Origin of the sequence: Sporolactobacillus terrae, from assembly GCF_019930545.1 — a bacterium.
In the GTDB taxonomy this organism is placed as follows: domain Bacteria; phylum Bacillota; class Bacilli; order Bacillales; family Sporolactobacillaceae; genus Sporolactobacillus; species Sporolactobacillus terrae.
On the sequence record NZ_CP082837.1, the window covers coordinates 2766274 to 2996959 of the forward strand.

The 230686-nt window shown below is 46.6% G+C and carries 222 protein-coding genes, 20 tRNA genes, 12 rRNA genes, 1 other RNA gene and 3 other annotated features (2 of these 258 running past the window's edge); of the genes, 220 read left to right on the top strand and 35 right to left on the bottom strand.

Annotated features, from left to right (window positions below; translation table 11 throughout):
- The 3 genes in view from ychF to K7399_RS13180 are tightly spaced (at most 57 nt apart) and all read right to left on the bottom strand, a layout consistent with a single transcriptional unit that may run on beyond the window.
- Window positions 1-853 carry the 5' portion of a redox-regulated ATPase YchF gene (gene ychF / locus K7399_RS13170; RefSeq protein WP_028978125.1) on the bottom strand. Its footprint begins 248 nt before the window's first position, so the window shows 853 of its 1101 coding nt (coding positions 1-853); it begins with the start codon at window positions 851-853; its stop codon lies beyond the left edge, outside the window.
- Between the two features lie 57 nt (window positions 854-910).
- A complete protein-coding gene (locus tag K7399_RS13175; RefSeq protein ID WP_028978126.1) occupies window positions 911-1138 on the bottom strand; it encodes a DUF951 domain-containing protein in 228 nt (75 codons plus the stop codon).
- Between the two features lie 41 nt (window positions 1139-1179).
- Window positions 1180-2562: a glycine--tRNA ligase gene (locus K7399_RS13180; protein ID WP_028978127.1), complete on the bottom strand. Its 1383-nt coding sequence runs from the start codon at window positions 2560-2562 to the stop codon at window positions 1180-1182.
- A gap of 447 nt (window positions 2563-3009) precedes the next feature.
- On the opposite strand from K7399_RS13180, the gene yyaC reads away from it, so the two are divergent.
- Window positions 3010-3612, top strand: a complete 603-nt coding sequence (yyaC, locus tag K7399_RS13185) for a spore protease YyaC (RefSeq protein ID WP_028978128.1) — start codon at window positions 3010-3012, stop codon at window positions 3610-3612.
- A gap of 168 nt (window positions 3613-3780) precedes the next feature.
- On the opposite strand, the gene K7399_RS13190 is transcribed toward yyaC, so the two are convergent.
- From K7399_RS13190 to rpmH, 11 genes are all read right to left on the bottom strand, one after another.
- Window positions 3781-4659, bottom strand: a complete 879-nt coding sequence (locus K7399_RS13190; RefSeq protein WP_028978129.1) for a ParB/RepB/Spo0J family partition protein — start codon at window positions 4657-4659, stop codon at window positions 3781-3783.
- On the bottom strand, window positions 4652-5413 hold the full coding sequence (locus K7399_RS13195; RefSeq protein WP_028978130.1) for a ParA family protein: 762 nt from the start codon (window positions 5411-5413) through the stop codon (window positions 4652-4654). The genes K7399_RS13190 and K7399_RS13195 overlap by 8 nt, the downstream gene beginning before the upstream one ends.
- 283 nt (window positions 5414-5696) lie before the next feature.
- Window positions 5697-6581: a nucleoid occlusion protein gene (gene noc, locus K7399_RS13200; RefSeq protein WP_028978131.1), complete on the bottom strand. Its 885-nt coding sequence runs from the start codon at window positions 6579-6581 to the stop codon at window positions 5697-5699.
- An 80-nt stretch (window positions 6582-6661) separates the two neighbouring features.
- Window positions 6662-7369: a 16S rRNA (guanine(527)-N(7))-methyltransferase RsmG gene (gene rsmG / locus K7399_RS13205; RefSeq protein WP_028978132.1), complete on the bottom strand. Its 708-nt coding sequence runs from the start codon at window positions 7367-7369 to the stop codon at window positions 6662-6664.
- Window positions 7370-7389: 20 nt separating this feature from the next.
- Entirely contained in the window at window positions 7390-9279 is a 1890-nt protein-coding gene (mnmG, locus tag K7399_RS13210) for a tRNA uridine-5-carboxymethylaminomethyl(34) synthesis enzyme MnmG (protein WP_028978133.1), read from the bottom strand.
- Between the two features lie 50 nt (window positions 9280-9329).
- Entirely contained in the window at window positions 9330-10709 is a 1380-nt protein-coding gene (gene mnmE, locus K7399_RS13215; RefSeq protein WP_028978134.1) for a tRNA uridine-5-carboxymethylaminomethyl(34) synthesis GTPase MnmE, read from the bottom strand.
- A gap of 324 nt (window positions 10710-11033) precedes the next feature.
- Window positions 11034-11657 (bottom strand): RNA-binding cell elongation regulator Jag/EloR, encoded by a 624-nt coding sequence (gene jag / locus K7399_RS13220; protein WP_028978135.1) that lies wholly within the window; start codon window positions 11655-11657, stop codon window positions 11034-11036.
- Window positions 11654-12433: a membrane protein insertase YidC gene (gene yidC / locus K7399_RS13225; RefSeq protein ID WP_028978136.1), complete on the bottom strand. Its 780-nt coding sequence runs from the start codon at window positions 12431-12433 to the stop codon at window positions 11654-11656. Before yidC ends, jag begins: the two co-directional genes overlap by 4 nt.
- A 16-nt stretch (window positions 12434-12449) precedes the next feature.
- Window positions 12450-12707 (bottom strand): membrane protein insertion efficiency factor YidD, encoded by a 258-nt coding sequence (gene yidD / locus K7399_RS13230; protein WP_081788032.1) that lies wholly within the window; start codon window positions 12705-12707, stop codon window positions 12450-12452.
- Window positions 12704-13066, bottom strand: coding sequence for a ribonuclease P protein component (gene rnpA / locus K7399_RS13235; protein WP_028978137.1), 363 nt, complete (start codon window positions 13064-13066; stop codon window positions 12704-12706). Before rnpA ends, yidD begins: the two co-directional genes overlap by 4 nt.
- Window positions 13067-13648: 582 nt before the next feature.
- Window positions 13649-13783, bottom strand: a complete 135-nt coding sequence (gene rpmH, locus K7399_RS13240) for a 50S ribosomal protein L34 (protein ID WP_010025605.1) — start codon at window positions 13781-13783, stop codon at window positions 13649-13651.
- Window positions 13784-14666: 883 nt separating this feature from the next.
- On the opposite strand from rpmH, the gene dnaA reads away from it, so the two are divergent.
- The 13 genes from dnaA to K7399_RS13305 all read left to right on the top strand — a co-directional run bounded on the left by dnaA (window position 14667) and on the right by K7399_RS13305 (window position 31476).
- Window positions 14667-16088 carry a chromosomal replication initiator protein DnaA gene (dnaA, locus tag K7399_RS13245; protein ID WP_028978138.1) on the top strand — a complete coding sequence of 474 codons (1422 nt, stop codon included), beginning with the start codon at window positions 14667-14669 and terminating at the stop codon, window positions 16086-16088.
- Between the two features lie 190 nt (window positions 16089-16278).
- Window positions 16279-17460 carry a DNA polymerase III subunit beta gene (gene dnaN, locus K7399_RS13250; RefSeq protein WP_081787966.1) on the top strand — a complete coding sequence of 394 codons (1182 nt, stop codon included), beginning with the start codon at window positions 16279-16281 and terminating at the stop codon, window positions 17458-17460.
- 87 nt (window positions 17461-17547) lie between these two features.
- A complete protein-coding gene (gene yaaA / locus K7399_RS13255; RefSeq protein WP_028978140.1) occupies window positions 17548-17769 on the top strand; it encodes a S4 domain-containing protein YaaA in 222 nt (73 codons plus the stop codon).
- A 17-nt stretch (window positions 17770-17786) separates the two neighbouring features.
- Window positions 17787-18908, top strand: coding sequence for a DNA replication/repair protein RecF (gene recF, locus K7399_RS13260; RefSeq protein WP_028983139.1), 1122 nt, complete (start codon window positions 17787-17789; stop codon window positions 18906-18908).
- Window positions 18909-19071: 163 nt separating this feature from the next.
- On the top strand, window positions 19072-20991 hold the full coding sequence (gene gyrB / locus K7399_RS13265; RefSeq protein WP_028978142.1) for a DNA topoisomerase (ATP-hydrolyzing) subunit B: 1920 nt from the start codon (window positions 19072-19074) through the stop codon (window positions 20989-20991).
- Window positions 20992-21033: 42 nt separating this feature from the next.
- Complete coding sequence (gene gyrA, locus K7399_RS13270; protein WP_028978143.1) at window positions 21034-23532, top strand: DNA gyrase subunit A; 2499 nt, start codon at window positions 21034-21036, stop codon at window positions 23530-23532.
- Window positions 23533-23564: 32 nt separating this feature from the next.
- Complete coding sequence (locus K7399_RS13275; protein WP_051578105.1) at window positions 23565-24647, top strand: HD-GYP domain-containing protein; 1083 nt, start codon at window positions 23565-23567, stop codon at window positions 24645-24647.
- 265 nt (window positions 24648-24912) lie between these two features.
- Window positions 24913-26379 carry an IMP dehydrogenase gene (gene guaB, locus K7399_RS13280; RefSeq protein WP_028978144.1) on the top strand — a complete coding sequence of 489 codons (1467 nt, stop codon included), beginning with the start codon at window positions 24913-24915 and terminating at the stop codon, window positions 26377-26379.
- 145 nt (window positions 26380-26524) lie between these two features.
- A complete protein-coding gene (locus tag K7399_RS13285; RefSeq protein ID WP_028978145.1) occupies window positions 26525-27874 on the top strand; it encodes a serine hydrolase in 1350 nt (449 codons plus the stop codon).
- Between the two features lie 345 nt (window positions 27875-28219).
- On the top strand, window positions 28220-29104 hold the full coding sequence (gene pdxS / locus K7399_RS13290; protein WP_028978146.1) for a pyridoxal 5'-phosphate synthase lyase subunit PdxS: 885 nt from the start codon (window positions 28220-28222) through the stop codon (window positions 29102-29104).
- A 10-nt stretch (window positions 29105-29114) separates the two neighbouring features.
- Window positions 29115-29690 carry a pyridoxal 5'-phosphate synthase glutaminase subunit PdxT gene (pdxT, locus tag K7399_RS13295; RefSeq protein WP_028978147.1) on the top strand — a complete coding sequence of 192 codons (576 nt, stop codon included), beginning with the start codon at window positions 29115-29117 and terminating at the stop codon, window positions 29688-29690.
- 50 nt (window positions 29691-29740) lie between these two features.
- Window positions 29741-29966: a binding site (T-box leader), on the top strand.
- A 45-nt stretch (window positions 29967-30011) separates the two neighbouring features.
- Complete coding sequence (gene serS, locus K7399_RS13300; RefSeq protein ID WP_028978148.1) at window positions 30012-31298, top strand: serine--tRNA ligase; 1287 nt, start codon at window positions 30012-30014, stop codon at window positions 31296-31298.
- 28 nt (window positions 31299-31326) lie between these two features.
- Complete coding sequence (locus tag K7399_RS13305; RefSeq protein ID WP_156031414.1) at window positions 31327-31476, top strand: hypothetical protein; 150 nt, start codon at window positions 31327-31329, stop codon at window positions 31474-31476.
- A gap of 249 nt (window positions 31477-31725) precedes the next feature.
- Here the strand turns inward: K7399_RS13305 and K7399_RS13310 are convergent, their stop codons facing one another.
- Complete coding sequence (locus K7399_RS13310) at window positions 31726-32382, bottom strand: deoxynucleoside kinase (RefSeq protein ID WP_028978149.1); 657 nt, start codon at window positions 32380-32382, stop codon at window positions 31726-31728.
- Window positions 32383-32828: 446 nt separating this feature from the next.
- Here K7399_RS13310 and cspD point away from each other — a divergent pair, with 446 nt between their 5' ends.
- From cspD to K7399_RS13330, 4 genes are all read left to right on the top strand, one after another.
- Window positions 32829-33029 carry a cold-shock protein CspD gene (cspD, locus tag K7399_RS13315; RefSeq protein ID WP_010024001.1) on the top strand — a complete coding sequence of 67 codons (201 nt, stop codon included), beginning with the start codon at window positions 32829-32831 and terminating at the stop codon, window positions 33027-33029.
- Between the two features lie 140 nt (window positions 33030-33169).
- Window positions 33170-33242, top strand: a tRNA-Arg gene (locus K7399_RS13320).
- A gap of 428 nt (window positions 33243-33670) precedes the next feature.
- Window positions 33671-34957, top strand: coding sequence for a GntP family permease (locus K7399_RS13325; protein ID WP_028978150.1), 1287 nt, complete (start codon window positions 33671-33673; stop codon window positions 34955-34957).
- Window positions 34958-34970: 13 nt separating this feature from the next.
- Complete coding sequence (locus tag K7399_RS13330; RefSeq protein ID WP_028978151.1) at window positions 34971-36119, top strand: glycerate kinase; 1149 nt, start codon at window positions 34971-34973, stop codon at window positions 36117-36119.
- 101 nt (window positions 36120-36220) lie between these two features.
- On the opposite strand, the gene K7399_RS13335 is transcribed toward K7399_RS13330, so the two are convergent.
- A complete protein-coding gene (locus K7399_RS13335) occupies window positions 36221-36664 on the bottom strand; it encodes a hypothetical protein (protein ID WP_028978152.1) in 444 nt (147 codons plus the stop codon).
- A 349-nt stretch (window positions 36665-37013) separates the two neighbouring features.
- Between K7399_RS13335 and K7399_RS13340 the strand changes: the two genes are divergently transcribed.
- The 153 genes from K7399_RS13340 to rpsI all read left to right on the top strand — a co-directional run bounded on the left by K7399_RS13340 (window position 37014) and on the right by rpsI (window position 175072).
- Window positions 37014-37691, top strand: coding sequence for an RNA polymerase sigma factor (locus K7399_RS13340; protein WP_028978153.1), 678 nt, complete (start codon window positions 37014-37016; stop codon window positions 37689-37691).
- A 36-nt stretch (window positions 37692-37727) separates the two neighbouring features.
- Entirely contained in the window at window positions 37728-38315 is a 588-nt protein-coding gene (clpP, locus tag K7399_RS13345; protein WP_028978154.1) for an ATP-dependent Clp endopeptidase proteolytic subunit ClpP, read from the top strand.
- Between the two features lie 92 nt (window positions 38316-38407).
- On the top strand, window positions 38408-38581 hold the full coding sequence (gene sspK / locus K7399_RS13350; protein ID WP_160168745.1) for a small acid-soluble spore protein K: 174 nt from the start codon (window positions 38408-38410) through the stop codon (window positions 38579-38581).
- Between the two features lie 3 nt (window positions 38582-38584).
- On the top strand, window positions 38585-38731 hold the full coding sequence (locus K7399_RS13355) for a YpzG family protein (RefSeq protein ID WP_010027754.1): 147 nt from the start codon (window positions 38585-38587) through the stop codon (window positions 38729-38731).
- Between the two features lie 191 nt (window positions 38732-38922).
- Entirely contained in the window at window positions 38923-39561 is a 639-nt protein-coding gene (locus tag K7399_RS13360) for a Bax inhibitor-1/YccA family protein (protein WP_028978155.1), read from the top strand.
- 143 nt (window positions 39562-39704) lie between these two features.
- Window positions 39705-40976 carry a uracil permease gene (gene uraA / locus K7399_RS13365; protein WP_028978156.1) on the top strand — a complete coding sequence of 424 codons (1272 nt, stop codon included), beginning with the start codon at window positions 39705-39707 and terminating at the stop codon, window positions 40974-40976.
- 106 nt (window positions 40977-41082) lie between these two features.
- The gene (tadA, locus tag K7399_RS13370) at window positions 41083-41571 is read left to right on the top strand and encodes a tRNA adenosine(34) deaminase TadA (protein ID WP_028978157.1); all 489 of its coding nucleotides are present in this window, start codon (window positions 41083-41085) and stop codon (window positions 41569-41571) included.
- A 61-nt stretch (window positions 41572-41632) separates the two neighbouring features.
- Window positions 41633-41725 (top strand) — tRNA-Ser (locus tag K7399_RS13375).
- A gap of 20 nt (window positions 41726-41745) precedes the next feature.
- Window positions 41746-42012, top strand: an RNA gene (gene ffs / locus K7399_RS13380) — signal recognition particle sRNA large type.
- A gap of 162 nt (window positions 42013-42174) precedes the next feature.
- A complete protein-coding gene (gene dnaX / locus K7399_RS13385; RefSeq protein ID WP_028978158.1) occupies window positions 42175-43884 on the top strand; it encodes a DNA polymerase III subunit gamma/tau in 1710 nt (569 codons plus the stop codon).
- Window positions 43885-43904: 20 nt separating this feature from the next.
- The gene (locus K7399_RS13390) at window positions 43905-44219 is read left to right on the top strand and encodes a YbaB/EbfC family nucleoid-associated protein (RefSeq protein ID WP_037564059.1); all 315 of its coding nucleotides are present in this window, start codon (window positions 43905-43907) and stop codon (window positions 44217-44219) included.
- A 105-nt stretch (window positions 44220-44324) separates the two neighbouring features.
- Window positions 44325-44921, top strand: a complete 597-nt coding sequence (gene recR, locus K7399_RS13395; protein ID WP_028978160.1) for a recombination mediator RecR — start codon at window positions 44325-44327, stop codon at window positions 44919-44921.
- 48 nt (window positions 44922-44969) lie between these two features.
- Window positions 44970-45188 (top strand): YaaL family protein, encoded by a 219-nt coding sequence (locus K7399_RS13400; RefSeq protein ID WP_028978161.1) that lies wholly within the window; start codon window positions 44970-44972, stop codon window positions 45186-45188.
- A 94-nt stretch (window positions 45189-45282) separates the two neighbouring features.
- Window positions 45283-45552: a pro-sigmaK processing inhibitor BofA family protein gene (locus tag K7399_RS13405; protein WP_028978162.1), complete on the top strand. Its 270-nt coding sequence runs from the start codon at window positions 45283-45285 to the stop codon at window positions 45550-45552.
- 361 nt (window positions 45553-45913) lie between these two features.
- Window positions 45914-47464, top strand: a 16S ribosomal RNA gene (locus tag K7399_RS13410).
- A 274-nt stretch (window positions 47465-47738) separates the two neighbouring features.
- Window positions 47739-50666, top strand: a 23S ribosomal RNA gene (locus K7399_RS13415).
- A 72-nt stretch (window positions 50667-50738) separates the two neighbouring features.
- Window positions 50739-50855, top strand: a 5S ribosomal RNA gene (rrf, locus tag K7399_RS13420).
- Between the two features lie 328 nt (window positions 50856-51183).
- Window positions 51184-51261: a putative holin-like toxin gene (locus K7399_RS16325; protein ID WP_223362614.1), complete on the top strand. Its 78-nt coding sequence runs from the start codon at window positions 51184-51186 to the stop codon at window positions 51259-51261.
- 1090 nt (window positions 51262-52351) lie between these two features.
- Window positions 52352-53902 (top strand): 16S ribosomal RNA (locus K7399_RS13430).
- 274 nt (window positions 53903-54176) lie between these two features.
- Window positions 54177-57104 (top strand): 23S ribosomal RNA (locus tag K7399_RS13435).
- Window positions 57105-57176: 72 nt separating this feature from the next.
- A 5S ribosomal RNA gene (gene rrf, locus K7399_RS13440) occupies window positions 57177-57293 on the top strand.
- The 16S, 23S and 5S rRNA genes sit together here, the layout of an rRNA operon.
- A 227-nt stretch (window positions 57294-57520) precedes the next feature.
- A complete protein-coding gene (locus tag K7399_RS13445) occupies window positions 57521-59251 on the top strand; it encodes an ABC transporter ATP-binding protein (protein ID WP_028977055.1) in 1731 nt (576 codons plus the stop codon).
- The gene (locus K7399_RS13450; RefSeq protein ID WP_028977054.1) at window positions 59248-61110 is read left to right on the top strand and encodes an ABC transporter ATP-binding protein; all 1863 of its coding nucleotides are present in this window, start codon (window positions 59248-59250) and stop codon (window positions 61108-61110) included. Before K7399_RS13445 ends, K7399_RS13450 begins: the two co-directional genes overlap by 4 nt.
- 164 nt (window positions 61111-61274) lie before the next feature.
- A complete protein-coding gene (locus K7399_RS13455; protein ID WP_028977053.1) occupies window positions 61275-62330 on the top strand; it encodes an undecaprenyldiphospho-muramoylpentapeptide beta-N-acetylglucosaminyltransferase in 1056 nt (351 codons plus the stop codon).
- A 274-nt stretch (window positions 62331-62604) separates the two neighbouring features.
- Complete coding sequence (locus K7399_RS13460) at window positions 62605-62853, top strand: sigma factor G inhibitor Gin (RefSeq protein ID WP_037563397.1); 249 nt, start codon at window positions 62605-62607, stop codon at window positions 62851-62853.
- A 125-nt stretch (window positions 62854-62978) separates the two neighbouring features.
- Window positions 62979-65012: a sensor histidine kinase gene (locus K7399_RS13465; protein WP_028977052.1), complete on the top strand. Its 2034-nt coding sequence runs from the start codon at window positions 62979-62981 to the stop codon at window positions 65010-65012.
- The gene (locus tag K7399_RS13470) at window positions 65012-67381 is read left to right on the top strand and encodes an ATP-binding protein (protein WP_028977051.1); all 2370 of its coding nucleotides are present in this window, start codon (window positions 65012-65014) and stop codon (window positions 67379-67381) included. Before K7399_RS13465 ends, K7399_RS13470 begins: the two co-directional genes overlap by 1 nt.
- Entirely contained in the window at window positions 67378-68025 is a 648-nt protein-coding gene (locus K7399_RS13475; RefSeq protein WP_028977050.1) for a response regulator transcription factor, read from the top strand. The genes K7399_RS13470 and K7399_RS13475 overlap by 4 nt, the downstream gene beginning before the upstream one ends.
- A 164-nt stretch (window positions 68026-68189) precedes the next feature.
- Complete coding sequence (locus K7399_RS13480; RefSeq protein ID WP_028977049.1) at window positions 68190-68765, top strand: VanZ family protein; 576 nt, start codon at window positions 68190-68192, stop codon at window positions 68763-68765.
- Window positions 68766-68841: 76 nt separating this feature from the next.
- Window positions 68842-69006, top strand: a complete 165-nt coding sequence (locus K7399_RS13485; protein WP_156031426.1) for a hypothetical protein — start codon at window positions 68842-68844, stop codon at window positions 69004-69006.
- Between the two features lie 113 nt (window positions 69007-69119).
- Complete coding sequence (locus K7399_RS13490; RefSeq protein ID WP_028977048.1) at window positions 69120-70562, top strand: aminotransferase class I/II-fold pyridoxal phosphate-dependent enzyme; 1443 nt, start codon at window positions 69120-69122, stop codon at window positions 70560-70562.
- 5 nt (window positions 70563-70567) lie between these two features.
- A complete protein-coding gene (gene tmk, locus K7399_RS13495) occupies window positions 70568-71239 on the top strand; it encodes a dTMP kinase (protein ID WP_028977047.1) in 672 nt (223 codons plus the stop codon).
- Between the two features lie 34 nt (window positions 71240-71273).
- Window positions 71274-71603, top strand: coding sequence for a cyclic-di-AMP receptor (locus K7399_RS13500; RefSeq protein WP_028977046.1), 330 nt, complete (start codon window positions 71274-71276; stop codon window positions 71601-71603).
- A gap of 26 nt (window positions 71604-71629) precedes the next feature.
- Complete coding sequence (locus K7399_RS13505) at window positions 71630-72067, top strand: YaaR family protein (RefSeq protein ID WP_028977045.1); 438 nt, start codon at window positions 71630-71632, stop codon at window positions 72065-72067.
- A gap of 93 nt (window positions 72068-72160) precedes the next feature.
- Window positions 72161-73156 carry a DNA polymerase III subunit delta' gene (holB, locus tag K7399_RS13510; protein ID WP_028977044.1) on the top strand — a complete coding sequence of 332 codons (996 nt, stop codon included), beginning with the start codon at window positions 72161-72163 and terminating at the stop codon, window positions 73154-73156.
- The gene (locus K7399_RS13515) at window positions 73157-73987 is read left to right on the top strand and encodes a PSP1 domain-containing protein (RefSeq protein ID WP_028977043.1); all 831 of its coding nucleotides are present in this window, start codon (window positions 73157-73159) and stop codon (window positions 73985-73987) included.
- A gap of 14 nt (window positions 73988-74001) precedes the next feature.
- Window positions 74002-74358, top strand: coding sequence for a DNA replication initiation control protein YabA (gene yabA, locus K7399_RS13520; protein WP_028977042.1), 357 nt, complete (start codon window positions 74002-74004; stop codon window positions 74356-74358).
- Between the two features lie 33 nt (window positions 74359-74391).
- Window positions 74392-75129 (top strand): tRNA1(Val) (adenine(37)-N6)-methyltransferase, encoded by a 738-nt coding sequence (locus tag K7399_RS13525; RefSeq protein WP_028977041.1) that lies wholly within the window; start codon window positions 74392-74394, stop codon window positions 75127-75129.
- Complete coding sequence (locus K7399_RS13530) at window positions 75126-75410, top strand: GIY-YIG nuclease family protein (RefSeq protein WP_028977040.1); 285 nt, start codon at window positions 75126-75128, stop codon at window positions 75408-75410. The genes K7399_RS13525 and K7399_RS13530 overlap by 4 nt, the downstream gene beginning before the upstream one ends.
- Window positions 75379-76266: a 16S rRNA (cytidine(1402)-2'-O)-methyltransferase gene (gene rsmI, locus K7399_RS13535; protein WP_028977039.1), complete on the top strand. Its 888-nt coding sequence runs from the start codon at window positions 75379-75381 to the stop codon at window positions 76264-76266. The genes K7399_RS13530 and rsmI overlap by 32 nt, the downstream gene beginning before the upstream one ends.
- A 203-nt stretch (window positions 76267-76469) precedes the next feature.
- Window positions 76470-78479 (top strand): methionine--tRNA ligase, encoded by a 2010-nt coding sequence (metG, locus tag K7399_RS13540; RefSeq protein WP_028977037.1) that lies wholly within the window; start codon window positions 76470-76472, stop codon window positions 78477-78479.
- A gap of 338 nt (window positions 78480-78817) precedes the next feature.
- Complete coding sequence (locus tag K7399_RS13545) at window positions 78818-79603, top strand: TatD family hydrolase (protein WP_028977036.1); 786 nt, start codon at window positions 78818-78820, stop codon at window positions 79601-79603.
- 15 nt (window positions 79604-79618) lie between these two features.
- A complete protein-coding gene (gene rnmV, locus K7399_RS13550) occupies window positions 79619-80179 on the top strand; it encodes a ribonuclease M5 (RefSeq protein WP_028977035.1) in 561 nt (186 codons plus the stop codon).
- The gene (rsmA, locus tag K7399_RS13555) at window positions 80176-81051 is read left to right on the top strand and encodes a 16S rRNA (adenine(1518)-N(6)/adenine(1519)-N(6))-dimethyltransferase RsmA (protein WP_028977034.1); all 876 of its coding nucleotides are present in this window, start codon (window positions 80176-80178) and stop codon (window positions 81049-81051) included. Before rnmV ends, rsmA begins: the two co-directional genes overlap by 4 nt.
- Before the next feature lie 423 nt (window positions 81052-81474).
- On the top strand, window positions 81475-82338 hold the full coding sequence (gene yabG / locus K7399_RS13560) for a sporulation peptidase YabG (RefSeq protein WP_028977033.1): 864 nt from the start codon (window positions 81475-81477) through the stop codon (window positions 82336-82338).
- 162 nt (window positions 82339-82500) lie between these two features.
- Window positions 82501-82755 (top strand): Veg family protein, encoded by a 255-nt coding sequence (locus K7399_RS13565; protein WP_028977032.1) that lies wholly within the window; start codon window positions 82501-82503, stop codon window positions 82753-82755.
- A 209-nt stretch (window positions 82756-82964) separates the two neighbouring features.
- Window positions 82965-83156, top strand: coding sequence for a small acid-soluble spore protein, minor alpha/beta-type SASP (locus K7399_RS13570; RefSeq protein WP_010025675.1), 192 nt, complete (start codon window positions 82965-82967; stop codon window positions 83154-83156).
- Between the two features lie 104 nt (window positions 83157-83260).
- Complete coding sequence (ispE, locus tag K7399_RS13575) at window positions 83261-84127, top strand: 4-(cytidine 5'-diphospho)-2-C-methyl-D-erythritol kinase (RefSeq protein ID WP_028977031.1); 867 nt, start codon at window positions 83261-83263, stop codon at window positions 84125-84127.
- A 54-nt stretch (window positions 84128-84181) separates the two neighbouring features.
- Window positions 84182-85030: a pur operon repressor gene (purR, locus tag K7399_RS13580; RefSeq protein WP_028977030.1), complete on the top strand. Its 849-nt coding sequence runs from the start codon at window positions 84182-84184 to the stop codon at window positions 85028-85030.
- Window positions 85031-85194: 164 nt separating this feature from the next.
- Window positions 85195-85485 carry a septation regulator SpoVG gene (gene spoVG / locus K7399_RS13585; protein ID WP_010025671.1) on the top strand — a complete coding sequence of 97 codons (291 nt, stop codon included), beginning with the start codon at window positions 85195-85197 and terminating at the stop codon, window positions 85483-85485.
- 366 nt (window positions 85486-85851) lie between these two features.
- Window positions 85852-86943: a bifunctional UDP-N-acetylglucosamine diphosphorylase/glucosamine-1-phosphate N-acetyltransferase GlmU gene (gene glmU, locus K7399_RS13590; protein ID WP_028977029.1), complete on the top strand. Its 1092-nt coding sequence runs from the start codon at window positions 85852-85854 to the stop codon at window positions 86941-86943.
- 96 nt (window positions 86944-87039) lie between these two features.
- Window positions 87040-87990, top strand: coding sequence for a ribose-phosphate diphosphokinase (locus K7399_RS13595; RefSeq protein ID WP_037563393.1), 951 nt, complete (start codon window positions 87040-87042; stop codon window positions 87988-87990).
- A gap of 95 nt (window positions 87991-88085) precedes the next feature.
- Entirely contained in the window at window positions 88086-88712 is a 627-nt protein-coding gene (locus tag K7399_RS13600) for a 50S ribosomal protein L25 (protein ID WP_028977027.1), read from the top strand.
- Between the two features lie 302 nt (window positions 88713-89014).
- Window positions 89015-89584, top strand: coding sequence for an aminoacyl-tRNA hydrolase (gene pth, locus K7399_RS13605; RefSeq protein WP_028977026.1), 570 nt, complete (start codon window positions 89015-89017; stop codon window positions 89582-89584).
- Between the two features lie 272 nt (window positions 89585-89856).
- Window positions 89857-93411: a transcription-repair coupling factor gene (gene mfd, locus K7399_RS13610; protein WP_028983229.1), complete on the top strand. Its 3555-nt coding sequence runs from the start codon at window positions 89857-89859 to the stop codon at window positions 93409-93411.
- Between the two features lie 95 nt (window positions 93412-93506).
- Window positions 93507-94043: a stage V sporulation protein T gene (spoVT, locus tag K7399_RS13615; protein ID WP_028977024.1), complete on the top strand. Its 537-nt coding sequence runs from the start codon at window positions 93507-93509 to the stop codon at window positions 94041-94043.
- A 259-nt stretch (window positions 94044-94302) separates the two neighbouring features.
- The gene (locus K7399_RS13620) at window positions 94303-95934 is read left to right on the top strand and encodes a putative polysaccharide biosynthesis protein (RefSeq protein WP_028977023.1); all 1632 of its coding nucleotides are present in this window, start codon (window positions 94303-94305) and stop codon (window positions 95932-95934) included.
- Between the two features lie 90 nt (window positions 95935-96024).
- The gene (locus K7399_RS13625; RefSeq protein WP_028977022.1) at window positions 96025-96300 is read left to right on the top strand and encodes an HU family DNA-binding protein; all 276 of its coding nucleotides are present in this window, start codon (window positions 96025-96027) and stop codon (window positions 96298-96300) included.
- Window positions 96297-96542, top strand: coding sequence for an RNA-binding S4 domain-containing protein (locus K7399_RS13630; protein ID WP_028977021.1), 246 nt, complete (start codon window positions 96297-96299; stop codon window positions 96540-96542). Before K7399_RS13625 ends, K7399_RS13630 begins: the two co-directional genes overlap by 4 nt.
- Window positions 96543-96611: 69 nt before the next feature.
- Window positions 96612-96920 carry a sporulation protein YabP gene (gene yabP, locus K7399_RS13635; RefSeq protein ID WP_028977020.1) on the top strand — a complete coding sequence of 103 codons (309 nt, stop codon included), beginning with the start codon at window positions 96612-96614 and terminating at the stop codon, window positions 96918-96920.
- Window positions 96917-97495: a spore cortex biosynthesis protein YabQ gene (gene yabQ, locus K7399_RS13640; RefSeq protein ID WP_028977019.1), complete on the top strand. Its 579-nt coding sequence runs from the start codon at window positions 96917-96919 to the stop codon at window positions 97493-97495. Before yabP ends, yabQ begins: the two co-directional genes overlap by 4 nt.
- 14 nt (window positions 97496-97509) lie before the next feature.
- Window positions 97510-97890: an FtsB family cell division protein gene (locus K7399_RS13645; protein ID WP_028977018.1), complete on the top strand. Its 381-nt coding sequence runs from the start codon at window positions 97510-97512 to the stop codon at window positions 97888-97890.
- A gap of 67 nt (window positions 97891-97957) precedes the next feature.
- Entirely contained in the window at window positions 97958-98380 is a 423-nt protein-coding gene (locus K7399_RS13650) for a S1 domain-containing RNA-binding protein (protein WP_028977017.1), read from the top strand.
- A gap of 451 nt (window positions 98381-98831) precedes the next feature.
- The gene (gene spoIIE, locus K7399_RS13655; RefSeq protein WP_028977016.1) at window positions 98832-101309 is read left to right on the top strand and encodes a stage II sporulation protein E; all 2478 of its coding nucleotides are present in this window, start codon (window positions 98832-98834) and stop codon (window positions 101307-101309) included.
- Window positions 101310-101889: 580 nt separating this feature from the next.
- Window positions 101890-103179 carry an IS91 family transposase gene (locus tag K7399_RS13660; protein WP_081791805.1) on the top strand — a complete coding sequence of 430 codons (1290 nt, stop codon included), beginning with the start codon at window positions 101890-101892 and terminating at the stop codon, window positions 103177-103179.
- Window positions 103180-103453: 274 nt separating this feature from the next.
- Entirely contained in the window at window positions 103454-104194 is a 741-nt protein-coding gene (locus K7399_RS13665; protein WP_028977205.1) for a VWA domain-containing protein, read from the top strand.
- A complete protein-coding gene (locus K7399_RS13670; protein WP_028977204.1) occupies window positions 104175-105125 on the top strand; it encodes a protein kinase domain-containing protein in 951 nt (316 codons plus the stop codon). The genes K7399_RS13665 and K7399_RS13670 overlap by 20 nt, the downstream gene beginning before the upstream one ends.
- A gap of 155 nt (window positions 105126-105280) precedes the next feature.
- Window positions 105281-106717, top strand: a complete 1437-nt coding sequence (tilS, locus tag K7399_RS13675) for a tRNA lysidine(34) synthetase TilS (RefSeq protein WP_028977203.1) — start codon at window positions 105281-105283, stop codon at window positions 106715-106717.
- The gene (gene hpt, locus K7399_RS13680; RefSeq protein WP_028977202.1) at window positions 106714-107250 is read left to right on the top strand and encodes a hypoxanthine phosphoribosyltransferase; all 537 of its coding nucleotides are present in this window, start codon (window positions 106714-106716) and stop codon (window positions 107248-107250) included. The genes tilS and hpt overlap by 4 nt, the downstream gene beginning before the upstream one ends.
- 130 nt (window positions 107251-107380) lie before the next feature.
- Window positions 107381-109405, top strand: coding sequence for an ATP-dependent zinc metalloprotease FtsH (ftsH, locus tag K7399_RS13685; protein WP_028983234.1), 2025 nt, complete (start codon window positions 107381-107383; stop codon window positions 109403-109405).
- Window positions 109406-109713: 308 nt separating this feature from the next.
- Complete coding sequence (locus K7399_RS13690; RefSeq protein WP_028977200.1) at window positions 109714-110478, top strand: type III pantothenate kinase; 765 nt, start codon at window positions 109714-109716, stop codon at window positions 110476-110478.
- Window positions 110479-110497: 19 nt separating this feature from the next.
- A complete protein-coding gene (hslO, locus tag K7399_RS13695; protein WP_028977199.1) occupies window positions 110498-111376 on the top strand; it encodes an Hsp33 family molecular chaperone HslO in 879 nt (292 codons plus the stop codon).
- A 150-nt stretch (window positions 111377-111526) separates the two neighbouring features.
- On the top strand, window positions 111527-112447 hold the full coding sequence (gene cysK, locus K7399_RS13700; RefSeq protein WP_028977198.1) for a cysteine synthase A: 921 nt from the start codon (window positions 111527-111529) through the stop codon (window positions 112445-112447).
- Between the two features lie 260 nt (window positions 112448-112707).
- Complete coding sequence (gene folP, locus K7399_RS13705; protein ID WP_028977197.1) at window positions 112708-113559, top strand: dihydropteroate synthase; 852 nt, start codon at window positions 112708-112710, stop codon at window positions 113557-113559.
- On the top strand, window positions 113552-114433 hold the full coding sequence (folK, locus tag K7399_RS13710; RefSeq protein WP_028977196.1) for a 2-amino-4-hydroxy-6-hydroxymethyldihydropteridine diphosphokinase: 882 nt from the start codon (window positions 113552-113554) through the stop codon (window positions 114431-114433). Before folP ends, folK begins: the two co-directional genes overlap by 8 nt.
- Window positions 114385-114588 carry a helix-turn-helix domain-containing protein gene (locus K7399_RS13715; RefSeq protein ID WP_081787981.1) on the top strand — a complete coding sequence of 68 codons (204 nt, stop codon included), beginning with the start codon at window positions 114385-114387 and terminating at the stop codon, window positions 114586-114588. Before folK ends, K7399_RS13715 begins: the two co-directional genes overlap by 49 nt.
- A 19-nt stretch (window positions 114589-114607) precedes the next feature.
- Window positions 114608-115600 (top strand): tRNA dihydrouridine synthase DusB, encoded by a 993-nt coding sequence (gene dusB / locus K7399_RS13720; protein ID WP_028977195.1) that lies wholly within the window; start codon window positions 114608-114610, stop codon window positions 115598-115600.
- Between the two features lie 168 nt (window positions 115601-115768).
- Window positions 115769-117259 carry a lysine--tRNA ligase gene (gene lysS, locus K7399_RS13725; protein ID WP_028977194.1) on the top strand — a complete coding sequence of 497 codons (1491 nt, stop codon included), beginning with the start codon at window positions 115769-115771 and terminating at the stop codon, window positions 117257-117259.
- A gap of 781 nt (window positions 117260-118040) precedes the next feature.
- Window positions 118041-119591: ribosomal RNA gene (locus tag K7399_RS13730) — 16S ribosomal RNA — on the top strand.
- A 274-nt stretch (window positions 119592-119865) separates the two neighbouring features.
- A 23S ribosomal RNA gene (locus tag K7399_RS13735) occupies window positions 119866-122793 on the top strand.
- Window positions 122794-122865: 72 nt separating this feature from the next.
- Window positions 122866-122982, top strand: a 5S ribosomal RNA gene (gene rrf, locus K7399_RS13740).
- A gap of 5 nt (window positions 122983-122987) precedes the next feature.
- Window positions 122988-123060, top strand: a tRNA-Val gene (locus K7399_RS13745).
- A gap of 7 nt (window positions 123061-123067) precedes the next feature.
- Window positions 123068-123140: transfer RNA gene (locus K7399_RS13750), tRNA-Thr, on the top strand.
- Between the two features lie 8 nt (window positions 123141-123148).
- Window positions 123149-123223: transfer RNA gene (locus tag K7399_RS13755), tRNA-Lys, on the top strand.
- Between the two features lie 15 nt (window positions 123224-123238).
- Window positions 123239-123313: transfer RNA gene (locus tag K7399_RS13760), tRNA-Gly, on the top strand.
- Between the two features lie 10 nt (window positions 123314-123323).
- Window positions 123324-123412, top strand: a tRNA-Leu gene (locus tag K7399_RS13765).
- Window positions 123413-123424: 12 nt separating this feature from the next.
- Window positions 123425-123498 (top strand) — tRNA-Arg (locus K7399_RS13770).
- A 9-nt stretch (window positions 123499-123507) separates the two neighbouring features.
- A tRNA-Pro gene (locus K7399_RS13775) sits at window positions 123508-123581 on the top strand.
- A gap of 82 nt (window positions 123582-123663) precedes the next feature.
- Window positions 123664-123736, top strand: a tRNA-Ala gene (locus tag K7399_RS13780).
- A 300-nt stretch (window positions 123737-124036) separates the two neighbouring features.
- Window positions 124037-124495 (top strand): CtsR family transcriptional regulator, encoded by a 459-nt coding sequence (locus K7399_RS13785; protein WP_028977311.1) that lies wholly within the window; start codon window positions 124037-124039, stop codon window positions 124493-124495.
- 353 nt (window positions 124496-124848) lie between these two features.
- Window positions 124849-127299, top strand: coding sequence for an ATP-dependent protease ATP-binding subunit ClpC (gene clpC / locus K7399_RS13790; RefSeq protein ID WP_028977312.1), 2451 nt, complete (start codon window positions 124849-124851; stop codon window positions 127297-127299).
- Window positions 127300-127422: 123 nt separating this feature from the next.
- On the top strand, window positions 127423-128832 hold the full coding sequence (gene radA, locus K7399_RS13795; protein WP_028977313.1) for a DNA repair protein RadA: 1410 nt from the start codon (window positions 127423-127425) through the stop codon (window positions 128830-128832).
- A 120-nt stretch (window positions 128833-128952) separates the two neighbouring features.
- Window positions 128953-130056 carry a PIN/TRAM domain-containing protein gene (locus K7399_RS13800; RefSeq protein ID WP_028977314.1) on the top strand — a complete coding sequence of 368 codons (1104 nt, stop codon included), beginning with the start codon at window positions 128953-128955 and terminating at the stop codon, window positions 130054-130056.
- A gap of 37 nt (window positions 130057-130093) precedes the next feature.
- Complete coding sequence (gene ispD / locus K7399_RS13805) at window positions 130094-130783, top strand: 2-C-methyl-D-erythritol 4-phosphate cytidylyltransferase (RefSeq protein WP_028977315.1); 690 nt, start codon at window positions 130094-130096, stop codon at window positions 130781-130783.
- Between the two features lie 3 nt (window positions 130784-130786).
- Window positions 130787-131290, top strand: a complete 504-nt coding sequence (gene ispF, locus K7399_RS13810) for a 2-C-methyl-D-erythritol 2,4-cyclodiphosphate synthase (RefSeq protein WP_028977316.1) — start codon at window positions 130787-130789, stop codon at window positions 131288-131290.
- Between the two features lie 98 nt (window positions 131291-131388).
- A complete protein-coding gene (gene gltX, locus K7399_RS13815) occupies window positions 131389-132870 on the top strand; it encodes a glutamate--tRNA ligase (protein ID WP_028977317.1) in 1482 nt (493 codons plus the stop codon).
- A 65-nt stretch (window positions 132871-132935) separates the two neighbouring features.
- Window positions 132936-133150: a binding site (T-box leader), on the top strand.
- A gap of 176 nt (window positions 133151-133326) precedes the next feature.
- Window positions 133327-133983: a serine O-acetyltransferase EpsC gene (gene epsC / locus K7399_RS13820; protein WP_010024051.1), complete on the top strand. Its 657-nt coding sequence runs from the start codon at window positions 133327-133329 to the stop codon at window positions 133981-133983.
- A gap of 5 nt (window positions 133984-133988) precedes the next feature.
- Window positions 133989-135383 carry a cysteine--tRNA ligase gene (cysS, locus tag K7399_RS13825; protein WP_028977320.1) on the top strand — a complete coding sequence of 465 codons (1395 nt, stop codon included), beginning with the start codon at window positions 133989-133991 and terminating at the stop codon, window positions 135381-135383.
- A complete protein-coding gene (locus K7399_RS13830) occupies window positions 135380-135808 on the top strand; it encodes a Mini-ribonuclease 3 (RefSeq protein ID WP_028977321.1) in 429 nt (142 codons plus the stop codon). Before cysS ends, K7399_RS13830 begins: the two co-directional genes overlap by 4 nt.
- Entirely contained in the window at window positions 135801-136538 is a 738-nt protein-coding gene (gene rlmB / locus K7399_RS13835; protein ID WP_028977322.1) for a 23S rRNA (guanosine(2251)-2'-O)-methyltransferase RlmB, read from the top strand. Before K7399_RS13830 ends, rlmB begins: the two co-directional genes overlap by 8 nt.
- Window positions 136539-136544: 6 nt before the next feature.
- Window positions 136545-137051: an NYN domain-containing protein gene (locus K7399_RS13840; protein ID WP_028977323.1), complete on the top strand. Its 507-nt coding sequence runs from the start codon at window positions 136545-136547 to the stop codon at window positions 137049-137051.
- A gap of 78 nt (window positions 137052-137129) precedes the next feature.
- Entirely contained in the window at window positions 137130-137777 is a 648-nt protein-coding gene (sigH, locus tag K7399_RS13845) for an RNA polymerase sporulation sigma factor SigH (RefSeq protein WP_028977324.1), read from the top strand.
- A 312-nt stretch (window positions 137778-138089) separates the two neighbouring features.
- A complete protein-coding gene (gene secE, locus K7399_RS13850; RefSeq protein ID WP_028977325.1) occupies window positions 138090-138287 on the top strand; it encodes a preprotein translocase subunit SecE in 198 nt (65 codons plus the stop codon).
- Window positions 138288-138339: 52 nt separating this feature from the next.
- Entirely contained in the window at window positions 138340-138876 is a 537-nt protein-coding gene (gene nusG, locus K7399_RS13855) for a transcription termination/antitermination protein NusG (protein WP_028977326.1), read from the top strand.
- A gap of 187 nt (window positions 138877-139063) precedes the next feature.
- Window positions 139064-139489, top strand: a complete 426-nt coding sequence (rplK, locus tag K7399_RS13860; RefSeq protein ID WP_028977327.1) for a 50S ribosomal protein L11 — start codon at window positions 139064-139066, stop codon at window positions 139487-139489.
- 104 nt (window positions 139490-139593) lie between these two features.
- Entirely contained in the window at window positions 139594-140286 is a 693-nt protein-coding gene (gene rplA / locus K7399_RS13865; RefSeq protein WP_028977328.1) for a 50S ribosomal protein L1, read from the top strand.
- Window positions 140287-140349: 63 nt separating this feature from the next.
- Window positions 140350-140497, top strand: a sequence feature (ribosomal protein L10 leader region).
- Between the two features lie 55 nt (window positions 140498-140552).
- Window positions 140553-141056, top strand: coding sequence for a 50S ribosomal protein L10 (rplJ, locus tag K7399_RS13870; RefSeq protein ID WP_028977329.1), 504 nt, complete (start codon window positions 140553-140555; stop codon window positions 141054-141056).
- Between the two features lie 45 nt (window positions 141057-141101).
- Window positions 141102-141464, top strand: coding sequence for a 50S ribosomal protein L7/L12 (rplL, locus tag K7399_RS13875; RefSeq protein WP_028977330.1), 363 nt, complete (start codon window positions 141102-141104; stop codon window positions 141462-141464).
- A 441-nt stretch (window positions 141465-141905) separates the two neighbouring features.
- Window positions 141906-142502: a class I SAM-dependent methyltransferase gene (locus tag K7399_RS13880; RefSeq protein WP_028977332.1), complete on the top strand. Its 597-nt coding sequence runs from the start codon at window positions 141906-141908 to the stop codon at window positions 142500-142502.
- Window positions 142503-142671: 169 nt separating this feature from the next.
- On the top strand, window positions 142672-146193 hold the full coding sequence (rpoB, locus tag K7399_RS13885; RefSeq protein ID WP_028977333.1) for a DNA-directed RNA polymerase subunit beta: 3522 nt from the start codon (window positions 142672-142674) through the stop codon (window positions 146191-146193).
- Window positions 146194-146349: 156 nt separating this feature from the next.
- Window positions 146350-149979 (top strand): DNA-directed RNA polymerase subunit beta', encoded by a 3630-nt coding sequence (rpoC, locus tag K7399_RS13890; RefSeq protein ID WP_028977334.1) that lies wholly within the window; start codon window positions 146350-146352, stop codon window positions 149977-149979.
- Between the two features lie 84 nt (window positions 149980-150063).
- The gene (locus tag K7399_RS13895; RefSeq protein WP_028977335.1) at window positions 150064-150315 is read left to right on the top strand and encodes a 50S ribosomal protein L7ae-like protein; all 252 of its coding nucleotides are present in this window, start codon (window positions 150064-150066) and stop codon (window positions 150313-150315) included.
- Window positions 150316-150413: 98 nt separating this feature from the next.
- Window positions 150414-150827 (top strand): 30S ribosomal protein S12, encoded by a 414-nt coding sequence (rpsL, locus tag K7399_RS13900; RefSeq protein WP_010026426.1) that lies wholly within the window; start codon window positions 150414-150416, stop codon window positions 150825-150827.
- Between the two features lie 30 nt (window positions 150828-150857).
- Window positions 150858-151328 carry a 30S ribosomal protein S7 gene (rpsG, locus tag K7399_RS13905; RefSeq protein WP_028977336.1) on the top strand — a complete coding sequence of 157 codons (471 nt, stop codon included), beginning with the start codon at window positions 150858-150860 and terminating at the stop codon, window positions 151326-151328.
- A gap of 33 nt (window positions 151329-151361) precedes the next feature.
- Window positions 151362-153443, top strand: coding sequence for an elongation factor G (fusA, locus tag K7399_RS13910; RefSeq protein ID WP_028977337.1), 2082 nt, complete (start codon window positions 151362-151364; stop codon window positions 153441-153443).
- Between the two features lie 139 nt (window positions 153444-153582).
- Window positions 153583-154770, top strand: a complete 1188-nt coding sequence (gene tuf, locus K7399_RS13915) for an elongation factor Tu (protein WP_028977338.1) — start codon at window positions 153583-153585, stop codon at window positions 154768-154770.
- A 633-nt stretch (window positions 154771-155403) separates the two neighbouring features.
- Window positions 155404-155712: a 30S ribosomal protein S10 gene (gene rpsJ / locus K7399_RS13920; RefSeq protein WP_010024543.1), complete on the top strand. Its 309-nt coding sequence runs from the start codon at window positions 155404-155406 to the stop codon at window positions 155710-155712.
- 29 nt (window positions 155713-155741) lie between these two features.
- Window positions 155742-156380, top strand: coding sequence for a 50S ribosomal protein L3 (gene rplC, locus K7399_RS13925; RefSeq protein ID WP_028977340.1), 639 nt, complete (start codon window positions 155742-155744; stop codon window positions 156378-156380).
- Window positions 156381-156397: 17 nt separating this feature from the next.
- Window positions 156398-157021, top strand: coding sequence for a 50S ribosomal protein L4 (gene rplD, locus K7399_RS13930; RefSeq protein WP_028977341.1), 624 nt, complete (start codon window positions 156398-156400; stop codon window positions 157019-157021).
- Complete coding sequence (rplW, locus tag K7399_RS13935) at window positions 157021-157311, top strand: 50S ribosomal protein L23 (protein WP_028977342.1); 291 nt, start codon at window positions 157021-157023, stop codon at window positions 157309-157311. Before rplD ends, rplW begins: the two co-directional genes overlap by 1 nt.
- Window positions 157312-157339: 28 nt before the next feature.
- Window positions 157340-158173, top strand: coding sequence for a 50S ribosomal protein L2 (gene rplB, locus K7399_RS13940; protein ID WP_028977343.1), 834 nt, complete (start codon window positions 157340-157342; stop codon window positions 158171-158173).
- A gap of 42 nt (window positions 158174-158215) precedes the next feature.
- Window positions 158216-158497, top strand: coding sequence for a 30S ribosomal protein S19 (gene rpsS / locus K7399_RS13945; RefSeq protein ID WP_010024550.1), 282 nt, complete (start codon window positions 158216-158218; stop codon window positions 158495-158497).
- Window positions 158498-158514: 17 nt separating this feature from the next.
- Window positions 158515-158856 carry a 50S ribosomal protein L22 gene (gene rplV / locus K7399_RS13950; RefSeq protein WP_010024551.1) on the top strand — a complete coding sequence of 114 codons (342 nt, stop codon included), beginning with the start codon at window positions 158515-158517 and terminating at the stop codon, window positions 158854-158856.
- A 3-nt stretch (window positions 158857-158859) separates the two neighbouring features.
- Window positions 158860-159519 (top strand): 30S ribosomal protein S3, encoded by a 660-nt coding sequence (gene rpsC / locus K7399_RS13955; RefSeq protein WP_010024552.1) that lies wholly within the window; start codon window positions 158860-158862, stop codon window positions 159517-159519.
- A gap of 2 nt (window positions 159520-159521) precedes the next feature.
- A complete protein-coding gene (gene rplP / locus K7399_RS13960; protein ID WP_010024553.1) occupies window positions 159522-159956 on the top strand; it encodes a 50S ribosomal protein L16 in 435 nt (144 codons plus the stop codon).
- Window positions 159946-160149: a 50S ribosomal protein L29 gene (gene rpmC, locus K7399_RS13965; protein WP_028977344.1), complete on the top strand. Its 204-nt coding sequence runs from the start codon at window positions 159946-159948 to the stop codon at window positions 160147-160149. The genes rplP and rpmC overlap by 11 nt, the downstream gene beginning before the upstream one ends.
- A 17-nt stretch (window positions 160150-160166) precedes the next feature.
- The gene (gene rpsQ, locus K7399_RS13970; RefSeq protein WP_028977345.1) at window positions 160167-160439 is read left to right on the top strand and encodes a 30S ribosomal protein S17; all 273 of its coding nucleotides are present in this window, start codon (window positions 160167-160169) and stop codon (window positions 160437-160439) included.
- Window positions 160440-160480: 41 nt separating this feature from the next.
- Window positions 160481-160849, top strand: a complete 369-nt coding sequence (gene rplN, locus K7399_RS13975; RefSeq protein WP_028977346.1) for a 50S ribosomal protein L14 — start codon at window positions 160481-160483, stop codon at window positions 160847-160849.
- 44 nt (window positions 160850-160893) lie between these two features.
- Window positions 160894-161202 carry a 50S ribosomal protein L24 gene (gene rplX / locus K7399_RS13980; RefSeq protein ID WP_028977347.1) on the top strand — a complete coding sequence of 103 codons (309 nt, stop codon included), beginning with the start codon at window positions 160894-160896 and terminating at the stop codon, window positions 161200-161202.
- 29 nt (window positions 161203-161231) lie between these two features.
- Complete coding sequence (rplE, locus tag K7399_RS13985; RefSeq protein WP_028977348.1) at window positions 161232-161774, top strand: 50S ribosomal protein L5; 543 nt, start codon at window positions 161232-161234, stop codon at window positions 161772-161774.
- Window positions 161775-161794: 20 nt separating this feature from the next.
- Entirely contained in the window at window positions 161795-161980 is a 186-nt protein-coding gene (locus tag K7399_RS13990) for a type Z 30S ribosomal protein S14 (protein WP_010024562.1), read from the top strand.
- A gap of 33 nt (window positions 161981-162013) precedes the next feature.
- A complete protein-coding gene (rpsH, locus tag K7399_RS13995; RefSeq protein ID WP_028977349.1) occupies window positions 162014-162412 on the top strand; it encodes a 30S ribosomal protein S8 in 399 nt (132 codons plus the stop codon).
- A gap of 27 nt (window positions 162413-162439) precedes the next feature.
- Complete coding sequence (gene rplF / locus K7399_RS14000; protein WP_028977350.1) at window positions 162440-162976, top strand: 50S ribosomal protein L6; 537 nt, start codon at window positions 162440-162442, stop codon at window positions 162974-162976.
- 38 nt (window positions 162977-163014) lie between these two features.
- On the top strand, window positions 163015-163377 hold the full coding sequence (gene rplR / locus K7399_RS14005) for a 50S ribosomal protein L18 (protein WP_028983394.1): 363 nt from the start codon (window positions 163015-163017) through the stop codon (window positions 163375-163377).
- An 18-nt stretch (window positions 163378-163395) separates the two neighbouring features.
- On the top strand, window positions 163396-163896 hold the full coding sequence (gene rpsE, locus K7399_RS14010) for a 30S ribosomal protein S5 (RefSeq protein WP_028977352.1): 501 nt from the start codon (window positions 163396-163398) through the stop codon (window positions 163894-163896).
- Window positions 163897-163909: 13 nt separating this feature from the next.
- The gene (rpmD, locus tag K7399_RS14015) at window positions 163910-164098 is read left to right on the top strand and encodes a 50S ribosomal protein L30 (RefSeq protein ID WP_028977353.1); all 189 of its coding nucleotides are present in this window, start codon (window positions 163910-163912) and stop codon (window positions 164096-164098) included.
- 34 nt (window positions 164099-164132) lie between these two features.
- Window positions 164133-164573 (top strand): 50S ribosomal protein L15, encoded by a 441-nt coding sequence (rplO, locus tag K7399_RS14020; RefSeq protein WP_028977354.1) that lies wholly within the window; start codon window positions 164133-164135, stop codon window positions 164571-164573.
- Entirely contained in the window at window positions 164573-165862 is a 1290-nt protein-coding gene (secY, locus tag K7399_RS14025; RefSeq protein WP_028977355.1) for a preprotein translocase subunit SecY, read from the top strand. Before rplO ends, secY begins: the two co-directional genes overlap by 1 nt.
- A gap of 36 nt (window positions 165863-165898) precedes the next feature.
- On the top strand, window positions 165899-166552 hold the full coding sequence (locus K7399_RS14030; RefSeq protein ID WP_028977356.1) for an adenylate kinase: 654 nt from the start codon (window positions 165899-165901) through the stop codon (window positions 166550-166552).
- Window positions 166549-167298, top strand: coding sequence for a type I methionyl aminopeptidase (gene map / locus K7399_RS14035; RefSeq protein ID WP_128165937.1), 750 nt, complete (start codon window positions 166549-166551; stop codon window positions 167296-167298). Before K7399_RS14030 ends, map begins: the two co-directional genes overlap by 4 nt.
- A gap of 16 nt (window positions 167299-167314) precedes the next feature.
- Window positions 167315-167638 carry a KOW domain-containing RNA-binding protein gene (locus K7399_RS14040; protein ID WP_010024575.1) on the top strand — a complete coding sequence of 108 codons (324 nt, stop codon included), beginning with the start codon at window positions 167315-167317 and terminating at the stop codon, window positions 167636-167638.
- The gene (gene infA, locus K7399_RS14045; RefSeq protein ID WP_028977358.1) at window positions 167631-167849 is read left to right on the top strand and encodes a translation initiation factor IF-1; all 219 of its coding nucleotides are present in this window, start codon (window positions 167631-167633) and stop codon (window positions 167847-167849) included. Before K7399_RS14040 ends, infA begins: the two co-directional genes overlap by 8 nt.
- Before the next feature lie 31 nt (window positions 167850-167880).
- Entirely contained in the window at window positions 167881-167994 is a 114-nt protein-coding gene (rpmJ, locus tag K7399_RS14050) for a 50S ribosomal protein L36 (protein ID WP_010024581.1), read from the top strand.
- Between the two features lie 19 nt (window positions 167995-168013).
- Entirely contained in the window at window positions 168014-168379 is a 366-nt protein-coding gene (gene rpsM, locus K7399_RS14055) for a 30S ribosomal protein S13 (RefSeq protein WP_028977359.1), read from the top strand.
- 21 nt (window positions 168380-168400) lie between these two features.
- On the top strand, window positions 168401-168793 hold the full coding sequence (rpsK, locus tag K7399_RS14060) for a 30S ribosomal protein S11 (RefSeq protein ID WP_028977360.1): 393 nt from the start codon (window positions 168401-168403) through the stop codon (window positions 168791-168793).
- 151 nt (window positions 168794-168944) lie between these two features.
- Window positions 168945-169889 carry a DNA-directed RNA polymerase subunit alpha gene (locus K7399_RS14065; protein WP_128165938.1) on the top strand — a complete coding sequence of 315 codons (945 nt, stop codon included), beginning with the start codon at window positions 168945-168947 and terminating at the stop codon, window positions 169887-169889.
- Window positions 169890-169972: 83 nt separating this feature from the next.
- The gene (gene rplQ, locus K7399_RS14070) at window positions 169973-170338 is read left to right on the top strand and encodes a 50S ribosomal protein L17 (protein ID WP_028977362.1); all 366 of its coding nucleotides are present in this window, start codon (window positions 169973-169975) and stop codon (window positions 170336-170338) included.
- Between the two features lie 409 nt (window positions 170339-170747).
- Window positions 170748-171587: an energy-coupling factor ABC transporter ATP-binding protein gene (locus K7399_RS14075; RefSeq protein WP_028977363.1), complete on the top strand. Its 840-nt coding sequence runs from the start codon at window positions 170748-170750 to the stop codon at window positions 171585-171587.
- Window positions 171563-172435, top strand: coding sequence for an energy-coupling factor transporter ATPase (locus K7399_RS14080; protein ID WP_028983399.1), 873 nt, complete (start codon window positions 171563-171565; stop codon window positions 172433-172435). The genes K7399_RS14075 and K7399_RS14080 overlap by 25 nt, the downstream gene beginning before the upstream one ends.
- Window positions 172428-173222, top strand: a complete 795-nt coding sequence (locus K7399_RS14085; RefSeq protein ID WP_028977365.1) for an energy-coupling factor transporter transmembrane component T family protein — start codon at window positions 172428-172430, stop codon at window positions 173220-173222. Before K7399_RS14080 ends, K7399_RS14085 begins: the two co-directional genes overlap by 8 nt.
- A 15-nt stretch (window positions 173223-173237) precedes the next feature.
- Window positions 173238-173978 (top strand): tRNA pseudouridine(38-40) synthase TruA, encoded by a 741-nt coding sequence (gene truA / locus K7399_RS14090; RefSeq protein WP_128165939.1) that lies wholly within the window; start codon window positions 173238-173240, stop codon window positions 173976-173978.
- Window positions 173979-174221: 243 nt separating this feature from the next.
- Entirely contained in the window at window positions 174222-174659 is a 438-nt protein-coding gene (rplM, locus tag K7399_RS14095) for a 50S ribosomal protein L13 (RefSeq protein WP_028977367.1), read from the top strand.
- 20 nt (window positions 174660-174679) lie between these two features.
- Complete coding sequence (gene rpsI / locus K7399_RS14100) at window positions 174680-175072, top strand: 30S ribosomal protein S9 (protein WP_010025254.1); 393 nt, start codon at window positions 174680-174682, stop codon at window positions 175070-175072.
- A 332-nt stretch (window positions 175073-175404) separates the two neighbouring features.
- On the opposite strand, the gene K7399_RS14105 is transcribed toward rpsI, so the two are convergent.
- Complete coding sequence (locus tag K7399_RS14105; protein ID WP_128165940.1) at window positions 175405-175710, bottom strand: hypothetical protein; 306 nt, start codon at window positions 175708-175710, stop codon at window positions 175405-175407.
- Window positions 175711-176021: 311 nt separating this feature from the next.
- Complete coding sequence (locus K7399_RS14110; RefSeq protein WP_028977369.1) at window positions 176022-176300, bottom strand: DUF3243 domain-containing protein; 279 nt, start codon at window positions 176298-176300, stop codon at window positions 176022-176024.
- Between the two features lie 189 nt (window positions 176301-176489).
- On the opposite strand from K7399_RS14110, the gene K7399_RS14115 reads away from it, so the two are divergent.
- The 4 genes from K7399_RS14115 (at window position 176490) to gerD (ending at window position 179627) form a co-directional block, all read left to right on the top strand.
- Window positions 176490-176924 carry a DUF2521 family protein gene (locus K7399_RS14115; protein WP_028977370.1) on the top strand — a complete coding sequence of 145 codons (435 nt, stop codon included), beginning with the start codon at window positions 176490-176492 and terminating at the stop codon, window positions 176922-176924.
- 73 nt (window positions 176925-176997) lie between these two features.
- Window positions 176998-177711: an N-acetylmuramoyl-L-alanine amidase CwlD gene (cwlD, locus tag K7399_RS14120; RefSeq protein ID WP_028983401.1), complete on the top strand. Its 714-nt coding sequence runs from the start codon at window positions 176998-177000 to the stop codon at window positions 177709-177711.
- 75 nt (window positions 177712-177786) lie between these two features.
- On the top strand, window positions 177787-178833 hold the full coding sequence (locus tag K7399_RS14125; protein ID WP_128165941.1) for a P-loop NTPase: 1047 nt from the start codon (window positions 177787-177789) through the stop codon (window positions 178831-178833).
- Between the two features lie 233 nt (window positions 178834-179066).
- Window positions 179067-179627 carry a spore germination lipoprotein GerD gene (gerD, locus tag K7399_RS14130; RefSeq protein ID WP_028977373.1) on the top strand — a complete coding sequence of 187 codons (561 nt, stop codon included), beginning with the start codon at window positions 179067-179069 and terminating at the stop codon, window positions 179625-179627.
- On the opposite strand, the gene K7399_RS14135 is transcribed toward gerD, so the two are convergent.
- On the bottom strand, window positions 179624-180382 hold the full coding sequence (locus K7399_RS14135; RefSeq protein WP_128165942.1) for a polysaccharide deacetylase family protein: 759 nt from the start codon (window positions 180380-180382) through the stop codon (window positions 179624-179626). The two genes, gerD and K7399_RS14135, sit on opposite strands and share 4 nt — an antisense overlap.
- 376 nt (window positions 180383-180758) lie before the next feature.
- Here K7399_RS14135 and K7399_RS14140 point away from each other — a divergent pair.
- The 5 genes from K7399_RS14140 to K7399_RS14160 all read left to right on the top strand — a co-directional run bounded on the left by K7399_RS14140 (window position 180759) and on the right by K7399_RS14160 (window position 185964).
- A 16S ribosomal RNA gene (locus tag K7399_RS14140) occupies window positions 180759-182309 on the top strand.
- Between the two features lie 274 nt (window positions 182310-182583).
- A 23S ribosomal RNA gene (locus K7399_RS14145) occupies window positions 182584-185511 on the top strand.
- 72 nt (window positions 185512-185583) lie between these two features.
- Window positions 185584-185700 (top strand): 5S ribosomal RNA (gene rrf, locus K7399_RS14150).
- Window positions 185701-185814: 114 nt separating this feature from the next.
- Window positions 185815-185889, top strand: a tRNA-Asn gene (locus K7399_RS14155).
- Window position 185890: 1 nt separating this feature from the next.
- Window positions 185891-185964, top strand: a tRNA-Thr gene (locus K7399_RS14160).
- 392 nt (window positions 185965-186356) lie between these two features.
- Here K7399_RS14160 and K7399_RS14165 read toward each other — a convergent pair.
- From K7399_RS14165 to K7399_RS14220, 12 genes are all read right to left on the bottom strand, one after another.
- The gene (locus K7399_RS14165; protein ID WP_128165943.1) at window positions 186357-186902 is read right to left on the bottom strand and encodes a GNAT family N-acetyltransferase; all 546 of its coding nucleotides are present in this window, start codon (window positions 186900-186902) and stop codon (window positions 186357-186359) included.
- A gap of 357 nt (window positions 186903-187259) precedes the next feature.
- Entirely contained in the window at window positions 187260-188600 is a 1341-nt protein-coding gene (locus K7399_RS14170; protein WP_037563308.1) for a hemolysin family protein, read from the bottom strand.
- A gap of 120 nt (window positions 188601-188720) precedes the next feature.
- Window positions 188721-189590 (bottom strand): PHP domain-containing protein, encoded by an 870-nt coding sequence (locus tag K7399_RS14175; RefSeq protein ID WP_128165944.1) that lies wholly within the window; start codon window positions 189588-189590, stop codon window positions 188721-188723.
- Window positions 189583-190032, bottom strand: a complete 450-nt coding sequence (locus K7399_RS14180; protein ID WP_028976856.1) for a GNAT family N-acetyltransferase — start codon at window positions 190030-190032, stop codon at window positions 189583-189585. The genes K7399_RS14175 and K7399_RS14180 overlap by 8 nt, the downstream gene beginning before the upstream one ends.
- Entirely contained in the window at window positions 190029-190739 is a 711-nt protein-coding gene (gene phnL, locus K7399_RS14185; protein ID WP_028976857.1) for a phosphonate C-P lyase system protein PhnL, read from the bottom strand. Before phnL ends, K7399_RS14180 begins: the two co-directional genes overlap by 4 nt.
- 127 nt (window positions 190740-190866) lie before the next feature.
- On the bottom strand, window positions 190867-192057 hold the full coding sequence (gene phnM, locus K7399_RS14190; protein ID WP_037581891.1) for a phosphonate metabolism protein PhnM: 1191 nt from the start codon (window positions 192055-192057) through the stop codon (window positions 190867-190869).
- 9 nt (window positions 192058-192066) lie between these two features.
- On the bottom strand, window positions 192067-192912 hold the full coding sequence (locus K7399_RS14195) for an ATP-binding cassette domain-containing protein (protein WP_128165945.1): 846 nt from the start codon (window positions 192910-192912) through the stop codon (window positions 192067-192069).
- A complete protein-coding gene (locus K7399_RS14200) occupies window positions 192902-193753 on the bottom strand; it encodes an alpha-D-ribose 1-methylphosphonate 5-phosphate C-P-lyase PhnJ (RefSeq protein WP_128167261.1) in 852 nt (283 codons plus the stop codon). The genes K7399_RS14195 and K7399_RS14200 overlap by 11 nt, the downstream gene beginning before the upstream one ends.
- 20 nt (window positions 193754-193773) lie before the next feature.
- A complete protein-coding gene (locus K7399_RS14205; RefSeq protein WP_028983806.1) occupies window positions 193774-194874 on the bottom strand; it encodes a carbon-phosphorus lyase complex subunit PhnI in 1101 nt (366 codons plus the stop codon).
- Window positions 194875-195492, bottom strand: a complete 618-nt coding sequence (gene phnH, locus K7399_RS14210) for a phosphonate C-P lyase system protein PhnH (RefSeq protein WP_128165946.1) — start codon at window positions 195490-195492, stop codon at window positions 194875-194877.
- Complete coding sequence (gene phnG / locus K7399_RS14215) at window positions 195479-195919, bottom strand: phosphonate C-P lyase system protein PhnG (RefSeq protein WP_223362615.1); 441 nt, start codon at window positions 195917-195919, stop codon at window positions 195479-195481. Before phnG ends, phnH begins: the two co-directional genes overlap by 14 nt.
- Before the next feature lie 151 nt (window positions 195920-196070).
- On the bottom strand, window positions 196071-196787 hold the full coding sequence (locus K7399_RS14220; protein ID WP_028983808.1) for a GntR family transcriptional regulator: 717 nt from the start codon (window positions 196785-196787) through the stop codon (window positions 196071-196073).
- Window positions 196788-196969: 182 nt separating this feature from the next.
- Between K7399_RS14220 and K7399_RS14225 the strand changes: the two genes are divergently transcribed.
- The 6 genes from K7399_RS14225 to K7399_RS14250 all read left to right on the top strand — a co-directional run bounded on the left by K7399_RS14225 (window position 196970) and on the right by K7399_RS14250 (window position 201618).
- The gene (locus K7399_RS14225; RefSeq protein ID WP_128165948.1) at window positions 196970-197680 is read left to right on the top strand and encodes a GntR family transcriptional regulator; all 711 of its coding nucleotides are present in this window, start codon (window positions 196970-196972) and stop codon (window positions 197678-197680) included.
- An 85-nt stretch (window positions 197681-197765) separates the two neighbouring features.
- Window positions 197766-198785 carry a PhnD/SsuA/transferrin family substrate-binding protein gene (locus K7399_RS14230; protein WP_028976865.1) on the top strand — a complete coding sequence of 340 codons (1020 nt, stop codon included), beginning with the start codon at window positions 197766-197768 and terminating at the stop codon, window positions 198783-198785.
- 35 nt (window positions 198786-198820) lie between these two features.
- Window positions 198821-199621 carry a phosphonate ABC transporter ATP-binding protein gene (gene phnC / locus K7399_RS14235; RefSeq protein ID WP_037563314.1) on the top strand — a complete coding sequence of 267 codons (801 nt, stop codon included), beginning with the start codon at window positions 198821-198823 and terminating at the stop codon, window positions 199619-199621.
- Complete coding sequence (locus K7399_RS14240; protein WP_028976866.1) at window positions 199618-200403, top strand: PhnE/PtxC family ABC transporter permease; 786 nt, start codon at window positions 199618-199620, stop codon at window positions 200401-200403. The genes phnC and K7399_RS14240 overlap by 4 nt, the downstream gene beginning before the upstream one ends.
- Entirely contained in the window at window positions 200403-201263 is an 861-nt protein-coding gene (locus K7399_RS14245) for a PhnE/PtxC family ABC transporter permease (protein WP_081791750.1), read from the top strand. The genes K7399_RS14240 and K7399_RS14245 overlap by 1 nt, the downstream gene beginning before the upstream one ends.
- 97 nt (window positions 201264-201360) lie before the next feature.
- Window positions 201361-201618: a PepSY domain-containing protein gene (locus K7399_RS14250; RefSeq protein ID WP_028976868.1), complete on the top strand. Its 258-nt coding sequence runs from the start codon at window positions 201361-201363 to the stop codon at window positions 201616-201618.
- A 43-nt stretch (window positions 201619-201661) separates the two neighbouring features.
- On the opposite strand, the gene K7399_RS14255 is transcribed toward K7399_RS14250, so the two are convergent.
- Window positions 201662-202651, bottom strand: a complete 990-nt coding sequence (locus K7399_RS14255) for a DMT family transporter (protein ID WP_028983811.1) — start codon at window positions 202649-202651, stop codon at window positions 201662-201664.
- Window positions 202652-203038: 387 nt separating this feature from the next.
- Between K7399_RS14255 and K7399_RS14260 the strand changes: the two genes are divergently transcribed.
- Window positions 203039-203464 carry a universal stress protein gene (locus K7399_RS14260; RefSeq protein ID WP_028976870.1) on the top strand — a complete coding sequence of 142 codons (426 nt, stop codon included), beginning with the start codon at window positions 203039-203041 and terminating at the stop codon, window positions 203462-203464.
- A gap of 386 nt (window positions 203465-203850) precedes the next feature.
- Window positions 203851-203979, top strand: a complete 129-nt coding sequence (locus K7399_RS16185) for a hypothetical protein (RefSeq protein WP_255304661.1) — start codon at window positions 203851-203853, stop codon at window positions 203977-203979.
- Between the two features lie 285 nt (window positions 203980-204264).
- Here K7399_RS16185 and K7399_RS14265 read toward each other — a convergent pair whose 3' ends face one another.
- Window positions 204265-205722 (bottom strand): IS1182 family transposase, encoded by a 1458-nt coding sequence (locus K7399_RS14265; protein ID WP_028977206.1) that lies wholly within the window; start codon window positions 205720-205722, stop codon window positions 204265-204267.
- A 401-nt stretch (window positions 205723-206123) separates the two neighbouring features.
- Between K7399_RS14265 and K7399_RS14270 the strand changes: the two genes are divergently transcribed.
- The 19 genes from K7399_RS14270 (at window position 206124) to K7399_RS14360 (ending at window position 217142) form a co-directional block, all read left to right on the top strand.
- Window positions 206124-206915, top strand: coding sequence for a M15 family metallopeptidase (locus K7399_RS14270; RefSeq protein ID WP_037563317.1), 792 nt, complete (start codon window positions 206124-206126; stop codon window positions 206913-206915).
- A 90-nt stretch (window positions 206916-207005) separates the two neighbouring features.
- Window positions 207006-207164 carry a hypothetical protein gene (locus tag K7399_RS14275; protein WP_164875447.1) on the top strand — a complete coding sequence of 53 codons (159 nt, stop codon included), beginning with the start codon at window positions 207006-207008 and terminating at the stop codon, window positions 207162-207164.
- Between the two features lie 464 nt (window positions 207165-207628).
- Window positions 207629-207700 (top strand) — tRNA-Glu (locus tag K7399_RS14280).
- A gap of 6 nt (window positions 207701-207706) precedes the next feature.
- Window positions 207707-207779 (top strand) — tRNA-Val (locus tag K7399_RS14285).
- A 4-nt stretch (window positions 207780-207783) separates the two neighbouring features.
- A tRNA-Thr gene (locus K7399_RS14290) sits at window positions 207784-207859 on the top strand.
- A 25-nt stretch (window positions 207860-207884) separates the two neighbouring features.
- Window positions 207885-207969: transfer RNA gene (locus K7399_RS14295), tRNA-Tyr, on the top strand.
- A 13-nt stretch (window positions 207970-207982) separates the two neighbouring features.
- A tRNA-Lys gene (locus K7399_RS14300) sits at window positions 207983-208058 on the top strand.
- Between the two features lie 7 nt (window positions 208059-208065).
- Window positions 208066-208151: transfer RNA gene (locus K7399_RS14305), tRNA-Leu, on the top strand.
- A gap of 112 nt (window positions 208152-208263) precedes the next feature.
- Complete coding sequence (locus K7399_RS14310) at window positions 208264-209205, top strand: tyrosine-type recombinase/integrase (protein ID WP_223362346.1); 942 nt, start codon at window positions 208264-208266, stop codon at window positions 209203-209205.
- Window positions 209206-209362: 157 nt separating this feature from the next.
- Window positions 209363-210127, top strand: coding sequence for a replication initiator protein A (locus K7399_RS14315; RefSeq protein WP_223362347.1), 765 nt, complete (start codon window positions 209363-209365; stop codon window positions 210125-210127).
- A gap of 407 nt (window positions 210128-210534) precedes the next feature.
- Window positions 210535-211248 carry a hypothetical protein gene (locus tag K7399_RS14320; RefSeq protein ID WP_223362348.1) on the top strand — a complete coding sequence of 238 codons (714 nt, stop codon included), beginning with the start codon at window positions 210535-210537 and terminating at the stop codon, window positions 211246-211248.
- 296 nt (window positions 211249-211544) lie between these two features.
- Window positions 211545-211925, top strand: a complete 381-nt coding sequence (locus tag K7399_RS14325) for a replication initiator protein A (protein ID WP_223362349.1) — start codon at window positions 211545-211547, stop codon at window positions 211923-211925.
- Between the two features lie 104 nt (window positions 211926-212029).
- On the top strand, window positions 212030-212542 hold the full coding sequence (locus tag K7399_RS14330; RefSeq protein ID WP_223362350.1) for an HNH endonuclease signature motif containing protein: 513 nt from the start codon (window positions 212030-212032) through the stop codon (window positions 212540-212542).
- A gap of 15 nt (window positions 212543-212557) precedes the next feature.
- On the top strand, window positions 212558-212824 hold the full coding sequence (locus K7399_RS14335) for a hypothetical protein (protein ID WP_223362351.1): 267 nt from the start codon (window positions 212558-212560) through the stop codon (window positions 212822-212824).
- A 13-nt stretch (window positions 212825-212837) separates the two neighbouring features.
- Window positions 212838-213299, top strand: a complete 462-nt coding sequence (locus K7399_RS14340; protein WP_223362352.1) for a hypothetical protein — start codon at window positions 212838-212840, stop codon at window positions 213297-213299.
- Between the two features lie 376 nt (window positions 213300-213675).
- The gene (locus K7399_RS14345) at window positions 213676-214899 is read left to right on the top strand and encodes a phage portal protein (protein ID WP_223362353.1); all 1224 of its coding nucleotides are present in this window, start codon (window positions 213676-213678) and stop codon (window positions 214897-214899) included.
- Window positions 214886-216364 carry a phage major capsid protein gene (locus tag K7399_RS14350; protein ID WP_223362354.1) on the top strand — a complete coding sequence of 493 codons (1479 nt, stop codon included), beginning with the start codon at window positions 214886-214888 and terminating at the stop codon, window positions 216362-216364. Before K7399_RS14345 ends, K7399_RS14350 begins: the two co-directional genes overlap by 14 nt.
- 76 nt (window positions 216365-216440) lie before the next feature.
- Window positions 216441-216848, top strand: coding sequence for a phage major tail protein, TP901-1 family (locus K7399_RS14355; RefSeq protein WP_223362355.1), 408 nt, complete (start codon window positions 216441-216443; stop codon window positions 216846-216848).
- A gap of 60 nt (window positions 216849-216908) precedes the next feature.
- Entirely contained in the window at window positions 216909-217142 is a 234-nt protein-coding gene (locus tag K7399_RS14360; RefSeq protein ID WP_223362356.1) for a hypothetical protein, read from the top strand.
- A gap of 313 nt (window positions 217143-217455) precedes the next feature.
- On the opposite strand, the gene K7399_RS14365 is transcribed toward K7399_RS14360, so the two are convergent.
- Window positions 217456-217740, bottom strand: coding sequence for a hypothetical protein (locus K7399_RS14365; RefSeq protein ID WP_223362357.1), 285 nt, complete (start codon window positions 217738-217740; stop codon window positions 217456-217458).
- A gap of 191 nt (window positions 217741-217931) precedes the next feature.
- Between K7399_RS14365 and K7399_RS14370 the strand changes: the two genes are divergently transcribed.
- The 3 genes from K7399_RS14370 to K7399_RS14380 are packed head-to-tail and all read left to right on the top strand — an operon-like array spanning window position 217932 to window position 220282.
- The gene (locus tag K7399_RS14370) at window positions 217932-218249 is read left to right on the top strand and encodes a hypothetical protein (protein WP_223362358.1); all 318 of its coding nucleotides are present in this window, start codon (window positions 217932-217934) and stop codon (window positions 218247-218249) included.
- The gene (radC, locus tag K7399_RS14375; RefSeq protein WP_223362359.1) at window positions 218246-218890 is read left to right on the top strand and encodes a RadC family protein; all 645 of its coding nucleotides are present in this window, start codon (window positions 218246-218248) and stop codon (window positions 218888-218890) included. Before K7399_RS14370 ends, radC begins: the two co-directional genes overlap by 4 nt.
- Window positions 218891-218941: 51 nt before the next feature.
- Window positions 218942-220282, top strand: a complete 1341-nt coding sequence (locus tag K7399_RS14380; protein WP_223362360.1) for a DNA-methyltransferase — start codon at window positions 218942-218944, stop codon at window positions 220280-220282.
- A gap of 97 nt (window positions 220283-220379) precedes the next feature.
- Here K7399_RS14380 and K7399_RS14385 read toward each other — a convergent pair whose 3' ends face one another.
- Entirely contained in the window at window positions 220380-221333 is a 954-nt protein-coding gene (locus tag K7399_RS14385; protein WP_223362361.1) for a HindIII family type II restriction endonuclease, read from the bottom strand.
- 172 nt (window positions 221334-221505) lie between these two features.
- On the opposite strand from K7399_RS14385, the gene K7399_RS14390 reads away from it, so the two are divergent.
- From K7399_RS14390 to K7399_RS14435, 10 genes are all read left to right on the top strand, one after another.
- A complete protein-coding gene (locus tag K7399_RS14390; RefSeq protein ID WP_223362362.1) occupies window positions 221506-222087 on the top strand; it encodes a GIY-YIG nuclease family protein in 582 nt (193 codons plus the stop codon).
- A 172-nt stretch (window positions 222088-222259) separates the two neighbouring features.
- A tRNA-Gly gene (locus K7399_RS14395) sits at window positions 222260-222334 on the top strand.
- 6 nt (window positions 222335-222340) lie between these two features.
- Window positions 222341-222413 (top strand) — tRNA-Ala (locus K7399_RS14400).
- A gap of 247 nt (window positions 222414-222660) precedes the next feature.
- Window positions 222661-224178 carry a hypothetical protein gene (locus tag K7399_RS14405; RefSeq protein ID WP_051577885.1) on the top strand — a complete coding sequence of 506 codons (1518 nt, stop codon included), beginning with the start codon at window positions 222661-222663 and terminating at the stop codon, window positions 224176-224178.
- A gap of 212 nt (window positions 224179-224390) precedes the next feature.
- Window positions 224391-225374 (top strand): ABC transporter substrate-binding protein, encoded by a 984-nt coding sequence (locus K7399_RS14410; protein ID WP_037563318.1) that lies wholly within the window; start codon window positions 224391-224393, stop codon window positions 225372-225374.
- A 68-nt stretch (window positions 225375-225442) separates the two neighbouring features.
- Complete coding sequence (locus K7399_RS14415) at window positions 225443-226207, top strand: ABC transporter permease (protein ID WP_128165949.1); 765 nt, start codon at window positions 225443-225445, stop codon at window positions 226205-226207.
- 64 nt (window positions 226208-226271) lie between these two features.
- A complete protein-coding gene (locus tag K7399_RS14420; protein WP_028983185.1) occupies window positions 226272-227060 on the top strand; it encodes an ABC transporter ATP-binding protein in 789 nt (262 codons plus the stop codon).
- Between the two features lie 264 nt (window positions 227061-227324).
- Window positions 227325-228212, top strand: a complete 888-nt coding sequence (locus K7399_RS14425; RefSeq protein WP_028976875.1) for a MurR/RpiR family transcriptional regulator — start codon at window positions 227325-227327, stop codon at window positions 228210-228212.
- A 55-nt stretch (window positions 228213-228267) separates the two neighbouring features.
- Window positions 228268-229548 carry a Zn-dependent hydrolase gene (locus K7399_RS14430; protein WP_028983186.1) on the top strand — a complete coding sequence of 427 codons (1281 nt, stop codon included), beginning with the start codon at window positions 228268-228270 and terminating at the stop codon, window positions 229546-229548.
- Window position 229549: 1 nt separating this feature from the next.
- Window positions 229550-230686: the 5' portion of an amidohydrolase family protein gene (locus K7399_RS14435; RefSeq protein WP_028976877.1), read on the top strand. 210 nt of this gene lie beyond the right edge of the window; 1137 of the gene's 1347 nt are visible here — the first part of the coding sequence; its start codon is at window positions 229550-229552; its stop codon lies beyond the right edge, outside the window.

The window sequence follows — 230686 nt, forward strand, 5'->3', positions numbered from 1 at the left end:
ACGTAGCAAGCCCAAGAAGATCATAGGATTTAGCGATCAGCCGATCCAATCCGGATGCGTCAAGACCCAGCTCTTCAAGGAACACCTTCTTTTCTTCACCATCAAGCTCAGCGATTTCAGATTCAATGCGTGCTGAGATTACGACCACTTCTGCACCATCTTTTCTTGCATATTCCTTAACCGCTTGCACATGTGGATTCTGATCCGGTTCCGCCACATCGTCTTCCGAGACATTTGCGACATAAAGCACCGGTTTTTTGGTCAGAAAATTAAATGGTTTCACTGCAGCTTCTTCATCATCGGTCAGTTTAACATGACGTGCAGGTTTTCCTGCCTCAAATGCCTCTTTCAACTTTTCAAGGGCAGAGAATTCAATAATCGATGCTTTATCTTTTTGTTTCGCTAATTTTTCTACACGGTCAATTCGCTTAGTTACTTGTTCCATATCCGCCAGCACGAGTTCGAGATTAATCGTCTCAATATCGTCGATGGGATCGATTTTCCCCGAAACATGCGTGATGTTTTTATCTTCAAAACAGCGGACAACATGTGATATCGCGTCAACCTGACGTATGTTCGCCAAAAATTGGTTGCCCAGTCCTTCACCTTTGCTGGCGCCTTTAACTAATCCTGCAATATCGGTGAATTCAAAGGTCGTTGGGATCGTTTTCTTAGGATGGTACATTTCCGTCAAACGATCCAGTCGTGCATCGGGCACACTGACAATACCGACATTAGGTTCAATGGTACAGAATGGGTAATTGGCCATTTCTGCTCCAGCTTGCGTAATTGCATTAAACAAAGTCGATTTTCCGACGTTCGGCAAACCAACAATACCTGTTGTCAAACTCATTTGCGTTCAACCCCCTGGGTTATCTTCCGAGTGCTTACCCGTTCTAGTTTACTTCTTTCACTTGCGTTCGTCATTTTCTTCTGCTTTAACGCCGTGTTCAAGAATTTTTTTGATTTTGCGCTGAAATTCGCTTCTTGGAAGCATGACACTGTGCCCACAACCGAGACATTTAATGCGTATATCCGCACCCATGCGAATGATCTTCCATTTATTTTCGCCGCATGGATGAGGCTTTTTCATTTCAACAACGTCATTCAAGTCAAAATTGATTCGTTGATTCGGCATAGTCCTTCCCCTTTCAAGGCATGGTCACAAGAGTATCCTAATTAGAATGCGATTTTTTCTTTAAGAAATGCTGAAAGATCACTGATCGGAAGCCGTACTTGATCCATCGTGTCGCGGTTCCGTACCGTTACTTTGCCATCTGTTTTTGAGTCAAAATCATAAGTAATGCAGTACGGTGTGCCGATCTCATCTTGACGCCGGTAGCGTTTGCCAATCGATCCAGTTTCGTCGTAATCCACCATGAATGCTTTTGCAAGATCTTGATAAATAGCCATGGCTTCTTCACCAAGCTTCTTCGACAGCGGCAGTACGGCAGCTTTATATGGCGCCAATGCCGGATGGAAATGCAGCACCGTTCGTGTATCTTTATCGCTGATTTTTTCTTCATCATACGCTTCGGCAAGAAACGCAAGCGTGACACGGTCGGCCCCGAGCGACGGTTCAATGACATAAGGAATATACCGCTCATTATTGTTTTGATCAATGTACTGGAGATCTTGACCGGACACTTCCATGTGACGACGCAGATCATAGTCGGTACGCGAGGACAGACTGGACAATTCGCCCCAACCGAATGGGAATAAGTATTCAATATCGGTCGTCGCATTACTGTAATGCGGAAGTTCTTCTTTCTCATGATCGCGCAGACGAATATTTTCCTCTTTTACATTTAAAGACTTCAACCATTCATAGCCGAATGTCCGCCAATATTGGAACCACTTTCTATCTTCGCCAGGTTTGCAGAAAAACTCCAATTCAAGCTGTTCAAATTCGCGGGTACGGAATGTGAAGTTACCTGGTGTAATTTCATTGCGGAACGATTTTCCGACTTGGCCAATCCCAAACGGAATCTTTTTACGCATCGTACGCTGAACATTTTTGAAGTTGACAAAAATACCTTGCGCTGTTTCCGGACGAAGGAAAATTTCATCTTTTGCCGTTTCGGTAACGCCTTGATAGGTTTTAAACATTAGGTTGAACTGACGAATTTCAGTAAACTCATGTGCACCGCAATCCGGGCAAGGAATTTGATGCGCTTCGATCAGCTTTTTCATCGTTTCAAAGGTTAAGCCGTCAACCGGTCCCGGTAATTCCTCCTGGGGAATCGTGCTCTCAATCAACTTATCTGCACGGAATCGCGATTTACATTTTTTACAGTCGATCATTGGGTCGTTAAAGTTGGTGATGTGTCCCGATGCTTCCCAAGTCTTCGGGTTCATCAGGATCGCCGCATCAAGGCCGACATTATAGGGCGATTCCTGAACAAATTTCTTCCACCATGCTTTTTTTACATTGTTTTTGAGTTCAACGCCGATTGGACCATAGTCCCAAGTATTCGCCAAACCTCCATAAATTTCTGAACCCGGGAAAATAATCCCGCGCTGTTTTGCGAGATTCACAATTTGTTCCATTGATTTACTCATGTCTCAAAGCTCCCTTAGTAAAAATAAAATAAGCTTTCATCCACTAGGCTCTTGCCTAGGGACGAAAGCTTTTGTTTGCTCACGCGGTTCCACCCTAATTGGTGCATCGTTGCACCCACTTTTGTTCGATCGCAGCTCAAGAGTGCCTTCCCCAGCTGTCGCAATCAGGCTCCCATCCTCCCTGAATCGCTTCATACGGCATCGCTAGGTACTCTTCTCTTTCATCGCCTAAAGGTATTGATCAATAATTTTCTGATACATAGTATATCCTATTTTCCATTAAAAAGACAGATTTTTACGATTCAATTTTATGATGTGGTTAACTGGCATCCTCCTACTAAGCATCACTTGACCCGATTTCCTCTTTTCATGTTTCGCAAAAAATACGACACCTGCGTATAAAACTTGAAGATGTTCATATACTGTTGATACTTAGGAGGCGAATCTATGAATCTAAAGTCCAATCAAAATGCTAATGTGCGCCGCGCTGTTCACGTCCATTATGAAAATAAAGCAGACCATCACGTTCTAGTACGGGCAATTCGGCAACTATTGCCTCCCACAGGTTCATCACCGATTATTGTCGTCTGTATTGGAACCGATCGTTCTACAGGGGATGCGCTCGGACCACTGGTTGGCTCTTATCTCGAACGTCACCGTCTGCCTGATAGCAAAGTTTATGGGACATTACAGAAACCCGTTCATGCGGTCAATCTGCATGATACGTTGCAAAAGATTCACGCCTCCTACGAGGATCCATTTATCATTGGGATTGATGCTTGTCTTGGAAAACATCATAACATAGGCAACATCACCATTGCGGAGGGTCCGGTGCTTCCTGGAGCAGGTGTAAATAAGGAGTTGCTTCCTGTTGGTGATATGAATATCACCGGGATTGTCAACGTTAGCGGATTCATGGAGTACTCCGTGTTACAAAACACCCGTCTCAACATTGTCATGAATCTCGCCCAAACGATTGGGCGTTGCCTCTCTGTTGCATTGACGTCACGACGCAGGACCCTTCTGTCCAAACTGCTGTTGATGGATTGAACCGGAAGAAAGCATCACGAATGCGAAAGAAAAGTCAGCAAGCAACGTCCTTTTTTGTCGCTCTGAAAAGAGTTCTAATCATCCTTGTGATCAACTAAGTATCTCTGCTTTGATTCTAGACCAAGACACTTCAGTTTGAGACGGAAAAAATCATAAAAAAAACGACTTTTACAGTCGTCCTTCCATAATTTCAATGAGTCGGTATAAGTCTTCTGAAGAATAATAATCCAGTTCAATTTTGCCTTTTCCCTTTTTTAATCCGGGTTTTATTTTCACGGAGGTCCCATATTTTTCTCTTAGTGAAGAAACATGATCCCTTAACTCTGGCGGCATAACCCATTTTTTCTTTTTCGTTGTTTCACGTGGAACATGATGATTTAACTGCTGTACGAGCGTTTCTAACTGACGGACATTGAGCTGTTCTTTTAATACTTTTTGAACAACGGGTTTGATTTGTTTTTTATCTTTAAGTCCAACCAGTGCACGCCCGTGTCCCATCGATAATTTGCCTTGTTTAATAAGGTCAGCCGCATCTGTAGGCAGTTGCAACAAGCGCAAATAGTTTGCTATATGCGGTCTGCTTTTCCCCAGCTTCTTAGCCAACTCATCTTGCGTCATCTTTAATCCGTTCATTAATTTTTTGTACGCAGTAGCTTCTTCCATCGGATTCAGGTTTTCACGCTGCAGATTTTCAATTAAAGCAATTTGCATCATCGCTTCATCAGATAGTTCTTTGACAACTACAGGTACGGTCTTCATCTGAGCTTGTTTGGCTGCACGAAATCTGCGTTCGCCAACAACAATGTCATATCCCTTAATGCTTTTACGCACGACGAGTGGTTGAATGATCCCATGTGCTTTGATCGACTGAGTCAGTTCTTCTAGAGCCTGGGAATCAAAAGTTTTTCGTGGCTGATAAGGATTGGGGCGCATTTCATCCAATTTTATATGTTCAACTGCGTTATCGAGATCTTCGCGAAATGCCGAGGGAAAGAATGCATCCAGTCCTTTTCCTAATGCCTTCGACGTCTTTGGCGTTTTAGGCATTGGTCATCACTTCTTTCGCAAAGTCAAGGTACCCTTCTGCACCTTTTGACCGTGAATCATACATAATAATTGGTTGGCCATGGCTTGGTGCTTCCCCTAATCGCACATTTCGTGGGATTATTGTATTAAATACCCGATCTTGAAAGTATTTTTTTACTTCTTGAATCACTTGAAGTCCAAGATTGGTTCGCGCATCAAGCATGGTCAAGAGTACCCCTTCAATGGCCAAGTGATGGTTCAAATGCTTTTGAACGAGACGAACTGTATTTAATAACTGGCTGAGTCCTTCAAGGGCGTAATATTCGCATTGTACCGGAATGATCACAGCATCCGCCGCAGTTAACGCATTGATCGTTAAGAGACCAAGAGAAGGCGGACAATCAATGACAATGTAATCATAATTATCTTTAATCTTCTCTAGTGCACGCTTTAGTCGCACTTCACGTGAAATCGTGGATACGAGTTCAATTTCGGCACCTGCAAGCTGGATTGCCGAAGGTACAACATCTAAATTATCAACGGCTGAACGATGAATTACCTTTGCTATATCAACCTCATCGACTAAGACATCATAGACACATTCATCAACTTCGCCTTTGTCCACTCCCGATCCGCTTGTGGCATTTCCTTGAGGATCACAGTCGATCATTAAGACTTTGCAGCCAAGCGAAGCCATACATGCGCTCAAGTTCACCGCGGTTGTTGTTTTCCCGACACCGCCCTTTTGGTTGGCGACTGCCAATGTCTTACTCACACTTCCACCTACTCTCACTCTTCAATCACTCTTTATTCTATCATGAATTAATTCAATCGGGCAGTATTCGACCGATTAATCCAAGAGAAAACTTGTTTAATTGCAACGGATTGATTCACCACTTTAAGCGTTGTTACGCTCTGACCACTCGCATGAATAGGACAAGGCCCCGTGGGAGTTCTGCATCTGCCCCTTGGGTTCATGACCTTTATCGTGCGATAAAACCGACACCTATTTTTGCAAAAAAAAGAGCCTTCAAGAATGGCTCCATAAGAAATTTTAATTATTTTTTCTTTGGAATACGGATGGTAAATTGATAGAAATCACCCATATCTTCTTCGTGCGTATCAATATCAAGTCCGGAGTCTGTAACCATGTGAACGGATTGTCGAATCGTATTTACAGCAATACGCGAGTCTCTGCTTAATGCGCGCCGTCTGGCTTTCTTTCCTTCAGCGTCCTTTTTATCTGCTTTTTTCTGCAAATACTGTTTGACCCTTTTTTCTGTTTGCTTTACATTTAATTGTTTTGTGATCAGTTCCTGAAGCATCTTCTCTTGCAGTTCAGGATCTTTCAAAGCGATTAAAGCACGAGCATGACGCTCACTAATCTTTTTTTCAAGTATTGCATTCTGTACGGATGCAGGCAATTTTAATAAGCGTAATTTATTGGCGATCGTAGACTGACCTCTGCCTAACTTTTCCGCCAAACCTTCCTGAGTTAATCCGTTGATCTCAATTAAACGTGCGTAAGCCGCAGCTTCTTCGATTGCGGTCAATTCCTCACGTTGCAAGTTTTCAATGAGTGCAATCGAGGCTGATTGATCGTCACTTAACGGTTTGAGTATGGCAGGAATCGTTTCCCAGCCAAGGTAGGATACCGCCCGCCAGCGCCGTTCTCCAGCAATAATTTCATACCGATCATCCAATGGGCGCACGATGATTGGTTGGATAACTCCATGTTCCTCAATTGTTGCTGCAAGCTCATGCAGCTTCTCCTCATCAAAAATGGAACGAGGCTGATACTGATTGGGTGTGATGGACGAAACCGCAATTTCTTGAACACGTTCCTGTTCTTGAACCTGTTCTTGAAGCTGTTCTGCCTCTTGTGTAACAGCCGTTTCATCCTGATCATTATGAGTAAAAAGTTTGGACAAACGATTTTTCATACTCGCACCACCACCTTTGCTCTAACTTGTACTAGTTTTCTCGCAGCCGCTGATTCCTTTTTACGTTCCACGTGGAACATTTAGAGCGGATCCTTTATCGGTACACCTGGTTTTCTTGGATACTTTCTTGGTGAAGCTTCTTTTTTACCAATAAAGACTAACGAACGTTTTCCGCTCGCTTCGGGAAGTTCTAAGGAAACCATCCGACTCATTTCCCCGCCAAGAATTTTAATTGCATGCTCTGCATGCTCTGCTTCAGCGTCCGCGTTGCTCCCTTTTAAGGCAATGAAGGTCCCGTCCAGATGAACAAGCGGCAGACAGTATTCGGAGAGTACCGATAATTTTGCAACTGCCCGTGCCGTAACAACATCAAAATGTTCCCTCATCTCCGCTTTTCGTGCAAACGTTTCGGCACGATCGTGATGAAGTGAAACATTTTTTAATTCAAGCTCTTCAACAACGGTTTGCAAAAAGGTCAGCCGCTTCTTTAGTGAATCAACAATGGTTAGGCGAAGGCCGGGAAACAGAATTTTCATTGGTATTCCTGGAAATCCTGCGCCTGAGCCGACATCGCAGAGCGTCTGTACCTTGTGCATCGAAAAATAAAAACAAGGGGTGAGCGAGTCAAAAAAATGTTTAATCATAACTTCTTTTTGATCGGTAATTGCTGTCAAGTTCATTTTATCATTCCACTCAACGAGCAGTTCATAGTATCGCTGGAATTGATGGCTTTGCTGCTGCGTTAAATGAATCTCGTTTTGACTCAGCAATTGTTCTAGTCCTGCCATAACATCCTCCCAAATAAAGATCAGCCTGTCCGTCTTGCAAGTTTTCCTTCTTCAAGATAAACGAGCAATATCGCGATGTCGCTTGGATTAACTCCAGACACGCGTGATGCCTGGCCAACGGAAATCGGACGAACGTTCGTTAATTTTTGCTTCGCTTCTGTTGCTAGTCCGTCAATTTTACTGAAATCCAAGTCCTGAGGAATTTTCTTACTCTCCATCCGTTTCATCTTCTCAACTTGTTGCATCTGTTTGTTGATGTACCCTTGATACTTAACCTGAATCTCAACCTGTTCGCCGACTTCAGTCGACATTTTTCCATGCTCCGGAAGCAGACTTGCCACATCCTGATAAGTTAATTCCGGACGCTTCAGCAGTTGTTCAGCCTTTACAGGTTCGCGAAGCGGTGCTGCGCCGCGAGCATTTAAGAGCGCCTGACATGCTTCCGAGGGTTTAACCGACGTCACAGCAAAATACTGACGCTCTTGTTGGATCATCTGCCGCTTTTGTGTGAACCGTGCGTAGCGTTCTTCCGAGATCAAACCAATGTCATGCCCGATCTCTGTCAAGCGGAGATCGGCATTGTCATGGCGCAAAAGTAAACGATACTCAGCACGCGAGGTCAGCAGACGATAAGGCTCTTTCGTCCCCTTTGTAACCAAGTCATCAATCAATACCCCAATATATGCCTCGGAGCGATCGAGAATCAGCGGTTCTTTGCCCATCGCTTTTCGCGCTGCATTAATTCCGCCGATCAGCCCTTGCCCGGCTGCTTCTTCGTAGCCGGAGGTTCCATTAATCTGACCAGCTGTAAACAAACCGCTGACTTTCTTTGTTTCTAATGATGGCCACAGCTGGGTCGGCACAATCGCATCGTACTCAATCGCATAGCCCGGACGCATCATCTCGGCCTTTTCAAGTCCGGGAATCGTTGCCAGCATTTTTCGCTGAATCTCTTCGGGCATACTTGTAGACAGCCCATCCACATACACCTCTTTGGTGGCTTTCCCCTCCGGTTCGAGGAACAGCTGATGCCGGTTTTTATCATTAAAACGAACGATCTTGGTTTCGATAGACGGACAGTATCTTGGGCCGGTACCGACAATTGCTCCGGAGTAGATTGGCGATCGATCCAGACTTTCTTGAATGATTTTATGGGTGTTCAAATTCGTATAGGTCAGCCAACACGGAATCTGATCTTTGATAAATTCTGTGGTGTCATAAGAAAAGGCAAGAGGCGCCTCATCCCCCGGCTGAATTTCAGTCTTCGAATAATCGACTGTTCGCCCATTGACACGCGGCGGCGTCCCTGTTTTAAAACGAACAATATCAAACCCGAGTTCTTTAAGGTGGTCGGATAATTTAATCGAAGCCTGCATATTGTTCGGACCGCTCTCGTATTGCAGCTCGCCAATAATGATTTTTCCCTTTAGATAGACCCCTGTTGTTAAGACCACCGATTTTGCACGGTACGTTGCGCCGGTAGCTACAACGACGCCTTGGCAAATGCCGTCTTCAACAACCAAGTGATCAACCATGCCCTGCCTTAAAGTCAGATTTTCCGTTTCTTCAATCGTTTTCTTCATTTCGCGCTGGTACAATTGCTTGTCCGCTTGCGCCCGCAGCGCGCGAACAGCCGGTCCCTTCCGCGTATTCAGCATGCGCATTTGAATATACGTTTTATCAATATTATGCCCCATCTCACCGCCAAGTGCATCAATCTCACGAACAACGACACCTTTTGCCGGACCGCCGACAGAAGGATTACACGGCATAAACGCAACGCCTTCAAGACTGATTGTCAGCATCAATGTTTTTGCACCCATCCGTGCTGCGGCAAGCCCGGCTTCTACTCCGGCATGCCCTGCGCCAACAACAATAACATCATAGGTTCCGGCTTCATAGGTTTTCATCTTCAATCCTCCATTCTTTGTCACATTCATTTATTTTTAAACGGTCTCAATTATTTTCCTAAGCAAAACTTCGAGAACAATTCATTAATTAAACGATCGGATACCGTATCACCGACAATCTCACCCAGCAGATCCCAAGAACGTTTTATATCAATCTGCGTCATATCAACCGGTATCCCCTGTTCGGCAGCCGCGATTGCATCATTGATTGCCTGATGCGCTTGTTTTAACAGCGCAATGTGCCGCGTATTGGACACATAAGCCTCACCGCCTGAGGCAACGCTATTGCTGAAAAACAAGTTGGCGATCGCTTGCTCAAGTTCTTCCAAACCCTTTTCACTAACCATAGAGGTTTGAAGTATCGGATGATCGCCTGCTAGTGCCTTAACCTCATCAACAGAGGCTTGCTGTGGCAGATCTGCTTTATTCATCAGAATAATTGCCGGGATGCTGACAATGAGTTGAAACAATTGACGATCCTCTTCAGTCAACGGTTCATTACCGTTGATCAGCAGCAGCACAAGCTCTGCCGATTTCAGTAATTCTTTTGATCGCGATACACCGATTTTTTCTACAACGTCTTCCGTATCGCGAATTCCGGCCGTATCAACAAGTTTCAATGGTACGCCGCGCACATTAACATACTCTTCAATGACATCTCGCGTTGTCCCCGGAACATTGGTTACAATCGCTTTAGATTCGTGAACAAGCTGGTTGAGCAGTGACGATTTACCGACATTCGGTCTGCCGACAATGACTGTTGAAAGTCCTTCGCGCAGGATCTTCCCTTGCCGTGCGGTGGCAAGGACACGCTCCAGCTCCTTACGCACCGCTGTACCCTTTTCAATCAGGAGTTGATTGGTCATCACTTCCGCATCGTCATACTCCGGATAGTCGATATTCACCTCAACTGCTGCAAGGATGTCGAGTAGCTGCTGTCTGAGTTGGCGTACGAGCTGAGACAGCTTCCCCTCCATTTGCCCGATTGCGACATTCATCGCCTGATCGGTTTTCGCGCGAATCAGATCCATAACCGCCTCGGCTTGAGACAAGTCGATCCGTCCATTCAGGAAGGCGCGTTTCGTGAATTCACCCGGCTCAGCCAGTCGCACATCCTGATCCAAAATTAGTTCAAGCACCCGGTTCACACTGGTCAGCCCGCCATGGCAATTGATTTCAACCACATCTTCTCGCGTGAATGTCTTCGGTTTCCGCATCACAGACACCATAACTTCTTCAACCGTCCGGCCAGTTTCGGGATCGACAATTTTTCCATAGTGAATCGTGTGACTGTCCACCTCAACAAGACGCCTTCTTCCGTGAAACAGGCGATCCGCGACATGCACGGCTTCCGGCCCGCTCAGGCGCACAATGCTGATTGCCCCTTCACCGATTGGTGTGGAAATGGCTGCAATTGTATCGTAATCCAATTTTATCACTCCTTTCCGTTTCCGTCCTTTATTGATTGACCGTTTATTGTACTACAGTTAGTGTAGCCCTGCTGCGCTCTGCGCGATCTGTATCGAACAAAGCAGTCTCCAAACACAGTCCGTCTATATGAAACGGCACTCCTTCACCATGCATGAAGAAGCACAACGATTCTCTTAATTTTGTACAAACTTTTTCAAACACTATCATACATTATTTTTCCGTCAAATGAAAAACCTTAACAAGCTGATGCATCGCTTTTTACAAAAACGCAACGCCTCCACGAAAAAAAGCGCGCGAGCTGCGTGCTTTTTCATTTCATCTATTCATGAACGACGCGGGGCTATCGTTAGATAACGTTTAGGTTCTTCCCCATTAGAAAACGTTTGGATCTTAGGATTGTTTGCCAAGGCTTGGTGAACAATTTTACGTTCAAATGCGGGCATCGCTTCCAAGCGATGCGGGTGATTGGTGCGCAACGTCTTCTCAGCCATGCGCTTTGCGAGCGTAACCAGCGCCTGCTTGCGCGTCTCTCGATAATGCTCCGCATCCAAAATGAACGTGACATGCTGCTTCGCTTCTTTTGCCGCAACATGATCCGCCAACGTTTGAAGCGCATTTAACGTTGCTCCATGCTTGCCAATCAATTGCGCAGCATCCTTACCGACCAGTGCACATCGACACACCTGTGTGCCGCGTTCAATGACTTGAATTTTGACGGTTAGGCCGCTTTTATTGATCACTTCCGTTAGATAATCAATCCCATAATCAAAGGGCGTCTTTGTTAGGGTAACCTTCACCAGCGCTTTGCGGGCGCCGATACCAAGAAATCCTTTTCTCGGTTGCTCAACGACGTCGCAAGTGACTTGATCTGATGTTGCATTTAATTCTTTGAGGGCGAAGGACACCGCTTCGGCAACCGTTTTACCATACTTGGTAACTTCCCTCACTTCTGCTTGGCGCCTCCTGCAACTTTACTGTCTTTATTGTCATCCTGCTTTTCATAGATAATATAGGTTTGGAAAATCATGAAAATGTTTCCGACCACCCAGTACAGAGCAAGCGCGGATGGGAAATAAAACGCCGGAATCGCAATCATAATTGGGAAGACATACATCATCATCGCCATTTGCGGATTGGTGTTGCCCATTCGTCCCATCATGATCTTCTGCTGCAGGAATGTTGTTGCTGCGGCTACGATCGGCAGAATATATAGATGATCCGCCGTTCCAAGCTGGAACCATAGGAAGGACTGCTCGCTAATTTGTTCTGTTCTCATGATCGCCTGATAAAAGGCAAACAGGATCGGCATCTGAATTAAGATCGGAAAACACCCCGCCAAAGGATTGACGTTATGCTCCTGAAAAAGCTTCATCTGTTCTTCTTGAAGCTTCTTCTGCGTGTTCTGATCTTTTGAACTGTATTTTTCTTGTAATGCTTTAATTTTCGGCTGCAATTGCTGCATTGCCTGAGAGCTTTTTACCTGTTTGGCCATCAGCGGCAACAAAACAAGTCGTACAATTATCGTTGTAATGATGATCGCCAGACCGTAGCTGTTCCAAAACAGATGCGCTACAGAGATGATGAACTTAGACAGCGGCAAAACGAACCACTGACTCCAAAAACCGGTACTGCTGTCATTGATCGGCTTGTTTAAATCGGTACAACCTGCAAGCAGTGCAGCCATCAGCACCAGGGAACTTACAGCGAATAACTTTTTCTTCAAAACTCTACCTCCTCGATCAATCCGAACGATGCCTCGACATGCCCGTCTTTTTATGGGTGCACTTTTCAGGTACGGGATCATACCCGCCCGGATGAAAAGGCTGACATTTTACTAAACGCTTGATCGTCAGCCACCCTCCTTTTATCATGCCAAAGCGCGTTAATGCTTCAACGGCATAGTGCGAGCAAGTCGGATAAAACCGGCAGGTCGGTGGAGTAAAAGGAGAAATGAACTTTTGGTACAAGCGTATGATAAAAATGAATACATGTTTCATAGTTGCGGAATTTTGCGGGAGTCATGCAGAACACGTGCTTTCTTCAGCACATGAACCAGGCTTTTCCGCATCTCCTGATGGGTCATCGTGCTTACCGGCTTACGAGAAATAATGATGTAGTCATTCCCCACTTCAAGCCTGTCCGCAAACTCGCGAAAAATTTCTTTTATATACCGTTTAATATGATTTCGCATCACGGCATTGCCCATCTTTTTGCTTACAGACAGACCCAGCCTTGAATAAGGCTTGCCATTCTGCTTGCGTACATAAACGACAAATTGCCGATTGGCAAACGACTTTCCTTCTTGAAAGACGATTTGAAACTCATGATTTTTCTTTAATCGTTTTAACATCTTCATTTGTCCCTCCAATGGGACGTTCCTGCTTAAAATTAATTGTAATGATCAAACCCCAGACGCGCTCGTAAATCTGACGCATCATCCAAGCTTGAATTTAGTCAATGATACTCTTTCAGTATAAAGAAAAAGATCGGAATGACAAGGCTGTCCAATGAAAAAATGCTCGCGCAGCAAACGTGCTGATGCGCACATCATTCATTTTCTCCCCCACCCGACCTATGATTCTCAATTCTGCCGCCATTTAATCATCAAATCAATAAACCTTGCATCCTGCAATGGCCTATATCTCTTGTTCATTGATCCGCCATGTTCCCGATATCAATCGGCCAGCAGGACTCTTATCGAGCAAGAAAAACCGGGCAAAAAGCGCCCGGTCCTCAATCTCCAACCATGTGTGATGGACTCGTGTCTTTTCGGTGCTGAATCATCGCTTCGGTTGCTCGCTGGCACGCTGTTCCCGCAGGCGCCAGAGCCCCTCCGCTTTGACTCTTGGCCAAGACACGGGTCTATTGGTTTGAAGATAGGGCAAAATCTTATACTTTCTTTTCCTGTAAAAAAACCACTGCTGGTCACACAGTGGCTTTATGCTGACAGAACTTTTCTTCCCTTGCGGCGGCGTGCTGCCAATACCTTACGACCATTAGCGGTTGCCATCCGTGCGCGGAAGCCATGAACTTTTTTCCTTTTGCGGTTATTCGGTTGGAATGTACGTTTCAATGGATACACCTCCCAGTTGTTCTTTTAAAGTTGCCGACAAATCACATGATTCTATTGCAAATGCCGAAAATACTGCACTCGCTCAATTCAGCTATTCAGCCGGTTGTCTTTCTATATCGCCATAAAGCGCAAAGCGATCCATCAGGCATTCGTTCCCTCATGTATCGTTTTTTCATCGACTGGACTCGTCAAAAACCTTTACGTTCCCATTACAGCCAAATTCATTTATCGGCTTTTTCAAAAACCAGTCTGACTAATTATAAATAGATCTGTACAAAAAGTCAACGCGAGGTTTGTTCCCCCTTTATACCCTTACGCTGTGGATTATTTTTTTCCACAATTCGTTTTTCCACACCATTTATCGACATTTTTTTCACATCTTCGCCCCTTGTGTATAACCTTTCTGTGTATAAAGATATCCACTGTGGATAACATTTGTCGATCATTGCTTTAAAAGCAGTTTTTTGATATGATCGTAGTGCATTTGTTTGGTATAACGAGGGTCCCCAAAAAAAGTTTTCCACTACTTGTGGATAATTTTGTGGACAGTTGCTAACACCTGTGTATGCAGGTTATCCACAAAACTATGCACCGTGTTGATAACTTGTTTAATCAGCTTATTATAGCCTAATGACGCGCATAAGGATTTGTGGATAAGCATGTGTAACGATCCGTGTTCACAGAGCAAAATAAAATGGCAGCAGCAATGATCGGTTGCTTGGCCGCAGTATAGTAAAAAGCCGTTTCTATGCCTTCACTGCTGCTCGGCATCTTTTTTTATTTCATTTTTATTGCTTTAATACCTTGAATCATTCGTCTGCAGATCTCCGGCAGTACGAATTTTAATCGACCGGTACAATTTATAAAGGAGGGCCGCTGACCTTTGAACAACCTTCAAGAACTATGGATGCAAACCCTGGACATCATTAAGAAGAAGCTGAGCAAACCAAGCTTTGAAACGTGGTTGAAAGAAACACGTGCTCAGTCGATTAATGGTCAAATGATGATTGTGAGCGTGCCCAATGATTTTTCACGCGATTGGCTGGAGGAGCATTATGCGAAACTAATTTCCGATATTCTCTATGAACTCACAGGATCCCGCTACACGATCCGCTTCATTATTCCGAGCAAGCATCGGGAGAACGGAAGCGCGTCCGCTATAAAGAATAAAGGAAAGAGTGATGGAATGAGCTTCAACGCGAATAATCGCGACAATCCCTATGGAGGGATGCAGCAAAGGAACCCGCATCGATCAGAAGAATTCGGAAACAGCATGCTGAATTCAAAAAACACGTTTGAAACCTTTGTCATCGGATCAGGCAACCGCTTTGCACACGCTGCCTCGCTTGCCGTGGCAGAAGCTCCGGCTAAGGCTTATAACCCGTTGTTTATTTATGGCGGTGTCGGTCTTGGTAAAACTCATTTGATGCATGCGATCGGTCATTATGTCATCGACCATAATCCTTCTGCACGCGTTGTTTATCTGTCATCAGAAAAATTCACCAATGAGTTCATCAACTCCATTCGTGACAACAAAACGGTTGAATTTCGCAATAAGTATCGAAGTGTCGATGTCCTGCTGATCGACGATATTCAATTTCTGGCCGGTAAAGAACAAACCCAAGAGGAATTTTTCCATACGTTTAATGCGCTTCATGAGGAATACAAACAGATTGTCATCTCCAGCGACCGGCCGCCAAAAGAAATTCCGACCCTTGAGGATCGACTGCGCTCTCGTTTCGAATGGGGACTGATCACAGATATTACACCGCCTGATCTGGAAACGCGTATTGCCATCCTTCGGAAAAAAGCGAAAGCCGAGGGACTCGATATCCCGAATGAAGTGATGATCTATATTGCCAATCAGATTGATACAAACATTCGTGAGTTGGAAGGCGCACTGATTCGCGTGATTGCTTTTTCATCGCTAAATAATCAGGATATCAATGTCGATATGGCTGCGGAGGCACTTAAGGATATCATTCCGACCGCACGTCCTAAGACGATAACGATTCAAGATATTCAGGTGGCTGTCGGTGAGGAGTATCATTTGAAGCTGGAAGATTTTGCTGCGAAAAAACGGACGAAGTCGATTGCATTTCCAAGACAAATTGCGATGTATCTGTCACGAGAACTGACGGATTATTCGCTGCCTAAGATTGGCGAAGAGTTCGGCGGAAGAGATCATACCACGGTCATTCATGCCCATGAGAAGATCACCAAACAGCTTTCCGTTGACCGTGAATTGCAGAAAAAAGTGAATGCATTGATCGACCAGCTGAAAGCGCCAATTAAAGCACAATGATATAAATTAATGTTTTTTTGAACAGGGGTGTGTATAATTTGCCGGCACACCCCCAATTTTATCCACACCTTATCAACATGTGGATAAGGTGCAAAATCACAGTCTGCATCACTTACTAACATATTCACAGGCCCTACTATTATGATTACTATTTTTAATTCTTTAAATATAAGATTTGGAGGCAACAAGGATGCAAGAATTGCAAGACTCGAATCCAAATGCAGCACTCGCTATGAAATGTACCGTACAAAAAGATAAGCTTGCCGACGCAGTAAATCGTGTGATGAAAGCTATTTCTTCGAAAACAACCATTCCGATCTTGACTGGTGTAAAAATCACCTCAGGAAGAGATGGAATCACGTTAACCGGAAGCAATTCCGATATCTCGATTCAGACCTTCATTCCTCTTGAAGAAGACGGTAATGAAAATGCAGTTGTACACACCCCAGGTCAAATCGTGCTGCCTTCCCGATTGTTTTCAGAACTGGTACGGAAACTGCAGGATGAAGATGTCCATATTGAAGTAGACAGCCGGTTTATCGCAAAAATCACTTCAGGGGCAACGGAATTCAGTCTTAATGGTCTTGATCCGGAGGAATATCCAAATTTGCCGATTATTAACGGAAGCGACGCTTTTCGGATTCGAAAAGACTTGTTAAAAGATATGATCAAACAGACGGTCTATGCTGTATCTGTAACGGAAACGCGTCCGGTACTGACCGGTGTCAAATGGATGATCAACGATGGAAAACTCAGCTGCGTCGCTACGGACAGCCACCGACTTGCTCAACGTTCGGTAAGCGTGGAAAATGGTGAAGATTCCGGAACACATACCTTGGTCATTCCAGGATCAAGCTTAAACGAGCTGTCGAAAATTCTTGATGATGATGATGAACAATTAGTGGATATCATCATGACGACCAACCAAATTTTATTTAAGAGCAACAATGTACAGTTTTACTCGCGTCTGCTTGATGGTAATTATCCGGATACGAGCCGCCTGATCCCGACTGAAAGCAAAACGACCATTGATCTCGGCACGAAAGATTTGTACCGAGCCATTGAACGTGCCTCGCTGCTTGCAAAAGAGGAACGAAACAATGTGGTTAAACTACGGGCAGAAGGCAATCAGGTTGAAATTTCCTCACAATCACTGGAATTAGGCCGCGTTTTTGAAACACTCGTCCCGGAACATTTTGAAGGGGAGCCGCTGCGTATTTCTTTTAGTGCTAAATTTATGATGGATGCTTTGGGAAAACTGGATGCGCAAAGTGTCCGGATTCATTTTGTCGGCCCGATGCGACCTATCATTATTCGTCCAATTGGCGATGAAAATATTTTGATGCTGATCCTTCCAATTCGCACGTTTTAATTCAGGTACAAGACCGATTTCATGTCCTTATTCTATTTTTGTTACAATAACTTTATGCCAAGTTAAGGAAAGAAAAGAGGCAAGACATTGAAAAAGGTTCAGTTAAAAGCCGGAACTGCATTCATCACCTTGGGACAATTCCTTAAGTACGAAGGGTTGATCCAGACCGGCGGCGAAGCCAAGCATTTTTTGGCAGAAACGGAAATTTTCGTTAATGGAGAACAGGAAAACAGACGCGGAAAGAAGCTCCATGAGGGCGATCGCATCAAAATTTCCGATGCGTATGAATACATGATCTGCCGCGGCTAGAGGGGAGTTGCCCCACAATGAAACTAGAGTTGATCGAACTTGCACATTACAGAAATTATGACAGCTTACAGCTGTCTTTTTCTAGCTCTGTGAATGTTTTTTTGGGCGAGAATGCACAAGGAAAAACAAATCTGCTTGAAGCCATCTACGTCCTCGCAATCGCAAAATCGCCGAGAACGACCCATGATAAAGATTTAATCCAATGGGAGCAGGATTATGGTAAAATAAAAGGTAGAATAACCAGGCATGGTCAATCCATTCCTCTTGAATTAACGATCTCCGGCAAGGGAAAAAAGGCAAAAGCCAATCATATTGAAAAAAGACGGCTTAGCGATTATATCGGGTTGTGCAATGTCGTTATGTTTGCACCTGAGGATCTGAATCTCGTGAAGGGAAGTCCTTCAGTACGGCGGCGCTTTATTGATATGGAGCTGGGTCAGATTGCACCGGTTTACATGCATCATCTCGGCGACTATCAAAAAGTGCTTCAACAGCGGAATGCACTGCTGAGAAAATCAGTAGGCAAAGCACCCGCCGATACGACCTTTCTCGATATATTGACTGATCGATTGATTTCACTTGCTTCTGAAATTGTGAAAAGACGGCTTATTTTTGTCGCACAACTTAATGAATGGGCGGCGCCGATTCAGAAAGAAATCAGTCACGGCATGGAAAACTTGTCGATTGTCTATGAATCTTCAGTACCAGAGGTATTAGATAAAGCGGATTCGTCAAAAATAGAAGAAGCTTTTAGGCACAGTTACGAACGGCTTAAAAAAAGAGAATTGGACCGCGGGACCACCTTGTTCGGTCCTCATCGCGATGAACTCCGTTTTTTTGTCAATGATAAGGATGTGCAGGCTTTTGGTTCTCAAGGGCAGCAGCGAACAACTGCGCTTTCTGTGAAACTTGCGGAGATTGAATTGATTAACCATGAGGTGGGCGAATATCCGATCCTCCTGCTTGATGATGTATTGAGTGAACTGGATGATATTAGAAAAACGCATTTGCTCGGTGTGTTTCAGGAAAAGGTGCAGACCTTTGTTACGACAACATCGGTGGACGGATTGGATCACGCACTGCTTGATCGGTCGCAGCTTTTTTACATACACCAAGGACAGATCAAATGTGACGAGTAATCATCGACCGCAAGCGGTTGACAGTGCGCTTTTGCTCGTACTATGGAGGGACTAGCGACTCAGGTTTTAGTGTAGTCCGGAAGACGTACCGGTATTCATAAATTTATGATTCTGCATTTGAGAATGAAAGATTCTCAGATAACACCAAGTTAGGTGGGTTAAGATGAGCGAAAATCAAGAACAAAAACAATCGTATAATGCCAGCCAGATTCAGGTTCTTGAAGGACTTGAAGCGGTTCGGAAAAGACCTGGGATGTACATTGGCACGACCGGTGAAAAAGGCCTCCATCATTTAGTCTGGGAAATTGTGGACAATTCTATTGATGAAGCACTCGCCGGATATTGTAGCCATATTCAAGTGATTATTGAAAAAGAAGGCGGCATTACGGTCATGGATGATGGACGCGGCATCCCGGTCGATATTCAAAAGAAAGTCGGCAGACCGGCGGTTGAAGTGATCATGACCGTGCTCCATGCAGGAGGAAAATTCGGCGGTGGCGGCTATAAGGTATCCGGAGGACTTCACGGTGTCGGCGCGTCGGTCGTTAATGCGCTGTCGACAAAAATGTGGGTGAAGGTCTATCGCAATGGCCATGTTTATTATCAGGAATACCGTCGCGGAAAACCACTTGCCGATTTGAAAATGATTGGGGATTCGGAGCAAACAGGAACGACCACCCATTTCGAACCCGATCCGGAAATCTTTAAAGACACAACAACTTTTGACTACGATACATTGCGTGTTCGTGTACGCGAACTGGCATTTCTTAATAAAAACATTCGCATTTCGATTGAAGACCGGCGTGAAGAAGGAAAACGGGATACGTTCCACTATGAAGGCGGCATCCGCTCCTATGTAGAATTTCTTAATCGATCCAAGGAAGTCATCCATGAACCGATTGATCTTGAGGGAGAAAAGGATGGCATCAAGGTCGAAATTGCAATGCAATACAACAGCGGGTTCACTGGCCAGCTGTACTCATTTGCCAATAATATTCACACCCATGAAGGCGGGACTCACGAATACGGCTTTAAAGTGGCATTGACTCGTGTAATTAATGATTATGCACGAAAGAATCAATTAATCAAAGCCAGTGATCCGAACCTAACCGGAGATGATGTTCGCGAAGGCTTGACAGCCATTGTTTCGATCAAACACCCGGATCCGCAATTCGAAGGACAAACGAAAACCAAACTAGGCAACTCTGAAGTTCGAACGATTACCGATACGCTTTTCTCAGACGCTTTTTCGCGTTACTTGCTCGAAAATCCGGATGTCGCGCGTTTGATTGTTGACAAAGGGTTGATTGCTTCGCGCGCACGTACGGCAGCGAAAAAAGCGCGTGAATTGACGCGGCGCAAAAGCAGTTTGGAAGTCTCTTCTCTTCCAGGAAAACTCGCAGATTGTTCATCAAAGGATGCAAGCATCTCTGAGCTGTACATCGTCGAGGGAGATTCAGCCGGCGGTTCTGCGAAGCAAGGACGCGATCGCATGTTTCAGGCGATTCTCCCGTTACGTGGTAAAATTCTAAATGTTGAGAAGGCACGTCTGGATCGAATTTTATCGAATGCTGAAATCCGGGCGATGATCACAGCGCTTGGAACAGGTATTGGCGAGGAATTTAATTTAGAAAAAGCACGCTACCATAAAATTATAATCATGACCGATGCGGACGTTGACGGTGCACATATTCGTACCTTGCTGCTGACCTTCTTTTATCGGTTCATGCGTCCGCTGCTTGAGAATGGTTATGTCTATATTGCTCAGCCGCCCCTTTTCCGTGTTCAATATGGCAAAACACTTCTGTATGCCTATGACGATAACGATTTAAAACGGATTCAGAGCAATCTTCCGGAAAAAGTAAAGCCTGCGCTCCAGCGCTATAAAGGTCTGGGGGAAATGAATCCGGAACAGCTTTGGGAGACAACGATGGATCCGGAAAATCGTCTTGTTCTGCAGGTGAATCTTGAAGATGCCATTGAAGCAGATCAGACCTTTGAAATGCTGATGGGTGACCGCGTCGAACCGCGGCGGGACTTCATTCAAAAAAATGCGGTTTACGCACAGAATCTGGACGTATGATCGGTTTGTGGAACCGTTTGATTAAAGCAAGGAGGAAATAAAATGGCAGAGCAAGATGAACACCGGGTCAAACCGGTCAATATAGGCAAGCAAATGCGTGATTCATTCTTGAGCTACGCGATGAGCGTTATTGTCAGCCGAGCATTGCCTGATGTGCGCGACGGTCTAAAGCCGGTGCACCGGCGTATTCTATACGCCATGAATGAATTGGGCATTACTTCAGATAAGGCGTATAAGAAATCAGCGCGTATCGTTGGCGAGGTCATTGGTAAATACCATCCACATGGTGATTCAGCTGTTTATGATACGATGGTGCGTATGGCGCAAGACTTCAGCTATCGCTACGAATTGGTGGACGGGCATGGCAACTTCGGTTCCGTTGACGGCGACCCTGCGGCAGCAATGCGCTATACTGAAGCGCGTATGTCTAAAATATCGATGGAAATGGTCCGCGATATTCGCAAAGACACGATCGATTTTCAACCGAATTATGATGACAATGAGGAAGAACCGAAAGTACTGCCTGCGCGTTTTCCAAATCTACTTGTCAATGGGGCATCTGGGATTGCTGTCGGTATGGCGACCAACATCCCCCCTCATCAACTAGGCGAAGTCATTGATGCGGTCCTTGCGCTCAGCAAAGACCCTGAGATGTCCATTGAAGAACTGATGCAGTATATCCCGGGTCCTGATTTTCCAACCGGAGGATTAATCTTGGGACGCGAAGGTGTCCGGCGCGCGTACCGGACCGGACGCGGCTCAATTATTGTCCGTGCAAAAGTAGAAATTGAGGAAAGCTCAAACGGCAAACAGAGCATTATCGTGACCGAACTGCCCTACCAAGTCAATAAGGCAAAGCTGATTGAACGGATTGCAGAGCTTGTTCGTGATAAGAAAATTGAAGGCGTCACGGATTTGCGTGATGAGTCGGATCGCCAAGGGATGCGTATGGTCATCGAAGTGAGGCGTGACACCAATGCCAATGTTCTGCTGAACAATCTGTATAAACATACAGGGCTCCAGACAAGCTTTGGCATTAACATGCTGGCGCTGGTGGACGGACGCCCGCGCATTCTGACCTTAAAGGAATGCCTGCACTATTATTTGAAACATCAAGAAACGGTTATTCGCCGCCGAACAGCGTTTGAACTGAAAAAGGCAGAAGCACGTGCACACATATTGGAAGGGTTGCGCATCGCCCTTGATCATTTGGATGAAGTGATTGCGTTAATTCGTCATTCTAAGACGGCGGATATCGCGCGCCAAGGATTGATGGACAATTTTGATCTTACCGAGATTCAAGCTCAAGCGATTCTCGACATGCGTCTGCAACGCCTGACCGGACTTGAACGCGAGAAGATTGAACAAGAGTATGCGGATCTTGTTAAAAGAATTGCGGAACTCAAATCCATTCTTGCGGATGAGCAAAAAGTACTGCACATTATTCGTAAAGAACTGCGTGAGATTAAAGAAAAATACAACGATACACGCCGTACGGAAATCACCGTTGGCGACGACCTGATTGAAGATGAAGATTTAATCGAACGCGAAGACATCGTGATCACAGTGTCGCATAACGGCTATGTGAAACGGATGCCGGTCAATGCGTACCGCAGCCAAAACCGCGGCGGGCGCGGCATGCAGGGGATGGGAACGAACGAGGATGATTTTGTTGAACATTTGTTCCAGACCAACACCCATCACCACATCCTGTTTTTCACGAATAAAGGACGCGTTTATCAATTGAAAGGTTATCAGATACCGGAACTAGGACGCACGGCCAAGGGAATTCCAATCATAAATCTGATTCAAATTGAGAAGGATGAATACATCACGGCCCTCTTCCCTGTTGAAGGTTTTGATGATCAGCATTTCCTTGTCTTCCTGACGAAAAATGGAATTACTAAGCGTTCACCGCTTTCCGATTTCTCAAACATACGCAAGAGCGGCTTGTTTGCGATTACGGTACGTGAGGAAGATGAGTTGATCAGTGTTCGCTTAACGGACGGCAGCTGCGATATCATCGTCGGAACGAAAAAAGGGATGGCGATCCGTTATCACGAATCTGATGTCCGCGCGATGGGCCGAACAGCCGCCGGGGTCAAAGCAATTACCCTTGATGAGGGCGATTCAGTTGTCGGCATGGGCATTACCGACGATGACCTCGATGTGCTGATCGTGACGGAGAACGGATTCGGCAAGCGTACCCCTTGCGACGAATACCGACCGCAAACGCGTGGCGGTAAAGGATTAAAAACATGCAATATTACGGATAAAAATGGCGAACTGATCGCGCTGCGTACGGTTTCCAAACGTGAAGATCTCATGATCATCACTGCAAATGGCGTGATTATCCGTATGCCGGTATCCGGAATCTCTCAACTTGGCCGAAACACTATGGGCGTTACCTTGATTCGTGTTGATGAAGGCGACAGTGTGGCTACCGTTGCGCGTATCCAGAACAGTGAGGATGAAATTGAGGACAACGAAGCAAGCGGCAGCGAGAGTCCAAGCGGTGATGACGACAATAGCGAAGTGTGACGGTGTAAAACTTGGCGATGGGGTGAGACGGCGTGATCGTAAAGACTGCGGAACTGAAGCCGGGCTGTGTATTGGGCAAAGATGTATACGCAAAATCAACCAAGCCGCTGATGAAGGCGGGTACGATGCTTGATGCGATGCATCTGGCGTTTCTTAAGGCATTTCTGATTGAAACGGTTGATGTGAATCGCGTGAATAAGGCGCGCACAGCATCGACCGGAAAGAGTGAAAAGAGCCATAGGGAACAGGGCCCTGTCGCTGCACAGGGAACGCCACGAAAAAAAATAAGTCCCTTTGTGCTCAAATACAGACAGTCCGTAAAAGACGATCAGCAGTTTTTTCAACAGTGGCAGTCAGGTGGGCGTGTGTCGATTGGTGATTTTCGTACAGCGATGCTTCCGTTGATGAATCATCTATTAGCGAGACCGGCGTCCTTGAGGAATCTTTTGCTTCAGCGGGTGCGCAAAACCAGTATTGCGGAGCGAAGTGTCCAACTTGGACTGATCACGGCCTTTTTCGCGCAAAAGCTTCGTTTTGCAGAGGGCGACTGCGTCCAGCTCGGTCTTGCCGGTATGCTTTGCGACTGCGGTCTGGCCAAACTGTCTCCGTCACTTTTAAAGCAGGAACGATTATCTGAGCATGACTTGGTGCTGTACAAGCGACATGTTATAGACAGTTACAAAATGCTGAAGGGAATGGCGACTCTAAAGCAGGAAACTTTGGTCGCGGTCATTCAGCATCACGAGCGGGAAGACGGGAGCGGTTATCCGCTTCACTTGAAGAGTACGCAGCTTTCGCCAAACGGGAAAATACTCGCTTTATGCGCGCATTTTCAGTCACAGTTCGAGACCGTCTCCCCCGAACGGTTCATCACGGCATTAGACCATTTTCAAAGGTCTTCCTACGGCTGGTTCTCCCGGCACTATTTGGATCAATTATGCTATGCATTGATGGATCTGCTTGTCGGAATGAAGCTTCAGCTTTCCGATGGTCGATCGGGTGAGATTACGTTTATTCCCGTGAAGGATCCGACACGCCCGCTCATTCGATGCAGCGATCAGCATGTTCTTGTCTTTGAACCGGACGGCCCTGTCACCATCAAACGTTTGGAATAATGGGAGGCGCTAGGCCGTCTTTTTTCTAAAGTAAGAGCATTGGAAAAAAGAAGCAGACGTTCCTTTGACAAAGAGGGTTTATAATGAATAAACCGATGCGCCCACTTCATGGCTAGCGATGCCACTCCATTTTTAGTGAAGGCGCATCATTATTAGAAAAATACAACATCATTCCGTATTCTTGACAGTCGTAAATGCACTTGATAAGCTATCAATAAAATTTTCGGAAAGAAGTCAACCAATCCATGGGGGTAATCAAACAGTGATGAGAGAAGATAAGTTTACAAGAGAGGGACTTACTTTTGATGATGTTTTGCTGATTCCAGCTGCTTCGGACGTGCTGCCGCGTGATGTTTCCGTTCAAACGTCACTGACACGCACCCTGAACTTGAAGATTCCGATTATCAGCGCAGGAATGGATACGGTCACTGAGTCGCAAATGGCTATTGCAATGGCGAGACAAGGCGGTATGGGCGTTATTCATAAGAATATGTCCATTGAAGAACAGGCGGATCAGGTGGATAAAGTGAAACGTTCGGAAAGCGGCGTCATCACCAATCCATTCTTCTTAACCCCGGACAATCAGATTTTTGACGCAGAGCACTTGATGAATAAATATCGTATTTCCGGTGTTCCGATTGTGGACAACACAGACGAACGCCATTTAGTCGGCATCCTGACCAACCGCGATATGCGCTTTGTTAAAGACTATTCGCTTCGAATCGGCGATATGATGACCAAAGAAAATTTGGTTACGGCACCGGTCGGGACAAGCTTAAAACAAGCAGAAGTCATTTTGAATGAAAACCGTATTGAAAAGCTGCCGCTTGTTGATGAGCAAGGTGTGCTTAAAGGGTTGATCACGACAAAAGATATTGAAAAAGTCGTTGAATTCCCTAATTCGGCGAAAGACGAAAAAGGTCGTTTGCTGGTTGCAGCAGCCGTTGGCGTAACTGCCGATGCCATGCTCCGTGTCGAAAAACTCGTGGATTCTGGTGCAGATGCGATTGTTATTGATACCGCACACGGTCATTCGAAAGGCGTCTTGCAAAAAGTTAACGCTATTCGCAAAAAGTTCCCGAAGGTCAGCTTAATTGCAGGAAACGTGGCTACAGCTGAAGGAACAAAAGCACTGATTGACGCCGGTGTTGATGTCGTTAAGGTGGGCATTGGACCAGGATCAATTTGTACAACGCGTGTGGTTGCCGGCGTCGGCGTACCGCAAGTGACTGCGGTTTATGAATGTGCAAATGAAGCGGATAAACATGGTGTTGCAATCATTGCCGATGGCGGAATTAAGTATTCCGGTGATGTTGTGAAAGCTCTGGCTGCAGGCGGAAGTGCCGTAATGCTTGGTTCACTGCTTGCCGGTGTTGACGAAACCCCAGGTGAAAAAGAAATTTATCAAGGACGTCAGTTCAAAGTGTATCGCGGCATGGGCTCGGTCAGCGCGATGGAACATGGAAGCAAGGACCGCTATTTCCAGGAAAACGCAAAGAAACTTGTTCCAGAAGGTATTGAAGGACGTGTACCGTACAAGGGAAAATTGGCCGATACGATTTATCAGCTCATTGGCGGATTGCGTTCCGGTATGGGGTATTGTGGTGCACCGACTGTACAAGCGCTGCGTGAACAAGCACGATTCACAAGAATTACGAATGCCGGTTTGATTGAAAGTCATCCGCACGACATACAGATTACAAAAGAAGCACCGAATTATTCGATTAAATAAATGATCAACCCGCTGCATACGGTTTGATGAATGAATAAATAAATAATGTCTTTGGAAAAGTCGCGGGCGGCAAAGTCAAGGATCGCCTCGCTTTTCTATGTGCGCGCAAAGTGAATCACGCACGAATTTTTCGGGGGTGTAGGGGTTGAAGTTCAGTAACAAGCTCAGCCGTTTTGCGGCGGTAAGCCTGGCGTTAATTCTCGGATTAACGCTTGCCTTTCAGATACCATTTGCTTCTAAGGCAGAAGCAGCATCAGATCCGCTAGGTGTGAAAGCGAAATCGGCAATCTTAGTTGATTTTAACAGCGGACAAATTTTGTATGAGAAAGATGCAGATCACGTGTATCCTCCGGCCAGCATGACCAAAATGATGACCGAATACCTTGTGATGCAGGCACTCCACTCGAAAAAACTGACTTGGGATACGCCGGTGTCGATCAGTGACTACACGTATAAGATCTCTCAAAATCGAGCGTTTTCCAATGTCCCACTGAAAAAGGACCATCAATATACGGTTCGCGAACTGTACGAAGCGATGGCGATTTATTCAGCAAACGGTGCAACGATTGCATTGGCGGAAAAAGTCGGCGGAACAGAGAAACATTTTGTTGATTTAATGAATAAAACAGCAAAAAAATTCGGAATGCAAAGTGCTGAATATATTAACAGTTCAGGTCTCGAAAACGTCGATCTCGGTTCAGATGCTCCCTATGGCGGCAAAGATGCGAGCAATCAACTTTCTGCCAAAGATCTTGCGAAATTGGCCTACCATATTATAAAAGATTATCCGGATGCATTGGAAATCTCCAAGATCCCGTTGAAACAATTTACTGCCGGTGTTGACTCGCCAATTCAAATGGTAAACTGGAACTACATGCTGCCAGGTTTCGGCGCCAACATGGCCAAGTTTACTTATGCAGGTGTCGATGGATTAAAAACCGGACATACCGATCTTGCCGGCTACTGCTTTACCGGTACAGTCAATCGAAATGGTCATCGATTGATTAGCGTTGTCATGGGGACGCCTTCCGATCCACAGCGCTTTGAACAGACACGCGCCCTTTTTGATTATGGGTATAACCAGTTCACTGAGAAAACACTTGCCAAGAAAAATCAGCGGATTAAGGGAGCACAGAAGTCGGTTGCTGTACATGACGGAAAACAAGATCGCGCCCCGCTTGCTTTTGGTAAAACGTATAAAGCAGCCGTTCTAAACGGTGACTCCTCAGCGGTAACCTACAAGGTCGTGCTTGATCGTTCGAAGCTGAACAAGGATGGAAACTTGGAAGCACCGGTGAAAAAGGGCGAAACCGTCGGCTATGCTGAGGTCACCCCGAAGAGCGGCAGTCACTACGGATACATTTATCAGTCCAATAATAAGGTTCCGGTCATCGCCGCTGAACAAATCGAGCGAAATAACTGGTTTGTCCGTATGATTAAAGGAATCGGAGCGTTCTTTGCTTCCATCTTCTCATGGATTGCAGGCCTCTTCTAATGCGAATTCAACAGATCGTTTTCTGATGAAAAGTCGGGCGCAGAGCTCGACTTTTTTTTACAGAAAAAGAAGGTATGTAATTTTGCCCCGACTTCAAGCCAATAGATCCGTGTCTTGACCGAGAATCAAAGTGGAGGTTGCGAGACGCCAGCGAACAGCTGTAGTGCCCGGATCGGATCGCTGGCAAGGGACTAGGCGTAGCCTAGTTTCTCATAAGTAAAGCTAAATGAGAAAGAAAAAAAGAAAAATCATCCAAACATATATTATGCGTATTTATTTACTGGGTTTTATTGTACACTATAGGTAGTTTGGTAGATTCTAGAGAAGCTCATTGGAGGGGTTATGATGGTACAGAAAGGTACAGATCGTGTCAAACGCGGAATGGCAGAAATGCAAAAAGGCGGCGTGATTATGGATGTCGTCAACGCAGAACAAGCGAAAATTGCGGAGGAAGCAGGCGCAACGGCTGTCATGGCTTTGGAACGCGTCCCATCCGATATACGCAAGGCAGGCGGCGTTGCACGTATGGCCGACCCAACGATTGTTGAGGAAGTTCAGAATGCAGTGTCCATTCCGGTTATGGCGAAAGCGAGAATCGGACATATTGTTGAAGCGCGTGTACTCGAGGCGATGAAGGTAGACTACATTGATGAAAGTGAAGTGTTGACGCCTGCCGATGATGTTTTCCACATTGATAAAAAGGCATTTACCGTGCCTTTTGTGTGTGGATGCCGTGATCTGGGAGAAGCCGCGCGTCGAATCGGCGAAGGTGCTGCAATGCTGCGGACAAAAGGCGAACCAGGAACGGGAAATATTGTCGAAGCGGTCCGCCACATGCGTCTCGTAAATAGCCAGGTGCGTAAAGTGGTGTCGATGGAAAAGGATGAAGTCATGGTCTTTGCCAAAGAACTCGGCGCGCCTTATGAAATTCTTTTACAAATTAAAGAATCCGGTCGTCTTCCGGTCGTCAACTTTGCTGCCGGGGGCGTTGCAACGCCTGCTGATGCAGCGTTGATGATGGAACTGGGTGCAGACGGCGTCTTCGTTGGTTCCGGAATTTTCAAATCAGAGAATCCGGCAAAATTTGCCCGCTCAATTGTTGAAGCAACCACATACTACCAAGATTATGAGCGGATTGTTGAACTTTCAAAGGGATTAGGCACACCGATGAAAGGGATCGATATGAGCAATCTCGAACCTGCCGAACGCATGCAGGATCGCGGCATTTGAGGTGAGCGAAATGGCAACGAGAATAGGCGTACTGGCCCTCCAAGGTGCGGTCAGTGAACATGTCCATGCGCTGGAAAATTCCGGATCGCAGGTTTCTTTAGTGAAGAATATTGGCGATCTTGAGGGATTGGACGGGCTGGTGCTTCCGGGCGGCGAAAGTACAATGATGCGACGAATGATGGATCGTTATGGCCTTTTTGAAGCGGTCAAGCAATTTGCAGCTGAAAAACCAGTGTTCGGCACCTGTGCAGGACTGATCTTAATGGCGAAACAAATTGAAGGAAGAAAAGGCCCGCATCTCAGCTTACTGGATATTGATGTGAAACGGAATGCCTTTGGCCGCCAGGTAGAGAGCTTTGAAGCAGACTTGGCTATTAAAGGAATCAGTGACCATTATACCGGCGTTTTTATCCGGGCGCCCTATATTAAGAGTGCTGCAGCTAATGTGGATGTGCTGGCAACTTATGAGGGCCACATTGTTGCGTGCAGACAAGAGCGTTTCCTTTGCTGTGCGTTCCACCCGGAATTAACCAGTGATCCGGCGATGCATCGTTATTTTGTCCAAATGGTGAATGAATCCCGTTAACCGCTTGCTTTTTTAGAATCAGTAGTGTAGATTTTAAATAAGTCAATCTACTGTGCTTAATGATGGGAAAAAGTAGCCTTTGTCTTCTTGTGAAGAGAGCCGTGCTTGGTGGGAAGCGGTGAAGAAACGACGGCAAATCCATCCCTGAGAGCTGGATCGGCATTAAGCTGATCACACGGATCATTTCGTTATCAATGACTAAAGCGGTCAGCAGCAGCGCAAGGTAAGCTGCTGGCAATTTGGGTGGCAACGCGGGTTTATAATCTCGTCCCTTATGATTGGAAGGGGACGAGATTTTCTATTTTTAGGAGGCAGAGAACGATGCTCGACATGAAACGATTGCGAGACCATTATGATGAAATCAAAGTAAAGTTAAATAAGCGTGGTGAAGACCTGAGTGACTTTGAACGTTTTCCGGAATTAGATAACAAGCGACGTGATCTGATCAGTCGTACGGAAGTGTTGAAAGCAAAACGTAATGAAGTATCCGCACAGGTCGCAGCGAAGAAGCGTGCAAAGGAAGATGCGTCGGATCTGATTGTGTCAATGCGCGAGGTAAGTGCCAGCATTAAAGAAATGGACAGCAAGCTGGGTAAAATTGAAGATGAACTGAAACAAGTCATGCTGTCAATTCCAAATGTTCCACATGAAACAGTGCCGGTTGGTGCGAGTGAAGACGATAACAAACCGACCCGCTTTTGGGGTGAACCGAGACCGTTCGATTATGAACCGAAACCACATTGGGATCTTGCGACCAATTTGGGTATACTCGATTTTGAACGGGCTGCAAAGGTTACCGGAAGCCGCTTTGTTTTCTATAAGGGCTTAGGCGTTCGTTTGGAACGTGCACTGATCAGCTTCATGCTCGATCTGCACGAAGATCATCATGGCTATGAATTGATTATGCCGCCGTATATGGTTAACCGGACGAGCATGACCGGAACCGGACAGCTTCCTAAGTTTGAAGAAGATGCGTTTAAAATTGCCGATGATCGCGACTATTTCCTGATTCCTACGGCAGAGGTACCGGTGACAAACTATTATCGTGATGAGATGTTGAATGGTGAGGATCTTCCGAGAGCATTTGCTGCATACAGTGCTTGTTTCCGTTCTGAAGCAGGTTCTGCCGGACGCGACACACGCGGCATCATCCGCCAACACCAATTTAATAAGGTAGAGCTGGTTCGTTTCGTGAAGCCTGAGGATTCTTATAACGAACTGGAAAAGTTGACCGGTCATGCGGAAGAAGTGCTGCGTCTACTCAACCTTCCTTACCGTGTGGTGTCCATATGCACCGGAGACCTTGGCTTTACAGCTGCAAAGAAATACGACCTTGAAGTTTGGATTCCAAGCCAAAACACGTATCGTGAAATTTCTTCTTGTAGTAATTTTGAAGATTTCCAAGCACGCAGGGCGAATATTCGCTTTAGGCGCACGCCGAAAGCAAAGCCGGAATTCGTGCATACGCTGAATGGTTCGGGGCTTGCTGTCGGGCGAACGGTTGCTGCTATTTTGGAAAATTACCAACAGGAAGACGGTACGGTAGTTATCCCGGAAGCACTGCGTCCATATATGAAAAATGTTGAGAAGATCGCGCCAAAGGAATAATCCGATCAAAGTTTAGGAGGTGCCCGTGGTGCCCTTTCATCAAAAAGTAAATAATGATGCCCGATTAACCAAAATGATCGACGACTTGGGGATTTCGCTGGACCCAAAGGATCCGAAAGCACCTGAAAAAGAAAAAAAACAGGATGATCAAGCGGATAAAAAACAAAAGGACCAATAAAAATGACGAGGGTGTCTCAAAAGTCAATTGACTTTTGAGACACCCTTAAAAATGTCTACTTTGGGATTAAGCGCGAAGATGCGAGACTCCTGTGGAGCGTTCCCGTTGATCGCAAGCCGGAGGAGATCCTGCAGGATTTACAGGATCAGCCGAGGAGGCTCCTGGATCGCCCGCGGTCGCGCTCAGTTGATGCGAGCAATCGGAGCGCAATATAAATTTAACACCCTTTTGGGACAGCCTCGTCTCTCTTTAGCTGCCGCAGCGTACATTTTCTTTTAATCGGTCCTGAATCAAGGCAGCGAGCGCATCACCTGTATCCGGATCATTCACTAAATCGTAATCATCGATATCCAATTTCAGCACCGGGCAGATGGAGAAATCGCTGATCCATTGTTCATAGCGTTGATACATTTCTTGCCAGTAGCTGTGCGGGGTTTCTTTTTCAAGGCCGCGACCGCGCCTGCAAATACGATTTACGGTCGCATCTAGTGAACCGTGGAGGTAAATAAGCAGGTCTGGGCGGCGAAAATACGGCGTCATAACCATCGCCTCAAAAAGGCTTGTATAAGTACGGTAATCGGCCTCGGACATCGTTCCTTTTTCATAATGCATCTTTGCGAAAATCCCGGTATCTTCATAAATCGAACGGTCTTGAATGAAATTATCTGGACTGGCCGAAATGCGCTTTGTTTCCTTGAAACGTTCACCAAGGAAAAAGATCTGAAGATGGAAGGCCCAACGATTAAAATCTTTATAAAATAAATCAAGATATGGATTTCCATCCACTTTTTCAAATGAGGTGCGGTAGCCAAGCCGGTGTGCCATCGCATCGGCAAAGGTTGTTTTGCCGATGCCAACCATACCAGCGACAGAAATCAGTTTATTTGTTGGAGCAGATTCGACCATGTAAGACGTCCTTTCATAAAAGCAATTTAAGATAAGAACATGGATACAATTCATTAAGTGTATCACCTAAAAAGCGCAAAAAAAAGTGAAAAAGTACGAATCATGCATGCAATGATTGTATAAAAAAGTTGAATATTGTCGAAAATAATCATCGCATGGAAGCCGGAACCATGATCGGAAGACTTGACACAAGAATGTTGTTAGACCAAGGAAGTATCCGTTTACAAAAAGGATATTTTATTGACACTAAATGGTGATTGTGCTATATTGTAATAAACCATTTTACTACTTAATATAAGATCAGATGTAAGAATGAAGACCCTTCCTTGAAGTGTAGTAGTTTTTACTTCTGGAAAGGTCTGTTTTTATATTTTACGTTTTTGTTAATTGGTAAATGGTTTTAGTTCACGCGCGGGCAGCGCAACGTTTTAGGGAGGCAGTTACACATGCAAAACGGTAAAGTAAAATGGTTCAATGCAGAAAAAGGCTACGGATTCATTGAAGTTGAAGGCGGAAATGACGTATTCGTACACTATTCTGCAATCGAAGGCGAAGGTTTCAAAACGCTTGAAGAAGGTCAAGAAGTTAGCTTCGACATTGTTGAAGGTAACCGTGGACCTCAAGCTGCAAACGTTGTAAAACTTTGATCTTCGGCCATGACCGATAATGTGGAAGCAGTCCTCTCTAAACAAGGGCTGCTTTTTATTTGTCTTCTAACGTCTAGCACTGTTCAAAGCTCTTCTTTTTTTGTATAATACACAGTGTCGCCAAACGTGGTGCGAGATTTGGCTCTGTAGCTCAGTGGATAGAGCGTCGGTTTCCTAAACCGTGCGTCGCAGGTTCGATTCCTGCCAGGGCCATCATGTTGATATAACAAGGTTTTTAGCAACTTTGCTAAGAATAAAATACCAACAATCAGAACGAATATCCTATTAATCCCTTCTTTCTTGATTCATTAATCAAGAAAGAAGGGATTTTTTTGGTTCAGATAAGGGAACGCATGGGATAAAGAACGTTACACATTAGATGAAGCCTATCAAAAATTCATTAATGCTCAAGCGGCTGAGGGCGTACGAAAGCGAACAATAACAGATTATACGAAAAGCATAGGGATGTTCAAATAATTTCAAGCAATCATATTGATGATTCGGTTTAGTGCGTTGGTACGCTGCTGATTAAAGTGTTCCAGAATAGTAACATTTAAATGAATAACTGTTATAATACAGATTTTCACTGTGTTATAGTAGTGATGTTTATTTAAATCATTCATTGGAAAGTTGGGTTATTCATGGTTGTTAGCTGGTTAGGGGCTGTGATTGGATTAATTTTGGCTATTGTATTAATACTGAAGCATCTTAATCCGGTTTATGCCTTAATGGCAGGAGCGGTTATCGGTGCGCTCATTGGCGGGGCAGATCTGACGCAAACGGTTAATCTCGTCGTTGAAGGAACGGCGAGTGTCACGGGAACGATTGTAAGAGTCCTTGCCGCCGGGGTGCTCGCCGGTGTAATGATGGAAACGGGTGCTGCAGAGCAGATTGCGCGGACGATTGTCGCTCGTTTCAGTGATCGTATGGCTTTATTTTCATTGGCACTTGCAACGATGATTATTACGGCAGTTGGTGTATTTATCCCGGTTGCTGTTATTATTGTTGCACCGATTGCTCTGGCGGTCGGAGAAAAATTGGGATTCACTAAGTTGAGCCTGCTTCTCGCATTGAGTGGTGGGGGCAAGGCGGGCAATATTATCTCGCCCAATGCCAATACCATTATGGCTGCTAAGGGATTTCATGTTGAATTATCCCAAGTCATGATTCATGGCTTTATTCCTGCAATTTTTGGTTTGATTGCGTCAGTAGTTATCGCTTCGCTGATTAAGCACCGTGGTGCAAAAGCGGTAGCCCTTCCTTCAAAAAAGTCGGCAGATTCGGATAATCGGTTGCCAAGTTTTGGACAAGCCGTTGTTGCGCCGCTCGTGGCAATTGTTGTCTTGATGCTGAATCCGATTGGCGATATTTTTCATGTCGCTTTTTTAAAGAGTTTTCAGTTTGACGCAATGTATATTTTGCCGGTTGCCAGTATTATCGGGTTGATTGCAATGGGCAAAACGAAGCACATGATGACGTATATTTCCTCAGGTGTTGAAAAAATGACGGGCGTGGTTATGATTCTGATTGGTGCAGGTGCACTGGCAGGTTTGGTTGCTGCATCGAATCTCAGTACAGAAATCGTAAGTGCTGTGAAATTTTTCGGAATTCCCGGCATGCTGCTCTCTCCGCTTTCCGGAATCTTGATGGGGGCGGCTGTTGCCTCAACGTCGACAGGCGTAATAATTGCTACTCAATCATTTGCGCATTCAATTCTCAGTTTTGGTGTTTCGCCTGTTGGTGCCGCTGTGATGATGCAGGCAGGAGCGGTGACCATTGATCAGCTGCCTCAGGGCAATTATTTCCATGTGACACGTGCTTCAATGGGGATGCGTATTAAGGAACGGCTGACGCTTGTTCCATACGAAGCGCTTGTTGGGTTGACGATGGTTGTTGTCTCAACGATTATTTACGGTATTATCTTGTAAAGGGGTGAACGCGATGAAACCAACATTTGTATTAGCACCGGATTCTTTTAAAGAAAGTATGACGGCAAAAGAAGTCTGTACGGCGATGGAAAAAGGGTTGAGACATGTTTATCCGAATGCGCGTTATGTTCATGTTCCGATGGCCGATGGCGGAGAAGGAACCATGCAGTCTCTAGTTGATGCGACTGGTGGTCAGATCATCCGCAAGAGCTTTACCGGTCCCTTAGGAAACCAGGTACAAGCGTCATTCGGCATTTTAGGAGACCAACCGGATACGGCAGTAATTGAGATGTCAAGTGCAAGTGGAATTCAGCTGGTGGCACCGGAGGACAGAGATCCTCAAGTGACCACAACATATGGAACAGGGGAACTGATCCTTGCCTGTCTGGACCATGGCGCCAAGCATATTATTATTGGCTTGGGCGGGAGCGCCACCAATGATGGCGGTGCCGGAATGGCGCAGGCACTTGGCGTTAAATTACTGGATCATGAGGGCAACGAACTTCCGCGCGGAGGGGGTGCACTAGACCAATTAGCGCGTATTGATACGTCGGGAATGGATTCGAGATTGGAGCAGTTGACGATCGAAATTGCGTCCGATGTAAAAAATCCGCTCTGCGGTCGACAAGGCGCCTCTCATGTCTTCGGCAAACAGAAAGGTGGTACGCCGGAGGTTTTGAAAAAGCTCGATGCAAATCTTGCGCATTATGCGGCACTCATCAAGCGGGATGCGCATCGCAATGTTGTCGCTATTCCGGGTAGCGGAGCAGCAGGTGGACTCGGTGCGGGCTTGCTTGCCTTCACGCACGCGTCGATTGCTGCGGGCATTGACCTGGTCATCAACTATACGCGTTTGGAAAAATACGTGGCAGAAGCAGATTATGTATTTACCGGAGAAGGAAGCATCGATTATCAAACGCAATTTGGAAAAACGCCTTATGGGGTCGCAAGCGTTGCGGCAAAGCACGATAAGCCAGTCATCGCCCTAGCAGGTCATGTCGGCAAAAGGATTGAGGAATTGTATGATCAGGGATTTACTGCAATTTTCGGTATCGTGTCAGGCAGTATGGGGCTTGCCGAAGCGCTTCAATGTGGTCCATCAGCGGTCGCGCGTACAAGTGAAAACATCGGCCGACTGATTAAAAAGATGCGGACACTCTGATCGGCAGGAACCTGCGCTAGGTTCTGTTTTTAGCTCAAAAAGAAGGCGTCTCGAAGTCAAAAAATGGACTTCTGAGGCGCCTTCTTTTTTATATTTCACCTTTAAATTGACACATAAACCAATTCAGCATGGTGCTTTTTGTTTGGCTGCAAAACGCTGATCGAACCATACGTATTCACGAAGTCTTCTTTGAACGCTTGGTATGCATCGGGTGTTAATGTGAGCATATAGCCGGAGTGCCCGATGGATGAACTGTATCTGGAAATATTACCAGGGATACGCCGCAATGTATTTTTCGTCCCTACTTTTAAATTGAGCGGTGTAGCGGTCAGGTCTACCCGAATGGCATAACTGTTTTCCAAATGCAGCAAAACTGATCGGTTACTGCGAAAGGAATAGGACGCAACGGCTTGTCGCTTTTCAATACTTTGATTGCTCTGGATAAAAATAAAAAAACTGTAAACTGAAAGCGTTGCAAGTACAAGTATTGCTGCAGTCATTAAGGTATTTCTTGTGTGTTTGTTTACCCCTGTACGTTTTGTCATGAACGAATGCCTCACTCTTTGTAGTTTCATTGGCACAAAGATTATCACAAATTAGACAAACAATCTACACGAAATCGACACGATTTATCTATATCGTCTATAGCATTTTTTTATGTGCAAAAGTTGTAATGCATCAATAAACGAACAACGAACGAGGCTTATTGCGTTGACTGTGTCTGAAGATTCGTCACGGTTTTTCAAACGTGTTTAGCTGGAATACTGTACGGCTGTTTGTTATGGTGAGCTTAGAAAGAAAGGAATTATCGATAGTCACCGCGAATTTTTAGGCAGTGGTGTAACAAATCGATGATGATTTTCGTTTAAACAGGTAGAGAGGAGGCGGCGGTCAATGAATCATCCATTCGAACAATGGAAGCAATCAAAGGATGATGCTTTTACGGAACAGTTCAGTCCGTATCTGTCGATGATGCGCCGGCAATGCAGGCGGCTGGCAGGGAATGTGTGGGACGGTGACGACTTGCTCCAACACGCACTGATCAAAAGCTTTAAGGCGTGGCAAGCGAATCCTTCGCGACCGATGACTAAGGCTTATCTGTATCGGATTATTTCCAACGCATGGATTGATGATTATCGCAAAATGCGGTTGCCTGAATTTGTCCAGGAGTCCTTTGACGACATGGCTGCACGTACGGATGTACCGCAAGCAAATGAGCGTTTGTCTGCGGCCATGAAAATCATCCTTGAAAAGTTAAATCGGAACCAAATACTGGTATACTTAATGCATGAGGGCTGGGGACTTTCCGCTGCAGCCATTGGCAAACGCTGCGGCATAACCGCAGGTAATGTTCGCGTGATTCTTCACCGGGCAAAAAAACGCCTTACTTCGGCGCAGCGCGAATTCGTTTCGGGAAGAATGTTGAGCGATCGGGATTTAGCGCGCTGGCTGACTGCCTTTCAAAGCGGTGATCCGGAACGGCTGCTGACTCTCTTTCAGAATGATCGGCTTCAGTCAAAGACGTATTCATCATGTGGCAGTCGCGGCATAACCTGTCAACTAGCTGCTTAAACGACGTGGTGAAACGAACGATAAGGAGGAAGTACTGTGTCATCTTTTTTTATTCCCTATGTCATCGAACAATCCAATCGCGGGGAACGTTCCTATGATATTTACTCGCGCTTACTAAAGGATCGTGTTATTTTTCTCGGTTCGGAAATTAATGACGAAGTGGCCAACAGCATCGTTGCGCAACTGCTTTTCCTAGCCTCTGAAGACTCAGAAAAGGATATTTCGATTTATATCAACAGCCCGGGTGGTTCTGTGTCAGCGGGTTTTGCGATTCTGGATACAATGAACTTCATCAAACCCGATATCCAAACAATTTGTGTGGGTATGGCTGCATCGATGGCTTCGATTATTCTGACTTCCGGAGCCAAGGGCAAACGGCTTTCGCTTCCAAACGGCGAAGTGATGATTCACCAGCCGCTCGGCGGCGCTCAAGGTCAAGCCAGTGATATTGAAATCAGCGCTAAACACATTTTGAAAACGAAGAAGAAGCTGAACACGATTATTGCTGAGACGACCGGTCAGTCGTATGAACAGGTTGTTAAAGATACGGATCGCGACAACTTCTTGACTGCAGAGCAAGCCAAAGAATACGGACTCGTCGATAAAATCATCGAAAAATTGTAATCGGAATGTCGCGAAAAAAGCTGCTGATTTTTTGGATAGAAAAAGCGTAGGCACACATAATAAGACCACCTTTTGAAAAGGAGGTTTTGACGTTGGTTGATAAGCCGGGTACACGTTACAGTGTGCAGAATGAAGAAGACCTGTTTCCGTCGGCGGATCCGTCCCATGCATCGAAGCGTGCGGACGGCAGCATCAATACCCGCCCCGGCGAGTGGATGTTTTCTGCACATGACAGGCATCAGAATGGCGATCATACGGAGGGATGACAGGTGAAAGAACCGGGCAGAACCGATGAAATGATCAAACGTTACGGCATGTCCCATGCCAAACATTCGCCTAGTCAAGTAAACGGCGAAACGCAGCGAACGCAATCAGGAAAGATTCTTGAGATCAATGCACGACGTCATCAAAAGTAAAACCAAAAAATCAAAAGGTGAGAAGAGCGGTTCCTTTTTTGCGGAATCGCTTTTTCTCTTTTTTGCTTTTAAAATTTTTCGGGGTATAATTAATGTAAGCCTTTTATTATGCATAGAGTGAATGGGACACGGAAACTTTTATAAATAGAAAAACGTATGTATATGACAAGCATTTAAGGAGGATGACAGTAATGGAATTTACGACTGGTGCGGTCAGCAAACCGTATTCGAAATTGTTCGCAGCTTTCTTTTCCGGACTCTTGGCGACAACGGTAGGCCTTTATTTGGGACAATATGTGCCGGATGCAGTGCGTCTCCCGCTTTGGATTCTGGAAATTGGCATGATTTTCATGATGATGTTTGTCCGCAAGCGCAAGGCGGTCGGCTACATGCTGATGTACGGATTTATGTTTGTTTCGGGGATTACCTTGTACACAGCGATTAGCACTTACGTGAATTTGCTTGGTGCCGGACTTGTTCTGCAGGCATTTGCGGTGACGACTGTTTCGTTCGGTGCGATCGCCATTTATGCAATGATCAGCAAACGTGACTTTTCGTTCTTGGGTAGCTTCTTGTTTATCGGACTCATTGCGCTGCTTGTTTTGCAATTGTTCAGTGTGTTTGTCCCGGTTTCCAGCATGACGGCGCAGATCTATTCCGGACTGGGCATTCTCATTTTCGTCGGTTATACGCTGTTCGACTTCAGCCGACTGACGGTGCACGGATTCGGTAATGAGGATATTCCAATGATCGTTGTCTCGATTTATTTGGATTTCGTCAACTTGTTTCTCTACATTCTGCAGTTTATTGGAATCGGATCAAAGAACTAAGGATACGATAAAATCAGGAAGGCGTTCCGACGTCTTCTTTTTTTGTTGCAAAAAATTTTTTGAACTTAATCTTTTAAAGGCCACAAGGCTTCGGTATACTTAGAAGGTTAGACAAAATTATACATAATACGGAGGGAATTTGAGTGGCGAGTCGTATTGTTCAAACAGACGAAAAGCTTCCTTTAATTGAAAGTATTCCTTTAAGTTTTCAGCACTTATTTGCAATGTTCGGGTCAACGGTACTGGTTCCGCTTATTTTCCAGGTAGATCCGGCGACGATTCTGCTCATGAACGGAATTGGCACACTGCTCTATCTAGCCATTTGCCGCGGAAAGATTCCGGCTTATCTTGGCTCAAGTTTTGCGTTTATTTCACCGGTCCTTGCTGTCATCGGCACGCATGGTTATCAGGCAGCGCTTGGCGGTTTTATTGCTGTCGGGGTGGTTTTTATGATTGTGTCGCTGATTATTCATCTTGTAGGCACAAAATGGATTGATGTTGTTTTTCCTCCGGTTACAATGGGTTCCATTGTGGCCATCATCGGGTTACAGCTGATTCCAACGGCAGCACAGAGCGCCGGTCTGATTGCTCCGGCTGGAGCTGCCAATTGGACGATGGATCCGAAAACGGTGCTTGTTTCGCTGCTGACGATTCTCATCACGATTCTCGGCTGGGTGCTCTTACGTGGATTCTTGAAGATCATTCCGATCTTGATCGGCATTGCTGCCGGCTATTTAATTGCTTGGGCGGCGGGCATTCTCGATTTCGAGCCGGTGACGGATGCAGATTGGCTGTCGTTGCCCCATTTCTATGCACCAACGTTTGATACCGCCAGCATGCTGATTATTCTTCCGGCGGCACTCGTTGTTATCGTGGAACATATTGGACACTTAATGGTTACAGGCAACATTGTTGGTAAAGATTTGATTAAGGATCCCGGTCTTGATCGTTCGATGTTTGGTAACGGGATTTCGACCGTAATTTCCGGATTTGTTGGATCAACACCGAATACAACCTATGGTGAAAACATTGGTGTCTTGGCAATAACAAAAATCTATTCGACTTGGGTGATCGGCGGAGCGGCAGTGATTGCGATTGTTCTTTCCTTCGTCGGCAAGCTCTCGGCACTGATCACGTCGATTCCACCAGCAGTGATCGGCGGTATTTCGCTGATTCTTTACGGAGTCATTGCTTCAAACGGGTTCCGTATTCTTGTTGAGAAAAAGGTGGATTTCGCTAAGGCACAGAACATTATCTTGGCAACGGTAATTTTTGCAGCTGGCTTAAGTGGTGTGACGATTAATATTGGCAAAGTGCCGCTAAACGGTATGGGTCTGGCCACGCTTGTCGGCGTGCTGCTCAGCTTGTTCTTTGCACTGATCAACAAGCTGCATCTGTCAAATGATGAAGAATAACTGAAGATTGGATGGATCAGACGCTCTCTTTGGATGGGGCGTCTTTTTTCTATTTGTATTCATCGATGACATTCGGTATACTGCTGATCAGACAGGAGGAATGGCCATGTGCACCGTGGATGAACGGTTTATGACTTTAGCGATTGTGGAGGCAAGAAAAGCAGAAGCGATTGGCGAGGTGCCAATTGGGGCAGTGATTGTTAAGGACGGCGCAGTCCTAGCAGCATGTTATAATAAGCGCGAGCTGCTTCAGGAACCAACCGCACATGCCGAGTTGATGGCGATTGAAGAAGCGAGCCGCAGGCTGGGCACATGGCGCCTGTCCGGATGCACGCTGTACGTGACGCTGGAGCCGTGTCCGATGTGTGCCGGTGCCATTGTTCTGTCACGGATTGATCGGCTGGTCTACGGAGCGTCGGATCCCAAGGCCGGCTGTGCGGGTACATTAATGAATTTGGTTCAGGAAGAGCGCTTCAATCACCGCGCCGAAGTTGAAACGGGTGTGCTCAGCGAACGGTGTGGTGCAATGCTCAGTGTTTTTTTTCGAAAACTGAGGGAGAGAAAGAAGAAGACGCGTAAACTGGACAATACATGATTTTACTTGCACTTGTCCGTTAGTCTGTGGTAAACTATTCTGCGTTACCGCATTTGGCTGTGGAGGCGTACCCAAGTGGCTGAAGGGGACTGACTCGAAATCAGTTAGGGCGTCGTTCGGCGCCGCGGGGGTTCAAATCCTCTCGCCTCCGCCATTAATTTGTTATCCAATCAGCCGTGCTAGATGGGGAGGTAGCGGTGCCCTGTAACTCGCAATCCGCTGTAGCGAGGTTGAATTCCTTTCACGAGGTCTCGATACTGTGAGGCAGCCTCAAGCACGTGGTGTTGACGTCTGGGTCCCGCGCAACGGAAACTCATGAACCCTGTCAGGTCCGGAAGGAAGCAGCAGTAAGTGAGACCTTTCGTGTGCCGCGGGGCTGCCTGGGCCGAGTCGGCGACTTGAGAAACGCTCATGGTGTCTTGATCGACGAAAGGTGCACGGCGTTAAAAATAATGCAGCAAGAGCTGTCGAAGCAGAGCTTCGGCGGCTCTTGTTTTTATAGAGAAAGATGTGTACTGCAGTTTCCTTCACGCTCAGTTATCGGTATAATGAACGTGTATCTGTTAATTAAAGCCGAGTGCATTCGGTGAGAGGGGGAGGAAGATGGCTTATCAAGCGCTGTACCGAGTCTACCGGCCCCAGACCTTTCATGATCTGGCCGGCCAGCAGCATATCGCTCAGACTCTACAGAACGCGCTGACCAAACAGCAATTTTCCCATGCATATCTATTCACCGGACCACGAGGAACAGGAAAAACGAGTGCCGCGAAAATTTTTGCAAAAGCGATTAACTGTGAACAGGCACCAACGTCAGAGCCATGTAACGAATGTGCAGCCTGTCGCGGCATCACGGCCGGCAGCATTGCCGATGTGATTGAAATCGACGCGGCCTCAAATAATGGCGTCGATGAAATTCGCGACATTCGCGACAAAGTGAAGTATGCGCCGAGTGAAGTACGGTATAAAGTTTATATCATTGACGAAGTGCATATGCTGTCTACAGGTGCGTTTAACGCCCTGTTGAAAACACTTGAGGAGCCGCCGGAGCATGCCGTATTTATTCTTGCGACGACCGAACCTCAAAAAATACCGCTGACGATCATTTCACGCTGTCAGCAGTTTGATTTTCGTCGCATTCCCTCATCGGAAATCTTTCAACGGCTCCGCTTTGTTGTTCAGGACCAGCATCTTGAGGCAGAAGATGAGGCGCTGCAGCTGATTGCCAAGGCAAGCGAAGGCGGGATGCGCGATGCGCTCAGCGTGCTTGATCAGACGGCTGCCTACAGCGAAGCGGCGATAACCATTCAAGATGTTCTTGATGTGACCGGCATGGTCGCCGATCAGATGATTCGCGAATTGATCGAATTACTGACGGAAAACAATGCCGCTGCAGCAGTCGGCAAAATCGGCGCACTGCTCGATCAAGGCAAAGATCCGCTGCGCTTGATGGAACAAATGATCTATTATTACCGTGATCTTTTGCTCTACCAAACGTCGCCGCAGCTTGAAGAGCTGCTGTCGCGTCCGCGTGTTGATGATGCGTTCCGTAAGCAGGCCGATACCATTGCCTTGGGAACTATTTTTCAAGTCATTAACCAATTAAACCGTGCTTTTCTGGACATGAAGCGGACCAACCATCCGCGGATTTTGTTGGAAATGGCGATTGTTCATCTATGTGAGCAGTCTGAAGTGCAAGCCACCAACATAGAGGCCGGTGCTGGGTCAAATGAATTGGCGAAACGCGTGGACGCCCTTGAACGCCAGGTAAAACTCATGTCTTCCACGCCTCAACCGGGGGTGACGCAACAGCCTGTGCAACAGGAGACGAAACGCGCACGCGCGCCGCGTCGCAACAGCGGGCTGCGCATCCCGACCGCACATATTAATCGTGTGCTTGAGGATGCAACCAAAGAAGATCTGATTGAGCTGCGCTCAGCTTGGGCGAAGGTTATGGCGAAAATCCGATCAGAAAATGTGGCGGCTCATGCGTGGATGCTTGAGAGTCAGCCGGTAGCCAGCTCCGCACAAGGGTTTGTTCAGGCATTCAAGTATGACTTTCACTGCCAGATGGTTATGGAAAATAAAAATAATCTCCTAGGACTTGTTCAATCGATTGTACAGGATGTCACGCACAAGCAAAAAGTGATGTATCCGATTCCAGAGGATGCTTGGAAAAAGTTGAAAAAGGCGTATATTGAACGTTCGAAATCAAATCAAGACGAGGACAGCGATGGTGAGAAGAAAGAAGAAGACCCGATGATTGCTGAGGCAAAAAAGCTTGTCGGTCCTGATTTGCTCGATATAAAAGATTAAAAACCGTGGAGGCGATTCGTATGATGCGCGGAAATATGAATAACATGATGCGTCAAGTACAAAAAATGCAAAAGCAAATGGCAGAAGCGCAAGATAAATTGAAAGAAGAAATTGTTGAGGGAACAGCAGGCGGCGGAGTAGTTACTGTAAAAGCAAGTGGACAGAAGCAAATTGTTGATGTCGCGATTCAGCCCGAAGCGGTTGACCCTGATGACGTGGATATGCTTCAGGATTTGATCGTTGCAGCCGTGAACGATGCGCTGACCCACGCAGATGAACTAGCTGCCAAAAGACTTGGCAAGTTTACTCAAGGGATGAACTTGCCGGGATTCTAAATTGAGATTATGAATGGAATATCGATGGGGACGGCGATTTCTGTCAAGAAATGCGCGGTCCGTTCCTTTATATGAAGATTTACTAGAGCGAAAGGAAGACCAGGAATGCAATATCCTGAACCGATTGCGAGATTAGTCGACAGTTTTATGAAATTACCGGGGATCGGTCCAAAAACAGCAGTACGACTAGCGTTTTTTGCGGTAGACATGAATGAAGATGATGTGATGGATTTTGCGCGTTCGCTTGTTGATGTGAAGCGTAAACTGGTCTACTGTTCGGAATGCCAGAATATTAGCGACCATGATCCGTGTTCTGTCTGTGATGATTCTTCTCGTGACCATTCGATCATTTGCGTTGTGCAGGATCCAAAAGATGTCGTAGCACTGGAGAAGATGCGCGACTATCATGGGGTCTACCATGTACTGCACGGCGTGATCTCGCCCATGGACGGCATCGGCCCGGAAGACATTAAGGTCGCTGAACTGATTCGACGGCTTGAAGATGAACAAGTAAAAGAAATTATTCTTGCAACCAATCCAACGGTTGAGGGCGAGGCAACAGCAATGTATATCTCTCGACTCGTCAAACCAATTGGTGTCAAAACCTCGCGCATTGCACACGGCCTTCCAGTAGGCGGTGATTTAGAGTACGCGGATGAAGTGACGCTTTCTAAAGCGCTTGAAGGACGCAGAGAACTCTGACAGTAAGCATTTCACAGGTGAAGAAGCGAGATTATTGGAGATGGTGCCATGTTTGGCAGAAAAAAAGGCACATTGCGCAAAGAGCTGGACCAATCATTTTTGAATTTGCTTCATCAATGCAGTGATGAGTGGATGACTAAGAAAAAGATTATTGATGCTAGTATTGATCCTTCAGACGAAGTGCTACATCAGTTGAAACTTGCAGAAGCGAAATATTTCTATCTTTTAAAAGAATTTCGTGAGCGAAAGTCGCTTATAGACAAATAAAGTTCTAAATGGGACATGCTTTCATATCCTATATATATGGAATAACTGTAGGACAACGGCAGTTTTCGATATTATTAGGTGGGAGGCATGTCTTTTGAGTCACTATCTTTTTTTAGTTATCGGCATCCTTGTGGTATTTTTAATCATGATTGTTGCAGGGACATCAGCTCACCCGATGCGCTGGATAGGCAAGTTGGCGGTTCGGCTTGTTGTCGGTGCACTGCTTCTCTTTTTGCTGAATGTTATCGGCGAATCGTTTAGCATGCATATTCCGATCAACCTTGCAACAGCTGCGGTAAGTGGCTTCTTAGGGCTTCCGGGGCTTGCGGCATTAATGATCATAAAGTTCTCAATAGGTGTTTGAGCAGAATCTTTAAATAAGTGCTTGACGCTGCTGCATGCAGATGATAAGATGTTTCTTGCCGCTCATCGGAGGATAAAAAAATATATTGACTCGGAAGTGAATCCATGTTAGTATATTTCTTGTCGCTGAATTACAGCGGACGAATGAAACGAAAAAAAGTTGTTGACTTCCCTTCGGAAACATGTTATTATTTAAAAGTTGCTGTTGGGAACAACGCAGCGAAGAATGTTCCTTGAAAACTAAACAAAAGCCAAGCGTGAATAAAGGGTTTTTAAACCCCATAATCAATTCAATTTGCTATGGATCATAATGAACTTTAAAGTAAAGTCCAGATATTTTATCTGGCATTGAATGTATAAACTTTTTGGAGAGTTTGATCCTGGCTCAGGACGAACGCTGGCGGCGTGCCTAATACATGCAAGTCGAGCGCACAGAAGGGAGCTTGCTCCTGGACGTGAGCGGCGGATGGGTGAGTAACACGTGGGCAACCTGCCTGTAAGACGGGGATAACTTCGGGAAACCGGAGCTAATACCGGATAATCCCTCGCACCGCATGGTGCGAGGCTGAAAGATGGTTTCGGCCATCACTTACAGATGGGCCCGCGGTGCATTAGTTAGTTGGCGGGGTAACGGCCCACCAAGACCGCGATGCATAGCCGACCTGAGAGGGTGATCGGCCACATTGGGACTGAGACACGGCCCAAACTCCTACGGGAGGCAGCAGTAGGGAATCTTCCACAATGGACGAAAGTCTGATGGAGCAACGCCGCGTGAGCGAAGAAGGTTTTCGGATCGTAAAGCTCTGTTGCCGGAGAAGAACGAGTGCCAGAGGAAATGCTGGTGCTGTGACGGTATCCGGCCAGAAAGCCACGGCTAACTACGTGCCAGCAGCCGCGGTAATACGTAGGTGGCAAGCGTTGTCCGGAATTATTGGGCGTAAAGCGCGCGCAGGCGGCTTCTTAAGTCTGATGTGAAATCTTGCGGCTCAACCGCAAAAGGTCATTGGAAACTGGGGAGCTTGAGTGCAGAAGAGGAGAGTAGAATTCCACGTGTAGCGGTGAAATGCGTAGAGATGTGGAGGAATACCAGTGGCGAAGGCGGCTCTCTGGTCTGTTACTGACGCTGAGGTGCGAAAGCATGGGGAGCAAACAGGATTAGATACCCTGGTAGTCCATGCCGTAAACGATGAATGCTAGGTGTTAGGGGGGTCCAACCCCTTAGTGCTGAAGTTAACACATTAAGCATTCCGCCTGGGGAGTACGACCGCAAGGTTGAAACTCAAAGGAATTGACGGGGGCCCGCACAAGCAGTGGAGCATGTGGTTTAATTCGAAGCAACGCGAAGAACCTTACCAGGTCTTGACATCCTCTGACAAGTCTAGAGATAGGCCGTTCCCCTTCGGGGGACAGAGTGACAGGTGGTGCATGGTTGTCGTCAGCTCGTGTCGTGAGATGTTGGGTTAAGTCCCGCAACGAGCGCAACCCTTGATCTTAGTTGCCAGCATTAAGTTGGGCACTCTAAGGTGACTGCCGGTGACAAACCGGAGGAAGGTGGGGATGACGTCAAATCATCATGCCCCTTATGATCTGGGCTACACACGTGCTACAATGGGCGGTACAAAGGGCAGCGAAACCGCAAGGTCAAGCGAATCCCATAAAGCCGCCCCCAGTTCGGATTGCAGGCTGCAACTCGCCTGCATGAAGCCGGAATTGCTAGTAATCGCGGATCAGCATGCCGCGGTGAATCCGTTCCCGGGCCTTGTACACACCGCCCGTCACACCACGAGAGTTTGTAACACCCGAAGTCGGTGTGGGAACCTTTATGGACCCAGCCGCCGAAGGTGGGACAAATGATTGGGGTGAAGTCGTAACAAGGTAGCCGTATCGGAAGGTGCGGCTGGATCACCTCCTTTCTAAGGAAACGATCAATAGCGAGCGCTTGGTCTTTTGTTTGGTTTTGAAGGAAGCATTCCTTCACCGGCGAGCCGAAAGGCAGCCATGAACCTTGAAAACTGGATAACGAAAACAAGCAACAAAGTCAAGAAACATCCAACGTGATGAATCGATTATTCGTGATTGGTTCATCACAAGTGTGACGAATGAAAAGCAAGAAGATCGAGGAGGTATCGTGCCCGAGAATCGGACACAAGCCGACAAAGAGATTCACCGCTCATCATTCCGTCAAGTGGTTAAGTTATAAAGAGCGCACGGTGGATGCCTTGGCACTGGGAGCCGATGAAGGACGGAACGAACGCCGATACGCTTCGGGGAGCTGTAAGTAAGCTTTGATCCGAAGATTTCCGAATGGGGGAACCCGCTATCCTGAACGGATAGCATGCTCTGCTGAATCCATAGGCAGAGTAAGGCAGACCCGGGGAACTGAAACATCTCAGTACCCGGAGGAAGAGAAAGCAAATGCGATTTCCTGAGTAGTGGCGAGCGAAAGGGAAACAGCCCAAACCAAAGGGCTTGCCCTTTGGGGTTGTAGGACACTCCGCATGGAGTTACAAATGTACGTTTCAGGCGAACGACCTGGAAGGGTCGGCCAGAGAAGGCAAACGCCCTGTAGCCGACGGAACGTACACTCCGGAGTGGATCCTGAGTACGGCGGGACACGAGAAACCCCGTCGGAATCCGGGAGGACCGTCTCCCAAGGCTAAATACTCCCCAGTGACCGATAGTGAACCAGTACCGTGAGGGAAAGGTGAAAAGCACCCCGGAAGGGGAGTGAAAGAGATCCTGAAACCGTGTGCTTACAAGTAGTTGGAGCCCCCTTCGGGGGTGACAGCGTACCTTTTGTAGAATGGACCGGCGAGTGACGATTCTAAGCAAGGTTAAGCTGAAGAGGCGGAGCCGCAGCGAAAGCGAGTCTGAATAGGGCGAATGAGTTTAGGGTTGTCGACCCGAAACCGTGTGATCTACCCATGTCCAGGGTGAAGTTCAGGTAACACTGAATGGAGGCCCGAACCCACGCATGTTGAAAAATGCGGGGATGAGGTGTGGGTAGGGGTGAAATGCCAATCGAACACGGAGATAGCTGGTTCTCCCCGAAATAGCTTTAGGGCTAGCCTCGGATGAGTGAGACTTGGAGGTAGAGCACTGATTGAATAAGGGGTCCCCACAGGATTACCGAGTTCAGTCAAACTCCGAATGCCAAGCCCTTACGTCCGGGAGTCAGACGGCGAGTGATAAGATCCGTCGTCGAAAGGGAAACAGCCCAGACCGCCGACTAAGGTCCCTAAGTTTGTGCTAAGTGGGAAAGGATGTGACGTTGCCCAGACAACCAGGATGTTGGCTCAGAAGCAGCCACCATTTAAAGAGTGCGTAATAGCTCACTGGTCGAGTGGCGTCGCGCCGAAAATGTAACGGGGCTAAGCACAGCACCGAAGTCGCGGATGACCGTCAGGTCATGGTAGGGGAGCGTTCCAAGGGCATTGAAGATGTGCCGTGAGGCATGTTGGAGCGTTTGGAAGTGAGAATGCCGGTATGAGTAACGAAAAGAGAAGTGAGAATCTTCTCCGTCGAAAGCCTAAGGGTTCCTGAGGAAGGTTCGTCCGCTCAGGGTTAGTCGGGGCCTAAGCCGAGGCCGAAAGGCGTAGGCGATGGACAACAGGTTGATATTCCTGTACCAGCGTTTCACGTTTGAGTGATGGGGGGACGCAGGAAGGTAAGGCGAGCGCACGGATGGAAGCGTGCGTTCAAGCCGTGAGGCTTGCAGCGAGGCAAATCCCGCTGCTTGTGGCCAAGCGGTGATGAGGAGGGAACTTAAGTACCGAAGCGCCTGATCCTACACTGCCAAGAAAAGCCTCTAGCGAGTGAAACGGTGCCCGTACCCAAACCGACACAGGTGGGCAAGAAGAGAATTCTAAGACGCTCGGGAGAACTCTCGTTAAGGAACTCGGCAAAATCACCCCGTAACTTAGGGAGAAGGGGTGCTCGAAGGACCTTCGGGTCCGGAGAGCCGCAGTGAAAAGATCCAAGCGACTGTTTACCAAAAACACAGGTTTCTGCTAAACCGTAAGGTGATGTATAGGGGCTGACACCTGCCCGGTGCTGGAAGGTTAAAAGGAGAGGTTATCCCTTCGGGGAGAAGCTTTGAATTGAAGCCCCAGTAAACGGCGGCCGTAACTATAACGGTCCTAAGGTAGCGAAATTCCTTGTCGGGTAAGTTCCGACCCGCACGAAAGGTGTAACGATTTGGATACTGTCTCAACGAGAGACCCGGTGAAATTATAGTACCTGTGAAGATGCAGGTTACCCGCGACAGGACGGAAAGACCCCATGGAGCTTTACTGCAGCTTGATATTGGATGTGGGTATCGTTTGTACAGGATAGGCAGGAGCCTTGGAAGCCGGACCGCTAGGTTCGGTGGAGGCATCGGTGGGATACTGCCCTGACGATATCGACATTCTAACCCTGAACCGTGATCCGGTTCGGAGACAGGGTCAGGCGGGCAGTTTGACTGGGGCGGTCGCCTCCTAAAAGGTAACGGAGGCGCCCAAAGGTTCCCTCAGAGTGGTGGGAAATCATTCGCAGAGTGTAAAGGCACAAGGGAGCTTGACTGCGAGACCTACAAGTCGAGCAGGGACGAAAGTCGGGCTTAGTGATCCGGTGGCACCGCATGGAAGGGCCATCGCTCAACGGATAAAAGCTACCCTGGGGATAACAGGCTTATCTCCCCCAAGAGTTCACATCGACGGGGAGGTTTGGCACCTCGATGTCGGCTCATCGCATCCTGGGGCTGAAGTAGGTCCCAAGGGTTGGGCTGTTCGCCCATTAAAGCGGTACGCGAGCTGGGTTCAGAACGTCGTGAGACAGTTCGGTCCCTATCCGTCGCGGGCGTAGGAAATTTGAGAAGAGCTGTCCTTAGTACGAGAGGACCGGGATGGACACACCGCTGGTGTACCAGTTGTTCCGCCAGGAGCATACGCTGGGTAGCTATGTGTGGACGGGATAAGTGCTGAAAGCATCTAAGCATGAAGCCCCCTTCAAGATGAGATTTCCCATGATTTTAATCAGTAAGACCCCTTAGAGATGATGAGGTTGATAGGTCTGGAGTGGAAGCACGGTGACGTGTGAAGCGGACAGATACTAATCGGTCGAGGACTTAACCCAAAACAAACAATTGGATGAATGACTTTGAAGTTTTCGTTACCGGTTTTGAAGGCTCGTGAGAGCCGGTTTAAGTCTGGCGGTTATAGCGAAGAGGTCACACCCGTTCCCATCCCGAACACGGTCGTTAAGCTCTTCTGTGCCGATGGTAATTGGGGGCTGTCCCCCTGTGAGAGTAGGTCACTGCCAGGCAAAGCGATCAACACGCGTTTCTCAGAAATTGAGAGACGCGTGTTTTTTTGCGTATCCGACAGACCTATAACTTAAGTGGTGAAAGCTTGCACGTTTCTCCTGAGCGACTACAAAATTAACATGTAGAGATCGTCATTGAACCCTTGCTAGGTTTGGCCACTAGTCATGCATTGCAGTATAAAGATTGGACGCAGATTTATTTAAGAAGAAAAATTAACCCGATGATTAGCTGTCAAATTAAGCAATCCTATTATGATATAATGTAGCCAGGTAATAGATGATGCATATGAGCGGATGTGGTGACGCCCTCTGGAAGGGGGTGGTCCCAATGACAGTATTTCAAGCGATATCACTGATGATTAGTTTTGGAGTGCTTGTCCTGATGCTGTCAGACAGAAAGAAATAATCCGCCTCATATGCTCTGGCAGGAGCTGAAGCGGATCGGTCAAAAAACGATTTAGCTGGAATGCACTGCATCCGCTCTACGCGGATATTGCCGTTCCGTCAGTGTTAGCACCACTGACGGTTTTATTTTTTCTTAATCTAATGTCATTATACACAGTTATTGCAAATTAATGCAATTGTTCGTTCAGTTAATTATTAATGAACGAATGTGGTGCTTGTTTTTTAATTGTTATTAGCGAAAGGTTCACCTTGTTTGAGAGCTGTGCACGAAGAAAGAAAAGGAATCTGATTCAATTTACAGACGAAAATAGAATTGAACTGCGCAAGAGACTGTCCCAAAAGGGTGTTGAACTTATCCTGCGCTCCGATTGAATAAGAATCTCAACGCGTTCAAGACTCTTGTTCTCGAAAAGATTATTAAACTGAATGGTAATTGGATGTTGATTATTGTTTTCGAATGCCTGCAAGAAATTGAAGAATTGCTTAACTATGGATATTTAACTGAACATCATAAGGATCTTATTGGAGTGGTTATGCTTAAGCATGAAATATAGTGTTATTTAAATCAAAGAATTTGCTGTTCATTTCACTTTATACTATCATTTCTTGTCGATCCAATTTACGGCATCAAGGGGATTCTAAGCAATATAATCATAATTGTGCCCTATTTTAGATAGTCCCGTACGAAGAACTGTTAGAAGGATTATGAGAATAGAACTTATTTTGCGTTTATTAATTTCTATTAAAGGGTATTGACTAAGTATAACGGGGATGATAAGATGTTTCTTGCCGCTCATCGGAGGATAAAAAAATATATTGACTCGGAAGTGAATCCATGTTAGTATATTTCTTGTCGCTGAATTACAGCGGACTATGAAACGAAAAAAAGTTGTTGACTTCCCTTCGGAAACATGTTATTATTTAAAAGTTGCTGTTGGGAACAACGCAGCGAAGAATGTTCCTTGAAAACTAAACAAAAGCCAAGCGTGAATAAAGGGTTTTTAAACCCCATAATCAATTCAATTTGCTATGGATCACAATGAACTTTAAAGTAAAGCCCAGATATTTTATCTGGCATTGAATGTATAAACTTTTTGGAGAGTTTGATCCTGGCTCAGGACGAACGCTGGCGGCGTGCCTAATACATGCAAGTCGAGCGCACAGAAGGGAGCTTGCTCCTGGACGTGAGCGGCGGATGGGTGAGTAACACGTGGGCAACCTGCCTGTAAGACGGGGATAACTTCGGGAAACCGGAGCTAATACCGGATAATCCCTCGCACCGCATGGTGCGAGGTTGAAAGATGGTTTCGGCCATCACTTACAGATGGGCCCGCGGTGCATTAGTTAGTTGGCGGGGTAACGGCCCACCAAGACCGCGATGCATAGCCGACCTGAGAGGGTGATCGGCCACATTGGGACTGAGACACGGCCCAAACTCCTACGGGAGGCAGCAGTAGGGAATCTTCCACAATGGACGAAAGTCTGATGGAGCAACGCCGCGTGAGCGAAGAAGGTTTTCGGATCGTAAAGCTCTGTTGCCGGAGAAGAACGAGTGCCAGAGGAAATGCTGGTGCTGTGACGGTATCCGGCCAGAAAGCCACGGCTAACTACGTGCCAGCAGCCGCGGTAATACGTAGGTGGCAAGCGTTGTCCGGAATTATTGGGCGTAAAGCGCGCGCAGGCGGCTTCTTAAGTCTGATGTGAAATCTTGCGGCTCAACCGCAAAAGGTCATTGGAAACTGGGGAGCTTGAGTGCAGAAGAGGAGAGTAGAATTCCACGTGTAGCGGTGAAATGCGTAGAGATGTGGAGGAATACCAGTGGCGAAGGCGGCTCTCTGGTCTGTTACTGACGCTGAGGTGCGAAAGCATGGGGAGCAAACAGGATTAGATACCCTGGTAGTCCATGCCGTAAACGATGAATGCTAGGTGTTAGGGGGGTCCAACCCCTTAGTGCTGAAGTTAACACATTAAGCATTCCGCCTGGGGAGTACGACCGCAAGGTTGAAACTCAAAGGAATTGACGGGGGCCCGCACAAGCAGTGGAGCATGTGGTTTAATTCGAAGCAACGCGAAGAACCTTACCAGGTCTTGACATCCTCTGACAAGTCTAGAGATAGGCCGTTCCCCTTCGGGGGACAGAGTGACAGGTGGTGCATGGTTGTCGTCAGCTCGTGTCGTGAGATGTTGGGTTAAGTCCCGCAACGAGCGCAACCCTTGATCTTAGTTGCCAGCATTAAGTTGGGCACTCTAAGGTGACTGCCGGTGACAAACCGGAGGAAGGTGGGGATGACGTCAAATCATCATGCCCCTTATGATCTGGGCTACACACGTGCTACAATGGGCGGTACAAAGGGCAGCGAAACCGCAAGGTCAAGCGAATCCCATAAAGCCGCCCCCAGTTCGGATTGCAGGCTGCAACTCGCCTGCATGAAGCCGGAATTGCTAGTAATCGCGGATCAGCATGCCGCGGTGAATCCGTTCCCGGGCCTTGTACACACCGCCCGTCACACCACGAGAGTTTGTAACACCCGAAGTCGGTGTGGGAACCTTTATGGACCCAGCCGCCGAAGGTGGGACAAATGATTGGGGTGAAGTCGTAACAAGGTAGCCGTATCGGAAGGTGCGGCTGGATCACCTCCTTTCTAAGGAAACGATCAATAGCGAGCGCTTGGTCTTTTGTTTGGTTTTGAAGGAAGCATTCCTTCACCGGCGAGCCGAAAGGCAGCCATGAACCTTGAAAACTGGATAACGAAAACAAGCAACAAAGTCAAGAAACATCCAACGTGATGAATCGATTATTCGTGATTGGTTCATCACAAGTGTGACGAATGAAAAGCAAGAAGATCGAGGAGGTATCGTGCCCGAGAATCGGACACAAGCCGACAAAGAGATTCACCGCTCATCATTCCGTCAAGTGGTTAAGTTATAAAGAGCGCACGGTGGATGCCTTGGCACTGGGAGCCGATGAAGGACGGAACGAACGCCGATACGCTTCGGGGAGCTGTAAGTAAGCTTTGATCCGAAGATTTCCGAATGGGGGAACCCGCTATCCTGAACGGATAGCATGCTCTGCTGAATCCATAGGCAGAGTAAGGCAGACCCGGGGAACTGAAACATCTCAGTACCCGGAGGAAGAGAAAGCAAATGCGATTTCCTGAGTAGTGGCGAGCGAAAGGGAAACAGCCCAAACCAAAGGGCTTGCCCTTTGGGGTTGTAGGACACTCCGCATGGAGTTACAAATGTACGTTTCAGGCGAACGACCTGGAAGGGTCGGCCAGAGAAGGCAAACGCCCTGTAGCCGACGGAACGTACACTCCGGAGTGGATCCTGAGTACGGCGGGACACGAGAAACCCCGTCGGAATCCGGGAGGACCGTCTCCCAAGGCTAAATACTCCCCAGTGACCGATAGTGAACCAGTACCGTGAGGGAAAGGTGAAAAGCACCCCGGAAGGGGAGTGAAAGAGATCCTGAAACCGTGTGCTTACAAGTAGTTGGAGCCCCCTTCGGGGGTGACAGCGTACCTTTTGTAGAATGGACCGGCGAGTGACGATTCTAAGCAAGGTTAAGCTGAAGAGGCGGAGCCGCAGCGAAAGCGAGTCTGAATAGGGCGAATGAGTTTAGGGTTGTCGACCCGAAACCGTGTGATCTACCCATGTCCAGGGTGAAGTTCAGGTAACACTGAATGGAGGCCCGAACCCACGCATGTTGAAAAATGCGGGGATGAGGTGTGGGTAGGGGTGAAATGCCAATCGAACACGGAGATAGCTGGTTCTCCCCGAAATAGCTTTAGGGCTAGCCTCGGATGAGTGAGACTTGGAGGTAGAGCACTGATTGAATAAGGGGTCCCCACAGGATTACCGAGTTCAGTCAAACTCCGAATGCCAAGCCCTTACGTCCGGGAGTCAGACGGCGAGTGATAAGATCCGTCGTCGAAAGGGAAACAGCCCAGACCGCCGACTAAGGTCCCTAAGTTTGTGCTAAGTGGGAAAGGATGTGACGTTGCCCAGACAACCAGGATGTTGGCTCAGAAGCAGCCACCATTTAAAGAGTGCGTAATAGCTCACTGGTCGAGTGGCGTCGCGCCGAAAATGTAACGGGGCTAAGCACAGCACCGAAGTCGCGGATGACCGTCAGGTCATGGTAGGGGAGCGTTCCAAGGGCATTGAAGATGTGCCGTGAGGCATGTTGGAGCGTTTGGAAGTGAGAATGCCGGTATGAGTAACGAAAAGAGAAGTGAGAATCTTCTCCGTCGAAAGCCTAAGGGTTCCTGAGGAAGGTTCGTCCGCTCAGGGTTAGTCGGGGCCTAAGCCGAGGCCGAAAGGCGTAGGCGATGGACAACAGGTTGATATTCCTGTACCAGCGTTTCACGTTTGAGTGATGGGGGGACGCAGGAAGGTAAGGCGAGCGCACGGATGGAAGCGTGCGTTCAAGCCGTGAGGCTTGCAGCGAGGCAAATCCCGCTGCTTGTGGCCAAGCGGTGATGAGGAGGGAACTTAAGTACCGAAGCGCCTGATCCTACACTGCCAAGAAAAGCCTCTAGCGAGTGAAACGGTGCCCGTACCCAAACCGACACAGGTGGGCAAGAAGAGAATTCTAAGACGCTCGGGAGAACTCTCGTTAAGGAACTCGGCAAAATCACCCCGTAACTTAGGGAGAAGGGGTGCTCGAAGGACCTTCGGGTCCGGAGAGCCGCAGTGAAAAGATCCAAGCGACTGTTTACCAAAAACACAGGTTTCTGCTAAACCGTAAGGTGATGTATAGGGGCTGACACCTGCCCGGTGCTGGAAGGTTAAAAGGAGAGGTTATCCCTTCGGGGAGAAGCTTTGAATTGAAGCCCCAGTAAACGGCGGCCGTAACTATAACGGTCCTAAGGTAGCGAAATTCCTTGTCGGGTAAGTTCCGACCCGCACGAAAGGTGTAACGATTTGGATACTGTCTCAACGAGAGACCCGGTGAAATTATAGTACCTGTGAAGATGCAGGTTACCCGCGACAGGACGGAAAGACCCCATGGAGCTTTACTGCAGCTTGATATTGGATGTGGGTATCGTTTGTACAGGATAGGCAGGAGCCTTGGAAGCCGGACCGCTAGGTTCGGTGGAGGCATCGGTGGGATACTGCCCTGACGATATCGACATTCTAACCCTGAACCGTGATCCGGTTCGGAGACAGTGTCAGGCGGGCAGTTTGACTGGGGCGGTCGCCTCCTAAAAGGTAACGGAGGCGCCCAAAGGTTCCCTCAGAATGGTTGGAAATCATTCGCAGAGTGTAAAGGCACAAGGGAGCTTGACTGCGAGACCTACAAGTCGAGCAGGGACGAAAGTCGGGCTTAGTGATCCGGTGGCACCTCATGGAAGGGCCATCGCTCAACGGATAAAAGCTACCCTGGGGATAACAGGCTTATCTCCCCCAAGAGTTCACATCGACGGGGAGGTTTGGCACCTCGATGTCGGCTCATCGCATCCTGGGGCTGAAGTAGGTCCCAAGGGTTGGGCTGTTCGCCCATTAAAGCGGTACGCGAGCTGGGTTCAGAACGTCGTGAGACAGTTCGGTCCCTATCCGTCGCGGGCGTAGGAAATTTGAGAAGAGCTGTCCTTAGTACGAGAGGACCGGGATGGACACACCGCTGGTGTACCAGTTGTTCCGCCAGGAGCATACGCTGGGTAGCTATGTGTGGACGGGATAAGTGCTGAAAGCATCTAAGCATGAAGCCCCCTTCAAGATGAGATTTCCCATGATTTTAATCAGTAAGACCCCTTAGAGATGATGAGGTTGATAGGTCTGGAGTGGAAGCACGGTGACGTGTGAAGCGGACAGATACTAATCGGTCGAGGACTTAACCCAAAACAAACAATTGGATGAATGACTTTGAAGTTTTCGTTACCGGTTTTGAAGGCTCGTGAGAGCCGGTTTAAGTCTGGCGGTTATAGCGAAGAGGTCACACCCGTTCCCATCCCGAACACGGTCGTTAAGCTCTTCTGTGCCGATGGTAATTGGGGGCTGTCCCCCTGTGAGAGTAGGTCACTGCCAGGCAAAGCGATCAACACGCGTTTCTCAGAAATTGAGAGACGCGTGTTTTTTTTGCAGGATAAGAAAGTAGAGGAACCCCGGACCCAAAGCACTGCTTCAAAGCGATATAGGCACAAGAGGATCGAGGGTTTTTTTATAAAATTCGTTGGTGGGTTCACTCCAGGTTCATATTGAACGGTTAAACTGATATAGTATTGATTCAACGGTTTTAAATGATTGGAGTTGAGGCAATGATTCGTTTGGCAAAATATATGAAGCCCTATCTATGGCCGGCACTTTTCTCTGTATTCTTTGTCTTTTTGCAATCTTTGGCAAATTTGTATTTACCGACATTGATGGCGGATATCGTCGATACAGGTGTCGTTCAAGGAGATATGCCGTACATCTTTAAGATGGGCGGTTATATGCTGCTCGTCACACTGGCAGCCGGTGTGTTGACCGTTTTGGCAAACTATCTGGCGTCGAAGGCAGCTGCAGGATTCGGACGCGACCTGCGCAATAAGATGTTCGCACATGTTGAACGTTTTTCGTTGCAAGAATTCGATCAGGTGGGAACGAGCTCATTGATCACACGAACGACGAATGACATTGCTCAGATCGAACAAGTGTATATGATGGTTCTGAAAATGATGACGATGGCCCCGCTGATGTGCATCGGCGGCATTATTATGGCGGTATCCCAAGATGCGCCGCTGTCGCTAGTTCTTGTAGTCGCCCTGCCACTGCTCATTATTTCTGTTCTTATTCTAGCGAAAAAAGGGCTTCCTTACTTTAAAGCGATTCAAAAAAAGATGGATCGGCTTAATTTAGTTTTACGCGAAGAATTAACCGGTATCCGCGTGATTCGTTCGTTTAATCGCGCAAAGCATGAGATGCATCGCTTCGATGAGGCGAATCAGGATATCACGCTAACGTCCATCCGTATTAACCAAATTATGTCGGCTGCAATGCCGCTGATGATGCTAATCATGAATCTTGCAATGGTCGCTATTGTTTGGTTCGGCGGATTGCGTATCGGCGGTGGAGCGATGCAGGTTGGAGATTTGATGGCCTTCATCCAGTACGCGATGCAAATTATGTTTTCAATTCTCATGGGTGCGATGATGTTCATCATGATTCCGCGTGCACAAATATCTGCAAACCGGGTCAATGAAGTACTAACGATTGAACCGGTTATTCAAGATAGTGAATGCGCTGAATCTACTTTATCCACGCAAAACGAGGGTGTGACGTTCCAGAATGTCAGTTTCAGCTATCCTGGAGCAGAAAAGCCGGCGCTGTCACATCTATCTTTTACAGCGAAACGGGGTGAAACGACTGCAATCATTGGAGGTACGGGCGCTGGAAAATCAACGATTCTGAATCTGATTCCCCGTTATTTTGATGTAACCGGTGGCAGTGTGCGCGTCAATGGTGTTGATGTGAAAGATGTACCGTTAGAGGAGCTGCGCCGCAGGATCGGGTATGTCCCGCAAAAATCAGTGCTGTTTACTGGCACGGTGGCGGAAAACATTCGATACGGCAATGCGCAGGCAACGGATGCGGAAGTCAGAACTGCGGCACGAATTGCACAAGCGGATGCCTTCATCCAAGAGATGGCCCATGGTTATGATTCAATCATTGCGCAAGGTGGTAAAAATGTTTCGGGAGGACAAAAACAGCGTCTGGCGATTGCGCGTGCGTTGGCGAGAAAAGCAGATATTTACTTGCTCGACGATAGTTTTTCGGCACTGGATTACCGGACCGATGCGCGTCTGAGGGCTGAACTTGCACAAATGACGCATTCAGCAGCAGTCATTCTTGTGGCTCAACGCGTCAGCACCATACTTCATGCCGATAAAATTATCGTGCTGGATGAGGGAAGGATCGCAGGTATGGGCACGCATGATCAGCTGATGAAGTCCTGCGCTGTTTATCAGGAAATTGTGGCATCCCAGCTGAGCAAGGAGGAATTGGCATGAGCAATAAGAAAAGAATGCCGCAGCGTGGACCGGGTCATGGGCATATGGGGATGCCAGTACAAAAGCCAAAGCATTTCCGAAAAACGTTTCGAAGGCTGATGGGATATCTGAAGCCGCACTACCTGATGCTGCTTGCTGTGTTTGCAGCAGCGATCCTTAGTACGATTTTTACAATTATCGCACCGAAACTGATGGGAAATGCAACCACGAAGCTTTTTGAAGGTATGATGATGAAGATCAAAGGTGTCCCCGGTGCTCGGATTGATTTCGATTCTATTTGGGGCATTGTGGTTACATTGGTGGTTCTTTATATCCTAAGTGCTTTATTTACCTTTTTGATGCAGTATCTCATGAGCGGTGTGGCACAGAAGATGGTTTATACTTTGCGCAAACAGGTCAATGAAAAACTGGCGCGCATGCCGGTGGGCTACTATGATGCGCATCCTTATGGCGATGTACTCAGCCGCGCGGTTAACGATACGGAAAACATCAGCAACACATTACAGCAAAGTTTGACTGCATCAATCACGTCCATTGTGACGCTGATTGGTGTTGTCGTGATGATGCTGACCATCAGCCCGATTCTAACCTTGATTCTGCTGGTCACGATACCGCTCAGCTTTGTCGGTATTGCACAAATCACCAAACGGTCCCAAGGCCATTTTAAAGGACAACAGGCACAGATCGGCCAACTCAACGGTCATGTCGAAGAAATGTTTACCGGACATCAGGTCATCAAGGCTTTTGGAAAAGAACGTGAATCCGTAAATAAATTTGAAGGGATTAACGAAAAGCTCTATCAATCGGCGTGGAAGGCTCAATTCTTGTCAGGTATTATGATGCCGCTGATGATGTTCGTTGGGAATATTGGTTATGTGCTGATTTCTGTAGTCGGCGGGATCTTGGTTGTGAAGCGTTCGATTGAAATTGGCGATATTCAGGCGTTTATTCAGTACGCACGACAGTTCGGACAGCCGCTCAATCAGATTGCCAACATTTCGAACATTATTCAGTCAACGGTTGCGTCTGCAGAACGAATTTTTGAGGTTCTCGATGAGGACGAGATGATGGCCGATGCCGATCATGCTCAGCAACTGACGGATCCGAAGGGCACGGTTGTCTTTGATCACGTTGCTTTCCGTTATAAGGAAGACCAGCCGCTGATCGACAATCTGTCGCTTCATGTGAACGCCGGCCAATCGGTTGCGATTGTCGGTCCCACCGGCGCGGGCAAGACGACGCTGATTAACCTGCTGATGCGCTTCTATGAAATTCAGCAAGGGAAAATTACGGTGGACGGTCTGGATACACAAGAGATGAAGCGTGAACAGCTGCACAGTCTTTTTGGTATGGTGCTTCAGGATACTTGGCTGTTTAAAGGAACAATTCGTGAAAATATCGCTTACGGTCGTGAAAAAGCTACAGAAGAAGAAATCATAAGGGCTGCCGAAGCAGCGCATGCGGATCATTTTATCCGTACGCTTCCTGATGGCTACGACACTATTTTAAATGAAGAAGGCACCAATATTTCTCAAGGGCAAAAGCAGCTTTTGACGATCGCCCGTGCAATTCTTGCTGATCCCGTCATACTGATTTTGGATGAGGCAACCAGCAATGTAGATACACGAACTGAGGTGCATATCCAAGAAGCTATGGATAAACTGATGGAGAATCGGACGAGTTTTGTGATCGCTCACCGTCTGTCAACGATCCGTCATGCCGATCTGATTCTGGTCATGAATCACGGACAGGTGATCGAACAAGGCACGCATCAGCAATTGCTGGAGCAAAAAGGCTTTTATGCGGAACTCTACAACAGTCAATTTGCTGAGAAACGAAACGGTCAGAAAACCGGTTGAACATAAAAATAAAGGCAGTCGGATAAAATGTTCGGCTGCCTTTTAACATACTTTTTTGTCCGGATTTTCTCCTGTTCTTGATCTTTTTTTAACTTTTTGTTTTACTTTGCCGGCAAGTATATTAAACTTTTTAGAAGTGGAATGAAAAAAGTGAGGCAGAAGCAATGGCGAAAAAAATCGTATTTACCGGCGGCGGATCGGCGGGGCATGTGACGCCGAACCTAGCGCTGATTGATGAATTAAAGGACTGCAAAGTGACCTATATCGGGTCGAAAAACGGCATAGAAAAAAATCTAGTTACCGCACACGGAATTGAGTATCATAGCATATCAAGCGGCAAGCTGCGCCGCTATTTCGACATGAAAAACTTTGGCGATCCATTTAAGGTTCTGGCAGGTGTGATGCAGGCGTACTGGCTGCTAAAGAAAATCAAACCGGATGTGATTTTCTCTAAGGGAGGATTTGTATCCGTGCCGGTAGTGATCGGCGGATGGCTGAACCGGATTCCGGTGTACATTCACGAGTCCGATATCACGCCCGGGCTGGCGAATAAAATTGCGATCCGGTTTGCGACGAAACTGTTTGTCACCTTCGAGGAAGCGGGAAAGCAGCTGCCAAAGGAAAAGGTCGTTTATACCGGCGCGCCGATCCGAGATGTGCTGCTGAAGGGTGAACGAAAAAAGGGACTCGATTTTCTTGGCTTCAGTGGTTCCAAACCGGTTCTCCTCATCATGGGTGGCAGTCTTGGAGCGAAAAAAATTAATGATGTGGTTCGTGCCTCAATCACGGATCTGCTCAAAAAATATCAGATTGTTCACTTGTGCGGCAAAGGATTTCTTGACCAAAAACTGGCAGAAACGCCCGGCTATAAGCAATTTGAATTTATCGACAAAGCGCTTCCTGATGTGATGGCTGCATCAACGCTCATTGTCTCGCGCGCCGGATCGAATGCTATTTTTGAATTTTTGGCCTTGAAGAAGCCAATGGTGCTTATTCCGCTGCCGCTTCACCAAAGCCGTGGCGATCAGATTCTCAATGCGGATTCGTTTAAGAAAAAAGGACTGTGTGAAGTGCTCGACAATGATACACTGACGTCTGATGCGCTGCTGCAAACCCTTGATCAGGTTTATGTCAACCGCTATGATTATCGGGAACGCATGGTAAAGGCACAAGGCGCCACGCACGGCATTGAAAACATCTTAACTGAATTGAATAAGTAAGCTCTTAAAAAGCGGACCGGGATCATACTCGGTCCGTTTTTTGGTGCAATTCAATGAGTATTGAGATGATTTTAACAATTATAGGTGCTGTTTTCGTAAACGGTCAATAGTTGGTGAGATCCCGGACATCATGCACTGTTTCATTCGAGACACCGCCCGAGCCTAGAAATCATACACTGGAAAAGTCGAATGACTCGCGTGGAAAAATAGTTTGCTAGCAGTAAAATGAATAGGTTTTTAATTTTCGGGAGAAACTAAAGCAGGAGGTGATCATATGGCGCTAAAGGAACAAACTCAAGAGGTGTGCCTTGTCTGCGGTCGGCATAAGACTGAAGGGATTCACATCTTCAATCAATTAATCTGTAACTCTTGCCAAAAGAAAATCGTCGAGACGGATGTGACGGACTGGAAATACAAATATTATATGGATAAGTTAGCAAAACTGCGAATCGGTAAGTACAAAAAGGGTTTGGAAACAGCAGTTGTCCACGCTGGAACGGGAGGAGAGGCAGAGAAACAATGATGCTTCTCCTTTTGTTTGTGCATCGTTTACGAGGCTCATCGGATTTGTTACACTGAGAGCAAAGAGAGCGGCTGCTGAGCTATGCGATGATCCGCTTTCAAATCGATGGGCGGGAGGCGGCTGTAATGACGGCCACATCAATGCATGAGTGGAATCGAAGGCTGCTCCTCGGCTGCCTATGTCTTTCGCTGGCCGCATCCGTTCGTTTATCCGTGATGAGCCATTCGGGCGGCTTGATCACTGCAACTGTGCTTCCTGCTGTTTCGTTCGTGGTTTGTTTTGGCTTAGCCCTCTCTTTGTGGTTAGCGAATTGTTCGAAAAAAGGCGAACAGCTGCTTATTTGTTTCTTATGTCTGGTCGGCCTATTGTGGCAGTTGGCAGAAGCTGGTGATACATCCGCAGCGCGCAATGGTTTTCAAACGGCTGCTTTTGTTGGGGACGTTTTGAGTCTGCTGCTTCTGATGCATATTCTGGAACACTATTTATCTTACTGGGGGCTCGTTTGGCTGCCCCAATCGGTCAAATGGATTGTATCTGCTCCTGCTTTAGGTTTACTCGGTACGGCGGCCGGACTGCAGATTGCCGGATTCCCAGCGCTGAGACCGGCAGCGCTACTGCTTATGGCAGCATTAATGGCGCTGGCTCTTGCCGCGTCCGCTCACGTCATGATCGTCAGTCGTGAAGCGGCGTATCGGCCGATGCTGCACGTTCTGCTGTTCGGACTGCTGTTTTCTTGTGCACCGGCGCTCATTGGGGTGGTATGTACGCTGAACGGTGTCTCATCGATACCGATGCCGGTTCTTTTCCCTGGTCTTTTGCCGCTTCTTCTTGCTTATCTTGTATGCTCTGAGCGATTCATGGATCTCTCTTTTACATTGAAGCACGCATCCTACTGTGCGTTGATTGCCGCTCTTCCCTCCGTTTTCATCAGTATTGTATTCTATCATGTGTCCGCATGGGGAAATTTGGTTGCGGATCGCTCTGATGTTTTTGTTACCGGAATTTTGATGTTCCTTGTTTTATTTTTCATGCTGTACATAAAGCAGTATCTTGATTACTCATTAAGGAAGCGGCTAAATGCGAAGCAACAAGATGTGCAAATCGCCTTGAACCGTTTCCTGCAGTGGATTGAAAATGATGATGATTTAGAAAACATCGGACCGATCATCGAACGGGAAGTGGAGAACTGTTTGCCGGTTGAACGCGCACAGCTGCTTGTGTTGGGCAAGGAAGACGAGACAAATCCGTACTTCAGCTATGCATCACGTGGCGACCCGGGCGAAATAACCGCAACACAAGAAGGGTTCCGAATTCTATTATCTGAAAGTGCACTGGGGAAAATTGTGCTGGTTGCAAAATGGACACGACCGCGCCGACGATTGAATCCTGACGAACGGGTGTGGCTTGCCGCGCTGATCAGTTATGCGCAAATCGTGATTGAAAACAGGGCAAATATCAACGACTTGATGAAGAATCTGGAAGAAAGCGCGGCTCAGCGTGCTTTCGTGCCAATGACGATTAAGAAAATGATGTTGCGCATTTCAGAGCGAGAACGCTTTAAATGGTCGCGCCGATTACATGACCAAAACATGCAGGATCAGCTTGACATTGCCCGACAGCTTGATGCCTGGGGGAAAGAGAGCCGAGATCCACAGACTAAAGCGCTGATGGTGGGCTTTCGTGAACAAGTGTTGGACGGCGTCTATGTGCTGCGCCAGGTCATTAATGATCTGCATCCAGAATTTATCTATCGGACAGGACTGAAAAAAGCACTTTTGGAGCTCTTTGATAAAGTCAACTTGCGTGCTGACTTTAAGCTTTATGGTCATGTCGATGATCGGCTGGATGGGTTCCAAAATGAATGGGACATGGCGGTCTACCGTGTGGTACAAGAACTGCTGAATAATGCACAAAAACATGCGCAGGCACATTGTGTTCACTTGAATCTGATGAAAAAGAATGATCGGTTCATGCTCACTTATAGCGATGACGGGATCGGATTGAATGTGTCGGCCATTGGGAAATCCTTCGGTACGATGGGTCTCCCAGGTATGATCGGACGTGTTGAGGGAATGGGTGGACACCTTGCGATTGATTCACAGCCCGGGAGCGGTTTGAGAATCAGCATTCAATGGACTAAAAAAGGAGCTTATGCCTGATGTTCAAGGGAACAGCGGAAGCTATGATCCGAGCCAATGGAAAAAGGTGGGTTCACTCGGGTTTTCTGCTTGTCGTTATGGGTTACTCATTAACGCTGGCCATTCATTTTATGCTGGTGATTTTAAATCAGCCATATGTGGGCGTATACACGCTTCAAGATGGAAATAAGGTGACCGTATCTCAGGTTGCTCCATACAGTTGGGGAGAATCTGCGCGCATTCATCCGGGAGATACAATGCTCAGCATCGACGGACAACCAGCCTTTGAGAACAGAAATGTAAGAACATTCAATATGATCGGTCTTGCGCATGAGATGACCTTGGAGCGCGACGGAGCAGCGCGGTCTCTGGTTGTGGACAATAATTCGTCGCAATGGGCGCTGCTTTTTTATTTGGTTATTCCACTTGGATTTTTTGTTACCTGTTTTGTTGAAGTGCTTTTTTTATACTTGCGCAAAGAGAGCAAACCGGTTGTTCATGTGTTGATCGCTTTACTGGTTACATTGAGTCCGCTTTTATTTGAAATGGCGGCCAATGCACGGCATGACAGCTGGAGCCTCAGGCTGACCAGTTTCTCGATCCTGTTTACGCTTGTTTTCCTTGTTCATTTTCTTAGGGATTATTTCTTGCCTTGTGGGTTCCATCTGATTTCCAATTGGATGCTCGGCTGCCTGTATCTTTGTGCATCGATGATCTTCATCAACAGCTGTTTCTTTGTCTCACGCGAGGTCAATGCGTATTATCAGCAGGAGTTAGTTTTCTCTGTTTTCGTTTTCGGGTTATTGTGTATCCAGTTAGCGCGGTTGTATACACAAATTAAAGCATCGGAATATGGACGCGTGATTCATCTGTTGATTGTTGGTTTTATACTTTCAACGCTTCCGTTCATTGCTTTGTATGCCGTACCAAACATGATTATTGGGACTTCACTTGTCCCAGTTGAGTGGACAACGCCGTTTGTTATTATTCTGCCGATCACCTTATGCTCGATGATTTTGTCATCCGCATTTATTGATATGTCATTTTATATTGGACAGTTCGGCTACTATTGTGCGTTGAGCTTTATCATTACGTTAATGATGATGCTCACTTTTCTTGGCATGACGCAGCGCCATTTTACAGAACGCCCGGAGGCTGTTGTCCGTTTCGGTCTGATCTGTTTTGTTACGGCCCTGCTTATTCTTTACGTGAAAGAATATATTGATTATCGGCTTAGGGACATGCTTCATCCGCATCGCGCGGCAAGACAGCGTGCCTTGAATCGTTTTTTGCAAACCTCAAAGACGGAATACACCTTGCGCCATGTAGCCTTGATGCTACGCCACACGGTTCAATCGGAGCTTCCTGTTGAGGATGCGGGGATCGTGATCATTAAAGCAGATGGGCAGATCCGCTCAATGAACGCGCATGTTCATCCTGATTTGCTGCGTTTTGCTCGCGCAGCAGATGCAGAGCTGGAGGTAAGAAAAGCAGTCCGGAAAGGATTCAGAGCGGTGTTGAGAGCGCGCGACGCCGAACAGGTAATTTTCGTTGGAAAATGGGTCAAGCCCGGGCGTGCGCTGAACTTGGACGAACGGATATGGCTGGAGACCTTGATTAATTATGCGCGCGTTGTTGTCGATAATCTATATAAAACGGAAGGCTTGATGCGCGCATTTAAGCATCTTGAAGATGACCGTGCCAAGATTCCTCATTCAATGAACCGCTGGCTGTTCTCTATTTCAGAAAATGAGCGGGCACATCTATCTCGCGACATCCATGATACGAACATTCAGGACCAACTGGCCATTGCTCGTGAAATGGATGCAGCAATGAAAACGATTGATGATCCGGAGACGCGCTCGCGCATCAATACGATCCGTGACCGCATTCTTGATAATGCGGATATGATGCGTAAACTGATTCGAGAAATGTACCCTGCGGATATCTTTCATGGTGAACTCAGCAAAGCGCTTGATGCATTGTTCCGTCGAGTAAACTTGTCTGCGGACTTCTATCTTGAAACAGCCATTAGCCGAACGCCATGTAATCTGTCCAAGCAAAGTGCCTTGTGCCTGTTTCGTGCGGTGCAGGAATTGCTGGGGAACGCGATGAAACACGCGCATTGTTCGCGGGTTTGGTTGGGACTTACTTTTGATGATGCGTGCGGCGTGCTCAACTATCGCGATAATGGCATTGGATTCGATCCAAAAGCACTTGACCCTTACTTCAGCACCATGGGCCTGACCGGTATCGTCAGCAGGGTACAAGGGATTGGTGGGACAGTGGAATTTGGGACTCAGGAACTTGGAAGCGTCAGCGGCGGCTTTGCCCTGTGTATTAAGCTTCCGATCACAAACCAAAGCAAACGAAAGGAGTTGCAGAGATGACATCCGTACTTGTTATTGATGACCATGCAGTGGTTGCCAGTGGAACAAGAGCTGTACTGCAGAATGCAGGCTTTGAGGTCGAATCGCAGCCCTCTGCAAAAAATATTGCGGCCTTATTAAAAGAGAGGCGCTTTGACCTTTTCCTCATCGATTTGAATATGCCCGATATGGACGGGATGGCCGCCTCGGATTTGATTTTGGACCTCGATCCTGATGCAAAAATCATTATTTATACAGGCTATGAAACCGAAATTGAGCCGCTGTTTGCGTCAATGATTGAGCGGGGCATTGCCGGCGTTGTGAGCAAATCGGCTTCGATTGATTCGCTAATTGCGGCACTGAATGCGGCGTTGCGCGACGAGGTTCTGCTGCCAATATGGCTGTTTCAACGCCTGCATGTGCGCGACACGGAACGGAAAAGTGGTACGAATGTACACTTGAATCAGACAGAGCGTGAGATTCTCACGGGTGTGATGCGTGGTGAGACCAATCGTGATATTGCACGTAAGCTGCTCATCGGACAGCGTACCGTTGAAAAACATTTGACTGGAATCTTTCAGAAATTAGGCGTCCATTCGCGAATTGAAGCGGTTGAGCGAGTGAACGAATTAGGATTGATCAGAGTCCCAAAGAGGAATGCTTAGTCATAGTCGGAGAAGGGCACAGCGAAGGATCATTAAACGTTTTCTTCTGTTTTGTGCGGGGTCCCGCACGAAAAAGTGCGTGCAACCGCATCAGAAATGCGGAGTGATGCGGTTCAACTTATATTATGATTGATATAAGAACAGAACACGCGAGGAGTGGTGTGATGACCGATTTATACAATCCGACGATTGCTGAGTTTTTTGTCACCTATTGTCTGTTGCTTGGCGCCACGTTGCTTTGGGAAAAATATTTACGGCGAACGCTCACTTATCATCGCGGGGTCTTCTATTCGCTGTTGATCGGCTACGCAATGATTGCGCTTCTGCTTATGATTCAGCCGATGGGCAGTGCAGAACGTTCTGTTATTGCGCCGGACAGCCCGCTTATCAATCTTGAACCCTTTCGAATTATCGCAGCACAACTTCAGAGTGTTCAAGGACACTGGCTGATCATGTGGCATATTTTCCTTCCAATTCCTTTTGTATTCTTTGTTGGTTTTATTGGGCGCGGACGCTTGTCTTGGTCAGGTTTTCTGATGGTTGGCTTTGCGGCCTCGTTTGCGTCAGCATTATGCCTTTTTCTCATGAATGCGATCCCTCAATTTCCAAAACACCTCTTTGATATTGACCGGCTGATTCTCAATGGAATCGGCATTAGTTTAGGTACTTTGCTGTTCTGCTGGCTGGAAACGAAGTCATGGATGCGAGAATGTATCGTAAACACGCTGTCGGCCAGATAGTACGTAACCTGTTTTTAATGATTACCCTTCACAGTTCCTCTAAGATGATGAAATTCCCCGTTTGGAGTTGATTCTTATGAAACGTTCTGCCGGATTTATCATTGGTATTCTTCTTTTTCTTTTTAGTCTTGTGATTTTAAATGATCAAACGGTTTCACATACCTCAGCAATGATCCTCTTTGCCCTGTCTCTGCTCATCCTTGGTGCCACGGAATTGTTTGTTAAATTAGGTAAGAAATAAATTGCTGAAGCTTGCCTGATTGTTCAAGTGAGCGGACTTCCTAAAGTTATTCATGGTTGAAAATGGCCGGTCTATGCTAAAATGAGTGTATCAACAGTCAAGGAAGTTCCAGTATGGATCAAACGAAAACGCCCGTCTTGGACGGATTAACGAACTATCATCGAACACAGGTCTGCTCGTTTCATGTCCCGGGTCATAAGGACGGCCTCATTTTTTCAAAAAAAGCGTTGCCTTATTTTTCATCGCTGCTTTCACTCGATGCAACAGAGGTTGCCGATCTGGATGATTTGTATCATCCGGAGGGTATACTTGATGAGGCGCAACAGCTGCTGACTGACTATTATGGGACACGGGAAAGCTTGTTTCTTGTTGGTGGTTCGACGGTAGGCAACTTAACAATGATACTGGCGGCTTGTGCGCCGGGAGATCGCGTGTTTGTCCAGCGCGATAGCCATAAGTCGGTATTTAACGCGTTGAAACTGGCGGGGGTGCGGCCGGTATTCTTGGCACCGGCTGTTGCTGAGGAATCAGGATTTGCGCAAGGCATCGATCCGCAGACGCTGGATGAGGCGCTTGGCCGCTATCCGCAGGCAACGGCACTTGTTTTGACGTACCCGACGTACTACGGCGTAGCCGCGCGCTCGCTCAGTCAATTAATTGACCGAGCGCACCAAGCAGGACTAGTGGTCTTAGTGGATGAGGCGCATGGGGCTCACTTTAAACTTGGCGCTCCTGTTCCACCGAGCAGCTTGGATTTGGGTGCCGATCTTGTGGTTCATTCGGCGCATAAAATGCTGCCGGCAATGACGATGGGCGCTTATCTCCACATCAATTCAAACCGGGTGGCAAGTGTTAAGGTAAAAGCGGTGCTGGCAATGCTGCAAAGCTCGAGTCCGTCTTATCCGATCATGGCTTCGCTAGATTTGGCACGCTGCTGGCTGGCAACATTGCGTGCAAACCGGTTTAAAAGAATGCTTGCACACCGTGATGAATTTGCGCAGCAGCTGCAGGAAATTGATGGTTTGTCTGTGGAGCACGAGCAGCCGAACGACTTCTTGATGGATCCGTTTAAACTTGTGCTGCGTCTGCATACAAGCGAAAGTGGTTTTGCCGTGCAGCGCAAATTGCTCGATGCCGGCGTGTATCCGGAGATGGCCGATCCGCATCACGTGCTGCTTGTGCTTGGACTGACCGATGAAATCAATTATGAGGATGCAGTTCGCCGCATTGAACGGGTCTTGCGGTCATGCACGAAAACGATTCAGTCGAAGCAACGGCAGCTGCCTCCTTTTCCAGAGTGCAGCATATTAATGGGTTCGTACCGAGATTTGGCAGCACTGCCCCACAAATCGGTTGTGCAAAGTGAGGCGGTCGGTCGGATCGCGGCGGAACAAGTGATTCCCTACCCGCCCGGCATTCCGATCGTTGTTGAAGGCGAGCGCATCACTGAACGAAGTCTAGCGCTGATCCGTTATTGGCAGCAGGCGGGGGCGGCCTTCCAAAATGCGAGCACGAATGAAGGAAGGATAATGATCTATCAGCATGAGGGAGAATGAAACGGATGACAGATAAAGGACTTTTTATTACATTTGAGGGGCCGGACGGATCAGGAAAAACGACGCAGATCCACCAGCTTGCCGAAGAACTGGAGCGGCGTGGACGCAGCTTTATCCTTACAAGAGAACCGGGTGGAACAACGATTGGCGATGCAATTCGTTCGATCATCTTGAATCCGGAGCATACGGAACTCGCCGATCATACGGAGATTTTGCTGTATGCTGCATCAAGAAGTCAGCATGTATCTGAGAAAATTCAACCGGCACTGAAGGCAGGCAAGATCGTTCTGTGCGACCGGTTCGTCGATGCCTCAATTGCCTATCAGGGGTACGGTCTGGGTGAGATGGTTGCAACCGTCAAACAGATCAATGATTTTGCAACTGGCGGACTGACTCCGGATCGTACCTACATGATCGATATTGCACCGGAGATCGGCAGACAGCGTATGAAACGGCGCAGTGGCGTGGCTGAGTTGGGCGCGATGAAGGATGCTGCCGACTTGGATCGAATTGAAATGCGGGCGCTTGCTTATCATCAGCGCGTGCGGGAAGGATTTCACGCTATCTATGAAGAAAATAAACAACGGATCCGTCTCATTGATGGTGCCCAAGACCAAAAGCAAGTACACCGTATGATTTGTGACGACTTCTTTCAGTTTATCCGTCGATTTGATTAATACGGTTTAAGACCATGCGAAAGGAATGATGCAGATGAAGCTGATTGTTGCAGTGGTTCAGGATAAGGATAGTGCAAATCTCCAGCAGGCGCTTGTTGCTGCGAAACTTCATGCGACGAAACTGGCAAGTACTGGAGGGTTCCTGCGTTCCGGCAATACGACCTTTTTGATTGGTACCGAAGACAGGCGTGTGGACGAATTACTGGATTTAATTAAGCAGCATTGTCACAGCCGTAATCAGGTGATTTCACCAATCTCTTCGCTAGACGCGAATACGGACGGTTACATGATGCATCCGGTTGAGGTTGAAGTTGGCGGTGCAACGGTTTTCGTTCTCGACGTCGATCAATTTAAACATTTTTAGGATGAAGTATCGGGAGGATATCATTCATGGCTATTAAAATCAACCAGTCTGCCGGAATCAGCGATCCGCGCGCGCCGCGGGAACGTGCGGCAGTCCAGCCGCAGATATCGTTTGCCCGCACATTAAATGCTCAGAAGGGCTCGATGCAAAGTGATGCGCTCAAAGCCTTGCTGGATCAGGTAGATCAGCAGGCAAAGCGAGTGTCGGTATCGCGCACGGTTCGCGATCTGCAGCTCTACAAGAAACACATTCAAGCATTCCTTCAGGAAGCAGTGCAGAGCGGGCTAAGCACGTCGCAGGCACATTCATGGCAGCAGGGCGGCACTAAACAAACGCTGGTTCGGACCGTCAATCAGAAATTGATTACGCTGACCAATGAGTTGTTGGAGAAACAAAAGGATGAAGTGGATTTGCTTGATCAGCTGGATGAGATACGCGGCATGCTGATTAATCTGTATGTTTAAAAAAGCAGGACGGGATTTCGATGAGCCGTACAACAATAAAGGGATGCCGGCGCAACACATAAGAATCAGATCAGAGAGTGAGCGTGCAAGATCATGGATTGGCAACAGTTAAGCAAAGAGCAGCAAACAGTGGCAAAAGTGCTTCGGCATGCGATTGATCGAAAAGAACTGGCACATGCCTACTTGCTTGAAGGCCCAGCGGGAACCGGAAAGCATGAGACGGCCATGCTTGTGACACAAACCTTGTTTTGCGAGCAGCCGACTGATCTAGGGCCGTGCCTGACATGCAGGAACTGCCGGCGGATTGCATCCGGCAACCATCCTGATGTGATCTGGGTGGCCCCGGAAGAAGGAGCCGCATCGATTAAAAAAGAGCAGATTGCTTATTTGATGAAGGAGTTCGCTTACCGCGGCGTTGAATCTGGGCGCAAAGTATTTATCATTGAGCAAGCGGAAAAGATGACGGCACAGGCTGAAAACAGCTTACTCAAGTTTATCGAAGAGCCGCATTCCGGGACACTTGCCCTTCTTATTACCGAACAGATTCACCAGCTGCTCGATACCATTATTTCCCGCTGCCAGGTGCTTGCCTTTGTGCCTTTATCTGATCACGCAATTAGTCGACGCATGGACGAACAAGGATTGCCGAAGCCGCTCCTCAAACCAGCAGTTGCGCTTACACATGATTATGAAGAAGCAGTACGTCTCTGCAAAGAGGAATGGTTTGCCGAGGCGCGTTCTCAAGTGTTACAATTACTAAAAGGATTGTGCGAGTCCTTGGAGGCGGCACAACTCTATATTTATGAAAAATTCGCTCCCAACTTTGATGATAATCAGAAAATGACGGTCGGTTTGGACTTGATGCTTTACTGGTACAGAGATTTGCTTTCGTTGCACTTAAATCGACGAGAAGAAATTGTCTATGAAGATCAGATGGATCGATTAAAAGAGCAAATGCTCTCGTTTTCATCGAATCAGGCCGTTCAAGCGATGTCGCTTATTCTTGACGCGCGTAAACAATTGGATGCGCATGTCAACGGTGTAAGTGTGATGGAACGGCTGGTAATCAGGTTAGGAGGTACCCGATAAATGAATTACGATATTGTCGGCATTCGATTTAAGAAAGCCGGTAAGATCTACTATTTCGATCCGGATCAACGAGACATTCCGGTTGATGCTCATGTTGTTGTCGAAACGACGCGCGGCATTGAATGCGGAACCGTTGTGATCGGAAGAAAAACAGTCGATGAAGAAGATGTCGTTCTGCCTTTGAAAAAGGTCGTGCGTATTGCAACGGCATCGGATGAACAGCAGGTGCAAAAGAATAGAGGAGACGCACAGGCTGCAATGGATATTTGTCTTCAGAAAATCTACAACCACCACCTAGAAATGAAGCTGGTGGATGTTGAATATACATTTGACCGCAACAAAATTATCTTTTACTTTACTGCCGATGGACGCGTTGATTTTCGCGAATTGGTCAAGGATCTGGCATCCGTGTTCAAGACAAGAATCGAGTTGCGTCAGATTGGCGTACGCGACGAGGCCAAAATGCTGGGGGGGATTGGTCCCTGCGGACGCATGCTTTGCTGCTCGACTTTTTTGGGGGACTTTGAACCTGTATCCATTAAAATGGCGAAAGACCAAAACTTGTCTTTGAACCCTGCGAAAATCTCCGGGGTGTGTGGACGGCTGATGTGTTGCCTAAAGTATGAAAATGATCAATACGAATCTGCGAAAAAAGCGTTGCCGGATATTGGTTCTGTAATTAAAGTCAGTTACGGAGCCGGTCGAGTGGTTGGTTTAAATATTCTGCAGCATTTGGTTCAAGTTGAACTGAAAGAGCAGAAAAAAGTTGTTGAGTATACATTGGATGAGCTTATTGAAGAAGGGGTTATTTCTTCGCAAGCCACTAAATAAGAGGGTGGATGAACTTGGAGAAGAAGGACATTTTCTCACAAGTCAGTCATTTGGAAGAGCAGCTGGGGCAAATCTATGTTGACTTCGGAAATCTGAAGGCACAGCTTGCTTCGGTACTTGAAGAAAACCAGAATCTCACGCTTGAAAATGAGAATCTGAGAAAGCGCCTTGAGGACGGAAAGGCGCATTTTCAAGATGCACAGAATCAGGCGAAACTGAAAGGCACCGTTTCCGAGCCGGATATCGGCGAAGGATACGACAACCTGGCGCGACTCTATCAAGAAGGCTTTCATATCTGCAATTTGCATTATGGCAGCGTGCGCAAAGATGGTGACTGCTTGTTTTGCCTTTCCTTTCTCAATAAAAAATGAAAGAGGAACAAGAACGGAATTAGGGTGAAATGAATGAACGAACAGCAGGAACAGAACCATGAGCGGGTTGATTGCCTTTTCGATACCGATCTAAAGATTATTCAATCGAGCGAGCTTTTTCCTTTTTCGTTGGATTCTGTACTGCTGGCTCGCTTTGCCTATGTTCCCATTCAAAAAGGGCGGCTCGTGGATCTTTGTGCCGGGGGTGGTGTGATTCCCTTTTTATTATCACAGCGGACAAAGGGACGCATTATCGGCATTGAAATTCAGCCGGAAGTTTGCGCGTTGGCCCGCCGAGGCGCGGTTTTAAATCATTTAGAGGACCGAGTCACTTTTTTATGTGCAGATGCTAAGGATAGCGATGCACACATTGGGCGCGGCAGCTGTGATGTGGTTACTTGTAATCCGCCATATTTTACGGTTGATGCGGCGCGCGATATGAAGCTGAACCGGCATTTGGCGATTGCACGGCACGAATTGCTGATCACACTTGCCGATGTTCTCGAAATCAGTGCGCGTCTTCTGAAACCCGGTGGGAAGCTGGCGCTCGTACATCGTCCGGAGCGGCTGGTTGAGCTCATGTCCGGTATGCGCGCGCAAGGCATCGAACCGAAACGAATGCAATGGGTACATCCGCACAGACAGAAACCGGCCAACATGGTGCTGCTGGAAGGAACGAAGGGCGGGAAGCCCGGGCTTACGGTACTGAAACCGATTGTTGTTTATGATGCAGCAGGTCAATATACAGAGGATGTGCGGCAGAAGCAATGAACCATTACAGTGTTTATATTCTAGAATGTGCGGACGGCAGCCTTTACACAGGCTATGCGGCTGATGTTGCCAAGCGCTTTTCCCTGCATTGCAGCGGCAGAGGGGCGCGCTATACACGCAGTCATAAGCCCTTGCGCATCGTTTATCAGGAAGAACTGGAGAATAAATCGGCGGCCCTGCGTCGCGAATGGTCGATCAAACAGTTAACGCGCCAAGAGAAGTTGGCACTTATTCAAAGGAGCGGACATGATGTGGGAGCAGCGCAGTTTTCAAAGCGATAATGGAAAAGGATGTTTGTTTCTTGTCCCGACGCCGATTGGCAATCTGGAGGATATCACTTACCGAGCGCTTGATGTACTGAAAACAGCAGATCTTCTTGCTGCCGAGGATACACGGCACACCATGAAACTGTGTACCCATTTCAACATCCATACGCCGCTTGTAAGCTATCATGAGCACAATAAAAAAGCAAGTGGGGACAAGCTGCTTGCCGAGCTTGAAGATGGGAAAAATGTTGCCCTTGTAACGGATGCCGGGACACCGGGAATTTCCGATCCAGGAGCAGATCTTGCCGCTGCCTGCATCGCGCATCAGATTCGCGTCATCCCGCTTCCTGGTGCAAATGCAGCACTGAGCGGACTGATTGCGTCCGGGCTGTCCACCGATCACTTTTTATTTTACGGTTTTCTCCCGCGAGCGGGCAAAGCGCGTGCGCAGGTACTCGATGCGCTGCGGATGGTGCCTTATACGCTGATCTTCTATGAATCGCCGTTTCGCGTGAAGGATACGTTGAACGATCTTCGCCAAGTGTTCGGGAACCGGCAGATCTCAATTTCTCGCGAGCTGACGAAGCGTTATGAAACGTTTATCCGCGGGACGCTTGAGGAAGCGATCAACTTCTTTACGGGCGGTGATGCGCCAAAAGGTGAATTTTGCCTTGTTGTTGACGGCAGCGGTGATGATGAGACGCGTGAGGAAGAACTTTGGTGGTCGGCGCTGACGATTCAGGACCATGTGGACCACTATATTCGCGAAAAAGGCTGGCGCGCCAAAGAGGCGATTAAGCAGGTGGCGATCGATCGCGCACAGCCGAAGCGGGATATTTATCGCATTTACCATCAAATTGAATCGCAATGAACGGGGATGCGCAGACGGATGCGGATCCTTTTTGAATAGACTTTTGCTACTTGGAAAGGCTTGGAATAAGCACAGCCAAACGCATTCTTTAATATATGAGGGCAAGGCATTCACTTTCTTGACATTCATACATGCGAAACGTATAGTTTTTAAAGATAGGGATCATTTGGAAACGGAAAGAAATAAGGAGGCTGCACGGGCTAATGACGGAGGAACGTAAATCTTTTTATCTGACAACGCCTATATACTATCCAAGCGGTAGACTACATATCGGTCATGCGTACACAACGGTGGCCGGAGACGCGATGTGCCGGTATAAACGGCTGCGCGGTTATGATGTCATGTTCTTGACCGGAACGGATGAACATGGACAGAAGATCGAGGAGAAAGCTAAAGCAAAAGGCGTAACGCCGATCAAATACGTCGATGGTATGGTTGCCCAAATCAAGCAGCTTTGGAAAAAACTCGACATCTCCTATGATGACTTCATTCGCACGACTGAAGAACGTCATACAAAGGTTGTTCAGAAAATCTTTGCACAGCTGGAACGCCAAGGCGATATTTATCTTGGTCAATACGAAGGTTGGTACAGCATTCCTGACGAAACTTATTATACCGAGTCGCAGCTGGTCGATATTGAAAAGAACGCAAAAGGCGAAGTTATCGGCGGAAAAAGCCCGGACAGCGGCCACAAAGTTGAAAAGGTTAAGGAAGAATGCTACTTCTTTAAGATGAGCAAATACGCGGATCGCCTGCTTCAATACTATGAAGAACACCCGGATTTTATTCAGCCGGAATCGCGTAAAAATGAAATGATTAACAACTTTATCAAGCCGGGGCTGGAGGATCTTGCGGTATCACGTACCTCTTTCTCATGGGGCATCCCGGTGCCGAACAATCCGAAACATGTGGTCTATGTATGGCTGGATGCACTGACCAACTATATTACGGCGCTTGGCTACGGTTCAGAAGACGACACCAATTATAAGAAGTTCTGGCCGGCCGATGTGCACCTTGTGGGTAAAGAAATTGTTCGCTTCCATACGATTTACTGGCCGATCATGCTGATGGCACTTGGTCTTCCGCTGCCTAAGAAAGTATACGGACACGGCTGGTTGTTGATGAAGGACGGAAAAATGTCTAAATCGAAGGGGAATGTTGTCGATCCGGAACCTTTGATTGATCGTTATGGGCTGGACGCGCTGCGTTACTATCTGCTGCGCGAAGTACCGTTCGGCTCCGATGGTATGTTCACACCGGAAGCTTTTGTCGAACGTATTAATTTTGATCTTGCAAACGATCTCGGCAACCTGTTGAACCGAACGGTTGCAATGTGCGGTCAATACTTTGACGGGAAAGTACCTGCCTATGCGGGTCATGTCACCGACTTTGATGCAGCCCTTGAGGATGCACTGGAGACAACGCTTGCGACCGTTGAAGAACAGATGGAAAATCTGCAGTTCTCGGTTGCGCTTTCGGCAATCTGGAAACTCGTCGGACAAACGAATAAATACATCGATGATACGCAACCTTGGGTACTTGCTAAGGATGAAGCGAAGAAAGAGGCGCTGGGTTCGGTGATCGGGCATCTTGTGAACACGATTCGCGCGGTCGCAATTATGATTCAGCCGTTCTTCACGTCGACCCCGAAGAAAATGTTTACGCAGCTCGGCGTGACTCAAGCTGAAGATCAGGCGTGGGATTCAATCCGTGATCTGAGCGCAAACAAGGGCCAGTGGACGGTGCAAAAGGGAGAACCGATCTTCCCGCGTCTTGATCTGAAGGAAGAGGTTGCTTATATCAAGTCGCAAATGCGCGGCGCATCCGATACAAAACCGAACGGCAACAAAGAAAGCAAATCAAAGGCGAAAAAGAATGCCGAAGCACCGGCGCAAATTAATCTGGATGATTTTCAAAAGATTGACCTGAGGGTCGCTGAAGTCTTGCAGGTGGATAAAGTTAAGGGCGCCGACAAGCTGTTGAAACTACAGCTTGATCTTGGCTATGAAAAGCGCCAGGTGGTTTCCGGTATTGCGGAATTCTACAAGCCGGAAGAGCTTGTTGGTTTAAAGATCATTGTGATCGCCAACTTGAAACCGGTCAAACTGAGAGGCGAGTTGTCTCAAGGCATGCTGCTTGCAGGCGATGCAAACGGGACGCTTAAGGTAGCAACGGTGTCCGGGCCGTTACCGAACGGAACGAAAATTCGCTAAGCTGTAATAAGGATACAAAAGCAAGCGGGAGATGAGCGAACACACGCGCAGATCCCGCTTTTTTGTAGAATCAGACGATTTAAAAGCACGGCAGAGACGCAGCTTTGGACGAAACGTGCTGGATTATTGCGGCGAATGATGCAAGTCAAGAAGCCCCCGCATGCCCCTGCGTGACTGAGGAAACGCCGGATGTCCACGGGGCGTGCCTTGTTGATGTGAGCAGCTGAAGCGCTGCTGCTTAAATGGATGAATTGGCCACATACACGAGTGGGAGTAAAGGATCAACCAGCCCGGTTTTTCTGAGCATAACCGTGCGTAAGCATAGAGGAGGATGCTTCATGCTCTTTGATACACATACACATATTAATGATGAATCGTTTGATGCAGATTTTTCAGAAGTCCTTGCGCGTGCCCAGCAAGCCGAAGTTGGCCGAATGATCGTTGTCGGTGTGGATCGGCCAACGATTGAACGCGTCTTTCCAATCATTGATCAGCATAAGTTTATCTATGGTGCGATCGGATGGAATCCGGAGGACGCAATCGATATGACTGATGCCGATTTCGCGATGATCAAACGAGGACTGACGCATCCGGGAATCGTTGCGCTCGGTGAAATTGGTCTTGACTATCATTGGGATAAATCACCGAAATCCGTGCAGCATGACGTCTTCCGCAGACAGATTCGGCTCGCAAAGGATGCCGGCCTGCCGCTTATCATTCACAGCCGCGAAGCGACAGAGGATGTGGCGCGGATTCTGAGTGAAGAGCATGCGGAAACCATTGGCGGCGTGATGCACTGCTACAGCGATGACTGGACATGGGCAGAACGGTTTATCGGCTTAAACTTTTACATTAGCTTTGGCGGGCCGGTCACGTTTAAAAATGCACAGCTGCAGCGCGAAACGGCAACTAAAGTACCGATCGAGCGTCTGCTGATTGAAACCGATTGTCCGTTTCTCAGTCCCCATCCGTTTCGCGGCAAACGTAATGAACCGGCGCGAGTACGGCTGGTTGCGGAAAAAATTGCCGAGTTGAAAGGCCTGTCACTTGAAGAAGTTGCAGAGCAAACGACGCAAAACGCATTGCGCTGCTTCCGAATTGATGAATCCTCTGAAAATGGTTAACCAAGGAGAAAACTTATGATTGTGAAAGAAATTATTGTCGTCGAAGGCCGAAGCGATACCGAAGCCATTCGCCGGGCGCTTGATGCCGACACGATTGAAACGAACGGCTCACGCGTCAGCAGACGGACGATCCGGGCGATTCAAAATGCGCAGAAGCGCCGCGGGGTCATCGTTTTTACTGATCCCGATTACCCCGGAGAACGGATTCGCAAGATAGTCAGTCAGGCGGTACCGGGCTGCAAGCATGCCTTCATTACTCGTGCCGAAGGACAAGGCGGGTCAAACGAGAGTCTGGGAATCGAGCATGCGACTCCGCGCACGATCCTTCGATCCTTAGCAAAGGTTTACACGCAATTCGAGGAACCGGAGGAACAGATCAGCATGCAAACACTGAGAAGCCTAGGCCTGCTTGGCAGCAAAGCATCGCGCAGGATCCGGGAGCAGCTCTGCGACCAACTGAACATCGGCTACGCCAACGGCAAGCAGCTCTACAAGCGGCTGCGTATGTTCCAAATCTCTGAACGTGACCTGAAGCAGGCAATGGATGCCATTGGAGCAAAGGAGCAATCATCATGAATAAAAGAATTTCCTCACCAAAAAGAATGCAGGACGTTATACGCAAGCATCAGTTTACGTTAAAGAAAAGTCTTGGTCAGAACTTTTTAATTGATGAGAACATCCTAAATAATATTGCATCCTCAGCTTCAATCGATGAAAACAGCTATGTCCTCGAAATTGGACCCGGAGCCGGGGCGCTGACGCAGGTCCTTGCCGGCCGTGCCAAAAAGGTCATCGCGGTGGAAATTGACCGTCGATTGGCGCCGGTCCTTAACGACACGCTGCAGGATTTCGATAATGTCTCGATCCATTTCGGTGATGTACTTGAGTTGGATGTCGCTCAAATCCTAGCACAGGAATGCCCGCCGGGAACGTCCGTAACAGTTGTTGCCAATCTGCCCTATTACGTCACGACCCCTATTCTGATGAAGCTGCTCACGGATGGTCTATCCATTAAAACGATTGTTGTAATGATTCAAAAAGAGGTCGCCAGTCGATTGCAGGCCGATCCGGGCGAAAAGAGCTATGGTTCATTGTCTATTGCCGTTCAGTATCTTGCTGAGGCGAAAATCGTGATGACGGTTCCGAAGACGGTGTTCGTACCACAACCGAATGTTGATTCAGCGGTGATTCGCTTGGACGTCCGTCCGCAGAAAAAAATTCGCGTCGATGATGAAGCATTCTTTTTTAGAGTGGTGCGTGCCAGCTTTGCGCAGCGCAGGAAGACGCTGCTCAACAACTTGATGAACAATCTTTGGTCCAAAGAACGAAAAAACGATCTGCTTACGGCAATGGAGGCGGCACGGATTGATCCGCGCCGGCGAGGCGAGACGCTGTCGATTGAAGAGTTTGCGGCGCTCAGCAGTCAATTGCAGAAGCTGAAAGGATAACCGCTATACCCCATTTGCAGCGGGTGATTTAAAAGACGTCTCAAAGTCAAAAGTAGACTTTGAGACGTCTTTTTTGCAGGAAAATAAAGTATAGATTTTGCCCCGTTTTCAGACCGCTAGAGCCGTGTCTTGACCGAGCATCAAAGCGGAGGTGCTCTGGCGCCTGCGGGATCGCGCCTTGTTGATGCGCGCGAGGAAGACCCCACAGGAATTTGTGTGTTCGAGGAGGCTCGCGGTGCGCCCGCGGCAAGCGAGTAATCGGAGCGTACACAAAAACCAGGATGGTTTAAGGACCAAGCACAGCCTAGTTTTTCTCACGGCAGCCTTGTCCATGAATATTCATAGACGATCGATCATAGCATGAAAAGGATGACTCTGATGGAGTATGCAGTGCCGGATGCGCGTGGAAAGAGGGAGTAGAACATGACGGTTCAAGTTGGAGATCTTGTGGCACGGACTTCGTACCATTGCGACCTTCCTTTTCGTGTGGTGGCGATTCACGAAGAAACAAAAAGCGCCGAACTGAACGGCCATGACGTGCGTCTCTATGCAGATGCACCCCTGGACGATTTAGTACCAGTGACCGAGGATGAACGGGAACAGTATGAAAAAATGACGAGCTCGAAGGAGGATGAATCCTACAAGCTGTTCAGGCAGGATTACAAGCAAATGAAAATGAAACACGGTTACACGGCCACCAACGGTTATCGTGACCAAACCTCATACTTTGAAATGCCGGGGCGTGTGCTTCATATTGACGGTGATCCTTATTATTTGAAAAAATGCCTTACCTTTTACAAAAAACTGCATGTACCGGTGATTGGTAAATATATACCTGAATCAGAGATGCCTGATCTGGCTCCAAGGCTGGTGGCTCAAATCAGACCCGATATTCTCGTCCTAACGGGTCACGACGCATTTATGAAAAACAAAGGAACGGCAAGCGATCTTAAAGCGTATCGCAACTCCAGCTTTTTTATTCGAACAGTCAAAGAAATCCGCTATCATTGGCCGAGCCTTGATCAAATGGTTATTTTCTCCGGCGCCTGTCAATCACATTTTGAATATTTGATTCGGGCAGGGGCGAACTTTGCTAGTTCACCTGATCGCATCAACATTCACGCGCTTGATCCGGTCTATCTGGCAGCTCGAATCAGTTTCACATCATTTATGGATCGTGTCAACGTCTGGGATGTTCTGAAAAATACATTGACCGGCGCAGGCGGCTTAGGTGGGGTGGAGAGCCGTGGCATGCTGCGTACCGGACTGCCGTTTCCATCGGAATAAAGCCATGGTTTCGAGCAAAAAGTCGAATGATGAAGAAAAAAATATCTGTCGTTTGCCACAAATATATTGACAGCTGTAAGGGTTTCCTGCTATAGTTAATTCTATTTGATTTTTTGACGTCCATTGTGGTATACTTATAATTAAGCGAGGTGGATTGTCGAGATGGGAAAAACCATTGATGATATCAAAGGCGTCCTTGATGAACGTGTCGGCGAACGTTTGACATTGAAAGCAAACGGTGGAAGACGCAAAACCATTCAACGCATCGGTGTTTTGGAAGGAACCTATCCGTCTGTTTTCACGGTCAGGCTGGATAAGGAGTCAAGCGCATATGATCGTGTGTCCTACAGCTACACAGATGTATTGACGGACGCAGTAGAACTCACCTTTTTGGAGGAGATGGCGAGCGGTCAATGATGACCGGCTGTCTGATTTTGATGACAAACATTATAAATAACAGCGGATACGCGCACCCTTTTTGTTCATGATCGGCAACAAAATTGTGATGCGCGTTTATGCTGCCTGAATCTTTTGCCAAAATTTATTTTAACACGATTTTCGAATAGAAGGAAGTCAATCGGTATAACCTAATTTCTGCTCGACCATTGAAAGGAGTTGTACCGATCATGTCCAGACGAAGAGGCATTATGTCTGAGTCATTTAAAGAGGAACTTGCCAAAGAGCTGGGGTTTTATGATACGGTGAAATCTGAAGGATGGGGTGGCATCAAAGCCCGCGATGCGGGGAATATGGTGCGCCTTGCCATCGAGAAAGCTGAAACAACAATGAACGGAACGAAAAATCAGCACGATGATTGAGCGTGAAAGAGGGGATTCTGTCCGTCAAACGGATAGGACCCCTTTTTCTTCTGGTTCGTTTCCTTTATAGTGTAAATAGTTAATGGGGGAAGTGGGGGAACCGTTTGAAAGTACTTGAAAAAGCGCCGGCGAAAATTAATCTTTCTTTGGACGTGCTCGGCAAGCGTGGCGATGGATACCATGAAGTAAGAATGATCATGACGTCGATTGACTTGGCCGATCGCGTGGAATGCGGCGATTTGCCCGAGAATCAAATCGAAGTACGCGCATCGGTACCGTACGTGCCTGAGGATGAGCGCAACTTCGCCTATCAAGCGGCACACTACATTAAAGCGAAGTATGGGATCCGCTGCGGCGTCGAGATTGCAATTACAAAGAATATCCCCGTCGCCGCAGGACTTGCAGGCGGCAGTACGGATGCTGCGGCAACGATCCGCGCATTGAATCGGCTGTGGAAGCTGGGCATGTCCTACCAAGAGATGCTGGCTGTTGCGGAGCAAATCGGATCCGATGTTGCCTTTTGTCTCAAAGGTGGAACGGCTCTAGCAACCGGTCGTGGCGAACAATTGGAGGCGCTCCCACCCTTGCCGCCTTGCTGGGTTGTGCTGGTCAAGCCGACGGTCTCCGTTTCGACAGCCCAGATCTATAAAGACCTAGACAGTCGTCCAATTGAACATCCGGATGTGGATGCGATGCTGCACGCGATTGATGCTGGTGATTTTGAATCGATTTGCCGCTTGCTTGGCAATTGTCTGGAACCGGTGACGATGCGTAAGGTTGCCGACATTACGAAGATCAAATCACATATGGAAGAAATCGGTGCTGAAGGCATTTTGATGAGCGGCAGCGGACCAACTGTATTTGCACTTACACAGCATGAGTCCCGGATGCAGCGTTTGATCAATGGAATGAGAGGATATTGCTCGCAAGTCTATGCTGTTCGCCTATGTAAACCGTTTCCTCTTGTTTAAATACGAATAATGGTGTAGAATTGCTTTAAAATATTCGGGTTTTGGAGGAACATGATGAAACTTAAGCGGAGCAGCAGACTTGTTGATATGACGGCGTATTTGTTGCGGCATCCTCAACAAGTGATCTCGCTTTCCTATTTTTCGGAACGGTATCAGTCGGCCAAATCCTCGATCAGCGAAGATCTGACGATTATTAAAGAGAATTTTGAGTCTCAGGAAATTGGTCGTCTTCAAACACAGGCAGGGGCTGCTGGAGGCGTCTGCTATATGCCGTATATGGGACTTGCGGAAGTTGAACGGCTGCTGGGCACTCTGCGCCAGCAAATGACGCAAAAGGATCGGCTTCTCCCGGGCGGCTATCTTTATATGACCGATTTGCTTGGCAAGCCGGCGTATATCAATGCGATTGGACGTCTGATTGCTTCGGTTTTTATTGATGAGAAACTGGACGCGGTCATGACGATGGAAACCAAAGGGATTCCGCTCGCCTATGCCGTTGCTTCGCAGCGCAGCATTCCTGTTGTGATCGTGCGGCGCAGCAGCAAGGTAACGGAAGGCTCTACGGTAAGTATTAACTACATATCCGGATCCTCAAAACGGATCCAAACGATGGTTCTGCCACGAAGAAGTCTGAAGGAACATGCACGTGTCCTCATTGTCGATGACTTTATGAAAGCGGGAGGAACGATGAAGGGCATGACAAGTATGATTCAGGAATTCGGTGCGGAAGTTGCCGGCATGGCGGTGTTGGTTGAAACAAAGGAAGAACAACCGAAACTGGTCGACCGTTATGTATCACTGCTTAAATTAGCCATCCCTGATCGTCAGGAAACGCCGATCATTGAAAACGGTAACGTATATGATTGGCTGCCGAAGCAGCACGTGAACCCAACAAACGTATAAACAAAAGATCGGGCATCAGAATCGCTATGATGTTCGGTGTGTGTCAAAATTGATTGAAAATATTCATATTTCTTTTTCCTATTAGCAGGATTTCCCACTTTTGTGTTGAAACAAGTAGTAAGAACCATGAGTTACGCATTAGGGAAAAGGGTGGTGTCTTACTAATGGAAATAACAGATGTCAGATTGCGACTTGTGCATACTGACGGGCGAATGAGGGCGATTGCTTCGATCACTTTTGACAAAGAATTTGTTGTTCACGATATTCGTGTGATCGATGGAAATAACGGAACCTTCGTAGCGATGCCAAGCAAACGGACACCGGACGGGGAATTTAGGGATATCTGCCACCCCATCACATCCGGAACTAGAGAGAAAATACAGTCCGCAATTCTGAATGAATATGAACACGCGTGTGAAGAGGATCCTTCTTTTGAGCAAGCAGGAGCTTCATAAAAACTGCAGAAGCAGCACTTCTAGGCAGCTTTTAAATCTTTTTGTTCTGTTGATCTGTATCATTCCACTTCATTTTATGAACACATCTGAGAAAAGAGAGCCGATTAGGTTCTTTTTTTCTTAGAATTAGAAACATTCATGATAGGATTTTCTGATCGGTTAACCGGCAAGACACATATGCAGACGGACGCTCATAAGTTTTAGAGAGATCCTGTAAAGACATGGCAAATTTACTCGTTGAGACGGGGGAAACGGCAAGATCGTACAGCAATTCGTTTTTCGTTTGGACGATCTTGAAAAAGGGCTGTTTTTAAGCTATAGTCTAAAATGGACGCTAAGGATCAGCAAATGCTATGGGGGTTCATTATGTCAAATCGCTTTGCGATCATTCTTGCTGCCGGAAAAGGAACAAGGATGAAGTCGAAGGTACACAAAGTACTTCACAAGGTTTGCGGGAAATCAATGATTCGCCATGTCGTGGACGAAGTGACTCAGGTGAATTTTTCCAAAACCTATGTGATTGTCGGTCACGGTGCCGATGCGGTCAAAGCCGAAGTGGGCAAAGATGCTGAATGTCTGTTTCAACGTCAGCAGCTGGGGACGGGTCACGCCGTGCTGCAAGCAGCTGAACAACTTGCCGACCTTGATGGAACGACGGTTGTGCTCTGCGGCGACACACCGCTCATCACACACCAGACGATCGAAAAACTGATTCAAATTCAGGAAAAGAAAAACGCGTCTGCTGCGGTGCTTACAGCGAACACGTTGCAGCCGACGGGCTATGGACGCGTGATACGGGATCGTTTTGGCAATGTAGCGAAAATTGTCGAAGAAAAGGATGCCACTTCTGAAGAAAAAAAAGTAACAGAAATTAATACAGGAATCTATAGTTTTGATAATCGACGGTTGTTCCAGTTGCTTGGCCAGGTAAAGAACAATAATGCTCAAGGCGAATACTATCTTCCTGATGTCATTGGTATGCTTGTCCGGGGATCTGAGAAAGTTATTGCTTATACCACGGAGCATTTTGAAGAGACGGTCGGTGTTAATGACCGAATTCAATTGTCGGCTGCGGGGAAATATATGCAGGCACGCATTAATTGCACCATGATGAAACAAGGTGTATCACTTATTGATCCGGAGCGCACCTATCTCGCGCCAACATGTACGATCGGAAAGGATACGGTCATCTATCCGGGAACAGTGATTTCAGGAAAAACGCAAATCGGCGAGAACTGTGTCATTGGAGCCAACACGCAAATTCGCGATTGCGTCATTGGCGATGAAACGACAATTGATCAATCCGTGCTTGAGCGAAGTACGATTGGCAATCGAGTACAGATTGGTCCGTTTGCCTACATTCGCCCGCTGTCCAAGATCCATGATCAGGCTAAAGTGGGCAGTTTTACTGACACGTTGAACACGGACATTGGAGAACGGAGCGGGCCAACCCCTTAAAGCGGCAAGGCTGCGGCAAGATCCCAACGCTCAAAAATAATAACTAAAAGATGCAGAAAAGCACTGGGTAAACCATTAACTGGAGGGAACCATTCGATGGTCAGCTATTTAGATCCAAATTTGAAAGTATTCAGTCTCAATTCCAATCCTGATCTTGCAAAGCAGATTGCAGAACATATCGGCATTAAATTGGGAAAATGTCTTGTTTCGTCCTTTAGCGACGGTGAAATTCAAATCAGTATCGAAGAAAGTATTCGCGGCAGCGAAGTATATGTTATTCAATCAACGAGTGACCCGGTTAACCAGCACTTGATGGAAATGCTGATTATGATCGATGCATTAAAACGGGCATCGGCTAAGACGATTAACTTGGTGATTCCGTACTACGGCTATGCGCGTCAAGATCGCAAAGCGCGTGCACGCGAACCGATCACTGCAAAGCTGGTTGCAAATCTTCTTGAGACTGCAGGGGCTACACGCGTTTTGACCCTTGACCTTCACGCACCGCAAATCCAAGGATTCTTTGATATCCCGGTTGACCAGCTGCTTGGTGTTCCGACGCTGTCGGAATACTTCATGAGTAAGCAGCTTGATGATATCGTTGTGGTTTCTCCAGATCATGGCGGCGTCACGCGCGCCCGCAAGATGGCTGATCGCTTGAAAGCGCCGATTGCCATCATTGACAAACGTCGCCCGCGTCCGAATGTTTCGGAAGTCATGAACATTATTGGCGATATTCAGGATAAAACGTGCATTATCATCGACGATATTATCGATACGGCGGGAACGATTACGCTTGCTGCAAACGCCTTAGTTGAGCGCGGCGCGAAAAAGGTGTATGCTTGCTGTACACACCCTGTGTTATCGGGTCCTGCTATTGAACGTATTCAGGGTTCTGCAATCAGCGAGCTTGTGGTAACGAATACCATTCCGTTGCCGGAAGAAAAGAAGATTGATAAGATTGTGCAATTGTCTGTTGCACCGTTGATTGGAGAAGCAATCATCCGAATTCATGAGAAACTTTCAGTCAGCCGGTTGTTTAACTAACCTAGGACTGAAGTAATGTGTTGATACAGGGTTAGATTTCTTATGCTTGGTAAAAATTCTAAAGATGGATGAGTTGAAAGGAAGTGCACGCGCGCATGGCAACATTAAATGCGGCAATTCGTAATAACTACAAGAAGTCATATACGAAGCAGTTAAGAAAAGAAGGTAAAGTTCCTTCCGTTGTTTACGGAAAAACCGTAGGAAATGAAGGACTAGCCGTTGATGCTCAAGCGATTGACAAGCTGTTCCGCGATGAAGGACGCAATGCCATCATCAACTTGGCTATCGAAGGAAAGAAGAAATATACCGTTATGGCGCACGATCTGCAATTTGACCCGCTCAAAGGCAACGTTCGCCATATTGACTTTCTCGAAATTAATATGAATGAAGAAATTGATGCCGTTGTTCCGGTTATCCTGAAGGGTGTCGAACAAGTTGAATCCGGCGATGCCGTATTGAACAATCAATTGTCTGAACTGACTGTTCGCGCGTTGCCGAACAAACTGCCAAGTGCGATTGAAGTCGATGTAACCAAATTAAGCGTTGGCGATTCAATCCGCATCAGTGACCTTGCTTCCACTGCTAAGGACTATACGATTCTCGGCGATGCTGAAGACGCAATTGTTTCTCTTTCTTATGGTTCTCAAGAAGCAGCTGCACCTGAAGAAGAAACTGCTGAGGATACGGCGGCTGAACCGACAAGTACCGACGCTGCAGAATAACGAAGCGTTTCTGATTTGATTAGGGAAAGAGAGGGTGTCTCAAAAGTCTGTTTTTAACTTTGAGACACCTTTTTTACAGATCAGGAAGTTTATGATCTTGAGCGTGCTGGATGAGGCAAGCGGTATAAAAGGGGAGTCTCGAAGATCATGCGCGCATACGAAAGCTCTCAGACTGCCCGCAGCAGCGAACAGCCGAAGCGCTGGGTTAGGCACTAAAAAAGCAGAACAACGGCATAGGGTTGTCGGTGGGTCATAAAGTAATGAACGAAAAACCCAGCTTCCATTGAAGGTGAGTGAATACTGTGAAAGTGATTGTTGGTTTGGGAAATCCAGGTTCTGAATATGCCCATACACGACATAATATAGGTTTTGAAGTGATTGACTATCTTTCCGAGCAGGAATCGATCCGCTTAACCAAGAATAAGTTTAATGCGTTGTTTGGCAAAGGGAAAATTGGTGAAACGGACGTTTTGCTTGTGAAGCCACTTACTTATATGAACGCATCCGGTGAAGCGGTTGGCCCGCTGCTGCGTTTTTTTAAATCGGATACCGATGATCTTTTGGTTATTCAAGATGACATGGATCTGCCGATTGGCAAGATTCGCTTGCGGCAAAAGGGAAGTGCTGGCGGTCATAACGGCATTAAATCTGTCATTCAGCACGTTGGCACTCAGGCGTTTGCACGTATTAAAGTAGGAATCGGACATCCGCAGCATACGCGCGAAGCGGTCGTTCGCTATGTATTGCAAGGTTTCCAAGGCGATGATCGGATAGCGATTGATGCTGCAATCGAACGCTCTGCTTCGGCGGCAAAAGCATGGCTGACGCAGCCTTTTTCACAGCTTATGAACATGTATAATTCGAATAAGTAATTTTCCCAAAGGGCATAATCATAGAAGTTATTTTTTATAGAATCAGGTTCTGATGTAACCGTACAGGGCTTTGGCATCTGCCAAAGCATTTTTCGGTTTCGTAACACAAAGGACAAAGAGATCGCCAACGTTTCCAATTCCACTCATTTTTCTGGCAAAATGATGCCGTGCAAAAAGAGCGAGGGAAGCGAAGGGGATTGTATACGCATGAACAGGGCTCAGCCTGCGCCGGTGGCTTTGCTGAGCCAAGTCCTAGAAAGTGAGGTTAGCCGATGCTTGGGCTGAGCCAATACTATCAGCAAAAGATTAACGAAATACAGACCGTTCTTGATGGTTATCGGCAGGGGATGAAACAGCAGCTCGTGTCCGGACTGTCGGGGGGGGCAAAAGCACTGTGGATCACAGCGCTTTATGAAAAGCGAAACCAAACAACGGTTGTGGTGACCCATAACTTGTTTCAAGGGCAGAAGCTCTATAACGATCTAGAGGGGCTCATCGACGCAGAGGAACTGTTCCTTTATCCTGCAAATGATTTAATTGCTTCTGAACTGGCGGTCGCCAGTCCTGAATTGCTGGCCCAGCGTATTGATGTGCTCAACCACCTGGCCCAGAAAAAAAAGGGATTAATCATCATACCGGCAGCTGGGCTGAAGAAACTGCTGGCCCCGCTTTATCTATGGAAAGCGAGCTTATTGCACTTTGAAAGCGGAAAAACGGTTCAATTGGATGAACTGCTGCGCAAGCTGACGGCAATCGGTTATGAGCGTGAATCGATGGTCACCGGACCCGGACAATTCAGTATTCGCGGCGGCATTATCGATATCTATCCCTTAACGGAAGAGCACCCGGTTCGTATTGAACTATTCGATGATGAGATCGACTCGGTTCGCTTCTTTGATAGTGAAACGCAGCGCTCGCTGGATATGATTCGCGGTCCCGTTTTGATTGGGCCTGCACGTGAATTGTTGCTCTACGATGAAAACTTTACGACAGCCGCAGAAGGCTTGGAAAGCGAACGGGCACGTGCCTTGAAAAAGATGTCCGACCAGAAGGTTAAGGAACTGATCAATGAACATACCGAAGCCGAACTTGAGGCGTTAAGGCAAAATCAGCCTTTTAACGGGATGATTAAATACGCGACGTTATTCTACAGCAAACAAACAACGTTTCATGACTATTTGCCCGAGGACGCATTGATCATTTTTGATGAGATCAGCCGCATTCAGGAAATGGCCGAACAACTGGACCATGAGGAAGCCGAATGGCGTGTTGATCTGCTGCAGCGCGGGGAGCTCGTCGGCGATCTGCCAATGACAATGGAATGGCATGAATTAACCGAACGGCTCAATCAGCCGTTGCTGCTGCTCTCATTGTTTCTTCGTTATCATGGCCAGTTCCAGCCGCAGAATGTCATCAACATGACGTGCCGCACGATGCAGAATTTTCATGGACAAATTCAGTTGCTTAAAACAGAGGCTGAGCGCTGGAAAAAAGGCGATTTTGCGGTCGTCTTCCTTGCTTCCGATTCGGAGCGAGCGAAACGATTGGAACGTGTGTTGTCGGATTATGGTGTGCCGGCAGAACTTGTCGCTCCGGATACACTTCCGGTTCATGGAATCAGTCAAATCACAGTCGGTCAGTTTGAAAACGGTTTTGAACTGCCGCTGAAGAAGATCGCGGTCATTACAGAGCGAGAAGTATTTACCAAAAAAACAGCAAAGCCTGCGAGACGTGGGAAGAAGCTATCCAATGCTGAGCGACTGAAGAGCTATAACGAATTGAACGTCGGCGATTATGTCGTGCATGTTGATCATGGGATCGGCCGCTACGCCGGGATTGAAACACTGGAAGTAAACGGCATTCATAAAGATTATCTTGAAATTATCTATAAGGGAAATGATAAACTTTACGTCCCGATTGAACATATCGACCAAGTTCAAAAATACGTCAGTTCAGAAGGCAAAGAACCAAAAATTTATTCGCTTGGCGGAAGTGAATGGAAGAAGGTTAAGCGCAAGGCGCGCTCGTCTATTCAGGATATCGCTGATGACTTGATCAAGCTCTATGCAAAACGCGAAGCCAGCAAAGGATACGCATTCAGCAAGGATGGAGCAGAGCAGCATGATTTTGATGCGGCTTTCCCCTATCAGGAAACCGTTGACCAACTTCAGGCAATTGAGGAAATCAAACGCGATATGGAAAAAGAAAAGCCAATGGATCGATTGCTGTGCGGCGATGTCGGTTACGGAAAAACGGAGGTCGCTTTGCGTGCGGCATTTAAAGCCATTGCCGATGGGAAACAGGTGGCGTTCCTTGTGCCGACGACAATTCTTGCGCAGCAGCATTTCGAGACAGCAAGTGAACGTTTTGAAGATTTTCCAGTAACCATCGGTTTGCTTAGCCGTTTCCGTTCGCGAAAAGAACAATTGGAAACGCTTAAAGGTTTGAAAAACGGTACGGTTGATCTAGTCATCGGCACGCATCGCTTATTGTCTAAGGATGTTCAGTACAAAGATCTTGGTCTGCTGATTGTGGATGAAGAGCAACGGTTTGGCGTAACGCATAAAGAAAAAATTAAACAGCTAAAGGCCAATATCGATGTATTGACCTTGACTGCAACGCCGATTCCACGGACGCTGCATATGTCGATGCTTGGGGTACGCGATCTTTCAATTATTGAAACACCGCCGGAAAACCGTTTTCCGGTTCAGACCTTTGTTATGGAATACAATGCAGCGCTGATCCGCGAAGCCATTGAGCGGGAAATGGCACGCGGCGGCCAGGTATACTTCCTCTATAACCGCGTTGAGACGATTCAGAGAATGGCGGAGATGATCTCAACTCTGGTCCCGGATGCCTCGGTAACGTTTGCTCATGGCCAGATGAAAGAATCGGAACTTGAATCGGCAATGATTGATTTTCTTGATGGAAATGCGGATGTACTGGTCAGCACAACCATTATTGAGACTGGCGTTGATATTCCGAATGTGAACACATTGATCGTCTATGACGCTGATCGGATGGGGCTGTCGCAGCTGTATCAGCTGCGCGGTCGTGTCGGACGTTCAAACCGCGTTGCGTATGCCTATTTCACCTATCAGCGCGACAAGGTTATGAATGAAGTAGCCGAAAAGCGGCTGCAAGCCATTAAAGAGTTTACCGAGCTCGGCTCCGGCTTTAAGATCGCAATGCGTGATTTGTCAATTCGCGGCGCCGGCAATCTGCTCGGCGCGCAGCAACACGGATTCATCGATTCGGTCGGCTTTGATCTGTACTCGCAGATGCTTCAAGACGCGATCGCCGAGCGCAGCAGTAAAGATAAAACGCAGGCCGCCGCACCGCGTCCGCCTAAGGTCACGATTGAAATGGATACGGATGCTTATATTCCGGATGCGTATCTTGACGACTCGCTGCAGAAGATTGATATGTACAAACGGTTCAAATCGGCTGAATCATTGCAGGATATCGCCGAATTGCGCGATGAGATGATTGACCGCTTTGGCGATTACCCGCGCGAGGTTGCCGATCTGTTTAAAGTAGCTGAGATGCGTGTACGTGCGAATACTTTGATGATTGAGGAAATCAAACAGCAAGGCGCACAAACCACGATTATTTTTTCGGAGATGGGCTGGAAGGCGCTTGATCGTGAATCGCTATTTAAAGCGGTGAGCAAAATGGGCAACGGTGTTGCGCTCGGCAGCGAGGGTACAAAAATGAAAGTGACGATTAAACGTGATGCGCGTCATACCGAGCCGATGCTGAAGGAAGTCACGAAACTGCTTAGCGGTATTGAGCAGGTGAAGAGCCCTTCGGAGAAAGCAGGTTAAATTTGGTGAATGGTGCATAGTTCTGCCAGGAGCGCAGATAATAATTCAAGGAATCAATCATTTTTGCGGAAGCGGAAAGAGAGGACATCCTTGAAATGAAAGCAACTGGTATTGTCCGCCGGATTGATGATCTTGGGCGGGTAGTCATTCCCAAAGAAATACGGCGCACGCTTCGTATACGTGAAGGCGATCCATTAGAGATTTTTGTGGATCATGATGGTGAAGTCATTTTAAAGAAATACTCGCCAATGAGTGAGCTTAGTGATTTTGCGAAAGAGTATGCAGAGTCGTTAGCAGAGAATTCAGGCAAACTGACCTTGGTGAGCGATCGTGATACGGTGATCGCTGTCTCAGGAGGTTCGAAAAAAGATTTTTTAGAAAAGCGGCTGCTTTCTGTCCCGGAACGATCCATGGAGCAGCGGCAGACCATTTCTGAGCAGAAACGCGGTGAACCTTTGGTTGAAGGGCATGAAAATTTGTCCGGGCCTTACGTTGTAGCCCCAATTATTGCCGGGGGCGATCCGATTGGGACGATCATGTTGATTGACAAGGATCAGAAGGCTATAGGTGAAACCGAAGTGAAGCTTGCAGAGACAGCGGCTGGGTTCCTTGGCAGACAAATGGAACATTGAACAATAAAAAGAGGCGCGTCTGCGGCCTCTTTTTTTGCAGGTAAAGAAAGTTTATGATTTTGCCCCGTCTTCAAGCCAATCGACCCGTCTCTTGACCGAGAATCAAAGCGGAGGTACTCTGGCGCCAGCGGGATCGCGCTTTGTTGATACGTGCAGCGAGCAGCTGGAGGGTCATTCGTGAACAAGGTGATTAATCCATCCCAAGAGGAAAGATATGATATAATCCTATTTATAATTCTTGAGAAAAGCAGGAACATCTATGAATCAAGAGAACAAGGGAAGCCATCGCGTATGGAAGGGCGCACTGATTCTAACCGCCGCTGCATTATTGGTGAAGCTGATGAGCGCGCTGTACCGGCTTCCTTACCAAAACTTTGCTGGTGACGTCGGCTTCTATGTCTATCAGCAAGTCTATCCGTTTTACGCGCTCGCCGCGGCACTGGGGACAACCGGTTTCCCGATTGTGATTTCTAAATATATGGCAGAAGCATCCGGCCATCCAACAGAGAAGGCTGCAGTAGCGCGGCATGCCGGAATGGCCTTGCTGCTGCTTTGCACTTTTTTTTTCGTCGGGCTCTTTTTCTTCGCTGATTTCTTGACCGCAATCATGGGCGACCGCCATCTGACCGGATTGATCCGCGTTGCTTCCGCGGCTTATTTGTTTGTGCCGCTGGTTGCCCTTTTGCGCGGAACGTTTCAAGGAAATGAAGCAAATATGTTGCCGACCGCACTGTCTCAAATCGGCGAACAAACGGTACGGGTTTGTTTTATTCTCGGTGTATCTTGGTACTTGTTTGTTAATCATGGAGATCCCTACGCGTTTGGGTTTGCGGCAACCGCCGGCTCAGCTTTTGCGCCACTTGTGTCATTAGTGATTTTAATGCTCTTTGTGCCACACAAAAAGACTGCAGTCAAAAGGCTACTGTCCTTATCGGATCATCCTGTTCGATGGCGATGGGTAAAAAAATTGATGATCAGCGGCTGTTTGTTTTCCGTTCTCGCGGTGCCGCTGCTGTTCTTTCAGCTGATTGATTCGCTTACGGTACTGCGTCTGCTCGAACAGGGACAGGTTGCTGATGCGCGTGCGGTAAAAGGGATCTATGATCGTGCTTATATCTTGACTCAGTTCGGGATGATTGCGGCAGCCTCGCTGACCGCAGCAATCGTGCCGAGACTCTCACAGCTTGCGGTGCAGCGTCGGCATCATGATTTTCGTATTGAAGCGGCACTCGCGCTCAAAATCAGCCTTGCATTTGGTACGGCTGCAGCAGCTGGGCTTATGTCGATCAGTCGAGAAGTGAACATCATGCTTTTCAGAAACGCGAACGGAACGCTTGCATTCGCCCTTGCTGCGCTGACGATGCTCACCCTGTCGCTGATGCTGACCGCCTCAGGAATTTGGGAATCAGCCGGAAAGCCATGGATGCCTTTTTTAGGTTTGATTGTCGGTGCGTGCGCGAAAACGGCGGCTAACTTTCTGCTCATTCCCCGCTTTTCTATTGTCGGCGCAGCACTGGCAACGTGTACGGGTACACTTATTGCAGCCGGATTGAACGTTTTTTATTTACGGCGTGCCGGATTGACGCGTGCGTTTTCTTGGTTGACGCTGGTTAAGCTAGCGTCGGCAATTGCCGGGATGGCGACTTCTGTTTTTGTGTGGAAGCAAGTGATGCGCAGGGTTACCGAACCGCTTGCCTCGCGCCCGGCAGCAGCGTTATGCGCGCTGTCTGCTGCTATGGTCGGCGGTGTGGTTTTTGTCACACTGATCTGGTTTTTTCGTTTTCTTGATGCGCGTGACTTGGTACGCATTCCGTTTGCCGCGACACTGACGAAGCGCAGCGACCATACGGGACGTGAAGCAGAGGCGTCACATCGATCCTCGAAACTGTGAACCATGGGCTACATATGATAAAATGGGACAAATAAGGCGGAACAGCCAGGGACAGCGGGAATCACGATTAATGATTTGGAGGAATTTTTCATGAATAAGAATGAACTCATTAATAAAGTAGCAGACAAAACAGGCATTGCGAAAAAGGATACCGAGGCTATCGTGAATGAGACATTGAGCCAAGTGATCGAAGCGTTGAAACAAAATGAAAAAGTACAACTCGTCGGATTCGGTACATTTGAAGTACGCGAACGTGCCAGCAGATCAGGACGCAACCCACAGACGGGCGAAACCATTACGATTCCGGCGACATGCGTGCCCGGATTCAGAGCGGGAAATAAATTTAAGGATGCAGTGAAAAAATGAGATTAGATAAATTTTTAAAAGTTTCCCGTTTAATTAAACGGCGAACGGTGGCGAAAGAACTTGCGGATCAAGGACGGGTCGACATTAATGGGCAGCCGGGAAAGGCAAGCACGAATGTCGCGGTCGGCGATGTGCTGACGCTCCACTTTGGGCAAAGACCGATGACGGTTCGAATTCTGCAGCTTAAAGAGGTTGTTAAGAAAGAAGAAGCAGCTTCGCTCTATGAAGTGGTTCAAAAATAACAGCCCTTTCGCTTAAGTTCTAAATGGGACAGCTCCTTCATAATGTAAGAATTAGAGGAGGGGAGTCCATTGAGTCAATTCTATTCGTCGCCAATCCCTAATAAAGACAAGCCAATACAAAATCAGAACATTGTGGTGAAGGACCGAAAGTCGATTGAGATCACCGGTGTGAAACATGTAGAAAGCTTTGACCATGAAGAATTTCTACTTGAAACCGTGCTGGGGTATCTAGCCGTTCGGGGTTCGGGTCTGAAAATGCAGAATCTGAATGTTGAGCAGGGACAAGTTTTAATTGAGGGGCATATTATTGAAATCAGCTATTTGGATGATCAGGGCGGAGAAGCACACAAAGGCTTCTTCAGCAAGCTGTTTCGATGACACTGGAAGAACAATATGCGTCGCTCATGCTGATGATTGTCATGGGCATATGGTTTGGCGCCTCTTTTTCTGTCTATCAGCATTTTGTTCACCCGAGGAAAGAGCGCCGTTGGATTCTGCTCATTTCAGACCCTCTCTTTTGGATCGTACAAGCGCTGCTGCTCTTTTCATTTCTGTTGCCGATGAATGAAGGTCAGCTGCGTCTTTATTATTTCCTGGCCATTGCGCTTGGTTTTTCCTTTTATAAAGCACTCTTGGAGAAGCCTTTTATGCGTCTTTTCGGCAAAATAGTCTTTATGGCTGTCCGAACAGGGCGGTTTACGGCAAAATCTGTCTATCGTTTATTGATCTATCCGATCTTTTTCCTATTGATGCTTACGTATAGATTGTGTAGAATGACAGTAAACACTGCGATAAGAAGTGTGCTTTTTCTGCTTGCTGTTCCTTTGAAGCTGCTAAGAGGCATCATCCGGATGATTCTTCCGGACCGTTTTCTCCTATTTGTAACAAAGAAACAAATACAGATCCGGCAAAAAATTGGGCAGTGGGTATCACTTCTTGTGAAGCGGAAATGATCGGGGGGAATAAAATGGAACGTGCGGGCGTTGAGCGGGTTACTCGGCTGCAAAATAATTATCTGCAGTCACATGAGTTGAATGAAAAAAGAAAAAGGAAACGACAAAAAGGATTAATGCGGCGTTTGCTTGCTTTCTTTGTGGTTTTCGCTCTGCTTAGCACCTTCATGATTTCCTCATTGATTTCACAATCTCACCAAATTAACGAAGCGACGCAGACCAAAAAAAGTTTGCAAAAGCAGCTGAGCCAATCGAAACATGAGGCATCCGACGTGAAGAAGCGAATCAAGCTGCTTCATGATAAAGACTATATTGGCGAAATCGCCAGACGTGATTATCTATTATCGAACAAGGGTGAGATTATTTTTTCAAAACCCGCTCAGACCAAGGATTGACAGGCACTTTTTTTGCTATGTATAATAATATAATTATTGATACCATTTTAGGAGGAAGCTTTTCTTTATGTCAATTGAAGCAGGCAGCAAGCTGAAGGGTAAAGTATCAGGAATTACTAACTTCGGAGCCTTCGTTGATTTACCCGGTGGGAAAACAGGGCTGGTTCATATCAGTGAAGTTGCGGATCGTTATGTAAAAGACATTCATGATGTTCTGTCGGTCGGTGATGAGGTAACGGTTAAGGTGTTGCAGGTTGCTCCCGACGGAAAAATCGGTCTGTCTATTCGGAAAGCTGTCGACAAACCCAAGGTCGCATCGTCGTCTCGCGGACCAAGACATGGCGGCGGCAAACGGTTTAATTCACATGCGCACACGTTAAGTTTTGAGGACAAAATTTCTCAATATTTAAAAGACAGTGAGGATCGTCTTTCGACAATTAAGCGTCAGACCGAATCCAAACGCGGAGGACGTGGCGCACGCAGAGGCTGAGTACCACCGGAATCGATATAAATAGATAGCAATGCAGCATCCAGGTTCAAGAGGGACTTGGATGCTTTTTTGTGCGTTCTGAGCGCATTTTGAGTGGTCACGGCGTACATGCTATTGTGCACAATGCGGAAATCACCGCATCCTGAAGAAGTAAGGGCCAAGTTTGCCTGATTTTTCTTATCAAAGTACAGGAAAACAGAAGAAGCGTAATCATTGTCGATGAATTGAGAACAAACGACAGGACAATGGCGAAAAGTGAGAGCACTCGCCAAGACTCGCCGTTTGACAGAACCGCGAGCAGCCGTGACCATGCGAGCATTTGTCAAATATGGCTGAAGATCGAGAAAGCGGTCGAAGTTTTTTTCGAATAAGCCTTGTCATTCTGACAAATTATGAATGTCTTATATGCTTTAATGGATCATACAATCCTAAGTTAAAGGCGGCGAACGACATGATTCAAAAAATGGGCAGTGTAGCGGCAGAGACGGTTGATCCCTTTGTGCACAAGAAAAGATTGCAAGGACGAGCGCGATCCGGTCGTTCGATCCAGACGTTCTTGTTGGGTGTAGTATTCCGTACGGATTTCTTTTTCTTGGCGGCCGGTTTTCTCCTTGGACGTGCGGTAATCATTACCAGCTTAACTCCTTTTATCCTTCCGTTTTTTGCGACGGTTTTCTGGATGAAGCGCAAGCGCAAATATGCCGATTCACTTGCGGTATTGGTTGGTGCGGCGACCCTTTCGGCGGGACAAGCCTTTTATGCACTGCTCGGTTTGCTCGCATTTCTTATAGGATGGCGAATGATGAACGCGTTGAAGCGAGTGAAAATGGAACGGTGGCTGCCGGGACTCGTTTTTATCATGGGATTCACGGTACGTTTGGTGTACCAAGCGGCGTTTTCGCTGACCATTGTTTGGACGGATCTCTTGACCGCCGGCGCTGAAGCCTCCTTATCTGCTTTGGTCACATTGATTTTCATGCAGAGTGTGCCGCTGATCTCAACACATGTCAGTCATAAACTGTTTCGTAACGAGGAAATCATTTGCTTTGTGATTCTAATCTCTTCTGTGATCGCCGGAACGATCGGCTGGCATGTCTATGACGTGTCCATCGACCATGTACTCGCACGTTACGCGGTGCTGCTTTTTGCTTATGCCGGAGGTGCGGCAATCGGGTCAACTGTGGGCGTGGTGATTGGTCTGATTCTAGGTATGGCTAGTGTAACGAGCCTCTATCAAATGAGTTTGCTCGCCTTTACGGGTGTGCTCGGAGGTCTGCTGAAAGAGGCTGGAAAAGTGGGGGTGGCAGCCGGCCTTTTGATCGCAACCTTGCTGATCGGTGTTTATGGCAGCGGTTACGCCGGCTTAGGCAACGAAGTCATCGACTCCATTGCCGCTTTGGTTTTGTTCTTTCTAACGCCGAAAAGTTTTATCCGGCAAATGGCCTCATTTATCCCGGGAACGCGTGAATATCAGGCAGAACAACAGCAATATGTGCGCAAACTGCGCGATGTTACCGTGAGCCGTGTTGAACAATTTTCCGGCCTTTTTCAAACGCTTGCGAAAAGCTTCTCGCCGCCTGAAGACAATCATGAGTCGGCCAGTGATGATGATCTTTTCTTAAGCCGCGTTACGGCAAAAACTTGCCAGAATTGCTTTAAAAAAGAGTTTTGCTGGATTAATAATTTTGAGAAGACGCAGCGGATCATGCTTGAATTACGTGAGGAGGCACGCCACGGAAATCGGGACTCGGAAGCGCGTGTGCAGCGTCAGTGGCGCAGCCATTGTTCGAGACCGGAGCGTACGCTGGAGGCCATTCACCGCGAGCAGAGCCATGCCGAATTAAGTGAGAAAATGCGCCACAATGTTTTGGAAAGCCGCCGATTAGTGGCCGATCAATTGAAGGGGGTATCCCAGGTCATGGGCGACTTCGCACGTGAAATGAAGCGAGAGCGCGGGCTTCATGATTGGCAGGAAGAAATGATTTTGACGAAACTGAACGGGATTGGTGTTCGCGTCGAAAGCGTTGAAATCTACAATCTGGAATCTGGGGCAATCGATATCGAAGCTGTGCTTCCGGTTGATCACTACGGAGTGTGCGAGAAGGTCATCGCACCGCTTCTCTCAGATATTCTCGGTGAAAGTATCGTTGTGGAGAAGAAACAGTCGTCTGACCTTCCCGGAGGTCCGAGCCGAGTCGTCTTTGTTTCAGCACGTGCTTATGATTTGGAGACGGGTGTCGCAACGGCTGCACGCGGTGGCGGGGGGATCTCCGGCGATAATTACTCGCTGTTTGAAATTGGTTCCAAGAAATATGTGATGGCGATCAGCGATGGAATGGGCCATGGCGAGCGAGCGGATATGGAAAGCAAAGACACCTTGCAGCTGTTGAAAAAAGTGTTGAAATCGGGAATACATGAGACGCTGGCGATTAAGTCGATTAATTCGATCTTATCGCTGCGTTCGACAGAGGAAATTTATGCAACGCTGGATCTGGCATTAATTGATTTGCAAAATGCGACCTCTAAATTTCTGAAAATAGGATCAAATCCAAGTTTTATAAAACGAGGAAGCCGTGTTTTTATGCTTGACAGCGAAAATCTGCCTATTGGAATTATCCGTGATGTCTCAATTGATGTTCGCTCCGAACAGCTAAAGTCAGGGGATCTGCTGATTATGATGAGCGACGGAATTTTTGATGTTCCTCAGCACATTGAAAATAAGGAAGCATGGGTCAAGCGAAAAATAAAAGAGATGGAGACTGATGATCCACAGGAAATTGCCGATTTGCTGCTCGAGGAAGTGATTCGGGCAGGAAATGGAACGCTCAATGATGATATGACCGTCATCACGGCGCGAATAAGCCATCATATACCGGAGTGGTCGGCATTTTCATCGGATCAAACGGATAAGCGCATCAAACGCGCGTAAACCCATTTGCAGTTTGTGAGTTTTACTGTATCGACTATTGGAAAAGGGGTTGAAACGTATCCGTGCAACGAAGTGGCTGCCTTCCAAGGCTTGGCAAAGCAGAGGTACGAGACCCCGCAGATCCCTGCCTGTCCGAGGAGGCTCGTGGTGCGCCCGCGGCAAGCGAGCAACCGAAGCGACGATTCAGCACCGAAAAGACACGAATCCATCACACATGGCTGGAGATAGAGGACCAAGCACAGCTTGGTTTTTCTCACAGGAAAAGAAAGTATAAGATTTTGCCCCATCTTCAAACCAATAGCCCAGTGTCTTGGCCGAGAAACAAAGCGGAGGTGCGAGACGCCTGCGGGAACAGCGTGCCAGCGAGACCCCGCAGATACCTACCTGTCTGAGGAGGCTCGCGGTGCGCCCGCGGCAAGCGAGTAACCGAAGCGGCGATTCAGCACCGAAAAGACACTAGTCCATCACACATGGTTGGAGATTAAGGACCGGGCGTATTTTGCCCGGTTTTTCTTACAGGAAAAGAAAGTATATGATTTTGGGGGTATCGCAGTGAATATGACTGTGATACCTTTTATTTATGAAACCTAATATTCTTAAACGTATCTTCTTCGATCATCATAGACATTGGGAAGCTTTTAGGAAAAAGTATCAGGGACAGATACGCCCAATTGTCATCAAAGAAGTGGAGAAATTTAAGGATTGTGGAAACCTTAAAAAGGGATTTAAATTGCTGGTTTGTGAAGGTTGTCATGATGTTCGAAAAGTACCTTTTCGATGCAAAGGACGTTTTTGTACCACGTGTTCTATTGGAGAGAGCGAAGAATGGAGCAGACTGCTTGCGGAAGATGTGCTACAAGTCAATCATAGACATGTCATTTTCACTATTGATGAAGGTTTACGTGATGTTTTCCTTTTACACCGGCACTTACTAAAGCCTTTAATGGACGAGGCCGCAAGGCTTATCAAAAACTTTTTTCAGAAGAAAGCGAAAGTGACTCCCGGCATTATTGCTGGTCTCCATACATTTGGATCTCAGCTCAATTTTAATCCGCATGTTCACATGCTTGTGAGTATGGGTGGAATCACTCGCAAAGGAGAATGGAAGTCCTATGACTTCATTCCGTTTAAGATGCTTCGGAAACAGTGGCAGACGGTGGTGCTAAAACTTATTCGTAAACATTTGACTGCGAAAGAGAAGGAGAACGTTCAGCCTCTATTACAGAAAGCTTATTTACAAAATGGAGAAGGTTTCTATGTTCATGCCCCAAGACAACGAGGCCATGTGAAAGAACAACTCCGTTATATTGGTCGCTATATCCGCCGTCCAGCAATTGGACTGAATCGCATCGAAGACTACGATGGTCACAACGTGACCTTTACGTACAAGGACAAAAGAGACAATCAGGAAAAGCGTTTGACGCTTACAGTTGAAGCCTTTATTGCACGTTTGATCCGTCATATCCCTGACGAGCAGTTTAAAACGATCCGGCATTATGGCATGTATTCTAGAAAAAATAAAAAATTAAGCAAAAAGTTATTAATGGCATGGCAAAAAGTAACAAAGCGCTGGGTCATCAAGGTAAATAAAGTTCTGCGCAGACGTACATGGAGAGAACGGACGATCGCAACTGGCAATAAAGATCCTCATATTTGTCCTAAATGCGGTAACTATTATGAATACAAGGGAGAAGTCTGCCTTGAAGAAGGCAGGTTAGTCATCAAAGTAGCCCTAGGAAGAACGGCAAGAGAGTATCTAGAGGAGGAGATTCGTTATCTCAACCAAAAAACGACGCAAATCGGTCAAAAAGAAAATCGTGCAAAAAACAAACAAAAAAACCGTACGGTTTTTTTGCCTATCGTGTCATGAGAAAGAAGAAATCCCTACACAAATTGTACGAGAAATGGATCTTATGGATGGTGGAGATTCGATCATTCCCCCTCGGTTTTCATGTGAACAATGTGGAGGAGAAATGTATCCTGAATACTACAAAGGGGTTCACGGCCAGGAATACAGAATTAAAGATTATCTCTAAACAAAAAAGGACCGGGCGTATTTTGCCCGGTTTTTCTTATCGAACGGTATAAAATCTACTTTTCCTGTCGATCATAATGCTAGTTTCAAGGAGGAGTTGAAAAGTTCGATGAAGAAAGGCATGTTAAAGCAAATTCTATTAATCACGGATGGATGTTCCAATGAAGGAGAAGATCCGGTGGCAATGGCTGCGTTGGCGCGTGAACAGGGAATTACGGTGAATGTCATTGGCGTGCTGGATAAATATGATACCGAGGATGGCCACGGACTTCATGAAATCGAAAACATTGCTGAGGCAGGTGGCGGGATCAGTCAGATTGTTCAGACAAAACAATTGGCCCAAACGGTTCAAATGGTGACCAAACAGGCGATGACTCAGACGATCACTGGGGTGATCAATCAGCAGCTGCAGGATATCCTCGGTGATTCGGGTACTGTGGAAGATCTCCCACCTGAAAAACGCGGCGAAGTCATGGAAGTTGTTGAGGAAGTTGGAGAGACATCGGATCTTCAAGTTTGTATTCTTGTGGATACCAGCGCCAGCATGAAAAACAAGTTACCAACGGTACGCGAGGCGTTGACCGATTTATCGCTCAGCTTATCGGCACGAATGGGCGAAAACCAATTTTGTTTGTATTTATTTCCCGGGAAACGAAAATCTGTTCAAAAGGTGGTTGCTTGGACACCTCAATTGGATGATATTGAACGTACTTTTGATAAAATCAGCTCGCATGGGATAACGCCTACCGGACCGGCGCTTAAAGAAGCGGTAAAAAGTTTCGCTTCACTGTCCAGAAAACACGGGTTCTTCCGCAATGATGATGAGGCCTATGATGACGGACCGAGATGATTTGCGCTTTGCAGCAGGCACGGTCATCGTCGGCAAATGGCACCGAAAGCAATATCGGTTGGTCAAATGGTTAGGAAGCGGTGCTCAAGGCACGGTATATCTGGGTCATGACGGTGCGCGTACAGTCGCCATTAAGTTAGCCAAAGACCGCGCCTCATTGATTTCAGAGGTTCATGTGCTTCAGCAGTTCGAAAAGCTTCAAGGAGGTCCTCTGGGGCCTTCTTTGTATGATAGCGACGACTGGATACATGGTGGACGGACCATTGGGTTCTGTGCAATGGAATATCTGAAAGGCGAATCGCTTTCTTCAGCGCTGAAACGGAAACCGTTTGACTGGGTACTTGTGTACATGCTGCAGCTGCTCAAACAACTCAGCCAGCTTCATCAGGCCGGCTATATTTTCGGAGACCTGAAGCCGGAGAATTTGATCCTGATGCATCCGGGCCATTCCATTCGCTGCCTTGACTTTGGTGGTGTGACCCGCATTGGCAGGTCGGTTCGTGAATATACGGAATTTTTTGACCGCGGGTATTGGGGGATCGGCAGCCGTCGCGCGGAACCCAGTTATGATTTGTTTGCCTGTGTGATGATCTTAATCAATGCGGCACTTGGAAAACGAATCGAGCGATCACGCGCACCGCAGCAACAGCTGATTCATTTAATTAAAACCCACCCCAAGTTTGCAACGATTCACCGTCCACTCCTGCAGGCGCTGCAGGGGCACTATACGCGCGCAGAAGAACTGCGGCAGGCACTGCTTTTCGAAATCATGGCAAGTCCGCCGCCGCTGTCGCCGCAAGTGAAGCGGCATCAGCATCGGCAGCAGAGACATGCGATCAAACGTAACCAAAACGGCTGGCGGCCGGCCTGGGCAGCTGCTTCCGTATTAATTACCGCCTATATTTTATTTGTCGTTATTTACGTGATGTGATTTTTAGCGTATGGTGGACATACATTATAAAGAAAACTTGGCTTGGCTAAGTCTTTGACGAAAGCGAAGACCTCGTTGCACGGATACTATTTTCTTTGAAATTTTATGCTTTCTTATCGTGTAAAAGGTGACCGGAGGCAAGGGAGAATTCTACGATGACCGTTAATGAAAACGTGACGCAATTTATCGAGCGTCATCATTTAATTCAACGCGGATCCCGCCTGCTGCTTGGGGTCAGCGGCGGTGCGGATTCCATGGCGCTGCTTCTTTATTTCGAGAAAAAGCAGCGTGAATGGGGGCTTGAACTCGCCGTTTGTTCGGTGGATCATGCACTACGTGGAAAGGATAGCAGCGAAGACTTAAATTATGTCGCATGTTTTTGCGCGGAAAGGGATATCCTTTTTATAGGGAAAAAGGTGGACGCACGTGCATGGAGCCATGCGCAAAAGATCAGCCTCGAAGCCGCTGCACGCGCGTTGCGCTATCGAGCTTTCGCGGAAGCAATGGACAGCTTCCGAGCTGATGCACTGGTTCTGGCCCATCATGGGGATGATCAGGTGGAAACGATGCTGATGCGTGCGGTGCGTGGGACAGTCGGCATTGGCCGTGCGGGAATTCCTGTACGCCGTCCCTTTGCCGGAAAAACGCTTGTTCGTCCGTTTCTTTCACAGACAAAGCGTGATCTGGAACGCTATTGCGCTGCAAACGGTATTGTCCCAAGAAATGACCCTTCGAATCAATCAGACGTGCATACGCGCAATCGCTTTCGCAAATATGTACTCCCTTTTTTAAAAAAGGAAAATCCTAAAGTCCATCTTAAATTTCAATACGAAAGCGAGCGGATGAGCGAGGATGAATCGTTGCTCAATGAGTTGGCTAAGGCGCAGCTGAAATCGGTTACTTTAAAAAAGCAAAAATCAATCTATGCGCTTTCAATTCCTGATCTTCTTGCGGTCCATCCTGCTTTACAAAGGCGGACAATTCATCTAGTATTATGTTATCTCTACACAAATCAACAGCTGCAGCCGATGCACCAGCCGATACATATTGAAGGCCTATTACAGTTTCTGCATGCCGGCCGTTCCTCGGGATATATGACTCTACCCGGTGGCCTAACAGCAAGCATTTCGTATGAAACCTGCATGATCGGGTTTCTGCCAGCAGAAGACGAGGTCAGCAAACCAATCAAATTAACCATTCCCGGTCAAACGGATTGTCCGTCCGGTACTTTTGAAGCAGACGCTTTAGGTATTGATTTTCTGAAGCGTGATGCATTGGACGCTTCTTGTCTCATTTTTGATCCGGCAGACGTTTCGCTGCCGCTTTATGTGCGAACAATACGTCCCGGAGACCGAATGAGGCCGAATGGAATGACGGGCTCGCAGAAAATCCAGCGTATATTTATTAACGCAAAAGTTGACCGTAATCAGCGAAACCGTTGGCCGTTGATTACGGATTCAGACGGCCGCATACTTTGGCTGCCGCTGTTGAAACGGGGCATTGCATGGCCATCACCCCGGATTTCAGAGAAAAAAGAATATGTTAAGCTTAAATTTATACCGTTTTCAGGATTTGGGAGGACGCAGGCATGAAGGATGACGTCAAGGAAATATTAATTACGGAGCGTGAAATACAAGAGAAGGTCAGTGAGTTCGGAGTAATGCTTTCGGAAGAATACGGACAGTCCTTTCCGCTCGTGATCGGCGTATTAAAAGGAGCCCTTCCTTTTATGGCTGATCTGGTCAAAAAAATCACCGTTCCGATTGAAATTGATTTTATGGATGTATCCAGTTATGGCAATTCTGCCGTATCTTCAGGTGAAGTGAAGATTCTCAAGGATTTGGATACAACAGTGGAAAACCGGGATATATTAATTATTGAGGATATTATTGACAGCGGACTTACCTTAAGCTATCTAGTCGAACTATTTAAAACGAGGAAAGCGAAGTCCATTAAAATTGTGACGCTTCTGGATAAGCCGTCAGGACGGAAGGCGAAGATCGCTCCCGATTTGTCGGGATTCACGGTTCCTAATGCCTTTCTAGTGGGGTATGGTCTCGACTATGCTGAGAAATACCGCAATCTTCCATTTATTGGTGTGCTGAAGCCTGAGATCTATCAGTAATAAGGAAGCGATAAACAGGGCGGAAGTCGAAACGAGGCCCGCCAATGGTAAAAATGTAATTTGTTGAGTGGCAACATTTGTATGTGGTACTATAAATTATGATTGTTTTTAGAGCGGGAGGAGGTAAGGCATGAATCGACTTTTTAAGAATATTATCATATATTTATTTATTGCTTTAGTGATCATCGGGATCGTAAGCTGGCTGACGGAAACAAACCGCACCGTGAAACCGATGACTTACAGTGCTTTTCAAACCAACCTGAGTCAGGGTAATGTAGATCAGCTGACCTTACAACCGGAAGGCAGTGTCTATGCAGCAACAGGACATTTGAAAAGCGCGGATGAAAATACGACGTTCAAGGCCTATTTGCCGGCAAGCGACAAGGCCGTTAACCAAGTTACGGATATGGCCGCGCAATACAAATTGGATGTAAAACCGGAGGAACGTGCAAACGGATGGTTAACATTCGTTACATCGTTAATTCCCTTTGCAATTATCTTTTTCTTGATTTTCTTCTTGTTGAATCAAGCACAGGGCGGCGGCGGCCGAGTTATGAATTTCGGCAAAAGCAAAGCGAAGCTCTATTCGGAAGATAAGAAGAAAGTTACATTTAAAGATGTGGCCGGGGCAGATGAAGAAAAACAGGAACTTGTCGAGATTGTCGACTTCTTGAAAGATCCGCGTAAGTTCGTGTCTCTGGGTGCCCGGATTCCGAAAGGGGTTTTGCTTGAAGGCCCTCCAGGTACCGGTAAAACCTTGCTGGCGCGTGCGGTAGCAGGTGAAGCGGGCGTGCCGTTCTTCTCGATCAGCGGATCAGATTTCGTTGAAATGTTTGTCGGTGTCGGTGCATCGCGTGTGCGCGACTTGTTTGAACAGGCAAAGAAGAATTCGCCATGTATTATATTCATTGATGAAATTGATGCGGTTGGCCGTCAGCGCGGTGCCGGTCTCGGCGGCGGTCATGACGAACGCGAACAAACCTTGAATCAACTGCTCGTTGAAATGGATGGGTTCGGCGCTAATGAAGGTATTATTATCATTGCAGCCACTAACCGTCCGGATATTCTGGACCCGGCTCTTCTGCGTCCGGGCCGTTTCGACCGCCAAATTCCGGTTAACCGTCCGGATCTTGTCGGCCGCGAGGCAGTACTTCGTGTACATGCCCGCAACAAGCCGCTTGCCAAAGAAATTGATCTAAAGACTGTAGCAAAACTAACCCCAGGTTTCTCGGGCGCCGATTTGGAAAACTTGCTGAATGAAGCAGCGCTGGTTGCGGCTAGGGCCAATAAAAAGGTAATCAATATGGAAGACATTGATGAAGCCGTTGAACGTGTGATTGCCGGCGTTGCCAAGAAATCACGGGTTATTTCGAAAAAAGAACAAAACATTGTCGCTTATCACGAATCCGGGCACACCATCATTGGTCTTGCACTTGAGGGCGCTGATGAAGTACACAAAGTTACCGTTATTCCTCGTGGTCAGGCTGGCGGCTATACCGTCTCGCTGCCGAAAGAAGACCGCTACTTCATGACCAAGCCGGAACTGCTCGAAAAGATATGTGGTCTGCTCGGCGGACGCGTCGCTGAAGAGATTATATTCGGAGAAATTTCAACAGGCGCAAGCAATGATCTGCAGCGTGTCACCGGTCTTGCTCGACGAATGGTTACTGAATTCGGTATGAGCGATAAGCTTGGCCCAATGCAATTTGGCAATAATGACAGCGGCCAGGTGTTCCTCGGTCGTGATATTCAAAACGACCAAAACTATAGTGATGCGATTGCTTTTGAGATTGATCAGGAAGTGCAGCGTCTGGTTAAGTCAGAGTATGAGCGATGCAAGAAGCTGCTTCTGGAACATCGCGATAAGCTGGACCTGATTGCTCAGACACTGCTTAAAGTGGAGACACTGGAAGAAGAGCAGATCAAATCGTTGTATGAAACAGGAAAGTATATTGAACCAAGCAAGACGCGTTATGCTTCAGAAGACAGCAGTAAAGAAGATGCGACAGCGGTTGCTCCGGATGAGGGGGCAGAGAAACCTGCTACCGATGTTAAGGTGACGATTCATCCAAAAGAGGACCGTCCGGTTGAGGCAAAGACCGAGACACCGGATGCATCGGATCAAGTGAACAAGGATGACGGGCATAAGCTCTGATTTTTAAAACTTGCTGTTGTATAAAATAAAGGGGGACTCTCCAGATTAGGGAGTGTCTCCTTTTTTCTTACAGGGTGGAAGGCATAAGCGCTTTGCAGAGTTAATAGGGTGTGAACCAACCACACAGTGTCTCTGGTGATCGCAGACCAGACTCGCATTCCTTAGACCCGAGCTGAGGAGGCTCCTGGATCGCCGCGGCATGCGAGCAGCTGTAGTGCCCGTCAGGCACAAAATTGATAGCAAAGGCCAAGCGCAGCCCGGTATTTAAGCGATTTCCACAAGACGGTTGTGAAACAGGAGGAAAAAAGATGATCTTTGTTTGTGATGTTGGCAATACGCATGTTGTGCTCGGCACCTATGCCGACGGTGTATTGACCAATCACTGGCGCGTATCGACCGATCGTGAAAGAACTGAAGATGAGTTTGGTATGCTGATTAACGATCTTTTTAAATATGCAGGGCTCTCGTTTGCAGATTTCAACGGAGTGGTGATTTCTTCAGTAGTTCCGTCGATAATGTTCGCGTTAGAACGGTTGTGTACAAAATATTTTCACCTTCAGCCGATTGTTGTCGGCCCTGAAATTAAGACCGGCCTGAATTTAAAATATGAACATCCGAGAGAACTTGGTGCAGACTTGATTGTCAATGCAGTTGCTGCCATCCATGACTACCAGGCACCAATGATTGTGATTGATTTTGGAACCGCAACGACGTATTCCTACATCGACGAGACACAAGCATATATTGGCGGTGCCATTGCACCTGGAATCGATATTGCGACGGAGGCATTGTATGAGCGTGCATCGAAATTGCCGAGAATTCAAATTACGAAACCACCGAGCATTTTTGGGCGGAACACGATTCACGCCATGCAGTCCGGTGTGCTTTTCGGTTATGTTGGACAAGTGGAAGGCATTGTCTCGCGGATGAAGAAGCAGGCAGTGGGAGATCCGGTTGTGGTCGCAACCGGAGGGTTGTGCCGCTTGATCTCGAATGAAACCGATGTGATTGATCATGTTGATCCCTTTCTGACCCTTAAAGGACTTTATCTGGTTTATCTGCAAAATGCTTAACTTGAATGGAGGTCTGCATATGAGCGATTATTTTATTAAAGCACTCGCATGTGACGGAAGCCTTCGTGTGATCACTTCGGTGACTACGGAGACGGTGAACGAAGCACAAAAGCGCCATCATACATGGCCGACAGCAACGGCAGCGCTGGGGCGAACGATAACCGCAACGATGATGATGGCCGTGCAAGAAAAAGGTGATGAGAAAGTAACGGTTACGATACAAGGCGGTGGCCCGATTGGAGCGATTGTTGCCGATGCGGATACCAACGGTCGGGTACGCGGCTATGTAACCAATCCCCAAGTACATTTTGAATTGAATGCTCATGGAAAACTTGATGTTGCGCGCGCGGTTGGCAACAATGGTTTTCTGAGTGTGGTCAAAGATCTTGGACTGAGAGAGAATTTTACCGGACGTGTGCCCATTGTCTCCGGAGAGCTTGGCGACGACTTTACGTATTATTATGCTCGCTCAGAACAAATCCCTTCAGCTGTTGGTGTCGGTGTACTTGTTAATCCGGATCAGTCGGTGAAGGCATCGGGGGGATTTATTATTCAAGTGCTTCCCGGTGCGGATGATGCAGCGATCGATCGGCTGGAAGAGCGGTTAAAGGCCATTCCACCCATCTCAAAATTAATTGATGCGGGCCATTCACCGGAACAATTGCTGGACGACCTTTTCCCGGACGGGGATTACAAGGTGCTGGAAAAGCACGGAGCAGCTTTTCATTGCGGCTGTTCAAAGGAAAAATTCGGCCAATCGCTGCAAGGTCTTGACGTCAAGGAAATTCAAGCCATGATTGATGAAGACCATGGAGCAGAGGTCGTTTGCCATTTTTGTGGAACGCATTACCAATTCAGCGCCGATGAATTACACGCATTAATTGCTGAAAAGAATTAAGCAAGAAGGGTGTCTCAAACGCTAGGAACAGTGAGGGAGACGCTCTTTTTTTGGACAAAAGCTGTTTTTTTATTTGACGCTCGCAGGTTGTACTGATAATATAGTGTATAAATCATACATGATTACTAAGGATTTAAGAGGGGGATCTTCATGACTGTTGCAAATTCGGTTACGGAATTGATTGGAAATACGCCTATTGTTCGTCTCAACCACTTAACAGATGAAAACGATGCAGAGCTGTACGCAAAACTTGAATACTTCAATCCGGGAAGCAGTGTGAAGGATCGAATCGCATTGGCCATGATTGAAGCGGCTGAAAAGGAAGGAAAATTGAAGCCAAACGATACGATTATTGAACCGACGAGCGGTAATACGGGTATCGGATTGGCTCTGGTCGCTGCAGTGAAGGGCTATAAAGCCATTTTGGTTATGCCGGAGACAATGAGCATTGAACGACGCAAATTGTTTAAGGCCTACGGCGCGGAAGTTATTCTAACGCCAGGCGCCCAAGCCATTAAGGGATCAATTGAAAAAGCACAAGAACTTGCCAAAGAGAAAGGCTATTTCCTACCACAGCAATTTAAGAACCCGGCAAATCCGAAGGTACACTATGAAACGACCGGTAAGGAAATTGCCGCTGCATTTGACACGCTGGATGCGTTTGTTGCCGGTGTTGGAACCGGCGGAACGCTTAGTGGGAGCGGCAAAGCCCTGAAAGAGAAATTTAACGACATCAAAGTCTATGCAGTTGAGCCAAAGGATTCACCGGTATTGAACGGCGGCAAGGGTGGCCCGCACAAAATTCAAGGAATTGGTACAGGATTTGTTCCTGATACTTTGGATACGGAAATTTATGATGAAGTGCTGGATGTGACAAACGAACAAGCATTTGAGTATGCGCGTCTTGCGGGTAAAAAAGAAGGTGTCCTTGCCGGCATTTCCGGTGGAGCCGCAATCTACGGCGGCGTTCAGGTTGCAAAGAAACTGGGCAAAGGCAAAAAAGTTGTAGTCATTGTGCCTGATAATGGCGAGCGTTATTTAAGCACACCGCTCTATCAGGTTGAGGAGTAACTGCTACTAAATAACAGAGTCTGATGCATGAGTTAAAGCTGATTGCAGAAGGACGGTAAAAGACCAGGGCGTGAACTGTCCCCTTAAAGTTGAACGATGAAATTCAACTTAGAGGGTCACAGCAGCGCACCTGGTTTTTCTCATTATAGCCGTTGCGGCATAGGGTACTTTGTTCCATTTTTGCAACTGAGGAATAGGCCGTGATTGTGTTATACTGTTTTTATCAAATCGATAGTTTTTCAGGAGGATGGACTAAATCTGTGAACACATATAAGCTTTCACCCTACCATCTGCTCAAGGTCAGGGAAACGACGCTTGACTTTCGGAAAAAAACTGTGATTATGGGGATTTTGAATGTGACTCCGGACTCCTTTTCCGATGGTGGACGCTTCAACCATTTAGACCTTGCTGTTCAGCATGCACGGCAGATGGAAAGCGATGGTGCCGACATCATAGATATCGGCGGAGAATCGACACGTCCGGGACATCTTCCCGTTGATTTGGATGAAGAAATAGCCCGCGTTGTGCCGATGATTCAGGCGGTGCGTAAGCAGACGAGCCTTCCGATATCCATTGACACTTATAAAGCGGAAACGGCTCGACATGCGTTGGATGCGGGTGCAGATATAATTAATGATATTTGGGGAGCTAAAGCAGACCCGGAAATGGCAAAAGTTGCTGCTGAATATCAGGTGCCGATTGTTCTCATGCATAATCGGGACAACAATCACTACAATCGGATTATCGAAGACATGAAGCGGGATCTTCAAGAGAGCATTGACCGCGTGCTGGATGCCGGTGTTGTCCCGGAGAACATCATTCTTGATCCGGGTATCGGCTTTGCAAAAGATGATCGACAGAATCTCTATGTAATGAATCATCTTGATGCACTTCATGAACTGGGCTATCCTATTCTGCTTGGCACCTCACGCAAGGGGTTTATTGGAAGAGCCCTAGATTTGCCGGTGGATCAGCGTGTGGAAGGTACGGGAGCGACGGTTTGTCTGGGCATAGCGAAAGGTTGTCAAATGATGCGTGTTCATGATGTACGTGAAATGGCGCGTATGGCAAAAATGATGGACGCGATGCTGCAGGAGGATCATCTTGACTGACGCGATACGTTTAAATCGAATGCAATTTTATGGCTATCATGGTGCACTTGAGGAAGAGCGGCGTATTGGTCAGCGTTTTGATGTTGATGTTTCGCTGATCTTGGATCTCTATCGTGCCGGAAGCACCGACCGGCTTGACCAGACGGTGAACTATGCAGAGGTTTATACCAGAGTGAAGGAGATCGTTGAAGGGCCGGCATGTGCATTAATTGAACATGTGGCAGAAAAGATCGCTGAAACGGTCTTGCAAAATTATTCTGTGGTCCGCGAATGTCGCGTGCATGTAGTAAAACCCAATCCGCCGATTGCCGGGAATTATGACTCGGTATCGGTATTTATTGAACGCCGGCGCACAACCGCTTATTTGGGCCTCGGGTCGAATATGGGCGACCGGGCAGGGTTTTTGAAACGTGCACTTGAGGGACTGCAGGCAGAACAAGGCGTGCAAATTGTTCGCTGCTCCTCAATCTATGAAACCGATCCTTATGGGCCGGTTGAGCAGGCAGACTTTTTAAACATGACTGCGCAGATTGAAACGCTGCTTCCAGCTCTTGCACTTTTGAAGAAGTTGCAAACGATCGAAGCAGATTTGAACCGAACAAGGGAAGTGCATTGGGGACCAAGAACGATTGATCTTGACCTGCTTCTTTTTGGTCAAGAGATGACCTATTCCGAAGTATTGTCACTGCCCCATCCCGACATTGCACGCCGCGCCTTTGTCCTCAAACCGCTTGCTGAGATTGCGCCCCATCTGGTGATCCCAAGAGAGAATCATTCGGTGCTTACGCTGTGGCAAAATCTCAATGAAGAAGAGGGAGTGCGATTATGGAAACAGAACAATGGGGACGGAGAGTTCGGGCTTTTCGAAAGCTAAAGGGCTATACGCAAGCCACTTTTGCAAAAGAATTGGGTGTCTCTTTGACCCTTTTAGGTGAAATTGAAAGAGAAAGCCGTAATCCGGATGCAGACCTTCTGGTTAAAATTTGTGATAAACTAGGCGTATCTCTTCAGGAGATGAAGGAGCTCTAGAAAAGAAAGGATGATTCGGTTGTTAAAGATTGGTCCGATTGAGATGAAAAATCAAGTCATCCTTGCGCCAATGGCCGGCGTATGCAATACAGCATTTCGCCTGATTGCTAAGCGTTTCGGCGCCGGACTCGTATGCGCAGAAATGGTCGCCGACCGCGGCATTATTCATCACAATCAACGGACCTTGGATATGCTGTATGTTGATGAACGGGAAAGACCACTGAGCTTGCAAATTTTCGGTGGTTCACGAGAAACGCTCGTTCAGGCAGCGAAATATGTGGATAAAAATACAAATGCAGATATCATTGACATAAATATGGGTTGCCCGGTACCGAAAGTCACGAAGTGTGATGCCGGATCACGATGGCTGCTTGATCCTGATAAAATTTATGAGATGGTTGCTGCCGTCGTCGATGCGGTTGATAAACCCGTTACGGTAAAAATGCGCAAAGGCTGGGATGATGACCATATTTATGCGGTACGCAACGCACAGGCGGTTGAGCGTGCCGGCGGACAGGCGGTTGCGGTACATGGACGTACACGCGTACAGATGTACGAAGGCGTTGCAGACTGGGATATTATCCGCCAAGTCAAGGAATCCGTCGGTATCCCGGTGATTGGAAACGGGGATGTCCGTACCCCGGTGGATGCGAAACGAATGCTTGATGAAACCGGTGTGGACGGCGTTATGATCGGACGCGGCGCACTTGGGAATCCGTGGATGCTGTACCGGACGGTTAAATACCTTGAGAGTGGTGTACTGCCGCCGGAACCGACAGCCAAAGAGAAAGTCGATGTTTGCCGGATTCATTTCGATCAGCTGAGCAAATTGAAGGGCGAGCATATTGCATCGATGGAAATGCGCAAGCATGCCGCCTGGTACATGAAGGGCCTAAGCGGCGGCAATGAAGTGCGTAAGCGAATCAATCAGTGTGAAACGGGAGAAGAGCTTCGACAGGTGTTGATTGACTTTCGTGAAACCCTTCAACCTGAAGCGGCACCCACGGTCTGAGGTTGACAGTGTTTTTTTTATTCTCTATAATTCGGTTAGATATAGAACTGCCGGTAGCTTAACTGGCAGTTTTCTTTATGATGTAGATGTGTCGGTAACTGAGAAGCGCTCGATCCTGCATCGGCGCGTTTTAGCGCCCGCAGGATACGACTGGAGGTAGAACAATTAATGAGTCAAGGAGTAGATCTGACCGATCAGCTTCAAGCCCGTCGCGAGAAGCTGAAGGTTTTATTTGAACAAGGAATTGATCCATTCGGTGGTCACTATGACCGCACCCATGATACAGGAGACATTCGTTCACGTTACGCAAATCATACAACCGAAGAGTTAGAAGCGAATCCGGTTGCTGTTGTTATGGCCGGCCGTTTAATGGCGAAAAGACGCAAGGGAAAAGCGGGATTTGCCGATATTCAAGACTTCAGCGGCCGTATCCAGCTGTATATTCGCAAGGATGCAGTCGGAGAGGAACAGTACGAGATTTTCAAACATATTGATATCGGTGATTTTGTCGGCGTTGAGGGAATAGTATTTAAAACCCATGTTGGCGAGCTTTCGATAAAGGTCAACAAGTTTGAGATTCTCTCCAAAGCGATGCGACCACTCCCGGACAAGTTCCACGGGCTTAAAGATGTAGAGCAGCGCTATCGTCAGCGTTACTTGGATCTGATCGTGAACCCTGAAGTTCGAGAAACATTTATCCTAAGAAGTAAAATTATTAAAGCGATGCGCGACGAATTGGATGGACAAGGCTATCTGGAAGTTGAAACGCCGACGATGCATTCCATTCCGGGCGGTGCGGCGGCGCGTCCGTTTATTACACACCATAATGCCTTGGATATGGACCTGTATATGCGCATCGCGATCGAGTTACATCTTAAGCGTCTGATCATCGGCGGCTTTGAGAAGGTTTACGAAATTGGCCGTGTGTATCGCAACGAAGGTGTATCAACGAAGCACAATCCTGAGTTTACGATGATGGAACTCTATACCGCCTATCAAGATTTGCGTGATGTAATGGAACTCACCGAAAAGCTCATTTCTTCCGTCGCGCAGAAGGTACTCGGAACAACCGAAATTACTTATGGCGATGCGAAGGTTGATTTGAAGCCGCACTGGCGCCGCGTGCATATGGTTGACGCGATTAAGGAACAAACCGGTGTTGACCTGTGGCCGCAGATGAGTGATGAGGACGCGCGAAAATTGGCTGCCGAAAACGGTGTATCTGTAAAAGAAGATATGACTTATGGGCATGTAGTTAATGAATTCTTTGAGCAAAAGGTCGAAGAAACGCTCATCCAGCCAACCTTTATTTATGGACACCCGGTTGTGATTTCTCCGCTTGCGAAGAAAGACCCAAAAGATCCGCGTTTCAGTGATCGTTTCGAATTGTTCATCGTCGGCCGCGAGCACGGCAATGCGTTTAGCGAATTGAATGATCCGATCGATCAGCGCCAACGCTTTGAAGATCAGATGCGTGAACGTGAAGCGGGCAACGACGAAGCGCAAGTGATCGATGAAGACTTCCTGGAAGCAATGGAATATGGCATGCCGCCTACTGGGGGACTTGGAATCGGAATCGACCGTTTGATTATGCTTCTTACCAATTCAGCGTCGATTCGCGATGTGCTGCTGTTCCCGCAAATGAGAAAAAAAGATTAATGAATTTTGATTTATAAATCGTCCGCTCTTGAGCAAGAGTGGACGATTTTCTGTATAAGGACATCTCAAAAATCTATGATGTTGAGATGTCCTCTGGTGGTTGCCGCGCCGCATAACAAGGACCTTTTGGAACGGTCTCTATTATTGTATGCCAATGTCGCTTAAACCGCACTCGCGGGTGTTTACAGCGCTTGTCGTCAGCCTTTGTTTGCGTAGGGTCTGCTCTTTTGCTTTTTTCCATCTATGGGGGTTACCTAAACATGCTTAGAGCCGGCATTAAGCGTAGATGCCGCATAGATCTGAATGAAGTGAGGCTAAAAGGGTGTTCGAGACATTTTGTAAAAAACAGCAATGGATGTAAAAAAGTTCTTGTTTTCCGTTGACAAAGACATTATATGCTGGTAATATATTTTCATGTTGCTGAACAAGAGCTGTCAATTAATATTGACAACTTAAGCGAGCATATGTATAATTGAAGAGATCGTTTTGAGGCTGACAAGCCTTTGAAAGAAAAAAGTAATTAAGGGTTGACATGATTGCTTATTCTTGATAAGATGTTCAAGTCGCTTCAAGAGCGATGGAGAATGTTCCTTGAAAACTAAACAAAAGCCAAGCGTGAATAAAGGGTTTTTAAACCCCATAATCAATTCAATTTGCTATGGATCATAGCTTCCACAGGATGTGGTGACTTCTGCGTTGTGCACAGGACGTGCACGCCCTTAGCAGAAGTTCCTTTCCTTGGGAGTACGACAAGAAGTACAATGGTAAGTAAACAATAAACTTTTTGGAGAGTTTGATCCTGGCTCAGGACGAACGCTGGCGGCGTGCCTAATACATGCAAGTCGAGCGCACAGAAGGGAGCTTGCTCCTGGACGTGAGCGGCGGATGGGTGAGTAACACGTGGGCAACCTGCCTGTAAGACGGGGATAACTTCGGGAAACCGGAGCTAATACCGGATAATCCCTCGCACCGCATGGTGCGAGGTTGAAAGATGGTTTCGGCCATCACTTACAGATGGGCCCGCGGTGCATTAGTTAGTTGGCGGGGTAACGGCCCACCAAGACTGCGATGCATAGCCGACCTGAGAGGGTGATCGGCCACATTGGGACTGAGACACGGCCCAAACTCCTACGGGAGGCAGCAGTAGGGAATCTTCCACAATGGACGAAAGTCTGATGGAGCAACGCCGCGTGAGCGAAGAAGGTTTTCGGATCGTAAAGCTCTGTTGCCGGAGAAGAACGAGTGCCAGAGGAAATGCTGGTGCTGTGACGGTATCCGGCCAGAAAGCCACGGCTAACTACGTGCCAGCAGCCGCGGTAATACGTAGGTGGCAAGCGTTGTCCGGAATTATTGGGCGTAAAGCGCGCGCAGGCGGCTTCTTAAGTCTGATGTGAAATCTTGCGGCTCAACCGCAAAAGGTCATTGGAAACTGGGGAGCTTGAGTGCAGAAGAGGAGAGTAGAATTCCACGTGTAGCGGTGAAATGCGTAGAGATGTGGAGGAATACCAGTGGCGAAGGCGGCTCTCTGGTCTGTTACTGACGCTGAGGTGCGAAAGCATGGGGAGCAAACAGGATTAGATACCCTGGTAGTCCATGCCGTAAACGATGAATGCTAGGTGTTAGGGGGGTCCAACCCCTTAGTGCTGAAGTTAACACATTAAGCATTCCGCCTGGGGAGTACGACCGCAAGGTTGAAACTCAAAGGAATTGACGGGGGCCCGCACAAGCAGTGGAGCATGTGGTTTAATTCGAAGCAACGCGAAGAACCTTACCAGGTCTTGACATCCTCTGACAAGTCTAGAGATAGGCCGTTCCCCTTCGGGGGACAGAGTGACAGGTGGTGCATGGTTGTCGTCAGCTCGTGTCGTGAGATGTTGGGTTAAGTCCCGCAACGAGCGCAACCCTTGATCTTAGTTGCCAGCATTAAGTTGGGCACTCTAAGGTGACTGCCGGTGACAAACCGGAGGAAGGTGGGGATGACGTCAAATCATCATGCCCCTTATGATCTGGGCTACACACGTGCTACAATGGGCGGTACAAAGGGCAGCGAAACCGCAAGGTCAAGCGAATCCCATAAAGCCGCCCCCAGTTCGGATTGCAGGCTGCAACTCGCCTGCATGAAGCCGGAATTGCTAGTAATCGCGGATCAGCATGCCGCGGTGAATCCGTTCCCGGGCCTTGTACACACCGCCCGTCACACCACGAGAGTTTGTAACACCCGAAGTCGGTGTGGGAACCTTTATGGACCCAGCCGCCGAAGGTGGGACAAATGATTGGGGTGAAGTCGTAACAAGGTAGCCGTATCGGAAGGTGCGGCTGGATCACCTCCTTTCTAAGGAAACGATCAATAGCGAACGCTTGGTCTTTTGTTTGGTTTTGAAGGAAGCATTCCTTCACCGGCGAGCCGAAAGGCAGCCATGAACCTTGAAAACTGGATAACGAAAACAAGCAACAAAGTCAAGAAACATCCAACGTGATGAATCGATTATTCGTGATTGGTTCATCACAAGTGTGACGAATGAAAAGCAAGAAGATCGAGGAGGTATCGTGCCCGAGAATCGGACACAAGCCGACAAAGAGATTCACCGCTCATCATTCCGTCAAGTGGTTAAGTTATAAAGAGCGCACGGTGGATGCCTTGGCACTGGGAGCCGATGAAGGACGGAACGAACGCCGATACGCTTCGGGGAGCTGTAAGTAAGCTTTGATCCGAAGATTTCCGAATGGGGGAACCCGCTATCCTGAACGGATAGCATGCTCTGCTGAATCCATAGGCAGAGTAAGGCAGACCCGGGGAACTGAAACATCTCAGTACCCGGAGGAAGAGAAAGCAAATGCGATTTCCTGAGTAGTGGCGAGCGAAAGGGAAACAGCCCAAACCAAAGGGCTTGCCCTTTGGGGTTGTAGGACACTCCGCATGGAGTTACAAATGTACGTTTCAGGCGAACGACCTGGAAGGGTCGGCCAGAGAAGGCAAACGCCCTGTAGCCGACGGAACGTACACTCCGGAGTGGATCCTGAGTACGGCGGGACACGAGAAACCCCGTCGGAATCCGGGAGGACCGTCTCCCAAGGCTAAATACTCCCCAGTGACCGATAGTGAACCAGTACCGTGAGGGAAAGGTGAAAAGCACCCCGGAAGGGGAGTGAAAGAGATCCTGAAACCGTGTGCTTACAAGTAGTTGGAGCCCCCTTCGGGGGTGACAGCGTACCTTTTGTAGAATGGACCGGCGAGTGACGATTCTAAGCAAGGTTAAGCTGAAGAGGCGGAGCCGCAGCGAAAGCGAGTCTGAATAGGGCGAATGAGTTTAGGGTTGTCGACCCGAAACCGTGTGATCTACCCATGTCCAGGGTGAAGTTCAGGTAACACTGAATGGAGGCCCGAACCCACGCATGTTGAAAAATGCGGGGATGAGGTGTGGGTAGGGGTGAAATGCCAATCGAACACGGAGATAGCTGGTTCTCCCCGAAATAGCTTTAGGGCTAGCCTCGGATGAGTGAGACTTGGAGGTAGAGCACTGATTGAATAAGGGGTCCCCACAGGATTACCGAGTTCAGTCAAACTCCGAATGCCAAGCCCTTACGTCCGGGAGTCAGACGGCGAGTGATAAGATCCGTCGTCGAAAGGGAAACAGCCCAGACCGCCGACTAAGGTCCCTAAGTTTGTGCTAAGTGGGAAAGGATGTGACGTTGCCCAGACAACCAGGATGTTGGCTCAGAAGCAGCCACCATTTAAAGAGTGCGTAATAGCTCACTGGTCGAGTGGCGTCGCGCCGAAAATGTAACGGGGCTAAGCACAGCACCGAAGTCGCGGATGACCGTCAGGTCATGGTAGGGGAGCGTTCCAAGGGCATTGAAGATGTGCCGTGAGGCATGTTGGAGCGTTTGGAAGTGAGAATGCCGGTATGAGTAACGAAAAGAGAAGTGAGAATCTTCTCCGTCGAAAGCCTAAGGGTTCCTGAGGAAGGTTCGTCCGCTCAGGGTTAGTCGGGGCCTAAGCCGAGGCCGAAAGGCGTAGGCGATGGACAACAGGTTGATATTCCTGTACCAGCGTTTCACGTTTGAGTGATGGGGGGACGCAGGAAGGTAAGGCGAGCGCACGGATGGAAGCGTGCGTTCAAGCCGTGAGGCTTGCAGCGAGGCAAATCCCGCTGCTTGTGGCCAAGCGGTGATGAGGAGGGAACTTAAGTACCGAAGCGCCTGATCCTACACTGCCAAGAAAAGCCTCTAGCGAGTGAAACGGTGCCCGTACCCAAACCGACACAGGTGGGCAAGAAGAGAATTCTAAGACGCTCGGGAGAACTCTCGTTAAGGAACTCGGCAAAATCACCCCGTAACTTAGGGAGAAGGGGTGCTCGAAGGACCTTCGGGTCCGGAGAGCCGCAGTGAAAAGATCCAAGCGACTGTTTACCAAAAACACAGGTTTCTGCTAAACCGTAAGGTGATGTATAGGGGCTGACACCTGCCCGGTGCTGGAAGGTTAAAAGGAGAGGTTATCCCTTCGGGGAGAAGCTTTGAATTGAAGCCCCAGTAAACGGCGGCCGTAACTATAACGGTCCTAAGGTAGCGAAATTCCTTGTCGGGTAAGTTCCGACCCGCACGAAAGGTGTAACGATTTGGATACTGTCTCAACGAGAGACCCGGTGAAATTATAGTACCTGTGAAGATGCAGGTTACCCGCGACAGGACGGAAAGACCCCATGGAGCTTTACTGCAGCTTGATATTGGATGTGGGTATCGTTTGTACAGGATAGGCAGGAGCCTTGGAAGCCGGACCGCTAGGTTCGGTGGAGGCATCGGTGGGATACTGCCCTGACGATATCGACATTCTAACCCTGAACCGTGATCCGGTTCGGAGACAGTGTCAGGCGGGCAGTTTGACTGGGGCGGTCGCCTCCTAAAAGGTAACGGAGGCGCCCAAAGGTTCCCTCAGAATGGTTGGAAATCATTCGCAGAGTGTAAAGGCACAAGGGAGCTTGACTGCGAGACCTACAAGTCGAGCAGGGACGAAAGTCGGGCTTAGTGATCCGGTGGCACCGCATGGAAGGGCCATCGCTCAACGGATAAAAGCTACCCTGGGGATAACAGGCTTATCTCCCCCAAGAGTTCACATCGACGGGGAGGTTTGGCACCTCGATGTCGGCTCATCGCATCCTGGGGCTGAAGTAGGTCCCAAGGGTTGGGCTGTTCGCCCATTAAAGCGGTACGCGAGCTGGGTTCAGAACGTCGTGAGACAGTTCGGTCCCTATCCGTCGCGGGCGTAGGAAATTTGAGAAGAGCTGTCCTTAGTACGAGAGGACCGGGATGGACACACCGCTGGTGTACCAGTTGTTCCGCCAGGAGCATACGCTGGGTAGCTATGTGTGGACGGGATAAGTGCTGAAAGCATCTAAGCATGAAGCCCCCTTCAAGATGAGATTTCCCATGATTTTAATCAGTAAGACCCCTTAGAGATGATGAGGTTGATAGGTCTGGAGTGGAAGCACGGTGACGTGTGAAGCGGACAGATACTAATCGGTCGAGGACTTAACCCAAAACAAACAATTGGATGAATGACTTTGAAGTTTTCGTTACCGGTTTTGAAGGCTCGTGAGAGCCGGTTTAAGTCTGGCGGTTATAGCGAAGAGGTCACACCCGTTCCCATCCCGAACACGGTCGTTAAGCTCTTCTGTGCCGATGGTAATTGGGGGCTGTCCCCCTGTGAGAGTAGGTCACTGCCAGGCATTGCGGAGGATTAGCTCAGCTGGGAGAGCATCTGCCTTACAAGCAGAGGGTCATAGGTTCGAGCCCTATATCCTCCATTTTTATGCCGGTCTAGCTCAATTGGTAGAGCAACTGAATCGTAATCAGTAGGTTGGGGGTTCAAGTCCTCTGACCGGCACTGTGAATGAGCCACTAGCTCAGGGGTAGAGCATCTGACTTTTAATCAGAGGGTCGAAGGTTCAAATCCTTCGTGGCTCACCATCTGTTTATTATTATGCGGAAGTAGTTCAGTGATAGAACATCACCTTGCCATGGTGGGGGTCGCGGGTTTGAATCCCGTCTTCCGCTCCATTTTATCTATGCCGGGATGGCGAAATTGGCAGACGCACAGGACTTAAAATCCTGCGGTAGGTGACTACCGTGCCGGTTCGAGTCCGGCTCTCGGCACCATTTCAGTTATTTGCGCCCTTAGCTCAATTGGATAGAGCGTCTGACTACGGATCAGAAGGTTAGGGATTCGACTTCTCTAGGGCGCATTGATTTATCGGGAAGTGGCTCAGCTTGGTAGAGCACCACGTTCGGGACGTGGGGGTCGCAGGTTCAAATCCTGTCTTCCCGATTTTTTGCAAAAATAATGGACAGGTTATTCTCATTATTTTTGTAGGTCGGTAACGACTCAATTTATTGTGTATTTCATAAATGGGGCCTTAGCTCAGCTGGGAGAGCGCCTGCTTTGCACGCAGGAGGTCAGGGGTTCGATCCCCCTAGGCTCCACTTAAATTAATTGTTAGCCAATCGGCTGATTGAAACAGCTGAAGCAGCGTTCCTGTTTTTTACTGAGGAACGCTGCTTTTTTACAGATAAAAAGAAAGTTTATGATTTTGCTTTATCGATCTGCTTGTACCTGTAAATGGGTTTTTACGATGAGAAAATAAGCATCTGATGAGTGGTTGAGTATTTTTCAAAACTGTGGTGTTTAGACGTAATAAATCGCTTGTTCAGTTGATTATTTCCTGAAAATCATACATAATAAAGTTATAGTCAAAGTTAGTCAAAGTCAGGGAGGGTGCTACGGTGAGAAATATCTCTGATATTATTGAGAAGTATATTAAAGAAATTCTCGATTCGAATGATATCATCAAGTTGAAGCGAAGTGAATTGGCGGAAAAGTTTCAATGTGTCCCTTCACAGATCAACTATGTTTTGAAGACGCGTTTTTCCATTGAGCGCGGTTATGTTGTCGAAAGCAAGCGCGGCGGCGGTGGCTATATTCAAGTCGTCAAGGTGCGCCCGGTTACCGACGCAGAACTGATTGATGAAATGATTGGCCTCATCGGCTATCGGTTAACACAAAGTATGGCGGAATCGATTGTCATGCATCTGCTTGAGGAAGATGTGCTCAGCGACCGCGAAGCACGATTGATGATGACGGTTATGAATCATACAGCGATTAACATAGATATCCCTCTAAGGGATGAGCTGCGAGCGAATCTTATGAAGGCAATGCTTCGCTCACTCACATACAGCAGATGAGCTTCTGTCTCAGCGTTGCAGAATACTTGGAGGCCTCATCTTGGTAAATACCTTTTTGTTTGGCTATAATAATATACTAAATTAGGAATGAGCAGCAGACCCGCACAGTGAGCTGTCCATTGCTCAGCGTTGGCATCTTTTTTCAGTGCAAAGAGGATTTGGTAGTCCTGCTGCCGAATAGTATTAGATACCGGCGTCTTGTGAGTGTTCATTAGCTGTTTCATTCCGAAAAAACAGGTGGAGAAAGATCAAAATGACCTTTTAATGAATAGTGTACAGGTAAAGGTTTTTTGAAACCGTATTGATTGACTAAGGCCAGTGACAAGAAACAGCAACTAAAGGAGGCCACCGTTATGATGTTTGGACGATTTACAGAACGCGCTCAAAAAGTACTCGCGCTTTCACAGGAAGAGGCGATGCGTCTTGGGCATAATAATATTGGAACAGAACATATTCTGCTCGGCCTCGTACGTGAGGGCGACGGTATCGCTGCCAAAGCGCTGCTTGCTTTGAATCTGGATCCTGAAAAAATCCAGAAGGAAGTCGAAGCATTAATCGGCAGAGGCACGGATGAGGTACAGACCCCGCACTACACACCGCGTGCAAAGCGCGTTATTGAACTTTCGATGGATGAGGCAAGAAAAATCGGGCATTCATACGTGGGAACGGAGCATATTCTGCTCGGGCTGATCCGCGAGGGCGAGGGAGTTGCTGCCCGAGTCTTGAATAATCTTGGGGTCAGTTTAAATAAAGCACGCCAACAAGTTCTGCAGCTTCTCGGCAGCCATGAAGCGAACTCAGGCAGTGCCCAGGGACGAAATGCCTCGCATGCGAGCACGCCGACGCTGGACAGTTTGGCACGTGACTTGACCGCAATGGCCAGTGACGGCTCTCTTGATCCGGTTATCGGACGAAGCAAAGAAATTGAGCGTGTGATTGAAGTCCTCAGCCGCCGTACGAAGAACAACCCTGTTCTGATTGGTGAACCTGGTGTTGGTAAAACAGCAGTAGCTGAAGGGCTGGCACAAGAAATTGTAAACAATGAAGTCCCGGAAATCCTAAGGGAAAAAAGGGTCATGACTTTAGATATGGGAACAGTTGTCGCCGGAACAAAATATCGCGGCGAGTTTGAAGACCGCTTAAAAAAGGTAATGGACGAAATTCGTCAAGCCGGCAATGTCATTCTGTTTATTGATGAACTGCATACGCTGATCGGCGCAGGCGGTGCGGAAGGAGCGATCGATGCTTCGAACATTTTGAAACCGTCACTCTCTCGCGGCGAGCTGCAGTGCATCGGTGCCACGACACTTGATGAATACCGAAAGTACATCGAAAAAGACGCGGCTTTGGAAAGACGTTTCCAGCCGATCAAGGTCAAGGAACCGACAAAGGACCAATCCATTCAGATTTTGAAAGGGCTGCGCGATCGCTATGAAGCACATCACCGCGTAAAGATTACAGATGAAGCGATCAAAGAGGCGGTTCGCTTGTCCGACCGCTACATCTCGGATCGTTTCTTGCCGGATAAAGCGATTGATTTGATTGATGAGGCAGCATCAAAAGTTCGGTTGCGTTCCTACACGGCTCCGCCGAACCTAAAGGAACTGGAACAGCATCTTGAGTCGGTTAAAAAAGAAAAAGACTCCGCGGTGCAAAGCCAGGAATTTGAAAAAGCAGCCTCACTTCGCGATCAGGAACAGAAGCTGAAAGAACAGGTTGATCGCTGCAAAAAAGAATGGAAAGAAAAGCAGGGCAAAGAAAATACGCAAGTCCTTCCTGACGACGTAGCACTTGTTGTGTCGAACTGGACCGGTGTTCCGGTTGTCAAAATGGAGCAAAAAGAGAGCGAACGGCTGCTGAACATGGAATCCATTCTACATGAGCGCGTCATCGGACAAAATGAAGCGATCAATGCGATTTCTCATGCGATTCGCCGGGCGAGGGCTGGATTGAAAGATCCGAAACGGCCGATCGGCTCCTTTATTTTCCTCGGACCAACCGGTGTCGGCAAGACGGAGCTTGCGCGTGCGGTTGCTGAAACGCTGTTTGGTGACGAGGAGTCGATCATACGTATCGATATGTCCGAGTACATGGAGAAGCATACAACATCACGGCTCGTTGGATCGCCGCCAGGTTATGTTGGTCATGATGAAGGCGGACAACTTACAGAAAAGGTACGTCAAAAGCCTTATTCGGTGATCTTGTTTGACGAAATCGAAAAAGCACATCCGGATGTATTCAATATTTTGCTTCAAGTGCTTGATGACGGACGTTTAACGGATTCAAAGGGCCGGACAGTCGATTTTCGCAACACGGCAATTATTATGACCTCAAATGTTGGCGCAAGCCAATTAAAAAAGAATAAGTATGTGGGCTTCTCAGTGGATGAAGAAGGTCATGAGTACAAAGAAATGAAAGAACGGGTTATGGGCGAACTGAAACGTGCGTTCCGTCCGGAATTCTTGAACCGAATTGATGAAATTATTGTCTTCCATGAACTGAAGAAGGAAGAACTGATGGAGATTGTCACTTTACTTGCCGATCAGTTGAGAAATCGACTGTCAAATCAAGGCATACAAATTGATCTGACGGATGCGGCAAAACGACAGATTGTTGAAGAGGGCTACGATCCTGAATACGGGGCGCGCCCGCTGCGCCGGGCATTGCAGCGCAAGGTCGAAGACAAATTGTCTGAAGAGTTGTTGAAGGGCAATATTAAGAAAGGGACGAACGTTGTCATCGATTATCAAGATGGAGAATACTCGGTGAATCAGAAAAAGGAAGAAGCCGTACTGAAATCCTGAGTGTCCGCCAAAACAACGTTTCGTTATGATGTTAAAGAAGCCAAAGTTTTGATAAAGCCTTGGCTTCTTTGCTTATTTTGAGAAGTTTTTTCAGTTTCAGAACAGAGAAAGGTAAGTGATCCGATGGCAAAAAACAAAACCGTTTTTATTTGCCAAGAGTGTGGCTACGAGAGTCCAAAATGGATGGGCCGATGTCCCGGCTGTCAGCAATGGAACACATTGGTTGAGGAAATCATCAGACCGGCTGCGCCTGGGTTGAGGCAAGGCAGCGGAACGGTAAGCATGCCTTTCCGATTGACTGAGGTCGTTCTGGAAGAAGAACCTCGCATTAAGACGGGGATGACTGAACTGAATCGTGTCCTCGGCGGAGGCGTTGTTCCTGCTTCGCTGACGCTCGTCGGCGGTGATCCTGGGATCGGGAAGTCGACCCTGCTGCTGCAAACCTCCGACCAACTGGCACGTGGCGGGCACCGCGTCCTTTATATTTCCGGTGAGGAATCCGTTCGACAGACAAAAATGCGGGCAACACGACTCGGAGTCTCTTCTGAAGCACTTTATGTACTTGCTGAAACCGATATCGGTCAGATTGAGCGTCAAATCGAACAGGTAAATCCGGAAATTATGATCATTGATTCGATTCAGACGATCTATAATTCGCAACTTTCGTCCGCACCAGGAAGTATTTCCCAAGTCAAGGAGTGCACCGCATATCTGCTTAGACTCGCCAAGCAGCAAGGCATCGCTGTTTTCATTGTCGGGCATGTGACCAAGAATGGCGCTTTGGCAGGACCAAGGACACTTGAGCACATGGTGGACACTGTATTATATTTTGAAGGAGAACGCCATCACACCTTTCGTATTCTTAGGGCGGTTAAAAACCGCTTTGGTTCAACGAATGAAATGGGAGTATTCGAAATGAAGGAAGGTGGGCTTGTTGAGGTCGCCAATCCTTCGGAAATCTTTCTGCAAGAACGAGCAAAAGGGGCGGCGGGCTCGGCAGTCACAGCCTCAATGGAGGGAACACGTCCTCTTTTGGTTGAAGTCCAAGCACTAGTCACACCGACAAGCTTCGGCAATCCACGCCGTATGGCGGCAGGTCTCGACAATCACCGCATTGCCCTGCTAATGGCCGTGCTGGAGAAACGGGTGGGTTTGCTGCTGCAAAATCAAGACGCATACATCAATGTGGCCGGCGGCGTGAAACTTGACGAACCGGCAGTGGATCTTGCTGTTGCTATAAGTATTGCTTCCAGTTTTAACAACCGTCCGACGAAAGTAACCGATGCATTTGTCGGCGAAGTCGGTTTGACCGGCGAGGTACGGCGCGTCTCGCGTATTGACCAACGGATCAACGAAGCGTCTAAGCTTGGTTTCTCGCGTATTTTTGTCCCGTCTAAGAATCTTGGCGGTTGGTCCATACCGGATGGCGTTTCCGTGATCGGTGTCGACTCTCTTGCTCAGGCGATTAAATTAGCCTTGGGGACCGAACGCGAAGCCGCTCCAGAGCCTGATTTTTTTCCATCTGATTTTTAAACATCTGTGCGATGAAAAGAAGAAGCAAGAGGTGCGGCATGAAAAAAAGTGAACATCTTGAAAAACAGCAAGTTTTGATTTTTGTAATTTGTCTATAATGTGTTGGGGAGGTGAATGGAAATGATAAAACGGGTAATTCAACTATTCTTTGTATTAATTGGCGGTACACTTGGCTTTGTCTATCTACCGAAAATCATTTTTCTATTAAATTTAGGAAGCGGCACGCCGAGATGGATCAGCTCGCCTTTTGCCGGTATGGTGGTTGGCGGGGTGATCATGGCATTTTTATCCTTTTTGTTTGTGGACTCATTGGTACATCTGATTAAAGCCTTTGAAGATCGGATCATCAAGGCACCGGTGACCGATGTTTTATTCGGTACATTGGGACTTGGATTAGGCTTAGTGATTGCATTCTTAATTCAGTTGCCGCTGTCGAGTCTGCCTGGAGGGATCGGTACGATACTGGGAATCTTTATCTATATTTTTCTCGGTTACTTTTTCTTTCAAGTTGGCTTTAAAAAGCGTGACGAGCTGATCAGCCTTTTCCGGCTGCCGTCCAAAACAAAAGATAAGAAGAAAGATTTGCGTGCAGAAAATACGCAAGCTACCGACTACATTCCTTACAAAATTTTTGATACCAGTGTCATTATTGATGGGCGGATTGCCGATATCTGCCAAACGCGTTTCCTTGAAGGGACAATGGTTATCCCGCATTTTGTTCTGGAGGAGTTGCAGCACATTGCTGATTCATCGGATGTGTTGAAACGAAACCGCGGCCGACGCGGCCTGGACATTCTGAATAAAATTCAAAAAGATCATTCAATTCACGTTGATCTTTATGAAGGCGATTATGACGACATTACCGAAGTGGACAGCAAGCTTGTTCGTTTGGCTAAAGAAATCGACGGGATTGTGGTGACAAATGATTTTAATCTGAACAAAGTTTGTGAATTTCAGAAAGTGCCGGTACTTAACATCAATGATCTGGCAAATGCAGTGAAACCGGTTGTTCTTCCAGGTGAGGAACTGCGCGTGCAAGTAATCAAGGATGGAAAAGAGCAGAATCAAGGGGTTGGCTACCTTGACGATGGGACAATGATTGTGGTAGAAGAAGGACATAGGTATATAGGCAAGACGATTGACGTCATCATTACCAGTGTTTTGCAAACATCTGCTGGCCGAATGATCTTTGCCAAGCCTAAATTGCTTGAGAAGGCACTCTGAGGTAGTGGATTGCCTTCAATTCGGAGGCCGTATCAGATTGGACTATCAAGTGGTTGTTCTCGCCGCAGGTCAAGGAAGGCGAATGGGTGCCGGCACAAATAAAGTGCTGCTCGATTTAGCAGGGACACCGGTAATTGTGCGGACGCTGCGTGTTTTTGAGACGGATCCTATGTGTTCCGGTATTGTTCTCGTTACACGCGCTGATGAAGCGGATCAATTCCGCACATTAGTCCAGCACTATCATTTGGCAAAAGTAAGAGCTTTTGCAGAAGGTGGAAAAGAACGTCAGGAAAGTGTTTATTCAGGGCTTGAGCGACTGCCTCAAGACCCGAAGATGATTGTTCTGATTCATGACGGTGCACGTCCGTTCATCACGCATGCGTGCATTGCCAAAGCGGTTGAATCAGCCCAGGAATATGGTGCTGCGTTGCTTGCAGTTCCTGTCAAGGATACGATAAAGCAGGCGGCTCAATTAAAAGTTGAGAAAACATTAGAAAGAAAAAGCTTGTGGGCGGCACAAACCCCGCAGGCTTTTCGATTATCCGTGATCCGAGAAGCACATCAACAGAGTGCTGCCGTACATTTTATGGGCACGGATGACGCGTCATTAGTTGAACGGCTCGGGATGCCGGTTGCTGTGGTTGAAGGAAGTTATCGCAATATCAAGCTGACAACCCCGGAAGACCTGCTGATCGCGCAGCTGTTCATGGAGAGAGAGGAGAAATAACCGATGAGAATTGGTCATGGTTTTGATGTTCACCAATTCGCAGAGAATCGCGATTTGATTATCGGCGGTGTCACGATCCCCTACGAACGGGGACTCGTCGGTCATTCGGATGCCGATGTTCTGCTTCATGCGATCAGCGATGCGCTGCTCGGTTCCGTTGCAGAAGGCGATATAGGCAAGCATTTTCCGGATACTGATGAAGCTTATAAAGATGCAGACTCCAAGCAGCTGCTCGCTGAAGTCGCCGGTATCGTGCGCGCCAAGGGTTTTGTGATCAGCAACGTTGACAGCGTGGTCATTGTCCAGAAACCGAAGCTGGCCCCTTATATTGGCGAGATGTGCCAAGTGATTGCACGCGTTTTGAACCTTTCGGAGGATCAGATTAACGTCAAAGCGACGACAACAGAGAAGCTGGGCTTCACCGGCAGAGGCGAAGGAATCGCGGCAGAAGCCATTTGTCTTGTTGAAAAAATGACACCTGAAGAAGAATCCATTATTACGCGATAGAATTTGCACAGTTTCTTTTGCTTTTTCATGCATTTGATGGACAACCATTGCGTAGAACGTGCTAAAATAAAAATGAATAACAGAAAGTGGTGAATGCGTTGACAGAAGAAGTCAGGGTACGCTATGCGCCGAGTCCGACAGGCTTTCTGCATATCGGAAATGCGCGTACCGCAATTTTTAATTATCTTTTTGCACGCCATGCCGGCGGCAAATTTATTATTCGTATTGAAGACACCGACCAAAAACGTAACGTTGAGGGCGGGGAAGAAAGTCAGCTTAACTATTTGAAGTGGCTTGGCCTTGAATGGGATGAAAGTGTCGATGTCGGCGGAGCATACGGACCTTACCGCCAAATGGAACGTCTCGATATCTATAAAAAGTATTACGAACAGCTTCTCGAAAAAGGACTTGCTTACAAGTGCTACTGCACGCCTGAGGAATTGAAGGCGGAACGCGAAGAACAGATGGCAAGCGGGCATACACCGGGCTATTCAGGAAAATGCCGTCATCTGACTCCGGAACAAATCGCACAGTACGAAGCTGAAGGCAGGAAGCCGACGATCCGTTTTCGTATTCCTGACGATCAGAAAATTGAGTTTGACGACATTGTCAAAGGTCATCTAGCTTTTGACTCAAATGACGTTACCGATTTTGTGATCGTCAAGCAAAATGGTGTGCCGACCTATAACTTTGCGGTCGTTATTGACGATCACTTGATGAAGATGACGCATGTTCTTCGCGGTGAAGAACACATCTCTAATACACCGAAACAGATACTCTTGTTCCAGGCCTTTGGCTGGGAACCACCGGTTTTCGGTCATATGACCTTGATCGTCAACGAAAATCATAAGAAATTGAGCAAACGCGATAACAGCATCGTTCAGTTTATCGAACAGTATAAGAATCTTGGCTTCCTTCCGGAGGCATTGTTCAACTTCATCACTTTGCTCGGCTGGTCGCCAAAGGGCGAAGAAGAACTATTCTCGCGTGATGAATTTATCAAACTGTTTGATGCCGACCGGTTAAGCAAATCGCCGGCAATGTTCGACAAGTCAAAACTTGAATGGATGAATGGGCAGTATATTAAGAAGATGTCCAAAGAAGACTATGTTGCAATGACACTGCCGTACCTTATTGATGCAGGCTTAGTTCCTGCCAATATGACGGATGAGCAGCGCGAATGGGCGACAAAAGTTGTCCTTCTATATCAAGAACAGCTGCACTATGGTGCAAACATTGTCAACTTGTGCGACATGTTCTTTAATCATGATCTTGTTAAAACGGATCTGACCAAGGACGAGCAGAAGATTCTTGAAGGCGAGCAAGTGAAAGATGTCCTGACGGTCTTTGACCGCGAGCTGCGTAACCTGCCGGAATGGACAGCCGAAGCGATTGCACCGAAGATCAAAGTGACACAAAAGGAAACGAAGCAGCGCGGCTGGAAACTGTATATGCCAATTCGCGTGATTGCAACCGGGTCGCAGCATGGTCCGGAACTTCCTGAAGCGCTTGAGCTGCTCGGAAAAGAACTTGTACTCAAACGTCTGGAAACCTATCTTTCATCAGAACAGACCGTTTGAGCTGTTCAGGCAGAAAGCCGATCCCTGAAGGAGACGTTTTTCCGCAACACGCATAATGTGTTAGTAAACGAACGATGACGAGGTTAAGTAGAGATCTGTGCACCCGGACAGAGAACGCGGCCATAGGCTGGAAGCCGCTCGGGAAGCAGATGATCGAATTGCCCCTCTGAGTGGATCGCTGAAACAGAAAGCAGTAGGCGAAGACGGCAGCCGCCGTTATCGGCATAGAGTGGAGATTATCTCAAACAAAGTGGAACCGCGCCAAAGAGGCGTCTTTGTGTCGACCGGCACAAAGACGCTTTTTTAACACTGGTAAGAAAGTATAGAAAATAAAAGATTTAAGGAAACGAGTAAGTGCAACTAAGCCTTTGCCTTCGCCAGAGGCTTGGCAAAGCCAAGTTTTCTAATACATGAACGGTTCTGAAAGTATGGAAAGCAGCAAGGAGGCGGACATCTGTGCGCAGCATTATTGCAGAAGATCTGCACAATGTTTTTGACCAAGATCCGGCGGCCAGAAGCAAATGGGAAGTCATTTTAACCTACTCAGGTCTGCACGCGATCTGGACGCACCGCATCGCGCATTGGCTATGGAAGAAGAAACGTTTTTTTCTCGCCCGCGCTTTGTCGCAAGTTTCACGTTTTTTTACAGGCATTGAAATTCATCCCGGTGCGGTGATCGGCAGACGCTTTTTTATGGATCACGGCATGGGCATCGTGATTGGTGAAACGTGCGAGATCGGCGACGATGTGACGCTTTTTCAAGGGGTCACACTCGGGGGAACGGGTAAAGAAAAAGGTAAGCGCCACCCTACGATTGGAAACGATGTTTTAATATCGGCAGGCGCGAAGGTGCTCGGCTCAATCACAATCGGCGATCATTCGAAGATTGGGGCCGGATCGGTTGTTCTGCATAATGTACCGCAGGATTCAACGGTTGTTGGCATCCCAGGACGTGTCGTCCGGCAAAACGGCGTCAAGGTTCATCACCATGATTTAAACCACACAGATCTCCCGGATCCGGTTGCGGATAAAATGCAGCGGCTTGAGCGGCAAATAGAAGCTTTGCAAAACGAAGTTCAGAAATTAAGTGCACTGCAAAAAGAAAAGGAGTGAATGAAATGGGATTAAACGTGTACAACACGCTGACAAGGAAAAAGGAACCCTTTCATCCGATTGAAGAAGGCAAAGTGCGAATGTACGTGTGCGGACCGACGGTATACAACTATATTCATATTGGCAACGCACGCCCTGCGGTTGTTTTCGACACGGTTCGCAGGTATTTTGAGTACCGAGGGTATAAAGTGAACTATGTATCCAACTTTACCGATGTCGACGATCGGCTGATCAATGCTTCCAAAGCACGCCATCAATCGGTTCCAGAGATTGCCGAACAGTTTATCAAGGCTTACAAAGAGGACACCGGCGCGCTGAATGTGCAACCGGCAACGGTTCATCCGAGAGCAACGGAAACGATGCCGGAAATCATTGCTTTTATTAATAAACTGGTCGAATCCGGATTCGCCTATGAATCGAACGGGGATGTCTACTTTCGGACGCGTAAGTTCAAGGAATACGGCAAACTATCACATCAATCGATTGATGACCTGAAGGCGGGCGCGCGGATTCAGATTGGTGAAGACAAGGAAGATCCGCTTGATTTTGCTTTATGGAAGGCAGCGAAGCCAGGAGAAATCAAATGGAACAGCCCATGGGGCGATGGACGGCCGGGTTGGCATATCGAATGCTCAGCGATGGTTGAAAAGTATTTAGGCGACACCATCGATATTCACGCCGGCGGGACGGATTTGACGTTCCCGCATCACGAAAATGAAATTGCACAGTCCGAGTCACTGCATCATCAAACGATGGCTCATTACTGGCTGCATAACGGGCATATTCAGATTAATCATGAGAAAATGTCGAAATCGATTGGTAATGTGATTCTAGTTCATGATCTGATCAAAAAATTTGACCCGCAGGTTGTTCGCTTTTTCATTCTTACCGTCCAGTACCGACACCCGATTAACTTCAGCGATGCATTGTTAAATGACGCGGTGCAGGCCTTCGGGCGCCTTAAGACCGCCCATTACAATCTGAGTCACCGATTAAACGAGAGCGAATCAGCAGCGAATGAGACGATTGTCGAAAAGTATCGGAAACCATTTATCGAAGCGATGAACGATGACTTCAACACAGCCAATGCAATTGCGGTCCTTTTTGATGCAGCACGCGACGCGAATATTGCGCTTCAGAATGAGTCGAGTACCATTGAGGAACTGCAGGCTTATCTTCAGGTATTGACAGAGCTCCCGGCTGTGCTTGGGCTGACCCTTGCAGATGATACAGACCGTATTGTTGATCGTGATGTTGAAGCGTTGATCCAGAATCGCGAGGAAGCACGCAAAAATAGAGCGTTTGACGTCGCCGATGCCATTCGTGATCAGCTGAAAGAGGCGGGAATTATTCTTGAGGATACGCCTCAGGGTGTGCGCTGGAAACGAGGTAACGTATGAAAGTCGGCCAGAGCAAAACAGATCCGAAACAGCTCAATAGTCTTGCCCTTGCTTATATGGGCGATGCGGTGATTGAAGTATACGTTCGCAAAATGCTGATCGATGAGTCAGGAAAAACAAAACCTCATGCGCTCCACGCTCAGGCCGTCGATTATGTATCGGCAAAAGCGCAGTGCCGGTTCTTGCATGAACTGATGGATGAAGGTTTTCTTATGGATGACGAATGCAATACGGTGCGACGCGGGCGCAATGCGAAATCACATTCAGTGCCAAGAAATACGGATGTCCAAACGTATAATTTCAGTACCGGATTCGAAGCGCTGATCGGCACGTTGTTCCTGGAGGGCAAACAAGAGCGGATTGACGCGATTATGGGAAAAATGTTTGAATATCATCCGGTCGAAGGGAGCGGTCAAAATGAGTGACGAATGGATTATTGGACGTCACCCGGTTTCAGAAGCAGTTCGATCGGGTAGAGAGATAAATAAAGTATGGCTGAATAAAGAAGGACGGGGACTTGGTGATTTGCTGGATTTAATCAAATCACGCGGCATTGCCTTTCAGTTTGTCCCGAAAAAGAAACTGGATCAGCTATCGAAATCGACGCAGCATCAGGGGGTTGTCGCTTCAATTGCCGCCTACCGATATGCAGAGATTGATGACTTGTTTGCGCTGGCGAAACGTCGCGGGGAACAGCCTTTTTTCATGATGTTGGATAATGTTGAAGATCCGCATAACCTCGGATCGATTTTGCGAACGGCCGATGCCGCTGGATGTCATGGAATTATTATTCCAAAACGACGTTCCGTTGGGTTAACGTCTGTGGTGGCTAAAGCATCAACCGGAGCGATCGAATATGTACCGGTTGCGCGCGTGGCGAACCTAGCCAGCACGATCGATGCATTGAAGAAGCAAGGCGTCTGGTTTGCTGGAACGGCAGCCGATGGAAGCGAAGATTACCGTTCGGCAGATTTCACGATGCCGCTGTGTCTTGTGATCGGAAATGAAGGAGCAGGAATGTCGCAGCTTATACGCAAGAAATGCGATTTTCTGATCCGCCTTCCGATGAAGGGCAAGGTGACTTCGCTGAATGCGTCTGTTGCTGCCAGCTTGCTCATGTACGAGGTGCTTCGACGCCGCGAAAAGCAAGGATGACGTGCCATGAAAGATATTCTGATTGTCGACGGCTACAACGTTATCGGTGCCTGGACTGAGCTGAAACAACTTCAAAAGGATGACTTTGAGTGTGCACGCGATATGCTGATCGATAAGCTGTCGGAGTATCAATCGGTCACCGGATGGCAGGTCATACTGATTTTTGATGCCTATCTGCTTCCTGGTAAGGAAACAAAAACCAAGAAGTCCAAGATCGATGTCATCTACACCAAAAAGAGCGAGAAGGCCGATCAAAAGATTGAGGGGCTGATTAAAAAACTGCAAAATGTGAAGACACGTATTCATGTCGCAACCTCCGATATGGCCGAACAGTGGGCGGTTTTTTCACAAGGAGCCCTGCGAAAACCGTCACGAGAACTGATTGAGGAAATCCGCCAAATTGAGCGGCAAATAAAGAAAAGCACAAGCAATGAACGCAAAGCGTCGATCACGAAAATTTATCTTGATGAGGCGACGCGTAAAAAATTGGAACAAATGCGCAGAGGTTTTTGAAAATGATTGACGATTTTGAAAATTATAATGTATAATGTTCACACAACAAAAGGCATCTAGTGCTCGGGGGGTTTAAAGATGATTGATAATCCGGTTAAGGCAAATGTAGCTTTTGTTTCACAAAAAGACACGGAACTATTGAAAGCGATTCAAGAGGGAAATAACCAAGCCTTGGAGTATCTCATTTTTAAATATAAAAACTTTGTGCGCGCAAAAGCGAAGGCCTATTTCCTCGTTGGCGCAGATCGGGAAGACATTATTCAGGAAGGCATGATCGGTCTTTTTAAAGCGATTCGCGACTATCGCGGGGACAAGCTGGCTTCGTTTAAGGCGTTTGCAGAACTATGCATCACGCGCCAGATGATTACGGCGGTTAAGACAGCGACGCGTCAAAAGCATATTCCATTAAACTCATACATTTCGCTCGATAAACCGATTTATGATGAGGAATCGGAACGAACGCTGATGGATGTGGTGTGCGAATCAAAGATGAACAATCCCGAACAGATGCTGATTAGCCGCGAAGAGTGCGACGATATCGAAGAGAAACTGTCTCAAGTACTCAGTGACTTGGAGCGCAAAGTACTCCGGCAGTATTTGGACGGCAGAACCTATCAGGAAATTTCTGTTGACTTGAAACGCCATGTGAAGTCGATCGACAATGCGCTGCAGCGTGTGAAACGGAAATTAGAACACTGCATGCATGTGGAAGAATTCAGTATTTGAGAAGTGTCTCCGAATCGATGCGCTTGTTGACATGCTATTGTTACTTGTGATAAGTTTGGAGAGTATATGAAGAACGTCAAGAGAGGCGGTTTCACGCCTTTCTTTCTTTTACTTGCAGAAAAGTAGACATCTTCTCCGGGCAGGCGAGAGTCGGAGTGAGCGTGCCTGTCCCGGTCCCGCACCCTTAAGAATAGTTTAGAAAAGCATATCCGGGCTTATGACATGTTAGTTATCCGCATCTGGTACTGGACTTGCAAGACATATACAAAATGACGGACACCGAAATAATTTTGATAAGCGGAGGTAGCACCTATGGCGGGCATGATTAAGGGAACTGGAAAGTTTTTCCGAGACATTGTCGTTGAATCGAAAAAAGTCACTTGGCCGACAGGAAAAGAATTGTTGAAATACACGGTTACTGTAATTATTACCGTTGTTTTTCTGGCGCTCTTTTTCGTTGTTGTTGATCTTGGAATTTCTGAGCTTCTGCGCGTGATAACAAATCAATGATTGACTCTTGCGGGTAAACCGCGGGAGGCTGGTCATTTGGAGGAAGAACGATATGGAGAAGAACTGGTATGTAGTTCACACATACTCGGGTTATGAAAACAAAGTAAAAACGAACCTTGAAAAAAGGGTAGAAACAATGGGGATGACGGATAAAATTTTCCGCATCCTTGTACCGATGGAAGAAGAAACCGAAGTGAAGAACGGTCAGAAAAAGACCGCAATGAAAAAAGTATTCCCAGGCTATGTGCTGGCTGAAATGGTGATGACAGACGACTCCTGGTATGTTGTACGCAATACACCGGGCGTCACCGGGTTTGTCGGCTCAACCGGCGCTGGATCAAAACCGATTCCGCTGCTTCCCGAAGAAGTCGATGCCATTCTGAAACAGATGGGACTCAAAGAGAAGCCGGCTAATGTTGACTTTGAAATTAAAGAACAAGTCAAAGTCAAGGAAGGGCCGTTTGCCGATTTTGTCGGAAGCATTGAGAACATTGACGAAGAGAAAAGTAAGCTGAAAGTACATGTGAATATGTTTGGCCGGGAAACCCCGCTCGAATTGGATTTTGACCAAGTGTCGAAACTCGACTAAGGCTGTACTCCTTAAAATACAACCGATCAAACCTTGCAATTTATGCTTGCCGATTGTATAATCTTGATGTTTGTATGATTTTATCCAATCTCACCAAAGCAACACATGAAGTGCAAGAAGCCATAGAGGCAGTGTATGAGTGGGAGGGGCAGACCCGTACCACAAATCGTTATAGGGAGGTGCTCTCATGGCAAAGAAAGTAGTCAAGCTAGTGAAACTGCAAATTCCAGCAGGTAAAGCAAATCCGGCTCCGCCAGTTGGTCCTGCACTGGGCCAGGCGGGCGTTAACATTATGGGCTTTTGTAAGGAATTCAACGCTCGGACATCGGACCAAGCAGGTCTGATCATCCCAGTTGAAATCACCGTTTTCGAAGATCGTTCGTTTACGTTCATCACGAAAACACCGCCGGCAGCCGTTCTTCTGAAGAAGGAAACCGGCATCGAATCCGGTTCAGGCGAACCGAATACGAAAAAGGTTGCGACAATCAAACGCGACAAAGTCCGCGCGATTGCCGAACTGAAAATGCCTGATCTGAACGCGGCAGATGTTGAAGCTGCAATGCGTATGGTTGAAGGAACCGCACGCAGCATGGGCATCGTTGTCGAAGACTGATCGTGTGCCGCACGGATAAAACGTATGCTTTATCCTGTGCGTTTTGGTTTTTGGTTGGTGGGAGGTCATATGCAAACCGTTAATACCACGAAGGAGGATTTCAAATGGCTAAAAGAGGTAAAAAGTATCAAGAACAAGCTAAAGCTGTTGATCGCACAAAAGCGTACGCGATTGATGAAGCAGTCGGCTTGGTAAAGAAGATTGCTTCTGCTGGTTTCGACGAATCCGTTGATGTTGCGGTCCGTTTAGGCGTCGACACTCGGAAGAATGATCAGCAGGTTCGCGGTGCGGTGGTACTGCCGAACGGAACAGGTAAAACGCAACGCGTACTCGTTTTTGCTAAAGGTGAAAAAGCAAAGGAAGCAGAAGCTGCCGGAGCAGATTACGTTGGCGAAACAGAATACGTTGAAAAAATTAACGAAGGCTGGTTCGACTTTGATGTTGTGGTCGCAACGCCGGATATGATGGCTCAAGTTGGCCGTCTCGGACGTGTTCTCGGACCTAAAGGCCTGATGCCGAACCCGAAGACCGGTACGGTAACTTTTGATGTTGAAAAAGCAGTTAAAGAAATCAAAGCCGGTAAAGTAGAATACCGTGCACAAAAAGACGGAAACGTTCATGTGCCGATCGGTAAGGTTTCTTTTGACGATCAGAAACTGGTTGAAAACTTTAAAGTGTTGATCGAAACACTGCTCAAAGTGAAACCAGCTGCAGCAAAAGGTACGTACATGAAGAACATTGCCATTTCTTCAACGATGGGACCTGGCGTCAAAGTATCGCTTGCTTCCGTAAAATAATAACACAAATGGATGAGGATCTGAGTTGACATACTGTTTCAAACTCAGTATAATGATTCATGTTGTGAATTGAATGATTAGCCGTAGACAGCAGGGGCATAGTTTATGCTTAATGAAAACCCAGCCGAGGTTTAGCAAATTCTTGATAACTAATCGGTTTGATAGATTAAGCCCTCGACTCTTCGGATTCGAGGGCTTTTTGATAGACCTAGATTTTGGGATGATAACTGATACGGATAAATAACGAAAGAGGAGGTGCCCAAGACATGAGCAACCAAAAAATCTTGGATCAAAAGAAATTGGTCGTTGATGAAATTGCTGCAAAGCTTAAAGATAGCGTTGCAACGATTGCTGTCAATTACCGTGGCCTTTCTGTTGCTGAAGTTACTGAATTGCGCAAGCAACTGCGTGAAGCAGGCGTTGAATACAAAGTGTACAAAAATACATTTGCACGCCGCGCAACGGAAATTGCCGGCTTGACCGATCTTGATGATGCTTTGACCGGCCCGACTGCTATTTCGTTCAGCAAAGATGACGTCATTGCTCCGGCAAAAGTATTGTACAACTTTGCTAAAGAACATGAAGCACTCGAAATCAAAGCAGGTGTCATCGAAGGCAAACTGACGTCGCTAGACGAAATCAAGGCGCTGGCAGAACTGCCGTCCAGAGAAGGACTTCTCTCGATGCTGGCAAATGTTCTGCAGGCTCCAATCCGCAACTTCGCTTTGGGTGTCAAAGCCGTTGCCGAACAAAAAGAACAAGAAGCGTAAGCTGATTGACTACTACAAACCGAATTATAAGGAGGAACATATACAATGACTAAAGAAGAAATCATTGGCGCGATTAAAGAAATGTCCGTTCTCGAATTGAACGATCTTGTTAAAGCAATTGAAGATGAATTTGGTGTTACCGCAGCAGCTCAGGTTGCCGCTCCAGCAGGTGCAGCAGGTGCAGCAGCTGAAGAAAAATCTGAATTTGATGTTGTTCTGGCAGATGCTGGTTCACAAAAAATCAAGGTTATCAAAGTTGTTCGTGAAATTACTGGTCTCGGCCTGAAAGATGCAAAAGCATTAGTTGATGGTGTTCCGAAGGCTGTTAAAGAAGGCGCTGCTAAAGAAGAAGCCGAAGAACTCAAAGGCAAACTCGAAGAAGTTGGCGCAAAAGTAGAACTGAAATAAGTTCTTGAAAAGGCCCGCGCTTGCGCGGGCCTTTTCTTTTTTCACAGAAAAAGAAAAGATATGATTTTTGGTCCCGCAAAAGACAGTGCAGCAAATGCGCAGAGTCTTGCCTGTCTGAGGAGGCTCGCGGTGCGCCCGCGGCAAGCGAGCAACCGAAGCGACGATTCAGCACCGAAAAGACACGAGTCCATCACACATGGTTGGAGATTAAGGACCGGGCGCTTTTTGCTTGGTTTTTCTCACAGAATTATACAGGTTTGGTGATAAGTGTAGAGACGATCCGCGAGAACGATTCCTGTGCAGATTCAACCGCGGAAAAAGAAAAATTAACGTTAACAAGACAAGGCAGTGTATGGAAAAGATCGCATTTGCGAAACTAAATGAGTGAAGACAATGACTCGTCATTGCGGAGCGCAGCTGATTTTCAAGGGGATGATTGAGTTGACAGAACATTACTATTCAGAGCACCCTCATGTGAAAAGCAATCCTCATTCACTGAGCGCGACATTGCGTCAGCACAATTTTGTGTTTACAACCGATGCCGGTGTTTTTTCAAAAAATGCGATTGATTTTGGCTCTGCACTACTGATTGAAACGTTTTACGAACCACAAATTTCCGGGGCATTTTTGGATATGGGGTGCGGCTATGGTCCGATTGGCATTGCTTTAGCTAGGGATTTTCCCGATCGAGACGTGGTTATGGTTGATATTAACGAGCGCGCGGTTGCGCTGGCAGCAAAGAATGCCCAAGAAAATCAAGTGAATCCTGTTGTTTTGCAGAGCTCACTATTCGAAAAGGTGACGGGCGACTTTGCAGCAATTGTGACGAATCCGCCAATCCGTGCCGGAAAACAAGTTGTGCATCAAATTTTTCGCGATGCCCATTGCTTTTTGAAACATGGCGGTGAGTTATGGACCGTTATTCAAAAGAAGCAGGGAGCGCCGTCTGCACTAAAAATGCTGCAATCTTTATTTGATCGTGTAGACGTTGCGGCAAAGAAAAAAGGCTATTATATTTTGTGTGCAAGAAAAGATTGACAACATATACCCTCTGTGATATTATGTTTTAATGCTAACATGGGTAAATTTGTAGGTATAAGTATTTCCTTTTTAGGGAATGCTAATCAAATAATTTTTGAACTGCGGTAAGCTCAAGAAGTATGGTTTGCCGATTTTTTCAATATGCTTGATTTGAGGGGTGAAATAGTTGACAGGTCAACTCGTACAATACGGACGCCACCGCCAACGCAGGAGCTACGCTCGGATTAAAGAAGTGCTGGAACTCCCTAATCTTATTGAAATTCAGACCGCCTCCTATCAGTGGTTCCTCGATGAAGGAATTCGGGAAATGTTTCAAGACATTTCTCCGGTGGAAGACTTTACAGGTAATCTGATTTTGGAATTCGTCGACTATAGTTTGGGAGAACCAAAATATTCGGTTGACGAATCAAAGTCGCGCGATGTAACCTATGCTGCACCGCTTCGCGTAAAGGTGCGACTGATCAATAAAGAAACAGGCGAAGTAAAGGAACAAGAAGTATTTATGGGGGATTTCCCATTAATGACTGAAGCCGGTACCTTCATTATTAACGGGGCTGAGCGAGTCATCGTCTCCCAGCTGGTACGTTCGCCAAGTGTTTACTTTAATGACAAAGTTGACAAAAACGGAAAAAAAGGCTTTGGTGCAACGGTTATTCCAAACCGAGGCGCTTGGCTGGAATATGAAACGGATGCCAAAGATGTTGTCTATGTGAGAATTGACCGTACGCGGAAAGTCCCTGTAACGGTTCTTTTGCGTTCTCTTGGGTTTAGTACGGATCAAGAGATTATCGATCTTCTAGGTGAAGACGAATATCTGAGAAACACTTTGGAAAAAGATAACACCGACAGCACGGATAAAGCACTCGTTGAAATATACGAGCGTCTGCGTCCGGGCGAACCGCCAACCGTAGAAAATGCGAAAAGTCTTCTTGAAGCACGTTTCTTCGACCCGAAACGCTATGATCTGGCGAATGTCGGCCGCTACAAGATGAATAAGAAGCTCCACATCAAAAATAGATTGTTCAACCAGAGACTCGCACAGAAACTGGTTGATCCGGAAACGGGAGAAATTGTTGCTGATGAAGGCACACTTCTTGACCGCCGGACACTTGACCGTCTTTTGCCGACGATTGAGAAAAAGTTAGGCTTTGTTGACTATACACCGTCTGAAGGCGTTATTGCCGGTCAAACGATCCGTGTACAAAAGATCGATGTTTACTCACCTCTTGAAGAAGATAAGGGCAAGGTAGTCAGTGTAATGGGCAACTGCGAGATTGACCGATCAATCAAGCACATTACGCCTGCCGACATTCTTTCTTCAATCAACTATTTCTTTGATCTGCTTCACGGCATTGGCGATACCGATGACATTGACCACTTGGGAAATCGCCGTCTGCGTTCAGTAGGCGAATTGCTGCAGAACCAGTTTCGGATCGGTTTGTCGCGAATGGAACGTGTCATCCGTGAACGTATGTCGATTCAGGATACGAACAGCATTACGCCGCAGGCATTGATCAATATTCGCCCGGTTATTGCGTCGATCAAAGAATTCTTCGGAAGTTCACAGCTTTCACAGTTCATGGATCAGACCAACCCGCTGGCCGAACTCACCCACAAGCGCCGTCTGTCAGCGCTTGGACCTGGTGGATTGACGCGTGAACGTGCCGGCATGGAAGTCCGTGACGTTCACTATTCGCACTATGGCCGTATGTGCCCGATTGAAACGCCTGAAGGCCCAAATATCGGACTGATCAACTCGTTGTCAAGTTATGCACGTGTCAATAAATACGGGTTTATTGAAACGCCATACCGCCGTGTTGATCCAGAAACCGGAAGGGTTACCGAGCACATTGACTACTTAACCGCCGACGAAGAGGATAACTATGTTGTTGCTCAAGCAAACGCTGAGCTGAGCGATGACGGAGAATTTCTTGAAGATCATATTCTCGCCCGGTTCAGAAGTGAGAACCTGGTTGTTCATAAGGAACGCGTCGACTACATGGACGTATCGCCAAAGCAGGTGGTTTCAGTTGCATCGGCATGTATTCCTTTCCTTGCCAATGACGACTCGAACCGTGCGTTGATGGGTGCCAACATGCAGCGTCAAGCGGTTCCGCTGCTCCGTCCGCAAGCACCATTGGTCGGAACAGGTATGGAATATGTGTCCGCTCGTGATTCAGGAGCGGCAATTCGTTCGAAGTTCCGCGGCCGCGTTGAATATGTGTCTGCCCGTGTGATCAAGATTCGCACGCTAGAGAATATTGATGGACGTGACGTAGCCGGAGATGTTGTGACTTATAAACTCTCTAAATTCGAGCGTTCGAACCAAGGAATGTGCTACAACCAAAAACCGATTGTGAAAACCGGTAATGTTGTTTCCAAGGGCGAGATTATTGCTGATGGTCCTTCCATGGATATGGGCGAACTCGCATTAGGCCGCAACGTATTGGTCGGATTCATGACTTGGAACGGATATAACTATGAAGATGCCGTCATCATGAGTGAAAAACTTGTGAAAGACGATGTTTACACCTCTATTCATATTGAGGAATATGAATCTGATGCACGTGACACGAAACTCGGACCGGAAGATATTACCCGGGACATTCCGAACGTCGGCGAGGATGCACTGAAGAACCTCGATGACCGCGGTATTATTCGTGTTGGTGCGGAAGTGCGCGACGGCGACATTCTCGTCGGAAAGGTGACGCCAAAAGGGGTTACGGAACTTACAGCTGAAGAACGGCTACTCCATGCGATTTTCGGTGAAAAAGCACGCGAAGTGCGTGATACATCGCTGAAGGTACCACATGGCGGCGGCGGTATTGTGCACGATGTTAAGATCTTTACACGCGAGGCAGGCGATGAACTGCCACCAGGTGTCAATGAATTGGTTCGTGTTTATATCGTCCAGAAACGTAAAATTCATGAAGGGGACAAAATGGCCGGACGACACGGAAACAAAGGTGTCATCTCCAAAATCCTTCCTGAAGAAGATATGCCGTTTTTGCCAAACGGACGTCCGCTGGATATCATGCTTAACCCACTCGGTGTGCCTTCCCGTATGAACATCGGGCAGGTTCTTGAACTTCACCTTGGTATGGCCGCTCGCGAAATGGGCATTCACATTGCAACTCCTGTATTCGATGGTGCGCGCGAAGAAGATGTCTGGAGCACGCTCGAAGAAGCAGGACTTTCACGGGATGGCAAAACGGTGCTTTATGACGGCCGCACAGGTGACCCATTTGACAACCGCGTTTCAGTCGGCGTCATGTACATGATCAAGCTGGCCCACATGGTTGACGATAAGCTGCACGCGCGTTCAACTGGACCGTACTCTCTGGTTACACAGCAGCCGCTCGGTGGTAAAGCACAATTCGGTGGCCAGAGATTTGGTGAAATGGAAGTTTGGGCGCTGGAAGCATACGGCGCCGCACACACCCTTCAAGAAATTCTGACGGTGAAGTCAGATGATGTTGTCGGACGTGTAAAAACCTACGAATCCATTGTCAAAGGCGACAACGTTCCCGAACCGGGTGTCCCTGAATCGTTCAAGGTGCTCATTAAAGAACTGCAAAGTCTTGGTATGGATGTTAAGGTGCTCGACGGTGATCACTCGGAAATCGTAATCAAAGAGCTTGAAGACGAAGAAGAGTCGCTGGACGACAATCTCAATGTGCAAGTTTAATGAATCAACCTCTTAATAGAATCCGTTCGGTACAAAGGAAACGGCTAGAACGGCTTTTCCTTGGCGTGCCTGAATGCTTTTCTAATACAACAGCTCGGTGAACAAAAGCGATGGCACTTTTTGCCAAACACTGAAAATATAAGGGAGGTTGCCCCCTTGCTGGATGTCAATAAATTTGAATTTATGAAGATTGGTTTAGCTTCACCTGATAAGATCAGGTCTTGGTCCCACGGCGAAGTAAAAAAACCTGAGACCATCAACTATCGGACATTGAAACCGGAAAAGGACGGTTTGTTCTGCGAACGCATTTTCGGACCGACCAAAGACTGGGAATGCCATTGCGGCAAATACAAACGTGTCCGTTATAAGGGCGTCGTTTGCGACCGCTGCGGCGTTGAAGTTACCCGGGCTAAAGTCCGCAGAGAGCGCATGGGACATATTGAACTTGCTGCTCCGGTTTCCCATATCTGGTATTTTAAAGGGATTCCAAGCCGCATGGGCCTTTTGCTGGATATGTCGCCAAGAGCTTTGGAAGAAGTCATCTACTTTGCATCGTACGTGGTGACCGAACCGGGTGACACACCGCTTGAGAAAAAACAACTGCTCTCTGAAAAAGAATACCGTGCGTATCGCGAAAAATACGGCAATACTTTTAAAGCGGGCATGGGTGCGGAATCCATTAAAAAACTCTTGCAAGATGTTGATTTGGATAAAGAATCCGATGAACTGCAAGAAGAATTGAAAACGGTCCAAGGTCAGAGAAGAACGCGTGCTGTCAAACGACTCGAAGTCATTGAAGCATTCCGTGAATCCGGCAATGAACCCTCCTGGATGATCCTAGACGTACTGCCGGTTATTCCTCCGGAACTGCGCCCGATGGTCCAATTGGACGGCGGACGTTTCGCAACGTCCGACTTGAACGACTTGTATCGAAGAGTCATCAACCGCAACAACCGTCTGAAACGTCTTCTTGAACTTGGTGCGCCGAGCATCATTGTTCAGAACGAGAAGCGGATGTTGCAGGAAGCGGTTGACTCACTGATCGACAATGGTCGCCGCGGTCGACCGGTTACCGGACCAGGCAACCGGCCGCTGAAGTCTCTTTCTCACATGCTGAAAGGGAAACAGGGACGTTTTCGTCAGAACCTGCTTGGCAAACGTGTCGACTACTCTGGCCGATCCGTTATTGCCGTAGGTCCGTCGTTGCAGATGTATCAATGCGGTCTCCCAAAAGAAATGGCTTTGGAATTGTTCAAACCGTTTGTGATGAAAGAATTGGTGAGCCGCGGGATTGCCAACAACATTAAGAGTGCAAAACGTAAGGTGGAAAAAATTCATCCGGACGTATGGGGTGTGCTCGAAGACGTCATTAAAGAACACCCGGTTCTGCTGAACCGTGCGCCTACGCTGCACCGTTTGGGCATTCAAGCATTCGAACCGAGAATTGTTGAAGGACGCGCGATTCGTCTGCATCCACTTGTATGTACCGCTTATAACGCGGACTTCGACGGTGACCAGATGGCTGTTCACGTTCCGCTTTCCGCAGAAGCGCAAGCTGAAGCACGTCTGTTGATGCTTGGTGCTCAAAACATCCTGAACCCTAAGGACGGAAAGCCGATCGTTACGCCTTCACAGGATATGGTGCTTGGAAACTATTACCTGACGCTGGAACGGAAAGGTGCCCGCGGTGAAGGTAAGGTATTCAAGAACAGTGATGAAGCGATGCTTGCTTATTATAATGGCTATGTACACCTGCACTCTCGGATTGCCATTCCGGCTGCGTCAACGCATAATCCGACGTTTACGGAAGAACAGAATAAGCAGTACTTGCTGACTACACCGGGCAAATTGATCTTTAACCATGTACTTCCGCCGGCGTTCCCGTATATTAATGAGCCGACCGATAAAAACTTGCAAGTTGCGACTCCGGACAAGTATTTTGTTCCAATGGGAACGGATCTTCCTAAGGAGATCGCATCACGCGATGAAATTCTGCCATTTAAAAAAGGCTATCTCGGTCATATCATTGCGGAAGTTTTCAAGAAATATAAAGTAACCGAGACTTCTAAATTCCTTGATCGTCTCAAAGCACTCGGCTTCCAGTATTCGACTAAAGCAGGCATTACAGTCGGTGTATCCGACGTTATTGTGCTTCCGGAAAAGCAAGAAATTCTGAATACAGCCGAAGAGAATGTAGAAAAAGTAACGAAACAGTTCCGTCGCGGCTTGATTACCGAAGACGAGCGATATGAACGCATTGTCGGCATTTGGAGCGGTGCAAAAGATACCATCCAATCCAAGCTGATGGATTCCTTGGTTAAGACGAACCCGATCTTTATGATGAGTGACTCCGGTGCCCGTGGTAACGCATCGAACTTTACTCAGCTTGCCGGTATGCGTGGTTTGATGGCCGATCCATCCGGTCGAATCATCGAACTGCCGATTATCTCAAGTTTCCGTGAAGGTCTGACCGTGCTGGAATACTTCATCTCCACTCACGGCGCACGTAAAGGACTTGCCGATACCGCGCTTAAGACGGCGAACTCAGGTTATCTGACCCGTCGTTTGGTTGATGTTGCCCAGGATGTTATCGTCAGAGAGGACGACTGTGGTACGGATCGCGGCATCGTTGTTCATGCGATTCGTGAAGGTACAGAAGAAATTGAGAACCTCTATGATCGTCTGGTCGGACGTACGGCGAACCAGACCGTATATCACCCGGACACCGATGAGGTACTGGTTAACAAAAATGAGTTAATTGATGAAGAAACGGCTACCAAGATCGTTCAAGCCGGAATCACTGAAGTTGAAATCCGCACGGTGTTTACCTGTGAAACCCGTCATGGTGTCTGCAAGAAGTGTTATGGCCGCAACTTGGCTACCGGTTCAGAAGTTGAAGTCGGCGAGTCCGTTGGTATTATTGCCGCTCAATCGATTGGTGAACCAGGTACCCAGCTGACCATGCGTACCTTCCATACCGGTGGTGTTGCCGGAGACGATATCACGCAAGGTCTCCCGCGTATCCAAGAATTGTTTGAAGCCCGCAACCCTAAAGGGCAAGCTACAATTTCGGAAATTGATGGAACCGTTACGTCAGTTACCGAGCTGAAGGACAAACGCGAAGTTATTGTTAAAGGTGCGCTGGAAACACGTACCTACACGGTGCCACTCAGTGCGCGTATGAAAGTTGCTGAGGGCAACGAGGTTAAGGCAGGTCAGGCCTTGATCGGTGGATCCATTGATCCAAAAGAACTGCTCCACATCGTCGGACTGCAAGGCGTACAAAATTATCTGCTCCGGGAAGTTCAGAAAGTATACCGGATGCAGGGTGTTGAAATCGGCGATAAGCACGTCGAGGTCATGGTGCGTCAGATGATGCGCAAAATTCGCGTTATTGACAGTGGTGATACTTCCGTATTACCAGGTGCTCTTGTCGATATTCATCGCTTTAAGGAAGAAAACCGGGATGTTCTGCTGCATCGTAAACTTCCAGCAACCGGACATCCGGTGCTGCTCGGAATTACGAAAGCAGCGCTTGAAACCGACTCCTTCCTGTCTGCCGCTTCCTTCCAGGAAACGACGCGCGTGCTGACTGATGCAGCGATTAAGGGCAAGATTGATGAATTGCTCGGTCTGAAGGAAAATGTAATTATCGGTAAACTGATTCCGGCAGGAACAGGAATGCCGAAGTATCGCAATGTTGTCGTAGAGACGACAGACGGTCAGACAACCACTGCAGACCCTGCAGCAGAACCAGCCGGCGCATTGATTAACCAAGAAAGTTGATTCATGCATTGACAATAGTCAACTGCCGGTGCTATTATATCTGAGTGTTCTTTTTACCCTGGTTACTTTGGAGGATATATTGTCATGTCTTATGAAAAAGTGACGCAATCGAAGAACGATGTGATTATTGGCACGAAACAGGCGATTAAAGCATTAAAAGAGAACCGAGTTGAAGAGGTTATTATTGCTGAAGACGCCGATTTACGTGTAACCAATAAAGTACTGACACTTGCGGAAGAATTGAAGGTGCCTGTAAGTACAGTGGCCTCAATGAAGAAATTAGGTCAGGCCTGCGGCATTGAAGTCGGGGCATCGGCTGTTGCGATAAAAAAATGATGTTTTTGCAGGGGAAACCTTGCAAAAACAATTTTTTGCGCGAGAAAAGAACCGCCTGGATCAGTGGATTTAGAAATTTTGAAAGGAGGAACAGGTAAATGCCTACAATCAACCAATTAATTCGTCACGGACGCAAATCAAAGATTAAGAAGTCTACGGCACCTGCATTGAACAGAGGCTACAACAGTTTCAAAAAATCATTGACGGATGATTTTGCTCCACAAAAGAGAGGCGTGTGCACCCGTGTTGGCACAATGACACCGAAGAAGCCTAACTCTGCGCTTCGTAAATATGCGCGTGTTCGTTTGTCAAACAACATCGAAGTCAATGCTTACATTCCGGGAATCGGACACAACCTTCAAGAACACAGCGTTGTATTGATTCGCGGTGGACGTGTGAAGGACCTTCCTGGTGTGCGTTATCATATTATCCGCGGTGCTTTGGATACGGCGAGCGTTACGGACCGTAAGCAAGGCCGCTCGAAATACGGCGCAAAGAAGCCTAAGGCTTGATTATAAAACTAACTGGGAGGAGGAATTAATATGCCTAGAAAAGGCCCTGTCGAAAGACGCGATGTACTGCCGGATCCACTGTATAATTCCAAATTGGTCACTCGTTTGATCAACCGAATTATGCAAGATGGAAAAAAGGGAAAGGCACAAACCATTCTCTATCAGGCATTTGATTTAATTAAAGAACGGACCAATCAAGAACCAATGGAAGTTTTCGAACAAGCGTTGAAAAACGTTATGCCTGTATTGGAAGTAAAGGCACGCCGTGTCGGCGGTTCAAACTACCAGGTGCCAGTAGAAGTTCGTCCGGAACGCCGGACGACACTTGGACTTCGCTACTTAGTTAATTACTCACGCCTTCGCGGTGAAACGACGATGGTTGAACGATTAGCTAATGAAATCATTGATGCATCGAACAATACGGGTGCGTCGGTTAAGAAACGCGAAGACATGCACAAGATGGCTGAAGCAAACAAAGCATTTGCTCACTATCGCTGGTAATAAAACAATAGATCAAAGGAAGGAGAGAAAACCATGGCAAGGGAATTCTCCTTGGAAAAGACGCGTAATATTGGTATCATGGCCCACATTGATGCCGGCAAGACGACAACAACCGAGCGTATTCTCTTCTATTCAGGCCGTATTCATAAAATTGGTGAGACCCATGAAGGGGCCTCACAAATGGACTGGATGGAACAGGAAAAGGAACGCGGAATCACGATTACTTCCGCTGCAACGACGGCTCAATGGAAAGACCATCGAATTAACATTATCGATACCCCAGGGCACGTGGACTTCACGGTTGAAGTAGAACGTTCACTCCGTGTTCTTGACGGTGCGGTAACGGTTCTTGATGCGCAGTCCGGTGTTGAACCGCAAACGGAAACCGTTTGGCGTCAAGCGACTACCTATCATGTACCAAGAATTGTATTTGTTAACAAGATGGATAAAATCGGTGCCGATTTCCTCTATTCTTGCAAAACACTGCATGAACGTCTCCAAGCCAATGCCCATCCGATTCAGCTGCCAATGGGTGCTGAAGATAATTATCTGGGCGAAATTGACTTGGTTACGATGCAGGCTTACATTTACGAAGACGACCTTGGATCAATTGTTGATGCGGAAGAGATTCCGGATGAATACAAAGAGCAGGCCGAAGAATACCATGAAAAACTCATTGAAGCCGTTGCCGACGTTGATGATGCACTCATGGAAAAATATCTCAATGGCGATGAAATCTCCGTTGAGGAATTGAAAGCCGCTATTCGTAAAGCAACCTGTGATGTTAAATTCTATCCGGTACTTTGCGGGACAGCTTTCAAAAACAAAGGGGTACAGCATGTACTGGATGCTGCCATCGATTACCTGCCTTCACCGCTGGACGTGCCGCCAATTAAAGGTAACGTTCCGGATACAGATGAAGAAGAAACACGTCCGGCAGACGATAAGGGACCGTTCGCAGCGCTGGCATTTAAAGTTATGACCGATCCGTTCGTTGGTAAGCTGACTTTCTTCCGTGTTTACTCAGGATCAATCGAAGCTGGTTCTTATGTACAGAACTCAACGAAGGACAATCGTGAGCGTATGGGACGTATCCTTCAGATGCACGCCAACCACCGAAGCGAAATCAAAGAAGTCTTCTCCGGCGATATCGCTGCTGCAGTTGGTTTGAAGAATACGACAACGGGTGATACACTGTGCGATGGTGATCATCCAATCGTACTTGAATCGATGGAATTCCCTGATCCGGTTATCCACGTTGCCATCGAACCAAAGTCGAAAGCAGACCAAGATAAGATGGGCATTGCGCTGTCAAAACTGGCTGAAGAAGATCCGACTTTCAAGACGCATACGGATGAAGAAACCGGTCAAACCATCATTGGTGGTATGGGCGAGCTTCACCTCGATATTATCGTTGACCGTCTGCGCCGTGAGTTTAAAGTGGATGCGAACGTAGGTAACCCTCAGGTTGCTTATCGCGAAACATTTACGAAAGCAGGCAAGGCGGAAGGTAAGTTCATCCGCCAGTCTGGTGGTCGTGGTCAATACGGTCACGTTTGGATCGAATTCGAACCTCAAAAAGAGGGCGAAGGCTTTACATTCGAGAACAAGATTGTCGGCGGTGTTGTTCCGCGTGAATATGTTCCTGCAGTTGAAGCAGGTTTGAGAGATGCATTGCAAAACGGTCTGCTGGCCGGTTACCCGCTCATCGATGTGAAAGCAGCGCTTGTTGACGGATCTTACCACGATGTCGATTCCAGTGAAATGGCGTTCAAGGTTGCCGCTTCAATGGCACTGAAGGCAGCGAAGAATGTCTGCGCGCCGGTGATCCTTGAACCGATCATGAAAGTGGAAGTCAGCATGCCGGAAGAATATTTGGGAGATATTATGGGTGATATCACCAGTCGCCGCGGTCGTGTGGACGGTATGGAAGCACGCCAAGGTGTTCAAGTTGTCAGTGCCCATGTTCCTCTTGCAGAAATGTTCGGCTATGCAACAAACCTGCGTTCATCAACGCAGGGACGCGGTACCTTTACGATGCAATTCGACCATTATGAAGAAGTGCCGAAGAGCGTCAGTGAAGACATTATTAAGAAGGCAACCGGCGAAGCTTGATTTTCATTTCCGCTTGCTAAATGAATTGTCACACCCCATGTTTTATTGTAAGCTAGGGAAGATGGCGGCCTAAGCTTGCCAACTTTCTTACTGCATATAAATTAAACTTTCTATTGAATTAAAGGAGGATTACTAATCCATGGCTAAAGAACATTATGAACGCACAAAACCCCATGTTAACATTGGTACAATTGGTCACGTTGACCACGGTAAAACAACCCTGACAGCTGCCATTACAACGGTATTGTCTAAAACAGGTCAAGCTCAGGCTCGAGCTTACGATTCCATTGACGGTGCTCCGGAAGAACGTGAACGCGGGATCACAATTTCAACGGCTCACGTTGAATATGAAACAGATACTCGTCACTATGCACACGTTGACTGCCCAGGACACGCCGACTATGTCAAGAACATGATCACCGGTGCTGCCCAAATGGACGGTGCAATCCTCGTTGTATCCGCAGTTGACGGTCCGATGCCGCAAACGCGTGAACACATTCTGCTTGCACACCAAGTAGGTGTTCCTGCAATCGTTGTCTTCTTGAACAAAACCGACCAAGTTGACGACCCTGAACTTCTTGAACTCGTAGAAATGGAAGTTCGCGACCTGCTTAGCGAATATGACTACCCAGGCGACGATGTTCCGGTTATCAGCGGTTCTGCTTTGAAAGCATTGCAAGGCGATGCTGAAGAAGAACAACACATTCTCGACCTGATGAAGGCTGTTGACGAATACATCCCGACTCCAGTTCGTGATACTGAAAAACCATTCATGATGCCTGTCGAAGACGTATTCTCAATCACAGGTCGTGGTACCGTAGCAACTGGCCGTGTTGAACGTGGTACGGTTAAAATCGGTGACGAAGTTGAAATTCTTGGTCTGACTGATGCACCTAAGAAATCAACGGTTACCGGCGTTGAAATGTTCCGTAAAACGCTTGACTTCGCAGAAGCCGGCGACAACATCGGTGCATTGCTTCGTGGTGTTGACCGCGAAGGCATCGAACGTGGTCAAGTTTTGATTAAACCAGGTACTGTAACTGCTCACAAAACGTTCAAAGCTCAAGTATACGTTCTGAAAAAAGAAGAAGGTGGACGTCATACGCCGTTCTTCAGCAACTATCGTCCGCAATTCTACTTCAGAACAACAGACGTTACCGGTACCATTACTCTTCCAGAAGGAACTGAAATGGTAATGCCTGGCGACAACGTAGAAATGGACGTTGAACTGCTTGCTCCGATCGCTATCGAACAAGGGACGAAATTCTCTATTCGTGAAGGCGGCCGTACAGTAGGCGCTGGTTCCGTATCTGAAATCATTGAATGATTTCAACCTTATAAAGAAAGGGTCCTCTTCGGAGGGCTCTTTTTTTGTTTCAGGAAAAGTGTGCGGCTTTTGTCCAAGCAAAAGACCGTGTATCAACGCGCAGATGCTCTGGCGCCTGCGGGAACAGCGTGCCAGCGAGCAACCGAAGCGATGATTCAGCACCGAAAAGACACGAATCCATCACACATGTATGAAGAAACTTTCCTAAAGGAACTTTCGCTAAGTGCGCATACGTCCTGTATGCAACGCGAAAGTCACCGCATCCTGCGGAAGTAAGGACCGGGTGCTTTTTGCCCGGTTTTTCTTATATTATAAAGAAGCAAAAACTTACGACAGCTAGCCTAAGCTACACAAAACGGAAGTATTGTTTCATTGATTCAAAATTTTATGCATGGAATTGAAGAATTATTTGATCTTTCGCTTGAAAGTCTTTATAATGTAACAGTCACTGAAAAAAGGTGATCGTTCGTCTTGCTTTACGCCTAGTCTTTAGGTATAATAGTGAAGTTGGTTTTTTGGCAATGATGCGGAAGGTTGCAGATACACCCGGCTCCTTTGCCAAGGCGGGCGGTCTGGAAATTTTCGTGGAGCAAGTCTGTTTTTCAAAAATGGACGAAAGAAGGAGGGAATACAATGGCAAAGCAAAAGATTCGCATTCGTTTAAAAGCGTATGATCATCGCATTTTAGATCAGTCCGCTGAAAAAATCGTGGAAACGGCAAAACGTTCAGGTGCAAAGGTATCCGGACCGATTCCGCTTCCTACAGAAAAATCGATTTATACGATTCTGCGTGCGGTCCACAAATACAAGGATTCACGCGAACAATTCGAAATGCGTACACACAAACGCTTGGTTGATATCGTTGAGCCTACACCTCAAACCGTAGATTCGCTCATGCGATTGGATCTGCCTTCAGGTGTCGACATTGAAATTAAATTATAATTTATTTTGAACAATAGGAGGTGTTACGGATGAGCAAAGGAATCTTGGGCAAGAAAATCGGCATGACTCAGATTTTTGCTGAGAACGGCGATGTGATTCCCGTTACAGTTGTAGACGTATCCGGCAACGTTGTTCTTCAAAAGAAGACGGTTGAAACGGACGGCTATGAAGCTGTGCAGCTCGGATTTGATAACGCGAAAGTTTCTCGAGTTACCAAACCGGCAAAGGGTCACGCTGAAAAAGCGAAAGCTGAACCTAAGCGCTTCATTAAAGAAATCCGTAATGTAAATTTAGATGATTACGAGGTAGGCAAAGCAGTTACTGCCGACACATTCCAGACTGGCGAAGCAATTGACGTAACTGGAACTTCAAAGGGGAAAGGTTATCAAGGCCCAATCAAGCGCAACAACCAATCTCGCGGACCTATGGCACACGGTTCTCGTTACCATCGTCGTCCTGGTTCCATGGGCGTTATTGATCCGGCACGCGTCTTCAAAGGCAAGAAGCTGGCCGGCCGCATGGGCGGAGAAACGGTTACTGTTGAAAATCTCGTCGTCGCTAAAGTTGACCCGGAACGCCAATTGATCCTCATCAGCGGCAATGTACCGGGCGCAAAAAAAAGCTATATCGTGATAAAATCTGCTTTGAAAGCAAAAGAAGCTAAATAAGAAAGGAGGATGCTTCCATGCCAAAATTAACTGTATTTGATCAGAAAGGCGCAGAAGTCGGAGCTGTAGAACTGGCAGACGCTGTATTCGGCATTCAACCAAACGAACATGTCATTTATCAAGCGGTTGTCATGCAACAAGCTTCACTTCGCCAAGGAACACATGCTGTAAAAAATCGTTCTGCAGTTCGCGGCGGCGGTCGCAAGCCGTGGAAACAAAAAGGAACGGGCCGTGCTCGTCAAGGCTCCATTCGTTCCCCGCAATGGGTTGGCGGTGGTACGGTATTCGGACCAACACCACGCAGCTACTCTTACAAACTGCCTAAGAAGGTCCGCAGATTGGCGATCAGATCGGTACTGTCGGACAAAGCAGGAGAAAACAATCTGATTGTACTCGATGCACTGAAGATTGAAGCTCCTAAAACAAAAGAAATTACTGCTTTGCTAAGCAACCTCTCCGTTGCAGAAAAAGCATTAATTGTCACGAATGATATTGATGAAACAGCTGTTTTATCATCCCGCAATCTTCCAGGTGTAAAGGTGCTCGCTGCAAATGAGGTCAATGTACTTGACGTCATTGCACATGACAAACTGATTGTCACCAAGGATGCTGCGGCAAAGCTTGAGGAGGTGCTTGGATAATGAAGGATCCTCGCGATATTATAAAGCGCCCCGTGCTGACTGAACGTACAACGGATCAGATGGCTGACAAGAAATACACATTTGACGTTGATGTTAAGGCAAATAAGTCTGAAATCAAACGTGCTGTGGAAGCGATCTTTGACGTGGAAGTCGTTAAAGTCAATACGTTGAACGTAAAAGGCAAGCCGAAACGTTATGGCCGCTATGAAGGCTATACAAATAAGCGCAAGAAAGCTGTTGTCACTTTGACACCGGAAAGCAAAGAGCTCAACTTCTTTGACGGTGAATGAGGAATTCTAAAGAAGGAGGTTATTGATCATGCCAATTAAGAAGTATAAACCGACATCCAATGGTCGCCGTAACATGACTTCATTGGATTTCGCAGAAATCACAACGGATCAGCCGGAAAAATCATTGCTGAAGTCTCTGCCGAAAAAAGCAGGACGCAACAACCAAGGCCGTTTGACTGTTCGTCACCAAGGCGGCGGTCACAAACGTAAATACCGTATCATTGACTTTAAACGTACTAAGGATGGCGTGCCGGGTAAGGTTGCGACGATCGAATATGATCCAAACCGTACTGCAAACATTGCGTTGGTTCACTACGCAGATGGCGAAAAACGCTATATTCTCGCACCAAAGGGCATTAAAGTAGGTACCGAGATTATGTCTGGTGTGGAAGCCGATATCAAGGTTGGAAATGCTCTTCCACTGAAGAACATTCCAGTTGGTACGACGATTCATAATATTGAATTGAGACCAGGAAAAGGCGGACAGCTTGTACGTTCTGCAGGAACTTCTGCTCAGATTCTTGGTAAAGAAGGCAAATACGTGCTGATCCGCCTTGTATCCGGCGAAGTGCGTATGATCCTTGAAACTTGCCGTGCAACCATCGGTCAGGTTGGAAACTTGGAACATGAACTTGTGTCAGTCGGTAAAGCCGGCCGCTCCCGCTGGAAAGGCATTCGGCCTACGGTCCGCGGTTCTGTAATGAACCCGAACGATCACCCGCATGGTGGTGGTGAAGGTAAAGCACCGGTCGGACGCAAGTCGCCAATGTCGCCTTGGGGCAAACCAACGATGGGTTACAAGACGCGTAAGAAGAAGAATACGTCGGAACAATTCATCATTCGTCACCGCAAGAAGAAATAATTGTTTTTGGATAGATATTTTATTTTGGAAGGAGGCCTACTCGTGAGCCGAAGCCTAAAAAAAGGACCTTTTATTGATGATCACTTGATGAACAAAGTCGTTGCTTTGAACGAAAAGGACGAAAAAAGAGTCATTAAAACGTGGTCCCGCAGATCAACCATCTTCCCTGAATTCATTGGACATACCATTGCCGTATATGACGGACGCAAGCATGTGCCGGTGTACGTTACGGAAGACATGGTTGGACATAAACTAGGAGAATTTGCTCCGACGAGAACGTACCGCGGACACATTTCTTCCGATAAGAAAACGAGTGCACGCTAACGAAAGGAGGAACTATGATGCAAGCAAAAGCTGTCGCTAAACAAATTCGTATTGCTCCTCGTAAGGCGCGTCTTGTTATTGATCTTATCAGGGGCAAAGATATCGGCTATGCATTGGCTGTACTGAAAAACACTCAGAGAGCCGCTTCGCCGATCATTGAAAAAGTTTTGAAATCCGCTATTGCCAATGCGGAACATAACTATGATCTTGATGCTGAAACATTGTTTGTTGAAAAGGCATTTGTTGATGAAGGTGCAACGATGAAACGTTTCCGCCCGCGCGCACAAGGCCGTGCAAGCAGAATCAACAAACGGACCAGCCACATTACAATTATCGTATCGGAAAAGAAGGAGGGATAACGCGTGGGTCAAAAAATTAATCCTGTCGGATTTCGAATCGGAGTCATTCGTGACTGGGAATCCAAATGGTATGCTGATAAAGAATATGCGGAATATCTTCACGAAGATATCAAGATCCGTAACTATATCGAAGAAAAGCTGAAGGACGCTTCGGTTTCCGGTATCGAGCTGGAACGTGCGGCAAATCGGATTAATGTAACCATTAAGACGGCGAAACCGGGTATGGTCATCGGTAAAGGCGGTTCTGAAGTCGAAGCGCTGCGTAAAGCACTGAACCAACTGACTGGCAAACGCGTTCACGTAAATATTTTTGAAATCAAACAAGCAGACCTTGACGCAAAGCTTGTTGCTGAAAACATTGCTCGTCAACTTGAAAGCCGTATCTCTTGGAGACGTGCTCAAAAACAGACGCTGCAAAGAGCAATGCGTGCAGGTGCAAAGGGTATTAAGACACAATGTGCCGGCCGCCTTGGTGGCGCGGATATGGCACGTACAGAGGACTATAGCGAAGGCACTGTTCCGCTTCACACTTTGCGTGCCGACATCGATTATGGAACAGCGGAAGCTGATACCACTTACGGTAAAATTGGTGTTAAAGTATGGATTTATCGCGGAGAAGTCCTTCCGACGAAAGGAACGACTAAGAAGGAAGGAGGCAAATAATTATGTTAATGCCTAAACGTACAAAGTATCGTAGACAGCACCGTGGTAGAATGCGCGGCCAAACAAAGGGCGGCGCTACGGTAACCTTCGGTGAATACGGACTGCAGGCGCTGGATTCCGCTTGGGTCTCCAGTCGCCAGATTGAAGCCGCTCGTATTGCAATGACACGTTTTATGAAACGTGGCGGAAAAGTTTGGATCAAAATTTTCCCTCAAAAATCATACACAAAGAAACCTCTTGATGTCCGCATGGGTTCCGGTAAAGGTGCTCCAGAAGGATGGGTTGCAGTAGTATTGCCAGGCCGTGTACTTTTTGAAGTCGGCGGTGTTAGTGAAGAAGTGGCAAGTGAAGCATTGCGTCTCGCTAGCCATAAATTGCCTATTAAAACGAAAATCGTGAAACGTGAAGAAGTGGGTGGTGACGCAAATGAAGGCTGAGGATATCCGTAACTTGACCACTGCTGAAGTTGAAGAAAACGTGAAGTCTTTAAAAGAAGAATTGTTTAATCTGCGTTTCCAGCTCGCAACCGGACAATTGGAAAATCCGGCTCGCATCCGTGCGGTCCGCAAGTCCATTGCTCGTGCAAAAACGATTTTGCGTGAACGTGAATTGAACGTTCAAAACGGCTGAGAAGGAGGTTATCGTAAATGGCAGAGGAAAATCGTAGCAATGCTCGTAAAGTTTTGGTCGGCCGTGTTGTTTCAGACAAAATGGAAAAGACCATTACGGTGCTCGTTGAGACGTATAAGAACGACCGTCTCTATGGAAAACACGTGAAGTATTCCAAGAGATTCAAAGCGCATGATGAAAATAATCAAGCAAAAGTCGGCGATATCGTAGAAATTGCTGAAACTCGCCCGCTTTCAAAAGATAAACGTTTTCGTCTCGTTAAAATTGTTGAGGAATCCGTTATTATCTGATCTGTCGGTAAGGACCGAAGATCGAAGGGAGGTTGCATTTTATGATTCAGCAAGAAAGTCGTTTGAAAGTTGCCGATAACTCGGGTGCACGTGAAGTCTTGACCATCAAGGTTTTGGGTGGCTCCGGACGCAAGACCGCAAATATCGGCGATGTCATCGTTGCTTCGGTTAAACAAGCAACACCAGGTGGCGTTGTTAAGAAAGGCGAAATTGTTCGCGCTGTCGTAGTTCGTACGAAACACGGTGTTCGCCGCAGCGATGGTTCATACATTCGTTTTGACGAAAATGCCGTTGTTCTTGTGAAAGAAGACAAGAGCCCGCGCGGTACACGTATCTTTGGACCGGTTGCTCGCGAACTGCGTGACGGTCAATTCATGAAAATCGTCTCTCTCGCACCGGAAGTACTGTAATTTCGAAAGGTTAGGAAAAGGAGGTGGCATTTAACATGGCAAAATTGCATGTGAAAAAGGGCGATAAGGTTCAAGTTATTGCTGGGAAAGACAAAGGCAAACAAGGCGTGATCCTTGCAGCATATCCGGCTAAGGAACGTGTGCTTGTTGAAGGTGTAAACATCGTTAAAAAGCATTCCAAGCCAAGCCAAGCAGCTCCGCAAGGCGGTATCCTCGAACACGAGGCGCCAGTTCACGTATCAAATGTTATGCTGCTTGATCCAAAAACAAATGAACCTACACGTGTAGGTCATCAAATAGTCGACGGAAAAAAAGTACGTGTTTCTAAAAAATCAGGCGAAGTCATCGACTGATCCGTTTGTCTGTGAAAGGAGGTAAACACATGAGCCGTTTTAAAGAAAAATATGATCAGGAAGTCGTTCCTGCTCTTATGGAAAAATTCAATTACACATCTGTAATGCAGGTGCCGGCAATCAAAAAGGTTGTCATTAACATGGGTGTCGGCGAAGCCGTTCACAATTCAAAAGCACTCGATAGTGCCGTTGAAGATTTGACTGCGCTGTCCGGTCAGAAACCGGTAATCACTCGTGCAAAGAAATCAATTGCTGCGTTCAAGCTTCGCGAAGGTGTAGCAATCGGTGCAAAAGTTACGCTGAGAAAAGACCGCATGTTTGATTTTCTTGACAAGCTGGTTACGGTTGCGCTCCCGCGTGTACGTGACTTCCGCGGTGTTTCGAAGAAAGCTTTTGATGGCCGTGGCAACTATACGCTTGGTATCCGCGAACAATTGATTTTCCCTGAAATTGACTATGATAAAGTCGATAAAGTACGCGGTATGGACATCGTCATTGTAACGTCTGCCAACACTGATGAAGAAGCTGCAGAATTGCTTACATTGCTCGGTATGCCGTTCGTTAAAAAATAATCGTAAGGAGGATATGAATTTTGGCAAAAAAATCAATGCTTGTTTCTTCACATCGCCCAAAAAAATTCAAAGTGCAGGAATACACACGCTGTGAACGCTGCGGACGTCCTCATTCGGTTCTTAGGAAATTCAAATTATGCAGAATTTGTTTTCGCGAACTTGCCTATAAAGGACAAATCCCGGGTGTTAAAAAAGCTAGCTGGTAAAATTTTAAGTGATAGGGAAGGAGGTCGATTTGCATGGTCATGACAGATCCGATCGCAGATATGCTGACTCGCATTCGTAACGCCAATATTGTTCGTCATGAACAAATCGAGCTGCCAGGATCCAGAATCAAGAAGGAAATTGCTGAAATCCTGAAACGTGAAGGATTCATCAAGGACGTTGAATACATCGAAGACAACAAACAGGGTGTACTTCGACTGATTCTGAAATACGGTGGCAATAAAGAACGTGTAATCACCGGTTTAAAGAGAATCAGCAAGCCGGGCCTTCGCGTTTATGCGAAAGCCGATGAAGTACCTCGCGTACTTGGCGGGCTTGGTATTGCACTTGTATCAACATCGAAAGGTGTTATTACAGATAAAGAAGCACGTCAGCAAAACGTTGGCGGCGAAGTTCTCGCATACGTTTGGTAATTAGTAAAGAAGAATGGAGGTGTCCTCATGTCTCGTATAGGATTGAGACCTACCGCTGTTCCTGAAGGTGTGACTGTTACAATTGACGGTCAGAAGGTAACGGTAAAAGGTCCTAAGGGCGAATTATCACGTGAATTTCATCAAGATATGATCATTAAGCAAGAAAACAATGAAATCCGAGTTGAACGACCGACTGATTCGAATAAGCATCGCGCGCTTCACGGCACGACGAGCAGTTTGATCAGCAACATGGTTGAAGGTGTGACAAAAGGCTTCACTAAGAAACTGGAACTTGTCGGTGTCGGCTATCGTGCCAACAAACAAGGCAAGAACTTGGTACTTAATGTCGGCTACTCTCACCCGGTAGAAATCGTTCCTGAAGAAGGAATTGAATTGTCTGTTGAAGGCAATAACAAGGTTTCTGTTGCAGGAATCGACAAGCAACGTGTCGGTGAAGTTGCTGCCAATATTCGTTCCGTACGTTCCCCTGAACCGTACAAGGGCAAGGGTATTCGTTATGAAGGCGAAAAGGTTCGTCGTAAGGAAGGTAAAACTGGTAAGTAATTTCATTCCATTTTCACGAGAAAGGAGCGGTAGACTCTATGATCACAAAAAAAGACAAGAACGCGCTGCGTAAGAAAAGACATCTTCATGTGCGCCACCGCATTGTGGGCACTACAGAACGTCCGCGTTTAAATGTTTTTCGTTCTTCCAAGAATATATATGCACAATTAATTGATGATTCAAAGGGTGTAACGATTGTTTCCTCTTCATCAATTGACAAAGCATTTGATCTTGAAAAAGGCAGCGATGTTGCGGCAGCAAAAAAAGTTGGCGCACTGATCGGTGAACGTGCCCTGGAAAAAGGAATCAAAGCGGTAGTTTTCGACCGCAGCGGTTATATCTATCACGGACGTGTTAAGGCTGTTGCTGAAGGCGCCCGAGAAGCAGGACTCGAATTTTAACATTAAGGAGGGGAATCCATGGCAAACAATGATCGCAACAAATCAGAATTTGAAGAACGTGTTGTTGCAATTAACCGCGTAGCGAAAGTAGTCAAAGGTGGACGTCGTTTCCGCTTTTCCGCACTGGTTGTTGTCGGCGACAAAAAAGGTAATGTAGGTTATGGTCAGGGCAAGGCTCACGAAGTTCCTGAAGCCATTCGCAAAGCGATTGAGGATGCAAAGAAGAATGTATTTAATGTTCCGATCGTAAACACGACTATTCCTCATCAAGTAACGGGTCAGGCAGGAGCAGGTAGCGTTCTGCTGAAACCGGCATCTGAAGGTACCGGAATCATCGCTGGCGGTCCTGTCCGCGCCGTGCTCGAACTGTCAGGCTTGGGCGATATTCTCTCGAAGTCTCTCGGATCGAACAATCCGATTAACATGGTTCGTGCAACGGTTGAAGGCCTGCAAAGTCTGAAGCGTGCAGAGCACGTGGCAAAACTGCGCGGCAAATCAGTAGAAGAGCTGCTCGGATAAGGAGGGAACAAGATTGGCTAAAAAATTGGAAATCACCCTCAAACGCAGTGTGATCGGACGTCCTGAATCACAACGCGTTACGGTAAAAACGCTTGGTCTCAAGAAGACTTACCAAACCGTTGTTCAGGATGATAACCCTGCAATTCGCGGCATGATCAACAAGGTTTCCCACTTGCTCGCTGTTCGCGAAATTAATGAATGATTGATAACGATTTTGAGAATAAGGAGGTGCCAAGATGAAACTCCATGAATTGAAACCAGCTGAAGGATCTCGGTTTGCTCGCAAAAGAGTAGGGCGCGGCTACGGTTCAGGACTTGGCAAAACATCTGGTCGAGGACAAAAAGGACAGAAATCACGCTCAGGCGGTAGAGTACGTCTCGGATTTGAAGGCGGACAGATGCCATTGCTGCAGAAACTGCCGAAGAAAGGATTTAAGAATCCGACGCGCAAGATTTACGCAATTGTTAACGTTGAAAAGCTGAATCAGTTTGAAAACGGAACGGAGATTACTCCGGAATTGCTGCTCCAAAAACGTGTCATCCGCAAACTGAATGATGGCATTAAAGTTTTGGGTGAAGGCAAGCTTGAATCGAAACTGACGGTTAAAGCGCATAAATTTTCTGCTTCTGCTAAAGAAGCGATTGAAGCAGCCGGCGGAAACATTGAGGTGATCTGATGTTTCAAGTGCTTTCCAGCATGTGGCGAGAAGCCGACATTCGCCGAAAAATAGTATTCACATTGCTTATGCTCATTATATTTCGGATCGGGACATTCATTCCTGTTCCCGAAATTAATACGGAGCTGATCAATATCAGCGATTCAAGTGCTTTCGGTTTGTTCAACACCTTTGGCGGCGGCGCCTTGGAGAACTTCTCAATCTTTTCCATGGGGATTATGCCTTATATCACTGCATCCATTATTGTGCAGCTTCTGCAAATGGATGTCGTGCCAAAGCTTACCGAATGGTCGAAACAAGGTGAAATGGGAAGACGCAAGCTGAATCAGCTGACAAGGTACGGAACGATTGTTTTAGGATTCATCGAAGCACTCGGACTTTCCTACACGTTCAGTAACAATTACCAGGGGCTGGTTAGTAATCCAACCCTCTGGACCTTTCTGATCATTGCATTGGTACTGACAACGGGTACGGCGTTTCTCGTATGGCTGGGTGATCAAATTACGGCTTACGGTGTGGGTAATGGTATTTCCATTATTATCTTTGCAGGGATTATTGCACGAATCCCGACAGCGGTCAGCCAGATTTACGCTCAGCGGTTTGCTTCGTCAACCAACACATTTTTGGAAGTACTTGGATTGCTGGCCATTGTTGCAGTTGTTTTGCTGATTGTAGTTGGAACCATCTTCGTTCAGCAAGGGATGCGAAAGATTCCGATTCAATATGCGAAACGGACAATTGGCTCGAAAACCTATAGTGCACAACCGGCGCATTTACCGATTAAGGTGAATGCGGCGGGCGTCATCCCGGTAATCTTTGCCATATCCCTGATGATTACACCGCCGACGATTGCTCGTTTCTTCCCCGAGAATAACGTGACCACGTGGATTATCCGCGTGTTCGACTATTCAACGGTATATGGAATGATTATCTATGCGGCATTAATCATTGCCTTTACTTACTTCTATACATTCGTACAGGTCAATCCTGAAAAAATGGCTAAGAATCTTGGCGAGCAAGGCGGCTACATTCCGGGAATTCGGCCGGGAAAGAGTACGGAGAAATTCATTACGAAGATTCTCTACCGCCTAACCTTCCTAGGGGCCCTTTTCCTTACGGTCATTTCGCTTCTACCGATTGTTTTCGGTGAAATCGGCAGCCTTCCGCAAAGTGCAAGAATTGGCGGAACAAGCTTGCTGATCGTTGTCGGGGTTGCTCTTGATACGATGAAACGTATTGAAAGTCAGTTGGTAAAGAAAAACTATCAAGGCTTTATCAGAAAAAGGTAAAGGTTACTTGTGGTGAATGAGTCAGGAGGAATGACGATGAATTTGATTTTAATGGGACTTCCGGGTGCCGGTAAGGGCACACAGGCAGAACGGATTGTTGATAAGTTCGGTTATCCTCATATCTCAACCGGTGACATGTTTCGCGCGGCAATTAAAGGCGGTACGCCATTAGGAAAAAAAGCAAAATCCTTTATTGATCAAGGAGCGCTTGTTCCTGATGAAGTAACGATCGGCATTGTCAACGAACGTTTATCCGAAAAAGATACGGCAAAGGGTTTTCTGCTTGACGGATTTCCGCGTACCGTTGAACAAGCAGAAGCGCTTGATCAAATGATGGCGGATAAAGGACAAAAGATTGATGCAGTCCTTTACATCCGTGTTGATCCTGAAAAACTAATGGCTCGTCTGACGGGCCGCCGTATCTGTTCCGATTGCGGCGCAACCTACCATTTGGTTTTCAACCCACCGGCAAAAGAAGGGGTTTGCGACAAATGCGGCGGCGCTTTGAAGCAGCGGGCGGATGACAATGCGGCGACCGTTCATGAACGGTTGCAGGTCAATATGAAGCAGCAGCAACCGCTGCTTGATTTCTATGAAGCAAAAGGATCCTTGAAAACAATCAACGGAGATCAGGAGATCAACGACGTATTCCAAGAAGTAGCGGCGATCCTCGGCGAACTTGCCAAGTGATCACGAGGAAGACGATTGATGAAGTGGACAGGATTCGCATTGCAGGAAAAATAGTCGGCCATACGCTGGAATGCTTGCGGCGGGCTATTTGTCCCGGCATATCGACGATTGAACTCGATGCGCTGGCAGAGCGCTTGATAAGGGATGCGGGAGCTGAACCGTCATTCAAGGGATATGATGGTTATTTAAACAGTATCTGCACATCCGTCAACGATCAGTTGGCTCACGGTATTCCTGGTTCCTATGTTCTGCAGGACGGAGACATAATCAGTATCGATATCGGTGCCAAGTATGAAGACTTTCATGCAGACTCCGCCTGGACTTTTCCTGTGGGTATGCCGTCTGATGCGGCTCGAAAACTTCTGGAAACGACGGAAGAATCGCTCAATTTGGGAATAGCCGAAGCAAAGCCGGGCTCCCGGTTGTCGAATATCTCCCACGCGATTCAAAGATGTGCCAAGTCAAAAGGATTTTCCGTCGTACGTGAATTGACCGGTCATGGGGTTGGACGTGAACTTCATGAGGACCCAGATATTCCAAATTATGGGCGGCCCGGCCGAGGTCCGGTACTCGAACCCGGCATGGTGCTCGCGATTGAACCGCTGATTAATGAAGGCAGCCGTAAAATTTGGATGGTCGAAGATGATGATTGGACGCTGATGACCCAGGATGGCAAGAACTGTGCTCATTTTGAGCATACCATCGTAATTACGGAAAATGGAAATGAAATCTTGACAAAGCAATAAGTGAAGGTGATGATTGATGGGTAGTGATCAAACCCCCTTACCTGTTCTCGGTCAGCTCGCACGCGTGCTGAAGGGAAAAGAATCGGGTTCTTATTTTGTTATTGTGCGGCTTATCGATCATCGTTTCGTTGAAATTGCAGATGGTGACAAGAGAAAGTTTGACAATGCAAAGAAGAAGAACATCAGCCATCTCGAACTTCAATCATATATATCTGTCGAAGTACAGAAAAGTCTGCGCGAGATCGGGCGTGTGACAAATGGAAAGCTGCGTTTTGCCATCGCTCATTATTTAGATGGAGAAATCAGTAACAATAGGAAGGGTGAGTCAGCCGATGGCTAAAGAAGACGTCATTGAAGTTGAAGGCACCGTGATCGAACCACTGCCAAACGCAATGTTTCGTGTAGAATTGGAAAACGGCCATAAGATTTTAGCTCATGTTTCCGGTAAAATCCGTATGCATTTTATTCGCATTTTACCGGGAGATAAGGTAACGATCGAGTTGTCGCCATATGATGTGTCACGTGGCCGCATTACGTTCAGGCATAAATAATTCTCTGCGGTGCAAGAAGGAGGGTTCAATAATGAAGGTAAGACCATCTGTCAAAAAGATGTGTGAAAAGTGCAAGATTGTCCGCCGTAAAGGTGTTGTCATGGTGATTTGTGAAAATCCAAAACATAAACAAAGACAAGGTTAAGAAGGAGGTGCTCTGACGCATGGCTCGTATTGCAGGGATTGATATTCCAAGAGACAAACGCGTGGTCATTTCGCTGACTTACATTTATGGTGTCGGCTTGACTACTGCAAAGAAGATCTTGGCTGAGGCAAATGTTTCTGAAGATACACGTGTTCGCGATTTAACGGAAGAAGAACAAACACGCATCCGCGAAGTAGTCGACCACTACCGGGTCGAAGGTGACCTTCGCCGCGAAGTTTCGCTCAACATCAAACGACTCATTGAAATTGGTTCATATAGAGGGATTCGCCACCGCAGAGGACTGCCGGTTCGCGGTCAAAATACGAAAAACAACTCACGTACGCGCAAGGGTCCTAAGCGTACGATCGCTGGGAAAAAGAAATAAGTAAAGGAGGGTTAAACATTTATGGCTAAAGCACAACAACGTACGCGCAAGCGCAGGATTAAAAGAAATGTTGAGAACGGGGTGGCACACATCCGTTCAACATTCAATAACACGATTGTGACGATTACCGATCCGCACGGTAATGCCATTGCTTGGGCAAGTGCAGGCGGTCTTGGTTTCAAAGGCTCTAGAAAGTCAACGCCCTTTGCGGCACAAACTGCAGCAGAAGCTGCGGGCAAAAGTGCGCTGGACAGCGGCATGAAGACCATTGAAGTTTCTGTTAAAGGACCGGGCGCAGGTCGTGAAGCAGCAATTCGCGCACTTCAGGCAGTAGGCCTTGAAGTGACCGCAATCCGCGACGTTACCCCGGTACCGCATAACGGCTGCCGTCCTCCAAAACGTCGCCGCGTTTGATTGTATAGCTCGCTATTAATCTGTTAATAATGCAACTATAAATAAACGTGTACACCGAACTGAGAAGCACCAATGCTCATGAAGCGTCCATTCGTTTCGGAAAGCGTGTGCTGCACGAAGTATCGACGTCTTAAAGGAGGGTTCTTTGTTAATGATTGAGATCGAAAAGCCAAAGATCGACACGGTTGAAATAGCAGACGATGGAAGCTATGGCAAGTTTGTTGTTGAACCGCTCGAACGCGGATACGGCACGACTCTGGGGAATTCTTTACGTCGAATTTTACTTTCATCCCTCCCAGGCGCGGCTGTAACGACGGTACAGTTTGATACTGTGCTTCATGAATTTTCCACCATTGAAGGCGTTGTGGAAGATGTTACGGCGATCATCTTGAATATTAAAAAGCTCTGCTTGAAAATCTATTCAGATGAAGACAAGACATTGGAAATTGACGTTCAGAGACCGGGGAAAGTGACGGCTGCTGATATTATCCATGACAGTGACGTGGAAATATTAAATCCTGAATTGGAAATTGCGACACTTGATGAAGGTGCTCATTTTCACCTGCGAATGATTGCCAAGAAGGGCCGCGGCTATGTTCCTGCTGAAGGAAACAAATCCGAGGATCTTCCAATTGCCGTAATTCCTATTGATTCGATTTACACGCCAATTACGCGTGTAAATTATCAAGTGGAAAAAACCAGAGTTGGTCAGTTTGCTAATTTCGACAAACTAACGATCGATGTTTGGACCGATGGAAGCATTCGTCCTGAAGAAGCAGTTTCTCTGGGTGCCAAAATTCTGACCGAACATCTGAATATCTTCGTCGGACTGACTGATCAAGCGCAAAAAGCGGAGATCATGATCGAAAAAGAAGAAGATAAGAAGGAAAAAGTGCTTGAAATGACGATTGAAGAGCTGGATCTTTCCGTACGTTCTTACAATTGCCTGAAACGCGCTGGAATCAATACCGTTCAAGAACTGACCCAAAAGAGTGAAGAAGACATGATGAAGGTTCGTAATCTTGGACGCAAATCTCTTGAAGAAGTTGAAGAAAAGCTCCAGGATCTTGGTCTCGGACTAAGAATTGAAGAGTAACTCGTAAATAGACAAGGGATTATTTTTCTTTTTTGCGCAAAAAAGAAAGATTGAAGACAAGCAATAAAGGGGGTAAAAAGTAAATGGCATATGCAAAATTAGGCCGGGATTCAGCTGCGAGGAAGGCGCTGTTCCGCGATCTAGCGACCGACTTGATTATTAACGAACGTATTCAGACCACGCATTCCAAAGCCAAGGCGCTTCGCCCGATCGTTGAGAAAATGATTACGCTCGCGAAACGCGGCGACTTGCATGCACGTCGTCAGGCAGCAGCCTTCATTCGCAATGAAGTTGCTGATCAAGAAGCAGGTAAGAATGCAGTTCAGAAACTGTTTGATGAAGTTGCAGAACGCTATGCAGAACGTCAGGGCGGCTATACACGCATCCTGAAAGTTGGCCCGCGCAAAGGCGATGGTGCTGAATTGGCAATCATCGAGCTGGTTAAATAATCAAGCACTTCCAGAGGCAGAAAGCCGGGTTCTAAAGAACTTGGATTTCTGCTTTTTTTTACAGGTAAAGATCGTTTATGATCCTGCCTTGCTGGTATAACGATTAGTGTTATTACATCAATAAGTCAGTTTGTGAGACGCGTAAGCGCTCTGGCGCCTGCAGGAGAGCAGGCCAAGGGAGACCCCGCAGATTCCTGCCTGTCTGAGGAGGCTCCTGGACTGCCCGCGGCAAGTGAGCGACTGCAGGACTATGAAAAAGTTACTCATTTAAAAATGAGCGCATGTCCTTTATACTTATTTTCAATAGTGTTTTTCTTGATCATATGAGCTGAGATGAGAAAGAGAGCAGCTTGATTGCGTGCAGTAGCCTGCAGATATGGCTGCGGCAGAGAGGAGTGGAGGCAAGTACATGGAAAAAATCATTGACGTGCATGATCTATCCTATCACTATGCAGAAGAACAACCCGATGTATTGAAAAAAATCAATTTCACCGTGAACAAAGGCGAGTGGCTGTCGATTGTCGGACATAATGGTTCTGGAAAGTCGACCTTAGCGAAATGTTTGAACGGCTTGATTCTCCCACAAAAGGGAACCGTTAAGGTCGCTGGGTTACTCACCTCCGATGAAGAAAAGATATGGGCAATTCGTCGCGCTGTAGGTATGGTCTTTCAAAATCCGGATAATCAGTTCGTCGGAGCAACCGTCCAAGATGATGTTGCCTTTGGCATGGAGAATCATGGACTGCCGCGTGATGTCATGAAAAAGAGGTTGGTGGAAGCGCTGGATCTCGTCAAAATGTCGGCGTTTGCTCAAAGTGAGCCGCATCGGCTTTCCGGGGGGCAAAAGCAGCGGGTAGCGATTGCCGGTATTGTTGCGCTTCAGCCGCTGATCATTATCATGGATGAAGCCACATCAATGCTTGACCCTGAGGGAAGAAAAGAAATTATAAAGACGGTGCGTGCGCTGAATAAAGAGCAGCATCTAACCGTTATTTCGATTACTCATGATTTGGAAGAAGCGATTCACTCGGATCGATTGCTGGTCATGAGCGATGGGGAAATGATTCGCGAAGGGACGCCGCGGGAAATCTTTAAATCAACAGAACTGCTGCACAAAGTCGGGCTCGATTTGCCGTTTGCGATTAAAATGCGCAATGCGCTGCGTGCTAAAGGTGTACCATTATCGGACACTGCATTATTTCAGGAAGAGTTGGTGGATGAACTATGGACATTACATTCGAACATGTGACCCACGTCTACGGCAGCAAGACACCGTTTGAGAAACTGGCGCTTGATGACGTCAGTCTGCATATCCCGTCCGGTTCGTTCACCTCAATTATTGGTCATACCGGTTCCGGAAAATCGACATTGGTGCAGCATATCAACGGTTTGTTGAAGCCTTCCAAGGGGACAATAACCGTTGGTGATGTTGTGATTAAAGCAGGCGCAAAGAAGCAGGACTTGAAATCATTGCGAGAGAAGGTCGGCTTTGTCTTCCAGTACCCGGAGCATCAGCTTTTTGAAGAAACGATTATCAAAGATGTATGTTTTGGTCCGATGAATTTCGGTATTTCAGAATCCGAAGCGATCAAACGGGCTGAAGAGAGTCTGCAGATGGTTGGTCTGCCTGCTTCATTATGGCATCGATCGCCGTTTGACTTGAGCGGCGGTCAAATGAGACGGGTGGCCATTGCCGGTGTTTTGGCGGTTCGTCCGCAAGCGGTCATTTTGGACGAACCGACAGCAGGACTCGATCCTAAAGGGCGTCAAGAAATTCTTGGCCTATTTAAATCGCTGCATGAGCGCCAGCATCTTACCATTATCATGGTGACGCATAGCATGGATGATGCAGCCGTTTTATCCGATCAAGTGGTTGCGATGAAGGGCGGCAAGCCGCTGATCATCGGTACGCCGAAAGATGTCTTTATTCAGAAAGAAAAGCTTCGGGCAGCCGGGCTTGATCTTCCGGAGACAATGACTTTTTTAAACAAGCTGCTGGAGAGAGCCGGCGAAGCGAGAACGATTCCTGCGTTTACCATTGACGAAGCGGCAGATGCAGTGGTTAACCTGTTAAATGGGGTGAGAGACCATGTTTAATCTTGTTATCGGCCAGTACGTGCCGGCAGATTCATATATTCATCGCCTTGATCCTCGCTCGAAGCTGATTAGCGTCTTTCTCTTTGTCATTATTGTATTCTTGGCGAACAATTGGGTCACGAACGCATTAATGGTGCTTTTTTGCTTTTTAGGGATTGCTTTGTCACGGCTAAATGTCTCGTTTATTTATAGAGGGCTGCGTTCTGTTTTTATTATTGTGCTGATTACTTTTCTTTTAAATTTATTTTTGTCCTCCGGAGGGACCGTACTCTTCAGCTGGGGGTTTCTGCGTGTGACTTCGGCAGGATTGCTCCAATCGATCTTTATCGCGATTCGCATCTTAGTCATCATCGTTGTTACCACCCTATTGACGCTTACCACATCGCCAATCGAAATTACCGATGGCATGGAAAGCCTGCTTAATCCATTGAAGAAGATCAAAGTGCCGGTCCATGAATTTGCGCTGATGATGTCGATCTCGCTGCGCTTTATTCCGACGCTGCTTGAAGAAACGGAGAAAATCATCAAAGCGCAGTCGGCAAGGGGCTCTGATTTTACGTCAGGCTCTTTGAAAAGCCGAGTGAAGGCGATTGTGCCGCTGCTTGTGCCGCTCTTTGTCGGAGCGTTTAAACGTGCGGAGGACTTGGCAATGGCGATGGAAGCGCGGGGCTATCATGGCGATTTCGGACGTACGAAGCTGCACCAGTTGAAATGGGACTGGCGGGATACACTGCTTTTGGCTGCAGTTCTGCTACTGGCTGTTTTGTTAATTCTTGCAAGATATTGAGTGATGGGTGATTGAATGACCAAGATCAAATGTACCGTTGCTTACGACGGATCGCAATTTCATGGCTATCAGGTGCAGCCGCAGAAGCGGACGGTTCAGCGAGAGATTCAGGCTGCACTGGCACGGATGCATCAAGGCAGCACGACCAAAATTGTTGCGTCAGGACGAACCGATGCCGGCGTACATGCCTATGGGCAAGTGTTTCATTTTGAATCCCCGCTCAGGATACCACTTGAGCGCTGGCCGATGGCCTTAAACAGTCTGCTTCCTGACGATATTTATGTGCGTCATGCTGAAGCCGTACCGGAAACCTTCCATGCCCGTTATGATGTGAAGCAGAAGGAGTATCGCTATCGGTTGCTGACGCGGCCGGAACCCGATCTGTTTCGCAGAGCCTACACCGCGCATGTGGCGCAGCCGCTTGATCTGGAAGCGATGAATCAAGCGGCCGAAGTGATTGTCGGAACCCATGATTTCTCCTGCTTCTGTGCTGCAAACACGGATGTGAAGGATAAAGTGCGTACGATTTTTCATTTATCGGTGCGGCAAGAAAAAGATGATGAAACAGTCATTCGTGTGGTGGGCAGTGGTTTTCTGTATCAGATGGTACGGATCATCACCGGCACCTTGCTCGATGTCGGGAAACATCAAATGGCACCGGAACGCATTGCCGAGATTATTGCCGGCGGCGACCGTCAGGCTGCATCGGCTACAGCACCGCCGCAAGGTCTGACCCTGTGGAAGGTCACTTATTAGTGCATGGAATCGAGCAGATAAATCAAAATTCACCGGACCGCATGCAAAGTGCTGTGCGTGCTTGACATTAGAAGCCAGGTATTATATTATATACTTCGGCATTTCTAATTTGACCACTATTAGCCCCAAAAATATTGGCTCAAATAGATAAATGAAACGGTGAGAGAGGAAACTCTCAAATCAAGTGCGGTTGTGGGTCGCACTTGAACAATGAAAATGGAATTGTTCGAGGAGGAAAATAAAGTGCGTACAACTTATATGGCCAATGCGGCTACAGTTGAGCGCAAATGGCTCGTTGTTGACGCTGAAGGTCAAACGCTCGGCCGCTTAGCAAGTGAAGTGGCAGCCATTCTGCGTGGGAAAACAAAACCAACGTTTACACCTCATGTTGATTGTGGCGATCATGTCATCATCATCAATGCGGAAAAGATCGAATTAACCGGCAAGAAATTGCTGTCAAAAAAATACATTCACCACACCGGTTTCCCGGGCGGTATCAAAGCACGTTCTGCGCAAGATATGCGTGCAACCCGTGCTCGCGCAATGCTCGAACGGACGATCAAAGGCATGCTGCCGCACAACAGACTCGGACGTCAAATGTTTACGAAACTGCATGTTTATGAAGGCGGGCAACATCCGCACGCCGCACAAAAACCAGAAGCTTACGAGCTTCGCGGTTGATCAGGGAGGGAAAATAAATCATGGCACAAGTACAATACTATGGCACCGGACGTCGTAAAAGCTCCGTCGCTCGTGTACGTCTCGTACCTGGCGAAGGAAAAGTAGTTATCAACGGTCGTAGCGACGCTGAATTCTTTAATCTCGAAACACTGCGCACGATTCTAAAGCAACCGCTCGTTGCAACAGAAACTGAAGGCAGATATGATGTTCTCGTTAACGTTGAAGGCGGCGGCTTCACAGGCCAAGCCGGCGCAATCCGTCACGGAGTTGCCCGCGCCCTGCTGGAAGCTGATCCGGAATACCGCGCTGTTCTCAAAAAAGCCGGTTTCCTGACACGTGACCCAAGAATGAAAGAACGTAAGAAATACGGACTCAAAGGCGCACGTCGCGCACCACAGTTCTCAAAACGCTGATCTATCAACGTTTCAAGCCCCTTTTCGAGCAATCGAAAGGGGCTTTTTTGATGCTTAAAAATGGGTTTGTGACTACATTTTGACCATATTTATTTTGATTTTGCATTTTTCATGTAGTCCTCGTACTTTCCTGCTTCTTCAATTTTCACTTTTTTGGCTACATGAGTGTAAATGTTCATTGTGGTTTCCATGCGTGCAGTTCCACCACAATTTGTAGAAGCACTTAGTAGAGCAAACATGCCGAAATTAGGCGTTAAGAAATACAAGTAGGCTGAGTCAGGGTAAGATAAGCCAAAGCTGCTCACTCTCCGCCGAAAGAAAAACAAAGTGAGCTACCCCATCCAAGCGATGATGAACGTTGTCCAGAGTATATTTAGGATAACGGCAAAAAAACCAACGGCCATAACCCATCCGTCAATAATACGTTCGAGGACTGTTAATTCTCTTTCTGTTTTTACATCAATAAAGAATAAAATAAGTGCTGCTGCTGAACACAAATAGGAGAGTACGGCGCCGATCCAATACCAGAACATGCCGTGTTCAGCCGACCAATAGGCCATCATTTGGAATGAGTAGCCAAAATAACAAGCCAAAGCCGTTGTCAATCCGAGCAGTAACGTTAGCCGATAGCGCTTCACAGTGAAGGCTCCCTTCTTAAATGATCCGGTTTATGGCGCTTTGTACATCAAAGCCGGCTTTTCAAGGGGTTTTTTCTTTCTTATCCGGAGAAACAAATCCTTTCTATAGCTCAATTGAATCCCCTCATATTTGGTTAGGTTTTTTGGTGTGGTTGTCGTAAGGCGCTGGAACGATAATGAATTGATTTCATGAGGTGAAAAATATTGTGGATCGGCCATGGTGCAGCCAAGCTAAAGAATACGTGCCGCTGTAGTACTCACAGTATACCTTATAAAAAACCCCTGCGCGAGCTGTGCAGGGGCTGCATTTATTAGTGTTGGAGTTCAGGTTCTTTCTTTGTTCCGTTATTGGCAACAAGTTTCATGATTAGGCGGGCAATGGTTTTATGCTCGTTTTCATCGGCGACGCTCCATAGATCCGAGAGCAGCCGCTCCTGTTCATTTTTCGGATCAACATGATCAGAAAGGTATCCGCCGATTTTTGTTGCAAACTCATTGATGACCTCTGAATTTACACCGACGCTTTCTGCTTGATGCATGCGGTCAGCTAGGAAATCCTTCCAATGATCCCAGTTACTCAATAGAGACATGACCCAACCTCCTTTTTTAAATGCATGCTTAGGTTTGCCGACTAAATTTTTCTTATTCATGCTTCATTTTCTTCCATGTCGGTGGTTTTCCATCACTTTCCGAGCGGTTAAAAACGGCATGGAAAAAGCTGTTACGGTTGAGCGGCGACGTCTTGCCGGATGATAAAGAAGGAAAGGAGGAGAACTGATTTGGGTGTTGTCATGGATTTTAGAGAGAAATTGCGTCATAAGCAGGTTGTGTCGGAACGGCGTGCGCTTCAGGATTTATCTTTTTCAAAAATTGAGGAGGCTGTCCAGCGTTATTTTGAGAAATATCTTGTCCAGATCCCGGCTGCCGGTGCAGCGGGAAAAGAAATGTGCGCAGAATATGCATTGGAAAGCTTTTTGTTAGGCTCTTCAATGGGGCGTTTCGGCTTTTACGGGGAAGAAAAAATTGATGTCTTCAAACGATGCAAGGTTGAATTTTATGGGTTGTTTGATGACTTTTATGATTTTTGGCTTTTCTGGGGGACGGATCAACCGTTGCTTGATGACTTGCAGGACGCAAGCCGCAACTATTTGTTTCATTGGTGGTCCGAAGGCTATGATGCCTCGCTGAAACGATGGCGGCTTAAGCTTCATTAATTCCCGCATAATTGCAGGCTTTGTCCAATATATATTGAACGAGAGAGACGGGCTTGCAGTTGGGGGGATTGAATTGAAACGGAGATGGCTGTTTTGGGGAAGCATCATTATGGTACTCGCTTTTGTGACCCTCGCCAGTGCCAAATGGCTGATTAGCTGGCATACCGGTCAGAGTTGGCATACGCCGCTGGCGGGACGTGTGATTGTTCTCGACGCGGGACATGGCGGCCCTGATGGCGGGGCGGTTGGCGGAAGTATTGAGGAGAAGGATATTACACTTAAAATTACCAAGGATATTCGCAATTATTTGCAGGAAATGGGTGCGATCGTGATCATGACCCGTGACCGTGATACAGATCTGGCGGACGATGACTTTTCGGGAAGTCACAAAACACAGGACTTGGTTCGACGGGCAAAAATGGTTAATAAAACGCATCCGGACGCATTTGTGAGCATTCATATGAATGCCATTCCGATGCCGAGTCTTCATGGGGCGCAAACCTTTTATCATCCGAAGTCCAGTGAAAACCGCAAGCTTGCACTATTCATTCAGGATTCCCTTAAACAGAATCTGGAGAATACAAAGCGTTACGCGAAGCCGATTGGCCATGTTTATCTGCTTAAGAAGGCGGAAGCACCCTCGGCATTGGTAGAGGTAGGTTTCCTGTCAAATGCAGCAGAGCGCGCGCTGCTCATTCAGCCTAATTACCAGAAGAAGGCTGCATCTTCAATCAGTCAAGGGATTATGCGCTATTTCACCAATGAAAAAATCCCTTCCGATCAATGAATAGAGGTTCAAAATGCTGGGTTTTTTCTAATCGGCTTGCTATACTGAAGATGCACGGGAAGGGCTGGTGAAACGATGATGGACCGACAACAGGTTTTGGACGTGCTGCAAACCGTTCAAGACCCTTTTTTACATAAAAGTCTAGCCGAAACCAAGGCACTCAAGCAGTTTTCCGCCGATGGCGAACGAATTGCCTTGGAAATTGCGCTGTCGAAACAAGACAAAGTGAAACAAATGCAGATCCAGGTTGAAATCTCCTCGAAGCTCAAGGAAAAAGGCGCAAAAGCAGTGAGCGTTCAGTTCACGGTGCTCAGCAATGAGGAGATCGGTCAATTAGGCGGGTTCCCGGTTAAGCTACCGACACTGCTTTCTCCGGGCGTCAAAACGCAGTTTATTTCTGTAGCAAGCGGCAAGGGCGGGGTCGGAAAGTCAACCGTTTCGGTCAATCTCGCCTTGGCAATGGCCCGGCAAGGGAAAAAGATCGGATTGCTTGACGCGGATATCTACGGTTTCAGTGTTCCGGATATGATGGGGATCGAGAGGCGGCCGGCGATTAAGGACGAACGAATTATCCCGGTCGAACGGTTCGGCATTAAAGTAATTTCGATGGGCTTTTTTGTAGAAAACAACTCGCCGGTGATTTGGCGCGGCCCAATGCTCGGCAAAATGCTGAACAACTTTTTTAATGATGTCTATTGGGGCGATTTGGACTATTTGCTGCTCGATCTTCCGCCGGGTACCGGAGATGTGGCGATGGACATCCACTTCAAACTGCCGCACTCTAAAGAGATCATTGTCACTACACCGCATCCGACCGCAGCTTTTGTTGCGGCTCGAGCAGGCGCGATGGCTACACATACGAAACATGAAATTCTTGGCGTTATTGAAAATATGGCTTACTATAAAAGCAAAAAAACGGGTGAGATTGAGTACGTTTTCGGCAAAGGCGGCGGCGACAAGCTCAGCGACTTGCTAAAAACGGACTTGCTTGGGCGCATTCCGCTCACGCAACCTGAGCCGAAGCCCGGTATTCTCGCACCCGGCGTTTATTTTGAAGGCGATCCGATCGCACCGGTGTATGACGCCATTGCACGGAAAGTGATCGCTAAAACCACAAAATAATAAGCGTGCCAATCCCTCAGCAGAAAAAGGCTGGGGGATTTTTAAAAGGATATGCGTTGAAAATCGTACCGAACGTGAGACAAGTGGCAGCGAATGACTCAGAAAGTATAGCCAACTCGCCCACCGGTTAAAGCAATCATCGAACGATCCGGCGCAATTTAAACAGAGACCTGTATAAAAACGCAAAAGGCACACATATTAAACGATGATATGGCAGCCAGGGAGGAAAATTTATGGCGAAGATTCTGTCGTTTCTAATGTGCGCGGTTATGTTGTTTAATTTGGCGGGTTGCGGCAGCCAGCAGAGCCAGCCATCTTATGAAGAAAATAAAAAAATGGTGCTCGATCTGCTTAAAACCGATGACGGCAAAAAAGCGATGCGAGACCTGCTGAAGGACAACGAGTTTCGACAAGCAATTGTTCTTGATGAACCAACAATCCACAAAACCATTGTGCAGACGCTCACGACCGAGCAAGGGCAGAAACTGTGGCGGCAATTGATGAATGATCCGGACTTTTCAGAGCAACTGGCAAAAACGATGGAAAGCGACAATGAAAGATTGTTGAAACGCATGATGAAGGATCCTGGTTATCAAGGAATGATGATGGATATTTTGAAAACGCCGGAAATGCAACAGCAGTATCTTGACCTGATGAAAACCAAACCCTTTCGGCAACAGCTCGATAAAAGCATTGGCGAATTAATGGCAACCCCACTGTTTAAGAAACAACTTGCCGATGCCATCGTTGAAACACTGAAAAAAGAGCAAGAGAAGTCAGAGGATGACTCTTAATCCATGAGCTTGCTCTTGGATTGGACATCGGCGGTTAAGGTTTTCACGGTAACAAACTGAAATCCTCTGTTTTCGAGTTCACGAATGATGAGTGGCAGCGCACGGTCGGTGCCCTTTGCTGAATCAGAAGCATGAAGTTTGATGATATCGCCTTTTCCTGCCTTTTCTAGAACACGCTGAACGATTACTTTGGAGCCGGGATTGGTCTCATCTCGAGGATTAACGCTCCACAAAACCACTTGTTGATTAAGACTTGCTGCCATTTTCAGGATGTCTTTATTCACCTTGCCATAGGGCGGACGAATCATTTCCGGATGCTGACCGATCGTTTTATAGATCGATTCTCGTCCAAATAGAATATCTGAGCGTAAACGCTGCACGTCTAATTGTGTGTAATCTTCATGGCGCATGCCGTGTGATTCCACTTCATGACCAGCCCTGACCATTTGCCGCACGAGACTCGGATGCCGCTCAGCCCATTCACCGGAAATAAAGAACGTTGCTTTTACATTTTCCTCTTTTAAGGCTTTTAAAATAAGCGGCGCCTGCTGATCCCCCCAATTAATGTCAAATGTCAGTGCCAGGTGTTTCTGATTCGTCTCAACATGAGAAAGAGCGCCGTGCGCTTTGATTGGCGTGAATACATCCACATTCGTTTCCTGACGCTGAACAAACAAGATTAATGCTGCAAAGAAAGCAGCAATGATGATCAGTAAAATATTCTTTAAACGTTTACCATTGATAATCCACAGCATTGATGGTCCACCTCGCTTGCGAGTTTGTACCATTGTATGGGCAAGCCTTCGTTAATATGCGAAGGACTGCTCTGAAAAAATCATAAATAAACGGTTGACATTTCCTAAATAGCTGGTAAAATAAATTTTGTTGTCGCTCATAAAACTTAATTCTTGATTTGAAAATGAGTTAAAAAAGAGTTGACAATGAGAAAGCAACAGCGTATAATCAGTTAAGTCGCCTGATGGTGACTGAAAAGAATGTTCCTTGAAAACTGAACAAAAGCCAAGCGTGAATAAAGGGTTTTTAAACCCCATAATCAATTCAATTTGCTATGGATCACAATGAACTTTAAAGTAAAGCCCAGATATTTTATCTGGCATTGAATGTATAAACTTTTTGGAGAGTTTGATCCTGGCTCAGGACGAACGCTGGCGGCGTGCCTAATACATGCAAGTCGAGCGCACAGAAGGGAGCTTGCTCCTGGACGTGAGCGGCGGATGGGTGAGTAACACGTGGGCAACCTGCCTGTAAGACGGGGATAACTTCGGGAAACCGGAGCTAATACCGGATAATCCCTCGCACCGCATGGTGCGAGGTTGAAAGATGGTTTCGGCCATCACTTACAGATGGGCCCGCGGTGCATTAGTTAGTTGGCGGGGTAACGGCCCACCAAGACTGCGATGCATAGCCGACCTGAGAGGGTGATCGGCCACATTGGGACTGAGACACGGCCCAAACTCCTACGGGAGGCAGCAGTAGGGAATCTTCCACAATGGACGAAAGTCTGATGGAGCAACGCCGCGTGAGCGAAGAAGGTTTTCGGATCGTAAAGCTCTGTTGCCGGAGAAGAACGAGTGCCAGAGGAAATGCTGGTGCTGTGACGGTATCCGGCCAGAAAGCCACGGCTAACTACGTGCCAGCAGCCGCGGTAATACGTAGGTGGCAAGCGTTGTCCGGAATTATTGGGCGTAAAGCGCGCGCAGGCGGCTTCTTAAGTCTGATGTGAAATCTTGCGGCTCAACCGCAAAAGGTCATTGGAAACTGGGGAGCTTGAGTGCAGAAGAGGAGAGTAGAATTCCACGTGTAGCGGTGAAATGCGTAGAGATGTGGAGGAATACCAGTGGCGAAGGCGGCTCTCTGGTCTGTTACTGACGCTGAGGTGCGAAAGCATGGGGAGCAAACAGGATTAGATACCCTGGTAGTCCATGCCGTAAACGATGAATGCTAGGTGTTAGGGGGGTCCAACCCCTTAGTGCTGAAGTTAACACATTAAGCATTCCGCCTGGGGAGTACGACCGCAAGGTTGAAACTCAAAGGAATTGACGGGGGCCCGCACAAGCAGTGGAGCATGTGGTTTAATTCGAAGCAACGCGAAGAACCTTACCAGGTCTTGACATCCTCTGACAAGTCTAGAGATAGGCCGTTCCCCTTCGGGGGACAGAGTGACAGGTGGTGCATGGTTGTCGTCAGCTCGTGTCGTGAGATGTTGGGTTAAGTCCCGCAACGAGCGCAACCCTTGATCTTAGTTGCCAGCATTAAGTTGGGCACTCTAAGGTGACTGCCGGTGACAAACCGGAGGAAGGTGGGGATGACGTCAAATCATCATGCCCCTTATGATCTGGGCTACACACGTGCTACAATGGGCGGTACAAAGGGCAGCGAAACCGCAAGGTCAAGCGAATCCCATAAAGCCGCCCCCAGTTCGGATTGCAGGCTGCAACTCGCCTGCATGAAGCCGGAATTGCTAGTAATCGCGGATCAGCATGCCGCGGTGAATCCGTTCCCGGGCCTTGTACACACCGCCCGTCACACCACGAGAGTTTGTAACACCCGAAGTCGGTGTGGGAACCTTTATGGACCCAGCCGCCGAAGGTGGGACAAATGATTGGGGTGAAGTCGTAACAAGGTAGCCGTATCGGAAGGTGCGGCTGGATCACCTCCTTTCTAAGGAAACGATCAATAGCGAGCGCTTGGTCTTTTGTTTGGTTTTGAAGGAAGCATTCCTTCACCGGCGAGCCGAAAGGCAGCCATGAACCTTGAAAACTGGATAACGAAAACAAGCAACAAAGTCAAGAAACATCCAACGTGATGAATCGATTATTCGTGATTGGTTCATCACAAGTGTGACGAATGAAAAGCAAGAAGATCGAGGAGGTATCGTGCCCGAGAATCGGACACAAGCCGACAAAGAGATTCACCGCTCATCATTCCGTCAAGTGGTTAAGTTATAAAGAGCGCACGGTGGATGCCTTGGCACTGGGAGCCGATGAAGGACGGAACGAACGCCGATACGCTTCGGGGAGCTGTAAGTAAGCTTTGATCCGAAGATTTCCGAATGGGGGAACCCGCTATCCTGAACGGATAGCATGCTCTGCTGAATCCATAGGCAGAGTAAGGCAGACCCGGGGAACTGAAACATCTCAGTACCCGGAGGAAGAGAAAGCAAATGCGATTTCCTGAGTAGTGGCGAGCGAAAGGGAAACAGCCCAAACCAAAGGGCTTGCCCTTTGGGGTTGTAGGACACTCCGCATGGAGTTACAAATGTACGTTTCAGGCGAACGACCTGGAAGGGTCGGCCAGAGAAGGCAAACGCCCTGTAGCCGACGGAACGTACACTCCGGAGTGGATCCTGAGTACGGCGGGACACGAGAAACCCCGTCGGAATCCGGGAGGACCGTCTCCCAAGGCTAAATACTCCCCAGTGACCGATAGTGAACCAGTACCGTGAGGGAAAGGTGAAAAGCACCCCGGAAGGGGAGTGAAAGAGATCCTGAAACCGTGTGCTTACAAGTAGTTGGAGCCCCCTTCGGGGGTGACAGCGTACCTTTTGTAGAATGGACCGGCGAGTGACGATTCTAAGCAAGGTTAAGCTGAAGAGGCGGAGCCGCAGCGAAAGCGAGTCTGAATAGGGCGAATGAGTTTAGGGTTGTCGACCCGAAACCGTGTGATCTACCCATGTCCAGGGTGAAGTTCAGGTAACACTGAATGGAGGCCCGAACCCACGCATGTTGAAAAATGCGGGGATGAGGTGTGGGTAGGGGTGAAATGCCAATCGAACACGGAGATAGCTGGTTCTCCCCGAAATAGCTTTAGGGCTAGCCTCGGATGAGTGAGACTTGGAGGTAGAGCACTGATTGAATAAGGGGTCCCCACAGGATTACCGAGTTCAGTCAAACTCCGAATGCCAAGCCCTTACGTCCGGGAGTCAGACGGCGAGTGATAAGATCCGTCGTCGAAAGGGAAACAGCCCAGACCGCCGACTAAGGTCCCTAAGTTTGTGCTAAGTGGGAAAGGATGTGACGTTGCCCAGACAACCAGGATGTTGGCTCAGAAGCAGCCACCATTTAAAGAGTGCGTAATAGCTCACTGGTCGAGTGGCGTCGCGCCGAAAATGTAACGGGGCTAAGCACAGCACCGAAGTCGCGGATGACCGTCAGGTCATGGTAGGGGAGCGTTCCAAGGGCATTGAAGATGTGCCGTGAGGCATGTTGGAGCGTTTGGAAGTGAGAATGCCGGTATGAGTAACGAAAAGAGAAGTGAGAATCTTCTCCGTCGAAAGCCTAAGGGTTCCTGAGGAAGGTTCGTCCGCTCAGGGTTAGTCGGGGCCTAAGCCGAGGCCGAAAGGCGTAGGCGATGGACAACAGGTTGATATTCCTGTACCAGCGTTTCACGTTTGAGTGATGGGGGGACGCAGGAAGGTAAGGCGAGCGCACGGATGGAAGCGTGCGTTCAAGCCGTGAGGCTTGCAGCGAGGCAAATCCCGCTGCTTGTGGCCAAGCGGTGATGAGGAGGGAACTTAAGTACCGAAGCGCCTGATCCTACACTGCCAAGAAAAGCCTCTAGCGAGTGAAACGGTGCCCGTACCCAAACCGACACAGGTGGGCAAGAAGAGAATTCTAAGACGCTCGGGAGAACTCTCGTTAAGGAACTCGGCAAAATCACCCCGTAACTTAGGGAGAAGGGGTGCTCGAAGGACCTTCGGGTCCGGAGAGCCGCAGTGAAAAGATCCAAGCGACTGTTTACCAAAAACACAGGTTTCTGCTAAACCGTAAGGTGATGTATAGGGGCTGACACCTGCCCGGTGCTGGAAGGTTAAAAGGAGAGGTTATCCCTTCGGGGAGAAGCTTTGAATTGAAGCCCCAGTAAACGGCGGCCGTAACTATAACGGTCCTAAGGTAGCGAAATTCCTTGTCGGGTAAGTTCCGACCCGCACGAAAGGTGTAACGATTTGGATACTGTCTCAACGAGAGACCCGGTGAAATTATAGTACCTGTGAAGATGCAGGTTACCCGCGACAGGACGGAAAGACCCCATGGAGCTTTACTGCAGCTTGATATTGGATGTGGGTATCGTTTGTACAGGATAGGCAGGAGCCTTGGAAGCCGGACCGCTAGGTTCGGTGGAGGCATCGGTGGGATACTGCCCTGACGATATCGACATTCTAACCCTGAACCGTGATCCGGTTCGGAGACAGTGTCAGGCGGGCAGTTTGACTGGGGCGGTCGCCTCCTAAAAGGTAACGGAGGCGCCCAAAGGTTCCCTCAGAATGGTTGGAAATCATTCGCAGAGTGTAAAGGCACAAGGGAGCTTGACTGCGAGACCTACAAGTCGAGCAGGGACGAAAGTCGGGCTTAGTGATCCGGTGGCACCGCATGGAAGGGCCATCGCTCAACGGATAAAAGCTACCCTGGGGATAACAGGCTTATCTCCCCCAAGAGTTCACATCGACGGGGAGGTTTGGCACCTCGATGTCGGCTCATCGCATCCTGGGGCTGAAGTAGGTCCCAAGGGTTGGGCTGTTCGCCCATTAAAGCGGTACGCGAGCTGGGTTCAGAACGTCGTGAGACAGTTCGGTCCCTATCCGTCGCGGGCGTAGGAAATTTGAGAAGAGCTGTCCTTAGTACGAGAGGACCGGGATGGACACACCGCTGGTGTACCAGTTGTTCCGCCAGGAGCATACGCTGGGTAGCTATGTGTGGACGGGATAAGTGCTGAAAGCATCTAAGCATGAAGCCCCCTTCAAGATGAGATTTCCCATGATTTTAATCAGTAAGACCCCTTAGAGATGATGAGGTTGATAGGTCTGGAGTGGAAGCACGGTGACGTGTGAAGCGGACAGATACTAATCGGTCGAGGACTTAACCCAAAACAAACAATTGGATGAATGACTTTGAAGTTTTCGTTACCGGTTTTGAAGGCTCGTGAGAGCCGGTTTACGTCTGGCGGTTATAGCGAAGAGGTCACACCCGTTCCCATCCCGAACACGGTCGTTAAGCTCTTCTGTGCCGATGGTAATTGGGGGCTGTCCCCCTGTGAGAGTAGGTCACTGCCAGGCAATTGAGAGAGGCAGGAAGTCATTGGTATGGCAGCCTGTTTCTTATTCTATTTATAATGTAAACCTTCCCCAATATGGGAAAGTACATTATAATATACATATTTTATTAAGTATTCCACAGTAGCTCAGTGGTAGAGCAATCGGCTGTTAACCGATCGGTCGTAGGTTCGAATCCTACCTGTGGAGCCATGCTTCCATAGCTCAGTTCGGTAGAGCACTTCCATGGTAAGGAAGGGGTCGCTGGTTCAAGTCCAGTTGGAAGCTTACTTATAAAACATTGATGCACCAAGGATTTTAGCCAATGGCTGACCTTGATGCATCTTTTATTTTAATCAACAACTGACTAAATTGCTGATTAAATTTGATAAAAACGATTCTGCATTGCTTCTCATTGACGCCCTCTTGAAAGGGGGATACTGATGCTGTCAGATAGAAAGAAATAATCCGTCTCATATGCTCGGGCAGGAGCTGAGACGGATCACTCTGTAAGCTATTCGTTTAGTGCCGCATCCGCTCTGTGCGGATAGGGCCATTCCGTCAGTGTTGTGCGTGCGCTGAAAGAAAAATACAACGAATGGAACGATCTGGAATTTCAGGGGGCATTAAACGTTGAAGTAGCCGGTATCTTTGATCCATTTTTTTGTTAATAAGTTATTTCAAACGTTCAGCCGGCCCATAACGAGCGTGCTATAATAGCAGCCATCCGATAAATAGTTGTCATTCCTGAGGATACCTTCAACTTCAAAGCCGAACCTTTTATATACGTTTATTGCTTTTTCATTGGTTTCCAAAACGTTAAGTGTGATTTTTTTCAGATGAATGGTTTCGGCCCATGCAATCGATTCTTGAAGCAGATGGGGGCCAAGATGTAAGCCCCAGTACTTCTTTAGTACGCAGACACCGAATTCAGCTTTGTGGGCTAGGCGTTTTAAATGATTGCCCTCGCATCTTGAGAATCCGGCGATCTTGTGATCCACGAGTGCGACAAGAAAAAGGTTCTTTGGATCTGCTGAGTCATGCTTAATCAGCTGTTCGAATTCAGAAGGAGTGATGAATGCTTCACCCGCTTCTCGATCCATGTTCTCCGTCTCACCGTCAATCTGTACACGAATTTTTGATAAGTACGCGGCATCATCAGGCTGCGCGGAACGAATGGTACAGGCAAGTCCTTTAATCGTAAATTCTTTTTTCTTGATGATCATGTACGGATCACTTCCTTATTTTGAAGGGGCTATGCGCCGCTCCATTTATCTTATTATTGCCGCTAATGATGCTGCTCAAAAAAAATCCACTTGGCTATTTACTTGCACCGGTGATGCTGGTGTTCGCACTCATAACGTCAGCAAATAGTATCGTGCTGATATTCGTAACGATGATAAATACAGATCAAAATACATGGCCGTCAATCGTGATTTTCTCGATGTTGCTTGGTGTTTGTCTTTGTGTTCTCTGTTCTATATTGAGACATGTGATTGCACCCCCACGTGGCATTACCGATTAACACATGGTCAGGAAAAGTAAAACACGCCAACTCATAAGGAGTGGCGTGTTTTTTCTATTTATGAGGCGGCGGAACTGCTGGCAGGGTTGATGAATTTAATCCCAATCTTCTCGAGCCGGTTGCCGTTTACGGATTTAACCGTGAACAGCATGTTCTTGTATGTTACGGTCGGCTTGAAGCCTTCATCAGGTATTGAGCCAATCTGGCTGAGCATCCATCCGGCGAGTGTGTCAAACTCGGGAACATCAATATCGGTTTTAAAATGATGATTGAAGGCATCGAGCTCCATCGATCCGTCAGCAAGATAAGTGGATTCATCGATCCGCGTCAGCGGCTGTTTTGTTTCATCATACTCATCTTCGATCTCACCGACGATCTCTTCAATCAAATCTTCCATCGTAACGATACCGGCGAAACCGCCGTATTCATCAATCAACACGGCTAAATGCTGATGGCTATCACGCATTTCTTTTAACAGATCGTCAATATATCTCGTTTCCGGTACAAAGAAGGCTTCACGCATCACGGAGCGCAAAGCGACGTTTTCAAAGCCGACTTTGCTTGCAGCGTGAAAATAGTCTTTGATGTTCAAAAGGCCGATGATGCGATCACGGTCCTGTTCATAAACCGGAATACGTGAATACTTTTCACTTAAAATCAGCTCGGTCAGCTGATCCGGCGGTGTATCGGCATCAATGATAAAGGAATCGGTTCGGGCAGTCATAATTTCTCTGGCGATTTTATCATCCAGTTCAAAGACACCACGAATCATTTCCAACTCTTCGGTATTCACCGAGCCGTCTTCCTGGCCGGATTGTGCGAGCAATTTGATTTCTTCACGCGAATTAACCTGTTCTTTTCCATCTTCTTTACCGACATGAATAACCTTGGCCAGCACATTGACGGAAAAAGATAAAAACATGACAAAGGGATAAGTGAATTTGCCAATTAAGAAAATAGGCCTTGCAGCGAATGCAGCAATACGTTCAGCGTTCTGAAGCGCAATTCTTTTCGGAAACAGCTCACCGAATACCAGCGTGATGTAAGAAAGCACGAGGGTAATCACAGCGATGGAAAGTTCCTTTGCATAAGGAATCGTTCCGAGAAACGATGCAAATTGGTTTGCTAAACCGGTTGCGGCGGATGCACTTGAGAAAAAGTTGGCTAAAGTAATGCCCACTTGGATGGTTGCTAGGAATCTGCTTGGATCATCGATCACTTTGCTAATGATTAGTGCCTTTTTATTGCCGGCAGCCGCCTGTCTTTCAATACGCTTCTTATTCAAGGAAACAAGCGCAATCTCAGCGGCAGCAAAAAAAGCATTAATTAATGTAAGGACCCCGATCAATCCAAATTGAAAGAACAACGGACTCCCAGGGTCATCTGAAGGACTATCCACGGAAACAATCTCTCCCTTTTATAAAATTAAGTGATATAGTTTCATTATATTTGATTTTATGAATTTAATCCATAATTAATTCGCACGAATCATGACCATTTATTGGCTTGAACATGGGCATCAGTGTATGCAACGCGTCTGTGTCATGCGTTTTTTTCTAGTTTCAATCGTTTCGAGTGCATGGTGACCAACCCCCTTATCGCCGATCCGAGATCCGGTGTCACTGTAAAAGCCATGATAGTCAGAGCCGCCGCTGATCACAAGGTCATATTTCTCGGCGAGCTGCAGCGCATGGCGCTCTGCCTGTGAATCATGGAGCGGGTGGTAGACCTCAATCCCTTCAAGGCCGGCACGCACCCATTCAGACACAGCGGCAAAATTATCAAACTGGCCAGGGTGGGCAAGCACGGGGACACCTCCGGCTGCACGGATTGCACGAATCGCCTCGAAAGCGTCGAGATAATGGACCGATACATATGCCGCACCTTGTTTGTGTCCGGCACCAGCGCGTGCGAACAGCTTGCGATACAGATCGCCATAGATTGTATCGGTATATCCCTTCTTAAACAGCACATGCATGATGTGCTGTTTGTAGACATTTGTGCTTTCTTTCGCCAACTCGGCGACTTCTGCCCATGTGAGCGGATAGCCTGCTTGGATGAGTCTTTCGACCATTTGCCGAGCCGCTTGCTGACGCTCAGCACGCATCGGCGCGCACAGATGCTCCAATACCGGGTGACCCGTTTCGATGAATAGACCGAGAAGATGTGCACGGCGGTTGCGGGTGAAGTCATAGGCGGAAATTTCAATACCGGGAATGAGCGTAATGCCGATCTTTCTGCTGTATTCAGCGGCGCGCGCGAGTCCCAGAGTCGTATCATGATCCGTGATTGCCAGATGATCCACACCGTTGTGTTTTGCCTGATCAAGAACCGCTTCAATGGAATCGGAATTGTCAGAGATGGATGTGTGGCAGTGCAGGTCAATCATCAGCCTTAACCTCCGTTCGAAAACTCATGCCGTGCTGCTCAAATCCAAGCTTCTCATAAAAAGCATGAGCGCCGCTGCGTTTTATGTCGCTTGCAAGCATTAGTTTGTAGCAGTTTTGCTTGGCTGCGCGGCGCATGGCGTCCTGCATCATCTTTTTCCCAATCCCTTGTCCGCGGGCGGCTCCAGCGACCACAACATTTTCAACGATTGCGATTTTTTTTCCGCCGTGGCCAAAGTTATCAAGAATGATCAGCGTATAGGAAGCGATGAGTTGTGCTGCATCAAAGAGACCATAAATCTTATAGTAAGGATAATCATTGAGACGATTCAGCAGCTGGGGGGCTTTGTTTACGGGCAGCCGGTTCTGAGCATCCAAATCACCGAGCAAATCAAGGTACTGATCGATCGCTGTACGGTCGAGTTCCTTCCATTCAATTGTCATTGAGCGGCCTCCTTGAGCAACCCATTTTGTAAGCGGAAGGTTCGATCGACCACCGATTCCATAAAATCCAAATCATGAAAGATGCCGATCATGGTCGTCCCGCGTTGTTTCAATTCTTGGATGCGTTCTTTTACCGAAGCTTTTGATGCTTGATCGAGCGATGCAGTGGGTTCGTCCAGCAGCAGCAGTTTTGTTTGCCGAACCATAGCCCGTGCCAAATTGAGGCGTAATTTTTCGCCGCCGCTGAACGTTTTCGGATACGTATCCCAGAGTACTTCGCGCAGATTGAAGTGGGTCAGCATCGCTTTTGCTCGCATGCGTGCAGCAGCTTCGCCTTCTCCCATTTCGAGCAGCGATTCCATGACGAATTCGAGAGCAGTCATCCGCGGCATGATGCTGAGAAACTGAGAGACATAGCCGATTTCTTCTTTACGAAGGCGCAGCATCGTGCGTTCGGAAGCCTCGGCCAGATCGATGCGTCCATAGCGATCCGATGCATAGTGTATGTGCCCGTTGCTCGGTAAATAAGTACGGTAGATGCACTTGATAATTGTTGATTTGCCGCTGCCGCTTTGACCGGTGATTCCGAGAAATTCTCCTTGATTCACCGAAAAATGAATGTTGCGGCAGCCGGTAATCTTTTTGTCATTAAATTGATGGATGGTAAATGTTTTCTCAAGATGGTCGACATGGAGCAATTCTTCCATTTTACTCACCTCTGTACCTGAATAAGTTTGCTAAATGCATGGTAATCCCAAAGCGCTTCATCAAAACAACTGTACTTGGTGCGATGGTGCGCCGTTCGCTTAGGCGTGTTCTGCTGGGAGTATTGGATCAACGCTTCAAGGCCGGCTGATGGTGTGCAGTCAGATAGTTCATACGGCAGACTTCTGAGCCATCGACGAAAACATGCTGCAGCAGTGGTTGTTTCGTTTCGCTGACACCGACGATCAGTAAATCAGCTTTCTTCCCAGATTCAATCGAGCCGATGTCGTGATCGAGCTTCAGTGCGCGCGCCGGATTCAGTGTAACGGTGTTGAATGCTTGGGGCGCATCAATGCCCAGATCATAGTGGAGCTTGAACGCTGCATGCAGCAGTGATGCCGGGTAATAATCCGAGCAGAAAAGATCAACGAGACCTTCACGAACCGCATCAAGCGCAGATAAATTATTGCTGTGTGATTTGCCAAGCAGCAGATTCGGTGCACCCATCACAACACGCATGCCCAGCTTTCGTGCATAACGAGCCGCCTCTAGAGTGATTGGAAATTCACTGATTTCCGCTTGCCAGCTGTGGATTAAGTCGAGCTTTTCAATCGTATCATCGTCATGGGATGCAACCGGTATGCCGCATGTGTTTGCAAGATGGGCCAATTGCTGCAGCATTTGCGGATCCAATTTCTCCTGCTTTTTCGTATCTTCAATCATCTGTTCCGCTTCTTTCTTGGAGAAGTGGCGGTGTTCGATCAGCAGCCTTCTTTGCACTTCCAAATCGCGATACTGTCCTTGACCTGGCGTGTGATCGGTGAGTGAAAATTCGTCGATCTTTCCGTCACGGAGCAGTGCCGATACCGCTTCAACCGCATCAATATTGGCAATTTCAAAACGCAGATGCGTCTTGTGCCGAATCAAGTGGGGACCTTGAGCAAGGCGATGGATGGAATCCATGAGCGCATAAACCGTTTCATTTTGACGTGCTTTCCGTATCGTGTTTTGTTTCATCAGGGAAACGGCATGAAAGATGGTGGTGATCCCTTCTGCAGCGAGCTTCTTCTCCAATTCGGCAAACGAGAGTTCGATCGCAAAACGACTGGTTGGCCGCGGTTCAATTTCAACTTCAATCGCATCACTGTGTGAATCAATCAAACCGGGAATCAGCCATCTGCCGCCAGCGTCGAGATCTGAAGCAGTCACGCTTTCCGGTGCGCCGGCTTCAATGCGGCTGATGCGGGATGCTTCAATCGTGACCGATCCGTTTTCAATCACACGGTTAGGCAAAACAATGTTTGCATGATAGATTTTCATAAAGACACCTCACAATAAAGAATGGACAAGCAGTTGTGTATAGGTATGTTGCGGGTCTTCAAGGATTTGATCGGTCAAGCCGGCTTCGATGCAGCGGCCTTGTTTCATAACCAAGGTCCGATCGCACAGCATACGAATGACGCCAAGGTCATGGGAGACGACAAGCATGGCGGTTCGGTTTTCGCGCTGAATGCGCCGGATCAGATCAAGGACACGTGCCTGCACCGACAGGTCTAAGCCGGTCGTCACTTCATCCAGCAAAAGAATCGGCGGCTTGTTGGCCAGGGCTTTGGAAATTTGCACACGCTGCTGCATGCCGCCGCTGAAATGGGCCGGTGCTTCATCCATGCGCGTGATTGGAATTTCTACATGATCCAGAAGGTCTGCGGCACGGCTGCGAATGGCGCGTACATTGAAATCACCGGCTGCGATTAATTTTTCAGCAATGTTGCCGCCGCTGGAAAAGTTCATCTTCAGCCCAATCCAGGGATTCTGGTATACCATGCCCATGAGATGGTTGCGAATGTAGCGCTTTTGCTGCGCGGATTCAAGGAAAATATTGCGCGGTCCTTTGTTATAAGTAGCAATGGTTGCCGATCCGCTTGTCACGGGCGAATCAAAATAGAGACTTTGAACAAGCGAGCTTTTTCCCGATCCGCTCTCGCCAACAATCCCAAGAATTTCACCTTCATAGAGATCAAAACTGATGTCATTGCAGGCCAAAACACTGCCGCAATGCGGACAATGACTGCTGCCAGATGGAAGATTTTGGGGGTTCCGGCAAGTGGCGCAGCCTTTTCCAAAGCGTTTCATCAAATGACGTACTGCGAGCAACGGCTGATCTTCATTTCCCATGCTGCGCACCTCGCTCCCGGCATTTGCGGCAATAGCCGGTATCGGAACATTGATAGAAGGTCTGTCCGGCGGCCTCATCATAGAGTTCATCGAGGAAGCTGTCCGTGCTCCCGCACAGACGGCAGCTGCAGCCTTCAAAGTGTTCGACTTCAAAAGGATAGTCGTCAAAAGCGAGCGGCTCCACGTCGGTATAGGGAGGGATCGCATAGATTTTCTTTTCCCGTCCGGCGCCGAATAAAAATAACCCTTCTGCTTGATGGAGCTTCGGAAGATCGTATCGAGGGATCGGACTAGGCGCAAAAATGTAGCGTTTATGGGCCAATGCCGGATAGTCGGCGCCAATGCTGATTTTCCCCCACTTGACAATGTCTTCATAAAGCCGCAGCCAGATGCCGCTGTAGTCCATTTCTGCATGCAGGTGTTTGCTTTTCTTTTCTTTCGGCTCAACGAATCGCAGCGGTTCAGGGATCGGCACTTGAAACACGAGGATTTGATCGGCGCGAATCGGTACTTCGGGAATACGGTGCCGTGACTGAATCAGGGTCGCCTGCTCGGCATCGGTTGTTACGGCAACATTGGTGCACGCCTGTACCAGCTTTTTAATATTGACGGCATTAACGCTGTCGTCATTGCCTTGATCAATCACCTTCAAGGTATCGCCATCGCCGATCAAAGAGAGGGTGAGCTGCAGGCCGCCGGTGCCCCAACCACGGCCGATCGGCATTTCTCGTGATGCAAACGGCACCTGATAGCCGGGAATCGCCACAGCCTTCAGTGTGGCGCGGCGAATTTCTTTCTTCGAACCCTCATCGAGAAATGCGTAGTTGTACGTTTGTTTCAACGGCGTGTGCATCGCCATATTTACACCTCCTGGTGGTCTGTTTTTTCAGCTGCCAGCTTTTGCGCTTGCCTCAGGACATCGAGTTTGGACTGGAATGTAATATAATGCGGCAGTTTCAGGTGGGAGACAAAGCCGTTTGCTTCAATACTGTCTACGTGCAGCAGAACAAATTCCTCATCATGGGTCGGGCTCGTTCCGTCCGTTTCCAAGCGTTGTTCAAGAATTGCCATAGCAATTGCTTTTGTCTCATTCTGTCCGAAGGTTAGTCCATACCCCAGTTGAAACTGCACATCGCCATTGTCTTTTTTGGTAAATGAGTTGATCGTTTCCACTTCAGTTACCATCACTTCGCCGAGCGACAAGGTTTCGTTTGAAGCAAGCGGATAAGCAACCGTCAATTCCACATAGCCGACACGCAGTTCAGCGACCGTAGGGTGTTGCGCGGTATGTTCGCGCATGCTGCTGTAGGCGAGCGCGGTCATCGCACCGGTATCGCCGCGAGATAAAAGCTGAAGTTTCGCTGAGCGCGGGACAGGGAAGGTCAGCTTGTCGCGGGTAATATCGACTAAACCATTGCGTGCGTTCGGGGGACTGAGCAAGCCCTGTGCGCGCAGCAAGTCAGCGACCTTACGAAACGGCTGTCGGTGATCCGTATGCGGGTTGTCTTGTTTCGGAAGCTGTTGCAAAACGGATTTTAGTGCAGCCTGTGCCTCTTCATTACGGAGCGTAAAATTAAGCAGACGATGCGTATAGTCGGCTGTCGGTCCGAGAATCTGACTGCCGGGAATGTCCTTGAAAGCAGATGAAATGCGGCGGATTACGCGCATCTGTCCGGGATCAACCGTCAGAGATTCAACGTTTCGCTCCAGCGTTGAGCGGTAGGCGCGCAATAGGAAAGCAGCTTCGGCAGGATCGCCTTCCGCCTGCTTGAGCGCGAGTGCCGCATCGTTTGGCGCGTAAAGGCCGCTTTCGCTGATGACGCGGTCAACCAGATGGCGCATCTGTTTTTCAATTGCCGTGACTTCAAGTGCATGGTCTGCATCTTTCAAGCGATACCATTGATTGAGTAAATTGGCGGTTTCGATGGCTTGCTGACCGCCAGTTACGGCAACATAGCCCATTTATACAGCCTCGCTTTCAATCATTGTTGTCCGCGGCAGTGCAGCCATCTGACCGTTGTCGCTGATTAAGATGAAATCACAGCCGGTCGGATACTCCATATTGCGCGCTGCACGCATCCGAAGCCATTCCGGATTGAATCCATCTGCCGACAGGGTACGGCGCTTCTTAATGCCCGGGCCGCTGAGTGTCATCGTTATGCCGCTTGTTTCAGAATCGGATAAAGCGCGGACACGAATGATCAATGTGGCACTTTTCTCGGGTTCAAGCAGCGTACCGATGCGAATCTGCTGCATCAGTGTACGGATTAAATCGACACTAGGCTGAGTTTCAATGAAAAGATAGTCTGCACGTTCTGCAGCAAGCATTCGGCTTCCTGTCCGCAGCTCCAAATAGGACGCCGCCTCATTATTTTCCGTCTCTAAATAGAAAGTTGTCTGAGCATCGAGCAAGGTACGGCCAAGCGCATAGGTTCCGGAGAAAAGTGGAATCGCATTTGGAATACTATTCATTTGTGGTGAAAGGTCATGGAGCTTACCCGGGCGCGCCATGCTGTCGAGCAGACTGCGATAAACGCGCCGCGTATCATGTACCTCATGGAAGCTTTTAGTGTCTGTCATTGTATGCCCCCATCGTATCGAAATGGACTTGCGACTCAGCGCTGCGAGCACACTCTGCGTTGCGTTCGGCGATGATCGCGCCCTCCGCTGCCTCAAGACGTTCACGCCATTGCTCGAGTATGGGGAAGCCGGCGTTGATGGCTGCATCAACAGCGGCCATACAATAGGCGCGCTGTGGTGCCTCACCGACAACCAAGCCGATGCCAAACTTTTGATTAAAGGAAACCGTGCACTCGGTCACTAAGACTTCACCGACATAAAAAGGTTGATCAGACACGGAGTCGCGCGCTTTCATCATCACAAGCGACGTTTGCGGGAAACGTTCCACCTGCAAACAGAGCGTCTGTTCCAATTGCTCAGTGATCTCTTTTAATAGCGAAAGTGAGCAGGCATTCAGGATACGACTGAGCCGCTGCTTGTTCATCATCACGATTTGAACCTCCTTCATTTTTGCTTACAAGAGCACTGTAACTTATCGATAAGTACGAATCGTTAACCGCATGTAAAAAAAGCGTAAAGGAACCGTGACTGACCTGGATACGAGCGGATAGACGAATAAGCATTGTTTCTGAAGCCTATTAAAAATCAATGGTACAGCGGCACAGATCACTGCGGATTCGTGAACAGCTGTATTCAATCGGTCTGCCTTTGGGATAATGTGCCAGGCTTCTGACTTGCAGGATCGGTACATTTTCCGGAATATTGAGCTGTTCCGTATCCTGCTGGTTTGGCATGACCGCTTGAAGGGTCGATGAAACGCGATGCGGGTAAATACGATAATGGCGATCAAGCAGTTGATAAAGCGAACGGAAGTTTTCGAGGTTTGTGCTGAAATTCGGTACGCATTGTTTTGGAAGAACGGTTTGTGATCGGGAAAAAGGCTGATCGCCTGCGCAGCGGATGATCTGCAGTTCATAAACATGCTGATCGTCGGTGAGCTGGAGACGCTCGGCTTCCGGTTCATTAGCAAGGCGCAGCGTCCAGTCCACCAGTTTCCCTTCTGCTGCAATCCCAATCTGGTTCAGGTTCTCCGTAAATCGGGTAAGGGATGAAAGCGGGTAGCAAAGTTCACGCATCCGCTTGGCAACAAAATAGCCTTTGCCTTGCTTTGATTCAACCAGACCGCGGTGAATCAGATCCAAAAATGCAAATCGGACAATGTGAGGATTGACGCTGAATTGATTGCAAAGGTCATGTTCAGATGGAAGCTTGTCTCCGCTTTTATAGATTGCTTTTTCAATTTTATATTCAAGCGCTTCAATGATTCTTTTGGAGGCTGCTTGTTCAGTGCGCATAGGCTTCCCCTTTTTAGCTTTATTTCCTCTAATGTACATTCTTGAAAACGTAAGAATCAATCGTTGGCACTGAATTTTCAAAATCTTTATCACAACTTAAAACTGGCTTAACTTTCTTTACGGGATTATCCGCTAAACTATGGAAGAACGAAGGAGATGAGAGGGGAGGCTGAGCGTGTTTAATGGAAACAGAGCATTTGGTGATTGCCGATTATTTCATCCAAGCGATTGAGCAAGCGGTTTATCAAGAAGGCGAACGTCTGCCTTCTGAATCGGAGTTGCGCGAACAGTTCGGAGTCAAACGTTCTGTGGCAAGGCGCGCCGTCGCTCGCCTTTGCGATAGCGGGTGGATCACAACCATTCAGGGCAAAGGATCGTTCGTTGCGGCAAGAAGCACGCCGCTTACTTACGCGCTTTCATCTAAGACCGCATTTACTGAGGAGATGATGAAAAACGGGGTTATCGCTCATGCTGAACTGCTGCACTGGGAAAAGCGAACGGCAAATCAGCACGAGCGAAGGCTTCTGCATCTGGATCATGCGGACTGGGTTTATCAATTGGAGATCCGGCGCCGGGCGGGGCGGTTGCCTTTATCGATGACAACAACCTGTCTTGTTGAACGCATCGTTCCCGATCTTGAGCTTCACTTGGATCCATTTGTCTCCCTGTACCGGATCTTGTCCGGGATCTATCGCCTTCAACCGCAAAGACTGAGCTCCGTTGTTCGCGCCTCACTGCCGAATGCAGACGATGCGGCGCAGCTGGAGATCTCTGCCCAGTCGCCGATTCTTCAGGTTGAAAGTCTTGTCAGTCATCGAGGAATTGTGCCAATTGAGTACAGTCGCTCACGGATTCGCGGTGATTTGCAAGAAAGCTGTGTCTCTTTTTCATGAAGCCTGTTCAGACGCATCATCGATTACTTCTTCTGTTGACCAATACTTAGCGAGATTTGAAAACTTATTCAGGGGGAACCACAAAGTGAAAAAAGCAGTCATTGGATTTCTTGTACTTGCACTCTTTCTTGTTAGCGCAGCGTGCTCGGCAAACGGCGGATCAGGGTCCGGATCGAGCGCGAAAAAGACGATCACGGTCGTATGGTATCCAAATGAATCCGGTGCGGATATGAAAAGTTCACGTGAAGCCATTGATAAAGTCATTGCTGATGCAACCGGTAAAAAAGTCGTGGACAAGTTAACCACGGATTATAACATTGCAATCGAAGCAATCGCCAGTGGCAACGCCGATATCGGATTTATGGCTGCGCAAGGCTATATTGAAGCGCATAAGAAAAATGAAAAAGTATTGCCGCTCGTTGTGAACAGCGGAGCATCCGGTACCTTGAAGGACGCAGTTTACTACAGCTGGATTGCAGTCAACAGTAAGGATGCAGACAAATACAAAAGCAATAACGGCTACTCCATTGACGGAATTAAAGGCAAACGGATGTCTTTTGTCTCTACAAGCTCCACCTCCGGGTTTGTCGTCCCTTCCTCTCGAATTATTGCTAACTTTAAATCCGATCATTTAAAACAAGAAGATCTTCAGGTAGGAAACAAATTCTTCAAACAAGTGGTTTTCGGACAATCACATCAAGGTTCTGCGGTGAATCTATTAACAGGAAAAGCAGACGTTGCAGCATTCTGTGATACAGAACTCATCCGCTATGTAGATCTTGCCAATGGTGAAATGAACAAAGAAGGATCGACATACAAGGTAAAGGCAAATGCCGAAGAACCCTTTAATAAACTGGGCGGAAAAGAATTTACGGTCCTTGCGGTTACTCCGGTTTTAAATGCGCCGGTTGTCATGAATACGGAAACTTTGAGTAAATCCGATCAAAAAAAAGTGCTTGATAAGCTGACCTCGGACGATGTTGCCAATGACAAAGGCATTTTTGCTCCGGAAGGCTCAAAAGGCATGTATGCAAAAACGCAAGACGAACGTTTCTTGAAAATTGAAGACGGCTGGTTTGACGAAATTAGAAAACTATCCGAATAATTGCTAGTAAATGATCATGAATCGAGGAGTTCACGATGACGACGTTATTGCAGTTTAAAAAGGTCTCCAAGCAATATGGCAGCTCTACTGTGGCGTTATCTGATGTTAACTTCTCCGTTAATGAGGGAGAGTTAGTTTCCATTATTGGTCCTTCAGGGGCCGGGAAATCAACGCTCCTTCGCTGCATCAACCGACTGATTGATGCGACGAGCGGAGAAATCATTTTTGACGGCATGGACGTACTGAGCATCGGCAGACGCAACCTCAAGAAATTGCGGACGAAAATCGGTATGATCTTTCAAAACTATAACCTTGTCGAACGGTTGAGTGTATTTGAAAATGTGCTTCACGGACGTCTTGGCTATAAGACGGCATTGGTTGGCGCGCTTGGTTTTTATCATGAAGAAGAAAAAGCGCGTGCACTTGAAATTCTGAAATCGCTTGGGCTTGAAGAACAAATTTACAAACGCTGCGATCAGCTTAGCGGCGGCCAGAAACAGCGCGTTGGCATTGCAAGAGCACTTGTTCAGGAACCACGCGTCCTTCTTGCCGATGAACCGATTGCCTCACTCGACCCAAGTTCTTCCAAAGTGATTATGGATCATTTGAAAAACATTTGCGAAACATTCGGAATCACCGTGCTGGTCAATCTGCATCAGCTGGATGTGGCGTTAAATTATTCAGATCGAATCATTGGCATCAGCAGCGGGCGCGTGGTTTTTGACGGGATGCCGTCTGCATTGACCCATGACGCTATACGCCAAATCTATGGCTCAGATCCAGACGGACTGAATCTGAACGTCGAGAGACCGAAAGAAGTGGCGCAAAAAAGATGAAGCAGCACTTTCTGATGAAAAAGCGCTTGTCCTTTCTCGGTTTTTTGCTCGTTTTGGTTGGGATTGCATGTGCGGCGATGACGATGACGCAATTCAGCATCGCAAACAGCTTCAGTTCCATTCCAAAAGCGATGATATGGGGATGCAGCAATTTTTATCCAACGGCAGATTCCTTTACGAATTTTCCGGATATCATGCTCAAGCTGCAGGAGACCTTGCTGATTTCCATTGCCTCGGCCTCGGTAGCAGCAATTTTCGCTTTCGTTTTTGCTTTGCTTGGTTCGCAAGTCACCAAGATCAATAATACACTTGCGGCTTTCAGCCGTTTCATCGCAAATGTTTTCCGTAACATTGATGTCAGCATTTGGGCACTGGTGCTGCTTTTCTCCTTTGGCCAAAGTTCGTTAACCGGCTATTTTGCCTTGTTTGTTGCTTCATTTGGCTTTTTGACACGCGCATTCATGGAAACGATTGATGAAGTCGGCTCAGGCGCGATTGAAGCGCTGCGTGCGACCGGTGCTCATCGTTTCTCGATCATTTTTCAGGCGGTCCTTCCAATGAGTATGTCGCAATTGATCAGCTGGGTACTGTTCATGATAGAAACGAATATTCGAGCGGCAACGCTGGTTGGGATTCTGACCGGCTCAGGTATTGGTTTCATTTTCGACCTTTACTATAAACGAATGGATTACCACTCAGCCAGCCTGGTCGTACTTGCGATTGTTGTCTCCATTCTCGTGATTGAACAGATTTCGAATTATGTAAGGAGGGCGATGTTGTAATGGCGATCAGTCCTGCAGCCCAGCCAAAAATGGTCAATGACGGCAAACCGCCCCTTGTAAACGGGAGACTGAAGTTGCGCGTGCTGACCAAGTCGATGCTTGCCATTCGGGTGACGCTGATCGCGCTTGCGGTTTTAACCGTTATCGGTTTTATGACCTTCAACTACCAAGAGGTTCATTTGCTGAAGGGAATTGCGACAACCTTTGTGAATTTTAAAACGATTTTTGCTTCGCCGCAGTTTTCACATTTCACCTTTCCGGAGGCCGTCCATCAGCTGTTGATTACCTTGTCACTGGGTGTTTTGACGACCTTGATCGGCGCCTTGATCGCCTTGTTTCTCAGCATGCTTGCAGCTGAAAATTTATCAAATAAAACGGTTTCTAACAGTGTCAAAGGATTGATGGCCGTGATTCGTGCGGTGCCAACCGTTCTCTGGGTACTCATTTTTGCCGTATCGGCAGGACTGGGGAGTGTGGCCGCGGTTATCGGGATGTCCTTTCACTCCATCAGTTATCTGACGAAAGCCTATTCTGAGTCGTTTGAAGAATTGGACCAAGGAATCCTCGAAGCGTTACAAGGATGCGGGGCAGGCTGGTGGCAGATTATCTGTCAGGCGGTGTTGCCTTCATCCCTGACCTCAATTGTGTCCTGGACATTCATTCGTTTTGAAATCAACTTCGGCGTTTCCGTAGCGATGGGGGCTGCCGCAGGTGCGGGCGGCATCGGCTACGACATGTTTATGGACAGTGCGTTCTACTACAATCTGCATGAGATGGGGGTCATTACGTACATGATCTTAGCCGTAGCGATGCTGCTTGAATACCTATCGCTTCAAATGAAAAAGAGAATTCGCGCTTAAGTCGCGCGAAGCTTCATCGTTTAGGCAAAGGCACAGATATCACCTTTCATCATAGACTAGTGAGGAAACGGATCTTGATGAGGAGGCGGTTTAGTTGATGTACGGAACCAATCCAGCGGCAAATGGACCTGCGGCAAATGGACCTGCGGCGGATTACCGTCAGCGCATTACGGCGCAGCAAGCAGCAGAGATTGCCGTTGCCCGTGTACCGGGGCAAATCATTCATGTTGATATGGAATTAGATGATCACTTATTGAAATATGAGGTTTATGTCTTAACCGATCAAGGTGTCGTCTACGAGGTGGAAATCGCTTCAAGAGACGGGCGCGTTTTGAGTGTGGAAAGAGAAGATTAAAAAAGCCGGCCCCATTTTCTGGGGTCGGCTTTTTGTCGAATCTTTACCGAACATGCGCTTCCTTGCTGGCAATCGGTTGTTTGATCATGCGCTGTTTTTCAAGCTTCGCCTGCCGGTTGTCGGAGATCAGTTCAACACATGAACCGGCCAGAATCAAAAGAATGCCCGCCAAGACATTGAGTGTAATCGATTCGCCGAGAATCAGCAGTGCGAGAACCGGAGCCAGTGCCGGTTTAATAAAGAAGACCAGCGAGGCGGTCGATGCTGAAGTTGTCTCCATGGCAAGGAAATAAAAGCTGAAACCGAGCCCGGTGACAAACACGCCCAGATAGATCAGCATCGGCAAAGTGCCCCAGGAAATCCCTTGCAGTACAGGAATGTTGGCGAAATCATTCAGCCCAACGCTTCTCAGCCACCCGGCAACCGCGCCGATCTTGGTGATCCAGATCAGCACCAGTAGTTCCATACTGCCGAACAGGAAACTGAAGCTGCTCTGTACCACCCCGTCAAAACCATATTTTAAGCTGCCTTTGCGCCCGACAATCCCATAGAGCGCGAAGGTGACTGCGGCAATCAGCGAAAGCGTGATACCGGTCACGTTGGTTAGATTTTCAGGGTTCACAATAAACAGCATGCCTGCCAAACTGACAACCAGTGACACGAGCGACAGCTTTGTCAGCTTTTCCTTCAAAAAGAAGTGGGCAAACGGGATGACAAACACGGCGTTGCAGCTGAACAGAATCGCAACGGTCGATGCCTTTGCATAGACAATCGCCATCTGAAAGAAAGTCATGCTGACCACGACGCACATCAATCCGGAAAACAAAAAATAAAGCACTTTACTTTTATCAAGCGTAAATCCGCTCCCCTTCAAATGGCGGATGGCAAGCGGCGACAGAATAATGGATCCGATTAGAAAACGCAGAAAATTGAGTTGCATTGGATTGAATTGCGAGCCCGCCAATTTGATTGCAATTTCCATTGTGCTAAAGAATAGTGTTGAAAAACCAATAAAAATTAATCCTTTTTTCATGCTAAACCCTCGATTTCTCACCATATTTTGAAGGTGATCTGATCGCTTTACAACGCGCCGCGAAAGACCGGCAAGAACTTAATTGTGAAAACGCTGCCAAATAATAGCTTTTGCATCTGTTTCATCTTCTAATAATATAACGCAGATATGAGAAAATGATAAGCGTTTAGAAAAACGGAGCATGTGTAAATGATGAACTTTTTGTACGGCTGTCTGCCTATGTTGTCCCACTAAAACGGGAATTTTGTGGTAAAATAAAGGTGACAGGGAATGTTTGGGAACCGAGTGACCGCCTGTTCATTCGCTTGAATTTTGCGGTGTTCCGGACAATGTGATCTCCCTTTTTGAACGGTTCCGTGTCAACTTGTGAGAGGGGCGGTGTTTGGTATGCTCTTTAAAAAAATATTGGTTTCCTATGATGACTCCGATTTGTCGAAGAAGGCACTGCAAAAAGCAGCAGATTTGGCTCGGCTCGATGCTGATACGGAGCTGGATGTCCTTAATGTCGTGACTGTACCGACCAACCAATTTGTTGTCGGCGAAGTGTACCGTCAAGTACGCGAATCGATCATAAAGTATGGCCATGAAGTGGTAAGCCGTACGGATCAAACGCTTGACGCATTGCCGAACAAAACAGAGACCTTTGTCAAAGAAGGCCAGCCGGTACGAACAATTATTGAGTTCGCCGGCCAAAACGATTATGATCTGATTGTCATCGGCAGCCGCGGGTTAAGCGGCGTTAAGGAATTTTTGGGCAGCGTCAGCCATGGGGTTGTCCAGCGTTCACAAGTTCCCGTTTTGATCGTTAAATGAAATGACCGGATAGCTTAATGAAACGCATACGCATAATGAAACGGCATCCTGCTTGGGGTGCCTTTTCTAGCAAGTAAAGAAATATATGATTTGGCCTTGCTGGTATGATGATCGGCGGCATTTCATCAATAAGCCCGTTACAGACACGAAAGTGCTCTGGCGCCCGCGGCAAGCGAGCAGCTGTAGTGCCCGGATCGATGGCAAGGGACTAGGCGTAGCCTAGTTTTTCTATATCGTTACACTCCAGGGGGGAAAACGAATCGATCGACGCGTGTTCATGCAAGCTGAGGTTTTCTTTACATGAAATTAAAGACAGCATCACACACCGCTAACATTTATGGGTTATTCTTTAAGTATTCAATGAGCAATCAAGGAGGAAATGATACATGGAAATGAACCAAACCCATGCGGCAGAACAAAATGTTGTGGCGGTGAAGCTTAATCGCAAATTACTGTTGACTCATCTTGTATTGGTTGTTTCTGTTCTCCTGAATGTCAAGTTGCTGCTTGGATAACCGGCAGCGTTAGTGATCCGATAACCCCTAATTTCTATATATTTTTTTCATCCGCCTATGCGGATTTTTTTGGCAGGATAAGAAAGTATATGATTTTGACCTGTCTTCAAACCAATAGCCCAGTGTCTTGGCCGAGAAACAAAGCGGAGGTGCGAGACGCCTGCGGGAACAGCGTGAGGCCGCTGAAAAACTGTCGATTTTTTGATCTGAGAATTCTGGTTGGCGCAAAAAAGGACCACTTTTCGTCTGCGTTTTGACAAAAAGTGGTCCTTTTTCCCTTCTTTTTTATCTTTTTTCGTTGAGGATCTTCAGAATCCGCTTGAGATTGACTGCGAAGATCGTGGTCGCTCCCTGAATCTCCATTCCAAACAGACCCGCAGATGATGCTGTATCATACCCGTGTCTGTTTTTTAACTCACTGTTCTTCGCTTCTATTTTATAACGCGTTTTTGCCAGTGATTTAAATTGTTCCGTATTTTGAAATGCTTTCTGTTCTTTATGTTCTGTGGATTTAATCGTAACGTAATAAGACTTCGTTTTTGATCCTTCCTGATAACACCCCTCACGCATGGAACATACTTGGCATTTCGTTACATCGAACATATATCTTACACGCGGATTGACCTTTTTCGTTCCTTGTCTTCCATCGTATTTCTTTTTAAAAGCCATATGCCCTGCCGGGCAGACAAACATACCCGCATCTTTATTAAACTCAAATGCTTTTTTGCGCGTGCCTTGTGATACCACGGGGTGTAATTTTGAAACCAAAGCTATATGATTTGTTTTTGTATAGGTAATATTATCTTTTTCTGAGTAAGCCGTATCGCCAATGACCGTATCAATGGTCATCCCTGACTCCTTACTTTTTTCGATTAAAGGCTCCAGATAGTTTCCATCGCTCTTTTCGCCTGTCGTAATGACGGCCGCTGTAATAATACGTTCATCGCTCATCGCCAGATGTGTTTTATAACCAAAAAAAGAAGAATCTTTTGTTTTATGTCCGATCCGAGCATCGGGATCATTCGAAGGGTTCATATGTTCCTTAAAATCTTCGACACTCTCTTTGAGGACATTTAACTTTTCTTTAACCGCAGGCAGCGCGGTGATTTGCGGTTCGGTTTCAAGGGTGGAAATGAGTTGATGACAGTAATCTAATTCCTCGTTGATTTCGTTAGATGTATTCTTTTCTGGAAATTTTGGTTTCATGGATGCATCCAATTGATAGACGGCTTTGCGAACATTTTTAGATTTCTCTCGTAGAAATTCGATCGGTGATTTTTGGTTATAACGCGCTTTTGTATGGGTGGCATCAACAATAAGCGTTTTACTTTTAATAATTCCTTTTTCAAGCGCAATCTCAACGGTTTTCCCAATAAGCAGATCTAACAATTTAACGTCCTGAAGACGTTGCCTACGAAAATGCGTTAACGAACTTGAATCAATGACGTCCTCCTCAGGGGCCATGTTGAGGAAATATTTAAACGACAGGTCATATTTAGAACGCTCGACTAAATCGTTATCTGATAAATCATGAATCGTCTTTAATAATAAATATTTGAACATTCGAATTGGAGAGATCGCTTTACGCCCATTATCAAGACAATATTTTGTTTTCAATTCATCATAAATGAATGAAAAGTCCACGAGTTCATTGATTTGACGAAGCATATTATCTTTTGGGACAACAAGATCGTAGAGTGCTGCATAAGGGCTAAGGTTGAGTGTTTCTTGATTTGAGAGCATTGAGTTACCACCTATATACGTTGATAGCTCCATTATAAAGGAAAAGGGCCGTTGAATGTTTGATGAATCAAACATTCAACGGCCCAATGAATAGGTTGGACTTTTTCAGTGGCCTCAACAGCGTGCCAGCGAGACCCCGCAGATACACCTACCTGTCTGAGGAGGCTCGCGGTGCGCCCGCGGCAAGCGAGTAACCGAAGCGGCGATTCAGCACCGAAAAGACACTAGTCCATCACACATGGTTGGAGATTAAGGACCGGGCGTATTTTGCCCGGTTTTTCTTAGTTTGTGCTAATGAAATGGCTCCGGACTTCGAATACAATAAAAGGAGTACAGGCAAAATTAACAGTGTGTCTGACCAACATCAATTGTAAATTGAAATAAAACAACGGAGCGCTTTTATGAACAACAAAGGAATTTTAACTGCAGCAGCGATGTCGGCTCTATTGGGGTTATCCGCCTGTAGCCAATGGCCGTGGAGCGGTTCGTCGAACAGCGGCTCTACGCAAACACACTCATCATTGAATAATCAGAAAGCACAGAGCCATGATTCCTCACCACAGCAGAACACGGTGTCCGCGATGAATCAAAATGGCATTCATGTGGTTGCCGATCCACGAAGTACGCTCGTGCTTGTTAATAAGTACTTCAAGTTACCCAATGACTATGTACCGAATGATTTGGTCGACCTTGACGTCCCGTTTATTTTCTCTGGAAAATCGGAAAAAAAGAAAATGCGCCGCGCTGCCGCCGCTCCACTTAAGCGCATGTTTGATGCGGCAAAGAAAGATGGGATTCAACTTGCTGGCGTCTCAGCATATCGTTCTCACAAGAGTCAAGTTGCGTTGTTCAATTATTATGTTCAGCGCGATGGTGAAAAAAAGGCGCTGAATTACAGCGCGCGGCCGGGGACAAGTGAACATGAGACCGGACTTGCCATTGATGTCTCAGGAATGAACGGCAAGTATGCGGCAACACAAGAATTCGGCAAAACGCCTGAGGCAGCCTGGCTGGCAAAGCATGCCCAGGATTATGGGTTTATCGTACGTTATCCTGAGGGAAAAGAATCGGTAACCGGATATGAGTACGAAGCCTGGCATCTGCGCTATGTCGGCCTTCCGGCAGCGCAAAAGATTGCGCAAGCCCATGAAACCCTCGAGGAGTATTTGAACGATGTACCGGTCAGTCAGTGAATTGGTAATGATTCACGTTCATTGAATCCGATACTGAGGTTAAGCTATAAAGGTTCGGGTAACCGGACAAATCTTCAGTGGTGGTGGGCAATGATGAAACAGCGAAATGGAATCGTGCCTTTGATTGCATCAATCGGCATCGGAGCAGCTTGTTACCAAATGATGAGACCGAATAATAAGGTTGGCCAAGCGGTTAAAGGCCGTATGGACAAAATGATGCATCAAAAACAAGTCTTTCCAGAAAGCTGATCAGATCAGAAGAAAAAGGAGCCCAAGCGAAGGGTTCCTTTTTCTTACAGGATAAGAAAGTTTGTGATTTTGCTTTGTGGTATGACGATATGCGGCATTAAAGAGGAAACTTTCCTGTGCACGACGCGGAAGTCACGTAAGCGCTCTGGCGCCTGCGGGACAGCGAGCCAAGGAAGATCACGCAGGAAAAATACGTGTTCGAGGAGGCTTCCGGATCGCCCGCGGCAAGCGAGAAGCTAAAGTGCCGCCCAACCACTAAACAAGAAGCTGGCCCCACTTTATGTCATGTACAATAGGTGTGCATTTGCTTTCCGTGGAGGAGCAGACCGATTGAGAAGTATAGAAATGGCAAGGGGCAATTGACGTCCCAAATATTCAGAATAAAATTGCTTTTATTTTTCTCTTTACAAGACCTGTCAATCTAGATATAATAAAAAACGTCGATTGCGACGGACAAGCAACATGGCCCGTTCGTCAAGTGGTTAAGACACCACCCTTTCACGGTGGGTTCATGGGTTCGAATCCCGTACGGGTCACTTTATGGAGGATTAGCTCAGCTGGGAGAGCATCTGCCTTACAAGCAGAGGGTCATAGGTTCGAGCCCTATATCCTCCACTCCGCCGGTCTAGCTCAATTGGTAGAGCAACTGACTTGTAATCAGTAGGTTGGGGGTTCAAGTCCTCTGACCGGCACCATTCGATTTACGTTTTAATTTAATATGGAGGGATAGCGAAGAGGCTAAACGCGACGGACTGTAAATCCGTTCCCTACGGGTTCGAAGGTTCGAATCCTTCTCCCTCCACCATTCATTATCGTGTGGGCCATTAGCTCAGTTGGTAGAGCATCTGACTCTTAATCAGAGGGTCGAAGGTTCGAGACCTTCATGGCCCACCATTTTTATGCGGGTGTGGCGGAATTGGCAGACGCGCTAGATTCAGGTTCTAGTGGGCTTTACGGCTCGTGGAGGTTCAAGTCCTCTCATCCGCATTATTGCTTTGGAATAGGCAGTCTACGTCGTGTAGGCTGTCTTTTTTTATGCTCTCAGCACTAGACAAAAAGCGTCAAAATCTAATGCAGTAGTCTAGTGGAGGGGGATAACATGCGTAGGAAAATGTTGACGGAGGCTCAGCAAAAACTGATCAATCATTCATCGACGATTGATGATGAAAGTGCGATCAAAGAATTTGTGAAAAGCAGACGGTTGAAAAATGTTCGTGAGACAACGATTACGTATTACGAAAATGTGATTCATGTAATGAAGAGGGATATGGAGCAGTTACACATCAATAAGCAACTCATAGAACTGTCTGAGAAAGATGTGGAGGATATTATCTTGTTGTGGAAGTCAAAGATTAAGATTACTTCCATAAACAGCAAGCTGAGGGGCGTGAGACCGTTCTTTTCATTCCTTAAAGAGAAAGGGATGATCAAAAAGAATCCAACCGCAAATATCAAACTGCTGAGGGAGCGAAAACAGATCCGAGCAACTCTTGAGGATTTTGAGGTTAAGAAGATCGCTGACTATTTCAAGAAGCAGCAATCATTTTCTGGTTATCGAAATCTGATCATGTTCTATTTGCTGTTAGATACTGGCGTACGAATTAGCGAATGTATCGGTATTCAGTTGGGCGATGTTGATGGAAGAAGGCTTATCGTTCGAGAAACAAAAAATCTTCAGCAGAGATTAGTCTTTTTGTCGAAGAACATGGTCGAAAAGTTGCATTCGTACATCAAAGTCAGAGGCAGTCTTTCGCATGATTATATGTTCATCAACTGTGATAATAAGATCCTATGTAAATCATCTTTTCAGGCCCAACTGAGGGAAGCTGCTCAAGCAGTTGGCATTAAGAAACAGGTCAGCCCTCATGTGTGCCGAAGAACGTATGCGAAAAATGCTGTCATGAGAGGGATGGACCCATTTTCATTGGCTATGTTGCTTGGTCATCAGTCGATTGAGATAACGAAGCGCTACGTTCAAATTTGGGGCTCTGATTTAGAGGTGCAAGCTGAAAAGAAGCATGATTACTCGGGGATCTTTTAACTATAATTGTACGAAAATTCAGAAACTATATATAATTAAATAAGAGATAGCTATGAGTTTGGCCGCTCGCTATCTCAGTGCAAAGGACAGAAGTTAGACCTCTGTTTACTAAATGTTAGCATGTCTTCTTTTGTCTTGTCAAAGGAGAGAAGCATTAATGATCAAGTATTACACAGAAGATCAAACAGACAATTTGATCTATGTTCAAACACCTAAAGTTCTGATCTATGGCTCAAAGTACAAGGATATGATGCCACAGGCTAAGATGCTTTACATGGTGCTTATGGACAAGATTAAGCTCAGCATGGCAAATGGATGGAAGGACAAGAAGGGACGACATTTTGTCATTATGTCAATTGAATATGCTTCAGAGATGTTAGGATTTTCAGCCTCAACTATCCGTCGATGCAAAGGTGAGCTGAGAAAATATGAATTAATTGAAGAAAAGAGGATGGGGCTCAATCAGCCTAATAGAATTTACGTTGGGAGACTTTCATACACAGATGAAGACCTTTACAAGCTTGATTCGTCCCGGAGTGTTCAATCTGAACATTCAAGAATGCTCAACGAGAACACTCATGAGTGCCCTATAAGAGCACCATATAATAATAAGAATATAAATAATGAGTTAAATAATAATGAGTTAAAAGATCTTGTTAACAAAAGAGACGAAATCGTTAACAATCTCTGGAAGCAATTCTCACGTAAAGGAATGAAAAAAGAACTGTTCTTTCGTGTTCTTTCTCAGATCGAACTTCAGGAAAAAGATGGAACTCAAATTGAAGACTTCGAAAGATACTTTGCTCGAGCATTACATACCGCTATGAACAAATCAAATTACAAACGAGGGTTGAAAGAACCTCCAAGAATCAACATACCTGGATTGCCTGATTATGACTGGCTCAATGATGATTCGGAATAGCTCTCAGAAGCTCTAGGATTCACTCTAAAGAACAAATGATCAATAGATCTATATTCACATTAATGCAGTTATGTTGGTCATATAGGACAAAACAGAGCTTCGATCTTATAGGGCTCCACAATGGCCCGTATGATCTCTTTTTGTCTGCTCTTTATATTCATATTAAAAGGACTGTTTAATTCCTTACGGATGATCCAGCAATCCCAGAAAATATTACCAGAGTCTAATTTATAGATATGCTTTACACTCGAACAAAATTTTCAATAATAGTGGGGAATAAAAACAGCAATCGAAGGAGGAGCGCAGAAAAAAATAAAAGTTTTTTGGAATTTTGCTTTACAGAGTGCCCAACACCAGATAGACAGAGAAGGTAAGAAAAACACAAAACAAATCGGAGGAATTTTATTATGATGAGAGAATATGTGGATCGATATGAAGTTAGTTATGGCGAATCTTTGATGGACGCTGTAAATTCTGTTGAGAAGATTGAAAAATTATTGATGAATCTAACAGGTGTTATGAATTCTATTAAGGAAGCTGAAAAATCTACAGAGATTTTAACTGGTAATGAAAATATCGTTAAAGGAATAGAGAAATTAATAAGGACAGTAACGAACAAAATAAATTCACCAGAGTTTATTGAAAATCGGCACCGAATTGATAAAATCGAGAAATACTTTAAATATTTTCTCGATGTAACTGATGAAGATGAAGATGAACTTTCTAATGAATGGAGAAGACAAGCAAGAAAATCTCTACTTGATTTAGGTGTTTATGAAGAAGAAATCCAACTAATGGAAGCAGAAGTTGAGGAAGAACACAACAGATATGATGATTATTTGTTACCTAACATTATAGATACTGAGGGCTTTAAGGAACCAATTTATAGCTCTGAATTTGATTTGAGTTTTTATCACAGTTCGCTTATAGGTTTGTACGGAGCAATAGAAAAGCATATCGACGACGAAGCAATGTTAAAAAAAATAGATTATCAAATTGGAGAGATTGAATATGTTATTAGCGATTCTTGGCAAAATCATATATTTATTTTTCGCAATAATTTAGCAAAGAAATATATGATGCGTAACTTCCAAGATATTTATAAATTTTCCATTTTATAAACGTATCAGGTGCTATCTGACTCGAGATGTTTCCATTTGGAACAAGGTTTATTCCATTTTAAAACAGGGGCTGTTTCATATTAGAACTCACGAGCTGTTCCATAATAGTACTCTATCTATACTTATTACTATACTTAATATCTAGACTTATAATCAAAACTTATTTAGCAAACAAAATAAAAACCAATTTTGTTTGCTAATAAAATTCTATAAGTTGTTTACGAATGGAACAGGTCCAGATATAAATACAATGTGGATCATTACAAACAAAAAGTAAATGATGGAGGAATTTTTTTATGGGTAAATTTATTAAAGTCTACAAGGAAATATATCAACATGAAAAATTCAGACAGCTTGACGGTGATCATATTATTTACTACTCATGGCTGCTCGATTTGAACGAATTATCAAAGAAGAACAAGAAGAAATATACAGATGGAGACGGGAGACTGTTCGTGATATTCCCTGAAATCAATGCTCGATATTATTGTAATATTAAAAAAGGAAAATTATATCGGGTCAAAAAGAAATTAAAAGAAGTTGGCCTTATTGATTATAATGAACAGAAAGTGAAAAAGGAAGGTGTGTCAACTCCAATCTATGTGACCCCTTATGAACATTGGATGAAAAAAGAAAAGTCAGAGATCCCAGGGCTAGACGAAATGCCTGATTTATAAAATTTTTTAGAGCAAAAAATTACAGAGATTGATTTACGTTTTCGATATGCCAGATAGAATATATATGTGAAAAAAATCACATAAATTATACGAGGAGATTAATTATGGAACAATGGCGAATGATCGAGAAAGACGGAACTACTTTTAATGTTAGCAATGAAGGAAATATTCAGATCATCGATTTTGATAGTAAGAGGCAAATTAGAAATGTTGAAAGGTTTTCACTAAGCGGTGGACATTACGGCTCAAGATATTTATTTATCAGTTCTGAATATGTTCATCGCCTTGTTGCTGAAGCATGGATAAGTAAAATTCCAGAAGGTTATGAAGTTCATCATATAGATGGGAACAAAGAAAATAATCGAACTTCAAATTTGAAAATTGTATCAAGATCTGAACACAAGAAGCTTGATAAAAAATCTTACCCGAGAAAATTGAAGGCACCTATCTTTTATATTATCGACACTGATGAAAATGAAATTGTCGCTCAATTCTATTCTGAGCGAGCTATGGCATGCTTTCTCTATTGTTTTGGTAAAGAGATGGCAGGAGAAAAGAGACAGACATTGATGAAGAAATTTCCTAAAGACCGTTATGAAATTGTTCGATCAAACTAAACTGGAGGAATTACAATGGCAAGAAGAGCAATGACACTCGATGAAAATATTGAAAAGTTACAGGAAGAAGTATGGGGTTTCGAAGTTGATCGTGACTATATGAAATTGAAAGATCAAGTAATGGATAGCGGTTTTGTTCTCACGGAGTCAGAGATTATGGATGAACTAAGCAAAAATCCGGATTCGTCAATCAAGTCTGACTATTTCGACCTTCTGAAAGAGATGAAAATATTCTATGGAAGAGTCCATAAGCAGCAGGAGAACTTACGAATAGAATATTAATAGGAGGGATGAAATGTACAATCCTAACGATTACATTAATTGTGAACCAGTATCAGTTTATCCATGGCAAGTTGAGCGCAACGCACAATATAAAAGAAAACTTGAAATCGAAAAAGAAGAAGCGGAGAAACTTCAATGTCAGATGTTTGAAGAAGCAGAGAAAAAAACAGAAGAATTTTTAGAACACTTTAAGAAACACCCAATATCTGATGGAATTATTGAACAGATTAGATCAATCAATCCTTCATTAAGAAAGAGAATTTCACCTATGTATATTCTCGATAAGAACAAAAATATCATCGGATTTGTCCAGTCTAAGAACCTGATTGGTGATTGGGTTGTCAAGAATGGCTACAATTATAAGAGACTTGGGCGAACAACAGTCTTCGAATATATAAGAAATAGGGCACTGTATAAAGATAAACTCTATTTTGTGCCATGTGATGAATATGAGAAATTTATGGAAAAATTTTGAACTATTTGCCCCACAAAGCACGATCTGAACGTATCCGCATGTATATATATTTATAGAGAGGTCTTTTGAGCGCTAACTCCAAAGTGCGTATTTCAAAGCCTTTCTTATGTTCAGTCATATTTCTTTCTTTGAAATTGTCCAATTTGACTATGTCCAGTCAGAGGACAATTGAAGAGTTCGCCTGCGAGAGCTCTTCCTTCTTTTAAAAATCCCCCTTTATATATTTCCAAGTCAATGAACCAATGAGATAGATTGACTTTCTCAGCATGAGGTCAATTTGTCTCAGTACATAACTGGACGTGCCTTCGGGTGCGTCTTTTTATTTTGCTCGCATTTGCCGTGCGCAGCAAAACAACAGATAGAAAGGAAGAAATTAATGGCCAATATTTTTAGATGGGGCAAGAGTTCTGATGACACTGAGAAGGACTATTTCTCAACTTCGATTATCACTCCACGTCCAACTACTGGAAAAATTTCAGAGCAAGAAGCTCTAAAAATTCCAGCAGTACGAGCTTCAATAGATTTAATCAGCGATTCGATCGCTCAACTGCCTGTGTATCTTTATTCTGAAGACGATAATAAATCTGTTTCACCAATTTCTGATAGACGGACATCATTGTTAAACGATGATGCCAATGATTTTTCAACTGCACAAGCGCTGAAAAAATTAATCGTCAAAGATTATTTGCTATCCGGTCGAAGTTACATCTATGTAAAAAATGATCAATTACACTACCTAGAAGCAAAAAACGTTCAAGAGGAAAAATGGTCGAATGATGGAGTTACGATCGCAAAGAAAAAGTTTATCTATTACGGGATCAAGAAAGTCGAATTGAATGAATCTGAAGTTCTTGAAATTGATTCAGGAATGAACGGTGTGTTAGTGGATGCAGAAGCTATTCTAGCTACTGCTTCAGCAATTATTGACTATCAACAATCGCTTATGTTAACTGGTGCTTCTCCAATAGGCGTTTTGAAGGTATCCAGCCGTTTGACTGAACAGGCAATTAACCGACTGAGAGCAAATTGGGTGGCGTTATATAATGGGCCGAAGAAAGCTGGCCGGACTGTTATTTTGGAAGAAGGAATGGATTTTCTACCACTTTCTATGAAACCAGATGAGCTTCAACTCACTCAAGCTAATAGTCTAATCATTGCAGAGATCGCACGAATCTTCAATATTCCTGAATCCATGATTAACTCAAGTGCAAATAAGTATAATTCGCTAGAAGCAAACTCGATTCAATTCCTGCAGCATGCAGTTTCCCCTATCATTACTTCGTTTGAAGCAGCACTTAATAAAAATTTACTATCCTCTTATGAAAAACAATCCGGTTACTACTTCAGGTTCGATACTTCAGAACTGCTAAGAACAACGGAGAAAGAAAAAATTGATGCTACTTCAAGTGCATTTACAAAAGGATTAATCAGTTTCAATGAGGCACGTTATACGCTTGATAAACCGCCGGTAGATGATGATTTTTATCTGCTCAATCTTGGAAGCGTAATCAAGAATGCTGAGACTGGTGAACTGACGATTCCAAATATGGGAGTCCAAACACAGAAGAAAGGAGAAGGAGATTTGAATGGAAAAAATTGAAATTCGAGCTTCGGAAGTTGAGCTTCAATCTGATGGTATGAAGGTTTCAGGTTATGTCAACCTGACTAATCAACTTTCTGAGCCACTCGGTTCCGTAAAAAAGTTCCGAGAGAAGATTGCTAAAGGTGCATTTCAACGAGCAATCGACAATGCAAAGCGTGACATCGACTTTTTACTTGGACACGATTCGAAAGCGATCTTAGCTTCTACAAGAAATAATTCGTTAACCCTTCGAGAAGATTCGGAGGGCCTTTTCATGTCTGCGAATATTGAGCCAACAACATTCGGTGAAGACACTTTTAAGTTGATCAAGAGTGGCATTCTCAAGAATTGTAGTTTCGGCTTTAGATCGCTAAAAGATTCATGGAGTCAGGTCAATGGTGAGGTGATTCGTACTGTTTCAGAAATGGAACTCGTCGAAGTGTCAGTTGTGAGAGATCCAGCTTATTCTCAGTCCACCATCGCCGCAAGAGGCATTGATTTAGTAACTGATCTAGAGGTTCCTTCAATGGAACAAATGCAAGTAAATAAAACTGAAATTTCAAACAAAAGGGAGAGCAATAAAATGATGAAAATGAACGGAACGTACAATGACTTTGAACAAATTTTGCGTGGGGAAGTACGTGCACTTCAAACGACAGCTGACGGTGGTGCAGTGATTCCTGAGCAGGTCCATGACGAGATTATTAAAAAGATGGAAGAGACGAGCCCGGTATTTGCATTAGCTCGCAAACTCAATTCGGTTGCAGGGACACTTCGTGTGACACGTGAAGATGACAGCGTGCAAGGTGGATTTGTCGGGGAAGGAGAAAACATTCTTGAGCAAGCGATTGCTTTTAAGCATGTTGATCTAAAGCAGAAGCGCGTTGGTGCTGCGGTTACTTTGTCGAATCAGTTAATTAATGATAGTGCTGTTGACATTGGCGAGTATACGAAAGATTTGCTCGCTCGAAGAGTGGCTAAGTCGGTAGAAAAGTCGATGTTGGTCGGAAATGGTGGCGTGGAATTTGCTGGACTCGTTAATGATGAGGAAATCGCAAATGTGGAAACTACTGAAGCGCTCAATATGGACAAGCTGCAGGATTTATATTTAGCAATTCATCCTTCTTTTCTGACGAATTCGGCATTTATCATGCAAAGAGATTTCTTCAACGAAGTCGCAAAGTTGAAAGATAACAATGCTCATTACTTCCTTCAAATGGGTGTCGTTAATGGCAAGATTCAGCACACACTCTTCGGAATGCCTGTTCACATTACGGATGCGTTGACTGATGAAAATCCGGTGGTATTCGGCAACATTTTAGAAGCGTACTCCGTGATGATTAAGACGGAGGCTGGCATTCAAGAAATTGTTGATTCTCAGCAGGCTCTGCGTGGTAGTAAGTTGTTTGTCTTCGACGCTTACATGGATGGTGTCGTTGTCAATCCTCAGGCTGTTGCAAAGCTAACGGTTAATGCTGACTAATCATGTGAAAGTATTCACAAATAAGAGTCGTTCTTTCGGCTCTTTATTACTTTAAAAGAATTGAGGTTCATATATAATGCCTAAAATTACGGGTATGAAAGTAAAACTGTATGTCATGCAAGCTGCTACCGGTAAAGTTCTTGCCGGACAGAAAAATGCTACGTTGAATCGATCAGCTGATTCAATTGATGCAACAAGTAAAGATACGGAAGGCTTCTGGAAGGAAAGCATGCAAGGCTTCAAGGAATGGAGCATTGATGCAGACGGAGCTTTTGTCGCTGATGATGCAGCTTACGGTGTTCTTGAAGATGCTTATTTGAACTCTGAGAATGTTGACGTATATCTCGAATTTCCGAGTGGAGCGAAGTATGAAGGAAACTGTGCAATTACAGATTTTTCTCTTGATGCTCCTTTCGATGATCTCGTCACATATAAGCTCAGTCTTCAAGGCAATAACGCATTAGCTGTTACAGCAAGTGAATAAGAGGCAGGAATTATCCTGCTTTTACATAGCGTCAGAAAAAATAAGGAGGTGAATTATATTATGTATCAGGAAAAAATTAAAAGCTTAGAAGTAGTACGATCTGATATTGGTGAAGATCTATTCAGACGTATCTGTGCTTCAGTGATCACAGAACATTACGCAACAGCAATGCGCACCAGACATGGTGAAATCAATAAGACAATGATCCTGTCCTTGGTGAACCTTCATTTGCGCGAGATTGGTGTAGAGGAAGTTAGCTATGGATTCATTCGCAGAGTGGATAAGGTTGGTTGATTGTGTTAGTTAAGAAGCAATAGAGATGCATCTATCTTATGAGGGTTCGATGGGTGCATCACATACATAGCACGAACGCAGAAAGACATAAGCAAGCATTAAGCATCTATTGGAAGACAACAACAGTGAGTCAATGGACAGAGCTTTGGACGATCAAAGAGTTAGGAATGTGAATGGGTGGAGAGAGTCAATTGACCAGAGATCAATGCTTTGGAGAGATACGCCCTATCTTTTTTGAAAAAAAGACACACTGCTCTTTAATAACGTGGTGAGTGTCGCTCTCACACAAGGTACCAAAACGCCCTTTGGATGTTCAATTTTTATGTTCAAGTTTGCGCATGATAGGCTCAAATTCCTTTTCCCAACGAGCATGATCTTCAATCGATTTTTTGAGCTTTTCGCCACTTTCACTAACTATTTCATTTATTTCATCCAACTTATTTTCAATAGAATCAAAGTGACTATCAGTAGAATCGAAACCACCATCAATTGAGACAAATTTCTTATCAATAGAATCAAAACGGCTGCTCATAGATTCTCTGAATTGTTTTATCTCGTTGAGGATAAGCTTCAAACCTTCGATTACATCTTCGGACATATCAACCACTCCCAGCCATCTGTTTAAACTTTATATTCATAGTATATCTGAATCTTTATCATTCGTGTACTCAATTTTAGAGATCGAAATCAATAGACAGAAAATTTAAACAAATAGTGTACGATGATCAACAAACTATTTATAATTATAAATGTGAGAGATGTAAATATATTCCAGATGGAGGAAATGAAATGGATCAAGAGTTTTTCTTTAGCTGCTTTGACAAAGAGGTGAGATTTTTAGAAGAGTGTCAAATTGATGGAATTCGGCCAATGCCGTACATCCTAAGTGATCTCTACTGCGACAGCGATCCAGAAGTTACGATTATCAGTAATGATCTTTACGAATTTACCTTCTTCAAAGCAACCAATTTAGCAGAGATTCACACAAAGACATCCAACAAAAATATCTCATCTTCTGTCATTAGAGATCTCATTATTATCGATCGATCTAGACGTAGTATTGAATACAATCTTACCAAAATTCTTCAATTGGAGGCATCAAAATGAACGATCACTACGAGTTGGCAAAGGAAGAACTTTCGTTCTATGGAAATGAAAACACATCACTGCAAAATATATTGGCCGTGCTCATTGGACCGAAAGCAAGTCCTTCAATTACTGGGGAACTTTCAGGACTCGGTGTTGATCGTTTAGCAACATTGAGCATTGAAGAGTTGAAGAAATTTCAGGGCATTGGTGAGACAGCAGCGAAACGAATTAATTCAGCATTTGGGCTCGCATTTAAGATCAGAAAGTTCAGCAAGAAAGAGAGCTTCACAATTAGAAGTCCTCAGGATGCAGCTGATTACTTTAGCGATTTGGAGCAAGCAGAGCAAGAATGTTTTGATGCGATCTATTTGAACACGAAGAATGTTATAATATATAGAAGTAACCTCTTTAAGGGTACCTTAAATTCATCTATTGTACATCCAAGAGAAGTTTTTAAAGAAGCAGTTCGTTTAAGCTCTGCCGCAGTAATTGTTGCTCACAATCATCCAAGTGGTGATCCAACTCCGAGCAGAGAAGATATTGATGTAACAAAAAGACTAGCTTCAACAGGGAAAATGTTAGGTATCGACGTTCTTGATCATCTTGTTATTGGAAAAGATAAAAAATATATTTCTCTCAAGGAAAAAGGATACGTTTGAAAGCTATTTGATACATTGCAAATGGTTAAAAAATTTAAGGAGTTAACAAATATGAATTTCTCAAAGACAGTCAAGTGCTTAAACTTAAAGGAAGATATATTACAACGAGAAATCGACTATCTTGAGTATTACTCGAAAAATAACATGCAAATAGAACAACAATCCATTCAAGATATAAATCGGTCTATTTTAGAGAAAAAGGAAAAGATAAAAATAATTAAGTCAAGATTAGACAAAATTATGAATGATTCTAGAGAAAAGGACATCTCTTCGTTTTTAAATAAAGTCATATTGGGAGATTGTACAGAATACCTCTCAAAGATTCCACGAAACTCGGTTCATATGTTTTTGTCAGATATACCTTATGGTATTAACCTTGATGATTGGGATGTACTTCATGATAATACTAACTCAGCGTTATTAGGCTCTTCACCAGCACAAGAAGGGAAAAGTGCTTTTAAAAGAAGAGGGAAGCCAATTAATGGCTGGAATAAGGAAGATAGACAAATTAACCAATCTTATCATGATTGGGTTTATAGTTGGGCACAACAATTATTTCCAGTGATGAAAGAAGGCTCTCCAGTTTTAATATTTGGTGCCAGAAGAACTATCAGTAGTGCAATTACAGCGATGGAAAGGGCAGGATTTTTACTAAAAGACATTTTATCATGGGAAAAATCAAATGCTCATCATAGAAGTCAGGATATATTTAAAGTATTGATCAAAAGAGGAACATGCTATAAATTTACGGAAAAATCATTCGAAGAAATGGAAAATATTGAGGGGTTAGACGTTGTCGCGTCTTCTTTAGAGTGCTTGTTAAATGTTAATTTTGATGGGTACAATTCTCTGCTACAAGCAATAAAACAAATAAATCCTCAAATCACAAAAAAATTTAGTTATCAATTATTGGAATTAGCATTAGCAGATAAGAAAGTTAAAAAAGAAATTGAAAAATGGAAGGGATGGAAGTTAGGAAACCTAGCTCCTTATTATGAGCCGATCGCTTGGTTCTTTAAACCCTATGATTCTGTGGTAACATTAACGGACAACATCTTAATTAATGAAGTAGGGGCGCTGAACATGAATGTTGCAAAAGTAAATGATAAGGAGCCTAACAATATATTGAAGTTTGATTTTCTTCCAGACGAAGAGAGATATCATGACGCACAAAAACCATTAGAACTCATGAAATACTTAATTAATATTATGACAAGGAAAGGCCAAATAGTTCTGGATCCTTTTGTAGGCAGTGGGACAACAGCTGTAGCTGCCAAGGAGTTGGGACGTGATTTTATTTCTTTTGAGATAGCCCCAAAATACTGTGAGGTCGCTAATAAAAGACTGACTTTAAAAGAAAATACTGAGAAGCAGATGTCCTTAGATATATAAGTATTTGACAAACAAAGACTCCCTATCGTGATGTGTGCCCCCCATAAGTTGGACGACAAAATTCAACTTATGGGGGGCAGTTCATCGATGGGAGTTTTTATTTTAATCGAAACTTTTCTACGTTGTTTAGTATCTTTTTATATTCGCTTGTTTCCTGTTTTATTTTATACTTGGCATATTCTTCACGGATCTGTTTGAAATCCATTTCCTTAACTTCAGCAATTGCTTTTTTTGCTTCATATTCGATATTACTTTTCAGAGAATTAATGATGTCTTTAACAGCTTGTAGTGTAATTTTGTTGTACTTATTGATATAAGCAGAATATGTTTTTCTATCTGAATTTGTAATATTGATTAGCTCAGTTTGCATTACACCCCAATATGCTTTCTTATTTCCACCCGGCATTTTTTTAAATAGTTTTTCTGGAAATATCTTGTCGTAATTCCATAAAAGGGATAAGCTATTTGTTTCAAAATTCGATTTCATGTGTAATAAGTATGCAAGATGAACATAGCTTAACATAACTGTAGGTATATCCTTTGTAGAACAATAGGTATACGCGTCACTGCCTTCTTTCCATTCATGAAGATGCGGATAGGTAACAAGTCCACCGATTGCATCTTCATGCCTGTCACACCATTTCCGTATATCTTCTAATTTTAAGAAATCTTTTACATTAGGAGCAGCCTGACTCCTTCCTAATCGAAAGGTTTTAGTATCAACTACGATTAATTGATTATCAATCGTAATATTGACATCTTCATAACTTGACTTTTCTTTAATGAGAGTAGATCTAAAGCCCATTCGTCTTGCCCAATCGCATACCATTGCTTCGACAAGTTTAGTGAATAAAGTTTCTTGACTTGAGTCCTTCTTGTAAAAGTCAGGGATAAACGTTGAAGATACCAATAGTTCACTGAATGATTCATCATTAAATCGTTTCAAATAATCCAGAAATTTATTGGCGATATGTTCGTGGTCGCCAATTAGTTGACCATCTTTATCATAATTGTTGTTTACGTATTTCATAAGTAAAAATGCATTAACCATTTAAATCACCCTCATATTGTTTGTAATGATGAATGGATTTAATATCATATATCCATATCATACCAGATAATCAGTACTTTTGTACTGTGAAAGGATAATATAAAATATTGATTTTATAACTCCTTTTTACAAATCACCAACCCCAGATATAAGTAAGGGTGAGGTGATTTTTATGTATTACATTTATCATTGGTACAATATTGAAACTGAAGAAGTGTTTTATGTCGGATTGGGTACGGGCAATCGGCGCTATCAGGTTAAGAACAGAAACAAACTATTCAAAGCGTATTATAGGAAGAACAAATGTGATGTACGTGTTTACAAAGCTGATCTTTCTTATGATGAAGGAAGACAACTGGAAATTGATCAAATTAAAGAACTGAAGCCTTGTTGTAACATGACCAAAGGCGGAGAGAAAACAGATGGTGCCAAAATATCAAAGGCGCTCACTGGAAGGACTCTGACTCAGGAACATAGGGATAATGTATCAAAAGGTATTCAACAGTGGTACAAAGAAAGAGCTGCTGAAGGGAAACGGACAATTAATGGAAGAAAAGTGGCAGTTCTTGATAAAGATATGAAGGTTGTCCGAACTTTTGACGCAAAATATAAGGTCGGTATTTGGTTGCATGATGAACTCGGTTATGGACATAATTGGAGATCAGTACAAAGAAATGCTGACAAGCACTTCAAGACAAAGATGCTGTTTGATGATAAATTCTACTTTGTTGAAATTCATGTTGACAAGCATTAACTGATCATTTATACTGTGTCTTGTGACGTTAAAACGGATGCTTTTGGAAGTGCCTGATATAGAGGGCATTTCAAGGCTTTAATTTTTGGGTGAGATTCAGGTTCTAGTGCCCTTTACGGGGCGTGGAGGTTCAAGTCCTCTCATCCGCACTTAATTTAATATTTTTTGTTTTGCGGAAGTAGTTCAGTGATAGAACATCACCTTGCCATGGTGGGGGTCGCGGGTTTGAATCCCGTCTTCCGCTCCATAATATGGGGCCTTAGCTCAGCTGGGAGAGCGCCTGCTTTGCACGCAGGAGGTCAGCGGTTCGATCCCGCTAGGCTCCATCAAAGTTATACATATGAGGCCGCGAAGTTTTGGATAAAATCAAAACTTCGCGGCTTTTTGCTGTATCTATAACGCATTACAATTTAGGTGCAGGATCATTTTGTGAATTATCTTAGTTTTTGTCAAAACTATATTCTTGAATAATTTGAACTTTTATATTCATTTGTCGTCGGTATACCTATTGTTTCTACATCAATGATTGATTATGATCGAAAATAAGTCCTATTGCGAGAAGGGTGGGGGAAGATGATGAAGAAACTTGCAGTGATCGGGAGCAGCGGTGGAAATCTGTTTTATCTGGGCGGAAATCAGCCTATAAATTTATTGGAAGAAATTGATCAGCAGTGCGAGCGGAATGGCTGCAGCTTGGAGGCTGTGCAATATATCGCTGCCAATCGATCATTGGACCGCGTGAAGCCGGGAACCTGTGCAACACTATATACGTGGAAGAACGGAACGATCATTACTGGAAAGCGTAGGCAGTTGGAGAGCGTCAACGAAGAGGCAAATCGGTTAGATGACGGCATCGCTGAGAAAATTAGAAGCGGTCAGATTGATGGCCTTGTTCTTATCAGTGCAGATCCTTCAGGAGTCAACCGCGCTGCAGTAGGCGCTGCCGTAGAAAAAAAGATTCCGATCGTTGGCACAGGAGGAACGTCGATGGCCCATGTCGAATCGATTGGCGGTCATGTGGTCGGGTCGTCAGGTACAACCGGGACAACCAATCGAACACGTGCGTTAACAGTGATTTCCTATCTTTGTGCTTACTGGAACATGAGCAGCCATTCAGCTCATATTCAATGGAAAAGGCTCAATCCGACCGGTATTCTGACTGCGGGGCTGCCAGCATTTATCGCCCTGGCAATAATTCATACGGCAGCAGAATATTTTCCCTCTCATGAAACAATCCAGCTTTTGCAACTGGTCGTCGCATGCATTCCTGTTTTGCTTGCTGTGCTCTCTGCAAAGCAGATCAGCGATTTAAATGAAGTGACCTTGATTGCTGCTTTGATTGCCGGCTTCTTTGCCAATAAAGCTGGTGTACTTGGCGGAATTGCGGCAGGATTAGCTGCAGGTGCTTTATCTTCCTATCTGCTCTTGGTCTGCACGCGCAAAAAGATACCGATTACGACAAGCAATCTCATTGCAGGTGCTCTATCAGGGATCATTCCGGGTATCATCATTAATCTTGTGCTCGCGAGGTTTCTATCGTTTGTACAAAACGGTATGGTTCAGTGCATTAATAACCTGATTAACTGGAACGGTTTGCTGGTTGGAGCATTTTCAGGTTTGTTTATTTGGCTGTCTTTGCTGAAAAAAGGATACCATGCCCTCATTTTACCAATTATATTGATTGAAATTGCTCAGGCGGGTACGAGTTTTTTTGGAGCCATTGATATGATTTGTTTGGTTGCCATTGCTGCAGGTGTGAATGCGGCTCTATGGGTATTGCATCACAGGAAGGACGCTGCAGCAAAAAAGGGTTTGGTTATGAATGTTTGCTATGGGACGTTTGTCGAATCCATCTATCCTTATTTCAAAAACAGAGCTATTTTAATCGCTACGTTGATGTCTGCGGTGCTTAGCGGGATGCTGGTTGGTTTTCTGAACCTGCGAGGCACTGCTTATGTGCCGTTTATTGCCGCACCTTTCTTATCGTCTGCTCCAACTATATTTATTCTCGTCATGACAGAAGCTACAGTCCTTTCCTTCATTTTTGTTTTAATAGCATCGCAAGTGGTAAAAAATGCATCCGTTGACTGAAAAGAAAGTTTTATCTAAAAATTCTGTTGACACCCACCTACATTCACGAATATAATTATTCACATAATCTTCTTTATGAATTAATCGATTAATTACACTTGTTTTCACATTGGTGTAGGGAGGGAAAAATATTTATTATCAGTGAATTCATAATAATTAAATGATTGAAAAGAATGAGATGGCTGAGGACAACTATAGGAGGAAAAGTAATCATGAAAAAAATAATTGTATTGCTGGTAGCCATGTGCCTCGCTTTCTTAATGCTGGCGGGCTGCTCATCGTCATCGAGTGGGGATAAAAAAAGCTCGGAAAGCAAGTTGGTTGATCTAAAGATGGGAACTGAGGCATGGATCGGGTATGGACCTTGGTGGATTGCCGATCAGGCCGGGATTTTTAAGAAAAACGGCATTAATAGTGACATCATTATGTTTAAACAGGATGCGGATATTAATGCTGCTTTTGCCTCGGATAAGATCCAATTTGCAAATATTGCTTCGCACACGGCAATGAAAATGAAAGCCAATAACAATCTAGATCTAAAGGGCGTCGCTTTCTTGGATGAATCAAAAACTGCGGATGCCATGATCACAATGAGCAAGTACAAAGATCTAGCAGCACTTAAGGGAAAGAAAATTGCTTATGAAGAAGGAACAACTTCCGATTTGCTGTTTCGTCAGGCCGTAAAAAGTGCCGGTCTGTCGATGAAAGATTTTAATGTTGTCTACATGGCTGCATCGGACGCTGGTCTTGCGCTGCTCTCCAACAAAGTTGACGCAGCCGTTACCTATGAACCCTATATTTCAACAATTATGCAGAAAAACAAAAAGGTGCACCGTATTTATTCTGGTGAGGATTCTCCTGGCTTGATCAGTGACATGACCGTAGCCAAATCAAGTTATCTCAGTAAAAATCCGGGCATAAAAGCAAAGCTCCAGAAGGTATGGGATGAAGCGCTTGACTACTGGAAGGAACACCCTGATGAAGGAAATAAAATGGTAGCAGAAGCCTCAGGCACTTCTGTGGATGAACTACCGACAATTGTTGAAGGAATTAAGTTTTTCACGCTTGACCAACAAAAAGATGATGCGAGTTCTGGAAAATTGAGCAAAGGGTTGGCAAATATTAAAGGGATTCTTAATGGACAAAAACAGCTGAAAAAAGATCTTGACGTGGATGAGTTAATTGACATTAACTAACTCAGATTTAGTGAAGAAAAGTGACGTAGAGCATTGGAAAGGGACATGCGCTGCGTCTTTGGAGGTACATGATGCGATTTAAAGTCATATCAGTTTCGGGAATTCTTATCGTTCTCGCCATCTGGTCGTTTGTAACCTACGGCGGGTTGGTCGGCAATCTCTTTTTGCCAACACCGACAGCAGTCGTTCTTGAAGCAAGAAAACAGATTGCTGAAGGTGTTTTCTTTACGGATATATGGGTTAGTTTCTACCGGATCCTGATCGGTTTTCTACTTGCTACACTTTTTGCACTGCCAATCGGAGTCATGATGGGAACCTCTAAGACTTGGAAAGCCTTTTGGGAACCGCTTGTCGGTTTTGTACGCTACATGCCGGTCGTCGCGTTTATTCCGCTCTCGATTCTCTGGTTTGGGACAAGTGATATGCAGAAATTTTTCATTATTTTCTTCGGTGTGTTTTTTCAACAGGTAATCATGATAGCAGACAACTGCAAAACCGTTAAAAAGTCAGTTCTTGAAGTTGGACTGACACTGGGACTTAATCGGTTTGAAGTTATCAAAGATATTGTTGTGAAAGCGGCAATGCCAAATATTTGGGATACAATGCGTACTGTGTGGGGCTGGGCGTGGACGTACTTGGTCGTTGCTGAACTCGTGGCGGCCACGAGCGGTCTTGGATTCAGAATTATGCAGGCGCAACGTTACTTGTCAACAGAGACCATTATTCTCGGCATTCTTACTATTGGAATCCTGGGATTGATCACGGACATTATTTTTGGACTGCTTGCTAAGTGCATGTTCCCGTGGAATGAAAAGGAAAAAATTAATAATTAATGGTGATTTGGGACAAAGCTCCCAGTCAGGGCCGGGCACAGATCAGCCATTTATGGAGGAAATCATGAACGAACATTTATTGACTGCAGTGAAGATAAATAAAGTTTTTGAAAATAAACAGCGCCATTTCACAGCACTTAAAGATATTGGGCTCAATATCGGCAATCATGAATTTGTTTCTTTACTTGGACCTTCAGGATGCGGAAAATCGACCTTTCTCCGACTTGTTGCCGGACTCGATAAAGCGACATCTGGAACGATGAAAATGAACGGACAAACAATAGAAAAGCCGGGGCGCAATCGAGGCGTTGTTTTTCAACAATACAGTTTGCTTCCATGGCTTCTGGCGTGGCAAAACGTGGCTTTTGCATTGAAAAAGGAAAAAGATATGAGCAATACAGAGAAAAAGGATTTGGCTTATCATTTTCTTGATCTAGTCGGACTCAAGGGTTTTGAAGAAATTTATCCATCGCAAATGTCAGGCGGTATGCAGCAGCGCGTAGCAATTGCTCGTGCCCTGGTCATTAAGCCGCCGCTTTTGCTTATGGACGAACCGTTCGGAGCCCTTGATGCTCAAACACGTCGCGATATGCAGGATTTATTGGTCAGCATATTCAAAGAAACGCGTTCTAGCGTTTTGTTTGTTACGCATGACGTTGATGAAGCCGTTTATTTATCGGATCGCGTATATGTCATGTCTGCCAATCCTGGCAGAATTGCCAAACAGATCGACATCCATTTATCAGATGAGAAGGACTGGAGCATTCAATTATCTGAGCCATTTATTAACTATAAAAAAGAAATCTTGATGGAACTGAAGCGGCAAAGAGATGATATGCGCCCGTCTGAATAAAGTAAGAGATTTTTGGCGCATGTTAACAAGAAAACTGAAACAGGGTCTTGCCTGTCTTGATGAATGAAGTGATCGGAGCGGCAAAGTTGTGTGCACCGCTTGACCATCAATTTGTATGTAATGAACCAATTTTTTAATTCGCATAAATTTCTAAAAATTCGTTGACAGTCCTGCATCTCAAGAATATAATTATTCACAGAAACGCATATATGAATGAATTCATTCTTGAATTGGAAAATAAATAGATTTGGTACGGTGATAACTATGGATTTTCAAACAAGCAACAAAGAATTACAGCATTTGATGGATAAAATCGCCAAGATCGCTCATGAATCGCCAACGTATGAAAAACTGGCGTACACTCTTGAAAAGGGCTATAAGCACATTATTTTCATGACTGCCTCGGAAGTTGCTGAACAAGCAGACGTCAGTCAGGGAAGTGTTTCACGCTTCTGCATTGCAATGGGGTATAAAGGGTATAACGATTTTTTGCATCATCTTCAACAATTTGTTCGAAAGGAGATTACTGCACCGCAGCGGCTTCAATTTACATCACATGCAAATAAGAACATTTCGAATATTCTCAAGCTGGAACATGAAAATATTGATGCTCTGGAACAGCTGCTGGAACGGCCAGAGTTTAAAAAAATGATTGATCAGATCATTCATGCAGACCAGATTATTCTTTTATCAGCCCGGATGTCGGCAACCTTATTATCTTATACCTACTATATATTGAACAAAATAAGGGCCAATGTCGTTCAGGTTACGCCAAACAATCCAGCCTGGGAGACTTTAGAGTTGATGGATCCGTCTCGCGTGCATATCTTCTCATTTGTTTTCCCGAGATATCCGAACAGGCTTCTTGAAAAATTGAGGCACTTGCATCAGAAAGGATTTTCGATTTCATCGATCACCGATAGCATTACCTCACCTGTTTATGATCTTGCTGATCCTGTATTGAGTGTTCCAATTACAACATCGTCGATCTTTGATATTTACAGTACGCCGATCCTCTTTTTAAATCTGCTACTTCGTGAGGTGGCAACGGCTACAGATGGGTTGGATAAACGAATGGCAGAATTGGAGGCTTTGGATAAAAGGGATCAAATCTATTATGAAACGTATCATTACGATGCAACACTAGACTAATTTTATAACGTTTCACCGTAATAGATCTGCTTCAAAGTGAAAGGAGGGTGTGTGAATGACTTATAAGACACCACAAGATCTTTATCCTGTTACGGTTAACGAAGAAAGAATTGCCAAGTACATTCAAAATCTGGCACAGTTTGGAATGAATGAGAAGGGAGGGATTGATCGTTCACTCGGCAGTAAAGCAGATATTCAGGCGCGAAATTGGCTTAAAAAGTTGTGGAAAACAGCACTAAATGCGACAGTGACTGTAGACCCAGCAGCCAACCTTTGGGCCGAACGCAAGGGTAAAGAAAAAATGAAGCCTATTGTTTTGGGTTCTCACCATGATGCGGTCGCCAATGGTGGTAAATATGACGGAGCAGTCGGTGTGCTGCTGGCCACTGAGGTGGTTCAATCCTTAAAGGAAGCCGATTATAAGCTTCGCCATCCAATAAAAATTGTTTCCTTTTCGGCAGAGGAACCGAATCCATACAATATTTCTACATTAGGCAGCCGGCTGATTACCGGTGTTCTCGACGGGAAACAGATTGGAGAGGCGACTCATCAGTATACACATGAAAAATTATCAGAAACTTTAAAAAGATTAGGAGGTGATGTGGCGGACGTAGCGAATCATTTACTAACCAGCGATGATGTAGACGTTTTTCTTGAATGTCACATTGAACAGGGGAGGCGTTTAATGGATTATGGTTCGTCGCTTGCCGTTGTTTCAACTATTACTGGAATTTATCGTGAAGAAATTACGATTTACGGTGAAGCCAATCACGCAGGAACAACGATGATGGAAAATCGTCATGATGCACTGCTGGCAGGGGCTGAGTTAAGCCTTGCCGTCGAAGAGGCCGTACTCAAGCAAAATCGAACCGACGTTGTTGGAACCGTGGGACACATGGAGATTTCTCCTAACTCGGCGAATATTATTCCGGGAACAGCACAATTAATTCTCGAAATAAGAACATCGAATGATCAAGTGCTTAAGCGCTTGATCGAACAATTGACACAGCGATGTGCTGAAATTGAAGTGAAAAGACAGATTATTATTAAGAGAAAGACGATTCTTGATCAAAAAGCTGTTCCCATGGATCCGCTGGTTCGCAAAGTTCTGCAGCAATCGATTAGAGCATTTGGAGAATCGTATTTAGATCTGCCAAGCATGGCAGGACATGATGCAGTACATATGGTGCCGGTTGCTAAGACAGGTATGGTGTTTGTACCCAGCATTGATGGAAAGAGCCACTGTCCGGAGGAAAAGACAAGAACTGAGGATATTGTTAAGGCAGGCAATGTATTGATTCAAACAGTGATCGCACTGGATAAGGAGCTCGATTGACATGAAGCTTTACAAACCGTTTTTATTGTTTGAAGAAGGACAGTTTAAATTAAACCGAGCGCTTGTGGTTGATGACGGAGGAGAAATTGCATCTGTCGGTGCGTATGAAGCACTGGTCACGAAATATCCTGGTGCAGAATTAATGGATTGGTCGGATGAAATCATTGTTCCCGGAACGGTCAACGCACATAATCATTCCTTTCAAAGCCTGCTGCGCGGACTGGCTGCAGACCGGCCGTTCCTAGAATGGCGCGATCAGGCACTTTATAAATTCTCGCCGTACCTAAAGGCGAAAGATGTTTATACAGGTGCTGTATTCGCGTTTAGCGAAATGATGAAATGCGGTGCGACGACCGTCAGCGACTATTTTTATGTTCACAATGATGGCATTGAAAGTGATGAGGCAGTCATTCAGGCGGCGAAAGATGTGGGTATTCGTTTTGTTCTGGCGCGGACGATGTATGACTGGACAGGTGCACCAGCCGGTTACGTTGAATCCGTTAATGAGGCGGTCAAAAATGTCAAGTACTTAGCAGAGAAATACGAACATGATCCAATGGTGTCGATTGTTCCTGCTCCTCACAGCTTACATGCAGCATCCGTAGAAATGGTAAAGGCCGGCCATCGTCTGGCGCAGGAATTAGACTGTCGATTCCACATTCACGTAGCAGAGGAACCCTTTGAAGTGGATCAGGTGCTACGCGATCACCGCATGCGCCCTGTTGAACTGCTCGACAAGATCGGTGTCATGGCAGACGGGCGCATGACTGCGATTCATTGTGTCTGGCTGGATGACCATGAGAAACAGCTGATGGCACAAAATCAAGCATCGCTTGTCTACTGTCCATCAAGCAATATGTTCCTTGCGGACGGGATAACAGACATTCCTGCATTGATGAACGGCGGAGTGACCATTGGTCTTGGTTCCGACGGTGCCTGCAGTAATAATCGCATCAGCGTTTTTGAAGAGATGCGGATGTGCGCCATGCTGCAGAAAGTAAGTAAATTAGATTCACTTGCAGTGAATTATCATCAGGCATTCGCGATGGGTACAAAAGGCGGTGCTGAAATTTTACAGCAGCCGATTGGCGAGCTTAAACCGGGATTCCGTGCCGATTTTGTGGCATTGAATCAAAAT

What these genes read in the sequence shown, in the direction of transcription:
- yyaC (WP_028978128.1), top strand. Translation starts at nt 3,010, where the DNA reads ATGAATCTAAAGTCCAATCAAAATGCTAATGTGCGCCGCGCTGTTCAC.
- K7399_RS13545 (WP_028977036.1), top strand. Translation starts at nt 78,818, where the DNA reads ATGCTCTTTGATACACATACACATATTAATGATGAATCGTTTGATGCA.
- rplW (WP_028977342.1), top strand. Translation starts at nt 157,021, where the DNA reads ATGAAGGATCCTCGCGATATTATAAAGCGCCCCGTGCTGACTGAACGT.
- K7399_RS16325 (WP_223362614.1), top strand. Translation starts at nt 51,184, where the DNA reads ATGACAGTATTTCAAGCGATATCACTGATGATTAGTTTTGGAGTGCTT.
- tadA (WP_028978157.1), top strand. Translation starts at nt 41,083, where the DNA reads ATGTGCACCGTGGATGAACGGTTTATGACTTTAGCGATTGTGGAGGCA.
- ispF (WP_028977316.1), top strand. Translation starts at nt 130,787, where the DNA reads ATGAGAATTGGTCATGGTTTTGATGTTCACCAATTCGCAGAGAATCGC.
- ftsH (WP_028983234.1), top strand. Translation starts at nt 107,381, where the DNA reads ATGAATCGACTTTTTAAGAATATTATCATATATTTATTTATTGCTTTA.
- K7399_RS14340 (WP_223362352.1), top strand. Translation starts at nt 212,838, where the DNA reads ATGTACAATCCTAACGATTACATTAATTGTGAACCAGTATCAGTTTAT.
- rplK (WP_028977327.1), top strand. Translation starts at nt 139,064, where the DNA reads ATGGCAAAGAAAGTAGTCAAGCTAGTGAAACTGCAAATTCCAGCAGGT.
- K7399_RS13800 (WP_028977314.1), top strand. Translation starts at nt 128,953, where the DNA reads ATGATAAAACGGGTAATTCAACTATTCTTTGTATTAATTGGCGGTACA.
- rpmJ (WP_010024581.1), top strand. Translation starts at nt 167,881, where the DNA reads ATGAAGGTAAGACCATCTGTCAAAAAGATGTGTGAAAAGTGCAAGATT.
- K7399_RS13475 (WP_028977050.1), top strand. Translation starts at nt 67,378, where the DNA reads ATGACATCCGTACTTGTTATTGATGACCATGCAGTGGTTGCCAGTGGA.
- tuf (WP_028977338.1), top strand. Translation starts at nt 153,583, where the DNA reads ATGGCTAAAGAACATTATGAACGCACAAAACCCCATGTTAACATTGGT.
- glmU (WP_028977029.1), top strand. Translation starts at nt 85,852, where the DNA reads ATGTCAAATCGCTTTGCGATCATTCTTGCTGCCGGAAAAGGAACAAGG.
- K7399_RS13600 (WP_028977027.1), top strand. Translation starts at nt 88,086, where the DNA reads ATGGCAACATTAAATGCGGCAATTCGTAATAACTACAAGAAGTCATAT.
- rpmC (WP_028977344.1), top strand. Translation starts at nt 159,946, where the DNA reads ATGAAGGCTGAGGATATCCGTAACTTGACCACTGCTGAAGTTGAAGAA.
- rsmI (WP_028977039.1), top strand. Translation starts at nt 75,379, where the DNA reads ATGTGGGAGCAGCGCAGTTTTCAAAGCGATAATGGAAAAGGATGTTTG.
- rpsG (WP_028977336.1), top strand. Translation starts at nt 150,858, where the DNA reads ATGCCTAGAAAAGGCCCTGTCGAAAGACGCGATGTACTGCCGGATCCA.
- K7399_RS14065 (WP_128165938.1), top strand. Translation starts at nt 168,945, where the DNA reads ATGATTGAGATCGAAAAGCCAAAGATCGACACGGTTGAAATAGCAGAC.
- K7399_RS13445 (WP_028977055.1), top strand. Translation starts at nt 57,521, where the DNA reads ATGATTCGTTTGGCAAAATATATGAAGCCCTATCTATGGCCGGCACTT.
- cspD (WP_010024001.1), top strand. Translation starts at nt 32,829, where the DNA reads ATGCAAAACGGTAAAGTAAAATGGTTCAATGCAGAAAAAGGCTACGGA.
- K7399_RS14360 (WP_223362356.1), top strand. Translation starts at nt 216,909, where the DNA reads ATGTATCAGGAAAAAATTAAAAGCTTAGAAGTAGTACGATCTGATATT.
- K7399_RS13455 (WP_028977053.1), top strand. Translation starts at nt 61,275, where the DNA reads ATGGCGAAAAAAATCGTATTTACCGGCGGCGGATCGGCGGGGCATGTG.
- yabQ (WP_028977019.1), top strand. Translation starts at nt 96,917, where the DNA reads ATGACACTGGAAGAACAATATGCGTCGCTCATGCTGATGATTGTCATG.
- holB (WP_028977044.1), top strand. Translation starts at nt 72,161, where the DNA reads ATGGATTGGCAACAGTTAAGCAAAGAGCAGCAAACAGTGGCAAAAGTG.
- tilS (WP_028977203.1), top strand. Translation starts at nt 105,281, where the DNA reads ATGACCGTTAATGAAAACGTGACGCAATTTATCGAGCGTCATCATTTA.
- gerD (WP_028977373.1), top strand. Translation starts at nt 179,067, where the DNA reads ATGGCGAAGATTCTGTCGTTTCTAATGTGCGCGGTTATGTTGTTTAAT.
- K7399_RS13530 (WP_028977040.1), top strand. Translation starts at nt 75,126, where the DNA reads ATGAACCATTACAGTGTTTATATTCTAGAATGTGCGGACGGCAGCCTT.
- spoVT (WP_028977024.1), top strand. Translation starts at nt 93,507, where the DNA reads ATGAAAGCAACTGGTATTGTCCGCCGGATTGATGATCTTGGGCGGGTA.
- rpsI (WP_010025254.1), top strand. Translation starts at nt 174,680, where the DNA reads ATGGCACAAGTACAATACTATGGCACCGGACGTCGTAAAAGCTCCGTC.
- K7399_RS13485 (WP_156031426.1), top strand. Translation starts at nt 68,842, where the DNA reads ATGAAACGTTCTGCCGGATTTATCATTGGTATTCTTCTTTTTCTTTTT.
- rplL (WP_028977330.1), top strand. Translation starts at nt 141,102, where the DNA reads ATGACTAAAGAAGAAATCATTGGCGCGATTAAAGAAATGTCCGTTCTC.
- rpsM (WP_028977359.1), top strand. Translation starts at nt 168,014, where the DNA reads ATGGCTCGTATTGCAGGGATTGATATTCCAAGAGACAAACGCGTGGTC.
- K7399_RS14195 (WP_128165945.1), bottom strand. Translation starts at nt 192,912, where the DNA reads ATGGGAAATGAAGATCAGCCGTTGCTCGCAGTACGTCATTTGATGAAA.
- gyrB (WP_028978142.1), top strand. Translation starts at nt 19,072, where the DNA reads ATGAGCGAAAATCAAGAACAAAAACAATCGTATAATGCCAGCCAGATT.
- K7399_RS14245 (WP_081791750.1), top strand. Translation starts at nt 200,403, where the DNA reads ATGGCGATCAGTCCTGCAGCCCAGCCAAAAATGGTCAATGACGGCAAA.
- rplN (WP_028977346.1), top strand. Translation starts at nt 160,481, where the DNA reads ATGATTCAGCAAGAAAGTCGTTTGAAAGTTGCCGATAACTCGGGTGCA.
- K7399_RS14270 (WP_037563317.1), top strand. Translation starts at nt 206,124, where the DNA reads ATGAACAACAAAGGAATTTTAACTGCAGCAGCGATGTCGGCTCTATTG.
- K7399_RS14125 (WP_128165941.1), top strand. Translation starts at nt 177,787, where the DNA reads ATGATGGACCGACAACAGGTTTTGGACGTGCTGCAAACCGTTCAAGAC.
- rpsL (WP_010026426.1), top strand. Translation starts at nt 150,414, where the DNA reads ATGCCTACAATCAACCAATTAATTCGTCACGGACGCAAATCAAAGATT.
- purR (WP_028977030.1), top strand. Translation starts at nt 84,182, where the DNA reads ATGAAACTTAAGCGGAGCAGCAGACTTGTTGATATGACGGCGTATTTG.
- spoIIE (WP_028977016.1), top strand. Translation starts at nt 98,832, where the DNA reads ATGATTCAAAAAATGGGCAGTGTAGCGGCAGAGACGGTTGATCCCTTT.
- rplD (WP_028977341.1), top strand. Translation starts at nt 156,398, where the DNA reads ATGCCAAAATTAACTGTATTTGATCAGAAAGGCGCAGAAGTCGGAGCT.
- K7399_RS14110 (WP_028977369.1), bottom strand. Translation starts at nt 176,300, where the DNA reads ATGTCTCTATTGAGTAACTGGGATCATTGGAAGGATTTCCTAGCTGAC.
- cysS (WP_028977320.1), top strand. Translation starts at nt 133,989, where the DNA reads ATGGGATTAAACGTGTACAACACGCTGACAAGGAAAAAGGAACCCTTT.
- phnM (WP_037581891.1), bottom strand. Translation starts at nt 192,057, where the DNA reads ATGAAAATCTATCATGCAAACATTGTTTTGCCTAACCGTGTGATTGAA.
- K7399_RS14175 (WP_128165944.1), bottom strand. Translation starts at nt 189,590, where the DNA reads ATGATTGACCTGCACTGCCACACATCCATCTCTGACAATTCCGATTCC.
- K7399_RS14225 (WP_128165948.1), top strand. Translation starts at nt 196,970, where the DNA reads ATGGAAACAGAGCATTTGGTGATTGCCGATTATTTCATCCAAGCGATT.
- rplF (WP_028977350.1), top strand. Translation starts at nt 162,440, where the DNA reads ATGTCTCGTATAGGATTGAGACCTACCGCTGTTCCTGAAGGTGTGACT.
- K7399_RS14075 (WP_028977363.1), top strand. Translation starts at nt 170,748, where the DNA reads ATGGAAAAAATCATTGACGTGCATGATCTATCCTATCACTATGCAGAA.
- recF (WP_028983139.1), top strand. Translation starts at nt 17,787, where the DNA reads ATGAAACTAGAGTTGATCGAACTTGCACATTACAGAAATTATGACAGC.
- rlmB (WP_028977322.1), top strand. Translation starts at nt 135,801, where the DNA reads ATGAGTGACGAATGGATTATTGGACGTCACCCGGTTTCAGAAGCAGTT.
- K7399_RS14425 (WP_028976875.1), top strand. Translation starts at nt 227,325, where the DNA reads ATGGATTTTCAAACAAGCAACAAAGAATTACAGCATTTGATGGATAAA.
- K7399_RS13175 (WP_028978126.1), bottom strand. Translation starts at nt 1,138, where the DNA reads ATGCCGAATCAACGAATCAATTTTGACTTGAATGACGTTGTTGAAATG.
- yidD (WP_081788032.1), bottom strand. Translation starts at nt 12,707, where the DNA reads ATGAAACATGTATTCATTTTTATCATACGCTTGTACCAAAAGTTCATT.
- K7399_RS14265 (WP_028977206.1), bottom strand. Translation starts at nt 205,722, where the DNA reads ATGCTCTCAAATCAAGAAACACTCAACCTTAGCCCTTATGCAGCACTC.
- K7399_RS14420 (WP_028983185.1), top strand. Translation starts at nt 226,272, where the DNA reads ATGAACGAACATTTATTGACTGCAGTGAAGATAAATAAAGTTTTTGAA.
- K7399_RS13490 (WP_028977048.1), top strand. Translation starts at nt 69,120, where the DNA reads ATGGATCAAACGAAAACGCCCGTCTTGGACGGATTAACGAACTATCAT.
- K7399_RS14260 (WP_028976870.1), top strand. Translation starts at nt 203,039, where the DNA reads ATGCTCTTTAAAAAAATATTGGTTTCCTATGATGACTCCGATTTGTCG.
- rplC (WP_028977340.1), top strand. Translation starts at nt 155,742, where the DNA reads ATGAGCAAAGGAATCTTGGGCAAGAAAATCGGCATGACTCAGATTTTT.
- K7399_RS13180 (WP_028978127.1), bottom strand. Translation starts at nt 2,562, where the DNA reads ATGAGTAAATCAATGGAACAAATTGTGAATCTCGCAAAACAGCGCGGG.
- rpsK (WP_028977360.1), top strand. Translation starts at nt 168,401, where the DNA reads ATGGCTAAAGCACAACAACGTACGCGCAAGCGCAGGATTAAAAGAAAT.
- K7399_RS14310 (WP_223362346.1), top strand. Translation starts at nt 208,264, where the DNA reads ATGCGTAGGAAAATGTTGACGGAGGCTCAGCAAAAACTGATCAATCAT.
- rnmV (WP_028977035.1), top strand. Translation starts at nt 79,619, where the DNA reads ATGATTGTGAAAGAAATTATTGTCGTCGAAGGCCGAAGCGATACCGAA.
- secE (WP_028977325.1), top strand. Translation starts at nt 138,090, where the DNA reads ATGGCGGGCATGATTAAGGGAACTGGAAAGTTTTTCCGAGACATTGTC.
- K7399_RS13595 (WP_037563393.1), top strand. Translation starts at nt 87,040, where the DNA reads ATGGTCAGCTATTTAGATCCAAATTTGAAAGTATTCAGTCTCAATTCC.
- K7399_RS13620 (WP_028977023.1), top strand. Translation starts at nt 94,303, where the DNA reads ATGAATCAAGAGAACAAGGGAAGCCATCGCGTATGGAAGGGCGCACTG.
- K7399_RS14240 (WP_028976866.1), top strand. Translation starts at nt 199,618, where the DNA reads ATGAAGCAGCACTTTCTGATGAAAAAGCGCTTGTCCTTTCTCGGTTTT.
- K7399_RS13335 (WP_028978152.1), bottom strand. Translation starts at nt 36,664, where the DNA reads ATGACAAAACGTACAGGGGTAAACAAACACACAAGAAATACCTTAATG.
- rplR (WP_028983394.1), top strand. Translation starts at nt 163,015, where the DNA reads ATGATCACAAAAAAAGACAAGAACGCGCTGCGTAAGAAAAGACATCTT.
- tmk (WP_028977047.1), top strand. Translation starts at nt 70,568, where the DNA reads ATGACAGATAAAGGACTTTTTATTACATTTGAGGGGCCGGACGGATCA.
- K7399_RS13340 (WP_028978153.1), top strand. Translation starts at nt 37,014, where the DNA reads ATGAATCATCCATTCGAACAATGGAAGCAATCAAAGGATGATGCTTTT.
- sigH (WP_028977324.1), top strand. Translation starts at nt 137,130, where the DNA reads ATGATTGATAATCCGGTTAAGGCAAATGTAGCTTTTGTTTCACAAAAA.
- nusG (WP_028977326.1), top strand. Translation starts at nt 138,340, where the DNA reads ATGGAGAAGAACTGGTATGTAGTTCACACATACTCGGGTTATGAAAAC.
- K7399_RS13625 (WP_028977022.1), top strand. Translation starts at nt 96,025, where the DNA reads ATGAATAAGAATGAACTCATTAATAAAGTAGCAGACAAAACAGGCATT.
- pdxS (WP_028978146.1), top strand. Translation starts at nt 28,220, where the DNA reads ATGGTACAGAAAGGTACAGATCGTGTCAAACGCGGAATGGCAGAAATG.
- K7399_RS14345 (WP_223362353.1), top strand. Translation starts at nt 213,676, where the DNA reads ATGGCCAATATTTTTAGATGGGGCAAGAGTTCTGATGACACTGAGAAG.
- K7399_RS14405 (WP_051577885.1), top strand. Translation starts at nt 222,661, where the DNA reads ATGATGAAGAAACTTGCAGTGATCGGGAGCAGCGGTGGAAATCTGTTT.
- mnmG (WP_028978133.1), bottom strand. Translation starts at nt 9,279, where the DNA reads ATGAAAACCTATGAAGCCGGAACCTATGATGTTATTGTTGTTGGCGCA.
- rpsQ (WP_028977345.1), top strand. Translation starts at nt 160,167, where the DNA reads ATGGCAGAGGAAAATCGTAGCAATGCTCGTAAAGTTTTGGTCGGCCGT.
- phnG (WP_223362615.1), bottom strand. Translation starts at nt 195,919, where the DNA reads ATGATGAACAAGCAGCGGCTCAGTCGTATCCTGAATGCCTGCTCACTT.
- K7399_RS13465 (WP_028977052.1), top strand. Translation starts at nt 62,979, where the DNA reads ATGACGGCCACATCAATGCATGAGTGGAATCGAAGGCTGCTCCTCGGC.
- K7399_RS14205 (WP_028983806.1), bottom strand. Translation starts at nt 194,874, where the DNA reads ATGGGCTATGTTGCCGTAACTGGCGGTCAGCAAGCCATCGAAACCGCC.
- dnaX (WP_028978158.1), top strand. Translation starts at nt 42,175, where the DNA reads ATGGCTTATCAAGCGCTGTACCGAGTCTACCGGCCCCAGACCTTTCAT.
- fusA (WP_028977337.1), top strand. Translation starts at nt 151,362, where the DNA reads ATGGCAAGGGAATTCTCCTTGGAAAAGACGCGTAATATTGGTATCATG.
- rplV (WP_010024551.1), top strand. Translation starts at nt 158,515, where the DNA reads ATGCAAGCAAAAGCTGTCGCTAAACAAATTCGTATTGCTCCTCGTAAG.
- rplO (WP_028977354.1), top strand. Translation starts at nt 164,133, where the DNA reads ATGAAACTCCATGAATTGAAACCAGCTGAAGGATCTCGGTTTGCTCGC.
- K7399_RS14380 (WP_223362360.1), top strand. Translation starts at nt 218,942, where the DNA reads ATGAATTTCTCAAAGACAGTCAAGTGCTTAAACTTAAAGGAAGATATA.
- K7399_RS13525 (WP_028977041.1), top strand. Translation starts at nt 74,392, where the DNA reads ATGAACGAACAGCAGGAACAGAACCATGAGCGGGTTGATTGCCTTTTC.
- K7399_RS14325 (WP_223362349.1), top strand. Translation starts at nt 211,545, where the DNA reads ATGGGTAAATTTATTAAAGTCTACAAGGAAATATATCAACATGAAAAA.
- infA (WP_028977358.1), top strand. Translation starts at nt 167,631, where the DNA reads ATGGCTAAAGAAGACGTCATTGAAGTTGAAGGCACCGTGATCGAACCA.
- rplA (WP_028977328.1), top strand. Translation starts at nt 139,594, where the DNA reads ATGGCTAAAAGAGGTAAAAAGTATCAAGAACAAGCTAAAGCTGTTGAT.
- K7399_RS14370 (WP_223362358.1), top strand. Translation starts at nt 217,932, where the DNA reads ATGGATCAAGAGTTTTTCTTTAGCTGCTTTGACAAAGAGGTGAGATTT.
- K7399_RS14390 (WP_223362362.1), top strand. Translation starts at nt 221,506, where the DNA reads ATGTATTACATTTATCATTGGTACAATATTGAAACTGAAGAAGTGTTT.
- K7399_RS14415 (WP_128165949.1), top strand. Translation starts at nt 225,443, where the DNA reads ATGATGCGATTTAAAGTCATATCAGTTTCGGGAATTCTTATCGTTCTC.
- K7399_RS16185 (WP_255304661.1), top strand. Translation starts at nt 203,851, where the DNA reads ATGGAAATGAACCAAACCCATGCGGCAGAACAAAATGTTGTGGCGGTG.
- K7399_RS13715 (WP_081787981.1), top strand. Translation starts at nt 114,385, where the DNA reads ATGGAAACAGAACAATGGGGACGGAGAGTTCGGGCTTTTCGAAAGCTA.
- K7399_RS14030 (WP_028977356.1), top strand. Translation starts at nt 165,899, where the DNA reads ATGAATTTGATTTTAATGGGACTTCCGGGTGCCGGTAAGGGCACACAG.
- guaB (WP_028978144.1), top strand. Translation starts at nt 24,913, where the DNA reads ATGAGAGAAGATAAGTTTACAAGAGAGGGACTTACTTTTGATGATGTT.
- K7399_RS13895 (WP_028977335.1), top strand. Translation starts at nt 150,064, where the DNA reads ATGTCTTATGAAAAAGTGACGCAATCGAAGAACGATGTGATTATTGGC.
- K7399_RS13830 (WP_028977321.1), top strand. Translation starts at nt 135,380, where the DNA reads ATGAAAGTCGGCCAGAGCAAAACAGATCCGAAACAGCTCAATAGTCTT.
- K7399_RS14330 (WP_223362350.1), top strand. Translation starts at nt 212,030, where the DNA reads ATGGAACAATGGCGAATGATCGAGAAAGACGGAACTACTTTTAATGTT.
- K7399_RS14385 (WP_223362361.1), bottom strand. Translation starts at nt 221,333, where the DNA reads ATGGTTAATGCATTTTTACTTATGAAATACGTAAACAACAATTATGAT.
- K7399_RS13310 (WP_028978149.1), bottom strand. Translation starts at nt 32,382, where the DNA reads ATGGTCGAATCTGCTCCAACAAATAAACTGATTTCTGTCGCTGGTATG.
- phnL (WP_028976857.1), bottom strand. Translation starts at nt 190,739, where the DNA reads ATGGAAGAATTGCTCCATGTCGACCATCTTGAGAAAACATTTACCATC.
- K7399_RS13480 (WP_028977049.1), top strand. Translation starts at nt 68,190, where the DNA reads ATGACCGATTTATACAATCCGACGATTGCTGAGTTTTTTGTCACCTAT.
- K7399_RS14165 (WP_128165943.1), bottom strand. Translation starts at nt 186,902, where the DNA reads ATGATCATCAAGAAAAAAGAATTTACGATTAAAGGACTTGCCTGTACC.
- K7399_RS13460 (WP_037563397.1), top strand. Translation starts at nt 62,605, where the DNA reads ATGGCGCTAAAGGAACAAACTCAAGAGGTGTGCCTTGTCTGCGGTCGG.
- K7399_RS14180 (WP_028976856.1), bottom strand. Translation starts at nt 190,032, where the DNA reads ATGACAATTGAATGGAAGGAACTCGACCGTACAGCGATCGATCAGTAC.
- K7399_RS13630 (WP_028977021.1), top strand. Translation starts at nt 96,297, where the DNA reads ATGAGATTAGATAAATTTTTAAAAGTTTCCCGTTTAATTAAACGGCGA.
- K7399_RS13505 (WP_028977045.1), top strand. Translation starts at nt 71,630, where the DNA reads ATGGCTATTAAAATCAACCAGTCTGCCGGAATCAGCGATCCGCGCGCG.
- K7399_RS13360 (WP_028978155.1), top strand. Translation starts at nt 38,923, where the DNA reads ATGGAATTTACGACTGGTGCGGTCAGCAAACCGTATTCGAAATTGTTC.
- K7399_RS13660 (WP_081791805.1), top strand. Translation starts at nt 101,890, where the DNA reads ATGAAACCTAATATTCTTAAACGTATCTTCTTCGATCATCATAGACAT.
- hpt (WP_028977202.1), top strand. Translation starts at nt 106,714, where the DNA reads ATGAAGGATGACGTCAAGGAAATATTAATTACGGAGCGTGAAATACAA.
- K7399_RS13190 (WP_028978129.1), bottom strand. Translation starts at nt 4,659, where the DNA reads ATGCCTAAAACGCCAAAGACGTCGAAGGCATTAGGAAAAGGACTGGAT.
- radA (WP_028977313.1), top strand. Translation starts at nt 127,423, where the DNA reads ATGGCAAAAAACAAAACCGTTTTTATTTGCCAAGAGTGTGGCTACGAG.
- K7399_RS13470 (WP_028977051.1), top strand. Translation starts at nt 65,012, where the DNA reads ATGTTCAAGGGAACAGCGGAAGCTATGATCCGAGCCAATGGAAAAAGG.
- K7399_RS14275 (WP_164875447.1), top strand. Translation starts at nt 207,006, where the DNA reads ATGATGAAACAGCGAAATGGAATCGTGCCTTTGATTGCATCAATCGGC.
- rplP (WP_010024553.1), top strand. Translation starts at nt 159,522, where the DNA reads ATGTTAATGCCTAAACGTACAAAGTATCGTAGACAGCACCGTGGTAGA.
- K7399_RS14315 (WP_223362347.1), top strand. Translation starts at nt 209,363, where the DNA reads ATGATCAAGTATTACACAGAAGATCAAACAGACAATTTGATCTATGTT.
- spoVG (WP_010025671.1), top strand. Translation starts at nt 85,195, where the DNA reads ATGGAAATAACAGATGTCAGATTGCGACTTGTGCATACTGACGGGCGA.
- K7399_RS13325 (WP_028978150.1), top strand. Translation starts at nt 33,671, where the DNA reads ATGGTTGTTAGCTGGTTAGGGGCTGTGATTGGATTAATTTTGGCTATT.
- K7399_RS13670 (WP_028977204.1), top strand. Translation starts at nt 104,175, where the DNA reads ATGATGACGGACCGAGATGATTTGCGCTTTGCAGCAGGCACGGTCATC.
- mfd (WP_028983229.1), top strand. Translation starts at nt 89,857, where the DNA reads ATGCTTGGGCTGAGCCAATACTATCAGCAAAAGATTAACGAAATACAG.
- K7399_RS14250 (WP_028976868.1), top strand. Translation starts at nt 201,361, where the DNA reads ATGTACGGAACCAATCCAGCGGCAAATGGACCTGCGGCAAATGGACCT.
- rnpA (WP_028978137.1), bottom strand. Translation starts at nt 13,066, where the DNA reads ATGAAGATGTTAAAACGATTAAAGAAAAATCATGAGTTTCAAATCGTC.
- hslO (WP_028977199.1), top strand. Translation starts at nt 110,498, where the DNA reads ATGAGCGATTATTTTATTAAAGCACTCGCATGTGACGGAAGCCTTCGT.
- truA (WP_128165939.1), top strand. Translation starts at nt 173,238, where the DNA reads ATGACCAAGATCAAATGTACCGTTGCTTACGACGGATCGCAATTTCAT.
- recR (WP_028978160.1), top strand. Translation starts at nt 44,325, where the DNA reads ATGCAATATCCTGAACCGATTGCGAGATTAGTCGACAGTTTTATGAAA.
- rplJ (WP_028977329.1), top strand. Translation starts at nt 140,553, where the DNA reads ATGAGCAACCAAAAAATCTTGGATCAAAAGAAATTGGTCGTTGATGAA.
- K7399_RS14220 (WP_028983808.1), bottom strand. Translation starts at nt 196,787, where the DNA reads ATGCGCACTGAACAAGCAGCCTCCAAAAGAATCATTGAAGCGCTTGAA.
- K7399_RS14365 (WP_223362357.1), bottom strand. Translation starts at nt 217,740, where the DNA reads ATGTCCGAAGATGTAATCGAAGGTTTGAAGCTTATCCTCAACGAGATA.
- phnH (WP_128165946.1), bottom strand. Translation starts at nt 195,492, where the DNA reads ATGACAGACACTAAAAGCTTCCATGAGGTACATGATACGCGGCGCGTT.
- K7399_RS14430 (WP_028983186.1), top strand. Translation starts at nt 228,268, where the DNA reads ATGACTTATAAGACACCACAAGATCTTTATCCTGTTACGGTTAACGAA.
- K7399_RS13400 (WP_028978161.1), top strand. Translation starts at nt 44,970, where the DNA reads ATGTTTGGCAGAAAAAAAGGCACATTGCGCAAAGAGCTGGACCAATCA.
- gyrA (WP_028978143.1), top strand. Translation starts at nt 21,034, where the DNA reads ATGGCAGAGCAAGATGAACACCGGGTCAAACCGGTCAATATAGGCAAG.
- rplB (WP_028977343.1), top strand. Translation starts at nt 157,340, where the DNA reads ATGCCAATTAAGAAGTATAAACCGACATCCAATGGTCGCCGTAACATG.
- K7399_RS14355 (WP_223362355.1), top strand. Translation starts at nt 216,441, where the DNA reads ATGCCTAAAATTACGGGTATGAAAGTAAAACTGTATGTCATGCAAGCT.
- rplQ (WP_028977362.1), top strand. Translation starts at nt 169,973, where the DNA reads ATGGCATATGCAAAATTAGGCCGGGATTCAGCTGCGAGGAAGGCGCTG.
- rpsE (WP_028977352.1), top strand. Translation starts at nt 163,396, where the DNA reads ATGGCAAACAATGATCGCAACAAATCAGAATTTGAAGAACGTGTTGTT.
- K7399_RS14350 (WP_223362354.1), top strand. Translation starts at nt 214,886, where the DNA reads ATGGAAAAAATTGAAATTCGAGCTTCGGAAGTTGAGCTTCAATCTGAT.
- yabG (WP_028977033.1), top strand. Translation starts at nt 81,475, where the DNA reads ATGACGGTTCAAGTTGGAGATCTTGTGGCACGGACTTCGTACCATTGC.
- K7399_RS13840 (WP_028977323.1), top strand. Translation starts at nt 136,545, where the DNA reads ATGAAAGATATTCTGATTGTCGACGGCTACAACGTTATCGGTGCCTGG.
- K7399_RS13390 (WP_037564059.1), top strand. Translation starts at nt 43,905, where the DNA reads ATGATGCGCGGAAATATGAATAACATGATGCGTCAAGTACAAAAAATG.
- K7399_RS14410 (WP_037563318.1), top strand. Translation starts at nt 224,391, where the DNA reads ATGAAAAAAATAATTGTATTGCTGGTAGCCATGTGCCTCGCTTTCTTA.
- rpsJ (WP_010024543.1), top strand. Translation starts at nt 155,404, where the DNA reads ATGGCAAAGCAAAAGATTCGCATTCGTTTAAAAGCGTATGATCATCGC.
- rpsH (WP_028977349.1), top strand. Translation starts at nt 162,014, where the DNA reads ATGGTCATGACAGATCCGATCGCAGATATGCTGACTCGCATTCGTAAC.
- metG (WP_028977037.1), top strand. Translation starts at nt 76,470, where the DNA reads ATGACGGAGGAACGTAAATCTTTTTATCTGACAACGCCTATATACTAT.
- K7399_RS14085 (WP_028977365.1), top strand. Translation starts at nt 172,428, where the DNA reads ATGTTTAATCTTGTTATCGGCCAGTACGTGCCGGCAGATTCATATATT.
- K7399_RS13565 (WP_028977032.1), top strand. Translation starts at nt 82,501, where the DNA reads ATGGGAAAAACCATTGATGATATCAAAGGCGTCCTTGATGAACGTGTC.
- rplE (WP_028977348.1), top strand. Translation starts at nt 161,232, where the DNA reads ATGAGCCGTTTTAAAGAAAAATATGATCAGGAAGTCGTTCCTGCTCTT.
- K7399_RS13515 (WP_028977043.1), top strand. Translation starts at nt 73,157, where the DNA reads ATGAATTACGATATTGTCGGCATTCGATTTAAGAAAGCCGGTAAGATC.
- K7399_RS14135 (WP_128165942.1), bottom strand. Translation starts at nt 180,382, where the DNA reads ATGCTGTGGATTATCAATGGTAAACGTTTAAAGAATATTTTACTGATC.
- K7399_RS14080 (WP_028983399.1), top strand. Translation starts at nt 171,563, where the DNA reads ATGGACATTACATTCGAACATGTGACCCACGTCTACGGCAGCAAGACA.
- K7399_RS14335 (WP_223362351.1), top strand. Translation starts at nt 212,558, where the DNA reads ATGGCAAGAAGAGCAATGACACTCGATGAAAATATTGAAAAGTTACAG.
- clpC (WP_028977312.1), top strand. Translation starts at nt 124,849, where the DNA reads ATGATGTTTGGACGATTTACAGAACGCGCTCAAAAAGTACTCGCGCTT.
- K7399_RS14320 (WP_223362348.1), top strand. Translation starts at nt 210,535, where the DNA reads ATGATGAGAGAATATGTGGATCGATATGAAGTTAGTTATGGCGAATCT.
- lysS (WP_028977194.1), top strand. Translation starts at nt 115,769, where the DNA reads ATGAGTCAAGGAGTAGATCTGACCGATCAGCTTCAAGCCCGTCGCGAG.
- pdxT (WP_028978147.1), top strand. Translation starts at nt 29,115, where the DNA reads ATGGCAACGAGAATAGGCGTACTGGCCCTCCAAGGTGCGGTCAGTGAA.
- K7399_RS13645 (WP_028977018.1), top strand. Translation starts at nt 97,510, where the DNA reads ATGGAACGTGCGGGCGTTGAGCGGGTTACTCGGCTGCAAAATAATTAT.
- rsmA (WP_028977034.1), top strand. Translation starts at nt 80,176, where the DNA reads ATGAATAAAAGAATTTCCTCACCAAAAAGAATGCAGGACGTTATACGC.
- K7399_RS13650 (WP_028977017.1), top strand. Translation starts at nt 97,958, where the DNA reads ATGTCAATTGAAGCAGGCAGCAAGCTGAAGGGTAAAGTATCAGGAATT.
- K7399_RS13570 (WP_010025675.1), top strand. Translation starts at nt 82,965, where the DNA reads ATGTCCAGACGAAGAGGCATTATGTCTGAGTCATTTAAAGAGGAACTT.
- K7399_RS14255 (WP_028983811.1), bottom strand. Translation starts at nt 202,651, where the DNA reads ATGAAAAAAGGATTAATTTTTATTGGTTTTTCAACACTATTCTTTAGC.
- rsmG (WP_028978132.1), bottom strand. Translation starts at nt 7,369, where the DNA reads ATGGCAGGACTAGAACAATTGCTGAGTCAAAACGAGATTCATTTAACG.
- K7399_RS13665 (WP_028977205.1), top strand. Translation starts at nt 103,454, where the DNA reads ATGAAGAAAGGCATGTTAAAGCAAATTCTATTAATCACGGATGGATGT.
- phnC (WP_037563314.1), top strand. Translation starts at nt 198,821, where the DNA reads ATGACGACGTTATTGCAGTTTAAAAAGGTCTCCAAGCAATATGGCAGC.
- noc (WP_028978131.1), bottom strand. Translation starts at nt 6,581, where the DNA reads ATGAAAAATCGTTTGTCCAAACTTTTTACTCATAATGATCAGGATGAA.
- dnaN (WP_081787966.1), top strand. Translation starts at nt 16,279, where the DNA reads ATGCAAGAATTGCAAGACTCGAATCCAAATGCAGCACTCGCTATGAAA.
- K7399_RS13450 (WP_028977054.1), top strand. Translation starts at nt 59,248, where the DNA reads ATGAGCAATAAGAAAAGAATGCCGCAGCGTGGACCGGGTCATGGGCAT.
- K7399_RS13690 (WP_028977200.1), top strand. Translation starts at nt 109,714, where the DNA reads ATGATCTTTGTTTGTGATGTTGGCAATACGCATGTTGTGCTCGGCACC.
- secY (WP_028977355.1), top strand. Translation starts at nt 164,573, where the DNA reads ATGTTTCAAGTGCTTTCCAGCATGTGGCGAGAAGCCGACATTCGCCGA.
- cysK (WP_028977198.1), top strand. Translation starts at nt 111,527, where the DNA reads ATGACTGTTGCAAATTCGGTTACGGAATTGATTGGAAATACGCCTATT.
- radC (WP_223362359.1), top strand. Translation starts at nt 218,246, where the DNA reads ATGAACGATCACTACGAGTTGGCAAAGGAAGAACTTTCGTTCTATGGA.
- K7399_RS13500 (WP_028977046.1), top strand. Translation starts at nt 71,274, where the DNA reads ATGAAGCTGATTGTTGCAGTGGTTCAGGATAAGGATAGTGCAAATCTC.
- K7399_RS14040 (WP_010024575.1), top strand. Translation starts at nt 167,315, where the DNA reads ATGGGTAGTGATCAAACCCCCTTACCTGTTCTCGGTCAGCTCGCACGC.
- serS (WP_028978148.1), top strand. Translation starts at nt 30,012, where the DNA reads ATGCTCGACATGAAACGATTGCGAGACCATTATGATGAAATCAAAGTA.
- K7399_RS13330 (WP_028978151.1), top strand. Translation starts at nt 34,971, where the DNA reads ATGAAACCAACATTTGTATTAGCACCGGATTCTTTTAAAGAAAGTATG.